Raw genomic sequence first — 230,686 nt, forward strand, 5'->3', positions numbered from 1 at the left:
CATCGGCATTGGTGCAGGCAGCGGTTGCGACGGTCAGGTGTTGGTGATCCATGATATGCTTGGGCTGAATAAAGGTTTTAAGCCGAGGTTTTTACGCCAGTATTTAAACCTGTTTGAAGAAATGAGTGGTGCCGTAAAAAATTACATCGCGGATGTGAAATCAAAAGATTTCCCGGGGGAAAAGGAGCAATATTGATTTCAGTTGCGGGTTGCCAGTTCTAGTTGTTGATTGTAAGTTTATGGAATGAGAACAATCAATCCGAAACAGATAATCGGCACCATTTTCACTAACTAAAATCATCATGCGCCAATCACAATATATTCCAACACCTGCTGATATCACCGAAAAAGATATTCTGTATGAAGATAACCACCTCATCGCCATAAACAAACGCGCCGGGGATATCGTGCAAGTTGATGAAACCGGAGACGAGCCGCTGGATGAAAAAATAAAACGTTACATCGCCCAAAAATACAACAAGCCCGGAGCGGTTTTTTTGGGTGTGATGCACCGTTTGGACCGGCCGGTGAGCGGCGTAATTATGTTTGCCAAAACCAGCAAAGCTTTGGAGCGGATGAACGAAATGTTTAAAAGCCGTGAAATGCACAAAACCTACTGGGCTGTTGTCCGGCAAAAACCAGTTCCGGAAAGCGGAAATTTAGTGCATTGGCTGGTCAAAAATCAGCAGAAAAACGTAACCACGCCGCACAAAACCGAAGTAAAAGGCAGTTTGCGTGCCGAACTGAACTATAAATTAATTGGCGAACTGAATGGTTTTTATCTGATTGAAGTTGACCCGATCACCGGCCGTCCGCATCAAATCCGAGTACAACTTTCTACTTTGGGTTGCCCCATTGTGGGCGATAACAAATATGGTTATCCGCGCGGCAGTTTGAAAAAAAGCATTTGTTTGCACGCCCGCCGCTTGCAATTTATCCATCCCGTAAAAAAAGAACCGACAGACATCCTGGCACCGTTGCCCAAAGATGGTTTCTGGGAAAAGTTTGAGGTTTTCGGACAATGATTTTATGCCGATAAAAGAAGCATCTGCCAAATTTATCAAAGTAAAACAGTTGTTGTTTCCGCAGGTTATAATGCTATACTTAAAAATTTATCATGGCAGAAAATAAATTTATCAATGCAATAACAGCGCAGGAATGGCTGGGCGAAATTGGCGGAAAACTTCGCCCGGCTGTAATCGGGGCGTTCAAATCCGGCGGAAAAGCAGGCACAGAGATCAAGAATTTTTTACACGGCACCTGGCTTGGCCATCCGTTGCACCCGTTGATTACCGATGTACCAATCGGTTCCTGGACAGCTTCTGCCGTATTGGACGTTTTGGAACTTTCAGGACAAAAAAAATATAAAAGCGGGGCAGATGCTGCCATCGCTATTGGCCTATTAGGTGCTGCTGGTTCGGCCATAACCGGCCTTACGGACTGGAGCGGCACGACTAAAAACAAGCAAAAAATCGGTTTGATGCACGGCATGTTAAACCTGGGCGCAACCGCACTTTATACTACGTCCTATTTTCTGCGGAAAAAGAAAAAAGACCGGGCAACGGCCATTGCACTGGCAATGCTGGGTTATGGCATAACCGGTTTGGCGGCTTATCTGGGCGGCCATTTGGTTTATGGCGAACAGGTAGGCGTGGACCATACACAGGTTTCTGCCGAATATCCTGAAGATTTTGTTGCTGTTTTCCCGGAAAAGAATTTAAAAGAAAACCAAATGGCTGTAGCAAAAGCCGGAAAAATTGCCGTATTGATTGTTAAACAAAAAGGCGAAATTTTTGCAATTGCCAATACTTGTTCGCATTTGGGCGGGCCGCTTTGCGATGGCGAATTAAAAGAAGATTGCAGTGTGGTTTGTCCGTGGCACCATTCTCAATTTTCTTTAAAAGATGGCAGCGTTGTTTCCGGACCGGCAACAGAGCCTCAGCCAAAATTTGATGTCCGGTTGATGAATGGTCAGATTGAAGTAAAGCTGGCAAAACAAGCCTGAATTTTACCTCATAAAAGAAGCATCGTTTGTTAATACGATGCTTCTTTTACAGCATGTTTTTTGGTTTTAAGCCACAAAAGTCTCCAAGATTTTGAAACCTGTAGCAGTTTCCAGTTGGATGTTATTGATCGCATTCGGAATCAATACACAATCTCCTTTTTTAACAGCGGTTTTTTGCTGATTGCTGACCAAATCATAACTTCCTTCCACACAAACATGAATCACAAACGAATCCAAATCAGCATAACTACGTGAGGTGTTTTCAGTAAAATCCAAAATATTAGTTGTAAAATACTGACACGATACTGCTTTTACCGCCTCATTTTTGGTATGCGGATAAAGGGATTTGTACTCCGGGTAAACCTTGTAATCCAGTGCAGCCAAGGCTTCCTGAGTATGCAGTTCGCGTTTGTTCCCTTTGTCGTCCACACGGTCAAAATCATAAATCCGGTACGTAATATCTGAAGTTTGCTGGATTTCTGCAATCAGCAAACCTTTGCCAATCGTGTGTACGCGGCCGGCGGGCAAAAAGAAAATATCACCTTGAGATACATCTTCTTTGTTTAAAATATCCATGATTTGGCCGGATTCCAGTTTTTCAACGTAAACCTTTTCATCAACGGCCTGATTAAAACCGGAAATCAAAGTTGAGCCTGCATCCGCCTGCATCACATACCACATTTCGGTTTTACCAAATGAGTTATGACGCTTTTTGCCAAGTTCATCGTCCGGGTGCACCTGGATAGAAAGATCATCGTTGGCATCGATAAATTTGATCAGCAATGGAAACTCTGACCCAAACTTTTCATAGATTTTATTTCCGGCCAGATCGCCTTTATGTTCATCTAATAAATCTGTTAAAGACTTTCCTTCCAATTCGCCTTCGGCAACAACAGAAATATTTCCTTTAACGCCCGAAACTTCCCAGGTTTCGCCACAATTTGGCAAGGGAGAAAAATCTTTTCCTAAAACAGTTTTTATTTTTTCGCCACCCCAGATTTTATCTTTGAAAATGGTTTTGAATTTTAAGGGATATAGTTGAGACATGGTAATAATTTATTCTGTTATGTTTAATAGGTTTATTATGGACAAAATTAGTTCGGGTAGTATTTTGTTTTTGGTTGTCCAGACCAAATCATAATCAATACCGATATAATCATGAACAAGCCTGTTTCTAAAACCTCTTAACTTGTTCCATTCTAAATTTGGGATCTTAGTTTTGGAGGCTTCCGGAAGCCTGTTGGCTGCTTCACCTATAATTTCAAAATTTCTGATGACTGCATCAATTGTTTTTTGATCGTTTAAGAAGTCTTCTTTGGTATGTTTAGAAGTGTACCTGATTATTTTTTCAGCACTATCTAACATATCCTTAAATAATAAATCCGGCTCGCGTTCAGACATATAATATTTCTGGTTCAATTACTTCATAATACTTGGGTTTGATCCCGTTCCTTGAAACCAAATCAACTTTTCTGTTCAGTTTTTCTTCCAACTCGTCTGCCAAATCAAAAAAGTCAATATCAATCGGTTTGCTAAAACTTACCACAATATCAATATCGCTCTGATCGGTAAAATCATCGCGCACAATTGAGCCAAAAAGACCCAAAGTATCAACGCCGTATTTAGACATCAACCTCGGTTTAAGTTGTTTTAAGATAGATTTTACCTGTTCGAGATATTCCATAAATCAAATATAACAAAGAAGCACGTTTGCAAAAGTAAACGTGCTTCTTTTATCGGTATAAAATTTGTATTTAATAACCGAGTTTTGCTTTTAAATTTTTATCAATGGCTTCCAGAAATTCTTCAGTATAAAGATAATCCCGGCCATGTTCTACTTTGTTTCCGTGGATGCAAACCGCTAAATCTTTGGTCATTTTGCCGCTTTCTACCGTATCGATACAAACCTGTTCCAGCGTTTTGCAGAAATCGATCAGTTCCTGGTTCCCGTCCAAAATTCCGCGGAACTCTAAACCTCTCGTCCATGCAAAAATCGATGCAATCGGGTTGGTAGAAGTTGGTTTTCCGTTTTGATGATCGCGGTAATGGCGCGTAACAGTTCCGTGTGCTGCTTCGGCTTCCATCGTTTTGCCATCCGGGGTAACTAATGTGGAAGTCATCAAACCTAAAGAACCAAAACCTTGCGCAACCGTGTCAGACTGTACGTCGCCATCGTAGTTTTTACAAGCCCAAACAAAGTTACCGTTCCATTTTAAGGCTGATGCAACCATGTCATCAATCAAACGGTGCTCGTAAACAATGCCTGCTTCTTTAAACTTGGTTTTGTAGTCCTGCTGATAGATTTCTTCAAAAATATCTTTGAAACGGCCGTCGTATTTCTTCAAAATTGTGTTTTTGGTCGATAAATACAGCGGCCACCCTTTCATCAAAGCCTGATTAAAACACGCGTGGGCAAAACCGCGGATCGATTCGTCGGTATTGTACATAGCCAGCGCAACGCCATCACCTTTAAAATTATACACTTCATAAGATTGCTCTTTTCCACCGTCTTCCGGTGTAAAAGTGATGGTCAGTTTACCTTTTCCTTTGGTTACAAAATCGGTTGCACGGTATTGATCGCCAAAAGCATGGCGGCCAATGCAGATCGGGGCCGTCCAGTTCGGTACCAAACGCGGCACGTTGCTCATCACAATCGGTTCGCGGAAAACCGTTCCGTCTAAAATATTCCGGATCGTTCCGTTTGGCGATTTCCACATTTGTTTCAACCCAAATTCATCCACGCGGGCTTCATCTGGCGTAATGGTGGCACATTTAATACCAACGCCGCATTCTAAAATTGCATTGGCGGCATCTATGGTAACCTGGTCGTCGGTTTCGTCGCGGTATTCGATACCTAAATCAAAATATTGAATGTCCAAATCCAGGTAGGACAGGATCAGTTTATCTTTAATAAATTTCCAGATGATGCGGGTCATCTCATCGCCATCCAGTTCTACAACCGGATTGGCTACCTTAATTTTCTGTGGCATACGTTTTTTATCAATGATTTTTTAGTGTTTCAAATATATAAAAATGATAGAACGGCAACCCGGATTTCCTGTAAAAATCATGATAATTGAACCCGGCGGCAAACTTCCGGCTCAAAAATTCCTTTATATTAGATAAAAAAAAAGATCATGAACAATCCGAATCCATTAGTGCCCGGCAACGATGAAAACCTCGACCGCGATAAAAAGCTGAAAGAAATGGGCAATACCATTGATAAAAACGATTTAGCTTATAACACCGAAAAAAATAGTTATGAGCTGGATGTAAAAAGTGATAACCCTGATTATCAGCATGATTATCCGTACAATACGGCTGCGCCAAACGGAGAAGATTTTAACTCGACCTATGACGAATCTAACCCGGAAGCTGTAGATGAATACATTCCCGGCCAAACGCTTGAAACCGATGTCAACAGCTTGGATAATTTAGGAATGCACATTGACGAAGGCCAGGACATTGAGTTAGACCCGATTGATGAAATACTGGCGAGAACACCAGAAGACAACCGCGATGACCTGGACGAAGAAGGTTATCCAAAAAACGACCGCGGGATTGATGCCGAAGGTTATCCAACCAAAGATGCCGGCGATGACGATGACAAGCTTTTTAAATAAGAGCCTCACCCAAACCCGCTCAAAAGTGAGGGCTTGAAAAGCTAATCAATCTCCAGGTTAAAACGCTTTTTCAACTCAGCCAGTTCCGGGTTTTTAGCCGCCATAAACTGAAACTTTTCTATCGGCGAATACGGTTTTCTCGACCCGGATTGTTCTTCAATCCGGGTTTGTATTTCCAGGTTAAAATTTTTCAAGTTTGAACGTAAAAAATTCATTAAACCAGGTTTATCGTCCCTAAAAACACTTTCCTGCGATTTGTTTTCAAGCACCAGCTCAAAAACGTAAGGCTGCAGCATCACGGGTTTTTGGTTGTTAAAAACAGTAAGCAGCGTCATACTTTTATCTTCTGATTTTGCTTTTAAGGCATATTCAGACCATAATTTAAAAAACTCTTCCTGTGTAAAATCCTCTGTATCAGTACCTTTCAAGTAAGGGTCATCATCCGTTTTTTCCTCTAAAACTGTTTTCCCCAAATCTTTTAAAGAAGGGATTTTTACGGAAGCGGAAGTGAGGTTGAGGTTTGGGATAAATACCGTTTGCTTCTCCGGGACAAACTCTGCCGATGCTGTTTTTACGAGTGTTTTTTCAGTGGGATTGAGTTCTGTTTTAGGTTGAGTGATTTCTGGCGATACTGTTTTTACCGGTGTTTTTTCGGCAGGTTTTTCATCCAATTCAGAAACTGTAACTTTTGGTTCATCATGGATTTTGATGGCAGGTTCGGCCAGTGTTTGATCAATTTTTACACTGATTTCAGTCGTTGGGTTCTCCAAAGTTTTCTGCGGAGGAACAATTATCGGCTCAGGCTTTTTTTTTTCTGTCTCCGTGTTTCGCCCCAAACCTGATGCTTCTTTTACCAGGTTAAAAGCAGCATTGATATGGCACATTTTGATCAAAGCAAGTTCTACCTGCAAACGCTGGTTTTTGCTGATTTTATATTGCAGATCGCATTGATTGGCCAGGTTTAAGGCCGAAACCAAGAACGATGCCGACACAATTTGTGCCTGCTGCTCGTATTTTTTGCGGATGCTTTCGCTTACTTCCAGCAGTTTTAATGTCGCTATATCTTTGCCAACCAATAAGTTACGGAAATGACTGGCCAGGCCGGTTATAAAATGATAACCATCAAAACCGTTCGCCAGGATTTCGTTCAAAATCAGCAGACTTTGCGGCGTGTTTTCCTGCAAAATACAATCGGTCAGCCTGAAATAATAATCATAATCCAGGATGTTCAGGTTATCGATTACCAATTTGTACGTGATCTCTTTTCCGCCAGAAAAACTGACAATTTGGTCAAACATCGACAAGGCATCACGCAAACCGCCGTCCGCTTTTTGGGCGATGATATGCAGGCCGTCTTCTTCATAATTGATGTTTTCTTTTTGGGCGATAAATTCGAGGTGTTTCGTCATATCGTCCACCTGAATCCGGTTGAAATCAAAAATCTGGCAACGCGATAAAATGGTTGGCAAAATTTTATGTTTTTCTGTTGTGGCGAGGATAAAAATGGCGTAGGGCGGGGGTTCTTCAAGCGTTTTCAAAAAAGCGTTGAAAGCGGCCTGAGAAAGCATGTGCACCTCATCAATAATATAAACTTTGTATTTCCCGGCTTGTGGCGGGATGCGCACTTGTTCAATCAAGTTCCGGATATCGTCCACTGAATTGTTGGAGGCCGCATCCAGTTCGTGCACATTAAAAGAATTTCCGTTTTGAAAAGCCCGGCACGAACCGCAAACGCCGCAAGCTTCAATATCGGGCTGCAGATTGGTGCAGTTAATGGTTTTGGCCAAAATGCGCGCGCAAGTGGTTTTGCCCACGCCGCGCGGTCCGCAAAATAAAAATGCCTGCGCCAGCTGATTGTTTTTGATCGCGTTTTTAAGCGTTCCGGTGATATGCCGCTGGCCCACAACACTTTCAAACGTAACCGGGCGATATTTACGGGCAGAAACAACAAAATTATCCATCAGCACGAAGTTAAACAGAACGCCGGGTTTGTGCAAACGCGTTGTGATGCTGTTTTTACCGGTATAAAATCCACCAATATTATTTTATAAGTTAGTGTCCCTCTTTCAACCTAAATTTTATGAAGCAATTACTGATTATACTTTGTGTGGTTAGATTTTCGGTTAAGCCAATTTTCGCACAAGACTCTGTGAAAACAAACCCGATTATTTTTGCTGAATTATACTTCGGTGGCGCGGTGGCGGGATTAACAGGTTTAGAAACAGGCGGAAGTTTAAATTATCAATTTAAAAACAGTTTGCTGACATTTCGGGCATCAAACCTCTCTAACCTTGATATAAATATACTTGCCCCGATCATCCCGATCCCAATTATTACAAATCGAAATTATACTAACGAACTTGATCTTTTATATGGTTTAAGGCACATCAAAAGTGGGTATTCGGTTAGCTTTTCTGTTGGTGTATCTTACAATTATCATGTCGAAAAAACATACGACAATAGCTACAATCTTACAAAAAAAAGTGATTCTTACGCGGGCTTACCTTTTGAATTGAACTTTAAACTATTTAAAAAAAACAAAAGCCGATATCGTGTATATTATGTGTTTCCGGTTGGAAAACCCACAGGTTTTGGCAGGAGTTTTGGGCTGAAAATTTCGGGCAATGCATCAAAATACAGTTATGTAGCAATTGGTTTGGTTCTTGGCCTGGGTTATCATAAGCATTATTAGCAAAAAACCAATCCGAATTATTGTATTTTTGGAATTAAAGATGTTATCACGATGCAGTTTTCTGATCTCGACCTGACCAAAACTTACACCTACGCCGATTACTTAAAATGGACTTTTGATGAGCGGCTGGAGTTGATCAAAGGGAAAATATTCCCCATGAGCCCAGCTCCGGCAGAAATTCATCAGCGGGTTTTTGGGAAAGTATTTGTCAAATTACATATATATCTAACAAACAAACCTTGTGCAGTTTACTCAGCCCCTTTTGATATTAGGTTGATCCACAGATTCAAAAAAGACCAAGAGATCACCACGGTTTTGCAACCTGATATTTGTGTAATCTGTGATACAGGTAAAATTGATGACCGCGGTTGTCTCGGCGCGCCTGATATTGTTGTGGAAATCCTTTCTCCCGGCAACAACAAAAAGGAGTTGAAAAACAAGTTTGAGGTTTATGAAGAAGCAGGTGTAAAAGAATATTGGATCATCCATCCGCAGGAAAAAACGTTTTTTAAATATGTTTTGGATGAAGCTGGAAATTTTCAGCCTACTAATTTACTGACTTTTGGCGATGAAGTTACCAGTCCGATTTTACCAAACTTTGCTTTAAATTTGGATGAAGTTTTTGCCGACCGCTCTGACGGAACAAACAATTAATTTTACCGATACTGTTTTTACATGCATAAAAACAGTATCCGTTTTTATCGATATCCAAAACAAAAATAAATGAGCGGACCAAAACAAACTATTTATACCAATCCAATTATCAATGCTGATTTTCCGGATCCTTCTGTCATCCATGTTCCTGGCGAAGGATATTATGCCTTTGCCACGCATGATGAATTTTCGCAAACGGTCAACAATATACAATTATCCAAGTCTGAAGATTTAATTACTTGGACAGAACCGGTTGGTGCATTGACCGAACCGCCAAACTGGGCCAAAACCTGCAATAAATTTTGGGCACCGCAAGTAGTAAAAGTTGGCAATCAGTACCGTTTATATTATGCTGCCGAGCCGGATACCAAAGATGGCATGTGCCTGGCTTTGGCCGTTTCCAACGAACCGCATGGTTTTATAGATATTGGCAAGCCGTTGGCGCAAGTGCCCGGTTCTACCTATAAAATGATTGATCCATGCTTTTTTTATGATACAAAATCCGGCAAAAACCTGCTGTATTACGGCTCTGCACACGAGCCAATCAGCGTAGTGGAACTGGCTGATGACGGATTTTCGTTCATCAGTAAACCAATAGCTGTTTTACAACCAAATCCCGGTGTAAAATTTGAAACATTGCGCGAAGGTGCTTTTGTAACTTATCAGCCCAGGTTTGACCGTTATTTTTTATGGGTTTCCGGTGATAATACCTGGGCTGAAAACGGTTATGCCGTAAGTATTTTTTGGAGTGATGACCCGCAGAAAACTTTTGAACCGATTCCTGCAGATCATTTGGTTTTAAAACCAGATAAAAACTGGGACTCGCCGGGCCAAAATTGTATTTTAACAGATCAGGATGGTCAGGATTGGATCATTTATCATGCGGTAGATACGCAAGACCGATATATAAAAAACACAACAGTTTTTAAGCGTAAAATGTGTATGGATAAAGTAATTTATAACGAAGAAGGCTGGCCATCAATTCAAAATAATTCGCCATCCAAAGCTGAAAACAGGATTGGATTTTGATCAAACCAACTTTGTAAATTTGATCCGCTACTTTGCAACCTTTTCAACGTATTACATGAATGCTTAAAAAATACCTGCCTCTTTTTCGCGTATCGCATTACCTCAAAAATTGTTACATATTTTTACCGCTTTTTTTCTCCGGGGAATTGTTTGATCGATCCAAGTTTGTCAAATCTTTGCCGGTGTTTCTGGCTTTTTGCCTGGTTGCAAGTTCCATTTATATTTTTAATGATTTGATGGACATTGATTTCGACAGGCAGCATCCGATTAAAAAAAACCGGCCAATCCCATCCGGAAAAATAACAAAAACAGAAGCTTATTTTTTATCTGTCATCCTTGTAATCAGTGCTTTGGCAATTGCATTTGGCAGTTCTTTACAGGTTGGTTGTGTAGTTTTGTGTTATTTTGTTTTGAACGTTTTTTATTCTGTAAAACTTAAAAACTTTGCTTTAATAGATGTAACAATTATCAGTATCGGTTTTAATTTAAGAGTAATTGCCGGTGGTTTAGCTTGTGCAATTGTAGTAAGTAAATGGCTGATGATTATGGTTTTTTTGTTGTCCATGTTTCAGGCATTATCCAAAAGGATGGACGATTTATTTCTGATGGCAAAAGATGTAAATAAACAGGTGAGGCGCTCTATCCACGGTTATAGCATAGAATTTTTGCAAATTGTGTTGTCTATGTTAACCGGTGTAATGTTGGTTTGCTATATCATGTATATCATCTCACCGGAAATAATTGCCCGGCTTGGGGAATATTCCTACTTTACAACTTTATTTGTTTTACTTGGGTTATTGCGTTACCTGCAACTCACATTTGTAAAAAAAGAAAGTGGTTCGCCGGTTAAAATTTTAACGAAAGACCGGTTTGTTCAATTAAGTATTTTTTGCTGGCTGCTTACTTTTGCCTTGTTAATTTATTTGAAATGAATACTGTACCCAAAACAATAATAGTTTTCCTGCTGGTATTTTATATTTTTTTAACTTTTTTATTTGCTTTTAATGGTTATCCGGGTTTTATCCAGGATTCAACATGTTTTTTACCAACGGCATATTTTATCAATCATTTTCATCAACTGATCAATCCGTTGTATGATGCAGGTTTGGATCCAATTCAGCACCGGTTTTTGTTTTATCCGCCTTTGTTCCCTTATGTAATTGCATTTATAAACCACTTAATGCCAGGGTTTTATCATAACATGGCCGTAAGTTTAACATTGATAGATAACCTGAGTTTGCATGTACTTTTATCAAGTATTGCAATTTTTGTCCGTAAAAACAGTATCAAACTTTCCGGCAACCTATATCTTTTTACAATACTTTGGCTGGTTGCATTGTTCTCATTTTATGGCGTTCAGGAAGGGCGGCCGGAAGTGCTTTGCAAGTTTTTTATTTCCTGTTTTTTGTTGAACAATATTTATCAAAGTAAAAAATCCTGTAATTTTAACAATGGGTTGTTAGTTGGTTTAAATCTGATCACTTCGCCAATTTCCACTTTTTATCTGATGATCATTACGGTTGGATTATTAGTTTATCACAATAATTTCAAATTCAAACCTATTGTACAAACCTTAATTGGTTTTGCAATTGTGTTAAGTGTTTTTACTATTTTGTATCCATATCATATTTCGGAATTGATCCATAGTTTGCAAAAGCATTCGCAAAATGTGATCTTGAACCGGGTGAGCACCGGCGGTTTTAAAAACTTTGTTCAGTTTTATATCACTTATGCTTATGCGCCATTTCTAATTATTAATTTTTTGTTGTCAATTTTTTATGTTGGATATCTTTTGGTCAAAAAAAATAAATTTATTGTACTTGGATTGTTGCTGATTTTAACAATTCTGGTTTCTTATTTTTCATTTAAAGATATGCCGATGAATTACAACATGCTTGTTTTATCGCCATTATTTTTCTTTATCTTGTTTGTGATTTATGCAGAAATGTCCAGACGGAATTTCTCAAACCTTTTTTTGAAAACCACAACTTCAATATTGGTTTTAACTTTGTTTGTAAATTCTACAGGTTTTATCCGGAAAACATTATTGTATTTCAGCACACAAGATCAGCAGGTTTCCGGTGCGGATTTTCGTAAAGAGTTTATCAAAATTTATCAGCTCAACCCAAAAAACAAAAAGATTGCAATTTCATTTTCGCTTTGGCCGTATTGCTTGGATGAATATAAAAACATTACGATGAACAACCTGGACACAAATGTGCAATATGAAATTGTGCAGCAATTGTATTCCGGATCCAACGAACCAAAACCGGAAACCGGGTTCAAACTAATTGAAAACAATTTCATTAAAAAGCACCCAAAATTTTGGAAAATACCTTTGGGCAATACTTATCCCTGGTTTCAAACGGCGGTTTATGAACGAAAGTAAAGCCATTGCTTTTTTTGATTTTGACGGAACGATAACCAACCGTGATATTTTTTGGGATTATCTTTTTTACCGTTTAAAAACCGGTTTATCGCCCAAAAAAATAATTTACAGTTCCCCGTATTTTGCGTTGTATCTGATTAAAGTTTTGAACAATGAAAAAGCCAAACAATTGATTTTTAGTCAGCTTTTTAAAGATGAACCGATAGAGTTTTTCAAAAGCACTATACAAAAATACTACGAAACGGAGTTGAGGTTTAGATTGAAAAAAGATGCGCTAACCCAAATTTTATGGCATAAAAACAGTATGCACCAAGTTTATATTGTAACAGCCAACTTTGATTTAATCGTACGGCAATTTGCAACAGAACAATCTATTAAATTAATTTCTACAAAATTGGATATTGAAAATGCAGTGCTTACCGGAAAGTTTTCAACACCAAATTGTTATGGAGAGGAAAAGGTAAACCGTATCGAAAAAGAAGTTTTAAACTTAACTTCTTTTACAAAGATTTATGTTTATGGCGACAGTAAAGGCGACCGTGAAATGCTGGCGTTGGCAACCGATCCGTTTTACCGTTATTTCAAAAAGTAATAAAACACGGCTTTAAATCAGTGCTTCTTTTATCGCCTAAAAATTGGCGGGTTTGGATTTGATAAATCCGTTTTTCTTCCTACATTTGCGCTCCGCTTTTTGGCGGATAAATCATTAAATATCAACAGCAAAGAATGCAACAGTACGAAACAGTAATCGTTCTTACCCCGTTGTTATCTGTAGAAGTAGCGAAAGAGGCCATTGCCAAATTCACTAAAATCCTTACTGATAACGGAGCCGAAATTGTCCAGGAGGATAATTGGGGTTTGAGAAAATTAGCGTACCCTGTACAAAAGAAAACGACAGGTTACTATCACCTAACTGAATACAAGGCCCCGGGTGAACTAATTAATAAACTGGAAACCGAGTTTCGCCGTGATGAGCGCGTGCTTCGTTTTTTAACTATTTCGCTGGATAAACATGCCATCGCTTATAATGAGAAAAAACGTAGCGGTGCCTTTAATCAGCGCAAACCTAAAACTGAGGAGGCCGCAGCAAGATAATGGCAAACGATCAGATTAAATACGTTACCGCCCCTAAAGTAGAGGACAACCGTAAAAAATATTGCCGTTTCAAAAAGAACGGGATCAAGTACATTGATTATAAAGACGCCAACTTTTTATTCAAGTTTATTAACGATCAGGGCAAATTACTGCCGCGTCGTTTAACCGGCACTTCATTAAAATTTCAGCGTAAAGTGGCCCAGGCGGTAAAACGCGCACGCCATATTGGTTTGTTGCCTTACGTTGCAGACTCGTTAAAATAGGAGGATACGAAATGGAAGTTATATTAAAACAAGACATCAAGAACCTCGGCGAGAAAGATGATGTAGTAAACGTAAAACCGGGTTACGGTCGCAACTATTTGATCCCGAAAGGGTTTGCAAGTATGGCCACCGGATCTGCACGCAAAGTTTTGGCCGAAAACCTGAAACAAGCTGCTTTTAAACAAGAAAAAATCCGCAAAGATGCTGATGCCATTGCGGCCAGGTTGGAAGGCGTAACGCTTACAATTGGTGCAAAAGCCGGCGAAAGCGGCAAAATTTTCGGTGCAATCAATACCATCCAGATTTCTGATGCGTTGAAAAAACAAGGTTTTGAGGTTGATCGCCGGAAAATTACTTTTGACAGCGAGCCAAAATTTGTTGGTGATTACACTGCAAACTTAAACCTTCACAAAGAAGTAAAAGTAAAAGTTCCGTTTACGGTTGTAGCAGAGTAAGCTTTTAAATTTGATAAATCTGGTATCTTGGTTAATTTTAAGATGCTTCTTTTATCACTTAAAATTAGCCAAAATAAAAAAGGTGTCTGAGCAATCGGGCACCTTTCTTATTTATATTTGAAACCAAATGCGTTTGTTTAAATATCTGCTGAAATTAATTTTGATTGGCTTTTTCGGCACAACAATTCTTTGGGTTTTGCTGTACCGTTTTGTCAATCCACCGATAACATTGCTGATGATCGACCGTGGTTTTGAACGAAAATCAGCCGGAAAAACCTGGAAAATCGATAAAACCTGGGTTCCGTTTGACCAGATGTCCATCAATATAAAAAAAGCTGCAGTTGCTGCCGAAGATCAATTGTTTTTTGAACACCATGGGTTTGATTTAAAAGCAATGGAACTTGCAATCGAGAAAAATCAGCACAGTAAAAAGTTGATTGGTGGAAGTACAATTTCTCAGCAAACGGCAAAAAATGTTTTTTTGTGGCCCGGCCGTTCTTATGTGCGCAAGGCTTTTGAAGCTTATTTTACGATGCTGATTGAAGCTTTATGGAGCAAAGAACGCATTATGGAAGTATATTTGAATGTAATTGAAATGGGTGATGGAATTTACGGGATTGAAGCCGCTTCGCAGGAATATTTTGATTGCAAGGCTTCAGCTCTTACCAAAAAACAAGCTTCATTGATTGCGGGCGTTTTCCCAAATCCGCTGAAATGGTCGCCGGCAAAACCAACCAGATATATTCGGCACCGCAGTTATCTTATCATGAAAAACATGGCAAGATTGGGTCCGCTTGATTTTTAGGTGATAAAAGAAGCATTTGTTACTCCATCAATAGAAACGGTTTTTCAGTAAATCAACATGAATTTACACCTGTAAAAGAAGCATCGTTTTTTAATGAAGATTTCTCCCTTTGGCTGAAATAACAAAATGAATCAGGCTTGAACCAAACTTCCAAACACACGATTGTGCCAGCTGTTTTTGAACGGAACCTGCCACTTGGTTTGTAAATCTGCTAAGTTTGAAGCCATATTGTTAAACACAATTGTTCCGGCATTTACTTTCCCTTCGCGCAATAAAACTTCCAGTTCTTCCCGATTGGCAGATTTGATTTGTCCATCTTCAAAATAAGCCGTTTGAAAACGGTCAAAAAGATTGACGTTGAACGCAGTTTCCACTTCTTTTAGAAAACGGACGGATTTATCAATAGAACAACCGCTTGCCCCGGCCTGGCTTTCATCAACCAGCAAAATAACAAAACGGTTAAAAACAACTTGTGCCGATGCCTTTAACTGCTGGTTGTGTGCCGTCCAGGTTTGTGCAAATTGCTGAAGTGAGGTTTCAAGCCTGGCCGTTTCTGAACTTGTAAATTCCCGATCAGACTGATAAATCCAAACTTTTGAATTGGGTGAAAATTCCATAATGCAAATTTAACCGAATGCTTGTTTTATAGTTGTAATTTTTTGTTTTCGGTCAAAGTTTTTTTCAACTTAAATGGATAAACAATTACAAACCATTTGCCCGGACCGTAATTTCGGCAATGTCCAGCACTTCAATTTCCTGTTCTTTTTGAAGCTGTTTTACGCCATCGTTCAGCATTGTCATACAAAACGGACAGGCAGCCGCTACAATATTGGCTTTGGTGGCAACTGCTTCTTCCACACGTTCTGTATTGATTTCTTTACTTCCTTTTTCAGCTTCTTTAAAAAGCTGCGCGCCGCCCGCCCCGCAGCACAAACCATTGCTTTTGCAGCGTTTCATTTCCACCAGTTCGGCATCCAAAATTTCCAAAGCTTTTCGTGGTGCTTCGTAAACTTGATTGCCGCGGCCTAAGTAACAAGGATCATGATAAGTGATTTTTTTGCCGGTAAAAGAAGCACCGTCTTCCGTTCTTAATTTTCCGCTATCTATCAGTTGCTGAATGAGTTGTGTATGATGAAGCACTTCGTAATTTCCGCCCAGGTTTGGGTATTCGTTTTTGATGGTGTTGAAACAATGCGGACAGCCGGTCACGATTTTTTTGATCTGATAACCATCCAAAACCTGAATGTTCATCATCGCCTGCATCTGGAACAAAAACTCGTTTCCGGCGCGTTTGGCCGGGTCGCCGGTGCAGCTTTCTTCTTCCCCCAAAACCGCAAAACTGATGCCCGCGTGCTGTAAAATTTTGCAGATGGAACGCGTGATATTTTGTGCCCGTGCATCAAAACTTCCGGCGCAGCCAACCCAAAATAATATTTCAGGCTGCTGGTTCTTGGCGGCCATTTCGGCCATGGTTTGTATCGGATTCATTTTTATCTGTAAAAAGTTCAGCTTAAAATTTTATCAACAACTGGCTGATAATCAGTTTTCTGTCACCCAATTTAAACGATCAGAAGGCGGATATTTCCAGGGCGCACCGTTATTTTCCAGGTTTGCAAACATATTGTTTAAACTTTGCGGTGCTTTGGATTCTTCCATCACCGCAAACCTTCGCAATTCGGTGATGATCTCTAAAGGATTGATGTTTACCGGACAAGCTTCTACACAAGCATTACAACTGATGCAGGCCCAAATTTCTTCGCGGCTGATGTAATCGTCCAGCAAGGTTTTTTCATCGGTAAAAGAAGCATCGTGCTGATCGATATTGTGGCCGATCTCCGTAATCCGGTCGCGCGTGTCCATCATTATTTTCCGCGGGGAAAGCAGTTTTCCGGTGATATTGGCCGGGCAGACCGCGGTACAACGGCCGCATTCGGTGCAAGTGTAAGCGTCCATTAAGTTTTTCCAAGTGAGATCGGTTGCATCTTTCGCCCCAAAACGGGCAATGTTTTCTGTTTCCGGAGGAACAAAACCCGGATCAAGCATCGCCATGACTTCGGGCGTTACCGAAGCCATATTGTTGAATTTTCCCTGCGGGCTGAGGTTGGAAAAATACGTGTTCGGGAAAGCCAGCAAAATATGAAAATGTTTGGAGTAGGGCAGATAATTAAGGAAAGCAAAAATACCGACGATGTGGAACCACCAGCAAAAACGCTCCAGCAAAATCAAATTTTTGGTGGATAAAAGAAGCACCGGACTAAAAAAACCACTTACCGGGAAAGCACCTGCGCGGATATAATGCAGATTGTTTTGCAGCTGTAATTGATGGTCTGCAGCATTCATGGTCAAAAAAGCGGTCATCAGCAAAATCTCCACCAATAAAATATAATTTGCATCAGATTTTGGCCAGGCCGCCATTTCCCGGCCCGAAAACCGTTTTAATTTGAGGATATTCCTTCGTACCAAAAAAATTATACAACTAACCAAAACCAGTAAGGCCAGGATTTCAAAACTGCCGATCAGAAAGTTGTACAAGCTTCCCAATCCGGCAAAAATGCGGTGCGTTCCGAAGATGCCATCGATTGCAATTTCCAAAACTTCAATATTGATAATAACGAAACCGGCATAAACCAATAAATGCAGCAGGGCGGCAACGGGGCGTTTGCCCATTTTAGATTGGCCGAGCGCAACTTTGAGCATCGTTTTCCAGCGTTTTGCAGGATGATCGGAGCGATTGAGTGCCTGCCCTAACCGGATGTTGCGCCTGATTTTGAGCAAGTTGCGCATAAAAAGTGCAATTGCCGCTGTGGCAAGCAGTATAAATAAAATTTGAGCCATGCTGTTTTTACCTCATCAAAATCCTAAATTAGGGATTTGGCTTTATAATGCGTTGCTTTTTAAATGAAAACCGGCTTCAAAGTATTTTTTTGAAAAAGATTTTAAAAAATCAAAAAACACACTACATTTGCAACCCTAAACAGGGGGTACCATAGCTCAGTTGGTAGAGCAAAGGACTGAAAATCCTTGTGTCGCTGGTTCGATTCCAGCTGGTACCACACTTAAAATTAAAAGGTTATATGTTCAAAAACATGTGGCCTTTTTTGTTGACGCAGCATTGGTACAATGTTTTGTGTTTTCATCAGGAAAAGTTCAGGGCTGTGGCAAAAATGAAAGTTTTTAGGCCATACCAGTCATTTTAAACCAGTACAATTTTTTATTTTAAACGCTGAGCTAATCTATTCAGAAATATTATATACTTCTTTTACTGCCTGTTTTTTGGTGGTTTTATACTGATTTTTGATCAGTAAGAATTATTTAAGCAAAATTTACACGCTTAAAAGAAGTATAATTAACCTGGCTGAGCAAAAATCAACAGTACCTTATTCTTTACTGGCAAATGAAGTATGATAACGATAAGTTAATGATATGTTTACATGCTTCTCACATCAAAAATGTTTTTTTGCAGCAAACACGCACCTGTGAAAAAATACCTGCTTCTTTTGCTGCTCTTTATTTATTCTACAATTGCTTTTGCTGCCGGTACTGCCATTGTAAAAGGTACGATTACTGATAAGCGCAGCCGCGAACCCATGATTGGCGCGGTAATCACCCTTAAAAATACTAAAACAGGCGGTAAAACTGCTACTGCTACAGGTTTGGACGGCAGTTACCTATTTAAAAATGTTTCGGCAGGAAGTTATGAGCTGGAAGGAAAATTTATTTCTTATTCGGATACCGAAATAATATTTACCGTTGCAGAAGGTGAAGTAAAAACCGCCAACCTCGAGTTGGAGGCCAAAAACACCAGCCTGAAAGAAGTAACGATTGCAGGCAAAACCGGCGGCGGCACAGATCAGGCAGCAAGGCGGATCGAGCAGCGGTCAGACCAGGTTTTAAACGCGGTTTCAGCCAGAACGATTGAGGTTTCGCCAGATATTACGGTGGCCAACGTGATGCAGCGTGTTTCCGGAGTTTCTGTAGAGCGCAGCAACAACGGCGAAGCGCAGTATCCGATTATCCGCGGGATGGAAAAACGCTACATTTCTACGCTGGTAAACGGCATCAAAATATCAAGTCCGGATAACAAAAACCGTTATGTACCGCTGGATATTTTCCCGGCAGATATTATTGACCGTCTGGAAGTTTATAAATCCCTCACCCCAAATATGGAAGGTGATGCAATTGGCGGCGTGGTAAATTTAGTGCTAAAAAATGCACCCGATGTTTTTACCGTACAGGCCAATCTGGGCACGGCCTATGCGCAAAGTATCGCGGCAAACGGTTTCACTAAATTTGACCAAAGCACCGGTTCCGGCCGTTCACCACGCATCAGTAACGGAGACAATTACATTGCCACATTAAAAGATTTCCCGAACATACCGCAGCATTTTGGTAATATAAAAGCACCGCTGGCTACGTTATTAAATTTAAGTTTAGGCGGCCGGACAAATGATAAAAAGTTTGGGGCGATTGCAGCCTTCAGTTATCAAAACCAGTATAAAAACACCAACAGCGTTTTTTTTGATACGCAGGTTGCCCCGGCAACCAACGAACCGGCCGTACAAAGTATTTCCCGCAGAAACTACAGCACACAGCAGGCGAGAAGTGCGGTAATTACCAAGTTTGATTATAGATTTAACAAAGAAAACAACCTCACTTTAAACGCATCTTACATCAACCTCACCCAAAACCAGTATCGTTTTAACTCGGATACCAGCTTAACTTTGGGCCGCACCGGCATTGGTTACGGTCGGGTTACCCAAGTTCCCAGAACGGTGCGCACGATCCAGCAGGTGTATAATTTTAATTTGCAGGGAAACCACGAGGCAGCAAAAAACTTTTGGATCAATTGGTCGGCAGTGTATTCTAAAGCTACGGCAAATGATAACCGCTCTTCTGTTGCCCTAATTACCGGCCGTGTTTTGCAAACAGATGGTTCTGCCTTACAACAGCCAGTTACTGTGGATGCTTTAAAAGGGCAAACCCGGATTTTTGGTTACAATTCCGATCAGGATAAAAGCGGTTATTTAAACTTTATTTACGCCCCCCGGATTTTTGGAACAAAAGTAGAGTTTAGTGCCGGTGGCATGTACCGCAACAAAACCCGGAACAGCACTTATGATAACTATACCTTAGCATTGCCGGTTTCTAATTCAACCCAAACTTACAACGGAAATATTGATGAGAACAAGGTTGTGGTTTCTACCGTTCAGGGAACATCCAACGATGCGTTGAACTATAATTTTACCGAAAATGTAGGTGCCGGATATGGTCAGTTTAAATTTATCATTGGCAAATTGCAAACCTTGGGTGGTTTGCGTTACGAACATACCAACCAAAACTGGTTTAGTGCAATACCAAATACACAGGTTGGCAAAACCGGTTCTATCAAATATTTTGATCTACTGCCGAGTTTAAATTTTAAATACATGCTGAACAAGCGGCAGAATTTAAGACTGACTTATTATTCGGCCATCAGCAGACCCGGCTTTTATGAGCTGATCCCGCATACCGGCGGAGATCCGGATGCCGATTATCAGGAAGTTGGCAATCCTTATTTAAAACGTGTAACTGCGGAAAACTTTGATTTGCGGTATGAATTTTTTCCGAAAGCATTAGACCAGTTTCTGGCAGGTATTTTTTACAAACGCATCAACAACCCAATTGAATACACGCTGGAAAAATCTGGTTTAAATTACGTTTTAAAAGCTGATAATTTTGGTACAGGTTACAATTATGGTTTCGAACTGGATATAACCAAATACCTGCGCAACTTTGGTATCCGGGCAAATTATACTTTTACAAATTCGCAAATTACAACCACCAAAATACAGGATTACCGCGATGCGCAAGGCTTTTTAACTAATCGTACGGTACTGCAAAGCCGGCCGTTGCAAGGGCAATCCAAAAACATCGGTAACCTTTCTTTTTTGTATAAGCAGCCTGAAAACGGTTTTGATGCCCAGGTTTCAGTGGTTTACACCGGCGCGCGTATTAATACGGTTTCTACCTATTACCAAAATGATGTTTGGCAGAAAGGTTTTGTCACGCTGGATTTATCCATCGAAAAACGCCTGTTCAACAAAATGTACGGTTATGCCAAAGCAACCAATTTGCTGAACACGCCTTACGAACTGGAAATCAGGCGGCCATATCCAACATCGGCACAAGCTGTTGAACTGCAAACTGCCGGACAAAATACTTTTGTACGAAAAGACCTTTATCAGCAACATTACCTGATCGGATTGCGCTATAAACTATAATTCCATCACTATGAATCAAAAATTAAAATATTTGCTTTTGGCCGGCGGATTAATGCTGCTGTTGAACGCCTGCCACAAAGCAGAGCTGGTGGATATTTCTGTTCCGGTGGTGCAGGCCGGAAATACCATTAAATCTGATACGCTGAAAGGCAGTGTAAAAGGTACAATGCTAAGTGGCAAAACCTATTATTTTAATTCCGACATTACCATAAACGATGGTGATACTTTGCTGATGCAAAGCGGTGTTAAGCTGATTGCCCTGGGCGATGGCAAAACGGCCGCAACCGCACCCGAAATTTTTAACCATGGTACATTTATCAGCTTGGGGACAAAGGGGCAGCCCAATTATATCACCGTAAAAAACGCTGCCGATCTGCACACGCAGGCCGCAGCTCAAAACTACACCAATGTTTTCCAGGGTTGGTGGGGCGGCATGGTTTGTACGCCCGCCGCGCCAACTGCAGCCAACCCAACGCCAGCTGGTGGTGATGTGATTATCAAGTGGACACATATAGAGTTTGCAGGTTCTCCCGCCGGTGCCAATAATGAAACTGCCGTTTACAAACAGGGCGATCCGCGCTATAATATCTATTTTGGCAACATCAAAAAGAATTTTATTGTAGAAGATTCCTGGTTTTTTGGGGCCAAAGATGACAATATCCGGGTGGTTGGCGGCAAAATCAGCATCATGCGCAACACGTTTGAACTTTGCGGCGGCGCAGGCGGCGAGTTTGTGAACATGAAAAGCGGCACCGTTGGCGATCTGGCTTTTAACATGTGTATCGGCTCGGCCACAAATGCTTTAAAAGCTTCTGATTCGGGCACATCCGGAACGCAATGCAACGTAAACATGTACAACAACACCATTGTAAACGGTGGTTACCGGCAAACCAAAACCGGCCGCGGCGGCAGTATTGATTACGAAGCCGGTGCCAGAGGTTTAGTTTACAACAACCTGATTGTTAACTGCCGCTTTGGTGTGCGTATTACCAACGATGCCGATGTGGCAAATGTGGTTTACGGCAACCAGTTTTTTTATGGTTACTCGGCAGCAATTGTTGGTCAGTTTTATGCAAGCGATGGCATTGGTAAAGGTGTCGGCGTTTCAAAATCAACTGATGTTATTTCAGCCATACCACAACAAAATAGCCCGATGTTTTACGGTTATGATGTAAACAAGTATAACTTTACAACTAATCCGGGGCCGGTAACAGCCAATCTGCAACCTTATAATTTACTTGCGGTTGGTGCAGCTAATTTTAATCTACAGACAGCTTCGCCCGGGATCAACAAAGCCAAAACAGATTTTTCTCCGCTAAAAGCAGTAACCACAACCGGCAGTTTCGGTGCAGACGTTACGCTTCCCGGAAAAGATATCGGTGCTTATCAGGAAGGCGGAAATGGCAATCTGCATTAAGCAATTGTTTTTACCGGTGCTTCTTTTATCGGTATAAATTTTATCGGTTTACATTGATGACAAAAAACCGTTATAGCTGACTAATTTTATGCGATAAAAGAAGCATGTAAACCTTTCAGATCAACCCGAGACACATTTCCTTCAACTTAAAAAATGAAATTACTTAAACTGATTTTTATACCAATATTTATTTTTAACACGGCACAAACTGTTGCCGCCCAAAATTGCAAAGTTGAATTTTTGGGTACCAAAACCTTATACCAAAAACCGGAGAATCCAAGTGCTGCCGCTCCGGCCGGTTATTTACCGGTTTTTATCAATTATGTTGGTCGGCACGGCGCGCGGCACCTCACCAAAAATATAAAAACCAATTACGCTTATCAGCTTTTGTTTCGGGCAGATAGCTTGCATGGTTTAACGGAAAAAGGGCAGGAGCTGAAACAAATGGTTTTGAAGCTGGAAAAAGTTGAGCAAGGAAATACCAAATTTATCTCTGCAGAAGGCCGGGCGGAGTTGCATGGCATTGCCGGGCGGATGGTGCACCAATATCCTACTGTTTTTGAGGAACCGTTAAACATTAAACTTTCTGTTACCAAAGAAATCCGGACGGCGCAAAGTGCCGATGCTTTTTTTACCGGTATAAATTCATCAACCTCAAACAAACCGCTGATCACTAAAATTACGGACGATACCAACTTGCGCTTTTACGATTTTTCGCCAGCTTACGATGTGTATAAAAAAAGTGATGCAGTTAAAAAAAACCTGAAACTGCTGCAAAAGCAAGAACGGATCAATCTGATTGACAATAGAATAGCCAAAAATATTTTTAAACCGCTTTTTGCAGAAAAACTTAGTGCAGATGAAACCGAAAAGTTTACTGCCGAAATTTTTGGCTTTGCAACAATTGTTTATTCACTGCAAAATGAAATTGCCCGGGCCGGGTTTTCCACCGCAGAGTTAAATTTCAGCACTATTTTTACCTGCGAAGAATTAGGGCATTTGGGCTCGGTCGGGGCAGCGGAAGATTATTTAAAAAAAGGACCTGCAAATAACCTGAACGGTATCCAGGTAAAAATTGCGGTGCCGCTGCTGATCAATTTTATTAAAACAACAGATGAATTTATAGCTACCGGAAAATACAATGCGCAGTTGCGTTTTGCACATGCAGAAACCATTTTGCCTTTCGCCGCAATCCTGGACATCAGTTCTGCCGATAAAACGGTAGCCGATTTAAGTAAGCTGAGCCAGTTTTGGCGGCCCGAAAACATTGCACCGTTAAGCAGTAACATTCAGTGGGTTTTGTACCGAAAAAAAGGTTCTAAAAATTGCCTGATAAAAGTATTGCTGAACGAGAAAGAAATACCTATTACTGGTTTGGCCACAAAAAATTTCCCGTTTTATACCTGGGATGATTTGAAAGGTTTTTACCTGAAAAAGCTTTCTGCCTGGAATATAAAGTTGGGCACAGACATGGTTTTGTATTTGAAAAACTTACATTGAGGTAGGTTTAAACTGCCGGTTAAAATCATAGGTAGCAGTTTGGTCTTGTTCAGATTTATATTTGCAATGCTTCTTTTATCACCTAAAAAACGGTAAAGTATGATCCGCTTTTTAACAAAAATATTTTCGTTTAAACCAGGTTTTGAAACCATAATCAAGGGCGATAATAGAAGCATGAACTTTACTTTTTGGGAGAAGGTTTGAGGTGAAGTGATGCTTCTTTTACTAACCTTTTTTCAGTAGGAAAATCAGGCGGTAAAAACAGTATTGCCTTGAAAAATAAAACCTGGTTTCTCCGCAGAAAACCTTAAAGCATAACAGATTTGTTTTTATTTTGCAGCATGTTTAAACAAAAATTTCCCAGCCTGTGTGTTATCTGTTTTGGGTTGATGCTTGCCGCCTGTCATCCGCCCCAAAACAAAAAAAACGCAGTAAATGAAGAGCAGAATATGCACTTTAGTTATGATGACAGCACGCTGACCAACAAAATTTTGCCGGTGATGATGCCGTATAACCGCTTGATTGACCCGGCAGGCAAAGTGGTTTCTTTTGGCAGTCCGGACTTGGAAAACCACAGTATGGACGTGAAACTGATTGCGGGCAGCAGCGAAATTGTGGTGGAGGACCGGTACGGGATAGCAGTGATTGATACCACAACGCAGAAAGTTGTTGGCCGGTGGACCTACAGCGACGACCCAAAACTGACCGGTTTGATGAGTACGTATTCAGGTTTGAAAGTTTGTAAAATTGATAACGTTGATTATATTTTCTGGAGTGCGGCGGTTTCCAACGGTTCCAGGTCGCGTTCGTGCGTGTTGCAGGCTTCCTGGGAAAATGGCCGGTTAAAAGTAGTGAACGTACTTGATTTTAAGCCCGAAAAACCATCGCCGTTAGCGTTGCCCAACGAGGTTTTTATTAACCCGGAAAATGGCGAAAACTTTTTATACGTTGTTTTGAACGGCAATAATCAGCTGGTAAAAATCAACCTTAAAAACAGTAAAACCGTGTGGACGAAGCCTACCGGCGTGGCACCATACGGCATCAGTATCGTGCAAAATAAAATTTTTGTGAGCAATTGGGGCGGCCCGGTCCCAACCGATACCACGCGCGAAACGGCGGGCGTGCCTTACGGCAAAACATATATCGACCCAAAAACCGGCGCAACCGCCAGCGGTACGGTTTCTGTTTTTGATACCGAAACCGGAAAAAGTTTGAAAGAAATAACCGTTGGCCTGCATCCGAATGCCATCGTCAACAGCAGCGATGGTAAGTTTATTTATGTGGCCAATGGCAACAGTGATATGGTTTCGGTTATTTCTGCCCAAAACCTGCAAACGGTGGAAGAAATCCCGGTAAAATTAATGCCTGGCAAAAACAGCTTTATCGGCGATACGCCAAACGCGCTGGCTTTAAGCGGTGATGATAAAATTTTGTTCGTGGCGAACGGAATGGACAATGCTGTGGCCATGATAAAATTAGGCGTAAAAACAGCATCGGCAGGTTCGGGCAAAAGTGAGGTTTTGGGTTTTGTGCCAACGGAAGCGTATCCAGGAGGACTGGCGGTTGACGGCCAAACGCTTTTTGTGACCAATCTGGAAGGGGAAGGTTCCCGCGTGGGCAGCAGTGAAACGGGCAAAAGTGCCAGGGCCGAAATACCAACCAGTGCCGTGCCCTCGGCTACAAAACCGGCCGTAAAAGTTGCCGCAGGCGCAATTCCGACCGGTAAATCTGTGGTAGGTTCGGTTGCGGCAGCCCCGGTCCCGGCAGATGCAGATGTTGAGGCTTACAATTCACATCACCAAAAAGCCACGGTTTCGATTATTTCCATCCCAAACCAATCACTATTAGATCAATATACCAAACGGGTGAAAACACTGAATTTAACTTTCAGGCAGGATATTGCACGCTTGCTTCCGCGCAAAAACATCGCCCCGAAACCTATGCCGGAGCGTATTGGCGAACCTTCGGTTTTTAAACATGTACTGTATATCATCAAAGAAAACCGCACTTACGATCAGGTTTTGGGCGATATGCCGGAAGGGAACGGCCAAGCGTCGCTTTGTATTTTTGGCAACCAGATCACCCCGAACCAGCACAGTTTGGCGCGTAATTTTTTGCTGTTGGACAATTATTATGCTTCCGGAAAATGTTCTGCCGAAGGCCACCAATGGACGGATGCGGCAATGGTGACCGATTACGTAGAGAAAAGTGTGCGTGCCTGGTTCCGCAGTTACCCGCACGTGCAGGAAGATGCGCTGGTGTACGACAGCAATGGTTTTATCTGGAACAATGCCGCCGATCATGGCAAAACGGTACGCATTTACGGCGAAGCTTGTCAGCCGCATTTTGACAATAAGCTTAACTGGACAGCAATTTATGAAAATTACAAAGCCGGAAAACCATTCAAATTTTACAACACAAGCACTATTTCGCGTGTTCGGCCCATGTTGTCGCAAAATTATCCGGGATCAGACGATCATCGGGTGAACGAGCAATTACGGGCAACAGCCTTTATCAGCGAATTGAAAGAGTATGAAAAAAAACCGGGCGACCAGCTGCCGAATTTAATGGTGATGGCTTTGTCTTCCGATCATACAGTGGGCACACGGCCCGGTTTCCCTACGCCGGCAGCGATGGTGGCCGATAACGATTTGGCGTTGGGGCGGATGATTGAAGCCGTTACCAAAAGCCGTTTCTGGAAAAATACGGTTATTTTTGTAACTGAAGATGATTCGCAGGCGGGCTGGGACCATGTTTCGGCTTATCGGACCACAGGTTTTGTAGTGAGCCCGTATTCGGTTTTCAAACATAAAATCTCTACCAATTATAACCAGGTGAGCATGGTGCGCTCTATCGAGCAGATTTTGGGAATCCCGCCGATGAACGTGATGGATGCCACCGCTTTGCCGATGTTTAAATGTTTTACCGCCAAACCTTCTGCCCAAACCTATCAAAGCCTGGCCAACCAGATGCCGATTGATCAGCTTAACCCCAAATTAGCCGCATTAAAAGGGATGGCTTTGCATTTTGCCAAACTTTCACTCCGGCCGGAATACGATCATATTGATGGCGGAAACGATGATGTGATGAACCGGATTATTTGGTTTTCGGCCAAAGGGAAAAAGCCTTATCCGGCCAATTTAGCAGGCAAGGATGTGGATGACGATTGACGCTGCTGTTTAAAGCTGGCAGTTAAGGCTTTTGCCAAAAAACAGGTGATAAAAGAAGCATCGGCGTAAACTTTAACTGCATTGCCTTTAGCGTCTGGCGGTTGTGGCGATTAAAATAGAGGTATAATTTGCTTGTAACCGTTTGATTTTCAGATGTGTTTTATCAGCTCTGACGAAGTTTTTAGATTATCAAATATGCAGTTTAAAAAAAGCATTGTACCGGTTTTGTTTCTCCTGATCGGCTTTTCTTCATTTGGCCAGACTTTGGAAAGGCCGTTACCGTTATCAACCCGGCAGCAATATGTTCAGGCTAAAAACTACTTTCTGCTTACGCTGATGCAGCAATCTCCGCAGGTAAAAAAAATGCTGGAAAATGATTTGGTGTTCTCAAAAATCGCTTCTGCCAAAACAGACAGCTTGCGGCAATCACTTTTGGCCTGTAAAAACAGTATGTGTTTTGCAGAAAAAGCTAAATTTACAGACGCGGAAATTACACTGATCGGCGATGAACTGTTAAAGTTATATCAGCCTAAAAATGCCCTGGGCATATTAGTCAATCAACAATTGATCCCTTCGGGTAAATACAGTTTTTATGATGGTTTAAAGCCGGAAAACCTGCTGCAAAAAGCCTGGCAACAAGATGCCGCCGGCATTAACCGCGTGATTGATGTTTATGCGGAAGGTAAAAAACCCAATTATCCGGCCATAGATTCTATCAGTTTTAAGGTGTATACAAATTCGGCTGCTGATTTGTTGTATGATTGTTCGGCTTCCGTTTTGCAGGATTGTAAAGATACTAAGCTGTTTTTTTTGCCCTCGCTGATTTATGCTTTGCGTTGTCTCGAAATCAATGACCGGGACCAGGCAGGGGATTTTGAGCCGATGGCCGAAACCGTTAACAAGCAAGCGGTTGGCCGTATTAAAACCATCAACTGGAAAAACTATAAATACACGTTGATTTTAGTGCCGGGAGCCGGGCCGGAAATGCCGGAAGAAGCTTTAAGTGCCGAAGGGATGCTGCGCTGCCGCATTGCCGCCCATCATTACCTGGAAGGAATGGCACCGTTTATTATGGTTTCCGGCGGCAAAGTGCATCCGTATAAAACCAGGTTTTGCGAGGCGGAGGAGATGAAAAAATACCTGATAAAAACACTGTTGATACCCGAAAACGCCATTTTGATGGAGCCGCACGCCCGCCACACCACTACCAATATGCGCAACTGTGCCCGGCTGATTTATCAATATAAAATACCTGATAATCAACCGTTTCTCACCTCAACCACAAAATCCCAAAGTTATTATATTACCAAGATGGCGGCGCGCTGTCTGAAAGAATTGCATTATGTGCCGTACAAAACCGGGCAACGGCTTAGTGACAACGACCAGGAATTTTACCCCGTAAAAGAAGCATTGCAGATAAATGCCGATGAGCCGCTGGACCCTTAAATATTAAAATTTATGAAATATTTTGTTTGTATATTGTTTTGTTTTGGGTTGACGAATGGTTTTCAAAAAGTGCCAAATCTGAAAATAAAGCAGGAAATCACCATTGATTCCCTTGGTGCCTGTCAGGGCGTTTCTTATCAAAACGGAGCTATTTATTTTTATGGCGATAGGGAAGTTGGCATGATGCGCAAGTTTAAAATAACTGGCAATAGCTTGGTTTATCAGCACAAAGAATACAAATTTACGGTTGGCGGCAAAGATGTAATCAATCATCCGACCGGGATTGCTTTTCATGGTGACGCGCCGGTTTTTATCGGTAATTCCATCCGCTTAAACCCCGAAGGAACACGATGGAAAGCGGTTATTTATTGCATAAACTGGCCCGGACTGTTAAAAACCGCAACGCTTGACGGCAACATAATCCAAACCATTGATGACGATGCCTGCATACAGGGAACTCGGCCGGAATATGTGCGATACAAAGGTAATTGGTTTGTGGCCACGGCAGATTATGGCAACAAGCAAAATGAAGTGCGTTTGTACAACCCGGAGGCTTTAAAAAATTGTACAAAAACCTCTGCACCAGGTGTTTTATACAAAAAGTTTAGCTGTGGGCCATGGGTGCAAAATCTTTTCTGGGTGAAAAACAGCAATATTTTGGTGCTGATCCAGAATCAGGTTGAAGGAAAAAAATGGCGGTTTACTTTTGTTGATCTGCAAAAGTCTATTACAGTAGGAAAAGAATCAGTGGTAAAAGTAATAGAAACCGATCGTACAGATGAATTGGAAGGTTTTGCTTTCTTGGGTAATTTAAAAACAGGGATTGCCGTTACATCTTCCAAAACACATAATGTTAATTTAATGCAATCAGAATTATAGCCGATAAAAGAAGCATTGGTTTAAACTAACATGCTTCTTTTACCGGTATAAATTTGGTGTTGAAATTTTCTAAAACAATGTTTCCATAAGGTTAAATGCTTTCGATATTTAACCGGAATATTAACAAAACGATAATCCGCCCAGTACCTTTTCTTAAAACCGGCAGCGATAATTTTGCGGTATCAACGCAAGAAATCTATGCAAAAAAAGATTTACCCCGATTTTCTCCGAAGCAACAGTTTGAAAATTTTAACTGTGGCCACAACGTTTTGCCTGCCTTCCGCAGTTACTGTGTTTGCGGCACCGCTCTATCCGCAAAGTATGGTAAAAACAGTACCGCTGCGCATTTCCGGAACGGTTACAGATGAGACGAACCAACCCGCGCCGGGTGTGAGTGTGATAGTGAAAGGCAGCACAACCGGCACCGTAACAGATGCAAACGGAAAATACACCTTAGCTGCCGAACCCGGTTCCAGCCTGGTGTTTACTTATATCGGCTACACCCGGCAGGAAGTAGTGGTTGGCAACAGGCAGCAAATCAACATTAAACTATTACCGGCAAACACTATGTTGAACGAAGTAGTGGCGATTGGTTATCAATCAATTAGAAAAAGCGACGTGACGGGAGCTATTTCCAGCGTAAAAGCCAGCGAACTGAATCTGGCCGCGCCAACTTTAGGCCAGGCTTTGGTAGGAAAAGTTGCCGGTGTACAGGTATCGCAAACCAGTGGCGCACCATATCAAAGCACCAAAATCCGGGTCCGCGGTATCGGTTCGTTCAATGCCAGTTCTGATCCTTTGTATGTAATTGATGGTTATCCGGCCGGAAATGATGTGTTTATCAACCCGGATGATATTGAATCGGTTGATATTTTAAAAGATGCGGCATCGGCAGCAATTTACGGATCACGTGCTTCCGGCGGTGTGGTTATTATCACCACCAAACATGGCAAAGATGGCAAAGGTAAGTTTGAATATGATGTGCAAACAGGTATTAGTCATTTGGCACACAAGGTAAAACTATTAGATGCCGATAGTTATGCGCAACTGGTAATAGACGGCCGTAACAACACTTACCACGATTTATGGGTGAACTCCGGAAAAAGCTGGACCGACGCTATGTATTCTGATAATAATGCCACAAGGGTGGCCAATGTTAACAATGCTTCTTCGGTACAAATCCCGGCTGATATTTACAATTTTGCCACACAGGGTTTGATACACCAGACTGTAAACACCGATTGGCAGGATGAACTTTACCACAATGCCTTTTACCTGAAACACAACTTGTCGTTTTCCGGCGGCGCAAGTGGTGTAAGATATTTTATAAGCGGTGCTTATCAAAACCAGGCTGGGATTATCCATACCACCGGTCAGCAGCGTTACAATTTCCGCACCAACATAGATGGGGATGTAAGCAAACGGTTGCATGTTGCTGCCAATATTTCGTACACACAAAACACTAATCAGGAAGTGCAGGAAGGCCGTTTTGACCACGGACCAATTTTGGGTGCACTGATTTACATGCCATATTTCCCGGCTTATAACGCAGATGGCAGTTTGGCGACCAATACGGCTGCTTCGCAATCTGCGGCATACGGTTATCAATCTATTGAAAACCCGGTTGCTTTGGCCGAGCGGACTAAAATAAACCGTAAAGGACAACGCGGCACTTACAATGCCACGGCCAGTTATTTGATTTTGCCCGGGTTTACTTTTAAAGCCAATTTAGGTGCACAAACTTATAACGAAAAGTACGATTATTATCTACCTACAACTTTGAGCAGCGGTGCCAACCCGCCGGGATCAACGGCTGCTATTGCTGCAGCAAATGCAATGGCACAAACCATTTCGCAGGTAGATCAATTAGGCGAATTCACCTTAAATTATAACAAGCAACTTGGCAAACACCGGTTAGATTTGCTGGCCGGTTATACGGCGCAGCAAACCACCAGCGATATTTTAAGTGTTACGGCACGCGGTTTCCAGAATGACAATATCCCGGAAATTACGGCCAAAGGTGCAGGGGATGCCAACTTTTTTACCCTAAACAATGCATCTGGTAAATCCGTAAATACGTTACTTTCTTACTTAGGCCGCGTAAATTATAATTACGCAGGAAAATATTTTTTCACCGGTTCTTTCCGGGCTGACGGGTCCTCACGTTTCGGCCCGCTGAACAAATATGGTTATTTCCCTTCTGTAGCTGGTGGCTGGACGCTGTCCGAAGAACCTTTTTACCATAATCTGTTAGGCGCACAATCAACCATAAAACTGCGTGCAAGCTGGGGTTTAAGCGGAAACTATAACATCCCGAATTACCGTACCAATCAAACATTGGCCAACCCAACCGGCGTTGTTTTTGGCAATAATACCATTGTAACGGCTACTTATCCAAACGGTATCCAGGATGCAAAACTAAGTTGGGAATCCACATCGCAATATAATTTTGGTGCCGATATTGGTTTGCTCAAAGGTAGGTTATCTTTAATTGCCAATTACTATTTAAGCTATTCTTACAACCTGCTTTACAACCAGCCTATTTCTGCCATATCCGGCAGCACTACTATTTTAACCAATTTGCATGATTCCCAGATCCGTAACAACGGTTTGGATTTGCAATTGGACGGCCGCGTAATAAGCAGTAAAGATTTTAAACTTAACCTGGCCGGTAATATTTCCATCAATAGAAATAAAGTTACCAAACTAAGCAACAACAACACGATTATTATCAATGGTGCCGAGCGTTCTTACCTTACAAACATTACGCAGCAAGGCCAGCCGGTTGGTATGTTTTATGGTTTTAAAGTTGGCGGAATGGTAACTTCGCAAAACATCAATTCTGTCCCGAAATCGGCATCATCTACCAACCCGGTAAAGCCAGGCGATTTGTATTTTGTGGATACCAACGGTGATGGTGTTGTAAACGATGCGGACAAAACCATTATCGGTACGCCATATGCCAAATTTACTTATGGCTTTAACCTCAACTCTACTTATAAAAAGTTTGATTTTAATGCTTCTTTGAACGGCTCTTATGGCAATAAGGTGCTTGACGGGCAGGATTATTACCTATATAACGGAGAAGGTTCTGGCAACCAATATGCAAATGTGGCAGATCGATATCGTAACGCCGCCAACCAGGGCGACGGCTCTTTTTATCGTGCTTCGCGAGGTGGTACTCAAAGCAATAGTACCCGGCTTTCCAGCTTTTATCTGCAGGATGGTTCGTTTATCAGATGTACAGATTTAACGCTCGGTTACACTGTCCCAACTTCATTATCTAAAAAACTAAGCGTAAGCAACGCCCGCATTTTTGGAAGCGTGGTCAATGCTTTTACCATCACCAAATACAAAGGTTACAACCCGGAGGTTGATTACAATTATTCCAGCAGCACTTCCAACAATACGCAGCCACCAAACCTGGCCCCCGGGATAGATTACGGTGTTTATCCGCTCGTTCGATCGTATAATCTGGGTGTTAGGGTGGTTTTTTAATAATTTATTTCAGAAGATTTACATGAAAAATATATCGATAAAAACAGCATGTTTAATGCTAATATTAGTTACGGCAACATCCTGCAAAAAAAGTTTCCTTGAACAAAATGATCCGAACGCAATTGCTTTAAGTGCTGATTTCCGTTCGCCAAACGATGTGTCACTGGCTGTTAACGGCATTTATCAATCCCTCCGCAGCAGCAATAATATTGGTGAGAACAGCGGATTATGGACAGATGAACGCTCTGACGATACCGGCCGGAATGATAATCAATCCAACGCCGGCGAACCTTTTCAGTTCAATAATTTTTCATTGCTGCCGAGTAATACTTATTTAAAAAGCCACTGGGTTTCCCTGTATGGAACAATTTCAAGGGCCAACGTGGTACTAACCAATATTGATCAGGTTGCTTTTCCAGATCCGAACCTGAAACTGCAATACACTGCCGAAGCCAAGTTTTTACGCGCGCTGATGTATTTCCATTTAGTACGGCTTTGGGGTGATGTACCCTTGGTTACCAGCCAATTAACTACGGCCGATGATGTTGCGGCCAGCACTTTCCGCGAAAAACAAGCCACCGTTTATGCCCAAATTGTAGCGGATCTAACTGATGTTGTCAACAACAGTCCGTTGCCCAATTTACAAACAGGTGCTAACATTGGCCGGGTTTCTAAAGCTGCGGCAAACGCTTTATTAGGTCAGGTTTATTTAACCATGGCCAATACGCTTGACCAAACCAACCGAACCACTAACCTCAACAATGCCAAAACCTATTTGATGAATGCTTACAGCATGAAAACATTTACCAGTTTAAGCAGCATTCCTTACACTGATGTTTTTGATGTGAACAAGAAGTCAACCTGTCCGGAACTTATTTTTCAGATTGTAAACAAACAGGGCGATGCCACTTACGGTTCAAGCATAGCTGCCAATAATCAGGCTAAAGGCGAAACCATTAATTCATTATTGGTTTCTACCGGGACCGGCGGTAATGTGAAACACGATTTAATCAACGAATACGAAACCGGCGACCCGCGAATGGCTTATTCGGTAAAATTTGCCAATGATCCGATTGTTAAGGATTGGTTTATCACCAAATTCCGGGATGCCAGCCCGGCTGCAGGCAATTTGGGGTATGGAGGGAATGACTGGAACCTGATCCGTTATGCAGACGTGATTTTAATGCTTGCCGAAGTGAATATGTATTTGGGCGATAACGCAACCGCAATACAATACCTGGACATGGTGCGCACCCGCGCCGGGATGCCAACGTATGCTGCTTCTATGGCCAATGCTTCTTTTAGCAATAAGTTTTCAACCCTAAAACTGGCCATATTGCACGAACGCCGTGTAGAACTGGCGTTTGAACATCATCGTTGGTTTGATCTGCTCCGCTTTTTTACTACCGATGAACTGGTTGCTTATTTTAAAAGCAAACCGCAGGCAGATTATGGAGCTGCAGTTATAACCAACTTTTCTGCAAAAGATCGGTATTACCCGATCCCATTTGATGAGTACAAGCTGAACCCTGCAAAAATGTATCAAAACTCAGGTTATTAAAAAACAACTTTTTGCAAGTTTTTAAGGAGGAAGAAATTCCTCCTTTTTGTTTATCGCTAAATTTGATGCCGGTTCAAATTTCCAACAGAAAGTTAAAAAATGCTTCTTTTATGGCCATAAATTTTGTTTTATAATAATTGCTGATGGAAAACCCTTCAAAAACCGCCAAATTTTAGGTGATAAAAGAAGCATGTCAGTATCATTAAATATAATCCAAACAGGACTTAAGCACAGTTTACATTTTCGGCCAAAATAAATCAATCCAGCCAGCAAACCCTTTGCCGGTTTAATCACTTAACACATCATCAATAAAAACAAAAATCACAATGGAAAACATGGACGATGCCGCAATTATGGCGCACATTAAAACGCTTACCGAGCGGCAGGAACAGTTGTACGGTAAAGAATTACTGACGGACGATGAAGTTGCAGAACTGCATAAAATCAAACCGGAACAGGATCAATACTGGGATTTGCTGCGCCAGCGCCGCGCGCTCCGTGATGCCGGGGAAGACCCAAACCGTGCCGCCATGCGATCAGAAAAAACAATCGAAAACTACGAAGAGTAAGCGGTTTTGACTTGAAACAATTGTTGCATAGATTTTTGGCAAGTTGATTTTTTGCTGAAAATCCATGCTTCTTTTACCGCCTGTTTTTTTACCTGACAATCAAAACCCAGCCGGATTTCAATATTTTGTTTTCGTTGGAGATTTTGTAGAAATAAGTCCCAACGGGCAGCGGTTGTCCGTTATATGTCCCGTCCCAGGGATTATTGTTGCTCATGTTCCTGAAAACCTGTTGTCCGTAACGGTTATAAACTTCTGTGATGCTCGCCGGAAAAGCTTCTAAAGCCGTAATGTTCCAGGTGTCGTTCACGCCATCGGCATTTGGCGAAAAAGTGTTGGGCACAACTAATTCCTGATAAACCTTTACGTTCACAGAATCCACCGTTTCGCCGCAGCCCAAAGCAGAAACTGCATGAAGCGTGTAGGTGGTGTTTTCTGTCGGCGAGGCCAAAGGCTCCAATGTATTGATATTTGTAAGATTGGTGGCGGGCAGCCAGTAATACGTGTAATGGTTCCCCAATATTTTCCCCGACAAACGGACTGATTTCCCGGCAGTTACTTTTTTGTCCGGCCCGGCAATGGCAACGGGCGGTTTGGCAACAGTTATGGTTACCGAATCGGTATTCACACAGCCGTACTGATTGGTAATTTCTACCCTAAAAACAGTAGTGATCAAAGGGTTGGCAACCGGATTGGGAATGGTATTATCAGACAAGCCCGCAGCCGGATACCAGCGATAAGACACGCCACCACTTGCATTTAAAACGGTACTGCTTCCCTGGCAAATGGTAACGTTGGCACCGGTATCAAAACCGATTTCCGGATTTAATGTGACCAGCACAGAATCCGTGGCAACACAACCTGCTGCCGAAGTAAGCATAACATAATACCAACCAGCCTGTGCAGCATTAACGTTTTTGATAACCGGGTTTTGTGCTGAAGATGTAAAACCTGCCGGGCCGCTCCATTTGTACAATGCTGCTTTTGCAACCGATAAATTTAAGGCAGAACCAACACACAAAGGCGTATTTGCAGCTACTGCCGGAACTGGTTTTGCATTGATTTGAACACTTGCCGTATCAGAAAAAACCTGACAACAGGCCAAATCTTTGTTTTTTTCCTGCACACTGTATAACCTGTACTGGTAAAGCCCCGGCTGGTCGGTTTTAAAATTTAATTGTATGGAAGTTGAGTTGGCACCGGCCAAATCTTTCCAGCCCGAACCATCGCTGGTATTTACCTGCCATTGATACGCAGGGTTTTGATACGCCGCAACTATGTTGGTGCCTAATTGATATACAGCATCATCGCCCTGGCAAAGGGTTAAAGTCTGTGCCGAATTTTGTGTGCTAAAAGAAGCATTCAAATCAGGCTGGCAAGGGCGTACGGTAATATCATCCAAAGCCAAATCATTGCCATCACCACCGGGGGCATTGTTGATGATTTTGATCACAATATCTGTTTGCTGTAACGGCGTGGTAAAATAAAGTTTGAAATTGCGCCATTCGGGTGTGTTTGTTGTAGGGATATCGCCTGAATTGAAAGTGTTCAGCACCGTTCCGGAACTGGTTTCTACCGATAAAGTAACGTTGGCATCAATGCCTTTCAGCAAATCTTTGTTCAATAAACTAAGCAGCCAGGCAGATAACTCAAATGTGGTGTTGGGGCAAAGTCCGCTTATTTTATTGGTGTAAAGGATATCCCCAACCGCGGCACAATTAAAAATCATCATGTAGCCGTTTGTATTTCCGGTATGGTCGTTCACAGAAAACCACTGGCTGTAAAAACCGGCCGTGTTGTTTACGATACTGTATTGTTTGTACAGCAGCCCGTAAGTAGAAGTGTAAATATAATCTGTTTCGGTAAGCGGCAGCGGGTTTCCCCTGTCGGTGCCTGCCCCAAAATCAACCTTAAACACAGGTTCACCCAAAACGCCGTTGCAGGTTTGTGCCTGGCAAGGCAAAATAAATACCGATAAAAACAGTATTATCAGTTTAAGACACAAGCTGTTGGCACACAAAAAACGCTTCATCACCGCACGCAACAAGTTTTTATAAAAATAAAATCGATACCGTTTGGGTTTACGGAGCAGATCGACAATTGGTTTTACAATACTACAAAATTGCTTTAAGTATGATTGAAAAATTAAATCTATAAGTAAACCACTTTCGGTTTTGTAATGATAAATTGCAAAAAAACCGATTTGACCCACACAGCACGGCCGGAATTTTACAACGTATACTGTTTTTACCAGGGTAAATTTGTAAGAACAATGCTTAAAAACGGCTGTTTAACCTGCTTAAAAACCATTCAATTTGCCCTATAGTTTACCGGTATTAAAACAGAGTGCCGCCTTGCGGTACTTCACCTTTTTTTATTTATATGCCATGCAGGGCATCCCTGCAGGATTTGCCCTGACCGCATTGGCTAATTTTTTGATCGGTAAAGGCGTAACCGCGTTGGCAGTAGGCAGTTTTGATGCATTGATCGGTGTTCCATGGATATTTCAGTTCATCTGGGGCGCGCTGATAGACCGGTATCAGTTTTCATTAATGGGCCACCGCAAACACTGGATTGTGTTTTCGCAGTTTCTGGCACTGGTCACTACGCTATGTTTATTGCTGATTAAAAACCCCGTTGCAGAACTGAAACTTGTTACTGCCATATTTTTTGTGCACAGCATTTTTGCCTCCATACAAGATGCCAGTGTTGATGCCGCGGCAATTGCCATGGTGCCGAAGCAGGAGCAGGGCCGTATCAACGCTTTTATGCGTTCGGGCTTGTTGCTTGGAGTTGCCGCCGGTGCCGCCGGATTTTCAACTTTGATGCACAAGTTTGGTTTTTTTTATGCGGCTGCCTGCCAATCGTTTTTGCTGTTTGTTTTTACGGTACTCACTTACCTTACCAAAATTGACCGGTCTGATTCGTACATGCCTTCCTTCAACCTAAAAAATGATAAAAAAAATCATGGCGCAAAAACTGAAAACCCTAACTTAAAATGGCTTTTTACACAGTTATATAATGGCATCGTGCACAAAAACAGCTTGAAAACATTCGGGATGATTGCGCTGGTTTATCTGTGTTTAAGCATCTTTATCCGTTCTTACACTTTTCAGCTTATTCATTTTTTGCATTGGGACGATAACCAGCTTTCCGTTTTGCAGGGCACCTGGGGCAGCATGATTACCATCCTGGTCACGCTGTGCGGAGGGATTATTGCAGACCGGATTGGTGCCGGTAAATTACAATTTTTGGTGATGATTGCTGTGATTACGTTCTTTTTAGTGTTCAGCAGTTTGGGGCACTTTTGGGCAAACCGAACTGTAAGCACCAGCGGCGTGATTATCTACAGCATGGCCGATCCGCTTTTTAGTGTGGCCGCCATGCCGGTGTTGATGGCATTGTGCCTGGCCAGGGTAGAAGGGTCGCAGTTTACGACTTATATGGCGATTGTAAATCTTTGTGATGTGATTGGTGCTTATGTTTCAGGTTGGGGGATGAGTATTACAACCGCACCGGTTATTGGTTTTATCTGCGGAGTGGCAATGCTTGTTGCTTTAGTCCTGCAAAAAATCCGGTTCTCAAAACAAAACTTTTCAATTTAAAACAGAAACAGGTTGTGTTTCTGAATATGTTTTGGTTTAAAGTTGACTAACATCTGTTTAAAATTTGTTAAATACGTTTTATATGCTTCTTTTATTACCTAAAAAATGATGGGTTTTATTTTAAATTGATGCAGGCACTAAATTTTATAGGGTAAAAGAAGCATTATACTTTTTTAACGATAAATTTTAAACACCTTCTAAGATAAAAAACAAACAACTGCAGAGTTCAAATTGGTTTTATATACTTATCCTTTTGATAAACCTGTGCAAAATCAGAACTTCAGGAAATCAAATTGTCCTGATTTATTATCCGGTTTATCAAAAACTTCAATGCTTCTTTTATCACCCTAAAATTAACTTTACCTGACATTTGCCTTCAACCAAATATCCCGTAAAAATGTATTTTTGCACAAACACCAAAACAATATGCCTCAAGATACCGAACACGTACAATGCCTGATTATTGGTTCTGGCCCGGCTGGTTATACGGCTGCCATTTATGCGGCTCGTGCTGATTTAAAACCTGTTTTATACACGGGGATGCTGGCTGGTGGCCAGCTGACGCAAACTACAGAAGTGGAAAATTTCCCAGGTTATCCGGATGGCATCCAGGGGCCGGAAATGATGGAACAGTTTCAAAAACAGGCCGAACGTTTTGGCACCGATATCCGTTTTGGCTATGTAAGTGCTGTCGATTTTTCGAGCCGCCCGCACAAAGTAATTATTGATGAAGTGAAAACGATCACGGCAGATACGGTGATTATTTCAACCGGGGCTTCTGCAAAATGGCTTGGCTTGGAATCTGAGCAGAAATATAATGGTTTTGGGGTTTCGGCTTGTGCGGTTTGTGATGGTTTTTTCTTCAAAAATCAGGATGTGGCGATTGTTGGGGCCGGAGATACCGCCGCAGAAGAAGCTACTTATCTGGCCAAATTATGCCGCAAAGTGTATATGATTGTGCGTAAACCAGAGTTTCGTGCCTCCAAAGCAATGATAAGCCGGGTGCAAAACACGCATAATATCGAGATCATTTATAATTCTGAAACACAGGAAATCGTAGGCAACGGACAAACCGTTGAAGGTGTGCGTATCAAAAACAACCAAACGCAGGAAGAGCGTACTTTGGACATAACCGGCTTTTTTGTGGCAATTGGCCATCACCCAAACACTGATATTTTTAAACAGTATATTGATACGGATGAAGTGGGCTATATCCTGACCAAACCCGGCACTACGCAAACCAATATAGAAGGTGTTTTTGCCTGTGGCGATGCGCAGGACAAAGTTTTTCGCCAGGCCGTTACCGCAGCCGGAACCGGTTGTATGGCCGCGCTGGAAGCCGAACGTTATCTGGCCGCCAAAGAGGTGGAAGTTGAAGCCTGATTTATAGTTGATAGAAAACACACAAAGCTTCTATGCTGCCAAAAGCACAGAAGCTTTTTTTATAAGCATAAAAATGATGACGAACCCAAATTTTGCCGGCAATGGTATTTTTAAATATTTGTTTTTGCTGATAATTGCAGCGGGGATAATTGCTGCCGGGATTTTCTTCCTAAAGGATAAATTATTCGGTTCTAAAAAAGAGTTTCACGAAGATGTGATGGTGCAGAAAATTACGGCGATGGGCAAGCTTGAACTGGTAAAATATTCCATGAAAGATGTGATTGAGCAAAAGGAAATCCGTTCAATTTTGCCGGATAAACGCATTTTGTTTGTGGCCGTGGGCGAGGTAACTGGCTGCATTGATTTGATGAAAGTGCAAAAAAGAGATATTGTAAAAGTTGGTGAAGATTCTGTTACGGTAACCTTGCCCCAGCCGGAAATCTGTTATGTAAAATTAGATCACCAGAAATCCAAAGTTTACGACGTTTCCGGCACCTGGTTTAATGCCGATGTGCAGGACATGGTGGAAGGGATTTACAAAATTGCCGAGCAGCGTTTGTTAAAAAATGCCGCAGATATGCAGTTACTGCAAAAAACCAGGCAAAATGCCGCCCTGATTTTTAAGCCGATGCTGGAAAATCTTTCGGGCAAAAAAGTAGGGTTGATTTTTAAGTAAACACTTTGTACCCAAACACATGCGGTTGCCGTAAGCGTAACGTTTTTTGGCTTTTGATCGATCCTGATAAATGAATTTTAAATATTGCCGGTTTTTCTTCCTGCTGCTGTTTTTTGCTGCAAAAACTTTCTCCCAAAACACCGGTCCGAATTTAGGTTTGATACCTGCGCCGGTTTCTGTTAAAATAAAAACAGGCCAATTTTTACTGCATAAAAGAAGCATTGTGCAATCCGGATTAAAAGATGACCGGGCAGTTGTTTTTTTGAACAGGTATCTGCAAAACTTTCAAAACAACCCTCAAAGCAATGATACGGCAACTTCTGTTATCCAGCTCACTTCTGTTGGTGCTGATACCGCAAATTCCGAAGCGTACCGCCTCAGCATCAGCCCTCAAAAAATCACGGTTATTGGTCGGGACGCAGGTTTGTTTTACGGCGTGCAGTCGCTGATCCAGTTGCTGGCCGATGCAAAAGCCAACGGCACTTATGCTATCAATTGTGCCGAGATTGAAGATTATCCGCGTTTCAAATACCGCGGTATGCACCTGGATGTTTCGCGGCATTTTTCCCCTGCTTCTTTTATCAGGCAATATTTGGATTTGCTGGCTTCCTACAAAATCAACACGTTTCACTGGCATTTAACGGATGATCAGGGTTGGCGTATCGAGATCAAAAAATATCCCAAACTAACCGAAGTTGGCAGTGTGCGCGCACAAACTTTGATCGGTAATGCCCATGCACGGCCAAAACAGTTTGACAACACGCCGTATGGCGGTTTTTACACACAGGACGAAATCCGGGAGATTGTAAAATATGCTGCCGAACGTTACATCACCATCATCCCCGAAATAGAAATGCCAGGCCATTCGCAGGCGGCTTTGGCGGCTTACCCGGAGCTGGGTTGCAACTCCAAAAAAGCTTACAAAGTAGCCGAAACCTGGGGCGTTTTTGATAATGTTTATTGCCCGTCTGAATACACATTTAGTTTTTTGGAAGATGTTTTGACCGAAGTAATGGATTTGTTCCCCTCAAAATATATCCACATCGGTGGGGATGAAGTGCCGAAAAGGATCTGGCATAATTCTGTTTTTTGCAGAAATCTGATCAAAAAGCTGAAGCTGAGAAATGAGCACGGCCTGCAAAGTTATTTTATTGGCCGGATTGAAAAATTTTTAAATGAACATGGCCGCAACATCATCGGCTGGGACGAGATTTTGCAAGGCGGACTGGCACCAAACGCTACGGTGATGAGCTGGCGCGGCGAATCCGGCGGGATTGCAGCTGCAAAACTAAACCACGATGTCATCATGACTTCGCAGTATAATGGTTTGTATTTTGATAAAGCACAAAGCAAATCCGATCAGGAACCAGCTTCCATCGGTGGCTACGCGCCTTTAAAACTCACTTATTCTTACAACCCGGTTCCGGCGGTTTTGGATTCCGACCGGCAAAAGTATATCATTGGTGTGCAGGCCAATTTGTGGACAGAATACATTGCCACTACAACAAAAGCAGAATATATGCTGCTGCCGAGGTTACTGGCTTTGGCAGAAATTGCCTGGACACCGCTCGCCAATAAAAACTATCGTGATTTTGCCGAAGTACGTTTGCCGCGGCATTTGCTGCGTTTGGATGCGGCCGGTATCAATTACCGCGTGCCAGAACCTTTTGGTTTGAAAGATTCGCTGACTTTAACGCCAAACATTACTTATGCGCTGAAACCTTCTGTTGCCGACAGCCGGATTTTTTATACGCTGGACGGCAGTTTTCCAACAGAGAAATCACTGGTTTATAAAGCTCCGATACCAATCAATTTAGAAAAAAATCAGCTTAAAACACTGCAAACTTTAGAAATTACGCCTTGCGGAAACCAAAGCATTGTTGGCAAAGCCATAATTTACTATCGACAACCATTTTTGGCAATTACAAAATTGGATACCCTGCACGAAGGTTTAAAATTTAAAGTTTTAAGTGGAAATTTTGTCAATCTTGCCCAAACAGACAGTGCTTTGGTTACCGATTCGGGCACAAACAAAACTATAAACGTATCGGCCTACAAAAAAAACAATGCAGGTTTTGGGGTGATTTATCAGGGTTATCTGCGGATAGATCAAGACGGCAATTACAATACCGGCCTCACTTCTGATGATGGTTCACAATTATTTCTGGACGATCAGTTGGTTGTTGATAACGATGGCAAACACGCAATTTCAAACAAAACCAGCTTGGTGCCGCTGCAAAAGGGCTATCATAAAATAAAAATTAAATATTTTGATGCCGGGGACACCGCTACATTAAGAGTTTACTTAAATTTAGCCGGAAAACCACAGACAGAACTTCCACCAGACATTTTATTTAATTGATTTTATGGATTTTTTAGGTGATAAAAGAAGCATTTATCTTGGGCTGATTACTGTTTTTATCGCGGTATTTTCAGGCTGTAACCAGGAAAAGGAAAAACCGTCGCAAAAGTTTTTGGCACCCGAAAAACCGGTTTTGATGCAGCCTTTCCGGTTTCATAAACTGATTGAAGTTTCGCCCGGGAACAGTTTTGATATTTTTAGCTGGGGGCGCGGTGCTGCCGAAAACGGTTCATTGCTGATTTTGGCCTCCGATTCCTCCGCTCAAAAATATACAACCACAACAGGTGATTTGGATGGTACAATTACCGATGTGTACAATACTGATATGGACATGGACGGCAACCCGGAAATCCTGATCCGGGTAAAGGCAAAAGATACCACAGCTTACACCCACATTTATGCTTTTGAATACCAAGACAACAAGGCGCAAAAACTGGATTTTCCGAAGTTAACTTCCTCACAACGAAAAGGTTATCGTGGTGAAGATAATTTTTATATTAAGGAAGGTATCTTAATGCGCGAGTTTCCGGTTTTTGACGGGAACGGAAGCAACGCCAAACCAACCGGCGAAAAACGGATACTAGAATACGGCCTCCGAAGCAATAATTTTACGGTCAAAACAATAGCGCAAAACGATCCGCAGAAAACTGCTGCCATAAAAGATTCGGTTAAAAGTACGGTTGCTGCACCTGCTGTTTCCACAAAAAATACCCCGCAAAAGAAGCATCATACTTCAGCGCGCAGGCATCATACAGAAAAAACAGCGCATAAAAAAAGTATTCATTCCGCTAAAAAACATCACCGGCACAGAAGGTAACAGCGTTTTTGAATTACTGAATTTATACCGGTAAAAGAAGCATCAACTTAATAAACAAACTCGCCAAACTCAGATCGGATGGTCAATTTTTTGGTGGAGGATGGTTCTGCCCGGCCAACAACCTGTGCGGCGATATTGTATTGATTAGCGATATTGATGATTTCCTGCGCCAAATCCTGCGGAACATACAATTCCATTCGATGGCCCATATTAAAGACTTTGTACATTTCCTGCCAGCTTGTGCCTGATTCCTGCTGAATCAATCTAAACAATGGCGGAACCGGAAACAGGTTGTCTTTTACGATATGCAGCTCATCCACAAAATGTAAAACTTTGGTTTGTGCGCCGCCGCTACAATGCACCATACCATGTATTTGCGCACGATGTTGCTGCAATATTTCTTTAATTACCGGTGCATAAGTTCTTGTAGGCGAGAGGACTAACTTGCCGGAAGTAACAGTTTTGCCGTTACCGATTTCAATCAGATCAGTCAGGTTTTTAGAGCCGGAAAAAACCAACGCTTCCGGAACGGCGGGATCAAAACTCTCTGGAAATTTTTCGGCCAGCGATTTGTTAAACACATCGTGTCGGGCAGAAGTTAAACCGTTGGAACCCATGCCGCCGTTATAGTTTTTTTCGTAGGAAGCCTGTCCGTCTGAAGCCAAACCTACAATCACATCACCAGCCCGGATATTGCTGTTATCAATTACATCAGCCCTTTTCATGCGGCAGGTAACGGTGGAATCTACAATGATCGTGCGCACCAAATCACCTACATCGGCCGTTTCCCCACCGGTAGAATAAATGCCGATTCCAGCTTCGCGCAGTTGTGCCAGCAATTCTTCCGTTCCGTTGATGATGGCGGCAATTACATCTCCCGGAATCAGATTTTTGTTGCGGCCAATGGTAGAGGAAAGCAAAATATCATCCGTGGCACCCACGCAAAGCAGGTCGTCCAGGTTCATGATCACGGCATCCTGGGCAATATCTTTCCAAACTGAAATATCGCCGGTTTCTTTCCAATACATATACGCCAAAGCGGATTTTGTACCGGCACCATCCGCGTGCATAATGTTGCAATAAGCGTCATCCCGGCCTAAAAAATCAGGAATGATCTTGCAAAAAGCTTTCGGGAAAATGCCTTTATCGATGGTTTTTATGGCCTGGTGCACATCTTCTTTGGAAGCAGAAACGCCCCGCAAATCGTATCTTTCGGAAGAAATCATGCGGCAAAAGTAGGAAAAAGCTTTTGGCAATTAGTAATCAGCTGTCAGCAATCAGCTTATGAAAAGTTTAATACTGTTTTTATGAGCATAAATTTGGAAAGGCAGTTAGCAACCAGCTATCAGCTATCAGCGTAAAAGTTTAATACTGTTTTTATCGCTATAAATTTGAGCTGATCGCTTATTGCTAACAGCTAATTAGCAATTTTACATACATAAAAAAAGCTTCGGAAATTTTCCGAAGCTTATAAACTTAGATAGGAAGCTGATTGCTGACAACTAAAAGCCGACAGCTTATTTTATAAACAACAATTCCCTGAATTTAGGAAGCGGCCATTGGGCATCGTCCACCAATTGCTCCAGTTTGTCCACATGGTAACGGATCGGGTCGAAATAGCTTTTTACCTTCTCATCATAAGCAATTGCTTTCTCGCGGATATCTTCGATGGCATTCGCTTTTTTTCGTTCTTCGAGCATTTGGTTTGCATTGTTTTTGATTTCGTTGATATGGGTGGAAATTTTACGGATCAAATCGATTTGTGCACTGTAAGCAGTTTCTTCCAAACCAATTTCCTTCAAACCTTTCACGTTGTCAATTAATTTATTTTGATAGATGATTGCAGCCGGTAAAATAGAACTATTGATAAGTTCGCCCATTACGCGCGCCTCAATCTGCAGTTTTTTATAGAAGTTTTCCAGCAGGATTTCGTGGCGCGCATGTGCCTCACGTTCGCTGAAAACGCCGGTTTTCTGAAATAGTTCGGCCGTTTTTTCGGTAACCAGAACATCCAAAGCTTTCGGGGTTGATTTAATGTTGGCCAGGCCGCGTGTTGCCGCTTCTTTTTCCCATTCTTCGCTATAACCGTTGCCTTCAAAGCGGATAGATTTGGATTCTTTGATGTAACGCTTGATAACCATCATCAAAGCCACATCTTTTTTCTCACCTTTTTTAATGAGTTTGTCCACTTCGTTTTTAAACTTGGTCAGCTGGTCGGCCACAATCAGGTTTAAAATCGTCATCGGACTGGATGAATTGGCCGAAGAACCGACCGCACGCAGCTCAAATTTATTGCCTGTAAAAGCAAAAGGCGACGTTCTGTTCCGGTCGGTATTGTCCCTTAAAATCTGCGGGATTTTCGGGATACCTGACCATAAAGAGTTTTCATCTTTCATAATCCGGCTGATACGTGCGGTATCAATTTCATCTAAAACCTCGTTTAGCTGGCTGCCTAAAAAAATGGAAATAATGGCCGGCGGAGCTTCATTCGCACCCAAGCGATGGTCATTAGTGACCGAAGCGATGGACGCACGCAACAAATCTGCATGTTCGTAAACGGCACGGATGGTGTTCACAAAGAAAGTAAGGAACATCAGGTTATTTTTCGGCGTTTTGCCCGGCGACAACAGGTTTTTGCCCGTATTGGTAATCAGCGACCAGTTATTGTGCTTGCCCGAACCATTGATACCGGCATAAGGCTTTTCGTGCAATAATACTTTGAAATGATGGCGCAAGGCAACTTTGTCCATCAAATCCATCAATAACTGGTTGTGATCGATGGCCAGGTTGATTTCTTCATAAATCGGGGCACACTCAAATTGTGAAGGCGCAACCTCATTATGGCGTGTTTTAAGCGGAATGCCCAACTTCAAGGCTTCCGTTTCAAAATCCTGCATATACGCATAAACACGGTCTGGTATCGAACCAAAATAATGATCTTCCAACTGCTGGCTTTTTGCAGACATGTGCCCGAACAGCGTCCGTCCGGTCATAAACAAATCCGGGCGTGCATTAAACAAGGCAATATCCACCAGAAAATATTCCTGCTCAATGCCCAGCGAAGCATTTACTTTTTCGATGCTTTTATCAAAATAATGGCAAACATCTACCGCAGCTTTATCCAAAGCAACCAACGCTTTAAGCAAAGGCACTTTATAATCCAGTGCTTCGCCGGTGTAAGAAACAAATACAGTTGGGATACAAAGCGTTTGGTTGATGATAAATGCCGGGGAAGACGGGTCCCAAGCAGTGTAACCTCTCGCTTCAAACGTATTGCGGATGCCACCGTTTGGGAAACTGGATGCATCCGGCTCTTGCTGCGCTAAAGCATCACCGCTAAATTTTTCGATACCGCTGCCATCTGCATTTGGCTCAAAAAACGAATCATGTTTTTCGGCCGTTGTACCGGTTAAAGGCTGAAACCAGTGTGTATAATGCGTTACACCTTTACTTACGGCCCAAGCTTTTAAACCGGACGCGATATGCTCGGCAATGTCCCGGTCAATCGTCATACCGCTTTCAATCGAATCAATAATGGATTGGTAAGCTTCTTTTGACAGATATTCTTTCATTTTCTTTTTATCGAAAACGTTGGAGCCAAAATAATCAGAAATTCTGCTGGATGGCGGTTTTACTTCAGGAATAGTTCTGGTAGAAACAGATTGAAGGGCCTGGAAACGAATGTTAGACATATTAATTATGGGATTTTATCAAGTTTGTAAATCGACGTATAAAACAAATATTTAGATCGAAATTATTGTCCATAGTTACAAGAAATGTGGCAAATTTCACAAATAAAAGCTAAATTTTATTAAAAACAATCCTAAAAAGCATCAATATAGATTAAAAATCCGAAATAATCTACGTTTGACTGGGCTTGGCTGGATCAATTAATGAAATATTTTCCAATGGAGTTTTATCGGCTTCAACGCGTGCTGTTTTTATCACCTAAAAATTTGTCATTTATGGTGAAACAACGGGTTACAAATTTGAATGGGAGTTATTACGCACCCACCATTTGGAAAATGGTTAGTATAAAAAATGAGCAATACAGTTTTAGGATAATGATTTTTACCGTGTAAAAGAAGCATTATCTGGCAGGTGCATCTTTTATGGATGCAATAATTTAACAGGTAAAATTTTAGCTTTACAAATCGATATGAAGATAGAACGCAGCTACAAGGAACCTTAAACACAGTATTTACCGAACTTATTAAAGAACAAGGTTTAGAAGGAAGATTGGAACCATATTCTCCGCAAGAAGAAAACCGCGCTGATATCACTTTAAAGAATAAAAACGGAAAGCCGATCTTTTTTATAGAGCTTAAAGACCCAACGGCCAAAGACGGGAAAAGTGTATTTGATAGTGGCGTTTTAATGAGAGAGGTTGAGCGCGCTCAAAAGTTCAATATCAAATATTTTGGCAACTGTAATTTTTTGGCTTGTGCCTTTTTTGATAAAGACAAGTTATACGAAAAGGTAAGTGTTAATGAAGGCTTTTTTACACTTGCAGACATTAGCCGTTTAAGCCAAAGCTACTCGCCAAGTAAAGAGATTTTAAACCGGCTGCGTACCATAGCACAATTTTACATTGATCGTGCTATTGAAATATTAGAGCGGAAACCAATTAAGTTCAGTCCGCTTGATGAACTTTTCATTTTCAAAATCCGCAAACTTATCGAAGTTTATGCTTATCCAATCAGCAATACAGTTTGGGAAAAGTACAGAAACGACAAAAGTTTTGAAAAAGAAATTCAACGCTATTCGCAAAGCCAGTTATGGAACAAACCTTCAACTTACGATGAAATAGAAAACCTCACTTACATTAGTGTGTTGATGCTTATTTCAAAACTTATCTTTTATAAATCTTATGTAGATAACCAAACCTGGAGTGATTTACATCCAATGCAAGTTCCTGATTCAATAAATACACCTATTGAATTGGAAGAATTGATCTGGAAATATTTTGAAACATTTAAGGAAGTTACCGGAAACTTTGAACTGCTTATTGGAGAACGTTCTGATATTATATTCAATATTCCTTTTGTTAGTGATGCCGCAATTGACCTGGTAAAAGAAGTATTAGATACAGAAGGACATTACAATTTTAGTAATATTCCTTTTGATATTATCGGGCGGATTTTTGAAGAGTTGATACGTGAAGATGAACGCCATAAATTAGGACAATATTTCACTCCGCCAAATGTAATTGATTTGATCAACGCTTTTGCCATCCATAAAAGTAATGATAAGATTTTTGATCCTTCCTGTGGTTCCGGTACTTTTTTAGTCCGTGCGTACGAACGTAAAAAGTTGCTGTGTGCCGAAGAAGATAAAGGGGCAAGGCATGAAATTTTATTAAATGAAATTTATGGAAATGACTTGTCTGGTTATCCTGCTTATCTAAGTATGCTTAACTTAGCCATACGCAATACCCGAAAGCCAAGTTACCCACGCATTGCCAATAAAGATTTTTTTGCCATTACCGAAAACACTAAAGTTGCTTTCCATAACCAACAAGGCGAAAAAGAAAGCAGGCCACTTCCCAAATTTGATGCCATCATTGGTAATCCGCCTTACACACGGCAGGAAGATATTGGAACGATGCGTGGCACCGTAAACAAAGCCAAAATTCAAAGTTTGATAAAAGCCGAATGTGATTTTCAGCCTTCACAACGGACTTCTATCTACGGCTACTTTTTTTACCATGCAAGTGTGTTTTTAAAAGACAAAGGTTACCTTGCTTTTATTTGCCAGAATAGTTGGCTTGATACTGATTATGGAATTGATATGCAACGCTACTTGCTTCGTAATTATGAAATAGTTGCTATTATAGACAGCGAAGTTGAACGTTTTTTCCCGTCGGCATCTGTAAATACTACCATTGTAATTGCACGAAAACAAAGAGATGAAGATGCACGAAATGCAAACATGGTAAAGTTTGTTTATTTCACTTCTACTTTGGCCGAAGCAATAAAAAAATACAAAGGCGTAAACAAATTACAAACTATTATACAAGCATCGAATGACAGTGCAACTAATGAATCTTTTCACCTAAATTGTATCCAACAAAATACATTATCAAAATTTACTAAATGGGGACAATTTTTGAAAGCACCACAAGTTTATTTTGATATAATAGAAAAAGGAATTGAAAAGTTTGTTACAGTTAAAGATATAGCAGATGAAATAAAATTTGGTATTAAAACTGGTTGTAATGATTTCTTCATTGTAAAAGAAGTATCTGAAGAAAAGGAAGGGTTACTCAAAGCAGTACTCAATAATTATCAAGGCTTTAAAACTATCAAACAAGTACATAATGAAAACCTTGCTTTAGTTGAAAATGGTTTTAATGAGCTTTGGTTGATAGAAAAGCAATTTTTGTTTCCAATGCTTACAAGTCCGAAAGATGTAAAAACTTACAGCGTAAATTCAAATAAGCTACCTTATTCCGTATTTATAATTGATGAGGAAAAGAATGGTTTGAAATCAAAATCTCCACACGCATTTAGTTATATTATTGATGCAGAAAAAAAGCAGATAAACAAAGCATCTTCTTTAGCAGCTCGTAACAAATGGTATTTTGTAGGTTCAAAAAAAGTTCCTGCGATGTCATTTAGTTATATAATCAATGATTTTGGTAAAACTTTCTTAGTTGATGCTTTTTCCAATAATAACTTTCACAACATCTATTCAGAAAAAAAATCCAAAACGATTTGGTTGTACATGAATTCAACGGTTAGTTGGTTAATTCAACAACTAATTATGAGAAGTAATTTAGGAGAAGGTGCCGGAAAAATCGAAACTTATGATTTAGCTGCTTTTCCTTTTCCTGAAATTGATTTAGAAAGTTTAAAAGTTGATCTGGTTGAAACAAAAAACTACAAAGATGAATTAGGAACACTTGAAAGTTTATCAAATGTAAACCCGGAAAGGCTAAAATTAGACAGTGCAATACTTGAAGCTATTGGTTATCAAAATAAAGAAGAACGCGAAGAAGTTTTACTTGAGCTTTACCGTGCGACTTACCAATTGATTAACGCCCGTTTGCAAAAAGCACAAAGTTTAAAAGGGGTAAAGGCACAGCGAAACAAAGTTGAATTTAGCGTTTATGTAGAACAGTTAAAAGAAATGCTGGTAGAAGGAAAATATGAAGCTAAAAATACCTTTAAATTTGCCAAGCAATTAGAAAAACTGGTATTTGAAATTTCTTCGGAAAGTAAACTTCAAAAGAAAATTTTAGACAGTTACTGGAAAGAAAAATTTGGTGAGTTTTTTAACGAAGCAAAAATTGCAAGTCAAGAACAAGGAAAATTATTTTGATCAATAGTACAAATTGCGAATCAAAATACGGTTTTGCATTCATAAAAAAAGCATCTGCCAACCAGATGCTTCTTTTATGCCCTAAAATTTATGTTCAGGGCGGAACAGCTAATTGCAATTACATGCGCAAACCTCCTTTAAATTTTTAATTTTGCGCTTCCATCAAACCCACACGAATTGGAGCCGCAAAACATGACCAACGTTCAAACCGCTAAAGATTTAGGCCTGCTTCCTGAAGAATATGACCGAATTAACGAAATATTAGGCCGTGTGCCCAACTTTACCGAGCTTTCCATTTTTTCGGTGATGTGGAGCGAACATTGTTCCTATAAAAACAGCATCACCTGGTTAAAAAAACTGCCGAAAGACGGTCCGCGGATGCTGGCCAAAGCCGGGGAAGAAAACGCCGGACTGGTGGATCTGGGCGACGGAATCGGTTGCGCTTTTAAGATCGAATCGCACAACCATCCTTCGGCTTTAGAACCTTATCAGGGCGCGGCAACGGGCGTTGGCGGCATCAACCGCGATATTTTTACAATGGGCGCAAGGCCGGTTGCACAGTTGAATTCGCTTCGTTTTGGGGATTTAAAAAACGAACGCACAAAATGGCTGATAAAAGGAGTAGTAAAAGGAATTGGCGATTATGGCAATGCTTTTGGTATCCCGACTGTAGGCGGCGAGTTGTTTTTTGATGAATGTTTCCAAGTCAATCCGCTGGTAAATGCCTTCTCCGCAGGAATTGTAAAAGCCGGGGAAACCGTTTCTGCAACTTCTTATGGCGTGGGCAATCCGGTTTATATTGTAGGTTCTTCCACCGGGAAAGACGGCATTCACGGTGCCGCTTTTGCCTCAAAAAATATCACTGAAGATTCTGTAAATGATCTGCCTGCCGTACAAGTTGGTGATCCTTTTCAGGAAAAATTATTGCTGGAAGCTTCTCTGGAAGTGATCAAAACCGGTGCAGTAATCGGTATGCAGGATATGGGCGCGGCTGGGATCATCTGCTCCAATTCCGAAATGTCTGCTAAAGGGGAACATGGAATGGTTATCGATCTGGATAAAGTTCCTACGCGTCAGGAAAACATGCAACCTTTTGAGATTTTGCTTTCAGAATCGCAGGAACGAATGCTGATCGTAGTGCAAAAAGGCCGCGAAGCAGAAGTACAAGCTGTTTTTGATAAATGGGATTTAAACTGTGTACAAATTGGCGAAGTAACCGATACCAAACGTCTGGTTTATTATCGCCACGGCGAAATGGTGGCCGACGTGCCTGCGGATGATTTGGTTTTGGGTGGAGGCGCGCCGGTTTACGAACGCGAATACCGCGAACCAGCTTACTTTGCAGAGAATAAAAAGTTTAATATTGACCAGGTTGCAGAACCGGAAGATTTAAAATCCGTTGCCGATCATCTGATTTCTCATCCGAATATTGCTTCCAAACGTTGGGTAACCGATCAATACGATTCGATGGTCGGCACTTCCACCGTTACCACCAACCAGCCTTGCGATGCGGCCGTTGTTGCAGTTAAGGGCACAGATAAAGCGATTGTTTTAACGTTGGATTGCAATTCCAGATACGTTTATGCTGATCCGGAAGTTGGTTGCGCCATTGCCGTTGCCGAAGCTGCCCGAAACATAACCTGCGCCGGTGGTGAACCGGTTGCAATTACCAATTGCCTCAACTTTGGCAACCCTTACGTGCCGGAAGTTTACTGGCAGTTCGTTGGCGCAATTAAAGGCATGACTGCCGCGTGCACCAAATTTGAAACTCCGGTTACCGGCGGAAACGTGAGTTTTTACAATCAATCCAGCGATGAAGGCCCGGTTTTCCCGACGCCAACGATCGGAATGCTGGGCGTAATGGACGATCTTTCCAATTTGACCCGTTCTGATTTCCGTAACGAAGGCGACCTGATTTACTTGATCGGCGAATCAAAAAACGATATTTCTTCGTCTCAATATCTGGCCTCTTTTCACCAGGTTTCTGCTTCTCCCGCGCCATTTTTTGATCTGGAAAAAGAATATGCCATGCATCAGGTTATCAAGCAGTTGATCAAAGAAAAACTATTGGTTTCCGCCCATGATGTTGCCGATGGCGGTTTATATATTGCCTTACTGGAATCTGCTTTTCCAAATAAATTGGGTTTTGAGATCGAAAGCGATGTAGAAACCCGCAAAGATGCCTTCCTTTTCGGCGAAGCACAAGGCCGAGTGGTGGTTTCCATCAAACCGGAAAACCAGGAAGCTTTGGTAGAATTAATGGCTACATCAGAAGTTGAATTTAGTTTTTTGGGAACGGTTACTTCCGAAAATTTAGAAGTTGACGATACTGATTTTGGGTCGATAAAAGAAGCATCATTTATTTATGACAATGTGCTGCACAATATTTTAGGCGATTAAGTTATCTGTGAAATCTTCCCACAATCTGTGAATCATAAATAATTATGCTGAAAATTAATAATGTCCACCACATCGCCATCATCTGTTCCGATTATCAAATTTCCAAACATTTCTACACGGCAATTTTAGGTTTTGAAGTAGAACGGGAAGTTTTCCGTGAAGCCAGAAATTCCTGGAAATTAGATATGAAAGTTGCCGGACAATATCAAATCGAATTGTTTTCTTTTCCTGATCCAACACCGCGTCCATCACGGCCGGAAGCGGCAGGTTTACGTCATTTGGCTTTTGCAGTTGATGATTTGGATGAAGCAATACTGTTTTTATCGCATAAAAATGTGCAAACAGAACCGGTCCGGGTAGATGAATTTACCGGAAAACGTTTTACTTTTTTTGCCGATCCGGACGGTTTGCCGCTGGAATTGTACGAAAAATAAATGAGTTCTGTTTTCTATTTCCAGCAATTCTCCGTTGACCAAACCAACTGCGCCATGAAAATCAATACAGATGGCATTTTGCTTGGCGCAACAGCATTCGCAGAAAAATCCGACAAAATATTAGACATTGGCACCGGTACCGGCGTAATTGCTCTGATGCTTGCGCAACGGTTCCCGGATGCGCAAATTGATGCGGTGGAAATTGATCCTGCTTCCGCAGAAACTGCCGGACAAAACTTTAAAAATTCACCTTTTTCAAACCGGCTTCAAATCCATCCAACTTCAATACAAAATTTTTGGCTGCAAAAACAGCATCAGCAATACGATTTGATCGTTTCAAATCCGCCGTTTTATCTGGATTCGTTAACTTCTCCGCAGGAAAACAAAACGCTGGCAAAACACGCCGCGCCGCAGTTTTTTGAAAACCTGCTCCAAAATGTCCCTGGTTTTCTAACTGCAAACGGAAGTTTGTGGATAATTTTACCGGTAAAAACAGCATCAGTTGTGAAAGCTTTGGCGGCAAACCAATTGTTTTTGCAACACGAAATTGCTGTTTCTTCTTTCAAAAATGAAATTCCGCATCGATATATACTTTCTTTTGGTTTAAATCGGATCAAAATTAAAAACGAACCATTTACCATTTATGCAGATCAAAAAGTTTACAGTGGTGGTTATCAAACTTTATTAAAAGATTTTTTAATGATATTTTGAGAAGTACGGGGTTTGAAGGGCGAGGCCTGAGCGCAACTTACCATGAACTGTTAACCATCAACTAACCAAAAAACCATGACAAAAATTGGCCTCCTTTCGGATACGCACGGTTATTTAGATCCGGCCGTTTTTAAACATTTTGCAGATGTTGACGAAATTTGGCACGCGGGCGATTTCGGCAATATCGCGCTGGCAGACGAAGTTGCCGCCTTTAAACCTTTGCGCGGCGTTTATGGCAACATCGATGGAAAAGATGTGCGCATTGTTTATCCGGAAAACCTCCGTTTTTTTTGTGAGGAAGTTGATGTTTGGATGACGCATATCGGCGGTTATCCTGATAAATACAATGCAGCCGTTAAACCCGAAATCTATATAAATCCGCCCAATTTGTTCATTAGTGGGCATTCTCATATTTTAAAAGTGATGTTTGATAAAAAAATCAATTGTTTGCACCTAAACCCGGGCGCGGCAGGCAAACAAGGCTGGCACAAAACGCAAACCCTGATGCGGTTTTGTATCGATAAAAAAAACATTACTGACCTTGAAGTTATTGAACTTGCAAAACCTTGACTTGCAATCAAACAGCTTAAATTTAGGTTGATAAAAGAAGCATTGCCGTATTCAAGGAAAGCAGCAGCTGCTAAAAAAGTTTATCTTTTAAGATTTCTGCTTCAAAAAAAACATCTAAAGGTAAGTTGGCTTGTTTTGCCGCGGCAACGGCCAGCTCATCGCAGCGTTCATTTTCGGGATGGCCGGCGTGGCCTTTCACCCAAACAAAACGGATTTGATGCTGACTGTAAACGCTAATTAAACGCAGCCACAAATCCTTGTTTTTCTTGTCTTTAAACCCTTTTTTGATCCAGCCGTAAACCCATTTTTTTTCGATCGCATCGATCACGTACCTGGAATCCGAATAAATTGTGACCGTTTGATTTGGTTTTTTGATTGCCTCCAAAGCCGAGATCACGGCCATCAGTTCCATGCGGTTGTTGGTGGTTTTACGGAAGCCGCCGGAAAGTTCTTTATAATGGCCGCCCGACCGCAAAATAGTGCCGTAGCCGCCCGGCCCGGGGTTTCCGCTGGAGGCACCGTCTGTAAAAATTTCGATCATTTAGCAGCAAAAGTAATTTTTACTTCCCGAAAAATACCTGCTAAAAACAGCATGAAAAATTTCGGCACAAACCACTTGACATTTACCATAAGATTTTTACTTTTGTAGCAACAAAACGGTGGGCGTAGCTCAGCTGGTTAGAGTATTGGTTTGTGGTGCCGAGGGTCGTGGGTTCGAGCCCCATCGTCCACCCGTTTAAAAGCCTTCTGCATTAAATGTGGAAGGCTTTTTTTGTTTGTTACAATTCCGAAATTATTATATACAATTGAAAAGGGGGAGCGTAAATTCCGCCGTTTTACTTTTATCAAAATGAAAAAATATCTGCTGCTAATGCTTCTTTTACCGGCAAAAATCTTCGCCCAGTCTGCTGGTCCTGCAAGTTTGGTCAATGTATTTTTAGGTTCTTCCGGAGATCATGGCCAGATGTCGCCTGCCGCTTCTTATCCGTTCAGTATGCTAAGCATCGGCCCGCAAACTTATCCGAATTTGCACATGGGTTATGAGCACAAGGCCAAAATATTTTTGGGTTTTACACACAACCGATTTGAAGGCGTGGGTTGCCAGGGCAGCGGCGGTAATATTTTGATCAAACCTTTTTTGGGAGATGGCCCGGCAAAATCAACTTTAATCAAAGTAAGCGAAAAGGCAAGCCCGGGTTTTTATGCGGTTGGTTTCAGCAACGGGATCAAAGCCGATTTTACTGTTTGCCAAAATAGCGGGATTGAAAAATATCAGTTTCCGGTAGCGGCACAAAAAGGTTTTTATATTGATTTGAGCCACAGTCTGGCCAATAGTTTTGTTGCCGAAAAACATGTGCTAAAAACAGCATCCGTTAGCGGTTGGGTTGATTCGCGCACAACCTGCAACGTGGGCACTTATCGTATTTATTACGAAATCAAATTTGATCAGCCGGTACAGATTTTGGAAGATCAAAATCACAAACTTCTAATAAAATTAAAACCGGACGCCGGGCAGGTACAATTAAATGTTGCCTTGTCTTCTGTAGATGAAAACCATGCAAATGCTTCTTTTACAAATGAAAATTTTGAACAGTTAAAAAATAAAAGCCAGCAGGGCTGGAACCAGGTTTTAAACCATATCCGGGTTAAAGGCAATGCGGAAAGGACCAAGTTGTTTTACTCGCTTTTATACCGCACTGTACAATCACCTTATTTGATTTCCGAGCCGGACGGAACATACCGGGCAACCAACGGCAGCTTGCAGCACACTAAAGATTCTGTTTACAACGGTTGGGCAATTTGGGACAATTACCGCACGCAATTACCGCTTTTATCGATACTTTTTCCTCAAAAATATCAAAACATCGCCAATTCCATCGCCAGCCTTTACCGCTTTGGTAAAAAAGATTATGCCACCCAGCACGAACCTTCCAATACGGTGCGGACAGAACATGCCATCGTTGTTTTGCTGGATGCTTACCGGAAAGGTTACAAGGTGGATTTTAAAAGCATCCAGGATTCGCTGGTCAAAGAAGTGGACCATCTGGATTACACCCATCCGGACAAGGCTTTAGAATCCAGTTACGATGCCTGGGCTTTGTCACAGATTTTAAAAATTACCGGACAGGATCAACGGAGCGAAAAGTATCTTCACCAGGCACTCGAATACAAAAAATACTGGAACAAAGATTTTAAAGATTTGTCAAAACCGGATATCGACCGGGTTTCGGCACGAGGGCTTTATCAGGGCACAATTATGCAATATCGCTGGTTTGTGCCTTTTGATGTAAAAGGTTTAATGGCTTTAATGGGTGGTGAAAAAGCTTATCTCGATCAGTTAACTGCTTTTTTTGAAGGCGATTATTACAATCATGCCAACGAACCGGATTTGCAGGCACCTTTAATGTTCAATGCTTCTGCAGCACCATGGAAATCACAGGATTGGATGCACAAACTCGCTGTAGATACCGTAATACAATATTATTTTAATGACAATAGCCGTGGGATCGATCCTTTTATTGATGTTATTTATCAAAACAAACCTGATGCTTACATCCGCACAATGGACGATGATGCTGGTGCCATGTCGGCCTGGTTTGTGTTTGCGGCATGTGGTTTTTCCCCAGCTTGTGTAGGTTGGGCGGTTTATTATTTAAACCTGCCTTTGTTCCAGGAAATAGATTTTAACTGGCCGGGAAACAAAAATTTTAAGGTTGAGGTTGAAAACTACGCCAACAATAAAAAGTACATAAAAGAAGCATTTTTGAACGGTAAAAAACTTGACCAAAACTGGATCACCCATCAGGAGATTTTAAAAGGCGGCAAATTGGTTTTGGTTGCTTCCGATCAGCCCAACACAGCATTTGGCGTAAATAATCTATGGGTTTCTGATATAAATAGTAAATGATATTGGCAATTTCCTGTCAATAAAAAACTTCTGCACAATGCTCTAAAACAAAGAAGCACCTGCTTTTCAACAGATGCTTCTTTTATCGCATAAAAATCAAAGTTTTTATTAGCTGAAAGACGGATGATCAATATCTGCATCTTCGCCTTCGGCACCTTCGCCCATTTTATTTTTAACGGCATCAACAGCTTTATCTTTCAAATTTGTGATCGCTTCTTTTCCCTGTTGTGCTTTATCGGCAACCGTGTTTCCAAACTCTTGCAAAGAAGTGCCCAAATTACTGCGGGTTTCAGTTCCTGCTTCCGGCGCAAATAAAATACCTAAAGCGGCACCAATTACAATACCGCCGATTAATGCAACGGCAACAGCTGCTGCATGTCCGCCGCCAACCTTGTCCTGTGCATATTTTTTAGCTTCAGATGAATAATCTTTGGCTTTATCTTTTGCAAAACTTTTTGCGTAACCTGCATAGTCTTTCGCATGATCTTTTGCATAACTTTTTGCCTGATCAGCATAGTCCTTTGCATGGTCTTTGGCATATTCTCTCGCTTGTTCGGCGTACTCTTTGGTCTTTTTCAACAAATCTTTTTTGATACTCATAGCTTTGTGTTTTTTTGTTTTAACAATGATTAGATTTATTAGTTTATTTTTTTTGACTTTTTTGGAAGAAATTAATTCCGTACAAAGCATGAAAATATTTTTGAAAAATGCAAAAGCCCAAAAATAAGCGATGAACAACGGTTATTTACACATCCGATCAACCGAAGCAATTTGGCTCAATCCGGATCAAAATGTTTTTACCGGTTTGAACAAAGTATGTATCTGGCGGATAAAAACTTCAGATTTTTTGTCTGAATCAGAAAGTTTTATGCTGATCTTAAATTTGGAGGAAACGGAAAGAATCCTTCGATACAAATCAGCAACCAACCGTAAAACAAGGATTATCAGTCGTGCAGTTTTACGGATTTTACTTGGAAGATATTTATCACTTGATCCGATTGAAATTATATTTGAATTGGATCTTCATAAAAAACCAGTCTTAAAAAATGCAAGTGATAAACCAATTCATTTTAATGTTTCGCATTCCGGGGATTGGATTTTGATTGCCGTGTCTGCAAATCCAATCGGAATTGATTTAGAACGCATCGATGCTTCTTTTACCTACCAAAATTTGCTGGATTTCAGTTTTGATATTGAAGAGAAAAGTTACATCCAAAAATCACGGTTTCCTGTAGAAACCTTTTATCAATTATGGACGCGTAAAGAAGCCTTATTAAAAGCAAACGGCAAAGGTTTGGTCGATGAATTGGATTTAATCCCAAGCTTGGATGGTTTGTATCAAAACCCGGACCAGTTGATAAACTCCGGTCAAAGCTGGGAAATCACAAGTTTCAGTATTGATGAAAACCACATTGGCAGTGCTGCTTTTATGCCGGTAAAAACAGCATTGCAATTTCTTAACTTTCAGCTTTGATTAAAAGTTGCGCCGTGCTGCGGCTCAGTTGTTCAAGCAAAATTGTTTTTCCTGCGGATAGTTCCTGCAACAAAGCAGGTTCATAATGCCGAATGGTGATCAGTTCTGTTTCCAGATTATACTTGTAATTAAAGTCCAATTTCAACTGTTGCAAAAGTGCTTCAAACTTACCGGTTTGATAATCGGTACAAAAAGTAAAACTTAAAGCCGAATTTTGGATCAAGTTTACTTTGATGTGCAAACCTGCCAGGATTTTATAAACTTCACTTAAATGCTTTTCGCTGACAAAAGAATGATCTTTTGCAAAAACGGAAACCAAAACCTGGTTGGGCTTAACAATAATAACCGGAACTTTTACCACGGATTCTTCCGCATTGATCACTGTTCCGCTTTCGCCAGGGTTTAAAAACGGTTTAACAAACAACAGGATATTGGCGTTTTGAAGCGGACGAATGGTTTTGGGGTGAATGATACTTGCGCCGTAATAGGCCATTTCCACCGCTTCTGCGTACGAAAGCTGATCAAACTTTACCATGTTTTGGTAGCGTTTGGGATCGGCATTGTACACACCGGCAACGTCTTTCCAAATTGTAACTGATGGTGCATTTAAGCACGATGCAAATATTGCTGCCGAATAATCCGAACCTTCTCGGCCCAAAGTTGTGGTAAAATTTTCCGAAGTCCCGCCCAGGAAACCTTGTGTAACCAACACCTCAGTTTGCAACATTATCGGAATATCCTGCCGGATAAGCGCGCAGGTTTTGTCAAAATCAACCAAAGCTTCGCGGTAATTATTATCTGTTTGGATGTATCCGCGCGCATCCAGCCATTTACTTTTGATGTTTATTTTGTTTAAATAAGAGGTTACAATCCTGGACGAAACCAACTCGCCGATGGATACAATTTGATCATAAATGAAATCCTGTCCATCCTGCGGTTCTTCTTCGATCATCCATTCAATTTCTACAAAAGTATTTTCAACTTCATCAAAAATTGGATGATCGGCATCAAACAATTCTATTAAAATTTGATGGTGATAAGCTTTTATTTCTGTAAAAACCACACGTAAATCTTTAGATTGATTTATGTAAGCAAAACTTAGTTTTTCGAGCGCATTGGTAGTTTTGCCCATTGCAGAAACTACAACAAGCAATCCGTCCTCGGCATAAAGTTTTACAATTTGGGCCAAATTTTGAACGGCAGCCGCGTCTTTTACAGAAGCACCGCCAAATTTAAAAACCTGCATACTGTTTTTATCGGGTTAAAATTGGATTTTTATTTTGAAGGGATTTGATCCAGGTCTGCTAAATCAAAACCCAAAAATTGTTCTTTGGAAAGCGAAACATTGATCCAGCTTCCGTCAAAACTTGCGTTTAGTTTTTTGTAAAAATCGATGGCCGGTTCGTTCCAGTCCAATACTTGCCAAAGCATCCCACTGAAACCTTTTTGCAATGCTTCTTTTATCAATGTTTTTATCAGCAAAGTCCCGATTTTATGGCCGCGATAAGCTTCAGTCACAATTAAATCTTCCAGGTACATGCGGCAGCCTTTCCAGGTAGAATAGCGCACGTAATACAACGCAAAGCCAACAATAAAACCGTCTGCTTCTGCTACAAAAGCTTTCCATACAGGGTTGTTTCCAAAACCGGCGTCTTCAAACTCTGCCAAAGTTACCGTAACTTCTTCGGGTGCTTTTTCAAACAAAGCCAACTCTGCAATCAGTTCCAGCAGGCGCGGGCAATCGGTTTTTATGGCTTCTCTTATCAATAATTCCATCAACTTTAATTGTTTTTCCAATGCGGGACAACGCGTTGCCCGAAAATCAAACTTCCAACCCGGATCATTGTGCTGCCTTCTTCGATTGCAATTTTATAATCACCGGACATTCCCATGGATAGTTCTTTAAAAGCATCTTCCTTGCGGAAATAACTCAATTTTATGCCATCAAAAAAAGTATGCAATTCATAAAACTCATCTTTTAATTGTTTCGGGTTTTCGGTATTGGTGGCAATTCCCATCAACCCGACAATGCGCACATGTTGCAAACTTGTAAATTCTTCTGATCGCAATAATTCTATCGCTTCATCAAAACCTAGCCCAAACTTGGTTTCTTCATCAGCAATATAAATCTGCAACAAACAATCTATGATCCGGTTATTTTTGGCGGCCTGCTTATCAATTTCCTGCAACAATTTGATACTATCAACCGAATGGATCAGGCTGATAAAAGGCGCAATGTATTTTACTTTGTTGGTTTGCAAGTGCCCGATCAAATGCCACTCAATATCTTTGGGCAGTTGATCGTATTTCTCAACCAGTTCCTGCACATTGTTCTCGCCAAAAACCCGTTGCCCGGCGTTGTAAGCTTCCAGTAAAACTGCTGCAGGTTTGGTTTTAGAAACGGCAATCAGCTTAACATTACCATCGCCAATTTCTTTTTTTAAGTTGTTGATATTATCTGCAATGCTCATTAATGCGTAAATTTGAATAAAATTGGTGCAAAACTACACAATGCGATTTTATAAAAACCTGTTTTCTTTAGCGTTGCTTTTTTTGACCGCCTGCAATCATGAACCGAAACCAGACAACCTGATTGACCAGGACCAATTTACATCGCTTTTGGTGGACATGCATCTGGCAGACGGTTATTTAAGCACAAAATCCCAAGTGCCGGACACGCTTGCTTTTCGCGGAAATGGCTTGTATGCAGCGGTTTTTAAAAGGCATCAGGTTGATTCTGCCGCATTTAGAAAAAGTTATCAGTATTATGCTGTGCATCTGGAGCAAATGGGCGAAATTTATACCACAGTTTTAAAAACGCTGACGGCCAAAAACGATTCGATCACCAAAAAACTTGCCGCAGAAGAGATGCAACGGAGCAGGCTTGCCGCAGATTCCACAAAAAAAGCTTACAAAACTGATTCTGCCAAACGTGCCGTTAAACAGGATTCTGCCCAAAAAACAGCAGCTAAAAAAAGCATTACAAAACCAGTTGCAAACCACAAATAATTTGAATGATTTATCCTAAAAATAGCGAAGATAAACTGGGTTTTACCGAGATAAAGCAACTGATCAAAGCCAAATGCCTAAGTATAATGGGCCAGGAAATGGTTGATAAAATCCAGGTAATGATCAACTTCGATCAAATACAGAAGTTTTTACGGCAAACAGCCGAGTTTAAAAGTATTTTAATGGGCGATACGGCATTGCCCATCAGTAACTTTCATGACCTAAAAACGCTGGCAAAAAAAGCACGGCTGGAAGGTGCGTTTTTATCGGAAGATGAATTTTTCCAGGTTCAGCAATCACTGATGACCGTTTTTGCTGTGCTGGCTTATTTTAATGACCGCGCCGGGTTGTACCCAAATCTGGAAGCTTTGTTTGAGCATTTGCCGATCGAGAAAAATATTTTAAAAGCAATCGACCAAATTTTAGACACGAAAGGAAAAATCAGGCCGAATGCCTCGCGCGAGTTGCAAGACATTACTTCTGCCATTGCACAGGCAGAGCAGGCGGCGCGCAAAACCATCGAACAAATTTTTAAAAACGCCGGCAATAACGGCTGGACGGCAGACGGATCGTTAACGGTTCGCGACGGAAGGTTGTGTATCCCGCTTTTGGCCGAAAATAAACGCAAACTAAAAGGTTTTATCCATGATGAATCTTCTTCCGGGCAAACGGTTTATATGGAGCCGGAAGAGGTTTTTACGCTAAACAATAAAGTACGCGACCTGGAATTTGACCGGCGGCGGGAAATCATCAAAATCCTGACTTTGCTGACGGATGAATTGCGGCCGTATGTCCCGATTTTGATTTCGTATCACGGTTTGCTCACCAAACTGGATTTTGTACGTGCAAAAGCTTTGTTTGCTTTGGATTTGGAAGCCGAAATGCCGGTTTTGGTGCCTGAAATGCGTGTTAACCTGATTAATGCGAGCCATCCATTGCTTCTTTTATCATACAAAAATGAGCAAAAAAGTGTGGTGCCGTTAAATATCAGGATTGATGAAACCGACCGGATTATTGTGGTTTCCGGTCCGAATGCCGGTGGAAAATCAGTTTGTATGAAAACGGTTGGTTTGCTGCAACTGATGGTTCAGGCCGGATTATTGATCCCGGCGGCAGAGCAAAGTGAAGTTGGCGTTTTCAGGCAGGTTTTTTCGGATATTGGCGATGATCAATCTATCGAAAGCGATTTGAGCACGTACAGTGCACATTTGTCTAAAATGAAATATTTTGTGGAATTTGCCGACAGTAAAACGCTGGTTTTGATTGACGAGTTCGGCACCGGCACCGATCCGCAATTTGGTGGTCCGATTGCAGAAGCAGTGCTGGAATCGCTCAACCAAAAGAAAGTAAAAGGCGTAATTACCACGCATTATTCAAACCTGAAACTTTTTGCGAGCGATACCGGCGGACTGGAAAATGCTTCGATGCTGTTTGATAATCTGCAGTTGCGGCCCTTGTATATTCTGGAAGTTGGAAAGCCCGGAAGTTCCTATGCATTTGAAATTGCGCAGAAAATCGGTTTGCCGCATTACGTGATCAACTCGGCCAAAAACAAAATCGGCGTAAACCAGAAAAAAGTGGACACGCTTTTGGTTGATCTGGAGCGTGACAAAAAAGAAGTGCTGGACACCAAACTTAATCTGCAAAAACAGGAACGGAAAGCCGGGATTTTGCTTCGGGAAAATGAAGAACTGAAAAAATATCTGGAGGAAAACAAAAAAGAACTGATCCGCGAAGCCAAAAAAGAGGCGAAAACGATTATTCAGGATGCTAACCGTTTGGTGGAAAACACCATTTCGGAGATCAAAAGCAGTCAGGCAGATAAAGAAATTACCCGAAACCTCCGCGAAAACCTGAACAAAGAATTACAAAAAAATACCGTTAAGCCCGAAATTATACCGGTAAAAGAAGCACCGGACCTGCAGGTTGGCGATTGGGTAAAACTAATTGATTCTGAAACGATTGGCCAGGTGATTGAGTTGGCGCGCGACAATGTGATTATCGCGATCGGGGATTTGCGGACGGTTGCCAAGCGCAAAAAAGTACAGAAAATCGCCAAAAAAGAAGTGCCGAAAGAGATCAGGAAATCTTACAATTCGGCTTTAAATGATACGGCAGGTTTTTTTCCGGAGATTGATGTGCGCGGAAAACGAGGTGAAGAATCATTATACGAAATTGAAAAATATTTGGACCGCGCAATTATGATGGGCGTGAACAGCCTGAAAATCATCCACGGAAAAGGCGACGGGATTTTGCGGAAACTGATACGCGATTACTTGAAAAAATATGCCGAGGTGAGCCACATGGAAGATGAGCACGCCGATAGAGGAGGAGACGGGATTACTTATGTTTATTTAAAATAAATTGCTGACAATCAATATTTTAGGTGATAAAAGAAGCATTTACCTTTTTTGGGTATTTTTAAAGCGTTTGCTTTTTTTGTATTTTTTGGCAGCACTATTTAAAAAGATAACTTCCGGGCGGGTTTTTAAGTAAAACATGCAATTAATTTAATATCAAAAACTTGTATTATTCAACAGCACTCAACGGATCAGATCTTCCTGCAAAAACATTGTGTTTGACATTTGATGACGGCCCCGGCCAGCATACATTGCCAATTGCCAGGTTTTTGGCTGAACATCAAATCCGTGCTACATTTTTTGTGGTTGGAAAGTATGCTTTTCATCACCCCGAAATTTTGGCCGGACTGAAAGCCATGAACCATATCATCGGAAACCATACTTACGATCATCCGGACATGCCGGTTTATTTGTCGGTTGATGGCGATGTGACCGATCAGGTTTTGCGCACAGATGTATTGATTAAACCTTACGTTGCCGATGTGGTTTATTTCAGGCCGCCATACGGAAAATGGTCTAAAGAAGTTACTAATGAACTGAACCAGAGTATGTTGACCGCTAATCATGTTGGCCCGATCCATTGGGAAATTGCCGGGATAGATTGCTATTACTGGTTTAACAACTGGCCGGTTGCAGATGCGGCAAAACGGTATCTGGATGATATTGAACAGCAACAACGCGGCATTGTGGTGATGCACGATGACATAGCTGACATGGATGTGGTGAAAGCAAAAAACCAAACTTTGCAATTGCTGCAAATCCTGATCCCGCAACTGCTGGAGCGCGGGTTTCAGTTTGTTGGTTTGGATGAAATTTCATCGGTAAAAGAAGCATCGGCACAAAAAGATTCGTTCACGCTGCAAAACCGCAATGGCAAATATCTTTCTTTAAACAATCAGGATCAAATGTTTGCAAACGGCCAGCCTGAAAACCCGCAAAACAGGCTGCAATTTCAGGATTTAGGTTATGGTAAAATTGCCATCAAAGCCAGCAATCAATTGTATTGGAGCATTGTCGGTGAAGCAGGTTTGTTATCGGCCAAAAGCACCGCAATTGCACCGGAAGAAACTTTTGACCTGATCAACGTAAGCAAAAATAAGTTGATGCTGCGTGCCGCCAACGGCAATTATTTAACGATAGAAAAAAGCGGAATTGTAAGTTCATCAGCCAAATACATGCGGCAGGCAGAAGTGTTCCGGTATGCAAGCCATAACAATTTTGTAAAAAATAAAGTTACTTTGCAGCAGCGTTTTCAGTTGTTTAAAAAGCAGGTTTTGTTCATCAAATCCAAGTTGCAGCAAAAGCTTTAATTTAAAATTTAAGTTGAGATATTTTTTCCATATTGCTTATCTTGGAACGGCTTACAGTGGCTGGCAAAAACATCCGAACACTACAACTGTACAACAGGTTTTAGAAACCAAACTGGCACAGGTTTTAAAAGTTAAAGTTGCAATTAACGGTTGTGGCCGAACGGATGCCGGTGTACATGCAAGTCAGTTTTTCTTTCATGCTGATCTGGAAATTTCTACTGTTGAAGAATTACTTTTCCGTATAAACAAAGCATTGCCTCCGGATATTTCTGTTTTCGATATCATCCCGGTAGAGGAAAAAGCACATGCCCGTTTTGATGCTTATTTACGCACTTACAATTATTTTATCCATACCTATAAAAACCCTTTTATTAACCATACAAGCTCTTTTTACCGGTTAAAAAACACGGACTTGGACAAAATGCAGCAGGCCTTACAACTGCTTTTGTTGTATGATGATTATAAAGGTTTTTGTACAAGTCCGGCAAAGTACGAACATACCATTTGCAAAATCAGGGAGGTAAAGTTGTATTTCGATGCAAGTGAAAAACATTTACAAGTACAAGTTTCGGCCAACCGTTTTTTAAGTAAAATGATCCGGATAATTGTAGGAAATTTACTCAAAATCGGGACAGGAAATTTGAGTTTCGATGAATTTGAACATTATTTAATCAGCGGTACAACACCAGCAATTTTGGATTTGGCTTATCCGCAGGGTTTACATCTTTCTAAAGTTGATTATCCGTATCTAAACCTTCCTAATCAAACAAAATAATCAATTCCAAATTTTACCCGATAAAAGAAGCATTGTTAAAACCACAAAAGCTGTTTTTATCTGCCTAAACTTTAAGTACAATATCTTTTACCATTTCATCCAGTTCTGCTGCGCTTTGTTTCAGCATTGATACTAAAGCATTGTTTGTATCTGCTTGTTCTGTATATTCCAGCATTTCTACCAAACCAATAATATTGGCCAGCGGCCTGCGCACCAGGTGAGATTGGCTGTAGGCAATTTCGTGTAACGTTTTTTCTTTGGTAGATATAATTTCGCCGGCTTCAGATAAGCTGTTGTTTAAGCTTTCCACTTTTAGTTCCTGCTTTTTTTTATGTTCATTGATGTTGGTGCAAGAGCCAAACCACATTTCGATATGTCCGGCATCGTTTTTATAAGGTACTGCGCGGACTAAAAACCATTCGTATTGATCTGATTGTTTTTTCAATAAAACTTCTGCTTCAAACTTTTCGCCGCGTTGTACAGATTGTGCCCAGCTTCTAAAAATTTTGTTGCAATGTTTTTGATGGATGATATGCAGCAAGGCAGTTTTTCGCGGAACAGCATCGGTATGGGTAAAATACTCAAAAAAACGCTCGTTCATAAAATTTACGTTCCCGTTGGCCAGTGCCGTCCAGATAATTTCCGGGATAATGTTTGATAACGATTCAAAACGTTTCCGTTCCTCTTCGGCCATTTTTTTCGATCTTAAAAGTTCGGATTCGTATTCCTTCCGATCGGTTATTTTTAAAATCGTAGCATGTACGGCAACTGTTTTGCCATCTTCGCCTTTAATCCCGCAAGCGTTAAAAAGGCAGGGAAACGCATCACCGTTTTTTACGGCAACATCAAAATTAATTTCGTTTAAAAACCCCTGGCGGTTCAGTAATGACAACACTACCATTTGGTAATACATTTTTCCGCCAACGGTAATCAAATCCTGAAACCTTTTTTGGTTTATAACTTCTTCGCGATCCAATCCGATCCAATCAAGCAGTGTTTGGTTGATGCAGAAAATGTGCTTTCCTGGATAAAAAGAAAGATGGCCGCAAGGCGAGTTATCGTACAAATAAGTTGTATTGCTGAGCAGGTTTTCGTGGCCGGGATCAAATATTTCCATGATTTTTGCTGAAAATCAATTCAAAATATAATCATTTATCACTCTTATCACTACATCCGGCGCACTTATATGCGGGCAATGGCCGGTTGTGTTTATTTCCAGGTAAGTATTTTTGGGTGTGTGCTGATTGATATACCGGCCTGCAGTTTCCGGTGCCATCACATCGTCTGCGCATTGCAGGGTGATGCTTGGGACCGTCATTTTAGATAGCATTGCCCTTGTATCGGACAAAAGGGTAACGCGGGCAAAATTTTGGGAAATGGAAGGTTCTGCAGCGCAAAAGCTTTCTACCAGTTCTTCCTGGTTTTCCGGCGATGTTTTTTCGCCCATAATTGATGGTGCCAAAGCCCTGGAAAACCCTAAATAATTGTTGTCCAGCATTTCAAACAGCGCATCAAGGTCGCTTCTGTCCATCCCGCCGATGTAACCATTTTCATGATCGTTTAAATAACGGGCAGAAGGGCCTAAAAACACCATTTTTTTGAAATATTCCGGTTTTTCCAGCGCAGCCAGAAGACCGATCATCCCGCTGACCGAATGGCCGACATAAATTATCTGGTGTAAACCCAACGCTTCGCAAATAGCTAAAACATCCTGTGCAAACCCGCTAAGTGAACTGTACAACTCTGCCCGGAATTGTGAATGATCGGAGTTTCCTGATCCTACATAATCAAACAAAACCACCCGGTATTTTTCGGTAAAAGCGTTTAAAACGTATTTCCAAGCGGTTTGATCGCCACCAAAACCATGTGCAAACAAAATCGTCTGTTCACCGCTGCCATAAATTTTTACGTTGTTTCTTTTAAGGATATCAGTCATTCAAATAGTATAATTTATTTTAAACAACCATTTATACGATGCCTTCGCTGCAAAGATTCGCAACTACGCCAGGATTAATACGTATTTTATTCCATAAAAAAGCCGATATATACCTATCGGCCCCAAATTTATCCCATAAAAAATGCATTCAACTATTCTGCAATTATTTTAGTGTCCACGTTTCCGCGTGTTGCTTTAGAGTACGGGCAACCTTTATGTGCAGCATCGGCCAGTTTTTGTGCTTTTTCCACTTCAATTCCCGGGATGTGCACATGCAGCGCTGCTGATAGCGCATAAGAAGTAGCACTTTCCTGGTTAAAACTTACGTGCACATCTACTGTTGCTTCACTCACATCCACATTATCCCGCTTGCCAACCGATCCTAATGCGCCAAGATAGCAGCTTCCCCAGGCAGCGGCAAACAACAATTCCGGGTTGGCATAACCGGCCTCGCCGCCCATTTCTGCCGGTTTTTTCAGTTCCAGATCAATTACGCCATCATTTGATTTTACGATGCCTTCGCGGCCGCCTTTTGCAGTTACCACTGCGGTATATAATGTTTCCATTTTGTTTGTTTTGCAGGATAACCCATTGTGCAAAACTTTTGTTTGCAATCAACGAAACAAATTGCTAAAAATATTAGTATATTAGCCATATGAACAATGACCGGATCCGCGAAAAGCTTTCCATTTTGGCCGATGCCGCCAAATATGATGTTTCCTGTGCTTCCAGCGGAAGCAAGCGCAAAAACGAAAATAAAGGTTTGGGCGATGCCAGCAACGGCATTTGCCATACTTATACCGAGGACGGCCGATGTGTTTCGCTGCTGAAAATCCTGCTGACCAACCATTGCATTTTTGATTGTGCATACTGCGTTTCCCGAAAAAGCAACGACATTAAGCGCGCTGCTTTTACCGTGCAGGAAGTGGTGGATTTGACCATGAACTTTTACCGGCGTAATTATATAGAAGGTTTATTTTTGAGTTCCGGGATTTTTAAAGATGCCGATTATACGATGGAACGGCTGGTCCGCATCGCCAAAAAACTGCGGACGGAGCATAAGTTTAACGGCTACATCCACCTCAAATCTATTCCCGGAGCAAGTGATGAACTGATGCAGGAAGCCGGTTTATATGCTGATCGGCTCAGCGTAAACCTCGAACTGCCAACCGAAGCCGGATTAAAACTGCTCGCACCAGACAAAAACCAGAAGGACATGATCAAGCCGATGAATTTCATCAAAAACGAGATCATCCTCCGCAAAGAAGAAAAACAGCTGTTTAAAAAAGCACCGCTGTTTGTGCCTGCCGGCCAAAGCACGCAAATGGTGATCGGTGCCACGCCGGAAAACGACCGGCAGATATTATATACGGCCAATCATTTTTACAATTCCTTCAACTTGAAACGCGTTTATTACTCTGGTTATGTGCCGGTTAGCAATGATAACCGTTTGCCGGGCTTAAGTACCGCCGTGCCAATGGTGCGCGAAAACCGCTTGTACCAGGCTGATTGGCTGATGCGTTTTTACGGTTTTAACGTGCAGGAAATTGTTGATCGGCAAAACCCGCACCTGGATTTGGACATCGACCCGAAACTAAGCTGGGCGATCCGCAATTTGCAGCATTTTCCGATTGATATCAACAAAGCGGATTTGCAACTGATTTTGCGCGTTCCGGGCATTGGTGTTCAATCGGCACAAAAAATTGTAAGCGGCCGCAAATTTGGCAAACTTAACTGGGAACATTTGAAATCAATGGGTATCGCGATAAACCGGGCGCGTTATTTTATCACCTGCAACAGTCGCGAATTTGAACGGCGGGAACTGTCGGGCACCAAAATCAAGCAGTTTATCCTGGCCGAATCTCAGAGCAAATACCTTAAACAAAAGCCTAATCAGCTAAGCCTTTTTTAAGATGACCACTTTAGTTTACGATGGCACATTTGAAGGTTTGCTGACGGTAGTTTTTGAGGTTTACGAACACAAATTATTTCAGGTAAAAATTTGTACCGAAAGCAAACTGCAGCCCAATTTTTTTGATGATAAAAGAAGCATTACCTCGGACACGGCCAAAGCCAACCGCGTGCTCAAAGGTTTGATGCAACAACTTTCGGCAGGTGGCGTGCAGCGTTTGTATGCCGCACATTTAGCAGAGTTGGATGGCGAGGAAGAAAATCTGCTCGGTTTTATCCGTTACGCTTTTAGCAGCAAAGGAGCGGTAGAGGAAGATTTCGGCAATAAATACGTGATCCGTTTAAACGACACGCTAAAAAAAGTACGGCGTGAAAAGCACCGGATGGAAGCTTTTATCCGGTTTCAAAAAATGGCCGATGGTATTTTTTATGCTTCCGTTGAGCCTGATTTTAATGTTTTGCCGTTGATCCTGACGCATTTTAAAAACCGTTATGCCGACCAGAAATGGATTATTTATGACATCCGCAGAGGTTATGGCCTGTATTATGATTTGCACGAAGTGGATTTTATACAGATGGATTTTGCTTCGGGCAGGCCGCAGGGCAAAAACATTATTTCTTCTTATTCTGAAGATGAAACGCTTTATCAGGCCTTGTGGAAAGATTATTTTAAACACGTAAACATACCGGCACGAAAAAACACAAAGTTGCATTTGCAGCACGTGCCAAAACGTTACTGGAAACATTTAACAGAGAAGTTTTAGGCCGATAAAAACCTGTTTAAAAAGTTTTTGTCCAATCTGTTTTTTATACTTTTTTATCCTGTAAAAAATGGAAATTTCCATGCTTCTTTTATTGGCCTAAAATTGGAAAAGAAAGATCTATGGCCATAAAAGAAGCACGGTGATTTTTTTCGACATCAATTTAAACAGTTCTTAATGAATGATTATGAAAAATTGATTTAAGATCCGCCAATCGAGATTTGGGTTTTTTATAAATTTATCTTCTACTTAAAGCAAAACTTTTAGATTCATTTTTCAGGTCAGGGAAATGAGAGTTTATTATGACAAGGCTACCATGCGCATTTGCAGAAATAAACAAATCATGTTTATCTTTTGCAGCAATTCCATAAGTAGAAACGCTGATGTTTTTCAAAACAGTATTGGATAGTACGCCTACTTTTTCGCCCTCGTTTTTCGCAATCACACTTATGCTATTAGATAAACTGTTCGTGATAGTTAAGTTATTGATTTCTATTCCTGAAATGCTTCTTTTATCCACACAAATTTCTACTGCAGCGCGCCAGCCCCATTCGTGGTCAAAACCACCGCTGGCCTTTATTTTGCAATCTGCAATAACCGTTGTTCCGCTAAAGTTATTATTGATGTTATTATCTTTACTTTCGGTAGGGAAGGTGGTACTGATCAAAACGGCCGAACCTTGAGAAATATCTGTAAATAAACAACCTTCGATTTTATTACTGTCGCCGCCGTAAATTGCTGACCCATTGGCCAAAAAAGGTAGCTGGGCAGTGCAATGCGTTATCAGGTTATATCCCGGTGAAAATTCCTGCTTCATAAAGGTAGTTGGCCAAATGGCAAAGCAATCATCTCCTGTATTCCGGGCTGTACAGTTTTCTATGGTGGAGTGGTTCATCCCGACACAAAAATTTATCCCGTCGGCAATGGTGTTCCGCATCCGGCAATCGGTAATTTTCAGTTTACTGGAATTTTCGATCCACATGCCGACTTTTGTGTGCTCAACCCAAAGGCGCGAGATAGTAGAGTTGGTGCCGTAAGAGCCGACTATGCCATCGTTGGCTTCGCTGTCACTTCTGTAGTTTAGTTTGCCAATGATCGCAAAATCAGAAAGATGGATATTATTTCCATTACCTATTATCCGCACCCGCTTGGTTGCATCGGTGTAAAGTGTTTCGTCTCCGGTTAAAATTGTATGCCACATTCCGGCTCCTTGAATGGTTACATTTGCAGGTACAACAATATCCCCGGTAATTTTAAATGTTCCGGTCGGGATCCAAACACTTTTTCCGGTTTTTGCAGCCTCAGCTATACAATTTCTGAATGCTGCTGTATAATCATCCTTAAAATCACTTCCCAAAAAGTTTTTACCGGTAACGGATAAAGAATTTGCAGGTGCCTTTAATGCCGGTGCAACGTTTTCAAGGTCAGCAAGATCAATAATGCAGTATTGAGCTTCACCTGATTGGCTTTCGTCTTTTTGTATCCTTATCAGATCTCCTTTTTTGATCTGAACATTAGTGATTCGGACCTCGTTATAAAAATTCCTTGCTTTTCCGGCCGAAGGATCATTAGTAAAGGGATATTTGCCATAAAGCCAGGAATAACGCGATGAAATCAGCTGCCGCCCTACAAGCTTTCCGTTTCTGTAAACACCTAAAGTAGCGTTGAGGCCGTTGCCTTCCTTCTTATCAGGAAGACTATACCTGATAACCATTGTGTTTGCAATAACAGTGGAAGTAAATTCTACAAACTGCCCTTTGGCACTAAGCTTTACACACTTTTGTCCGGATGATTCTGTTTCGACTTGATAAGGCCCGTACTTTGGCCCAAGGACTGTTCCGGTTGTTTTCATCTGCTCTGCTTCAAAGGTCGTCCAGGGAATAGTTGCGCCGTATTTTTCTTTAGCGAAGCAAACAGAGGTGACAAGAACCAGAACGATAATCAGGCATTTGTTTTTGATATTCATGATCTTGTTAAAATTTAAGACTTTTTCATGTATTTAAACGCGGTGTCCAGTTGCCGTTGATAATCTGTCGCGGAGCTGGAAGTTTCATTGTGCATGATCATTTTACGCCTTTTGATACCGCGTAAGCTCCTTGCTGTCAAAATCAGGATAAGACGTTACAAAACTGAAAAAATTTTCTTTCCGGAACCCAAACCAGTATTCCCGGCCGGTGTTCCGGCCTGCTACCAAAAAACCTTTGATACTGTTTTTATCGGCAAAATTTATGTAACGTATTACATTCGCTGTATTGGCAATGTGAATCCCGGTCGGGATCAATTTGCCATCGGCCAATAAATAATCAGAGCAGGAATAAGCCCAGGTGCCTTTGCCGGTTTGCATTTCCCACCAAACGCCAACAAATTTCATCGGCTTGATCCAGGAAGTATTTTCAAATTTGGAAGGGTCATTTAAGTTCAGTGTCAACTTAGAAGCTAAAAGGTTTAGAAATATATATCTAAAACCAACGCCATCACTAAATACACGGAAAACAATATCGATTGCCCTGCCAGGATTATTTTGTTTCGGATGAACGGTGAGCTGCCTATAATGGTTGTGGATATGGTTTGCTTCGCCCCAAACCGGACTCCGGGTTGTATCCACAGTTTTGGTTTCGGAAGATGAAATGATAAAACTATTGGTAAAAGAAGTATTGTTTGTAAGTTTAAAACCCATTTCAGAGGGTTTGATAACAGGTTTTCTGCCGTAGTAAACCAAATATTCCGGTTTTCCGATGTTTAGCTTAAATTCAAGTTTAACCATATCCAAACTTGCACTTAAACCGCTATTTTGTGCAATTATGTGGTTAGCGGAAAAAAGGCCGAGTAAAAGGGCGAATATTTTTTTCATTTTTTGTTGATTAAATTGCCCAATATTATTCGGGTTGAAGTTCAAATAATATTGGGAAGTAATCGGCAGATTGTATTCGGATAAGTTTTTTGGAAGATTTTTAAGTGTGTTGTTTCAAGCCAGTTCAAATTGATGTTGATCATTTTTGATACTTCTTTTACCGGGTAAAATTATGCATTGTTTGCAGGGTACAAACACTGGATTTTTTGCCGATAAAAGAAGCATTATTTTTTTCCGGGGTTAAGTTTAATCAAGTAAACATAAAGCCTGAACAAATTATAAGCTTGTGTTCAATGCCCCCAGGTTAATTATCAATAACCTGGGTTTTGCTTGATTTTGCTGTTGCTGTTCAACTCGTTGATCGGAATGGGCCAAGAATAAGATTTACCCTCGTTGAAGCTGAGCGGCCCATTTACATTGATAGCTGTTTTAAAGTAAGCGGCTTCGGATGGGCCAATCCGCCATCTGCATACATCATACCACCAATGGCCTTCGTTAAATAATTCTGCCCAACGTTCGTAATATAAAGGTTTAGTACCTAAAACAGGATCACTTTTGGCAACGGTATTATCCGAAAGCGATTTATAATCAACCGGAGAAATTGTATTTATTGCGTAACCATAAGCTCTGCGCTTAACTTTATTGACATATTCCAAACCGGTGACATTATCGCCGCTGCTTATCGAGGCTTCGGCATATAGCAGATAAATATCGGCCATACGCAACAGGTAGTAATTCCAGGCATCAGCTACACCATTATTATTTAAACCTACGTTTTCGTTATAAGTAATGGGCGCATATTTTTTTACACCCCAACCATACACGCCGGTATTGCCTGCGTAAAAGTTGGGCTTTGCCGCAGGGGCATAATTTACACCGTCAAACCTAATTGAATCAACCCAAGGCTGCAAGGCGTTTACAAATAAACGAGGATCAGCTGTTTTGTTCGCACGAACTTGCAGAGCCGCTTGTTTATAAACAGGGTCTATAACCAATTTTGGATTATTGTATTTTGGGCCGATGGCTGCACTATACTTCGGGTTAGCTACCAAACTGTAATTAGTGCCGAGCGGATAACCAAAGCGCAACACGTTCTGATCGTGAAAAAACTCATTGCCATAGCCCATTGGATAAGCACCGCCTTCAGTGCCATCTCCGCCTAATACAAAAGGAGCCCAAATTAAGCCATCAATTGAAGTGGCGTTGGCTGCAGGGCTGTAAATGCCATAACCACCTTGCGAGTTAGGGTCGATATTTAATTCAAATAAAGATTCTTCGTTAAATTCGTTGGTATTGTTTCCATTAAAAGCATCCTGGTATTTGGAAAAAGGCATTAAAGTTTTACCGCTGTTCTGGATTACATCAAGTAAAGTAGTTTTGGCATTAGCCCAATCCTGTGTAAAAACGTATGCCTTGCCTAATAAACCTTTAGCTGACCATTCTGTAACACGACCAACATCATTTCCTGTCCATACTTTTCCTTTAAGTAATGTTGCGGATTGTTTTAGGTCTGATTCAATAAAAATCCATACATCTTTAACCGAACTGCGTACAACTTGTGTGCTGGCCAAATCAGGCGGTACAGTTGCAATAATAGGCACACCCATACCAGCATCATTAGCACCACCTGCTACCACATATTTTTCGCCGAACAAACATTCTAATTGAAAATAGTAGTAAGCACGTAAAAAGTAGGCCTGGCCTAAAATATAATTAACGTTTTGTGTATCGCTTGCTTTGGCATATTTTGCATTATACAGATCTGCACCTGCAATAAGTACATTACAATTTTTTATACCGGAATACAATGCTCCCCAGGCATCGCTGGAGTGCGAGTTGCCAACGGTGAGATTGTTGGCAGCCATTTCATTCCAGCCTTGGTCGCCGTTAAAAACAGAGTTTACGCTGTGCATAGAGTTAGATAATGCTTTCGGTAAAAAATTAAAACCGAAAAGTCCAGGGTCGCGAAGTGCAGAATAACTGGATGCTAAAACGCTGTTTAGATCACTAATAGATGCAGGATAATTATTTGTGCTGTACACATCCGTTGCGCTTAGCAGGGAAGGGCTTTTTTTACAACTGGTGATCAAGCCAATGGCCAACAGTGCTATATATAGTTTCTTTATCATAGTTATAATTTTTGTAGTAAGCATTAAAAGTTTACATCAATACCCATAGAGTAAATTCTGGTTTGCGGGTAATTGGTTGGTATATCAAGCCCGCGTGTAGTTACATTACCAGCACCACTCGGAGTATAAGCACTTCCCAATTCAGGATCAAGACCGGTGTATTTAGTAATAACAAAAAGGTTATTGGCCATAATAAACACACGTAAGTTTTTAACAGCTACTTTTTTCAACATGTTGTTTGAAATCGTATATCCTAACTGAACGTTTTTAAGTTTAAGATAGCTGCCATTTTCCACAAAATAACTGTTTACGGAAGTGTAATTTTGATTAGGGTCTAAAGTAAAACCACCAGCAGTAGGTATCCCTAAACGAGGTTGCGAAGTTAAACCATTGTTCCCCAAGAAGGAATCATTAAATACCTGGCTGGTCGTATTACCATCAGCAAAACGATATTGTTCGTAAGCTTTAACACCATTGAACAATTGAACACCTAAAACACCATTGAACAACATAGCCAGATCAAACCCTTGGTAATTAAGGTGTACGTTGATACCATAAACTACTTTAGGGTTTGGGTTACCGATTATCTGACGGTCATTAGCGTTGATAACACCATCACCATTTGTATCCTGATAAATTAAATCACCTGCGTGTGCTATGTTTTTGATATCATTGACAGATTGTTTGGCAGCAGTAGCGTCATTATTAAATATACCTAACACTTTGTAACCATAGAATGAACCGAAAGGAAGGCCTGCTTTGGTAATCGTAATCGTTTGGTTAGGCATGGCATTAAAGCCATAATCACCGTTATTATAGAAGTTATAACCATCGGAGACCGAACTTGTTGCCGTACCGTCAAGGCTGATTACTTTATTTTTGTTAAAGCCTGCATTAGCACTTACGTCGAAACCAAGTTTTCCTATCTTATCACGATAGCCCACTAAAAATTCAAAACCACGATTATTTGCTTTACCTATATTGGTAACAAAAGGCGCAGTAAAACCAGAACTTGTAGGCAACTGTAAACCATAAAGCATGTCCTTCGTGTTTTTATTATAGTATTCTGCTGTGAAATATAATTTACTGCCTAAAGCCTCTCCATCAATACCAAAGTTGGTTTCTGTAGTGGTTTCCCAGTGTATATTAGGGTTTGGGATGCCGGGTATAGTGTTCGCTATAGTGAGCGGGGCTCCGGGTGCGAAGTTTTGCCCACCTGCCGAAACACCTGCTGTGCTGGTAAACTGCCTGTAAGCCGCTGTATAAAGATATGGAGGGATCGCGCTATTGCCCAATGAACCATAGCTGGCACGGAATTTTAGTGAACCTACGGCTGATTTAAGCGGGTCAAAAAACGGTTCTTCGCTGATACTCCAGCCAATTGACCCAGCAGGGAACACACCACGTTGTTTGGACGGGCCAAATTTAGTAAAATCAGCATCCTGCCTTATAGAGGCAGACAAGTAATACCTGCTGGCATAATTATAATTGATACGGCCAAATTGAGATTTAATTAAGCCATTTGGGTCATAATGACCACTGACAGCCAAACCTGAAGCATTGGTTTGTATAAAAGCATAACCTGGTAAACCTACTGATGTTTCGTTTGCATTGATGTTGTTATATTTATTTACGATCTGCTCATAACCGGCCAGAGCATCAATATGATGTTTACCAAAATTCTGGTTATAAGTAAGCAGGTAATTGGTCAACAATTGTGTGCTTTGGATAGAATATTTATTTAAAGCATTATTAGGTTGTTGAACCGAACCAAAATTATAGCTGTTCTGAAAATAATCCTGCGTTTCCAAATAATAATTATACCCAATATTAGTGCGAAAATTTAAGTGAAAAGGTAATTTAACATCTGCGTAAACATTGGTCTGAAGGTTGTTTTTTGAATTTTGCACCTGGGCAGATTGGATAGCACCATAAGGGTTGGCCCCGGAAAAAGCTAAACCTAAATAACCGGTTGGCTCACCACCATATCCGGTACCAGAACTGTTAAAAACCGGTATGATCGGTTGCGTTCTGAAAGGCGCATTATGAAAATCAGCCTGACTGCCAATTGGCGGTGCAGTCTGGCGCTGAGAGAACGCTACCTGTTCCCCAATCTGAAGAAATTTAGTGAGTTTGTAATCTGTATTGATACGGCCTCCTCCTATATTGGAGAAATTATTGAGTAATATGCCTTTTTGTCCGTTGTAGAAGCCCGAAAACAAATAGTTAACCACAGGTGATGACCCAGAAATTGACAAGTTATAATTTTGCTCGTAGGCTTTGCGGTAAAGGGTATGCACCCAATCCGTATTAGCTAAAGTGTCTAGGCGGTTGGCCCCGGCGAAAGTTGTTGGGCTAACAATGTTTAATAACTTTATAAAACCATCTTTATCTAACAGGTTGACCAGTTTAGGATTAGTTATTCCATAACGCGCACTAAAATTTATCGTTGGTTTAGTGCCTGTACCAGACCCTTTTTTAGTTGTAATGATCAATACACCACCTGCGGCGGATGCACCATAAATGGATGCAGAACTTGCATCTTTTAATACATCAATTGTGGCTATATCCTGTACGTTAATACTACTCACATCTGGTACGCGGATCCCGTCAACAATATATAACGGTGGTGGCTGGTTGAAAGACTCCAAGCCCCTGATTGTAATCGTCGGGGTAGCATCCGGTGCGCCTGAGTTTGTGACTACGTTAACACCAGGAACCCTGCCTTGCAAAGCAGCTATCGGATTGGTAATAGGCTGGTCTTTAAACGTATTGCCATTTACTGACCCTACCGAACCGGTAATATCCCTTCTTCTTTGTGTGCCATAACCGATCACCACCACATCATTCAAAGTGCGTACATCCGTTTTAAGCTGCACATCAATTTGGGTACGGCCATTTAAAGTTACTTCCTGTTTAACATAACCGATTGAAGAAAAAACCAATACATCATTTGCAAAAGCAGAAATTGTATAGTTACCGTTTACCCCGGTATTTGTACCCTTTACTGTGGCTTTGATAATTACACTTACGCCTGGCAATGGTTGTCCGGTGTCATCAGTAACTTTTCCGCTCACGGTAATTTGTGCAAATGCTGTAAATGAAAACAGCAGCAATACGGGGAAGAAAAGTAATTTTAGTAATTGTTTTTTATTCATAATCGGTTAATAATTAGTTTTGAAAAATGATAGCGTTGTTTTTGATCGTTTTTAAAAAATTTCAATATTGTTTTCTATGCTTCTTTTAGCACATAAAAAATCAGTGGGTTTCGTGTGTTTATTATACAACGAAAATGTGGGCACTAATTTTTACATGCTAAAAGAAGCATTGTTATCAATCCCGGGTATAGCAGAATATCTTGTACAAATTTTAAACAATCCTCAATGTTTCTGATGTTTGCAAAACCATTAACAGGCATCAAAAAAAGTGCTCAGGCAATAAGCCATAATTTTGATCTGCATCCCAAAAAAAGCACAAGAAAACAGGTTTATAATCAGGTAAAACAAACAAACTTCAAACAGCCGTTTATTGATGTATCAAAGAAAATGGTTATTTTCAGCGGATGCAAGTTTTTAAAACAAAATATAAACCAGTAAATAGAAAATTTTCTTTTAATGGTCTGTATTTCAATTCATTAAACTATAAAGGTTTCGGCAGATATATAAACTAAAATGGTAAAACACCAAATTATCAAACAATGTTAAAAGGCATTGATGGCCATTATTGCATGTTCAAATTCCTCTTTCGGGATGTTTGCCCTACTTTTTATCCGAGCTTTATAATTGTAAATGGTGTTTATAGAATATTCTAAAATATTAGCGATTTTTTCAGTATCGGTGATGCCCAATCGCACTAAAGCAAATATCCGAAGGTCGGTGTTTAACAATTGGTTCGGCAAAAGTTTGATCTGGTTTTTCTCGGCAAAAAGTAGATTAAAACCATTAACAAAGTTTGGAAAGATTTTTAGAAATGCTTTATCAAAATTAAAGAAAAGTTCTTCGCGTTCTTTGTTCAGGTTGATGTTATCGATCAATACCCTGATATCTTCATAGCGTTTGGCAGTTAGTTTATTATCTACAGACCGTTTAAATTTTTCCAGCTTACTGATATATTCCGAAATCAAATTGAAGTAATAGCCAACATATTCTTCCTTGATCTTATCGGCTTCGTTTAGCTTGTTTAAACTTTGTTGTAAATTATGGTTCGTCTCAATGATAACCTTGTCCGCAATACGCAACTTTTTAAGCTGTTTGTAAATAATAGTTGCAAAAATGATGATAATAATAGCCAGCACTGTTAGCGAGGAAGCATAAAAAAGCAAAATCCGCCGTTGGTTTTCAACAGAATTCAATTGTTTGGCTGCTATAACCGGTAAAATAGCACCAACCTGGATTTTGCGTTGCCGTGCACCGTAATAAATAGCATCGTCCATTGCCTGTTTTATAAAAACATAAGCGTTTTGAACATCGCCCTGCTGATACAGCAACTGGGCCAGGTTTAGCATCGCGGCCGCTTCTTTGGTTGAAGAACGGACATCCGCAATAGCGGCCCTGACTAATAGGTTGATAGCACTGTCCGGTCGGTCTTTTCTAATATAAATATCGCTTAACGTAGATGCTGTCACAGCAAATTCGTGAGGGCTTAAACGATATCTACTAATAAGGGTTTTTAAACTGACAACTGCTTTTTCGGTGTTTCCTAATTTCAGATATTTAAGGCCGTTGTAATATAAATATTCAAAAGAATTTTTGCTTGTTAGTGCCGTTGCCGAATCAATATATTTACCCGCTTGAGCATTATATACAGGCGTATAATAATCATCTTTGTCAAAGTCAGCCAGATCGTAATAAGTTCTGGCTGTAAGATAGTAATATTCCCGCCGTACACTATCAGGCAGTATTTTTACATTAACTGTTTTAAACGAATCAAATGCTTCTTTAAACATTCCTGAAGAAAGAAGAATAAAACCAAGGTCAACTTTACTTTGTGCTTCTTTTACCGGGTCTTTTAAAGCATAACTTATCTGCCTAAGCTTTTGCACATGGTTAAAAGCCTGATGATAATTAAAACTTTTGTACTCATTATATAGCTTATCGTAAATAGCATAACGAACATTTAAGCTGGTGTTTGTACTTAAATTTAATTGCTGATGAAGGATTTCAATACGTTTTAATTTCTCGGAATCAAAGTGTTTTTTTTCTTCGATCGTTTTATTTAATTTCACTAATAAGCTATCATCGTGCTGGTTAGAAAAAGTTTTGTGAAATGAAAACACAAGAGTAATCAAAAGAAATATTCGGTACATGTAAAAATAAAATCTAACCTGAGATTGTAATATAAAGTAAAAATAATACTTCTTTTATAACTTCTCCGTAATGCTTCATTTACATTGTTTTTTTCGCCGGATAATTGCGATCAACTTAAGTTCGATTAATACCTTCCAAAAAAATTTCAATTTCAGAAGATATAAATATTAAAGCATCTGTAATTCGGAAAATTATATTTGCGCCTGTTTTTAATTTTTGTTGACGATTTTACGATGCTTCTTTTATGCCTGTAAATTTGGATTTTGTAGATGTTGATGATAAAAAATCTGTACAGAATCACCAATTTTTATGTGATAAAAGAAGCATACAAAAACTTTTGAATGAAAATAAAACGTACCTATAAACTTCAGTATTAAATTTAAAAGGTTGTAAAACAACAATATGCTTCTCAAAAAATTGATTTACCACTATTTCATCTTAGAAAAATCCATCTTTTAAAGAAATGCCGGAAACTTTTATCTTAAAAAACATTTAACAGAGAAGTTTTAGGCCGATAAAAACAGCATCAGCTTAAAATCAAATCGGTGGTTTTGGCAATATCCTTACTGATTTTCAGGATAAACCGAAGCTGATCTTCTAAAAACACAACGTCAACCTGTTTTTCATCCGCCATAAATTGGTCAGCAACAGTTTCTGCCGAAGGCGTTTTGTCGGCAATAGCTGCGGTTGATGGTCCTAATTTTTTAATGCTTTCTTTTAAAACCAGTTGCGCATGGCTGGCAGTTTTAAGTTGTGCAAGCAGACTGATGCTGTTTTTATCGGGTAAATTTGCGGCAATGGCCGCAATGGCAGAGGAAAGCATATGGTTTAAAACAATAAACCGATGGATTTCCTGCCGGTGTTTCTGCCTGCTTTTCGGCTCCGAAATCATGCGCTCAAAAGAGGCGGACAAATTGCCTGATTCTACATAAACATCTTTTCGCGCCAGCTTATATTCAACCATGTTCATGGTTTTTCCTTCCAGCCTTTCCACAATAATTTTAAGGTAATTTTGATTGCCCGCAATTACTTTGCCCATACTTTGATTAAGCTGTTCGGATTCCCAGTTTGGGAAAATTATAAAAACAGAACTGAAGGCCAGCGCAGAACCGATAAAAGTATCCAGTAAACGCTCTTCAACAGTGTGTACAAAATCAACTCCCAGAAAGCTGAAAACAATCAATACATAAGGCGTCATGAAAATAACGCTAATGACGTAATTTAAGCGTAAAAAGCTGTAGGTGAACAACATCAGAAGAAGCATGATAAAAAACTGAACGGTTTTGTCGGGGATCAGAAACAAGATCAGAAAACCGATCAAACCGCCAATTACCGTACCGGTTAAACGCTGCGAATTTCGTTGTTTGGTGAGGCTGAAACCTGGTTTCAGGATTACGATGATGGTGAGTAAAATCCAGTAACTGTGGTGGCCGGTGGCTACTGTTTTTGCCAGGATAAAACCAATGCCGCATACAATAGCCACACGTAAAGCATGTTTGAAAGAAGCTGATTTAAAGCTGAGGTTTTCTAAAAACAGGCGCGGCGCATAATCCTGGTGTGTTACAAAACGCGAAAACTCCAGATGGGAAGTTTTGGTTGCAAAAGTTTTAGGTGCATTTTGGGTGTAACTGCCCATATCAACCAAACGCTGGCTGATGTTGCGGATATTGACTAAAATCTTTTTCAAAAACAGAGAGTTTTTTCCCTGGTCGGCTACGCTGATCTGGTCGATATGTGTTTTCAATCGTTCCAGTTCAGGCAGATAATTAATTTTTCGGAAATGTTTTTTTTGCGATTGGACATCAAAACCAACCTGCTCCAGCTCATCGGCCATTTGATGGATCAGGACCGAAATTTCCTCTAAAACACCGGATTGCCGGTAAGTTTCCCGCAGGTTTGCATAATCATGGTGCGTATAAGTAATCTGGTCGAACAAATCCACCAAATCAACAAAAGTTAAAATTAGTATTCGGCTGGTATGGGTAGATTCTTTAACGATGGAGCGGGTTTTAAACAGCAGTTCGCGTACGGCATCCTGGTGCTGGCTTACGGCAATTTGCTGCGAAATCAGGCTTTTATAGTTTTCATCAATATTGGTTTTTTCTGCATAAAAATCAGCTTTCAACCTTAAATATTTTGCCACTTCAGTAATGCATTCGCCCAAAGCCTGCTGTGCAGCGCGGTAAGGCCGGATTTGAAAAAACAGTAAACTAAATAACGAATACCACACGCCGCCGGCCAAAATCAGCAAACCGGAGGGCAAAACCTCGCTGGGTTCTAAGCGTTTTTCGATCATAAAAATCATGATTAGCAGGGAGCAGGTTCCGATGGCAGAAGCGCGTGTACCGTAAACGGCAAACATGGAAAAGAAAAAAGCAAAAACAATCACTTCAACCCCCAGCAAAAACGTGTTCTGTACAACATAACCGGTTACCATCGAAACCAAAAAAATCAATAAACAGCAGATAATCATGCTGTTGCGCTTATGCAATATTGGCCCGGGCAAATCAACCACGCTCACACAGAGCGCGCCCAGTGCAACTGAAATACCGGCTGCCAACTGGTCAAAATGGTTCAGCAACAGTGATGGAATGAGTATGCCAAGTGTAATACGCAAGCCATCAGAAAAATACTGGCTGTAAAAAAAGCCGTAAATTTTACGGATAGGCAACTGCAATTCGGACATGTAAAATTAAGTTCTGAACCAGGTTTTGGGTTAATAGTTCAAAAATACAGGTTTTTAAAAAGAGTTTGTATGATGATCGTGAAGACGATGCTTCTTTTATCGATAAAAATTTGATAAAAAATATACAACAATGTTATTAAATCTTTATTTTGCCCAAGATAATGTTAACAAAATTGCATGAAAATCAGTCAGAAAGAATTTGTATTTAACAATGAGGTAGTTACCAGGTTTGATTTGTACAACAGTTTGTTTTTAACACTTCCGTTTTATCAGGTAAAATCTACCGGTACGTTGCTTCCCTTCTTCAAATCGCATGTAGAGGAAGGTATCGGCCAACAAATTTCCCCGGTAGAAATTATAGAAAGCTTTTTCACTAAATACCAGCAGTATATCAAAGATACAGACCGCTTCCATTTATTGTTTCGGTTTATACAATACATTGAGCGTCAAGTGGTTTTGTTTGATGCGATTGAAGATTCCGCTTTTTCAAAATTAGAAACCACAGATGATAGCAGCTCTTTGCAGGTGCTGTTACAGCAGGTAAACAATCAGCCGGAAAACCATGCAAAAATCCGGGAAGCTTTGCAAAAGTTTTCCCTGCGTTTGGTTTTAACGGCACACCCAACTCAGTTTTATCCGGGTAGCGTTTTGGGGATTATTACCGAATTAACAGAAGCTTTAAAAGTAAATGACATCAATGAGATTTACCTTTTGTTGCAGCAATTAGGCAAAACACCTTTCCTGAACAAGCAAAAACCAACCCCGGTAGATGAAGCGGTTTCGCTGGCCTGGTTTCTGGAAAACGTGTTTTATCAATCTGCTTCTTCTATCAAGGAAAAACTGGATACCGAATTTGATTTTTTAGCGGAAGATGAACATCAAACCATCGAACTGGGTTTTTGGCCGGGAGGAGACCGTGACGGTAACCCGAACGTTAACCTGAAATCAACCCAGGCCGTAACCGAATTGCTGCGGAAAGTGATTTACCGATGCTACGCGCGCGATTATAAAAACTTACGTAAACGACTGACTTTTAGAGGTGTAGAGCAATATATGGCCGAGTTGGAGAAGCAGTTTAACAAACAAACCAAGCCAGAAGATTTGCAGGCCAACAATCAATCTGCTATTATTTTAGAAAATCTTGAAGCCATTAAAGTGGTTTTACAGCGCGATCATGATAGTTTGTTTATTAACCTGATTGATGACCTGATTAGGAAAGTGAAGCTTTTCGGCAGTTATTTTGCTACGCTGGACATCCGGCAGGATAGCCGCATTTTACGGAAAACACATCAGTATTGCTTGAGTGAAACGCCGATAAGGCATAGATTGCCAAACGATTACGCAGATCAAACGGAAGAAGAAAAACTGCGTAACATCCGGTTTGTTGAGGCTGATTTTTATACACCGGATTTGGCTGACGACATGGTAAAAGACACGCTAAATACTATCCGCTATATCAAAGAAATCCAGGAAACGAACGGCATGAAAGCCTGCCATCGTTTTATCATCAGCAACTGTCAGCAGGCTTCGGACATTTTACAATTGATGAACTTGTTTTTGTGGAGCGGCTGGAAAGCGGAAAACCTGACTATTGATTTTGTACCACTTTTTGAAACGGTGAATGACTTGAAAGAAGCCGGAGAAGTTATGGAGAAGCTGTACACCAGTCCGTTTTACACCGCACATCTGCAAAAGAGAAACAACCGGCAAACGATTATGCTTGGCTTTTCCGACAGTACCAAAGATGGCGGTTATCTGATGGCCAACTGGTCTATCTACAAAGCAAAAGTAGAGCTGACGGCAATATCCAGAAAGTACGGTATTGATCTGGCATTTTTTGACGGACGCGGCGGCCCGCCAGCACGCGGCGGCGGCAAAACACATCGTTTTTATGCTTCTATGGGGCACGAAATTGCCAATGATTATATCCAATTAACAATTCAAGGCCAAACCATCAGCACCCAATATGGCTCGATCGACAGTGCCCGTTTTAACATGGAACAGTTGATTAATGCCGGAATTGTATCTGCCCTAAACCAGCAAAGCGGTGATACAGTAAATGAAAAAGGCCGTAAACTGATTGATGATATGGCGGCAGTAAGTTATCAGTCTTTCATGAAGTTACGTGGAAATCCATTGTTTTTACCTTATCTGGAACATTTAAGCCCTTTAAAATTATTGTCCGAAATCAATATCAGCAGTCGGCCGGTCAAACGTAATTCTGGCGCAGAACTCAAGCTGGAAGATTTGCGTGCCATAAGTTTTGTGACTGCCTGGAGCCAGCTGAAACAAAATATCCCCGGGTTTTACGGTGTAGGGACAGCGTTGAAAAAAACGGAAGAAGATGGCAAATGGGAAGATTTAAAAAATTTATACCGCCAGTCCAGCTTTTTCAAAACGATTATTGATAATTGTATGATGTCGATGTCGAAATCTAACTTCAATATAACGGCAAATCTGGCCAATGACCCGAAATATGGCGAATTCTGGACAATTTTGAAAAACGAATATGAACTGACCAATGCTTTGCTTCTGAAATTATCAGACACCAAAGTTTTAATGGAAGAAGCGCCGGTAGAGCGGCAATCCATCGCACTGCGCGAAAAAATTATTTTGCCGCTGGTCGTGATTCAGCATTATGCTTTGCAGCAGTTGTATAGTCAGGATTTGAATGAGGAAGCAACCAATTTGTACCATAAATTAGTGGTCCGTACGGTTTACGGAATTGTAAATGCCGGAAGAAATCTGGCTTAGACAAAATGTAGGAAAGGGGCATTTGCTGAATTTTACCTCTGCAGATGCTTCTTTTACCGGTATAATTTCAGGCTTCAAGCAGTTCAAATTTGTCACCGTCAAACAAACCTAAATCGCTTAGTTTTAGGTGAGGGATAACCAGTAAAGCCATAAAACTCAGCGTCATGAAAGGGGCAGATAGTTTTGAACCGATCTGTTTGGCCCGTGCATCAATACCGGTATAAGCTTCGGCTACCTGATAACCATCGTTCACGCTCATTAAACCGGCAACCGGCAGCGGCAAAATTTCTTCAAAATCAGAACCGGCACAGCTAATCCCGCCTTGTGTTGAAATAATCATGTTTACCGCTTTACAGATGCTTTCATCATCTGCACCAACTACCACAATATTATGGCTGTCGTGCGCTACGGAAGAAGCCAGTGCACCGCTTTTCAACCCAAAATTTTTGATAAACCCTTTTGCTACAGGTGCCTGCCGGTAACGGTTTACCACACAAATTTTCAAAATGTCTTTCTTTAAGTCCGGTTGGATAAAACCTTGTTTTACAATTAGTTCTGTTTTAAATTTGTTGGTGATCAATTGTCCGTCCAAAGCTTCGATCACTAAAACTTTTTGTTTTTCTGCGGATGAAATGGCCGCCGGAAAAGCAAAATCTTCTGATACTGTTTTTAGGCAGGAAAAATTGTTGATAGGATCAACCGGCTGACTTTTAATCCTGGTTTCACCGTTCGCGGCAACCAGTTCTCCATTGATATAAGTTTGAAGCACCTTGAAATCCTGCAAATCTTCCAGCAAAATAAAATCTGCCGGATCACCGATTTTAAGCATACCAATTTCCAAACCATAATGCAAAACCGGGTTGATACATGCTGTTTTTAGCACCTTAAAAACAGCAACCCCAGCGGCAACGGCACGCGCACAAAGCTGATTGATATGGCCGGAAACCAAACTGTTCGGGTGCTTGTCATCGCTGCAGAACATCATCTGGCCAGAGTAATCATTCATCAACCCAACCAAAGCCTCAAAATTTTTGGCGGCACTGCCTTCGCGGATCAAAATTTTCATACCTAAAAGAAGCTTTTCCAACGCTTCTTCCGCCGTAAAGCATTCATGATCAGTGCTGATGCCTGCCGAAATATATTGTGCAGCCAAATCCCCGCGCAAACCGGGCGCATGTCCGTCAACCGGTTTTTGGTGTTTTTGGGCTGAAGTGATTTTTGCCATTACTTCCGGGTCCTGGTTCAAAACGCCCGGAAAATTCATCATTTCACTTAAATATTTGATTTCTTTGCGGGCCAAAAGCAAATCCACATCAGCCGCATTTAAAACTGCACCGGCCGTTTCAAAAACAGTGGCCGGTACGCAGCTTGGCGCACCAAAATTAAATTTAAAAGGAACGGAATGGCCATTTTCTATCATAAACCATACACCGGCCAAACCGCAAACGTTGGCAATTTCATGCGGATCGCTCACCGTGCCAACCGTGCCATGGACTACGGCCAGCCGTGCAAATTCTGAAGGCACCAGCATCGAACTTTCAATATGCACATGCGCATCTACAAAACCCGGCGTTAAAAAGGGCAGGGCCGATGCTTCTTTTACCGATACTTTTTTGATGGATTGGATCAGCCCGTGGTCAACTGTTAGTTCAACCGGATATATTTGTTCAGTAGCAATATCAACAAGCCGGGCAGTTATGGTAAAGTGCATTTATCGCAATTATTAAACAAAAATTTAGGATAGAATTACGATGTGGCCGAAGTCCTCAAACCGGAAAGCTGTTCAAAAAGTGCTTTTTCCTGTCCGGACAAGTTTTTTGGCGTTTGGATAACCACCCGCACATAAGCATCGCCAAAAGTTTCGGGGGTTTTGTAATGCGGCATCCCTAAACCTTTCAGCCGTAATATTTTGTTGCTGTCTGTTCCGGCGGCAATGGTCATGTTCACCGTTTTGCTAATGCTTTGCACGGCAATTTTCCCCCCTAAAACAGCCGTGTAAACATCAACCGGCTGATCGAAATACAAATCATTTTCTTTACGCTCAAACTTGGCATTAGGCAAAATGTGCATCGTAATCAGCAAATCGCCGTTGGCACCGCCGCCACGGCCAGCCTCGCCTTTACCTTTTAAACGCAAAACCTGGCCTTCGCTAACGCCTGCTTTCAGCTTCATGTTCACTTTTGTCTCGCCAATGGTTACCTGCCGCGATGCACCATGAAAAGCTTCTTCCAGCGTGATGTGCATTTCTGCCTGCAAATCTTCACCTGTTGATGCACGCCTGCCGCTTCTGCCGCCACCCGGAGAGCCTCCGCCAAAAATATTCTCAAAAAAATCTGAAAACTGACCACCGCCGCCGTAAAAATCCTCGGTAGAAAAACCGCCGCCGCCACGTTGCTGCCTGCTGCCGCCCGGCCTGCCGCCGCCCTGGTTGGCATAACCGCCCGCCTGCTGGTAGCTTTGCCAGTTTTCGCCCAACTCATCGTACTGTTTGCGTTTATCCGGCTTGCTCAAAACTTCATTTGCTTCGTTTGCCTCCTTAAATTTGTTTTCGGCCACCTTATCACCAGCGTTTTTATCGGGGTGATATTTTACGGCCAGTTTGCGGTAAGCTTTTTTAATTTCATCCTGCGAGGCCGTTTTGCTTACGCCTAAAATTTTATAATAATCTTTATATTCCATTTTTATCGATGTTCCAGTTTTGGTTGAATTCAAAATTAAACAAAACCTTAAAACCATTATTGTTTTGAGCGTGATTTATCTTGATTTGCAAATGTAGCTTCGGGCTGCTAAACATTTCCGGCAATCCGTAGTTTTACCCCTGTAAAAGAAGCATTGTGCTTCCGGAAAAAAAAACGATAACCATGTCAAACCAGGATTCAACACCGCTAAACCAGCAGCAGCAAACCAACACAAACGATACGCACGAAAGCACTTCAAAAACCGACCGGCCGATTGGTGTTGGTGAAAACGAAGAAAACCATACCAGCGGCGATCAGTACGAATATCAAAGAACAGGCAAAAGTTCGCAGGATGAAACCGGCGGGGAAGATGGAAAGAAAGTCCACACAAATAATCAGGGTGGCAATTCCACTGAGGATTAGTGCAACTTCCTGATGAAATTAGCTGTAAAAAACATGGTTTGCGATCGTTGCCTGTTGGTAGTGAGGCAACAGTTGCAAGCCTTAAATTTCAACGTAAAAGCAATCGGTTTGGGTTGGGTTGAAGCGGAGCCCGACCCTGATCCTGACCAATTGATTGCCATTGCTTCTGCTTTTAAAGTGGTTGGTTTTGAATTGATTGATGATTATAAAGCAAGACTTATCGAACAGATCAAAAACATCATCATTGAAACCGTTCAGCACTCGGACATGAGCGAACTGAACGTTAACTTTTCTACGTTACTTTCAGAAAAACTGCAAAAAACATATAGCTATTTGAGCAATCTTTTTTCTGAACAGGAGGATAACACGATTGAGCACTACATCTTCCGGCAAAAAGTAGAAAAAATCAAAGAGCTGATGGAGTACGGCGATCTGAACCTGAATGAAATCGCTTTCAAAATGGGTTACAGCAGCAGTGCGCATTTATCAACCCAATTTAAGAAAATGACCGGTTTTTCGCCTTCACAATATCGAATTGAAAAAACAGGAAGAAAAGCTTTGGACCAGATTTGATTTTTAAGCTGCTAAAAGAAGCATGCTTCTTTTAGCAGCTATTTTTCAGAATAATGTTGGGCCGCCGTTACTTTTGATCCGCCCCAAATGTTTATAAGCCGTTTCGGTACACTCGCGTCCGCGGGAAGTACGCATCAGGTAACCTTCCTGGATTAAAAAAGGTTCATAAACTTCTTCAATCGTACCTTCTTCTTCGCTTACGGCTGTGGCAATAGTTTTCAGGCCAACCGGTCCGCCTTTAAATTTATCAATAATGGTAGATAAGATTTTATTGTCCATTTCGTCCAAACCGTGTTCATCTACATTTAATGCATTCAGCGCGTATTTCGCAATCGGCACATCAATGCTGCCGTTGCCTTTAATCTGCGCAAAATCGCGGGTCCTGCGGAGCAAAGCATTGGCAATACGTGGCGTACCACGGCTGCGTCGGGCAATTTCATAGGCACCTTCTTCGGCAATCGGCGTTTTTAAAATCGCTGCAGATCGAAGCACTATCGTAGTTAACAATTTGGCATCATAATACTGCAAACGGGAATTAATCCCAAAACGGGCACGCAAAGGAGCAGTAAGCAAACCGGAACGTGTAGTGGCGCCAATAAGGGTAAAAGGGTTCAGGGAGATTTGTACCGAACGCGCGTTTGGCCCGGTTTCCAGCATGATGTCGATTTTATAATCTTCCATTGCTGAGTACAAATATTCTTCAACAAGCGGACTTAACCGATGGATTTCATCAATAAATAAAATATCGCCTGATTCCAGGTTGGTGAGCAAACCAGCCAGATCGCCGGGCTTATCTAAAACCGGCCCGGAAGTGATTTTGATCCCGGCACCCATTTCGTTGGCAATAATGTGCGAAAGTGTGGTTTTGCCCAATCCCGGAGGCCCGTGCAACAACACATGGTCTAACGCTTCGCCACGCAGCCGGGCTGCTTTTACAAATACGCGGAGGTTTTCCAGGATTTTTTCCTGGCCGGTAAAATCTTCAAAAACCTGCGGACGTAATACTTTTTCAATCTCTTGTTCAACAGAAGATAAATGCTCCGGGTTTGGGTCGAGGTTTTTATTCATTCCCAACAAAATTAGTATTTTTCAACGGGGAAATGTTATAAAACAATTTTAATCGCACAGATAATCACCTTAACTGTTTTCCAAAACATCATGGTATTTTGAAGCGATCTGTTTCGGATATTTGCGGAACCAGCTATTGGTTTTCATTTTGATCACGCCTAAAAACGCTTCATGAAAAATTTTGGTTGACATTTTTGAAGCCCCGTGCCGGCGATCGGTAAAAATGATTGGTACTTCAACCACTTTAAAACCGAATTTAATGGCCGTAAACTTCATCTCAATCTGGAAAGCATAACCTACAAACTGGATTTTATTGAGCGGAATGGTTTCTAAAACTTTCCGGCGGTAGCATTTAAAGCCGGCGGTGGCGTCCTGCACATCAATACCGGTTACAAAGCGTACATAAACTGAAGCAAAATAACTCATCATTACGCGGCTCATGGGCCAGTTGATTACGTTGACACCATTAATATAGCGCGAACCGACAGCAACATCCGCACCGTCAACACAAGCCTGGCGCAAGCGCAAAAGATCATCCGGGTTGTGTGAAAAATCGGCGTCCATCTCATAAATAAAATCATAATGCCGATCGGTTGCCCATTTAAAACCGAAAATGTAAGCAGTGCCCAAACCTTGTTTCCCGGCGCGCTCATGCAAAAAAAGTGTTTCCGGATAGAAGCTTTGCAGCGTTCGGATGATTGCTGCCGTGCCATCCGGAGAACCATCATCGATCACCAGCACATGGAAATCGTGCATAATAGAAAACACTTTGTGCAAAATGCGTTCGATGTTTTCTTTTTCGTTGTATGTTGGTATGATAACCAGGCTATCGGGCACTTAAATTATTTTAAAAATTATAAACAACTGATATATAATAAAAATGATACTTCTTTTAAGGCATATTTGTTTCTGCCATAACTTCTTCAGGTTCAGTTATATAACTTCTTTCTTTTAACCTTGGTGAAACAAATAGATAAACTATTAAAAAAGCAGCCATGATCCCTACAAATAACCAAAAATAATTTGCCCCTTCAAACCTTGAGAAAAAACCTTTGTTTGAAATACTGCTGTTTACGAATGCCGTAAAAACATTGCCGATGGCAACTGTAAGAAGCCATATTGCGCTCATTGTACTTTTCATTGATTTTGGCGACTGTGTATAAGCATATTCCAAACCGGTGATCGAAACCAAAACTTCGCCTGCTGATAAGATTACATACGCCAAAATTTGCCACCAGACTGACGGATGCGCTCCGTGATCTATTTCGGTTTGTAGTAACGCGATAATCACAAAAGACAGGCCGGTAAGTGCCAGGCCAGCACCAATCCGGCGCAAAGGGGTGGTTTTTATACCCAAAGTATTTTCAAAAAAAGGATATATCCCATAAGTAAAAATTGGTATAAACAGCAACAGGAAGATCGGGTTTACCGTTTGTACTTGCTCTGGTAATAAGTTAAGACCTAATATATGACGATCTAACTTTTGTGCCTGTAAAACCCATTCTGATAAGTTCTGATCCCACATGGCCCAGAAAATCGGCACAAAAGCAAACACGGCCATTACTCGATAAACAGCTTTGATACCTTCTACTTTTTCCGGACGAAATTTTTGTTTAGCCACGTCCAGCAGAGATTCCCCTTTTTTCTTTTTTCCTGCATTAAACAAAGCATACAAAGAGATGAAAACAAAATTGTCTTTTTTAATGCCCGAAGGAGGGACGCGCACATATTTTTTTCGGCCCGAGAAAAAAATAACTGTGGCCAAAGCCATCAAAATACCCGGAATCCCAAACGCCCATTTAGGACCGAAGTTTGCATAAGTATATGGGATCAAAATAGTAGAAACAACAGAGCCGGCGTTGATGCTAAAGTAGAACCATCCATAAACTTTTGACATTAAGTGCTGATTGTTTTGGCCAAACTGATCGCCAACATTTGCCGAAACACAAGATTTAATACCGCCAGCACCAATGGCAATCAGGATCAAACCATATCGAAAACCTTCTAAATTAGTATCAAACAGAGCCAAAAACAAGTGCCCAAAACAGTAAATGACCGATACCCACAAAATGATTTTATATTTTCCGGTAAACCAATCTGCCACGATTGCCCCAACAAATGGAAGTGCGTAGGCAAGGGAAACAAAAAAATGCGTGCTTTCATTTGCTTTTGCTTCTGCTATAGTTTGTAAAGCCGGATTGTTTGTGGGGTTAAAAAATTGTGCAACCAAAAAAGTAGCCAGTATAGAACGCATCCCGTAAAAACTGAAACGTTCTGCGGCTTCGTTTCCGATAATGTAAGGTATACTTTTAGGATATGAATTATCTGATCCAAAAGAAGCAACATTTGGTTTCAACGTACTGTTCGCCATGCTTTAGCTTATATTTTTTGTTTAAATTAAAGAAATTTTACTGATAAAAACAGCTTTCTGATCCCAAAAACAATATAACTAACTTTTTTTATAATTTTTTTTGGTTGGGAATGAAGGAGTTGACTGTTTCCTAATATTTTCTATAGAATCTGTACGCTGCTTTTTCGGGTCAATATAAGTTGCATCGCGCTCTTCGGGAATGTTGCGCATATCCAGGTTTTGCACAAATTTCCAGCGGTTGTTTTTGAGTTGGTAACCGTCATAAGTTAAATCCGGACCGTAAACACTATAATCAGTTTTTATTTTCGGATCAGGCGGGGCAAGGTGATCGAACACAATCAAATCCCGATCCGGCACAAAACGCAGCAACATCGATGCCTGTCGGCTATATTCAAACACGATCCGGTCACGGCTTCTGGCATTTTCATCAAAAACAGGCAAACCAAAAACAGGCGCGTTGTTTTTAAAGGATAAAACCTCAATTACTTTTTTGGTGGTTTTTACCGTGTTTCCTTTCCAACCGAGCAAAACATAATACGGTTTTTCTGTTCCGGTTTTGATAATTTTATAATATTGCGCGCCCAGCCATTTTTGTGCTGTAAAAACAGAATCTTCCGGGTTTTTGATGAACGGCGTGAAATCCGTTAGCGGGAACATTTTTAAAGCACCGTTGGTATTTAACTGAATAGTTCCGTAATACCGGTAACTGCCATCTTCGTTCATCACGTGCCAGGTAAAAATGCGGAACTGGTTATCAGGCGCGTACAGTTTTGATACTGTTTTTACCGAGTCAAATTTGTAATGGTAAGAACCCGGGATTTTTAAAGCGTTGACAAAAGTCCTGATAAATTGATAATTGGAATTTTTCCTTTCAAGGTCATTCTCATTATTTATCACATTGTTACCCAAGGTTTTGAGGCTATCTTCGTAAAGCTTGAGTTTCGTCTGATCAGCTGATGGTAATTGTGCAAAACCAGACAAGCTCGGCAAAGAAAAAAGCAGCAATAAAACATATTGAAATTTTCTACAGGTAGCGCGATTCATCAGCTGCAAAATAAACATTTGATTATCTTAAACGCAGTTTTATTTATTAAGGTGTTGCAGATGCTGTTTTTACAGGGTATTTTTTGGGCTGAAGGTTGAATTGCAAACATGAAAAACAGATGAAAGAGAAAAAAGCCTAAATTTGGCCGGTTAACTATTTTTGATGGCAATTTTAAACTCATCCCGGCAAAAAGCTTTAATGCGTAAGTTTGCCATGAACATCAAGTTTTTGATGATGTTCATGGCAGTTGTTGTGATTATTTTTACCCTGCCCAAACAGGCCAAGTTTCGTTACGAATATGGGAAAGGTCGCATCTGGAACCAAAAAGATTTAATTTCGCCTTACAATTTCGCCATCTTAAAAACCAATGCCGAGCTGGATGTGGACAAAGAATCAGCTTTGCGCAGTATTAGCCCGATATATCAACTCGGACCGCAAACAGAGCAACAAGAAACCGATAATTTTAAGAACGATTTTGAAATCAAATGGCACAACGACAGCCTGAACGAACGGCAAAAAGAAACTTACCTGAAACTTGGCCTCAACCTTTTAGCAACTGTTTATAAAAAAGGTGTGGTTGCGCTGAACAAAAAATTTCAGGATTCGGCAGAAAATTATGATATCACCGTCCTGCAAAATAAAATTGCTACAAACACCAATACTGCTGCACTATTCACCAAAGAGCGGGCTTTAAATTATTGCGATCAGTTTTTAAGCAAGCAGCCCGGTATTGATAAATCCTTTTTAATCAGCTTGTTGCAGGATCATATTCAATATAATGTAAGTTATGATCAACCCTTAACCCGGCAGCTGGAAAGTGAAACTGTTGAAGGGATATCGCAAACGCGGGGCATGGTGCAAAAAGGGGAACTGATTGTGGCCAAAGGTTCGGTGATCAACCAGGATGTTTTTCAAAAATTAGAATCCTTTAAAAAAGCTTTTGAAGATAATGCCCACGTAACCGGTGATAGAAGAATGGTTTTGCTGGGGCAGTTTTTACTGGTTTTTTTGGTGGTTTCGCTGTTGGTGATTTTTCTTTTTTTGTTCAGAAGGGATATTTATAACGATAATCGTTTGGTTGGGTTGATTTTACTGGTGATCACTTCTATGCTGGTCACCTTATCCTGGGCCATACTTTTTCAGATGCCAAACCTGTATTATATACCGTATTGTATTGTCCCGATTATCATCCGGATATTATTTGATACCAGGCTTGCCCTCAACATTCATTTGCTCGTGGTTTTAATTGCCGGTTTTTTTGTGCCGAACAGTTTTGAGTTTGCTTTTTATGAACTTACGGCCGGCATGGTTTCCATTTATAGTATCAAAAACCTGATCCGCAGGGAACAGTTTTTAATTTCGGCCCTGCTGATTTTAAGCTGTTATTTAGTTTCTTTTCTGGGGATTTCTTTCATCAGGGAAGGCAGTTTTCGTGCCATCGACTGGAATGATTTTCTACCGTTTATCGTAAGTGTTTCTTTAACCTTGCTGGCTTATCCGCTGATTTATGCTTTTGAAAAGGTTTTTGGCATCACTTCGGATATCACTTTAATCGAGTTGACCAATACCAATTCTTCGATCCTGCGCGATCTGGCATTTAACGCGCCGGGCACTTTTCAGCATTCTTTGCAGGTTGCCAATCTGGCCGAAACCGCTATTTATACCATTGGCGGCAATGCTTTGCTGGTGCGGGCAGGCGCCTTGTACCACGATATTGGCAAAATGGAAAACCCACAGTATTTTATCGAAAACCAAACACAGGGTTTTAACCCGCATGATAAGCTGTCGTACGAAGAAAGTGCCCGTGTAATTATCCGTCATGTACAAAAAGGGGTAGAGCTGGCACGGAAAAAAAATCTGCCCGAAATTATCGTCGATTTCATCCGGACACATCACGGTAATACGCGGGTGGACTATTTTTACCAGTCTTTTTTAAAAAATTTCCCCGAAAAAATTGTGGATGAAAACACTTTCCGATATCCGGGGCCGATCCCTTTTTCCAAAGAAACCGGTGTTTTAATGCTGGCAGATTCGGTTGAAGCAGCTTCCAGGGCATTGAAGGAACCAAACTTTACCTCGATCAATAACCTGGTTGATAAGCTGGTAAACTATAAACTGGAGCAAGGTCAGCTTAAAAACAGCAATATCACTTTAAAGGAAATTGAAACTGTAAAATCGATCTTTAAAAAGATGCTGATGGGCATTTATCATGTGCGCATTGATTATTGATAATTTTTTTTGCTGCGGAAGCTGAATTGCTATATTTGCACTCCTTAAAAAAAGCAAAGTTAAACGAGGAGACACTGGTGAGGTGCCTGAGAGGCCGAAAGGATCAGTTTGCTAAACTGACGTACGGGAAACTGTACCGAGGGTTCGAATCCCTCCCTCACCGCTGATTACTCAGTCAAAAACATCAAAAGCCTGTAAATCATATATTTACAGGCTTTTTTGTTACCATGAGATCGTCAAAATATACAGGAAATCGCAAAAAAATGAGCGACATTCGTTACGTCTTTTTCCAACCAAAAAAAGGCGTAACGAAAACGGCTTAATTAGCTGATTTACAAGCTTTTCAGATGTTCAAACGATGAACATATTGACTTTTACCTCTGAATTTCGACATTTATTCACTAAAGAATTTCGACATGTTGGAAAAAAGTTTAGGCTTGATGTTTTATTTAAGACGGCCAAGGAATTATCAGGGCGGACCAGTGTATATCTACTTTAAGATAACCGTTGATGGTGTAAGTAAAGACCTTTCTGTTAAACGCTCCTGGGAACCGTCGAGATGGAATTCAAAAGGAAATCGTGCAAACAGCAACAAAGAAGATGTTAAAATACTTAACGAGTATCTCGACGTTTTACAGAACAAAGCCTACGATGCCCGGAAACATCTGATCGACCGGGGCAAAGTGGTTACCGCTTTAGCTATAGTAAAATTGCTTTCCGGGGCCGAAGAACTGTAACCCCTTCTAAAATTCGGACTGTTTGAAAGGCGAAAAGTCTTTAAATTTAACAGTCAGAAGATGAAGAAATCAATTATTAGCGAAGCGCAGATCGTTAAAGCACTCAAGGAGTACGAAGGCGGTAGAGACCACGGGCAGATCTGCCGGGAGTTAGGCATCCATAAATCCACCTTTTATAACTGGCGAAAGAAATATGCCGGTATGGACAGCCAGGAACTGAAACGGTTAAAGGAATTGGAGGAAGAGAACCGCCGGCTGAAACACATGTACGCCGAATTGGCGCTGGATAACAAAATGCTAAAGGACGTTCTGGGAAAAAAGTTCTAAAGCCCTGCCAGCGAAAAGACATGGTTACTTATTTGATGGAATGCCATCAGGTAAGTATCAGCAGGGCTTGTAAGGCAATTAATTTGTCTAAATCCATGTATTATTACAAAAACACGCGGGATGATTCAGAGACGATCGGCAAACTCTTGGAGCTTTCAGAAAAGCATCCAACCGAAGGCCAGGACCTGTATTACAGCCGGATCCGTCAGCAGGGCTTTTTGTGGAATTACAAACGGGTGCGCCGGGTTTACCTGCTGCTGGGCATGAACAGGCGCAAAAGAACAAAAAGACGTGTACCGGCCAGGGTAAAAGTACCACTTGCAGTACCTGAACGTGCTGGTGAAATGTGGTCTGTAGATTTTATGAGCGATGTACTGGTGAACAAAAGGAAGTTCCGGACGCTGAACGTGATAGATGATTATAACCGGCAGGCTATTACCGTAGAAGCAGCGCATTCACTGCCTGCTATCCGGGTAACACAAATATTGGAATATGCTATCAAAGAAAAAGGTAAACCGAAATGCATCAGGGTAGATAACGGGCCGGAGTTTATCAGTAAAGAATTCAAGGATTGGTGTACGCAAAAGGGAATTACAATCAGACATACCCAGCCTGGAAAACCGATGCAGAATGGTTATATTGAAAGGTTCAACCGGACTTTTAGGGAAAATATACTGGATGCTTATCTCTTTGAAGACATTAACCAAGTACAGCAATTAGCCGATGAATGGATGGAAGATTAAAATTACAAAAGGCCTCATGAAGCATTAGGCGGATTAACACCCGATTATTCTAAACAGATTAAACAACTTAAACATAAATTGAAATAAATTAGTCCTTTAAATACCTGTCCGAAATAAGGGAGGGTTACACGTGGTTTAAAAAGCTGGAAAAGCTTTTCGTTTTCTTCGGAATTTCAATTCCTACATGGTGCGATTGGTGGGCGTAGTGTTCGGGGGCGGGTTGGTTGGTTTCATTATTTCAATTCCTACATGGTGCGATTGGTGGTTTTTGCGGAGCCTGCTGTGTTAGTGCTTACTTTTAAATTTCAATTCCTACATGGTGCGATTGGTGGGTTGCGCTGCCTTTGGCAAAAACCAGGAATATAACTTATTTCAATTCCTACATGGTGCGATTGGTGGTTGTAAGCAAAAACGCCAATACTTTTTGTTAAAGTTATTTCAATTCCTACATGGTGCGATTGGTGGCCGGCAACAACACTGCGTTGCACGGTAACAAAATTGCATTTCAATTCCTACATGGTGCGATTGGTGGCCGGCAACAACACTGCGTTGCACGGTAACAAAATTGCATTTCAATTCCTACATGGTCCGATTGGTGGCTTGCTAATGCCGCCATTTACGCAACCAGCAACAAATTTCAATTCCTACATGGTGCGATTGGTGGACGCTAAGGTGACAGCACCAGTGGCCGATACTGCAGATTTCAATTCCTACATGGTGCGATTGGTGGAAATGGCGGTGCAATAGCCAGTTTAAGAAAATTGTATTTCAATTCCTACATGGTGCGATTGGTGGCCATACCTCTACCTATGCTATGTTAAACAAATCGCATTTCAATTCCTACATGGTGCGATTGGTGGTTTGTAGTGCAACCGCCAAACCCGGATGTAGTTGTATTTCAATTCCTACATGGTGCGATTGGTGGCCATACCTCTACCTATGCTATGTTAAACAAATCGCATTTCAATTCCTACATGGTGCGATTGGTGGACAGATCCTGCCTATGCGGCAAAACTGATCGAATATTTCAATTCCTACATGGTGCGATTGGTGGTTGCTGGCTATACATGGTTTGCCAAAGCAGTTGTAATTTCAATTCCTACATGGTGCGATTGGTGGAAACACGTGGTAAAAACAGCATCTTGGCCGACAAAAATTTCAATTCCTACATGGTGCGATTGGTGGTACTGGTAGATACTTCTTTTATCAGGTGTTTTTAAGATTTCAATTCCTACATGGTGCGATTGGTGGCTGTAATGATTACGCCTGTTTTTGTAATAGTATAATCATTTCAATTCCTACATGGTGCGATTGGTGGTCGGAATAAAGTTTTTCCCCGGTGGTTTTATCCGATTTCAATTCCTACATGGTGCGATTGGTGGTTTAAAGCACCGGTCAGCCTGGCTTACAATGCCAAATTTCAATTCCTACATGGTGCGATTGGTGGTGGCTATTTAAAATAAGATCTGATTTGATCTCATCGAATTTCAATTCCTACATGGTGCGATTGGTGGTGGGCAACCTGTTTCCAGATGTGCGGATGGCGGGAAAATTTCAATTCCTACATGGTGCGATTGGTGGGGTTTGTGCCGGGTAGTGTAATTTATAATTAAACAATTTCAATTCCTACATGGTGCGATTGGTGGTTTTTAAAGTGAGGCGTTTCGGCAAGGGTATAGACCTATTTCAATTCCTACATGGTGCGATTGGTGGGGTGGACAGTTCGCTGATCACCAGCTTTAAACTGGATTTCAATTCCTACATGGTGCGATTGGTGGTCACAATAGACCATTGTAATGTCTCCATTTGTTCGCAATTTCAATTCCTACATGGTGCGATTGGTGGAATAGTAACTCCATTAGTGTAACCAAAGGGGTTAAGATTTCAATTCCTACATGGTGCGATTGGTGGCGATAGCCGTATTTATCTACATTCTGCTCAATGTAATTTCAATTCCTACATGGTGCGATTGGTGGACCTGATCTCTGAAATTACCTAAACTTCTATTAAATTTCAATTCCTACATGGTGCGATTGGTGGGCTCTGAATACCCACAAGCCGCGAACCCTTTATTGTATTTCAATTCCTACATGGTGCGATTGGTGGGGTTCCATTTATTAGTCTTTAGTAAAAATGATTAAATTTCAATTCCTACATGGTGCGATTGGTGGGGTTATAAAGTAGTTGAAGGCAGAAGCAATCGTACTATTTCAATTCCTACATGGTGCGATTGGTGGAAACGCTCCGAAAGCGCCGAAGCAGATTCGCTATTATTTCAATTCCTACATGGTGCGATTGGTGGATTGAATATTCGTTAAATCATACCTCAATCCTTCAAAATTTCAATTCCTACATGGTGCGATTGGTGGATTGCGCTGTTGCTATTTTTGTTGCGATGTCCTCATTTCAATTCCTACATGGTGCGATTGGTGGAGCCCTAAAAACGATACTTCTATACACGGTATTCCTTCATTTCAATTCCTACATGGTGCGATTGGTGGAAGGAGAATTAGGAAACGTACCGGCTTATTTTACTCCGATTTCAATTCCTACATGGTGCGATTGGTGGATTTGACAGAAAAAGGGATGCAGTTAGTAATTGAATATTTCAATTCCTACATGGTGCGATTGGTGGTTCTTATTCTGAAAAAGAAGATTTTAGTGATTGGCAAATTTCAATTCCTACATGGTGCGATTGGTGGACCTATCCGTTTTAATCAGCGCGTTAACGCTGTATTTATTTCAATTCCTACATGGTGCGATTGGTGGGCAAATCCAGAAGATAGACAGATGTTTTATCCTGAATTTCAATTCCTACATGGTGCGATTGGTGGAGGTCAAGCAGCAATTAACGGATTTTTTAATTACATTTCAATTCCTACATGGTGCGATTGGTGGACTAATGCCTAATGATGAAGAAAAAGTAGAAATAGGTATTTCAATTCCTACATGGTGCGATTGGTGGAATTATTTTCTCTCAACAAATGGAAAAGCAATGCACATTTCAATTCCTACATGGTGCGATTGGTGGCAGGTTGTGTAACGTAAAATAAGGTAAGATGATAATATTTCAATTCCTACATGGTGCGATTGGTGGCCGTTAATAAAACGCCTCTAATATATATTTAAACGCTGTTTTTAGCAGGCTTTTCTTAATAAAATTTAGTCGATGTATAATACGCGGTTCCTATGCTTAGACCGACAACCCTGGTTTTATGGCCGTAACATGGTTTTAGCTTTTTATCTGTGTTTTCTTAAATCAAAGAACGAGCGTAATCATCCTCACCGACGACTTACAATATATTATCCAACTTATTTTTCTCTGCGCCAATCACTTCTTTTTCAAGCCACTTTTCTTCCCTACTTTTAAAAACCAGAATGCTGTCTGTATCGGCATCAATAATCAGTTTGGCTTTCGCTTGCAGTTCCTTCAGTTTTACAGGCGTAATCTCTCCTTCAAAAACAGAATTCTGTATCCAGTTTAAATATTGCCGGCAAAGTTTAAGCATTTTGCCAACGCGCTTTTCTCCAATATCATAAACTAAAATTACATACATTTTTAAAAAAGCTAATAGCTGTCAGCTTTTAGCTTTCAGCACAAGTTGAACATTTAAATTACAATAGCTATTTACAGATCGCTGAAAGCTGATTGCTTATAGCTAACTGCTCACTACCACCTAACTTTATAAGGTTTATACTCATCCAAGCCTAAAACATGTTTGCCCAGCTTGTAACATTCCAATTTGATCAGGTGCTTGTAACTTACACTTCTGTTTAAAACAGGATGCTTAAACGTTTCGTTCAGTCGTTCTTCCCAGGCTTTTACAAATATTTTTCTGCCGGAATCTTTCAGCATACAACCATTCATTTTCAAGTCGAAATCTTTCGATTGGATTTCCTTTTTATTTAAAAGCCGGAAAATCGTACGGTCAACCATCACCGGTTTAAAAATTTCAGCCAAATCAAGTGCTAAAGAAAACCTACGGTAACCTGGTTCATGCAAAAAGCTGATGGTTGGATTAAGCTGTGTATGATACAATTGGTTTAAACAAGCGGAATAACACATCATGTTACCGAAAGAAATCATCGCATTCAGTTCATTGGCTGGCGGTTGTTTGCTGCGGCCTTCCATCTGGAAATCATTCAAAATCGTATCAAAAGCCTGGTAATATTGCTGCCGAATATTGCCTTCAATGCCCATTAGTTCATCTACGGCTTTCGTTTGTTCGATTTGTAAAGCCAGTTGTTCAATACTTTCCAGCGGAAAGCTCACATCTTTTTCTCGGTTTAAATAATAACGCAAGGTTTTTGTCATGTTAAAAGCAGCACCGCTCACAAACTTTCGGGCTAAGATCATCCGCTTTTTGCTGTCGATATAATGTTTGGTTTGCGAAATCTGCATTTTGCCTGCCAGCAAATATTCTTTTGGACAAAAGCTGCCGGTATAGTTTTCGTAATAATCAAAAAAGTGGACTGCAATTCCTGCTTTACCCAAGAAGTTGTACAATGCACTATTGGCATCCAAACTGCCGAAACAGAACAAATCGGAAACTCCTTCTACCGGAATATATTTCGGCGTTCCTTCCATGCCGTCTTCATCAACCGGTAAAAACTTCAAAGTATTGTCTTTACGGCTCAACCGGCCGGGATTAAATAGGTAGTAAGTTTGTTTCATGCAGATGCTTCTTTTACCAGTTAAAAATTAGTGGTAATTTTTTGAACGAATAGTATGTTTATACAGGTTCTTCTACATAACAGAAATCAAAATAACTGCATTGCTTGCAGATGGGTTTTCGTAAAAGTGGAGGACAAATTTCGCTGTCAACCATTTCTCTGATATTCGTTTCCCAGGTTTGGATCATTTCCTCATCGCCGGGCTCTAACTGTACCGTTTCCCGCTGCCGCATTTTCGGGTATTCGATCAGTCCGGTTACGCCTTCAATGCCCTGCTGCCCTAATTTGTAGATATAATATTTTACTTGTGCAATATGCGCTTTTTCAACCTTGTCGCTTTTTTTTACCTCGTGCACTACCCTGTTTTTAGCATCATAGAAATCTATTTTGATGCCATCTACTTCCACTTCGGTATATTGCTGCGAACGGTCGGTGTAAGTGGTTTCGCCGATTAGTTTGCCTTCTGCTACCGTTTCGGAAGTATGCTCCATTTGTATTCCGTTGGCGAACAACCACAATTTCCGATGGCAAACGAAGTAATAGTTGATGTGGGTAGCAGTGAGGTTGAGCATAACCTTTCAGACTAATTCGTAATTATCTTCCTGATCGAAATCTACATTGCGTACTGCTTCCTGTGCTTGTTTTAGGCTGAAAAAATTGAAATCCCAATCTTCGTTCTTTTTCAAACCGAGCCATTTTCGAAATTCTTTGTGTTCCGAGTGTTTTGGATTAGCCAGAGCATCTTTCAATTCTTCATAACCCCAAGGACCGCCGCAATCTTCCGGCGGACAATTACCTTTTCCTGCCAGACAATCTGCAAATAGCAGTTTTTCTTCAGTAATTTTTTCCAGCGTAATTAAGTGTTCCCAGTTATCGCCTAAATCATAGGTGTACACAAACTTTTGTCCTTCAGCTTTAAAAATATCGGCTAACTTAACTTCTTTACTGTCTATCAGTTCATCTTCCTCAAAAAAGTCCAAACCATCATCATACATTTCTTTATCGCTGATGATTGGATTCAGGCGATGGTCAATCGGTCGAAACTGATACATGTGCGCATTCTCCCAACCAAAAGCTGCCTGAATAATTATGTGGAACTGGTAAAAGGTAAAATCTTCCGGTACCAGCAAACGCCGCCAAACTGGTGGTTTGATGATTTCTTTGATTTGGATTTTAAATTGAAAGGGCATGGAAAACTAATTACAATTTAATCATTTAAAAGACTTTGTAATGGCTGAAAGATTTTGAAGATGATACACTTTTTATTGGTAAAACCATAATTTCCTTAGCTCTCTTATTTGTTGTCGACGAAAAGTTATTTACGCTATCGAACGTTGCTTTTTCATCAAAGTCATCGAACTCTTGTAATATTCCGGCAAATCCATTCTGTACATTAAATGTTTTCACATTTGCTTCATTTGGTGTATCCGAATATTCTATAAACTGAAAAAAGCATCCTCTTTTTCCGAAATAATTAATTCTGTATAAATATTTTTGAAGATAGATTTTAGCCTGTTGAGAAAGTACTTCAAAAATAATTTCGATTTTATCAGAAATATAAACATATTCTCTAAATGAGATTGTTGGTTTAAATCCACTTCCTTCTCTAACTGGTTCTTGAATTTTAATAAAAGAATTACTTACACAAAAGTTGGTTCCTATAGAAATATAAAAACTAATTTTTGTATCTCTAATAAATTCAAATTCTTTACTTTTTTTTATTTCTAACTTTGTCAACTCACCACCTGAGGTTATAGCTTGATTCAATATAGCCATTTTAATAGAATAAGGAGAAGGTAAGAGTAATGACTTTGCCCCTTTATTTGTTGAGTTGCTCTCTTTTAACGAAAATAAAGCAGTTGGCTTAAATATCGCTGAGAATATCATTTAAGAAATTTTATAAGGTTCATAATCCATTAAATCTGCAAAAACTTCTGCAAGTTCCCCCATCCCGTTAAATTCTTTAAGTTCTATCATTTCAGGCTCAATTTTATTTAGGCTAACAGCAATTTTGCTTATTTCATTCTGATAGTTTTCATTAATTGCACTAATCGTTGGAGCTGGTGTAAGTTTTTTTGATATAGCTACTACACCTTTAAAATCTGTAATGTGCGGCTTTTGTGTACTTGTCATTGCTCCTTTAGGATTAATAAAAGAACTTAACAAGCTTTGAACTAATGCTTTATAACGAATCCTTCTTACATCATCATTTATAGGATAACTCCTTGATATATCATTAAATCCAATTCGATAAACATCAATACTACATATAAAAGCATACACACCATGATTAGCCGGTCGATGAAAAATATTTTGTCCTTCATTGCTGCCTGTAGTTCCAGTGCTGCCCGCGTTTGTTACAAGTTTAGTATGTAAATAGCTCTCAGTATTAGTTTTATTAGGTATTCCAATTGTCCAACCAAACTCTACTGTAGATTTTCTGGGAGTATTAGAACTGTTTTTATTCTCTCCAATTTTGTCTGTTATTAATATACCATGAGTATCGCAAACGGTACAAATATCAATCATGGCAGAAATTACATCTGAAGATGTACCATTATCTTTAGCAACATTGTTTTTAGTGTAATTTTTCAGTTCCTCTCCTGAAATACGATTTGGGTTTAATGCTGCTGCATATTTACTTAGTGCCAAACCTTGTTCTTTAGCAAGTTGCGCTAAATGTACTGCATGAATATGTTTAAACATATCACCAGAAATAGCATTTACAGTATGGGTTTCACCATCTTTGTCCACTATTGTTACTTGACGAGTGATAATTTGATTTCCCTCTCCGCCTTCATTATTTAAAGAATGCAGGTTTAGGGTGATTTCTCCACTAATAGAAATTGATGCAATACTTTTTTTTGTCTCGGACATTTTGTTTATTTTTTATTGGTTAGTTAACTTATTTCTTGATTTTCTTCTACAGGTTCATTTTTATCAACTTCTTCTACTTTTTCTTTGGAAGATAATGCGAAACCGTATGATGCTAACAATGCTCCAACTAAGCGAGGCGAAGTTCTATCTAAAACCTCATAAAATTTTATTAGTTCTCCATCTTTTACATTTGCTCGTAATGCTTTTCCACCATTTTTTTCAGCATTTCTTCCTGTTTCAGAATTGTATGTTCCGATAAATTCTCCAATAAAAGTTGCTAAATCGTTTTTTGACTTTGATTTATTTTGAAGTTGTTGCGCCAGACCATATCGAATTTCAAATTTTCGTTGATCTTTAGGTGTATATTGAAGATTCACCGTACTTTTCCTTATCGCTGCTGCCACGGCTTTAAATCCATCATTTTGTGTTATTTCTGTAAGAGTTGGTTCCATATTTTTATAAAATTTATCTAAGTGTTCTATTTTAAATGTTCTAATGAATCTGTTTTTTTTTGTTAATTGCTGCATCAAATATCCAGCATACCAATAACTAAACTTTATAAAATGATCTAAGGCAGTGCTGCCAATACTTCCAAGAAAGTTTCTATACGATTGAAGCCCTTGTAACGAATCGCCTAATTCTTCTATATTTGATATTATTGTTTTTTGCTGATTAAGTATTTCTATCCATTCGATTCCTTGTTCTTTAGTATTGTATTCTACAAAATCAGGAGTTTGGATAAAGGCAATGTTCGCCACTGCTTTATTTTGTCCTAAATCTTTCTGATATACTGAATGAAACCCTTTAATAGTATTCTTGACTTTACCTTTATTATATTCCGGAGTTTCTTTGATAAATTTCTCAGTAAAATCAAGAATATTAATAATATCTAACCTAACAGGTGATGTGCTTTTTAAATGCTTTTTAAAGTTAAAAATAACCTTGTTTGCTTCGTTTAAAGAAATATCATTAAATTCTGGAACATATATTTTTAAGTCGTACGATGAACCTACCTTTACATATTGACAAACCATAAAAGTTAAAGCTCCTGATGTTTTCATGGTTTCAGAAATCCAATTTGAACTGAGATTACCCATCATAGCATTATTTGCCTTTCCTTTATTTAATCCCTTTCCTTGATTTGGATTATATAACTGTTGTGAAGTCGGTTTTTCATCAATCAATTTGAAATGCTTTTTAGGTGATTTTTGCTCGGTATAATAATTCAAAATTTCTTTGATCAAGGCTTGAAAATGCTCCTGATTTTCATAAAAGTTATTAAATAGTTTTTCAAAAGAAACATAAGGATTTTTGATTATTTCTCTGAAAACATCATACTCAGCATCTATTTTTCTTCCATACTCTGATAGCTTTTCTTCATTTAATTCTTTCTTCGCTTTACTTTTTACCTCATCAGGTTTTAGTTTTTCTATTTGCTTGTATCTCTCTTTAAATTCATCTTGTATTGCTTTATTTTTAGGATAATCAAAATAGCCATTTAAAGGAATACCGTTAGGAATTATTTGATCTACTTTATTTTTAATAAATTTAATAACTAAAAAAAAACTTATATTATTAAAAACTTCATCAGTAATTGGCTTATTAGATGTGACTAAATAATGGGTTCCTTTATCCAAAATTTTTATTTGGATACCTTGAATATTTCTATTTGAAAATATGTTTGAAATTAAATTAGCTACGCCAAATGCTTCCAATGTTTCCGAGTAAGTGCCTGTCTGTTTTTTTATTGTAAAATCTTGATACATTTAGTTTTCTTTATAAAATTTATTCAAATTTTCTGTTGCCTTTTGGTCGCAAAGCCTTAAAATCCTTACAAAGAATAGATAGACAATATATTCTTTATAATCACCATATTGAAATCCTTCTAACCTTACTTGTAATTCATCTTTTTGCAAGGTTACATCTAATTCAAATTCAACTAATAATTTTTCTATTATCTTATAATTGATTTCAGATATTTTAAAAGTCAGGTCCTCCCTATGTAATAATTTGGGGCTGTGGTGTTTGGCAATTGCCATAGAGATGCCACTTTTCAAATATTCATTATCATAATATGTTTCAATAATTTCTTGAAATGCAAAAGCACCTACTCCTGCGTGTGATGGTCGCTTATTAAGTCCAGATTTTTTACTTAGTTCAATATCCTTTTCGTCTTTGCTATTAAAATCAGTATGTCCTAAAATGTCTTTGAAATTCTTAAAGTCTATACCTTCTTTTAGTGCTTGATATCGTTGCATCGGTTTTTGCCAATTCTCATTCAACTTTCCATAATCATGTAATATAATCATCCACTGTATCAATTTTAGAAAATCTTTTTTGGTAAGCTCTGGTTCTTCTATGTAATTGGCTAATTTGTTAAAAATAAAGTCTAATTTATTATTTTGGATTTCGTTGGTTTTTAAAAAAACTTGATTAAATGCACCAATTAAACCCATGTTATGCTGATAAAAAGTATCCTTAGTGAGAGGTTTAAAATCATTTTCCTTTTCTTTAAATTCACTTTGTGGGGATAAATTCCTAAACGTGTTTTCATATTGCCAATTAAATCCTAAACCTTTGTCATATCCAAAAAAATCAGCATTTACATAAACTTTGGTTAGAATTTTTTTGAAGCTTTCTTGTTCTAACTCTTTAAGGACTAGTTTTCTATCTTCATCATTTTCTAAAAATATGTCATCATCTTCTTTCAATTCCCATGCTAATGCTTCAGCATCATAAAGTGGACTTTTTACAATTTTATTGAGCCAACCGACCAAACTCCACTTGTACATTCCAACTGATTGATATCGAAATGGGAACTGAGCAATTTCTTCTTTTTGATTTTCGTTTATTAAAACTATTTCAACACTTTGAATATCTCGAATGGTAATACGATAATTGTTTTTTTGGCATTCATTCCAGCTTCTTTTTATTAAATCCTGATTGAACCCTCCGTCTTGGCCAATTTGCATCTTTCTAATAATATCTCTATCGGATTCTCCTAAAATTGATGCAATTAGTTGTTTAGGAATATCACCATCAAGTGTTAAATATTTCTTTAATTCGGCAAAAGTTTGTTCACATATCCTTTCCTCGTAAGGCAAATATTTACTTTTTAGCTTTCTTATTTCATCCCTATCCTCGTTTGTTTCAGGTTCTAATTCAATTAATTCTTTCTCTTCTATACTATGCAAAGAATAAATAAAAATCAGCCCTGTTTCATTTGCAAACCTTGCACATCGCCCAACCCTTTGTAAAAACGAACTAATTGGTGAAATTTCAGTGTGCATAACAGAACATGAAATATCCATCCCGGCTTCAATTACTTGAGTTGAAATTAGTATTGCATTAATATTGATCGATTCTTTTCCAAATAGTTTTTTCAGTTTACTTTCTTTTTCTTTTCTGTCTTTATCAAAAAATCTTGAGTGCAAACAAATTATTTCTGTATTTTTAAAAATCAAACTGTCTGTTAATTTTTTCTCTTCTATCAAATCAAAATAAATTTTCTGTGCATTCTCTACTCGATTACAAATTACTATTGTTTTGTTTATGTGATTTTCAATAATATTATTATGATCAAGAGTATTGTTTTGAATCTTTATTATCTTTTTGTCTTTTGCTGGTAAAAGAGAATTTATCTTACTTTTATCTTCTTCAAAATCATCTATAGTTATTATTTCATAATTAGTTAAGCTTTCCTTTAAATCTTTCATAAAACCTTCACTTAAAGTTGCTGTCATAATGCAACATCTACAAAGATTTCCTAACATTCTAAGTGTTCCAATTGTGGTAGCCATTGAAAGACCTTCATCTAACAAATGGAACTCATCAAAAACTAAATAACTTCCAATTAAAGCTCCTGCATTAATATTCGCTTGCCTTGGAGAAAGGGCCAAGGGGAAACAAAGAAAGTTACTTAACGTCTGGTCAATAGTTGAAAAAATAATGTCATTTTCAAAATATGGATCTTCCCCATACTCACCAGTTTGTATGGAAGCAGGACAAACTTCTTTTACATCTTCATAAATTGAGTTTGCCAAAGTTCTTAATGGCAAACTATATATCATCTTGGAAGGGAAATTAGTTAGTTGATTATGTTGCGCAAATAAAAAAGGAATTATAGAAGCCCATGTTTTACCAGCTCCTGTAGGGACAGACAAAATAACATTCTTTCCACTTAATAGGGTTTCCGCTACTTTTAACTGATATTGATATGGTTCGTTTTTTATAAGGTTTTTAAAGTAATCTTTCATACTTCCAATACTAAAATTGATATGGCACTAACATTAGATAATATTTCCAGTCTCACATCTAAACCTAATTTAATTATTAACGTAATATATACAAGCTAAAAAATCCTCTCTGGATAACTCAGGAAAATCATCAATAATTTCTTCCATTGTCATCCCTGAAGCAAAATAGCTAAGTACATCTGTTACCGAAATGCGTAAACCTCTAATACAAGGTTGCCCACTTCTTTTTCCTGGTTCTAAAGTAATCCTGCTGTTATAATCAATTCTTTCGCTCATATACATCGTGTCCATTTATATGAAAATTTCATTTCCTATTCGGTGCGATTTTTTTTATGTTTGTAGTGTACAAATTGCTTTAGTCTCTAAAACTCGCTACATGTGGGGGTTGCTTTAAGCACGGAACTAATGGAATTTGTATTTTTTAAATTTTTTTATTAAGAAATTCTTCTACAGTCGTTTTTTCAAACAAGCCACCTTTACTGTTTGATACATATGTTATTTTATCAGCCATTGCTTTGATAAACCTTGCTTCTCCTTTCATTATCCACCTTTGCAAAGCCCACAACATATAATCAATAACACAAAGCTCAGGATACTCAGAACTTTTAACTATATCTGCTGAATATAATATATTTTCTTGCTGCATCTCTTTATTCAGTGCCGCTTTAATCACCCGATCAAAATCGTCGTTGGTTGTTTTGTTTCGCCTGCTTAAATAGAAAGAATGTTCATCCTGATAATTATAAATTGGAAGGTCTAATAGCTGTTCTACTACATGAAAATAAAATCTTGTTGGCTTTTTATCAAATACCTCAATAAATTCTGCAGGTTCTTTTTCCACTATTGAAAAGTAACATTTAAAGTCATTTCGGCTTCGTAAAAATTGAAAAAATGCTGCACGAACATCAGTATGATCTGACCTTGCATGAAAAAAATGATTTTCTACTTTCATCGAATCAATACTGTTGTAATAAACATCGTTCAAGATATTCTCTTGAAACTCCAGTACATCTTTTCTTAGTCGCTTCCGGTCGTTTGTTTCTAATAATCCCATTATTAATATAGGATGCCATCCTTCATATTCCCAAAGTTTCTTGCCGCGCTTTCCAAAAAATTCCGCATCGCCAGATTCATCCAAAAAATAAAATTTCTTCATACCCTAGTTATAAAAACAAGAAAGCCTGCGTTGGTGCGATTACATTTAAAAACTATCCTATTTCAATTCCTTGGCAGGCTTTCTTATTTCAAAGATAGATTTTTTTTATTTAAAAACTATCCTTGGACAAATTTTTATTTTTTGGCTTTTAAGTTGGATTTCCCCTTCCACACAACCAAATCCCATCCCGTTCATTCCGCCCAAACCAGCATTCAATGCCATTTCCACAACCTTGCCCGAAGCTTGCATCTCCAACTCAAAACCCAAAAACCCGCGTACTTTAGTTTCGGCGGCTTTGCCTGCTTTTATGGTAATTAACCGCGATTTTAGTTTTGCTATTGCGCAGGTTTTTATTTCAAAAGGCTTTTGTTGGGTTTCCTGTTCTGCTGTTTCCGGCCCATAAGCTACAGCCAATTTTTCGCACAGGTTTTGTTTCAGCAGCGCGATAAAATCTTCATCTTCCGGCGAAAGGTAATCATCGTTTCCACGGTTATTTTTTCGGCCTATTATAATGGGCGAAAGCAGCTTTAAGTTTACGGTGTGTATGGTTTCCAAACTGCTGTTGGCAACAATCGCAGGCAAAGCTTCAATTTGTGTTACTGTAAAATCAGCCTGCGCCGTATAATCTCCGATAGAAAGCTGCTGGTTGGCAAACACGCCTTTAACCAGGTTCTCAGCAAACTCCGGCATGTGGCAGGCCAGTACAAACGAAACGGAATTGTCTTGCAGCTTCAATGCTTCTTTTACCACTATAAATTTGGCTTGCAGGTTTGAAAAAGTAAAAAATTTAAAATGCCGGGAATAGTCATTTTGCGCGTAGCCTTTCTGGTGCAGAAATGCTGCGTAGCTTTCATCGGCTTGTGCTATCTTTTTATAAATAACCGCAGATAGTGCATAAGGATAATTAAAAGGAACAAAGGTTTCGCCCTGTAAAGGAGTTAGCGTAATTTTAAATTGCATGTAAGGTTTTGGTGCTTACAAGGTAATTATTTTTTAAAAGAAAATTTATAAGTTTTAATTAATATGGCTAATAATTATTTATTTGATGAAATCAATTGTAGAACTTTCAAATCATGTGCCGATAGGAGGGTGCTTTCGTTTAAATCATCAAATACTTAATAGGCAGTGTCAGCTTGAAAAACGCATTTTACGACTAATTATGAAATCTACCACATAATGATGAGCCAATACGATGCTCTAACATTAAACCGAAATTTGCTGTATTTGAACTTAAAACCGTAAGTAATGAATACGATTGAAGAACTGAATGCGATTGGCAGTACGGCAGTTGAGGAAGAAGAAATTGGAAAACGGCAAACCCTTCTTGTTCTGGTCAAACGAATTACCCAAAAACCAAAGTTACCTCGAATATCCCGACCGTTCAATCAAGATTGTAACTGTAAGTTCTGATTTAAAATCATTTCATCTCGTTTCTGAGCTTACTCAAAATTAGATTAACACTATTAGAGGCAAGCTCAACTTACAGTAAATGCCGAACCTGTATATCATTACTGGTTCTAACGGTGCAGGAAAATCTACAGTAGGGCCGGAGTATCTCCCAAAAGTAATTCACAGTAGTTATTCAGTTTTTGATAAATCTGCTTTACACAAAAAAACTTAACGAACTATTTCTAAACGTAACTCGTTCTGCTAAGTATGCACGCCGGGACGCGCTTAACTTTGTAATTGAGTTGTTTGAACAGCAAATTGAAGCTGCGCTGGCTAAAGGAGAAGATTAGGCCAATGAAGTTCACTTTACCAATAATGAAACTTGGGAAAAGCCAAAGCAATTTAAGCGGTCGGGTTATCATATTCACTTAATTTTCTTAGGGCTGAATAACCCGGAACTATCTCAATTCAGGGTTACGAAACGGGTAACAGAAGGCGGCCATTACGTCGATCCGCAAACGCTCCAGGATAAATTTATGGGAATTTGCAAAAATTGAATATACATCACGGCTTGATTGATGATCTAACCATTGTAAACACATCAGCAATTAACCATAAAGTTTTATTTAAGACTGTGAATCATCAGGTAGCATATCATACATCAATTTAGGAACTTCCAGAATGGTTCATTGATTATCTCCCTTTTGTTGTGCAGTTTTTTAGTTAGCTCAAATAATTATAACATCACCTGCGGTACTTATACTTGGGCTATCGCTTTCATATTTGTCGCACGATAAAAAATCAATAATAGGCTCCTGACTTGTAAGCAATTAATTATCTTTGTGATAAGATTTACAGAGATAAAAAGACTGTGCAACATCTGTGGCGGCTGATTATCTGGTGATAGTTAACTGGCTAAAATTCAATGAGTTAGGAATTAGGTTCGAATCCCTCCCTCAACGCCAGTTTTGATAACAAAATATATTAAAAGCCTGCAAATCAATTGATTGCAGGCTTTTGTTTTTTTTAGTCAAAACGTACATTCTATTCACCAATTCCCTGCAAAAAGGTGAGTAATCCGGTGAGTAGTTTTGAAGGATAACCCTACTCACCGAATTGCTAGTAACTGTTTGATAAACAAGATCTTTAAAAAGCTATAAATGTAGGCCTTCGTGTAGAACATACTTTATCTGATGCCAATTCTATAAGTTCCGGTATTGAGAATAAGCGGTTTATACTGATTTTTTCGCTTCCGTTTCTGTTGATCAGCAACTGAACAGCAGCAATAAATTTAATTTTACATTAATACGGAGGATCAACAGGCCAAATTACAGCTCACTTAATATATAACTTTCCTTAAGCGTATAACTGATGTTAAGTTTCTTATTATCTGCAATTTAAAGCGGGCTTTAGTCCTTCTTTATCTTTTGTTAAAACTGCTTTTCCGTTTTTAAAAGTTACGATCCAAATACTATCATAATCATCATCCGGCCAAATCAAATTATCAGAAATACCCAAAGCATGGATGATGGATTTAATGGCTTTATGCTCCCAAACTATCAAAACAGTGCCGTTTTTACTTTTTAGGTCTTGGGCGATTCCGGTTGAATCTTTTTCGGTGTGGCTGCTGTTGATCGGCAGGTTATATTTGATAGCAACCGGAGTTATGGTTTGAAACATCCTGGCGTGTTTGGTAGATTCGCCTAAAGCCAAACCCGGAACAAAAAGAAAGGATGGCACGCCAAATTTTTTGTTGATCAGATCTGGTAAAAGTAAAGCCCGGTTTAAGCCCTGACAGGTCAGGTTATCGCCTTTTAATGGTTTTTCGCCGTGGCGTATAAAAATCAGTTTTAAATTTGGGGCTTGGGCTGATGCTTCTTTTACCGCATAAAAATTAGCGAAAGCAAATGCAAGTAATAAAACAACGTGTTTAAATTTCATTATTTGAATATTCACATCTCCTTTGATATTGATTGTTTTGATATTTATATAAAACAAAAAATCCTTTAAATCAACAATGATTTAAAGGATTTTTATGCTGGTAATCTAAAAGTCGGGATGGCAGGATTCGAACCTGCGGCCTCCACATCCCAAATGTGGCGCGATACCGGGCTACGCTACATCCCGTTTGGAGATGCAAAAGTATAAATTTTACCGGTAATGCAAAATAAATCCCTCAAATTTATAATAGATAAATATTTTTTGAACTGCAATTCTTTCATAATGAATCAATTAATTTCCAAAAAAAACATGGCTAAAAGAAGTATCGGCTAAACCAGTTCTGCCACAACAAACGTACTGCCGCCCGCAAAGATCAAATCATCAGGACTGGCATTGTTTTTTGCAGCGGCCAATGCTTCTTTTACACTGCTAAAATCATCGCCCTGCAAGCTGAAACCTGCTGCCTGATGCTTTAAGGTTTCTGCGGACAAACCTCTCGGAATGTTAGGTTTGCAGAAATAATAAGTTGCATGTTGAGGCAATAACGATAAAATTTTGCTGCTGTCTTTATCCGCAACCATGCCTAAAACAAAATGTAAATGCCGGTATCTGGTAGCAGAAATATTGATCAAAACTTCGGCAATACCTTCCGGGTTATGGCCGGTATCACAAATAATCAAAGGGTTTCGACCTAAAACCTGCCACCTGCCGTTCAAACCCGTCAACTGTTTCACTGATTTTAGGGAGATAAAAACAGCATCAGTTTTTATCTCAAAGCCTTGTTTTCGTAATTCATCCAAAGCAGATAAAACTGTTTTTAAGTTTTTAAGCTGATACAAACCTGTAAGATCAAGTTCAAATTTTACCCGCTGACCGGAATTTTTTTGGGTAACATCAACACTCAAAAAAGCTGCTGAACGATGGTTTTCGGCATTTGGGTCAATTACTGCGTCCCATTCTTCAGAAGCAAAACGAATTGGTGCATTTTCCTGTTTTGCTTTTGAGATAAAAACTGCTGCAACTTCCTGCTGATATTCTCCAATCACAACCGGCGTATTTGGTTTGATGATCCCGGCTTTCTCCGCGGCAATTTCCGGAAGCGTGTTGCCAAGCAAATTCATGTGATCCCAGCCGATGTTCGTGGTCACAGAAATCAAGGGCGAAATGATGTTTGTAGAATCCAGTCTTCCGCCCAAACCAACTTCAATCACAGCAATATCTACTTTTTCGCGGGCAAAATAATCAAAAGCCATTGCCACCGTCATCTCAAAAAACGAAGGCCGGATGGTATTGATATTTTCCTGCTGACTGGCTACAAAATCCACAACTTGTTGTTCGGCAATCATTTCGCCATTGATCCGGATCCGTTCCCTGAAATCTTTAAGGTGAGGCGAGGTGTACAAACCTGTTTTATATCCGGCCGACTGCAAAACTGCGGCCAGCATGTGTGAAGTGGAGCCTTTGCCGTTGGTGCCGCCAATATGAATACTTTTGAACTTTTGCTGCGGATTGCCCAGGTTCTGGCATAGTAGCAGCGTATTGGTCAGGTCTTTTTTAAAAGCAGATGCACCATCTCGCGTAAACATGGGCAACTGTCCATATAAATAGTCAAGCGTTTGCAGATAGTTCATGGGAAACATTGGACGGGATTATGGTTCATGGTTGATAGGAGAACCAGCACAACAAATTTTAGGTGATAAAAGAAGCATCACTTCAATCAAAAATAAACGCCAAGCCTGTATTGCTCAACCTAAAACCTTACTGCACTTTAAACACAAAAACAACCGTTCCGATTTGGGTTTCAGGTGCGTTTTCGGCAGCATTTAGTTTGATGCCCAATACGGCATTTTCACATTTTTGCAGCAAATCACTATCGCTGATGGTGGTTCCGCGTGCACCGGCGCGTGCATAAACCACGTTGCCGCTTTTATCTACCCGGATATCAACCACAATTTTACCGGCGCGGTGGTTGTCATCGGTTACGTGCGGTTTGGTAAGGAAGCTGCGCTGCGTCATGTTCAAATTCCCGCCATTGCCAGAACCTGTACCGTTATAATTATTGGTGAGCGTAGTGCCGTTAGCTTTTCCCTGGTTACCGGGTTTGTTTCCCGTTCCGTCGCCTTCGCCGGTGCCGTTGTTTTTTTTGCCTTTATACAAAGCATTCTGATTGATTTGCGGCTTTGCTTCTTTTACATCGGTTTTTGTGGCAACGGTATTGCTTGGTTTTTTACTGTTTGGTGCAACTTCCGGCGCATCTTCCGTAGTTTGGGTCACTACTTTTTTATCGCTGTTATCGGCACTGATTTTTTCGGTTGGCGTAACATCCGGTTTAACTTTGTCTGGTTTGCTTTTGTTGGCTTTTTCGGCTACAGATGGTTCTTCCGCACTCATATAATCATTGCCCGTACCTTCGTCCGTAGTTCCGTAATTTACAATAATTCCGCCGGTGCCTTCTTCCTGTTTTGGCGGCATCGAAAACACAATAAAATACGTCAGCAGTAAAAATGCGCCCAGCACAATCCCTGTCAGCAAAAATGCTTTCGGATAATTATTTTCTTCCTGCTGCGGTATCATTATTTGGGTTCTGTGGCCAGTACAAGTTTAATGTTCAGTTTTTGCGCCGTGTCCATCACCTGCACCACATCCTGTATGGCAACGGTTTTGTCAACATACAAAACAATCGTCAGTTCCGTGGCCATTTTGGTGTATGATTGAAGTGTGGCGGCCAAATCTGTAACCGGCACTTCTTTTTTATCTACATAATAGCGAAGGTCTTTGGTGATGGAAACCGTAATTGTTTTCTTGGAAACCGCCTGCCCGGAAGATGATTTCGGCAGCATCAGTTTAATTACGTTCGGGTTGGTAACGGTAGAAGCAATCAGGAAAAACAACAGCAAAAAGAACATAATATCGTTCATTGCCGAAGTATTTACTTCTGCCGCAGCGCGCAGGTTTCTCTTTCTTAAATTCATTTGCTCGGTTCTTCTAACAAATCAATAAAATCGATTGATTCTGTTTCCAGCTTTAACGTTAATTTTTCAATCATCATTTGCAAAATATTGTACAGCACGTAAGCCACAATCCCAACCAGCAAACCGGCAGCAGAGGTAACCATTTTAACGTATAAACCGCCTGAAATCACGCCCATGCTGATGTTGTCTGTTTGAGAAATATCATAAAAAATCTTGATAACACCGGCAATCGTTCCCAAAAAACCAAACATCGGCGCAATACCGGCCACAATGCCCAAAATGCCAATGTTTTTTTCCAGTTTGGAAATTTCGATACGGCCTACGTTTTCAATGGCACTTTCAATGTCTTTGATCGGACGGCCAATGCGCGACAACCCTTTTTGCAGCATCCGGCCCAATGGCGAATTACTGTTGCGGCAAATGGCCAAAGCCGAATCCAGCTTGCCCGAACTTACGTTGGATTTTACCTGTGATAATAAAGTTGCTTCGTTTGCAGCAGCTTTTCTGATGGTGAAAAAGCGTTCAAAAAATACCACTAAACCTAAAACGGCCAAAATCCCGATCGGGACCATTACCCATCCGCCTTTGATCAGCAAATCGCCGAAACGTAATTCGTGGGGTTGTGCGGTAGTGGCCTGCACGGCGCGGTTTAAAGTATCTACGGCTCTGGTGGCTGTATCGGCAGTTGCCTGAAAAAATAATAACATCATTTATTTAAGGTAGTGTTGTATGTAAGCTTCTGAATGTGGATCTTTTGTGCGGAGTTTTTCTAATCCCGCCAGTGCGCTTGCTTTATCCCGATAAGAACCAAAAGTAATCAGCACTTGTTTGCCGGCCGTATTGTTCAGGATTTTGGCATGGCGCATTCCTTTGGATTGCAATTGCGATAAAAATGTTTTTGCTCCTTTTAACGTTTTAAAAGAAGCACCGATTATTTCGTAAGGCGATTTTGCCACCAGGTCCGCATCCGTTGATCCTGCTGGTAATGCTGTTTTTACCGTATCTTTTTCTGTTTTCTGCGGAGCAGGGGCAATGGATTTTACAAGTGTATCGGGCAATGCTTTTGCGGTTGTGTCTTTCCTGGTTTCCAATTGCGCGGTTATAGGTGCGCGCGCCAAAGTATCTGCAACCGGTGTTTTTATCAAATTGGTTTCAGGTGTGTTTTTCGGTAAAATATCTTTAAAAATATTTGGATAATATACGTACAATGCATAAATTCCTGCGCATGAAATGGCCAAAAGCAAAACAATTGCTGCCCAGAAACCGGTATTTTTTTTAGATCGGGTTTCTTCCTGCGGCAAATTTTCGGAAAACTCACGATAAAAATTTTCTACATAATCTTTTTGAGGCAAAGCTTCCTCTTCTGCTGCAAGCGGTTGTGTTGTTTTCAGGGCTGATAAACTAACCGGCGGCAATCCGAAGTTTTCCTGGTTAAAAAAAGTATCCAGGTTTTCATCTGTGGCAAACAATGCTTCTTTTACCGGTATATTTTTAGTGTCGGCTTCTGTTTTAAGCTGATCAACAAACTTCTCAATAAAATAACCCGATGCTTCCCGCGAAATATTTTTTTGTGCGCTGATGTATTTAACAAGTTCGTCGTCATCACGTTCGCCGGCAACAAAATCAATGCTGTTTTTAGGTGGTAAAATTTGGTGCTGCTGCTGTTCGGCATTTTTTCTCCGGACCAAAAAAGTACCTAATCCCGGCACAAAAACGTGCTTGTCTTCATTTAAAAGTTCTTTTAAATATGCCGCTACGTCCATCCGGTCACAATAAAGGTAAGTTCAACAACATCAGGATCAATTAAAAGCCAACGCTTAAGCCGCCAAAGATATTAAATCCGTTTGCAGGATAGTACAAGTATATTTGATTTTTGGTGTTCAAAAGGTTATTGGCCTGCGCAAAAATCGAAACCCGTTTATTAAGCTGATAATCAATCCCGCCGCTTAAATCTGCAAAAGAAGGCAAGGATACTTCGCGATAATTAGTTGTGCCAGTAGTAATAATGAGTTGGAAGCGGTCCATTGTTTCACCACGGATCAGCAATGCTCCGTTTATCGTTATTTTTTTGTTGATGCGGAAGTTTGTTCCGGCAGTGAGCTTGGCTGTTGGCAAGTTCCAGGCTTCGGCTTCTGTGGCCAGCTTATATTTCCGGTATTCCAATCTGCCGAAAATATCCACGGTTTCTGAAATCTTGTAATCCAAGTCTCCGTTGAAACCGGTTATAGTAGATTTTCCACCATCATAAATTACGGCAAATTTATTTTGTCCTCTGCTGAAATTAAAATTATTGACAAACAACGGCAAACCGGTAATACTTTGGCGCAAGAAAGCGGCTTTAAAACCTAATCCCGGTGCAATGGTCCCTTTCAATCCGGCACTCAGCGTTAAGCGGTCAATCGAGTTGCGAATGTCAATATTCTGACCTAAAAACGGGTTGGTTTCCGTCAGGTTTTTAAGCAACGTTTTGTTGATATCGCCGCGCGCTTCTGCAAAAATCCGGACATATTTCGGGATGACCTGAAACTCGATTTTGGCTGCCGGGAACAATCGCAAACTGCTTTTCGACCCAAATTCTGAAACTAAGTTTACACCTGCATCAATTTTGTAATTTTCGCCCTGAAGTTTGATATAAGGGTTTGCGCGCAACAGGTTATTGCTGATGCTGTACAAACTATCTTTGGTATTTCCTGCGTCCAGCGAAGCATTCAGCCCGAAATAAAACTGTTTGATGGTTTGGTTGAGGGAAAAATCCACTAAAATGTTGCTTTCTTTGGCTTTGTAAGCATCGTTAAAATAATAACCGCTAATTTTTGCCGCATAAACAAAGTCGTTTGTGGTGTCTTTAAAGTTTTTGGCCAGTTCAGCTTCACCGGAAATAGTGTTGAAGTGCTGCTTGCCCGGGATCAGGCTGACCGGTGGATGGTCCTGATCAAAACCATAAAAATAATTGCTGCGGCGCGTGTAATTGATGCTACCGCGTGCGCTATTGTTTTCGCCGATGCTTTTACCGAAAACGCCAATTTCTTGCCGGCTTGATTTCTGGTCGGGCAAACTGCCTTTTTGGGCGAAATGCTTGGCATAACCACCAAACTGCAAAGCCGGATCGCGGCCATTGTTGATATATACTTCGCCAAAAGTGGTGCTTAAACTGCCAATTCCGGCTTTTGCGTAATTGTTATAAAGTGTATCATTTGCCGTTTTCGGGATTTGCATCGCCTCCAGCGGCTGTATGCCTGCGCTGCTGTTCAGCCGTTTGTCCAGCAGGTTATTGTACGTAAACGTTGGCTTTACATCCGTTTTATCGCCCAAATCCGGGTTTCTGCGGATTTTCACGGCATCGGCCAAAACCGGTTTATATACGCTGGTCACCACAATTTCTTCGTTCAAACTTTGCGTTTGCGGTTCTGCTTTTTTGGCCGGTACATTTCCTTTTCCGGTTGTATCTAACGATGCTGTTTTTACCGTACTTTTTTTGGTGTTATGGCTGGTTTTGGCTGTCGTTTTTACCGTTGCAGGTTTTTCGGCAACCGTTTTTTTGGCCAAGTTTTTTGTTTTTTTCTGAACCGGTTTTTGCTGGGAAAAAGCAGGAACCGCATGAAGCATCAGTCCGGACAACAAAATAGGGAGGATCGTATTTAACTTCATTGCTTAGTTCTCTTTCGATGTGTTAGTATTGTTCAGTTGTTCTAATCTGGCTTTGGCAGTTGGCAAAATTTCATCATTGCCTTTATAATTGCCGATAATGCTTTGCAGCGTACTTTTGGCCTGAAAAATATCTTTCAAAGCCACATAATCATCAGCCAGCAATATAAAAGTTTTGGCCACCCAGTAATCATAATCGCCCAGCTTATTGATCAGCTCAAAACAAGTTTTTTGCGAGGCTTTATAATTTCTGCGGAGATATTCCAGGTTGGCCACGTTGTATTTTGCTTCGGCAGCGGCAACGGTTTTGGTGTTGGTCACCACGTAATTCAGTTCTTTAATGGCATTGGTTGTATCGCCTTTCAGCAGATAAGCTTTTCCGGCATACAAACCGGTGCGGTATTTATCTTCTTCGGATGATTTTTCGTTCAGCCTAACCAAAGCCGCATATTTTAGCACGTCATCCGGCAACTGCATTTCAGAATAAGCATACAGCAAATTATTAATTGCAAAAGAATAATCCGCTTTGTATTCAGAGTTGGTTTCCAGATGTTTTAAAAAAACAACCGCTTCATTATACTTCTTTTGCCGCAGATAAATATTGGCCATGCTGATCAGCGATTTTTCGGTGTAAACACTCGTCCAATCGTTTAAAATATAATTGTAATCTGCAACGGCCTGTTCCGGCTGGTTTAGTTTTACATAACTTTCGGCGCGGATAAACCGGGCTTGCTTATCATTGATCGGTTTCGGAAACTTATCAAAATAAGCATTTATACCACCAACCGCGCCGTTAAAATCACCGCGCAGGTACAAATTGTTTGCCGCCGTGAACATGATATTGTCCTGCTGTGCCGAACTGTAATTGCCAATCGGTGTGGTGGCCGCATAGTCAATAAAAGTTTTAGCATCGCCGCTATCGGTATAAATTTTTTCAATTTGTTTTAATGATTGCTGCGCTTCTGTGGTAGAAGGATAATCTTTTACCACGCGTTTAAAGGCGTCCAGCGCAGCCTGGTCCTGATTGGCATTATAATCGATCAAACCGATGGTCACCAGCGCGCGGGGCACATAACTGCTTTGCGGATATTTCTCGATCATGGCCGTTAAATCCGTTCGGGCCTGATCGCCGTTGTTTTTAAGGAAGTAAGTGTAAGCCATCTCAAAACTGGCATCATCTGCATAATCCGACGTTGGGAATTTCTGCATCAAATCCTGCAGGGTACTGATTTTGGTATCTAACTGCCCTTGCAAACCCTGGATCATCCCGCGCTGAAACAAAGCATAATCTTCGCCTTTGGCATGTTGGGCCAAAATCCGGTTATAATATTCATTGGCACGGCCGTAGTTTTTTAGCGAAAAATAACTGTCGCCCAAACGCAGTACGGCATCGTTTACCGTATTTTTATCGCGTTCGCCGCCATTAATAAAACGCTCGAAGTTATTGGCTGCTTTCTGGTATTTTTCATCGCCAAAAGCAGCATACCCCAAAGCATAATTGGCATAATTGTAAACGGTGGTTTGCCTGGCGGCCGGCATATCTTCAAAACGCTCAAAATTTTCTACCGATTCGCCGTATTTGCGCACTTCATACATGGATTCTGCCATCCAATAGGTGGCCAGTGCTTCAATTTTATCATCGACCGGATCTTTCAACGATCTTAAAAAGATACCAATGGCGTTCTCAAAAGCGCGTTCGTTATAATATTGCAAACCTCGGTAATACGTTACTTTTTGATACGCTTCTTTTGCCGCACCATTTCTGTTGGGGATGGATTCCAGGATATCAACCGCTTCTTTGTAATTGCTGGTGGACAGCAAAATCTCGCCCAGTAAAACTTTGGCATCGGTAATTTTGGTTGATCGCGGATAATTTTTGATGTACAAACGAATGGCATCCAACGCCTGGTTGTTAAACTGCAGTTCGTAAGATAATTTGGCGTATTCATACAGCGCATCTTCCTTGATCTGCAGATCGAAGTCCAGGTTGGAAGCTACCTGAAAAGCATTGCGCGCGCTTTGCTTGTTGTTCTCTTTCAGGAAAACGTTGCCCAGCGTATAATTGCCGCTCTGGCTGTAAGCATCGGTTTTATCGATCAGTTTGGTCAGTTCGCGGATGGCGCGCGGGTTGTTGCCGGTTTTAAAATAAGCATAACCCATTTGGTAACTATCCTGGTTGTTTTGCGTTTTATTTTGGTCCCGGTTTTGAAAACGCTCGTAATATTTCAAGGCATCAGGATAATTAACCTTGGCAAAATAGGAAGCGGCAATGATCCGCAGCATTTCCGTTTCGTTGGTTTGTTGTGTTGTGTTCACGATCGGCACGGCATAGGCCAGCACATCATCATAACGCTTATCCAAATAATAAACCGCCGTGATGTAATAAGGATAGCTCGCCTCGTATTTTTTGGAATTTTTAAGCTTCTCAAAGTTGACTAAAGCCAGGTGATAATCTTTGTTGAGGTAAGCAATGTAGGCGAAATAATAAGTTGCATCTTCCGAATAAGCTGATTTTTTATCCTTGATTTCGCTAAATATCAATTGTGCGTTTTTATAATCTTTCAGCTCAAAATAAGAATAACCTTTCTCAAATTTATACTCGGTGTTTTCTTTTCCGCTGAGGTCTGCAGGTTGTACTTTGTCAAACCAGGTCAGCGCGTCCTGATATTTTTCCTGTTTGAAGTAAGATTTCCCGATCTGAAAATAAGCTACTTTGGCCAGCGGGTTTTCCGGTTGTTCTTTGATAAAACGGCGGAACATGCTTTCGGCATCATCATTTCCTAAGTTTAAAGCACAAACGGCTTCAAAATAAAAAGCATTTTCGCGCAGCAAAGAAGTTTCCGATTCAAAAACCGGCTGGTTGGAAGTTTTATTTCTTGGCTTATCAAACAGCCGGAACTGCTCGGCAGCGGCCACAAATTTGCCTTTGTCTAGCAGTTCTACGGCTGACTGGTAATTTCTGTTGAGCGTAAAATAAGCAGTTTGTTGGGCGTTGGCTTGATAAACCGATAAAAAGAGCAGTGAAGAAGCAAGGTACAGAACTTTTGTCATAGTTGTTTTGATAACAGCGCCGCTAAAATAAAGAGCCTGCCGATAATAACCGCGTAAAAAATGTGCTTGATAACCGATTTGGGATTTTATGCCCTAAAAACAGCATCGAACCAGAACCGGAAACTGAGGTTGACGAGCTTGTGCTGCAAAAGTTTAAAAAGGTTTGTCTCGATCTGATTAATATGTTTTGTATCATTATTTTAGATAAACCGAAAATGCCCCGTCTTCCTGCTTAACGCCACAATACAAGTTTTTTTCTATGCTTCTTTTACCACCTAAAATCTGATGGTTTTTTGTATGAGTGTTTTAATCAGAAACAATTACAAAAGCAAAATTTTCTGCCCTAAAAGAAGCATTGCTGATCTGTCAACAGGAACCTTAACAAACTCATTTTAACTAAGTTATAACAAAAACAGAAACCGAAAGTTATAGTTGCCCGGCTAGCAAATACAAAACCGCCATCCTGATTGCAACACCATTTTCAACCTGATCCAAAATGATTGATTGCTTGCTGTCAGCCACATCGCTGGTGATTTCCACGCCACGATTGATCGGGCCTGGATGCATCACGGTAATTTCTTTGTCCAGCGAATCCAGGATTTTTTTGTCTAAGCCGTAAAGCATCGTGTATTCGCGCAGTGAAGGGAAGTATTTAATGTCCTGACGTTCTAATTGAATACGCAACATGTTGGCTACATCGCACCAGTTTAAGGCTTTAATTAAATTGTGTTCTACTTTTACACCAAGCGAACTGATAAATTTCGGAATTAAAGTTGTCGGGCCGCAAACCATAACTTCTGCACCTAACTGCTTCAGGCACAAAATATTGGACAAAGCCACGCGCGAGTGCAAAATATCGCCCACAATAACCACTTTTTTACCAGCGACATCGCCGTACTTTTCCCGGATAGAAAAAGCATCTAAAAGTGCTTGCGTTGGATGTTCGTGTGCGCCATCGCCTGCATTTACAATTTGTGCTTTGATGTGCTTCGATAAAAAAATCCCGGCACCTGCATACGGATGGCGCATCACCACCATATCCACTTTCATGGCCAAAATATTGTTTACGGTATCAATCAGCGTTTCGCCTTTGCTTACGGAGGAGGAAGCGGCCGCAAAATTTATCGTATCCGCAGAAAGCCTTTTTTGGGCAAGTTCAAAAGATAAACGTGTGCGGGTAGAGTTTTCAAAAAAAATATTGGCAATGGTTATATCGCGCAGGGAAGGCACTTTTTTGATCGGCCGGTTTAAAACCGCTTTAAAATTTGCAGCAGTTTCAAATATAAGTTCTATATCGTTTCGGTTGAGGTCTTTGATGCCTAAAAGGTGGCGGGAACTGAGTTTTTGCTGATCGGCCATTGTTTATTTTTCTGATAACAAAACCACTTTATCTGCTTCGTCTGCCTCTTTCCAGCTCACAATCACTTTTTGCGAAGCCACAGAATCTACCCGGATGCCAATATAATCCGGCTCGATGGGCAGATGGCGCGAATACCTTCGATCTACCAAAACCAGCAATTCTACTTTTTGCGGGCGGCCGAAAGCCAGCATCGCATCCATGGCGGCGCGAATGGTGCGGCCGGTCCAAAGTACGTCATCTACCAAAATCACTTTTTTGTTTTCGATGATAAAATCGATTTTTGTTTGATTGGGAACCAGTGGACTTTCCCTTCTGCGGAAATCATCCCTGAAAAAAGTAATGTCCAGATCACCGGAAAAAATTTCGGCTCCGGGCAAAATTGTTTTTAATTCTACCGCAATACGTTTGGATAAAAATGGTCCACGTGGCTGGATTCCAAGAATTACAGAACCCGAAAAATCGTTGTGGTTTTCTATTAATTGCCTACAGAGACGTTGTATCGTGATCTGAAATTTCGGACCGTCAAGCAGGGTGAGGTTTTGCATTACCGGGTGGATTTGGGCAAAAGTAGGAATTTATTCGAGAAAGCTGAACCCGTTTGAGGTTTACTTAAATAGATTTTATGCCGATAAAAGAAGTATTGGCCGCTGTCATGCCGAACTTGTTTTGGCATCTCACTAAAAAGGTTGTGACTTTGCACGAAGGATTCTGAAACAAGTTCAGGATGACTAATCTCAATTTTAGGCCGATAAAAGAAGCATTCAATTCAAATCCACAAAAAAAAGCCTCTCCCAAAAATAGGAGAGGCTTTAAAATTTAAAAGGAGAATAAATTATTCTGGTTTGTCAGTGTTGCGTGCATCATTTTCTGCACCTTCCATCTGTTGTTTCAGCTGAGCCAAAACACTTAAATCACCTAAAGTTGATTTCTCTACAGAATCTTTAACTTTTTTAACAGCAACGGTTGAAGCTTTTGCTTCTTTTTTGCGTGTGTTAAACTCTTCCATACGGGCTTCTGCGCGGGCATCTTCCCAAATACGGGCGTGAGAGATCACAATCCGTTTGTTTTCTTTGTTAAATTCAATCACTTTAAAATCAGCAACATCTTCTGTTTTTAATGGCTTGCCATCTTCCTGAATTGCATGTTTTGTTGGCACAAAACCTTCAACTCCATAAGGTAAAGCTACAACAGAACCTTTATCTGTTACTTTGATTACCGTTCCCTGATGAATAGAATCTACGTTGAAAATGGTTTCAAAAGTATCCCATGGGTTTTCTTCCAGTTGTTTGTGGCCTAAGCTCAGTTTGCGGTTGTCAACGTCAAGTTCTAAAACTACAACGTCTAATACTTCGCCAACTTTGGTAAACTCGTTCGGGTGGTTTACTTTTTTAGACCATGACAAGTCAGAAATGTGGATCAAACCATCAATTCCGTCTTCCAACTCTACAAACACACCAAAATTAGTCATGTTTTTAACAGTTGCCTTGTGCTGGCTGCCAACCGGATATTTGGTTGAGGCCTGCTGCCAAGGATCTGGCGTTAACTGCTTGATACCCAATGACATTTTACGTTCATCGCGGTCCAAAGTCAATACCTGGGCTTCAACTTCATCACCAACTTTCAAAAATTCCTGCGGGCTACGTAGGTTTTGGGACCATGACATTTCTGAAACGTGGATCAAACCTTCAACTCCCGGGATAATTTCCAGGAAAGCCCCATAATCTGCAACCGTAACGATACGGCCTTTAACTTTGGACCCGATCTGGATTTCTTCAGACAAACTTTGCCAAGGATGCGGCGTTAACTGTTTCAATCCTAAAGCAATACGTTTTTTCTCATCATCAAAATCCAGAACAACAACGTTCAGTTTTTGATCTAAAGACAACACTTCACGCGGATGCTCGATGCGGCCCCAGGAAATATCGGTAATGTGCAACAAACCGTCCACACCGCCTAAATCGATAAATACACCGAAATCGGTAATATTTTTAACTGTCCCTTCTAAAATTTGTCCTTTTTCCAACTTGGCAACAATCTCGGTTTTTTGGTTTTCCAAATCATCCTCGATCAATACTTTATGGGAAACAACAACATTTTTAAATTCGTGGTTGATTTTAACAACCTTAAACTCCATCGTTTTGCCTACGTAAATATCGTAGTCGCGGATAGGTTTAATATCGATCTGAGAACCTGGTAAAAAGGCTTCTACACCAATAATATCTACAATTAAACCACCTTTGGTCCTGCTTTTTACATAACCTTCAATGATTTCATCTTTTTCTAAAGCTTCATTAATGCGTTCCCAAGAGCGCTGTGTTTTTGCACGTTTGCGGGAAAGGACCAACTGACCATTGGCATCTTCCTGTGATTCAACAAAAACATCCACGCTATCGCCTTTTTTCAAATCAGGCATATCGCGGAATTCAGACACAGAAACCAAACCATCAGATTTAAAACCGATGTTCAATACCACGTCTTTACTGTTGATGGTAACTACCGTACCGCTGATGATTTCGCCTTTGGTAATGGAGTGAAATGTACCATCGTACAGGTGTTCCATTTTTTCGCGGTCCTCATCAGAGTAATTACCGAATTTTTTTTCGTCAGCGTCCCAATCAAAATCACCGGCCGGTTGTGCCATGTTTGATTTGATGGATTCGATCAATGTCGAATCTGCTTCTGATTCAATGTTTTCTTTCTCCATAAAACGGGTTGATCCGTCCTGAAGTTCAGCTTGTTTTGCTTGAAGTTCTTTTTCTGCTTCTTGTTTTTTTGCCATTAAATAATTTATCTCCTTTTCCCGAAATTGATCGGGCTGCAAAAATAAAAAACTTTAAAGCTAAGTCAAAAACTTTTTTCGCTATTTAATTGATTTTGAAGCGATTTTATTCAGTAGAAAACCAATGTGACCTGATAAATTAGCCTTGGATCAATAAATGTTCCGTTTCGTCAAAAATCAGCATATATTCTGGAGCTAAAATATTTCTATAAAACTTAACTACTTCTGTTACAGCCGCTTCCTGGCTTTTTGTAAATGCGTTTTTCCAGATGCGGCTGCAAATGCCCTTCAATGCATGTGCAACACTGTCCGGCTGCCTATACGAATACAGGTATTTTTCATGGATAAAAGAAGCATAGAAGTTTAAAAATTTCTGCGGATGAATCTGGTTCAGCACCAAAAAATCAGCAATTTTTTCTGGTTCTGCGTTTTTTAAATGGTCGTAAAAATCATCTGCAAAAACAGTATGGCTTGATAAAAGCAAATTATCCAGGATCAGTTCCAGCGCAATATGGCCCAGAAAAAACGGTTTCACTTCTGATTCGGTCAAAACCGGCACAAACAATAATTTAAGCTGATGTGCATGGGTTTTGAAAAATAGTGAAGAGTGGAAATGCCGGTCAATTTCAATATGTTTTTTCCAACCACTTATAATTGAGGTGATTGCAGGATTATTTTGTGACGGCAAACGTTCAATTTTGATCTGCGCTTCTTTATCTGCATTCCGCAACAGATCGGGCATTACCGAGCCCAATACGTGGTAAGCATCGTTGCAGTTCCGATCGAAATAAAAGTGCGATAAAAAGTTCATCACCTGTAAATATACAAAACGGGATTACAAAAAATCCAATTTTTACCCCATAAAAGAAGCATCGTTATAAAACATGCTTTTGGCCGATTCTATTATCTTTGCCGCTTTTAATTGCTACGGAAATGAATTTTTTGGAAGAATTGCGCTGGAGAAAAATGCTGCATGATTGCACGCCCGGCGTTGAGGAAAAACTGCAAAACGGCATGGTTTCTGGCTATATTGGTTTTGACCCAACGGCAGATTCTCTGCATGTGGGCAGTCTGGCGCAGATCATGACGCTGATCCATTTCCAGCAGGCCGGCCACAAACCTTTCGTTTTAGTTGGCGGCGCAACGGGTATGGTGGGCGATCCTTCGGGGAAATCTGCCGAGCGTAATTTGCTTTCTGCGGAGGTTTTGCAGCATAATTTAAACGGAATACAAAGTCAATTAGAAAAATTTTTAGATTTTAAGAGCGGAGAAAACCGGGCGGAGATTGTAAATAATTACGACTGGTTCAAAAACTTTTCATTCCTGGATTTTATTCGTGATGCCGGAAAGCACATCACTGTTAATTATATGATGGCCAAAGATTCGGTGAAAAAACGTTTGGAAGGCGAAACCGGCATGTCGTTCACCGAATTTTCGTACCAATTGATCCAGGGTTACGACTTTTATTATTTGTGGAAAAACCGCAATTGCGTGCTGCAAATGGGTGGTTCCGACCAGTGGGGAAATATGGTTACCGGCACAGAACTGATCCGCAGAAAAGGGCAGGGGGAAGCTTTTGCGATAACTACGCAACTGATTAAAAAAGCCGACGGCAGTAAATTTGGTAAATCCGAAGGCGGAAATATATGGCTGGATCCTGAAAAAACTTCACCTTATCAGTTTTACCAGTTTTGGTTAAATGCTAGCGATGAAGATGCCAAAAGTTATATGCGGATTTTTACCCTGCAAAAACAGCATGAGATTGAAACTTTGGAAACCGAACACGATGCTGCGCCACATTTACGGATTCTGCAAAAAGCTTTGGCACAGGATATTACGACACGTGTTCATGGCGAAGCGGAATATGAAAAGGCAATCAAATCTTCCGGATTTCTGTTTGGAAACATTGGGATTGAGTTTTTAAACGAACTGCGCAATGAAGAAGTTGAAGCTTTATTTGCAGGCGTACCAAACTTCAGCTTAAACAAAAACGAACTGGAAAAAGGTATTTCGGTGGTTGATCTTTTAGCCGAAAAAGCAAAAGTTTTTCCGTCAAAAGGAGAAGCTAAAAAAATGCTGACCGGCGGCGGTGTTTCTATCAATAAGGAAAAGGTTTTGGCGGATGCTGTTTTTACCGTACAAAATTTGATCAACCAAAAATATTTGGTGGTGCAAAAAGGAAAGAAGAATTACTTTTTACTGGTTGTGGAGTAGTTGAAATTGTTTAAGTTTGGATATGCAAGTTTCAGAAATTCAGTTATTTCAAATTTTAAAAGAGAAGGTTGGCGAAGAACAGGCCAAAACTCTAACGGAATATGTTGAAGCCAAAATTGAAAAACAGTTTGAAATCAAAAAAGACGGCCTGGCTTCTAAACAAGATATTGCTGAATTAAAGATTGAAATTTCAAATGTGAGAAATGAATTGAAACTTGAAATTGGAGACTTAAAGATAGAATTGAAAACAGACATTGCGAACTCCCGTTCGGATACTATAAAATGGATGTTTCTATTTCTGTTTGGCCAATTGGCGGCAATTTATGCAATAGTTGAAATTATACTCAAAAAATAAATCCCTACAACTCACTCAGCAACTCCAATTTTTTCTGATTGTATTCTTCCTGCGTAATCAAACCGTTGTCAAACAGCATTTTCAGTTTTTTTAACTTGGCAGTTAGTTCATCAGGTTTGGCTTCCTCAACTGGTTTTGGTGCAACTGGTTCTAGTTGGATTTGAGTTGGCGCAAAGCGTGGCAAATCCGTATGGATCGTTCCTGAAGCGGCCCGTTTTTCTTCCATATCGCGCTGGCGGCGTTCTTCGCGTTCGGTCTGCTCCCGTTCCTGGCCGTATTGATATAATTTCCGGGCTTGGATTTTCGGCAAAAAATCAACGCTGGTTTCCGCGCCGTTTAAAGTTTTAATGCTGAAAACTGCGCCTAAAATTTCTTCTTTCAGCTTTACTTCGATCACATCTTTCCACACAAAATCAATAAATTTTATCGACAAACCCAGGTTTGCGGCCGTAAAAAAGAAAATACGTTTGTTGGTGATCGCCACACAATCCGGCGTAATGTTCACCAGCGGTTTTTTCTGCACGGCGATGTAGATAATTTCCTCGCCGCCGTTCAGCAAATCGTTCAAACGCGAATAAACTTTTTCTACGGCTTTGGGTTCCTGCTGATCTTTTAAAAACTGCTCAATCATTTTAAAGGAAATTTGTTGCGCAAAAGTAGTGTTTCGATCCGATTTTTAGTCGATAAAAGAAGTACGGGTTTTTCTGTCATGCCGAACTTGTTTCGGCATCTCACAGGACAGGATTATTACTTTTTACGATAGATCCTGAACCAAGTTCAGGATGACAAACTCAATTTTATACCGATAAAAGAAGCATCAGCCAACCAGCAAATTGCAGCCGCGGACGTCCGAAAAATCAAACCGCCCCAAAACTTCAAACATTTGGTTTGGGTGGATTTTACCCAGGTCCTGCGTCGCAATAAACGAGCAGGAATTGATATTGGCCAGATCGATCACGTTGATGCCGCCGGTTTTTCCGTTGGGCAAAATCGTGAACGGATCATTCGTATCTCGGATCAAAACTTTCATCCAGGGCACACAATTAAACAAACCTTCGCCCAAAGAATACGCCTGCGAGAGCAGTTCCGTCATGCCATATTCTGAGTGGATGGCCGGCACGCCAAAACCTTTGCAAAGCGTTTCGTGCAGTTCTTCGCGGATCATTTCTTTGCGGCGGCCTTTCATTCCGCCCGTTTCCATAATTATTAATTCCGGGAAATCAAGCGGGTGTTTTTCGATAAAATCCAGCAGCGCAAACGTAACGCCAATTAAAATAGTTGGTTTGTTATTTCGCTGAAGATCAAGTAGTTTTGATAATAATTCTTCATCATTATATAGATAAAAACCGCTGTCGTGGGTTTCGGTCGCGGCCATCAAATCCTCCACCATATAAATCAGCGACGAGCCCGAACGCTCCAGATAGGAGGGCAGCAACGCCAGGAAAGCGTAGTTTTGTATATCACCATAAAATTGCTTAAAGCCTTTGCGGAAGCTGTTTTGGTACCAGGAAACATCGGTGATCAAATGTCGGCTGGTTATTGTTCCGGTTGTGCCCGAACTGGTAAAAGTGATTTCCGGGTTTTGGTTTTGACTGAGAACGGCCTGCGTTTTAAAAAATTCTATCGGTAAAAAAGGTATCGTTTCGAGTGTTTTTATTTCTTGCGGATCAATTTTTAAGTTGAAAAGATACGATTTGTAAACCGCGCAATGCTCTGCCTGAAACCAGAAAACCTGCAAAGCCTGTTCTAAAAACTGTGCTTCGTTTACGATAGAAAAAATGGCGTCTTGCTGCAGAAGGATCATCCGCAAAGATAAGCCGGAAATTTAGCTTGTAAAAACAGTATCAGTTTAACAAAAAAAAGAACTGATCTTTGCCGGAACAATGTTCTCCGCAAAATTTTTTTATTTTAATAATTGTTTAAACCGAAGCCGCTTTCAAAACCAAATCCCTTACATCATCGGTCATTTCTATTTTCAAAGCTTCCTCAATTCCGCGTGAAGAAATCTTTTTCAAAGTCTTTTTTAAAATATCGATCATTTTTTCTTCGCTGTGTTTTTTGATGAAGTCATCTAAATAAAATTCCACAAAAACTAAGCAAATTACATCTTCAATTAGTTGTGTGTCCGGGTTTTGCCCAAGTTGTTTTTTCAGCAAAAGTGCTTTTACTTTCGAGATTGTTTCTTCATCATAACCCAAATCGCGCAAAATCGGTCCTGCCACTTTGGTATGATGGATTTTGAGCTGACTGCGCCAAACCAGATAACCGGCACGGTCCATCGGATAAGCATCCCGGGCAATTTCCCAACGGCCAATATGCTGGCAACGAACGGCCAACTGCATATATTCCGGTGCATCGGGCGCATAATCGTTCAGCTTTTTGGTCATCCGTTCGGCATACAATACTTCTTTTGGATAGGTTTTTTCTGCGGAAATTTCCCGGTTCGGATCATTGGCATTATAAGCATCAAATCTGGCAAAAGGCTGCTGTAACTGGGTGAAAGACATGTTTTAAAGATACAGTTTCGGCTTGAATAATAATCAATGATGCTGTTTTTACCGCCTATTTTTCATCAACCAAAACCTTTACCGTAACCAAAAGCTGGCCAACATGCCGCTGTGTATGTTCGGCGGCATGGATCAGCAAACCGAAAACGGTGGTAGGCAATTGTTTCCGGCCTACGCCCCGCGGTTCGGTCAGGGTTTTTATATCGATAATTTTTAGTTTTTGAAGGGAAATTTCAATCTGCCGATCAAAAATTCCGACCAGTTGCTGTACCGTAAAATCGCCGGTTTTTTCTTCGGCATTCAACCAGTTTAATTGTTCGTCATTTAATGGTTTTCCCTCCGCATAAGTAAACATCCGATCCAAAACGCCCGTTAAATGCTGCAGGTGAAAAGCCAAAGAAGCAGCACCGCCCGGCCGTTCAAAAAGCAGGTGTTTGGGGAAATTTGCGGTATATTTATGTACATCTTCCCGGGCCTGCTGCAAGGCAAAAGCAATTGGCTGCAATAAAACCGGAAACTCGTTTTGCGCACCGCGTAGCCAGACTTCCGGCTCTTTTTCTGCCATAAAATTATATGCTAAAAAATGTACCGGATGCCGCACCACGGGATTTCTTCCGTCAGCATGTTTACAAAAGTATCAATCATCCGGCTTTTTAATTTATGCTGATAACGGATGTTGATGCCGCCAAACATGCTGCGTTTGGTTTCCTGAAATTCGGGCAGCCACAGCAATTCTTCTGCCTTTGGGTTGATGCCGAGGTTGGTGATGTGCTGCGCTTCGTTGTGCGTTAAAAAAATCACTTCGCATTGCATTTGCGCTTTCACATCCGGCCGAACGGCGGCGTTTAACTGTCGGAACAATTCGCGGTAATCTTCGCGCCAGTCGCGGTCAGAATTTCGGATCCGGTCATAAACAATCACCGGCGAAAAATTAACATGCACTTCATAACCGGCATCAAAAAAAGCATTGATGGATTGGATGCGTTTTTCGATGTTGTCCGTTCGCACATCAACTAACTTGCTGATCTCCGCAGGCATTAAACTCAGCCGAACCCGTACTTTTTGCTGCGGATCGAAATCCAATAAATCCGTGTTCACAAACTTGGTGGCAAAAGTAGCTTTGGCCCGCGGATGGTTTTTGAAATACTCCAATACTGTTTTTATGCCACTAAAAATGGAATAATCTACAGACAGATCGGAGTTGCAGCCAATATCATACGTGTAAAAAAACGGGTCGGTCTGGTTTGGGGTTTTTGGCCAGGGCTGCGCCGTTACGTGCTTGTCCACGGCTGCCAAAATCTCATCCGTGTTGGTAAAAATCGTGATCGGGTTGATAGACTTGTGCCGATCAACATAACAATACGCGCAACCGGCATAACAACCGTTGGCCAGACTGGGCGCAATAAAATCAGAACTTCGGCCGCTTTCCCGGATAACTTTCGATTTCAACCGCCCTAAAACCAGCAGATCAGATTTCGCTTTATAATGGTTCAAATCTGTTTCCGGCAACTGGTTATGCTGCTTTACTTCCTGCAAAACGGCTTCCGGAAACTGGCTTGCCAAATCCTTTCCGCGCTCGTTCAAAGCATCCGGCGTATAAAAAATTTGTTTTGGGTTAAAATCAGGCATGTTTATTTTTTATCCAATTCGGGTTTTTGCGGCGTTTGCGAAACCAGCCAGCCGGTAGCATACATCCATTTGCTCATTTTTGCGAGTTTTTTGATGTCGATGCGGTCCGGTTCATCTTTTGGCGTATGGTAATCTTTATGCAGCAATGTGGTGAAAAAAATAGACGGGATTCCGGCCTGCGCATACGGCAAATGATCACTTCGGAAATACCAGTTTTCGGGATGTTTGGCATCGTCCCAGGAAAAATCGACTATAAAATGCGTTAAATTTTGGTTGGCTTTCATGGCCATATCCACTAATTGTGTAGAGTTTTTGTGCGAAGTTGTGCCGAGCAAAGCTGCCGAGTCCGGTGCGTTCCGGCCAATCATATCTCCGTTTAAAACTGCCACAATTGCTTCTTTTTTCACTGTTGGATGCGCCGAGTACCAGCGTGAGCCCAGCAAACCGCGTTCTTCAGCACCATGCCATACAAACAAAGCCGAACGCTTGCCGGGCTTGGCACTCCATGCACGGGCAATGGCCAGCATCCCAACTGTAACCGAAGCATTATCGTCCGCACCGTTCCAGATTGAATCCCGGTCAACCGGTACGCCAACGCCATCATGGTCGTGGTGACCGCTGAAAAGTACGTATTCATTTTTTAATTTCGGATCAGTCCCAACTGATTTTGCCACCACATTTACCGATGGATACAAATTGGTTTCTGCCCGGAAATCTATTTTTACCGTTGCGTTGGCCTGCTGCAAATCTGCTGCAAAAGAACTTAAAACTACGACAACCGGAACTTGTTTTTGATTTGAAACCGGCGTGCCTTCCAACTGGTACAAACCTTCCTGATAGTTATGGCCAACAAAACCCAGCGATTTTTCCGTTTGCTGATCGGCCACCAAAATTACCGCAGCAGCACCGTTTCGGCGCAAGGCCAAACTTTGCTGCCGCACGGCCAGCGAAGTATAGCGCAATCCCCACAAACTCATCCACGAAACCGGCAGCGGATTAGGCGGTACTATTTTTACCGCCACAATTTTGCCCTGTAAATTTTGAGTCGTGTCTGCCATCGAATTAAGCCAAAAAACCGGTCCGTTCAAATGCGTTTCAAGCGGTTGCGTCGGCCACACTTCTCTCCACAATTCCAGTTTTTTTTGGTTGATGGAAAACGTGCCATTATCTGCCGTGATGGTTCTTTTCAGGTTATAAAACTGAAAATACGTGCCATCATCCCCGGCAGGTTTCAAACCGGCTTCCATTGCTTTTTGGGCAACCCAAACGGCGGCGCGCAATTCATCAAGCGTTCCGGCCCTTCTTCCACGGAAAGCATCTCCAGCCAGTTCAAAAATATCTTTTTTCAGGTCTGCTTCTTTTATCAGGGATAATCCGGGCGGGTTTTGGGTTGAAGGTTTAGCCGTTGATTGCCCGAAACCCAGATCAAAAATACCTGCTAAAAACAGTGTTAGTAGTAATTTTTTCATAGCTGGAAAATTTGAAAATTTGATGAATAAATCGGATGAGGCTTGTACTGTTTTTATCGGATAAAAATTGTTCATTTCGGAAATAACGAAACACGCGAGATTGTTTTTTATATCTTTGAATATCCATGGCATTCCTGTATCCCGCATTTCTGTTTGCTTTGTTTACGCTGGCCATTCCGGTCATCATCCACCTGTTCAATTTCCGGAAGTATAAAAAAGTTTATTTTTCCAACGTACAGTTTTTAAAGGAAGTAGAAAAACGGCAATCTTCGCGCAGCAAACTTAAAAACCGGTTGATTTTGGCTGCCCGGATGCTGGCTTTGTTTTTCCTGGTGATGGCTTTTGCGAAACCTTTTTTGCCTTCCGGGGATATGCAAAATACTGGTAAACAGGCTTTTGTAAGTATTTTTGTAGATAATTCCTACTCGATGCAAACTTTAAACCGCGAAGGTTCGCTGCTGGATGAAGCCAAACGCCGCGCCAAAGAAATTGCTTCTGCCTATGGTTTAAATGATCGATTTCAGTTGATAACGCAGGATTTTGAAGGCAAACAGCAGCGTTTTATCAACCGCGAAGAATTTGATCAAGCCGTGGATGAAGTAAAAATCAGTCCGCAAAGCCGCACGTTCCCGCAAATTCTCGCTCGGCAACAGAGTCTTTTGGAAACGCAAAAAAATTCAGTCCCAAACCTTTACCTCATTTCAGATTTCCAAAAAAACATGGGTAAAAACAGCATCGGCTCAAGTCAATCCAAAATTAATCTTGTACGGATTTCGGCCAGCGCGCAGCCCAATATCGCGGTGGATTCTGTGTGGCTGGTTTCACCTTTGCACCAGCCCAACGCCACGGAAAAATTAGTTGTCCGGCTGCACAATTACGGCGATGAAAAAGCGCAGAAAGTACCAGTCAGGCTTTCCATCAATGGCGAAACCAAAGCTTTGGGCAGTTATTATCTGGCTTCGCGGAGTTTCCGGCAAGACACGCTTCGTTTCTCGGGCTTAAAAGCGGGCTGGCAAAACGGAAAAATCGAGCTGAACGATAACCCGGTCACATTTGACAATCAGTTTTATTTTACCTTTTTGGTGCAGCGGCAATTGCCCGTTTTGCAAATCGCAGATCAGGTGCCCAACCGTTTTATCAACGCGGTTTTTGCTTCAGATGCTTTTTTTAAGGCTGATTTTTCACCGGCCGGGAACGTAAATTATGCCGCTTTGGACAAATATCCGGTCATCTGTTTTAGTGATGTAAAAACAGTACCGGCCGGTTTGGCGCAGCAGTTGCAGGCGTATGTAAAGCAGGGAGGCACGCTGGTGGTTTTTCCGGCTGCAGCGGCGGACCTGACATCTTACCAAAACTTTTTACAGTCCTTAAATGCGGATTTTCCTGAAAAATTAATTGTTGGGAATACCAAAGTTGCTTCTTTAAACCTTAAAAACCCTTTTTTTAAAGATGTTTTTGAGCGGATGCCCGAAAACCCGGATCTGCCTCAGCTTAAAAAATATTTCGGCTTGAGTTCCGGCTCCCGCAACCTCCGCCAAAACCTGATGGAACTGCCCGGAAAAGTCTCTTTTTTAAGCGTTTACAATTTTGGAAAAGGAAAAGTTTACCTTTCTGCCGTGCCTGCTCAGGAAGATTTCAGCAACTTACCGCGCCACGCTTTATTTGTGCCGATGCTGTTCCGGATGGCATTGCTGAGCGGCCATGACCAGCCTTTGTTTTACACCTTGGGCGAAAACGAATTGCTGGATGTTGCGCCGATTGTGCAGGCCGATCAGCCGCTGCATCTGCAAAAAGGAAATATTTCGGTGATCCCGGATGTGCGCCGCCAGGAAGGGAAAACGCAGCTTTATGTGGCCGATCAAATCCGCGAAACGGGCAATTACAAACTGGTTTTGAAAGACAGCGTGCTGGCACAAATCGCATTTAACGACAACCGTCAGGAATCGGACCTTAATTATTTAACAGACAATGACTTAAAGCACGAATTTAGGTCGGTAAAAACAGTATCGGTTTTGCCGGCCGGAAAGCTGTTGCTGGCCAAACAAATTGCAGCCATAAATTTGGGCGTGCAGTTATGGAAACTTTGCCTAATTTTGGCGCTGCTTTGTGTGGCTGCCGAAGTGTTGCTGATCCGTTTTTACAAGGTCAGTCCGCAGCAAAAACTGGTTGCCGTTTAATTCGCAAAAATCATAAAAAGCATAAATATTGATGAACCTGTTGCTCAAATCTGTTAAAATTATTGATCCGAATGCTGTTTTTAACGGGCAAATTTTGGATGTTTTGATCGAAGATGGCAAGATCACAAAGATTGCAGCAGCTATTCAGAATGATGCAGAAATGTTTGACGGACAAGGCTGTAGCTTATCTCCCGGCTTCTTTGACCTGAACTGTAATTTTGGCGAACCGGGTTTTGAAACCAAGGAAGATATGCAAACCGGTACGCTTGCCGCATCAGCCGGTGGTTTTACCGGCGTAGCTTTGATGCCAAACACGCTGCCGCCTGTACATTCCAAGTCCGAAGTGCAATATTTGATCAATCAATCCCGCGGCAACCTTGTAAATGTGTATCCGCTGGGCGCAATATCCTACAAAACCGAAGGTAAAGACCTGGCCGAAATGTACGATATGTACCGCTCTGGCGCGCTGGCTTTTACAGACGGCAAACGCCCGGTGCAGGATGCAGGTTTGATGGAGCGCGCATTATTATACGCGCAGGGTTTTAAAGGTTTGGTTTTTTCGTACCCGGAAGACAGTTCCATCGCCGGAAAAGCAAAAGTGCATGAAGGCGTGGTGAGCACGTTGCTGGGCATGAAAGGCATCCCGGCACTGGCCGAAGAACTGATGGTGTCGCGCGATTTGTATTTGGCCGGATACACCAATTCCAGGGTTCATTTTACCACAATTTCTACGGCGCAGGCAGTTGAGCAGATACGAAAAGCCAAAGCAAAAGGGTTGAAAATTACCTGCGATGTGGCCGCGCATAATTTGGTTTTGACGGATGAAGTTTTGATGGGTTTTGATAGTTTGTACAAGGTGAAACCGCCGTTGCGCACGCAGCAGGATGCAGATGCGCTGCTTGCAGGTTTGCACGACGGGACAATTGATGCCATTGTTTCGCAGCACACGCCGCACGAAATTGAGTTTAAAGACGTGGAGTTTGAAGTGGCCGAATTTGGCATGACCGGTTTGCAAACGGCATTTTCGCTGGCGGTAAAAGCCGGTTTGGATGCGGGTTTGATCGTGCAGAAAATGTCCGTCAATCCGCGTAAAATTTTAGGTATAAAAGAAGCATCGGTTGCCGAAGGGGAACTGGCAAACCTGGTTTTGTTCAACCCAAAAAGCAACTGGAATTATAACGGTGAAAACAATCAGTCCAAATCATTCAACTCGCCGTTTTTAGGGCAGGAAATGACCGGAAAAGTATTGCTCACCATTAACAATAATCAAGTTTATAAATCTGCATAATATGATCGACCCGAAAATAGAAAAGGCCATTGACGCCGCATTCAACAATATAAAAACATTAAACCCTATTTATGTAGAACCGGTAAAAGGTGAAATCTTGTCGGTTTTTGGGGCCGACCTTCCATTTTTGCAAAAGGTAAACGGCATGGACGAGGTGTTCAATTCCAACCCTAAAATTGAAAACCTGCGGGAAGTTTTTTTTGATTTGCTGCTGGTGAATTTTTTCAGTGCCGATGTAAAAAAACTGGACGAAGATTACCTCGATTCGCCGGAATGGGAAAAAATTGAAGAAGAAACGCTGGACCGCGGCACCGAAATGCTGAACGTTTTGCTGTACCTAAACGAGTGCGAAGATGAAGATATTGAGCCGGAACTGAACGATTACCTGACCGAGTTTTTGCTGGTTGACGAAGACGAGTTTCAGGACGAGCACCGCATTTACGAACCGGTGATTGCCAACCAGATTTTGATGGAAAGCGGCATTGCAGAAATCGGGAAAGTTGCAAAAAACTTATCAGACGATGAAGAGATCAAAGAACTGTTTTATCCGCTGATGTGCTTCTTTTACGATACAAAATCCTCCGCAGAAAACATGCAAACGGCTGCCGAAAACGCCGCGGAACCGGATTTCGATCTGCCGGTTTTGGCCATTATGCTGAATTTTAACTAAGCTGAAAATGCAGGATCTGAACCGGAAAATCAGGATAAAAGGCATTCAATACGGAGTTGTTTTGGGCGTTTCCATCTTTTTGCTGAACCTTTTTTCTTATTTTCTGATGACCAAAGTAAACACACCGCTTTGGATGACAGCATTTAGTCCGCTAATATTTACCAACCTTTTGCCAATAGTTATCGCCATTTTGCTTTGCCTGCACCTGCGCGAAAAAATTGGCGGTTACTGGACGCTGCGGCAGGCGGCCTCAGGCGTTTTTATGATGTTTTTCACTTCCTATATCATCTTTTTTTTCAGCATGATCGTGTATTCTAAAGTGATCGATCCGGCAATGGGCATCAACATTGAAAACAAAATTGAGGCGGTAAAAGCAGCAATCCGCAGAAACCAAAACACCAGCGGGCAGCATATCCGTGAAGAAACTGCCGCGTTGCGCAAAGATTTTAACGAGCGGCAACAATCCGGCGCGTGGGGTTATGTGCAAAGTTTCGGTATCGTGGTTTTGCTGTTGTTTTTGGCTTCACTGATTTTTGGCGCGCTGTTTAAAAACGAAGAGTTAGTGCGGGTTCCGTCAAATAAAAACCAAATTTAGTACGATAAAAGAAGCATCGCCTGTTAAGCTTTGCGTTGATAAAATGGATATTTCAGTAGTTGTGCCTTTATTTAATGAAGCGGAATCATTGCCGGAACTGACGGATTGGATCAGGCAGGTGATGAAAACGCATGGTTACACGTACGAAATTATCCTGGTTGATGATGGCAGCAACGATGGTTCGTGGGAAGTGATTGAAAGTTTATATGAACAAAACCCCTTTATCCGCGGCATAAAATTCCGCCGGAATTATGGGAAATCTGCTGCGCTGAACGTTGGTTTTGAAGCCACGAACGGCAACGTCATCATTACGATGGATGCCGATCTGCAGGATTCGCCGGAGGAAATCCCGGAATTGTACCGAAAAATCACGCAGGAAAAATTTGACTTGGTTTCCGGCTGGAAGGCAAAACGTTATGATCCGATCAGCAAAACCATCCCCACAAAACTCTTTAATTCGGCCACACGCAGCATGTCGGGCATCCACAACTTACATGATTTTAACTGCGGCCTGAAAGCTTACCGCAAAGAAGTGGTCAAAAATATTGAGGTTTACGGCGAAATGCACCGCTACATCCCGGTGCTGGCCAAATGGGCGGGGTTTACCAAAATCACGGAGCAGGTTGTGGAGCATCGGGCCCGCAAATACGGCACAACCAAGTTTGGTTTCAGTCGGTTTATCAACGGTTTCCTGGATTTGCTGTCGATTTTTTTTGTCGGCAAGTTTTCTAAACGGCCAATGCACTTTTTCGGCACGCTGGGCACGTTGTGTTTTTTAACGGGGATTGGGATTGTTTTCTGGCTGATCGGTTCAAAACTTTATGACATTTCCAATCACGTAAAATACCGAAACGTTACCGATAATACGCTGTTTTACATTGCTTTAACGGCTGTCATTTTAGGTTCGCAACTGTTTTTAACGGGTTTTGTGGCCGAGATGATTTCGCGCAACTCTCCGGAACGTAATAATTATCAGATCGATAAAAGGATTTGATGCTTCTTTTATCAGTATAAATTTAGAAAATAAAGGTCATCCCCCTAACCCCCTTCAAAGGGGGAAGCAAAGTTCGCTGCCTTTCTAACCGTTATTTATAGTTTGGACAGGTAGCCAATATACATTCCCCCTTCAAAGGGGGTTAGGGGGATGACTAACCAGTTAAAAAAGTAATACTTCTTTGTTCTAAATTTATGTTTTTTTCGATCATCATCCCGCTTTACAACCGCCCTCAGGAAATCCGCGAACTGCTGGAAACTTTGGTGCTGCAAACCTATAAGCAATTTGAGGTTTTGGTGATTGAAGACGGTTCACAACTCGATGCTGCTGCGGTAATTGCAGATTTTAAAGACCGCCTCGACCTGAAATATTTTGTAAAGGAAAACAGCGGACAGGGTTTTAGCCGAAACTTTGGTTTTGAACGTGCAAAAGGTGCTTATTTTATCATTTTTGATTCGGATTGTTTAATCCCGGCAGATTATCTGGCAATCGTCAACCGCGAAATCATCGCCCGAAAATTGGATGCTTACGGAGGCCCGGACGCGTCGCACGATTCTTTTTCGCCCATACAAAAAGCCATCAGCTATTCCATGACTTCGCCTTTTACCACCGGCGGCATCCGGGGCGGCGAAAAACGCATCGGGGATTTTCATCCGCGCAGCTTTAACATGGGTTTATCGCGGGAAGTTTACCAAAAAACGGGCGGTTTTATCATCACGCGTTTGGGCGAAGATATTGAACTGAGTATCCGCATCCATGAATCAGGTTTCAAAACCGGGTTAATTCCCGAAGCAAAAGTTTACCATAAACGGCGCACCAGCTTTTTGCAGTTTTACAAACAGATTCATTTTTTCGGCCGTGCACGCATCAATATTTACAAGTTTTTTCCTTCGGGATTAAAAGCGGTGCATTTTTTTCCGGCTGTTTTTACGCTTGGTTTAATCTTTTCGCTGATTGCCAACGTGTTCAACTGGCCGGTTTCAGAACTCTGCAATGTGTTGCTGGCAATATTTATTTTGTTGATATTTTTTCATTCCTGGATAAGAAATAAATCAGCAAAAGTTGCATTTTTGAGCATATTTGCCGCTTTTATTCAGCTAACCGCTTATGGGCTTGGTTTTATGCAGGATTTTTGCAAACGCATTATATTTAACAGACATTAAGCTATGTACCACCCGTTTTCCATTGCAGAAACTTTTAAAACTGCATGGGATGTTACTAAAAAAAATTTCCTCAGCATTATCATTTATGCCGCAATCGTAACGGTTGTGCTGGGCACAGTGCAGTTTTTTAGTGCCGTAGTAGATATCAGGAACGATGCTTTTGCCGAGTTTCTGGTGTTTTTGATCCTGATGATCATCCAGACTTACGCCACGCTGGGTTTATACAAATTGGTTTTTACGCTGATGGACAACGAATATTACGAAGTAGATTTTGCCCAGATGCTGCCCACCATGAAAATGGTCTGGAGTTTTATTGCCATTTGCCTGCTCCTTGCGTTTGCAATTGTAACGCTCAATATCGGTATAGAAAAAGGGCTGGAAAACTACTCCGACAGCGTGATCCAAAACGTAAAAGTGCTGGAAGTGATGCTGATTTTGTATGCCGCACTGCGCTACATGTTTTGCGCCTGTTTTATTGTGGATGACAACTCCGGCCCGATAGAATCTTTGCGCCAAAGCCGGATTTTGACCAAGCATCACCTGCTGCATTTGCTGGCGCTGCTGGGCATTATGGTGCTGGTGATTGCTGCCGGTTTTTTTGTGGTCGGGAAGATCGTGCTGGTTTTATTTCCCTTCGTTAACGTGATCCTGATCGTAACTTACCGCAAATTGGTTTTCAGCAGAATAGATGTGGACGATGACGTAGCCGAAACGCACTGATTTTATGGGCATAAAAACAGCATTGAGCAAACCGTTCGCTCTTTTTGTTTCCTGGCAGATTAATAAACTGCGGAAAAATGCCGTCAAATTTCAAGATAAAATCTTTCAAAACCTGATAAAAACAGGTGTAAAAACAGCATTCGGCCGCGATCATCATTTTGCAGAAATCAAAAGTTATGAAGACTTTAAAAAGCGTGTCCCCATACGCGATTACGAAGAATTAAAACCTTATATAGATCGCGTAGTTTGCGGCGAAGAAAACGTGCTTTGGCCGGGCAAACCGCTTTATCTGGCCAAAACTTCAGGCACAACTTCCGGGGTAAAATATATTCCGATTTCCAAAGATTCCATGCCTGAGCATATCCGCGCGGCACGAAATGCTTTGCTCAATTACATTCGCGAAACGGGCAATGCTTCTTTTACCGATGGAAAAATGATTTTTTTGCAGGGAAGCCCGGATTTGCAAACCAAAGCCGGGATTTTTGTGGGCAGATTATCAGGAATTGTAGCGCATCACGTGCCAAAATATTTGCTGAAAAACCGGATGCCAAGTGATCCAATTAATAGAATTGAAGATTGGGAAGCCAAAGTAAATGCAATTGCGGACGAAACCATCAACCAGAACATGACGCTGATTTCCGGCATCCCGCCCTGGTGCCAGATGTATTTTGATTGTTTGTCGGAAAAATCCGGTGGTAAAAAAATTAAAGATGTTTTTCCGAATTTCAAACTGTTCGTTTACGGCGGCGTAAATTATCAGCCTTATCGTGCCAGAATTGAGGAAAGTATCGGTTTTAAAATTGATTCTATCGAAACTTATCCGGCTTCCGAAGGCTTCATCGCTTACCAGGATTCGCAAAAAAGCAACGAATTATTGTTGCTGGCCGATGCCGGAATGTTTTTCGAGTTTATCCCAACAGAAACTTATTTTGATGAAAACCCAATCCGCCTCAACCTGAAACAAATCGAGCTGAACAAAAATTACGCACTGATTTTGAACACCAACGCTGGTTTGTGGGGCTACAGTTTGGGCGATACGGTTAAATTTACGTCGATCAATCCATATAAAATTGTGGTGACCGGCCGCATCAAGCATTTTATTTCTGCTTTTGGCGAGCACGTGATCGGCGAAGAAGTGGAGCAGGCGTTGATGCAGGTTGCTGCGGAAGAAAATGCAGAAATCACAGAATTTACGGTTGCGCCGCAGGTAAACCCGCCGGATGGTGAACTGCCTTTTCACGAATGGTTTATCGAGTTTGGAAAGCTTCCGAAAAATTTTGAAGTGTTTAGTTTGAAAGTTGACAACATCCTTCAGCAAAAAAATATTTATTACGCCGATTTGATTACCGGAAAAATCCTACAGCCTTTAAAAATCCGTCAGCTCAAAAAAAATGCTTTTATTGATTTTATGCGGACGAAAGGCAAATTGGGCGGTCAAAATAAAGTCCCGCGATTGTCAAATGATCGTACAATTGCCACAGAGTTGGAAAGTTATATTTTAATGTAGATTTTTGCACGATAAAAACAGCATCAGTCTCACAAAAACCTTTACACTCGTTCCCTTTTGAAAAGTATTGCCCTCTTAGGTTCCACCGGCAGCATCGGCACGCAAACATTGCAGGTGATCCGGGAAAACCCGACCCTTTTTCGCGCTTGTGTGCTCACTGCGCAATCCAACGCTGATTTATTGATTGAACAGGCCCTGGAATTTTTGCCGGATTATGTGGTGATCAGTCGTGATGCACTTTTTTATGCCGTAAAAGAAGCATTGCAGCATACGCAAATCAAGGTTTTGGCCGGGGTTGAAGCAATTGCTGAAGTGGTGGCTGCACCTGAAATTGAGCTGGTTTTGACCGCTTTAGTTGGTTTTGCCGGCTTGCAACCCACAATTGCTGCCATAAAAGCCGGAAAACACATTGCGCTGGCCAACAAAGAAACGCTGGTTGTGGCCGGAGAACTGGTGATGGAACTGGCCAAAAAACATAACGTCAACATTTTGCCGGTAGATTCGGAGCATTCGGCGATTTTTCAGTGTTTGGCAGGAGAGGAGCCGCAATCGGTAGAAAAAATAATCCTGACGGCATCCGGCGGCCCGTTTCGTGGAAAAGATATTTCTTTCTTATCGAAAGTAAAAAAAGATCAGGCATTAAAACATCCAAATTGGGTGATGGGCGCAAAAATTACGATCGATTCTGCTTCGCTGATGAACAAAGGTTTGGAAGTGATCGAGGCAAAATGGCTGTTTGATCTGGCTGCCGGTCAGATTGAGGTGATTGTGCATCCGCAGTCGGTCATCCATTCGCTGGTGCAATTTAAAGACAGCTCGGTGAAAGCGCAGATGGGCTTGCCAGACATGAAGCTGCCGATACAATACGCGCTGACTTATCCGCAGAGAATAAAAAATAATTTTGCGCGTTTTAGCTTCGCGGATTTTCCGAACCTGACGTTTGAACAACCTGATCTGAAAACTTTTCGTAACCTTGCTTTGGCTTTTGCCGCTTTGGATAGTGGCGGAAACATGCCATGCATCATCAATGCAGCCAATGAAATTGCAGTGGAAGGTTTTTTAAATGAGCAGATCAGTTTTTTAAGGATGAGCGATTTGATTGAAGAATGTACGCAGCGGATTGCCCTGCACAAAACACCGGGATTGGACGATTATTTGCATACTGACCTGGAAACAAGAGTTTTAGCTAAAAATTTATTAAAAAAAGGTGCCTAAAAACAGCATCCAGAAATTTATAATATTGATATGAACGTTTTAATTATGATTGGCCAGCTGATTGCCGGATTGTCTATCCTGGTAATTTTGCACGAAGCAGGCCACTTTTTTGCCGCCCGCGCTTTCGGGATCAAGGTTGAAAAATTTTACCTGTTTTTTGATGCCTGGAACATCAGTTTGTTCAAATACACTTATAAAGGCGTAGAATATGGCATTGGATGGCTGCCGCTGGGTGGCTACGTTAAAATTGCCGGTATGATCGATGAATCTATGGACACCGAACAAATGGCCGGGCCGCCGCAACCCTGGGAATTTCGCTCGAAACCTGCATGGCAACGCTTGATTGTGATGCTGGCCGGAATTTTTGTAAACATCGTTTTGGGTATTTTTATTTTTTGGATGCTGACGATCAAATACGGCGAAAGCTATATCCCGAACCAAAGTGTAAAGTATGGCATCGTGCCGGGCATTATCGGCAGGGATATCGGCCTGAAAGCAGGAGACAAAATCACGGCGGTAAACGGCAAAAAAATTGTCCGTTTTGAAGAATTGATCAGCTCGAAAGTATTGCTGGGCAATTCACAGTTAACGGTTGATCGCGATAACAAAATGATGAACATTACCGTTCCGGGCAATATTTATAACGAAGTGGCTGACTACGGGATCGGCGAATTCATCCAGTTGCGCAGTAAATTTATGGTGGATTCTATCGTGCCAAACAGCAATGCGCAGAAAGCAGGTTTGCAAAAAGGTGATAGCATCAAAGCTGTAAACGGCCAGCAGGTTGCTTTTTTTGATCAGTTTCAAACCCTGATCAAGGCCAACAAAAACAAGCAGATCAACCTGGAAGTAAAACGCAACAACCAGTTGGTGCAGTTGCCGGCAACCGTTAATGCGCAGGGAACGCTGGGTTTTGCCGCCAAAGGTGATGAGCCGGTTATTGCAAAAGAGAAGTTTGGTTTTGTTTCTTCCCTGCCGGTTGGTGCCTCTAAAGCCTGGAGTTCTTTTACAGATAATGCAAAAGGAATTGGCCGAGTTGCAACCGGACAAATCAAGGCCAACCGCGCTTTTGCAGGTCCGGTTACGATGGCTACGATGTTTGGAAGCCATTTTGATGCGGCGAAATTTTGGAGTCTGGTTGGCCTGTTATCAATGGCTTTGGCGTTGATGAACTTGCTGCCGATCCCGGCATTGGATGGCGGCCACGCTATGTTTCTGATCATTGAAATGATAAAAGGCAAACCGTTGAGCGATCGTTTTATGGAAAAAGCACAAATTGTGGGTTTCTGTATTTTGATTGCGCTGATGGTTTTTGTTTATGGAAACGATATTTTACGCCACGTCATCAATAAATAATTCCAAACTTAAAAAGATGGATTACTTTGAATTTTACGGCTTGCCGGAATCATTTAAAATTGATGCGGCACAACTCAAAAAGAAGTTTTATGAACTGAGCAAAAAATACCATCCGGATTTTTATGCTTCAGAAAGTGCAGAAAAGCAGCAGGAAGTTTTAGAGTTATCAACTTTGAACAACAAAGCTTACCAGGTATTGGCCAATACGGACAGGCGTGTTGAATATATTTTACGGCAACATAACCTGTTGTCCGAAGGTGATAAATATCCTTTAGGGCCGGATTTTTTGATGGAGATGATGGAGTTGAACGAGCAATTGATGGACGCAGATGACGAAGCAACGATCAACCGGATAAAAACATCGGTAAAAGAAGCATCCGATAATTTGGAACTGGAACTTGCAGGGCAAACCCGGGATTTCGAGATTAAAGATAAAGCCGGGCAAAACGAAGCTTTTAAAAAAGTGCTTGATATTTATTACCGCAAGAAATATTTGTTGCGGATTACCGAAAGTTTTAATACGTTTGCAGCCCGTTAACAACAAGCCCAGCTGGCGGAATTGGTAGACGCGCTGGTCTCAAACACCTGTGGGAAACCGTGCCGGTTCGACTCCGGCGCTGGGTACAAAGCCTTGATATTTTTATCAAGGCTTTTGTGTTTTGTATTAAGAACACAAACTTATATTCTGTAGCAATTACACCAACATATATTAAAAACCCCGACAAAAACATTGTCAGGGCCTATTTCAAAAAAAGGCAGATAAAAACAGCACTTACATAGCTGGCTTGGTTTTCTTTACAACCCTGTGGTGTTTGGTTGTTTTGTGCGTAACTACTTTCCTGGTTTTCGTACTGTGTTTCATTGTGTCTTGTGCAAATACAGAACTGCTGAAAAGGATTGCCACAAGCGCAATCATGGATAAAGTTGATTTCATGGTTATTTGATTTTGAGCAAAATACGCATTTGCCCGGATACAGTTGCGTTAAAAACAATAAAGCCATCTTCCGGGAAGATGGCTTTATCGGATCAGCAATTGATGTTTTGCCGAAGCAGGTTTAACAGCATTGGTCCGGGCTGTTTGCCAAAATTCAGGCCGATTTGGTTACACTGGCCTTTAAAAAATACGCAACAATCAATGTGATGCCTGCTCCTTTCAAAAACCCTTTTAAAGATTCTGAAATCGGGGTGAAATGCCCCAGCAAAACAGAGCAAAGGATAGACAGGAAACCAACCAGCAACAACAGTTTTAAAAATTTTAGCTTTCTCATTTTGTAGTAGTTTATATTTTAGTTTCTTTCCCGACTGAGTACCGGAAAGGCTAAAAATAAAAAAGATTAGGAGCAATTAAAATGCTTTTGACTGTAATTGTTATAGTTTTCTTCAATTTTATTAACCTGTTAAAAATAATTGCACTTCAACATAAAACTCAAAAAGTAAACGTGTTTTTGTTGCAGAGATCAAACCGTTTTGGTGTTGATTTTTGCCTGCACATCTGCTTCCCCGGCCGAAGCTTTCTTTTCTTCCTGCATTTCTTTCGATAAAAAGAAGTTTAAACCGGTCCTGATAACGGCAATGGCACCTAATTTTCCGATTTCCTGCCAGTTGGGTGCTACGGCGGTTGATAAAATATCTGCCCCTAACTGAAACTCTAAAGCCAGTGCCAGATAGCGCGACAAAGTAAGCCGGATAGCGTTAAAATCCATTTCCTGTCCGCTAAAAAGCGCGCGGACAAACCGGTACAAAGAAATGGCCGAACCGATGGCAATTGTACCGGCACCGGTAATTTCTACGCCCAGGCGCAGCCATTGCACTAAACTCATTGTAAAATTTTCTGCAGAAGCATTCATGTTTTTTATAGTTTTTCAATCGGTTTTTTCGTTACGTTCCTGCTGATGATCCAGACGGAAGTTTTTTGGATGATAACAAGCAACAGCAGCAAGCCAAGTGCGATAAAAAATAAAGGCAGCGTTTTGCCGGTTTCAAAAGCAAATGTCAAGGCCGTTGCTACTGCAGGCGGGTGCATCACGTTCAACAAAATCATAAACAGGATCGAGATAACCATTGCCAGCACAGCCGAGGCATAACCAGGGCCGATCGCTTTAAGCACTCCGATACCGATCAGCGCAGCAGAAACCTGAGCCATCGCCAGTGTGTAAATATTGTTGGTAGGATGCTGCGGATCAAGGTAAATCAAAAACGCACTGGACGCCAGCGAAGCAAAAAGCAAATGCTGTTTACTGTATGCCTCCAGCAAAAACAGCACTATTGCCATAATGGTGGTGGGCAGCAAGGCCAGCGAGATTTCGGTTTTCAGATCATAACGGTTGCGCATAGTTGGATGCAATTATCAGGTTTGTAAAGCAACCTGTCCAAAAATAGTTTAACAATTGTAGTTTTTAGGCCGATGCTGTTTTTATCAACCAAAATCCGGGATAGATTTTTAAACTTTGTACCGATAAAAAGCAAGTGGCCATACTGTTTTTATCAACCCAAAATCAGGATAATAATTACAAATATGTTCACCGGGATTATAGAAACTTTAGGCACCGTTACCGATTTGTTCAGCGAACAGGGAAACCTGCATTTGACCATCGACTCCGGCCTGGCGCACGAACTTAAAATCGATCAATCCATCGCCCACAATGGCATTTGCCTTACGGTGGTGGCCATTGCAGATGGTTTGCATACTGTTACGGCGATTGAAGAAACACTGAACAAAACCAATTTGAGCCGTTTGCAAGTTGGCGACAAGGTAAATCTCGAACGTTGTATGCGGATGAACGACCGGCTGGACGGCCATATTGTGCAGGGACATGTAGATCAAACGGCAGTTTGCATTGCTTATCGCGAGCTGGACGGCAGCTGGGAATACACTTTTGAATATGATCCTTTGGCCGGAAATGTAACGGTAGAAAAAGGTTCGGTTTGTGTAAACGGCGTAAGCCTGACAGTAGTTAATTCTGTTCAAAACACGTTTTCGGTCGCCATTATTCCTTACACTTACGAGCACACCAATTTGCAGCAGGTGCGCGAAGGTTCTGTAGTGAATTTGGAGTTCGATGTGATTGGCAAATACGTGGCCCGGCTGATGCAGCGTTGATACTGTTTTTAGCTACTTAATTTTGTAAACCACGCCAAATTGCCTGCCATTAAAATCGGGCTGCAGGTTGCTGAAAAGCGATTTTCCGGAGTTTTGATGCTTGTGTTGAATACCAAACATTGCGCTGTCGAACAAAAATAAAAACGCACCCTGCAAAATAACCGCGTTGCCGTAACCATGCAAACGGTCAGAGTTTTTGCTGATGCCGCGCCGGTTCAGGTAAACGCCGCCAGCGATATATGCCAAATCCAATCCGGCATTAATCAGTAAAATTCGTTCTGTTTTGCGCTGTTCTGCAAAGCTTTGTTTCAGGTCGAATTGCTTTTCTGATGCTGTTTTTGCACCATAAAAACCGGCGGTTGCGATACCCAGGTTTACGATGTTTCAGAAAATATTCATCTGGTTAAAATACCGCGCCGCGCCTTTAGTTTTATAAAAACCAATGCTGCCTATCGCGATATTTGCAATCGCCCAACCGCCCAGAACCTTCATGCCGGTTTGGTTAATCTCGTTTCGTTTCTGGTTGAGATGGGAGAGGGTATCTTGGGACTTGGCTTGGGTGGAGAGAACTAGTAGGAATACGAGGATTGTTTTTTTCATTGGTAAAGAAGTAAACAATGACGGATATTTTTATAAAATCTTTTTAATCCAAAAAAACGCATAATAAAGCCCAAGCGAAATTGTCGATGCGAGAAATAAATTTATTACCATTAAAAATATAGCTAAAGAAACAGTGTTAGAATATTTATATATTGGATATGCTACTATTAAGAATATTACAAGACCTCCGTGTTCGGTCCATTTTTTTTTCAAATCTTTTCTTTCTGTATCATTTTGATAAGGAACTAATCTTAAGCCCTGTTTTAAAATACTTATATTTAAATGGGGTTTGTTTTGATAATCTTCCACTAAAAAGTGAAATGTGGCATTCGTTTTACTTTGTATTAAGGGAATATCAAACCTTCTATGTCTAGTTACAAAAGAAATCTCTTTTTGTAAATTATTATCAATTATTTGTTCATTTTCTAATTGAAGTAAATGGCTGGTTCTAATTCTTTCAAATTGATCATTGAAATCTTTTTGTAAAGATAAATCTTTGGTTAAATCATCATATATAAGTTGACCCTGATGTCGGTATATAACAGAACTGGTGGGAACTGAAAATTCAAAAACTAAATCTGAAAAATCTTTACTACTAGTATTTGTAATTTCTGCCGAAATGATATGAAGATTATTTGATTGCACACCATTATATAGTATTTGAATATCGCCCCAATCTTGACTTTGAACCGAAAAGGCTAATTGTTGACCCCAAACTCGTTTAGTAAATATTGCTTTTCTATTTTGGTATTTTTCTTTAATCAAAAAAACAATACCTCCAATAGCAAATGAGCCAATATATTTCGCAAATTCTAGAGCAGTCGCAGTGATGTCTGAGATGTTATGGGTTATCATCTTAAATGTTTATTCAAATAGTTTTAATCAAAATACTAATATAAATTACCAGCCCTTCAACTCCGAAAACCGGCGCACCTTCCGCACAAAAAAAGCCCAAACTACGCTGCCTTTGTAAAAACCAGCGGTTGATTGCAGGTTATAATCCGCATGGCGTTCGCTTCGTACTTTTTGCCGCTGACCGGAATTGGTGAAAAGTTGCCGGATAAAGTTGCGGTGTGCTTTGCTGATGGCGGCGGCATCTTTGCGTTTGCCTTCGCTGAGAAAACGGGCCAGCGTTACGAAATCCAGCAAAAAGCGCATCGGGATGATGAACACGCTTTTGCGTAGCCACAAATTCTTCTGTAAAAGCAGTAAATTATTACGAAAATTAAGATAGGTTTTATACGGGTTTTCCACGTCCAGCGTACCGCCGCCAAAATGATAAACGGTAGATTCGGCACAATACATCACTTTTAAACCCATATTTTTCAACCGCCAGCACAAGTCGATTTCTTCCATGTGGGCGAAAAAACGTTCGTCAAAACCACCAGAAAGTCCCCAGTATTTTTGCTTGATAAATAAAGCAGCGCCTGATGCCCACAGCACTTCAATAGTTTGATCGTACTGGCCGTGGTCTTCCTCAATCTCGAAAAAAATCCTTCCGCGGCAAAACGGATAGCCAAACGTATCAATAAAACCACCCGCCGCACCGGCATGTTCAAACTTGTTTTTTTGCTGCCAGGAAAGGATTTTTGGTGCCGCAGCAGCAATCAGTTCATCACTTTCCATCAGCTTGATCACCGGTTCAATCCAGTTCGGCACAACTTCTACATCAGAATTTAGCAGGATAAAATAATCAGCCTGAACCTGCGCCAAAACCTTGTTATAACCGCCGGTAAAGCCGTAGTTCTGATCGTTCAATACTGTTTTTACCATAGGAAAATTGGCGCGAACAAATTCCACAGAACCATCCGTAGAACCATTATCGCCCAGCACAATTTCCAGGTTTGGATAAGTGGAAGCCGTAACCGATGGCAAGTAAGTCTGCAGATATTTCAAACCGTTCCAATTCAGGATCACCACGGCAACTTTAGGTGCTTTTGCCGTTTCATGCAGCATGTTCATCTGTGAATATCTTCCGGTTTAAATTTCCATCTTCTGTGCGACCATAACCAGTAGGCCGGTTCCTCACGGATCACTTTTTCCAGATATTGCACATGCAGATCGGTAATCTCGTGTTCGGCAGTGCGTTTGGGTTCGTTGATCAAAGGCACGAAGGTACACGAATAATAACCTCTTTTTACTACGCGGATATCACAAAAAATCACGGCACTGTTTGTTAATTTGGCCAGCTTTTCAACACCCAAAAAAATGGCGGTTGGCTGGTTTAAAAAACTGGCGAAATATTGGGTTTCTTCGCGGACCGGAGTTTGATCGCTTACAAAAACGGTAATAATTTGTTCGTTTTTTAAGCTGACTAACGTACGCATAGTTGCTTTCATGGCCACCAATTGCGCACCAAATTTGCCACGCGTTTGGTTGGTTACCGCTTCAATTTGTTTGTTTTTGATGGGTTTGTAAACAATTAGTTTTTTATGATCGGTGCATAAACTCAAGGCCAAAGCCGCCATTTCCCAGTTGCCATAATGGCCAACCGCACCGATAATGCTTTGTTTATTGGCAAAATAACTGTTGAGCATTTCCGGGTTGGCTACGTGAAAATGCTGATTGAGCTGTTCACGGGAAATGCTAAACATTTTTACAGATTCTACCAGTAAATCCCCCAGATAACGGTAAAATTGGCGTTCAATTTGTGAGCGTTCTGCTGCTGTTTTCTCCGGAAAAGCATTGCGCAAATTTTCCTGCACTACTTTGCGCCGGTATTTGGCCACATAAAAAAGTATGATAAAAACAGCATCCGATAAAAGGTACAAAACCCAAAATGGCAGCAGCGACAACAGGTACAAAAAGAAAATGGCTACTTTCGTAAGCACCTTATTTATCATTATTTTCGCTGAATTTAGGACACAAACTTATCATTAATGGCCGATAACGCTGCAATCTTCCCGATGTTTTACCTGCCGCCGGTTGCCTGGTTCACAAAATTATTTCAGCATAAAAACAGTTTTTTGATCGAACAAAAAGAGCATTTCCCAAAGCAAACTTATCGTAACCGTGCACAGATTTATTCGCCCGACGGCGCGCTGACGTTAGTGGTACCGGTGGTTAAAGGCGCAAAGAACCACACCAAAATACGCGACGTTAAAATTTGTTATGATTTTAACTGGCAGCGGCAGCAATGGATGAGTTTGCAAACTTATTACCGCAGTTCGGCGTATTTTGAGTATTACGAAGCTGATTTTGCACCTTTTTTTGAAGGAAAACAATTTGATTTTTTGTTTGATCTGAACGAAGCACTGCTGCAACTGCTGTTTAAATTGTTAAAAATGAAGGTAGAAATGGATTATACCGAAGAATACGAAAAGGTGGTTTCAGGGCAGGATTTCCGGCAAAGCATCAACCCGAAACAGGAATACGATTTTGAGCAGAAACGATATTTTCAGGTATTTGATGACCGGCATGGCTTCCTGAAAAACCTGAGCATTGTTGATTTGCTGTTTAACCAGGGGCCAAACGCCTGTAATTATTTGTAATGGCAAAAAATAGCACACGTTTAAAAGTAAAAGCAACTAAACACAGCTATGTAATTGGCGAATCGCCGGGATCGGTAACCATTTCCAGGGATGCTTTAAAACCGAAAATCGAGATCTATTCGTACAATGAAACGGAAATAATAGACAATCAGGGAACCGATATTTCGGTGATCCTGGATCAGATGAAGGCTTGCACCGATCATACACACTGGATTTTGATCAAAGGTTTGGGCGACCAAAACCTGATTGAGCAGATCGGCAGCAAACTGGAAATTAACCGCCTTGTACTGGAAGATATTGTGCATACACAACAGCGGCCCAAGTTTGATCAATATGAAGGTTACGTTTTTTTAACGAGCCGTTTGCTGCATTATCACCGGCAGGAAGCGATCGAAGATTATCAGCTTTCTGTTTTGGTGAAGGAAAATATCATCATCAGCTTTCAGGAAACGCATGAAGAATATTTTGAAGGCGTAAAAAAGCGACTGGCCGGCGGAAAAGGTTTTATCCGCACCGGCGGAACAGGATACTTGGCTTATGCACTCACGGACACAGTGATTGACCGCTATTTTGACCTGCTGAACAAAGTAAGTGATTCGCTGGAATTGCTGGAAGACCGCTTGTATGATAACCCCGACCGAAGTGTTATGTACGAATCGCAACAGATAAAACGCAGCATGATTGTACTGCGCCGCGCAGTTTGGCCGGAGCGCGACAAAATCAACGATATGATCCGCACGGACAATCCGTTTATCAATCAAAACGATAAACTGTACTTGCGTGATGCTTACGATCATTGCATCCAGGTGATTGATTTGATCGAAAGCAATAAAGAGATCACCTCAAGCATTGTGGATATGTACCTTTCGCTCATCAGCAACCGTATGAACGAGATCATGAAAGTGCTCACCATCATTTCGTCCATTTTTATTCCGCTTACGTTTATTGCAGGTATTTACGGGATGAACTTTGCACGCGTGGACCCGGTGACCAACCGCGTACTGCCCGATAACCTGCCCGAACTGTACAAGCCGCACGGTTACATTTATGCACTTGCGGTAATGCTGCTGATTGCCCTGTTGCAATTTGTGTTTTTTTGGCGGAAAGGCTGGTTTAGGAAATTTTAAACAACATGAAAATCAAACATCGGTATTTATATTTATTGGCCGCCGGGGTTGTGGTTTTGATTACAGTGAGACTGGTTTCGGCACAAAATCAAAACACGTTGCAAGGTTCGGAGATGAAAGAAATTTCTGGTATCGCAGCTTCCCGCATCAACAAAAATATTTTTTATGTGCACAATGACAGCGGCGATACGAGTCGTTTTTTTGCCATCAGCCCGAACGGACAGTTAATAGAAACTTTTTATTTTAAAGGCGATGCCATTGACTGCGAGGATATTGCCGTTGGGCCGGGGCCGGAAAAAGGCAAAAGCTATGTTTATCTGGCTGATATCGGCGATAACCATCATCAGCGCAGAACGATTGAAATTTACCGGTTTCGGGAGCCGGTAGTTTCAAACAAAACAACCGAAAACCTTAAATGCAACACCAATTATTTTAAATATCCAGACGGGCAACATGATGCCGAAACGCTGATGATCGACCCGGTTGACCGGCTGTTTTACATCGTTACCAAACGCGAAGATTCTGTGGGCGTTTACACTGCGCCGCTCAATGCTTCTTTTACCGATACAATTTCGTTGAAACTGCTGGGCAAACTTCATTTTAAAGGTTTCCCTTTGCTGAAGTGGATTACTGCTGGGGATATTTCGGCCGATGGAAAGCAAATCCTGCTGAAAAGCTACCAAAAAGTTTATTACTGGAAGCGCAAACCCGGAAAGTCCGTGTGGAAGGTGATGCAAACCAAACCGGCAGAATTACCTTATACTGCCGAAAAACAAGGCGAAGCAATCGGTTTTACCGCGGATGGAAAAGGTTATTACACGACCAGCGAAGGCAAACACGCACCGATTTATTATTATCAAACCCCCAAATAGTTGCTGAAATTTAGGTGATAAAAACAGTATTGAACAACAATGCTGTTTTTATCCTATAAAAAATCACATAAAATAAAATGTTAACTTGGTACGCTTACTCAACCCAGCTACCAAACCCCGATGCGTTTTGTTTATCGATTTTTACCGGTCCTGCTTTTGGCAATTTTATCAGGTTATGCTGCAATGGCACAAACTTGTACGGGCAGCCTTGGCGAACCTGCTTTTAAAGAAACTTTTGGCGCCGGTAAAACTTATGGTTTGGGCACTGCGTTTCAAAATGGCGAAACCAACCTGCAATATGCAGCTGCGGATTGTGGTGGGGACGATGAAACTTATACCATCACAACATCCCTCGGTTCGGCGTGTAAAGGGGCAACCTGGCAAAACATCGCCCATGACCACACCGGAGATGAATTCGGGTATTTTATGCTGGTTAACGCATCTTATCTGCCAAGCGTTTTTTACACCAAAAAGGTTGACGGCAGCAAACTCTGCCCAAATACAACCTATTTTTTCGGGGCTTATATCATGAATATCCTTCGGGATTTGCCCAAAACCCAAAACTATGCTAAACCAAATATTACCTTTCGGATAGAATCGGTAAGCGGTAATTTACTGGGTAGTTATAACACAGGCGATATTCCTGCCATCAAAGAAAACGATCCGGTTGTCTTTACACAATACGGCGGTTTTTTTAAATCCACTACAAGCGGTGAAGACTTGATTATCAAAATGATAAACAACGCGCCCGGTGGTGCGGGCAATGATTTTGCCATGGACGATATTACTTTCAGCCCCTGCGGAGAGTTGATCCAGACGGGTTTTGGTGTGGTAACAGATAATACTTCCAGGAGTGCTTGTGTGCATGATAATTTGAATTATAATTTAGTTTCTAAGCAAACAGGATACAATGATCCTGATTATCAATGGCAGCAAAATTTTAATGATGGCCATGGCTGGGTAAACATTCCCGGGGCAAAATCCCCGACTTTACCGGTTAGCCTCAACAATGTTGCCGCCGGTGCTCATGAGTATCGGGTCGGGATTATCAATCAGGCACAAATCGGATCAGAATCCTGCCGTATTTATTCTTATCCGCTTATTGTCAATGTTTATGCCCCTCCGGCTGTAACTGTTTCACCTAAAACGAACACCTGCATTGGCCAGCCTTTATATTTAAGTTCTACCGGTGGCGACAGTTATTTGTGGACCGGGCCTAATAATTTTACTTCTACCGAAAGTAGTCCGGTGGTCACCAGCCATGCCGATATAATTGATAATGGCACTTATCAAGTAACCGTTTTTAACCACGGCTGCGCTACAACGCAGCAAACGCAGGTTTCGGTTTTTCCTGCACCATCAGTAGCACCTTTAAATGATCTAACCATTTGCGAAGGAAATGCGGTGCAGCTAAATGGGATTGGTACCAACGTAACACATTATAAGTGGTTGCCTGCAACCGGTTTGAGCAACGCCAATATTGCAAACCCGATTGCATCACCGGCGGCAACAACTACTTATCAGCTTTCGGTAAACAATGATGGCTGCCCGGAAGTAGCACCAACGGCTTCGTTAACAGTTACTGTATTAAAAAAACCTGTGGCGGATGCCGGGAAACCTGTAAAAATATTTGAGGGGGAAAGCGTCCGTTTGCAGGGAAAAATTACCGGGACGAGCAGCAATACTTTCTGGGGGCCTGCATCTTATCTGGATAACCCCAACTCTTTAATGCCGCTTGCCACGCCGCCCGGCGATATAACTTATACATTGCACGCCGCTGCTGCAATGGGCTGCGGCGAAAGCACCAGTACTGTTTTTATCAGGGTTTTTAAAAAACTGATCATCCCGAACAGCTTCAGCCCAAATAATGACGGTGTGAACGATTTGTGGAACATTGCCAATATAGACAGCTACCCGCTGGCCGAGGTGAACATTTACAACCGCTACGGTAATCTGGTTTTCCATAGCATTGGCTACCCAAAAGGCTGGAACGGCACTTATAACTACAAGCCGTTATCAGTTGGTACGTATTATTATGTAATTGATTTAAAGGAAGATAACTTACCTAAAAAGGCCGGATGGCTGCTGCTTGTACGATAAGCACCAATTAAAATTGAATACTGGTTTTGATGATTTTTATGCCGATAAAAGAAGTCTCCTGATTGTAACCCTGATCAAAACTCTCCAGCAGGTTTTTTATACGATAAAAGAAGCATTTGCCCCCGGAACCAACTATATTGCCTGTTCAAATTTTCCACCCGAACATGAACAAGTATTTTACCGGTTTTGCCCTGGCCGTTTCTTGCGTAATGCTGCTTACGGCTTCCCTTTATGCACAGCGAAGGCGCGCAGTTGATCCGAATGATTCGATTGCCTCCAACTACAATCCGCATGAACTGTTTTCGCCCAGTTTTTATACAGAGAAGGGAAGCGGGTTTCATTCTCCTGATGGTTCTCCGGGACCGAAATACTGGCAAAACAAGGCTGATTATCAGTTAAACGCTAAAATTGACACTTCAACCAAAACCTTAACGGCCACAGAAAATATTACTTACACCAACAACAGCCCGGCCGCGTTGCCTTATTTGTGGCTGCAGCTTGACCAAAATACCTATGTAAAAACAGCACGCTCCAATTTTGTGACCGGTCGGCCAGCTACCGAACACACCAAAGGTTACGAATTTGAATCGGTAGAAATTATAATCAATGGTAAAGCGCAAACCGTAAACTACATCGTTAATGATACACGGATGCAAATCCGTTTGCCAAATGCGGTAAACGGGAACGGCGGAAAAGTTAGTTTGCAGATTAAATATCATTACACAATTCCGGGAACTTTTGGCAACCGAACGGATTATAACCAAACTAAAAACGGCAAGATTTATGAGATTGCACAGTGGTTTCCGCGGTTGTGTGTTTATGATGATGCTACTGGCTGGGACACATTGCCATTTTTAGGTGCAGGCGAATTTTATTTAGAATATGGTGATATTGATTATAAAGTGAATGTGCCCTGGGATATGATCGTGGCCGGTTCCGGTGAGTTTCAAAACCCGAAAGAAGTATTGACTACGAAACAAATCTCTTTACTGGAAAAAGCGCGTAACAGTGATAAAACGATCATGATCCGATCTGCTGCGGAGATAAAAGATCCGGCTTCCCGTCCGGTGCAAAAAGGAACTTTAACCTGGCATTTTTTAATGAAGAACACGCGCGATGTGGCTTTCGGTGCTTCAAATGCTTATATGTGGGATGCGGCGCGCGTTAATCTCCCCAACGGGAAAAAATCTATGGCCATGTCTGTTTATCCAATAGAAAGTTCTGGCAACGATGCCTGGGGGCGCGCCACAGAATATTTAAAAGGTTCTATCGAATATTTCTCACAGAAATGGTTTGTATATCCCTGGCCGGTTGCCGTTAACGAAGCCGGAACTGCGGGCGGAATGGAATATCCGGGAATTGTTTTTGACGGTATTTATGATAAAGGCAAAGAGCTTTTTTGGGTAACGGCGCACGAGATTGGGCATAACTGGTTCCCGATGATTGTGGGTAGCAACGAACGCCGTTTTGCCTGGATGGACGAAGGTTTCAACACGTTTATTGACGTTTATGCTTCGGATGCGTTCAACAAAGGTGAGTTTGCACCCAAACGGGATGGCGAATATGCGCCCGGCGGCGGCTTTCCGGCAGATGAAATTGTGCCGACGATCATCGACCCGGACGCGCCAATAATCATGACGGCTGCCGATGCGATCAAAGAAAAATATCGCCATCCGATTGCGTATTTCAAACCTGCTTTTGGTTTGGTTTTGCTGCGCGAACAAGTGTTGGGCAAAGAGCGTTTTGATTATGCTTTCCGAAAATACATCCACGATTGGGCGTACAAACACCCGCGTCCGGATGATTTTTTCCGCGAGATGGAAAACGGGGCAGGAGAAGATCTATCCTGGTTTTGGAAAGGCTGGTTTTATAACAACTGGAAACTCGATTTGGCCATCCACGATGTACAATATCAAAAAACAGGTGATAAAAGAAGCATCCGTATTACGATTGCAAACCTCGAAAAAATGGCCATGCCCTTTACTTTAGAACTGACTTATAAAGATGGCAGCAAGCAATGTCAACACTTCCCGGTAGAAACCTGGCTGCAAAACAAAGCCATCACTTTTGAGCTGCCGGTTACGCAGGATGTTATGAAAGTTGAAATTGATCCTGACCATGCGTTGCCGGATGTGGATCGGGGAAATAATGTTTGGAAGGTGCGGTAGATAAAAGGGAAAGCCGAAAACCTAATAGAGTAGGCACTACACAATAAATAAAAATAAAAAAATGTCAAATTATTACTGTCAATGCTGCGGAAGCAAGTATTCAAGTGTTTCGAGCTTAACATCAAGTTCCTGTTCAAAAAATCCTGATGGACAGCATCATGTTTTTTATGAAGGAAGTGAAAAATCACAATACACTTGTAAATACTGTGGAAGTAAATACTATAGTATTTCAAGTTTAACGGCCAGTTCTTGTTCAAAAAATCCAAACCGCAAACATCATAGTCCAGCGGTGTAAAGTAAGTAAATGTTGCTTTATTTATATAAACTTTGTTTAATAAAAACAAAAAATTGTTTTAATCATGCAAGAAAACCAGATAACTAATACAGAGAAAAATACTTCTAAAAACATAAAACAACTTTTTGAAAGTTCTGAAAGCATCAGAATTCCAGCTTATCAAAGAGCTTTTAGTTGGGAGACAAAACATTGTTCTCAATTTCTTGAAGATCTTTTAGAACAAAAGGGAAAAACTTATTATTTAGGGCAATTTCTATTTGAAGAAGTAGGTCATACACTTTTCATAATAGATGGACAACAAAGACTTACAACAACTATTATATTTATTTCTGCTATTACAAAAATATTATATTCGAAAGGGACAAATACTGATAGCATCTATCAAATTTATTTTCGAGAAGATTTGTTTGAAACGGTGGATGAAGATCAAATCTTGTTTAAAAAAGTTACTCAAAAACATCTTGTTCCAGAAGTAGATAATACTGACACAATCTCACAAAAAAGAATCGTTGAAGCCTATGAATTTTTTGTAGAAAAATTAAATAAACTTGATATAGAAAGTTTAGAGTTAATTCAAGGGACATTGGAAAATGCAGTAATTAGTACATTTTTCATTTCAAATAAAATTGAAGCAACACAAGTTTTCGAATATCAAAATAATCGCGGGAAAGAGTTATCACGCTTTGAAATAATTAAAGCTTACTTAATGCATCAAATTTATATCCAAAGTTTAGATGTTAATCAAGCAAATAATGATATTAATAAAATTCAATTTTTAATTTCTAAAGCATACAGAAATATTGAAGCAGTTGAAGGATACTTTTCTGAGAATGAATTATTAAGTAACTACTGTAGCTTGTTCTATAATACTGGAGGAAATCTTGAAGCTATTAAAGAACGTTTGGGTAAAGAAGAAAACAAAACAAGATGGATAAAATTATTTTTTGAAAACTTTGTAGAATTGACACTTTGTGCCAAACGTATTGTAAATAATAAAAATCAATTAGGAATAATAAATCTTTTCTTTGTTGGTAATGAAGCCAACTGGAAAATAGTCTTGTTAACACTTTTTATAAATGAAGAAAATTCAGGAGATACTTATAAAAGAATATTAAAACTTTTAGAAATTCTTTGTTTTAAACTAAAATTAGGCGATTATCGGACAGACCATTTACCTGATTTTTCTAAAAAATATTTTGACAAAAGTGACAATTATAATATAAGTAACTTATATCAAAGCATTAAAAATGCAACTGGAAATGGTTTTAAAGGATACTGGAATAACAATGAAAATTTTAAAAACTTAATAGTAAACCATTTTGACAATCAGAATAATCATTATCATAGAAGTGTTATAAAGTTTGTATTATGGCAATATGAAAACAGTATAAGGATTAAAAAAAACTCTGGGGTTTTATTAGATAAAGACCAATACGATAATTACACAATTGAACATATTCAACCTCAAAAACCAGCTAATGAAAAAAATTCTGAGAACTTCACAAATAATTATCTACATAAAGCAGGAAACCTATCCTTATTAACTAATATCCAGAATAGTAAGTTTAATAATAAACCCTTTGAAAATAAAAAGGAACTTTATCAAGATACTGCACTGTCTAGTTATACTGAAATTAGAGCAAAATCACAATGGAAAGAAACTGAAATTCAAGAAAGACATACTAATATTTCTAATTTTGTAAAAGAGTATTTTGACACTACCAACTTATAAATACGCTTTCTATTTAATTGTCAAATGTTGTAAACATCTAAATAGGCAGGTAAGCGAAATTCTTTTAATTTTTCTTGAATTTCAATAAGTGATTTCTCGATATCTCTTAGCTTGGCAGCATCTTCATATCTGTTAAGTTTAACGATAATATCTTTTTGTTGAATAATTGTTTGCAACGATTCTTCAATATTGTTGATTATTCTTTTGTTATTATCATTAAAAGTCTTTGTACTCATCTAAGTATTGTTAAAGTTTATTTTATGCATTAAAAGGATCAACAACTTTTAAACCTCTAATATTTTTGAAATCACCAACATTATGTGTAATCAAAGTAAGATCATATATAAGTGCAGTTGCAGAAATAATAGCATCCGGTAATTTTACTTTATGTTGTTTGCGTATTTCAGCGGTTTTAAGTTTAATTGGTTGTTCCAGTTCTATTACTTTAGTTATGTCGATAAAATTATGAACGGCTGCTAAATCTTTTTCGTTAGTAGTTTTCCAACACAGCAATTCTATTTCTGTAATGGCAGAAATAATGGGTTGTTGGTTTAGAAATAAATCGTCCATAAATTTTTCAGACGAAGGTGGAAACTGTTGCTGCAAAAAGTAAATAACAGTATTAGTATCGCAAATATATTCTATTCCCATCCGTTACGCAATTCGTTCAATTGGCTGTCAACTTCCGCCAAAGTTTGTTTTGTCATGCTGCCCTTATATTTGTCAACATTAATTATTGCTTTAGATTTAGCTTCATCTTTGTGTAAACGGATCAGTTGCAAAAGCTCTAAATCCTCCAAAAGCTTTAAGGCTTTGTCGTTGATAATGTCTATCGTTACGGTTTGTATCATGTTTTAAATTTATGGTTTATTTGTAAATAATCCTATTCTCCTGGTTTTGAGGCTTAAAAACTTTAAAATGATAACCAAAAAAGATATAGCAGATCAATTACTTGATTACCTGCAACAGCTGGTCGTATTAACAATAGTTGATGTAAGTGCTTTATCTGTTCACCGCATGTTTTAATAAGAGTTATAACCTATAGGTTAGTAAGCCATCCCGTCAGCATAAGGCAAACCTTTAATAAACAAAGCAAAAACCCTCGATAAAAACAGCAAATTCCTAACGGGAAAGGCCATTAACCTGCGGAGAAAGCCCTGTTTCCTGCGGAGAATAACCAGATTCTCCGCAGGAAAGAGGCTTTTCTAAAGGGGAAACAGCGTTTTCTCCACAGGAAAGCCTGGATTCTCGTCAGGAAATAGGCTTTTCTAAACAGGAAACAGCAAAATACACGCAGGAAAGTGGACATTCCCGTTTAGAAAAGCCTCTTTCTCCACTGGAAAACGTTCATTCTCCACACGAAAACGTCATGTCTTTTCAAAACTCATTCCGCTCTAAACCAGAGAAAGGCTGCACAAAATTGTAGTTCTAACTCATTACTCATATTAAAACAAATCACACAAAAAAGGCTGATAAAAACAGTTCTGTTAAAACCGTTTTCTTCAGCCTGAAATATAAAGATGCTTCTTTTAGCACCTAAAATTAAATCGTATTACAACATCATTCCGCCGGAAACTTCAATGCGTTGGCCGTTAATCCATTTGGCGTCTTCAGTACACAAAAACGCAACTACGCCACCAATATCATCTGGCAGACCAACACGGCCTAAGGCAGTTACGCTGGCTATTTGTTTGTTGGTTGCTTCATCATCGCGCACGTGGCCGCCGCCAAAATCAGTTTCGATGGCACCGGGCGCAACTATATTTGCCGCAATTCCCCGCGGACCTAATTCTTTTGCCAAATAACGGGTAAGTGTTTCAATTGCACCTTTCATGGAACCGTAAGCCGAAGAACCGGGGAAAGAAAAACGCGCCAAACCGGAAGAAATATTGATGATCCGGCCGCCGTTGTTTAAAAACGGCAGGGCTTTTTGTGTTAAAAAGAAAACGCCTTTATAGTGGATGTTCATTACGTAATCAAACTGCTGTTCGGTGGTTTCTGCAAAAGGCGCGTATAAGGCTGTCCCGGCGTTGTTGATCAGGAAATCAAAATTCGGGCTGCCTGTTTTCTCTTGCAAATGGCCGGTCATTTTCCCGACAAAATCATCAAATGCTTTTACATTGCTGGTATCCAGTTGCAGGGCAAAAGCTTTTTGTCCTAAGGCTTCAATCTGCGCTACAACTTTGTCTGCTTCATCTTTGTTGCTGTTGTAAGTCAGCACCACATCAATGCCTTTTTTGGCAATGCTGATGGCCATGTTTTTTCCAAGTCCGCGGCTGCCGCCGGTAACCAATGCTATTTTACTGTTTGCTGCCATGTTTTTATGTTTTAAATTAACAGCACAAAGATCAGCATTACTGATAAACCTGTTTTGCAAACTTCAATCCATTGCTTGCAAGATTCAAATATTGGCTTAAGAACGGAACGAAAGCGGCGTAACCGAAGTCTGCTTTTTAAAGAAGTTGGAAAAATGCGCCACCTCTTCAAAACCTAACGTATAGGCAATTTCAGAAATGTTCCATCCGGTTTGTTTCAGCAGGATTTTAGCTTCCCGGATAATCCTGTTCCCGATAATATCGGTAGTGGTTTTGCCGGTGTTTTCTTTTAAAACTTTGTTCAGGTGGTTAACATGTATGGCCAGCCTTTCGGCGTAATCTTTGGCGGTACGCAACTGCAGTTTTTGATGTGGGGATTCAATCGGGAACTGCCGCTCCAGCAACTCTATAAACAAAGAAGTTACGCGGGCAGAAGCGTTGGTGTTGGGATAAAGGGAAGTAATGGGCTGCAATTTCTGGCCGTAATGGATCAGTTCGGTTACGTAATTACGGATCAGATCATACTTGTAGGCATAATTGGAGATGATTTCTTTTTTGATTTTGCCGAAAATATGCGTAATTTCTTCTGCTTCAACATCATTGATTTGAAAAACCGGATAACCGCCTGCTTTAAAAATCGGCAAGTCATCCAGCACCAGGCCGCTTTTGTTTTTTACCAGAAATTCGTCTGTAAAAACACAAAAGCAGCCCGAAAGGTCCTGGTCTTTTGGCACCCAATGGTAAGGCACTTTTGGCGTGGCAAACAGCAAGGCGTTTTTTTCAGTATCGATCACTTTGTCCGCATATTCGGCCACGCTTCTTCCGCTGATCAAACTGATTTTATAATACGCACGCCGGTTGTACGGCATCACCGCTTTTCGCTTTACCTCTTCAATGGTTTCGGCAATATCAAAAACGTTAAAATGGCCAATTTCTTTGTTGATGTCCGGCGGCAAAAGCGCGCTGATCTCTTTGCCGGTAAACTCTGCGGCCTGTTCGTAAAATTCATCAAGCGAAGTGCTTTTTAAAGTTTCCATATTTTCAGATGTTTACAAAAATCAAATATATCAATTTTAAGAATACGGTTTACCGTACAACAAAAACAGGCTTGTGTGCCAATATTTTAAATGGCCGTAAACAAAATATCGATGCTTCTTTTAGCACCTAAAATTTAATAAAATTTGTAAAAAATCAGGTTAAAAACAAAACGCTGACGGATAATTTCCGTATTATTGATAAAATTAAAAATTATGAAAAAGATACTTGTTTTTGTATTTGCCACAGTAGTAAGCTGCAGCGCAATGGCGCAACAAAAAATGGCCAAAATGGACCACAAATCCATGAAAATGGAAAACTGTGTGATGATGAAAGATGGCAAAATGATGTGTATGAAAGATGGAAAAACCATGCCGCTTACCTCAACCATGACCATGAAAAACGGCACAAAAGTAATGGCCGACGGAACCGTAAAAATGAAAGACGGCAAAACCATGATGCTGAAAGACGGCCAAAGTGTGATGATGAGCGGCAAAGTTGATAAGATGCCGATGGAAGATCACATGAAAATGTAAAGCTGATCTGTAATAAACTTTTTGAAAACCCGGGGCAAAAGCTTCGGGTTTTTTGTTTTGATGCTTCTTTTAGCAGGTAAATTTCAGCCTCGTTTTATGATAAAGATTTTATTGTCCGAAAGATGACTATCCCGGAAACTGATTTGATTTTAAACCCCGATGGCAGCGTTTATCATTTAAACCTGCTGCCCGGAGATGTGGCCGAAACCATTATTACCGTTGGCGATCAGGACCGGGTTGCACAGGTGAGCAAGTATTTTGACCGCATCGACTTGAAAAAAGGCAAGCGTGAATTTTTGACACACACGGGCTGGCTCGGGCAAAAAAGGGTTACCGTGATTTCTACCGGCATCGGCACAGACAATATTGATATTGTGCTGAATGAACTGGATGCGCTGGCAAATATTGATTTTGCCACACGAAAGGTGAAAGATAAACTGCTTAGTTTGGATATCGTCCGCCTTGGCACTTCCGGAGCATTGCAGGCAGATATTCCGTTGGATTCGGTTTTAATTGCGGATTATGGTTTGGGTTTTGATGCTTTGATGAACTTTTATCCCAAACAAAACACCGATCAGGAAGCCGAACTGCTCCAGCACTTGGATGCTGTTTTTACCGGTATAAATTTGCCGAAATCGTATTTAACAGCGGCAAGTTTAAGTTTGGTCCAAAAAATCGGCTTTGGTTTGCCTTCGGGGATTACCGCTACTGCGCCCGGTTTTTATGCGCCGCAGGGCAGGCAGGTACGGGCTGCAAACGCAGTTCCCAATTTTATAGAAAAGCTGCAATCATTTCAGCATCAGCAACAAAAAATCACCAACCTCGAAATGGAAACCGCCGGTATTTACGCGCTGGCAAAGGTTTTGGGCCATCAGGCTTTGTCCGTTAACGTGATTTTGGCCAACCGCGTCAGCCTTCAATTCAGCAAAAACCCGCAACTGGCGATCAATCATGCTATTAAATTAATTTTGGACCGGCTTTAATTTTGGCTCGAAAATAAAAAAACCTGCCGTTGAGCAGGTTTTATAAAGCTTATTTAATATCGGCGGCCATAATCGCGGTGATAATAGTTTCTTGGCCCGCGGTCATACCTCCTGTCAAAATGTTCACGATGATGGCGGCGTTCCCAACGTTCATGGCGACGGATTTCGCGGTCGCGGCGATTAAAATAGTTTGCTGCAGAAGCACTGCTTACATCAAAAGTTAAAAAAGCCAGCAGGGCGATCAGGGTTACTTTAAGCATTTTCATAATCATTTGTTTTTAGGGTGATCAATGATTTTTAGAGCAACGGTTTAAAGCTTGGTTTAGCCATAAAATTTATAGTTTTTCTGGCTAAACCTTTTTGCTGATGCTGTTTTTACCGGTATTATTTCCTTCCGCGAAGAAAATATTGTAACCAGTTGTTTACAATTGGCATAGTTATTTCTGTCTGCCCGGCATGAATCAACCCCAACCTTTATTGTCTCGTGCGGTGCAAACCCTGTTTTTGTTGTTTTTGGTTTTTGCCGGATTATATTTTACCAAAAGCTTTTTGGTGCCCATTGCTTTGGCAGGCGTGCTGGCCATGCTGTTTTTACCTTTTGGCCAATGGCTGGAAAAGAAAGGCATGAACCGCACCGTGGCCGCTGTGCTTTGCGTGTTGGTTTTGCTGATTGTGGTTGTCGGTTTTATTAGTTTGGTAAGCTGGCGTGTCTCCAACATCGAAACAAATTTTAACCAGATTGAACAGCAGGCCACCAAATATTACAACGAAGTAAAAGATTACGTGCAGCAAAGTTTTGGTGTGTCCGTGCAGCAGCAAAAACAGATCATCCAAAAACAAGGCTCATCCACAGCGGGCACTATTGCCACTTATTTTGCCGGATTGGCCGGTTCGTTTTTGGGCACGTTAACCACCGCCATCATCGTTTTGATCTATATATTTCTGTTTATCAATTCGCGCAGCCATTTTAAAAAGTTCATTCTCAAACTGGTTAAACCGGAAGATAAAGGCAACGCGCTGATCATCATTGACCAAAGCACGGAAGTTGTACAAAAATACATCTCCGGTTTGGCCAAAATGATTGCTTGTTTATGGGTAATGTACGCCATCGGATTTTCTATAGTTGGCGTACAAAATGCCATATTTTTTGCCATTTTGTGCGGCACGTTAGAGATCGTTCCGTTTGTGGGCAACATTACCGGCACCAGTTTAACTGTGCTGATGGCTTTGGCGCAGGGCGGCGGCAGTAGCATGGTTATCGGTGTGCTGGCGGTTTATGGTTCGGTGCAGTTTATCCAGAGTTATATTTTGCAGCCGTTGGTAGTGGGCAAAGATGTTGATGTAAACCCGCTGTTTACCATTATGGTCATTATTTTGGGCGAGGCCATTTGGGGCGTTGGCGGCATGGTGCTTTCCATACCTTTATTGGGCATGGTCAAAATTGTTTTTGATCATATCGAACCCTTAAAACCTTATGGCTTTTTAATCGGCAGTGAAGATAATGGAAAAGAGGACGATGCTTCTTTTATGGATAAAATTAAAGGCTGGTTCACAAAGCAAAAGCACTAATTTTAGGTAGATAAAAAAAGCATGACCGAAGGCTTCACAATTTACCGGCAACAACTTCGAAACTTGAATCCTCGACTTATTTTATATGCTAAAAGAAGCATTCGGTTTAATGCAATTTAAGCGAACTTGCAATTTTGAAAAAAACAGGATTATATTTTTCAAAGTTTTCTTTGGATGCCGTGCAGGTAAGTAAAATCGCTTTTTGCTGCTGATAAAACACAAACACAATTGTAGCCATTACAATTCCGCTTTGCAAATCTTTGTGCGTGTCCACATACCATTTGTAGCGGCCGTTTGTAGCCGTACCTTTTTTTGTAACGGCAATAAAGCCTTCCAAAGCACTGTTGGATTCTTCAGACATGGCAAAAGCAGCGTCCAAACTTGCATTCGGCGCATCAATAAAATTCAGGTTAATGTTTTCCGGAACAGATTTAAAATCAGCACTTTGCGGACGGATGGCAATAAACTTTAGTTTTGGGTTTGATTTAGTCACCAGCCAAGTTTCCGGGATGGTGATTTCAAAACGGTTGGCCGCATCTTTATATGTTTTAAGCTTTTGGGCGATGCTGTTTTTACCGGCAAAAAATAAAAACATGGATAAAAACAGCAACCGGCGGAAGATCATAGCTTAAATATAAAAAGGCATTTTGTTCAAACTTGTAACTAGGTCAAATTAAAGCTTCTGCAACCATTAAAGTATAAGCCCAAGTTGCACTTTAACAAAATTTAACAAGCAAAGACATAACGCGGCAACAAAGGTTTAATGCGTGCCTGCACCATAAAAAAAATCTTTCAGTTCAGTGGCGTCGTGTATTTTCATTTTGCCGCTCAAAATCAGGCGCAACTGCCGGCGTTGCATGGCACCGGCAAAAAGTGCCATTTCTTCTTCCGTTTCCGGGATCAGTTCCGGCACTTGCACCGGTTTATTTTGGGCATCAATTGCTACAAAAGTATAATAAGCTTCGTTGCTTTTGATCGTTGTGCCCGAAGGAATGTTTTGCGCCGAAACTACCAGCCTGACTTCAACCGAAGTGTTAAAAGCCCGCGTAACTTGCGCTTCAATGCTGATCACATCTCCCAGTTTTACCGCATGTTTAAAAGAAACGCTATCCACAGAAGCTGTGACAGCCAGACAGTTGCAATGCTTTTGTGCCGAAATGGCAGCCGCAATATCCATCCAGTGCAGCATCCGGCCGCCCATCAGGTTGTTCAGCATATTGGTATCATTCGGCAAAATCAACTCGTTCATTATCGTGTGCGAAACACTGGCTTTTTTAGCAATCATGTCGGCAAAGATAAGGTTTGCGTTTTGTTCATGGATTATAGTTAATGGTTCATAGCTTATTTACAAATGAGGAACAACATTTCCAAAACAATCAACAAATTTCATCTAACATGAACAATTATATATCAGCTATAGTTTAGTAACTATCACCTACAACCATTTTCCCTTTCTCCAATCTCAAAATCTGATTAACCACATTCGGGATTTCCTGCTGATAATGCGTAACATAAATTAAAGTTGTGTTACTGTTTTTACAGATCATTTCCAGCAGATATTTAAAATGCTGCTGTTGTTGTTCGTCCAAACCCTGACATGGTTCATCAAAAATCAACAACGGCGGATTTTTGACTAATGCGCGCGCCAGCAAAACCAAACGCTGTGTACTTGCGGTAACATTTTTTAAAAGTTTACGGGCGTTGTTTTCAATCCGGAGGAGTTTCATCCAGCGCAAAGCTATGTTGGATTGTTGCGGATTAGACGGCCGGAACAAACCCAGCGTATCATAAAACCCAGATTCGATAACTTGCAGGCACGAACTTTCTCCCGGAAAATACTGATGCAATTCCGGCGATACAAAACCAATTTTCTTTTTTATGTCCCAGATGCTTTCGCCGCTACCGCGTTTACGATCAAACAATACAATGTTGTTGGCATAAGCCTGCGGATTGTCGCCGTTTATCAAACTTAACAAGGTAGATTTTCCGGCTCCGTTTGATCCAAGTAAAGCCCATTTTTCGCCTGGCAAAACCTTCCAGGTAATGTTGTTCAAAATTTGTTTTTTATCATAACGGATGTTTACGTTTTCCATCGAAATTATTGTGCTAAAAGAAGCATCCGGTTTTTGCGAAAGTAAATCTTTCAGTTCGTTGGTATCAACACAAGCTTCATCAGGCCTAAAACTTTTAGGTTCAAATGCTTCTTTTAGCACTGTTTTTTTGATCTGCTGCTGATCTAAGATTGCAATGTTGGTAATTGCATCCGGAATTTCCTGCGGCGAAGTGGCCATTATAATTGTAATCCCGCTTTGACTGATTTCGGTCAGCAAATTATTAAAAACTGCGCGGGATTGGACATCCAAACCTGTAAGCGGATTATCCAGCAAAAGCAAACTTGGATGTTTTAACAATGCCGCCGCAAGCAGTAATCTTTTGGTTTCGCCGTTGGATAACTTGATGAGTTGTTTGTCCAGTAAAAATTCCAAGTTTAACTTTTTAACCGTATAATCAAAGTTCCAGGTTGGGTTTAAAATTTTACTTTTTGGCAACTGGTTTAAATAAAGTTGTACCGTTGGCGCATCATCAGCATCTGATGAATTATATCGTTGCTGATAATAAAAATCTTTAGTGTTGGACAGCGTTTTAAACTGATGTTTGGATGCAACCATCGCCATCATTTTTTGTGCGGTAAAAGAAGCATCGGCCAAAAAATTTTGCTTCGCACCTTCATAAAAATGATATATGATCTGGCCGCCCGAAACAGGCATATTACCGGCAATAGTTTGCAGCAAGGCTGTTTTTCCGGATCCGCTTTTACCGATCAAAGCCCAGTTTTCGCCTGCTTTAATTTCTAAACTTAGCTCGTTAAATATCGTAGAAGTGGTTTGGCGCACACGTACATGGCTTAATGTTAAAATATTTTTTGCTGGCATTTTGGTATTTTGTACCGAAGGTCTTTAAAAAATACAATATGCAAGCTAAATCCGAAATTTAAAATGAACAAAAAAAGCATCACACCTAAATATACACTTGCAATGGTTTTAAGGCGCAAGCTTAACAGGTTTATGTTCAGCATTAATTTAGGTTAATGAAAATAAGTATTGTAAAGTTTGTTATCGGGTATTTGTTGTTTTGCTTGTGCTGGTTGATTTTAACAAGAGGTTTTATAATACTTTTTAACCGGCAAATAAGTCCGGAAATTATAGAATTGATTGTGTTTTGCAGACCGTTCTGCTTTGTGCTGGCTGGCGGTTTGCTTATTATAAAACTGATTAAAACAAACAACAAAATTATTGAACTGCGGGAAGCCGATTATCAAAAGATGTATCTGGGCAATCCCAACCCAATGTGGATTTACGATCCGGTTTCTTTCAGGTTTTTATTGGTAAACAAAGCAGCGGTTGAAACTTATGGCTATTCGGAAAAAGAATTTCTGGCCATGTCTGTAAAAGATATTCATCCGGTGGAGGATAATATAAAACCGGATTTATATAACCCGATGACCGATCACTATTTTGCGAGCGGTATCTGGCGGCAGATAAAGAAAGACAAAACAGAAATTTATGTCAATATCATTTCACACAAAATAATTTTTAATCAAAAAAATGCGGTTGTGGTGCTAGCTGCCGATACAACCGGGCAAGTAAAGCATGAACAGCAGTTAAAGCAGATGAACAATGCTTTGTTGGAAGAAAGGCAAAAGCTAAAGGAAACCGAAAAGCTGGCCAGGGTTTCCGGCTGGGAATTTTTTATGGAAAGCGGAGAACTGATCTGGACGGATGAATTATATCAGATTTTTGATCTTGATCCGGCAGAAAAAATTACGAAAGAGCGCGTTTTGCAGGGTGTTTACCCGGATGACCTGGAATTGTACAATCAAGCTGTTGAAAACCTGTTTCTTTTAGGCAGGGATTTAGATATCGAACACCGCTACATCACCGGGAAAGGGGAAATTAAATATGTGAAAGTGTTGGGCAAAATGCACTATCAAAACAACAAAATGTTTAAGGTTTTGGGCACGATGCAGGATTTGACCGAACTAAAGCTGGTACAGATTGAAAAAAACAAATATTCTAATCTGTTTAAAAACACACTGGCCAATATCAACGACGGCTATTGCTCGATCAACTGCAACTGGATTTTCACGGAAGCTAATGTCAACTGCGAAAACTTACTTCATTGCAGTCGGGAACAAATGATCGGCAGGCATTACAATGATTTATTTCCAGGCAAAGAAAACAGCAAATTTTATACATATTTAAAGAAAGTATTAGAGGAAGGGGTTTTCTTACAGTTTGAAGAGTTTTTCCCCAAAAATCAAAAATGGCTTTGTGTAAATGCGTACCCAACAGATGATGGCCTGGCCGTATATTTTTCAGATATTACCGGTATCAAGCAGAAAGATTTACTGCTAAAAGAAGCATTGGAACGCTATGATTTGGTGGCAAAAGCCACGCATGATGTGATTTATGATTATGATGTACGGCGCAGAAGTATTGAATACAGTGATAATATTACCGAACTGCTGCACCTGGGGGAAAACCCAAACCGGCAAAATGTGGATTGGTGGAAAAGCAGGATACATGATGATGATTTAACTTCTGTTGTGCGCGGTTACCAATTTGCCATCCATCAAAAAAAAGAAAATTACGGGTTAGAATATCGGGTGAAAACCAATGACCATCAGTATAAATATGTGTATGATCAGGGTTATTTACAATTTAACGCCAGCGGGAAATTTATGCGGATGATCGGGGCGATTAAAGACATTGACCAGTTAAAACGCTTTGATGGTGAAAACAAACGCTTGGCAGAAATCATCACCAAAGTAAACAACATGATTGTTATCCAGGATGTTAACAACAAGATTAGCTGGGTAAACAAAGCATTTGAAAACTGCACGGGTTACACCTTATGCGAAGTTGCCGGAAAGTATCCGCAGGAAATCTTATTCGGGCCAGAAACCGATTTGAGCATTGGAAAATCAATCATTGATGCCAAAAAAAAACAGGAAAATTTCTCTTACGAAATTATCAACTACAACAAAAATGGAAAAAAATATTGGGTAAATATAGAATTTACACCAGTTTTTACACCAGACGGAAAGCCTGATGGTTATATTTCCATCCACACTGATATTACGGTCCGGAAAGAAAAGGCAGAAAAAATAAGCCGGCAAAATAAGATTTTAAAAAATATTGCCTGGATGAGTTCGCACGAATTGCGGCGGCCGGTTGCTTCTATTTTAGGTTTGATAAATTTGATAAATGAAACGGAAGATGAAACGGAACGCAGCGAAGCCATCAGCATGATGAACACCTGCACGCAGCATCTGGATGAGATTATCCACAATATCAATCATAAAATTGAACAGGAAATATCCGAAAAATAAACGCTACTTTACCATTAAGCTAAAATTTAGGTGCTAAAAACAGCATCAACTTTAAAACAGTTGTTCAATTGCTGGTCCTTCTTTATAAAAAATATGTATTCTATTAAAAGTAACTATTTGTTTACCTGCGTTTTATCTGTTGTTTTTTCTGTAATCGGTTGTAAAGCGCAGAAGGTGGATAGTGCTAAATATAATCATCTGGATTTGTTCGGGCCGATAAACTGGCCATATACGCCAAACGAAATCCGATCAGCAAACGGAAGTCCGGGCGAAAAATACTGGCAAAACAAAGCCGATTATACCATCCATGCATCGCTTAATGAAAAAGACACTTCCCTGAGCGGCAACGTTAGCATTATTTACACCAACAACAGTCCGGACAAGTTAAATTATTTATGGCTGCAGTTGGATCAAAATCTGTTTAAGCCTGATTCGCGCGGCGCGGCAACTACACCTGTAAACGGAGACCGGTTTGATGTAAGCGGTTTTGCCAGAGGCGGTTATCAAATCAATTCTGTAAAAATCACTTATCAAAATAAAACTTATACGATAAAACCGGTGATAACAGATTCGCGGATGCAGCTGCGGTTAAGCGAACCTTTAGAGGCACATGGCGGCCAGGTTAAGGTAGAAATTGATTATGATTTTGCCATCCCGCTATATGGTGCCGATCGGATGGGAAGGTTAAAAACCCGTAACGGTTATATCTACGAAATGGCACAATGGTATCCGCGGATGTGTGTTTACGATGATGCCGAAGGTTGGAACACACTGCCATACATGGGTTTAGGCGAATTTTACTGCGAGTATGGCGATTTTGATTATTACATTACCACGCCTGCGGATATGCTGGTTTTCGGTTCGGGGGATTTGCAGAACCCGGCAGAAGTGCTGACAAAGAACGAAATTTACCGCCTAAAAGAAGCATCCGAAAGCGACCAAACGGTAACGGTTATCAGCAAAGATGAAGTAGGCAAACCTGAAACACATTTGAAGCAAAATGGCACGCTTACCTGGCATTTCAATATGAAAAACAGCCGTGATATTGCCTGGGCAGCTTCCAAAGCATTTATGTGGGACGCGGCAAAAGTAAGCTTGCCTTCCGGCCGGAAAATTATTGTACAATCGGCTTATCCGGTAGAAAGTTCGGGTGATCATGCTTTCGGGCGATCAACTGAGTACCTTAAAAACAGCATCGAAATCTATTCAAAAGCTTATTTAGAATATCCCTGGAATTCGGCTGTAAACATTTCCGGAGTAGCTTTGGGAATGGAATATCCCGGGATTATTTTTTGTTTGCACAACCTGAAAAACGAAGCTTTGTGGGGAGATGTTACACACGAGATCGGCCATAACTGGTTCCCGATGATCGTTGGTTCCAACGAGCGGAAATACATGTGGCAGGATGAAGGTTTTAACACGTTTATAAACCAATATGCCAGCCAGCAGTTTAACAAAGGCGAATATTTTCACCCCGAAATCCGGCCTGCAAAAGTTATAGCTCAGCAAATGAAAACCGCAGCCGATCCGCTGATGACGCCGCCCGAAGCCATGAATTTGAATGATTACGGCCTTTATTACAACAAAACATCTTTGTGTTTGGATATGTTGCGCAACGTGGTTTTGGGGCCCGAGCGTTTTGATTATGCCTTTAACGTTTACATAAACAATTGGGCCATGAAACATCCGCTGCCTTACGATTTTTTCAGATCGATGAACAATGCTGCAGGCGAAGATTTGAACTGGTTTTGGAAGCAATGGTTTTTTACCGATTGGAAGCTTGACCAAGCCGTTACAGGTGTAAAATATGTTTTGGGCACACCTTCGCATGGTGCCATCATCACGATAGAAAACCTGGAAAAAGCCGCTATGCCGGTTGATCTGAAAATTACTCAGGCTAATGGAAAAACAGAAATACTTCGTTTACCGGTAGAAATTTGGCAGCGCGGCGGAAGCTGGACGTTTAAATATCCGTCAACCAGTCGTGTTCAATATATTGAGATTGACCCTGACCATCAATTGCCGGACGTTAATCGCGGCAACAATATTTTTAAAGAAGGCGTTAAATTGAACACAAAGGTCATCAATAAAACAAGAGCGATTGGCCGTTAAACCAATTGCTCTTTTCATACTGTTTTTATCGGGTAAAAATCAGTGTTATTCAAAATATTCTTTCATCCTTTCAATAAAACTTTTTTCGTTTTTGCCCGGGTTCGGTTTGAAGTTGGGCGAATTTTGTAATTTCTCCAAAACATCACGTTCCTCACGACTCACGATTTTGGGTGTCCAGATGTTGATGTGCACTAATTGATCACCACGCTGATAGGAGTTTACTTCCGGTACTCCTTTTGATTTTAAGCGAAGGATTTTTCCGCCCTGTGTTCCCGGATCTATCTTGATTTTTGCTTTTCCATCAATTGTCGGCACTTCCACACTCGTTCCTAAAACGGCATCCACAAAATTAACGTGCAGATCGAAAATAATGTTGTTGCCATCGCGTTTCAGAGTTTCGTGCGGGATTTCTTCAATTAAAATAATTAAATCCCCTGAAACACCGCCACGAGGGGCAGCGTTTCCTTTTCCGCTCATGCTCAGTTGCATACCTTCACTTACACCGGCCGGGATGTTTATGCTGATAGTTTCTTCACCCCGAACAATTCCGTCGCCATGACAAACTGTGCATTTTGAAGTAATGGTGGAACCTTCGCCGTTGCAGGTAGGGCAGGTGCTGGTGGTTTGCATCTGGCCTAAAATGGTGTTGGTTACCCGACGGACCGCACCGGAACCACCACAGGTTTTGCAGGTTTGAAACGATGCTTTATCCTTTGCACCCGTGCCGTCACAGGTATCACAAAGCACTTGTTTGTTTACTTTAACTTTCTTTTCTACACCGTTGGCAATTTCCTCTAGGGTTAGTTTTACTTTGATCCGAAGGTTTGTCCCACGTGTAACACGTTGTCCGCCACCACTTTGCCTGCCTCCGCCAAAAAAGCTTTCAAATGGACTACCGCCGCCACCGCCGAAAATATCCCCAAACTGGCTAAAAATATCTTCCATGTTCATCCCGCCCGGGCCTCCGCCAAAACCACCACCATTTGGCGATTGTGCGTTGGCTGCGTGGCCAAACTGATCATACCGCTGGCGTTTGTCGGGCTTGCTTAAAACCTCGTAAGCTTCTGCAGCTTCTTTAAAGTTTTCCTCAGCTTGTTTATCGTTTGGGTTTTTGTCAGGATGATATTTAATGGCCATCTTTCTGTAAGCCTTCTTTATCTCATCCTGATCGGCACCTTTTGCAACGCCCAGTATATCGTAATAATCTCTTTTTGCCATCTTTTTATCAGCTCTTAGTCGTCAGCAATCGGTTGTTAACAGATAATTATCACACAAACTACTTGAACTAAAAGCCATTGCCTTTCTTAAATTTTATGCGCCTACTACCACTTTTGCAAAGCGGATCACTTTATCGTTCAGCAAATAGCCTTCTTCCAAAACATCCACTACTTTGCCTTTTAAATCATCAGAGGGTGCCGGGATGTTGGTAACCGCTTCATGTATATCTGCATCAAAAGGCTGCCCTTTAGACAACATTTCTTTTAAACCCTTCTGGCTTAACAGATTTTTAAGTTTGTTATGAACCAAACTCACGCCTTCTTTTACGGCAGAAACATCTTTTGCGTTTTCAATGGCACGGCTTGCACGTTCAAAATCATCCAAAACCGGCAGCAAAGACACAATTACATCTTTACCGGCTGTTTGCAAAAGCTCTACACGTTCTTTGGATGTACGGCGTTTATAATTATCAAATTCGGCATATAAACGCAAAAATTTATCATTGGCCAAAGCCAGTTCCTCTTTATGTTTATCTTCAGCAGAAAATTCTGTATCAACATTTTCATTGTCAGAACCTTCTGTTTCGTTTTTCTGATTCTGGCGTGCTTCGTTTACCTGCTGAAATTCATCAAAAATCTCGTCCATGTTCGTGTTTTTTTCTGTTGAAGTTGGTTCTTCTTTTTTCATCTTCTTCAGGATATCATTAAAATTCATAATGTAGTTTTTGGGACAACAAGTTTCCTGCCATGCAAAAAAAACCGTCAGGCTGTCAGGCACCAGAAATGATGTGGTTTTATTTTGTCGCTTCAAAAATTACGCCTGACAGCAATTTGGCAGAGCGATACTGTTTTTACCGGCATAAAAACAGTATTGTACAAAATGAAAACAACTTATTAGTAATCCCTGACAAGATGCTTGTTAACGCCTGAATTCAAACAAACTCCGTGTGGTCCATCACTTTGCCGTTCTCGCATTTTATAATCCGGGAAGGGAAGGTGCGGATAATATGATAATCGTGCGTGGCCACCAGTACAGAAGTTCCGCTCAGGCTGATCTGTTTCAGCAGCATTACAATTTCTTCGGAAGTGTTTGGGTCAAGGTTTCCGGTAGGTTCATCGGCCAGGATCAGTTCCGGCTCGTTTAGCAAAGCACGTGCAATAACCACGCGCTGCTGTTCGCCGCCGGAAATTTCGTGTGGCATTTTCCGAAGTTTTGATCGCAAACCAACTTTTTCAAGCACATCCCGGATGCGCTCACTGATCTTGGTTTTGTCTTTCCAGCCGGTCGCTTTCAACACAAATTCAAGGTTTTTTTCCACTGAACGATCCGAAAGCAACTGAAAATCCTGAAAAACAATGCCCAATTTGCGTCTTAAAAAAGGAACGTCTTTACTGGCCAGCGTTTTAAGGTTATAGCCGCCTGCGTGTCCGTCGCCATTCGTTAAGTGCAAATCGCCGTACAAAACTTTCAGCAAACTGCTTTTCCCGGAACCGGTCTGGCCGATCAGCCAAACAAATTCGCCTTTGTTGATTTCCAGGTTCACATCAGAAAGTACCAAATGTTTTTGCTGAAAAACGTCGATGTTTTGCAATTGAATAACGGTGTCGCCAATCATTTTAAAGTTCCAGTTTTAAGATTTGACCAAAAGGCAGGTCTTTTACAATTTCCATAATTTGCCCGGCTTTATCCGCCAAACCCAGTTTATCTAATGATTTATCCGGCCGGTCAACCCGAAAGTAGGCCAGCAAAGTAAACTGCTCATCACGCAGCTGCACATAATCCGGTATTTTGGCCACTCCTTTTACTTTGATGATGTACATGTGCCGCCAAAGTTAAAATTTATACAATGTTTTTTCGGGTTGATTTTTGATTTTGTGCGATGCTTCTTTTAGCACCTATAATTTTATATCGACTTTAAGAAATCCATTGTGTTTACGCCATCTGCATAATCCCAAAGTTTTGGTTGCTGGCTTTCACCAAAATCCACAACCTTCACATTTGCAGTAAGTTGCATTTTGCTAACCACACATTGTACCGCTTCCTGCTGCTGGTTTAGCTGGAAGTTTACATCATCCAAATCAGCATAAAAACCATAAAAAACCACGGCCAGCGGAGAAGCAATTTTCTCGTCCTGCTTCAGCAATAAAAAACCGTTGTCCAGGTGCGGGTCCTGGTTTACCAGATAAATGGATTTATTGTAGTCGTAATTATTGTTGTATTTATGGTGATTGATGATGGGCTGAAAAGATTCGATTGCCCGAAAAAATTGCCCGAAATTATAACCTTGCGGAACCAGGATTTTGGAAACGCTGCGGCAGCCCAACCCAAAATAATCAAAAATATCATGACCTGCTTTTTGCAGATCAGCTTCGGTTTCATCACCCGAAAGCACTGCCAAGCTATTGCGGTTTTTACGGATAATGTTGGGCACTTTGCCAAAATAATGTTCAAAATAGCGAGAAGTATTGTTGCTCCCGGTGGCCATTACGGCGTCAAAATTTGCCAAACGTTCTGTAAATTCATAACGGCTGGCAAACCCTGGTTCAAGCAAAATTAATTGTTTTAAAATGTAACTAATTAAGCCTGAATCATTTGCGGAAGCCTTTATCATGGCAAAATGACCGGAAACCAACACGCAAAGCACATCATGGAACCCCACCAGCGGAATATTACCGGCCAGCACCAAGCCAACTTTTTTGCCGGTAAAAACAGCATTGGCATTTTCGGGAAGCCATTGTTCCAAATCATTAGTGTTCAGCATTTTACCAATGGCTTTTACGGCCTGCAGCACGTTTTCGGGCGTAAACCAGGCGTTGTATTGCCGTTCGCGGTCAATCAGTTGCAGCAATTCTTCGGAAGGAAACAACAATTTTTCGCCTAAGGCAGACAAAGTTTCTGCAAGGGTTGACTTAATCAATTCTGACATATAAATAGCAAAGCTTAAAACCTGAAAATGCAATTTTTGTTATCTTTGCAAAACATTGCGTAGAGGCAATTTCATTGTTTATCGCAAATGTATCATTTAGCTTTTTAAGGATTGAGTTATGGCAATTAAAATTACTGACGAATGTATCAACTGTGGCGCCTGCGAGCCGGAATGCCCCAATAATGCCATTTATGATGCCGGCGCGGCTTGGAAGTTTTCTGAGGGGACATCTTTAAAAGGCGTGATCGATTTTGGTGATGGTTCTACCTTAAATGCCGAAGAACCGAACGCAGCAATTTCTGATGAGGTGTATTATATCGTTTCTGATAAATGTACAGAGTGCGTAGGTTTTCACGACGAACCGCAATGTGCCGCTGTTTGCCCTGTTGATTGCTGTGTTGATGACGAAGATGTGCGCGAATCAAAGGAAGAACTGCTGGCCAAAAAATCATGGCTGCACGTAGAAGGTTAATTTTAATTTAAATAGATTTGAAAGGGAATGCAGTTTGTATTCCCTTTTTTTATAGGTAAAAAATGCAACACGGAATTATAAACCTGGCCATTGTGCCTTTGCGGGAGGAGCCTGCACATCGATCGCAGCAAGTATCGCAACTGCTTTTTGGAGAGTGTTTTAAAGTGCTGGAAAAGCAGGGGCAATGGCTGCAGATCGAAACTGAAAACGATCAATACCAAGGCTGGGTTCAAGCCATTCAATGTGTTTTGGTAGAGGAAGATGCGTACATAAACTTCCGACAAAAACCTGTGAAATTAACGCATGAACCTGTAACGATCATCCGCAGAAATGATGAGAATTCCATACTGTTTTTACCTGCCGGAAGTTGTTTGCCTAAATTATCCAATCAAAAATTTATTATTGCCGATACTGTTTTTGAACTGCAAAACCCGCTTCAACCTGAGCAAAACAACTTGGTTGATTACGCTAAAACCTATTTAAACACGCCGTATTTATGGGGCGGCCGTACACATTTCGGTATTGATTGCTCCGGATTTTCGCAGTCGGTATTCCGGCAGTTTAAGGTAGAAATTAAACGTGATGCCTGGCAGCAGGCAGAGCAAGGTGCTCCGGTAGATTTTCTGCAAGCCGCAAAAGCAGGTGATCTGGCATTTTTTGATAACGAGGCCGGGCGCATTGTTCATGTTGGCATTATGCTTGATAATGAGCGAATTATCCATGCTTCGGGAAGCGTAAAAATAGACCGTATTGACGATCAGGGAATTTATTCGGCAGCACAAAAAAAATATACGCACCGGCTGCGCATTATCAAACGCTTCTTTTAGCACATAAAAAAGGGGATTGGATTTTTAAAATCCAATCCCCTTTTTTTGGTTTAAAAAGCAAACCTTATTTCATCTTGCTTTGAATAGATTTGATCATTGATTGATGCTCTTTTAAGGTTGGCAAAGCATTTTCGGCAAATGACTTTACTGCCGGGTCTTTTGCATTTTTTATTTCTTTTTCAAATGCATTTACATCGTGATCATGATCTTTTACCATAGCATCTACATAGGCTTTATCAAAGTCCTTACCAGATTTTTTACTTAAATCCATCATGCTCTGCTTCGCATCATTCCCGACACTATCAGGCAAAGTAATGTTTTTTTCTTTGGCCAAAGCTTTCATTTTATCGTTGATCATGCTATGATCTTTAACCATTTTCGCACCAAAATCTTTAACAGACTGTGACATGGCTTTTTGTTCTGCCAGTTTTCCCATCGCAACTTCTGCCATACCGCCATTTGCGGCTTCAACTGCAAAGTCTGCGTCGTCTTTGTCAACTTTCATTACGCCACCGGCAACATTTGCAGTTGTGTCCATAGATGAAGTCATTGCAGAAGTGTCTTTGTTGGCGTTAGAATCTTTCGCCATTTCCGTACTGCTTTTGTTAGAACTGTTGCAAGCTTGCAGTGCAAAAGCTGCTGCAGCCGCACAAATAAATAAATTTAACTTTTTCATTTTTTTCATTTTAAAACTGTTTTTACATTTAACTAACAGGACTAATAATCAGATTGTTTAAGTTAAAAAAAATATAATTCGGAAAAATTTAGGCGATAAAAGAAGTATGTGTTTTTCGGTTTTTTAAAACCGGAAAGCCCAACTCATCACCATCTTGTCATCGCTCACCGAAATCAATTTATTTCCATCCAAACTCCAGGCAATTTTGTTGACAGACAGACGATGAACCGGCATCCCTTTTTCCCGGCTGATGATTTTGTACAGTTTAAAATCATCACTGCCCCAGATTTTAATGCTTTTGTCCATACTTGCCGTGGCAAAATAGGGTTGGGTAGGATGGAAGGCAATGCTGTTGACCGCAAACAAATGCGCCGAGATGTTTTGGATAAGGTCAAAACTTTTACAATCCCAGATTTTTAATTGTGCATCCCGCGAACCGGAAACCAAATATTTGCCGGAAGGTTCGTAGGCCAGCGAAAAAACAGGTAAAGTATGTCCGTTCAACGTTTTAACCGGCGTATAATCTTCCAGATCGTACACCCGAACAGTATTATCGCGGCAGCCAAAAGCCACCTGTTTATTTTGTGGGGAAATGCCAATACAACGAACCGTATCTGCCGAAACCTGGATCGAATGTACTAAGTTCAAATCTTCCAGGTTCCAAACAGAAACTGAACCATCTTCACATGCAACCAACAATTCATTTTTGCCCGGAACAGATTTGATGTCAAAAATCGGTTTTTGGTGATTTTTTAAGGTTGAAATGATTTTTTGCTGAATAAAATCGAACACAAAAATATCACCGTTGCGCAATCCGGCAAACAAAAGCGGAAAACCTTCCGGACAATGAATGCTGTAAACCGAAGTGGGAACCGGAAACATTACTTTGATAAAAGCATTGTTTTGCAAGCTCCATTCTACCACGCCTTTATCGTTTCCGCCTGTAAAAATAATGCCTGGTTTTTGGGAAACGGCCAAAGCGTAAATTGGATTTTGGTGGCCGGAAAGTTCTGCGGATTTTTCAACTTGCATTTGATCAGTTGTGAGTTGCGTGTTGTCGGTTTGAGCGGAAATAAAAGTTTAAGATTTCAGGTTTAGTATAAACTAAAAACAGGTAACCCGCAACTACTTTATCTGTGCCTCGCTTCCAAATTCCTGGCAATCGTTTCCAAACTGACATTTTTCTCACGCAACAAAAAAAGCAAATGAAAAACCAGATCCGATGCTTCGTTTATCAGGCCAAATTCTGTTTCCGCTAAGGCTGCAATTACGGTTTCCACGCCTTCTTCCCCAACTTTCTGGGCAATTTTGTTCAAGCCTTTTTTGCGCATTTTATTGATGTACGAACCTTCCTGCGGATTTTCATATCGATCAGCAATGATATTTTCCAGTTCAAAAATAAAATTCTGATTATGCTCGGTTTTAAAACAACTGCGCGAACCGGTGTGGCAAGTCGGTCCGTCGGCTTTTGCTTTGATCAGAATCGTATCCTCGTCGCAATCCAGAAATACTTCTTTTACATGCAAAAAATTACCGCTGGTTTCGCCTTTCGTCCAAAGCCGGTTTTTGGAGCGTGAAAAAAAGGTTACGATTTTTTCTGCGGAAGTTTTATCAAACGCTTCCTGGTTCATATATCCGAGCATCAGCACTTCCAAGGTTTGCTCGTCTTGTATGATAACTGGCAAAAGGCCTGTATTTTTATCGAAATTCATATTGATTTTTATGCTGTAAAAGAAGCATTTTGTTTTTGGTCAGATCCTTACTTCAATGTTATGCTGTTTTAAAGTCTGCTTCAAATCCGGGATCAAAATTTCCCCATAATGAAAAACCGAAGCCGCCAAAGCCGCATCAACACCGGCATCTTTAAAAACATCTACAAAATGCTGCTGGTTGCCTGCACCGCCGGAAGCAATCAGCGGAATACCGATCTGATCGTTAATTTGCTTCAGAAAACCACAATCAAAACCGATTTTTGTACCGTCATGATCCATGGATGTCAACAGGATTTCTCCTGCACCACGGCTCTGTGCTTCTTTTATCCAGGTAAAAGTTTCGTGTTCTGTAGCTATGCGACCGCCGTTCAAATGCACCAAGTTTTGGTTGCCGACGTGTCTTGTATCAACTGCAATTACCACGAATTGTACACCGAAAGCTTTGGCCAGTTCATCAATCAGTTTTGGATTACGCACTGCTGCGGAATTGATCGAAATTTTATCTGCACCGGAGTTTAAAAGTACGTCCGCATCTGCAATTTCATTGATTCCGCCACCAATGGTAAACGGAATATTGACATTTCGTGCAACGGCTTTAACGAGTTCGACCATGGTTTTCCGCCGTTCGTGCGTAGCTGTTATGTCGAGAAAAACCAGTTCGTCCGCACCTTGCTGTGAGTATTGCCAGGCCAGTTCTACCGGATCACCGGCATCGCGCAAATCCACAAAATTGACGCCTTTTACCGTACGGCCGTTTTTTACGTCAAGGCAAGGAACGATGCGTTTGGCAAGTCCTCCGTTCATAAAGTCTCCATCGCTCTCAAATTCCACTCCTGTATTTCTTCTACCGAGATCCGGTTTTCGTAAATCGCTTTGCCAACCACCACAGATTCTACGTTGATTGCACTCAGGTTTTTAATGTCTTCCATCGAACTTATACCACCGGAAGCAATCAGTTTGATAAAAGGGGAATGGTCCAGCAGTTTTCCATACAATTCAATCCCGGCACCGCTCAGTTTTCCGTCTTTGTTGATATCGGTACATAAAAACCTGAAAAAACCCAAACGCAGGCAACGGTCCACATAATCCGTCAGCTTTACCGGCGAGCTTTCCATCCAGCCAGAATACTTGATCACTTCGTCCAGCACATCGATGGCAATCACAACATGATCAACGCAGTTTTTTTGCCCGATAAAAGAAGTACTTAGCTCATCCAGAAAAGTTGGATTAGTAATGGCCTGTGTGCCTACAATTACACGGTGAACACCAGCATCGATCAGCTCTTTCACCTTCTCAATACTACGCACGCCACCACCGTATTGTATTTTCATCTCCGTTTTTCGGATGATGTTGAACAAATATTCCTGGTTGCTAAAATCGCCTTTTGCACCGTTTAAATCAATAATATGGATGAAATCTGTTCCGTTGGCCTGATATTTTTCGATCATTTCTTCCAGCGTAACATCATAATTGGTTACCTGTGCATAATCGCCTTCTCGCAGGCGCACCACTTTCTGATCTAAAATATCTATAGCGGGGATGATGTACATTTTGTGTTTAAGCATTAAGATGAGCAAAGTTTTTCAAGAGTTGTTCGCCTGCCAAACCAGATTTTTCGGGGTGAAATTGTACGCCGTAAAAATTATCTTTTTTAATGGAAGCCGAAAACCGAACGCCGTATTGCGTTGATGCTAAGGTATATAAATTATCATGTTCGATAAAATAAGAATGGACAAAGTAAAAATAAGCCTGGTTTTTGATGTTTTTAAAAAGATCATCACCTTCTTTGAGACTAACCTGGTTCCAGCCGGTGTGTGGGATTTTTAAGCCATTTTCTTCCTTAAATTTTAAGGTTTTGATCGGGATGATGTTCAATAAATCAGCATTTCCTTCTTCTGAAAACGCCGTGATCAGCTGCATCCCAACACAGATCCCCAAAACGGGTTTCGTTATTTTTCGGATAACCGGAACCAAGCCTGTTTTTTCCAGCTTTTGCATGGCCGCACCTGCATGGCCAACGCCCGGAATAATGTAACGGTCGTATTGCCCAAAATCGCTTTCCTGAGAAATCATGCCGTATTCAATCCCCAACCGATCTAAAGCAGCAGTCAGGGAGAAAATATTTCCGGCACCATATTGTATTATTCCGATCATTGTTTTTGGGTGTAAGGTTTGAGGTGAGGGGTTTGGAGTAAATGATATGCGATTGCTATGTCCTCGCACCTCAAACCCCGAACCTCCTGCCTACAAAACCCCTTTCGTACTTGGCAAAACCATATTATTTACATCTCTATTTACTGCCATTTTAATGGCTTTTGCAAAGGCTTTAAAAATAGATTCTATTTTATGATGTTCGTTTTCGCCTTCTGCTTTGATGTTTAAGTTGCATTTTGCCGTATCAGAAAAGGATTTGAAAAAGTGAAAAAACATCTCTGTCGGCATTTCGCCAATTTTTTCCCTGGTAAAAACAGCATCCCAAACAATCCAGTTGCGGCCGCCAAAATCTATCGCTACTTGCGCCAGGCAATCGTCCATCGGCAGTAAAAAACCATAACGGCCAATGCCTTTTTTATCGCCTAAAACCTGTAAAAAAGCTTCGCCTAAAGCAATTCCGGTATCTTCAATTGTGTGGTGTTCATCAATATGCAGATCACCTTTTGTATTGATTTCCAGATCAATAGAACCGTGTTTTGCAATCTGATCCAGCATGTGGTCAAAAAAATGCAGACCGGTATTTACTTTCGCTTCGCCTTTTCCGTCCAAATTTAGTTTGATGAAAATATCGGTTTCTTTGGTTTGGCGGCGATGTTCAATTTTACGCTGGCCAACTTTTAAAAACTCGTAAATTTTTTCCCAATCCGAAGTTTCCAAAGCGATTACCGGTTTTAAATCTTCTAATTCCTGATTAGCAAACTCATTTCCGCCCAAATTAGTCTGGTTATTTATCCATATCGCTTTTGAACCGAGATTTTTCGCCAAAACTACATCATTCAACCGATCACCAATGACAAACGAATTCTTCAGATCATATTCTTCAGCATTAAAATATTTCGTCAATAGGGCCGTTCCCGGTTTTCGGGTTGGCGAATTTTCTTTTGGAAAAGTTCGGTCTATCACAACATCCGAAAATTCAACCTTTTCATTTTTCAGGGTTTGGATAATGAAATTCTGAACCGGCCAAAACGTATCTTCCGGATAAACGGCTGTTCCTAAACCATCCTGATTAGTTACCATCACAAACTCAAAATCCAGTTCGGTTGCGATTTTTGGCAGATATTGCAGCATTTTTGGATAAAATTCCAGCTTGCCGAAAGAATCGATCTGCTCATCTTCAGGTTCTGTGATCAGCGTACCATCCCGATCGATAAATAATATTTTTTTCATGCTTAAAATCCTTCCAAAACGGTTAATAACTGCTTGTTTTCTGCTGGCGTGCCAACGGTAATGCGCAAACAGCCTTCGCAAAGTTCCACTTTTGAACGGTCGCGAACGATGATGCCGCGTTCTACCAAAAACTGATAAACCTCACGTGGCGATACTGTTTTTACCAGTATAAAATTGGCGTCCGATGGATAAATTTCCAGCACAAAGCTAAAATTCTTCAAACCTAATACTAATTTATCGCGTTCCAGAAGCGTTTCTTTAATCCAGCCATTCACCTGTTCCACGTTTCCCAAAGCCTGCAAAGCTAATTTTTGCGAAGCTTCGTTGATGTTGTACGGCGGTTTTACACGGTTAAAAACTTCAATAATTTCTTCGGAAGCAAAAGCCATTCCGATACGTAAACCCGCTAATCCCCAGGCTTTTGACAGCGTTTGCAAAACCACCAGATTACCATATTCAGTTAATTCCTGGATGAAACTTTTTTGCCGACTGTAATTAATATACGCTTCATCAACCACCACAATTCCGTTAAAATTGGCAAGCAGTGTTTCCACATCTTCGCGGTTGATCGAATTTCCGGTTGGATTATTGGGAGAACATACAAAAATGAGTTTTGTATTTAGGTTAATCGCTTCTGCAATTCCTTCCATATTTAACTGATATTCAGCTATTAACGGAATATTTTGGACTTCAATGTCATTAATATTGGCCGAAACCTGGTACATGCCGTAAGTTGGCGGCACCAAAATTACATTGTCAATTCCGGGTCGGCAAAAACTTCGGAACAAAATATCAATTGCTTCGTCGCTACCGTTTCCCAAAAAAATATTACGCGGCGGTACTCCTTTTATAGAGGTAATTTTCTGTTTTACAGCCAGTTGCAGCGGATCAGGATAGCGGTTAAAATTTTTCGAAAGCGGCGAGCCGTAAGCGTTTTCGTTCGCATCTAAAAAAACACTTGCCTCGCCCTGAAATTCATCCCGCGCGGAAGAATAAGGTTTAAGGTTTTTTATATTTTCCCGAAGGAGGTTTTGAAGATTAAAATTCATTTCTAAATATTTCTTTCTGAACTATGGTAGGGCAATTCGTGAATTGCACGCTTTTGTTTTTTTTAGGGCGATTCTTGAATCGCCCCTACATGCGTACTGTTACTGCATTTTTATGTGCCTGCAAACCTTCCAGTTCGGCCAAAATTTCCACCGTTTTGCCAATATTTTGTAATCCTTCGGGAGACAAATGCTGAAACGTGATTTTCTTCACAAAAGAATCTACCGAAACACCCGAATATGCTCTGGCATAAGCACTTGTGGGCAAGGTATGATTGGTTCCGGAAGCATAATCGCCAGCACTTTCCGGTGTTAAATTGCCCAAGAAAACAGAACCTGCGTTAATAATTTGATTTGTGATTTGCCGCCAGTTATCGGTTGCCAAAATTAAATGTTCCGGTGCATATTGATTACTAAAATCCATCGCTTCCGAAAAAGTATCGGTAAAAACAGCATACGAATTGGCAATTGCTTTTTTAGTGATTTCTGCACGCGGCAAAACCGGTAATTGTTTTTCCAGTTCGGTTATTGTTTCATCAATCAATTTTTGCGAAGTTGAAACCAAAACCGACTGACTATCAACGCCATGCTCGGCCTGTGCCAGTAAATCCGCCGCTACAAAAACCGGATTTGCAGTTTCATCAGCAATAATCAAAACCTCCGATGGCCCGGCAGGAATATCGATCGCCGTAACCGTTGTAGATTGTATAATTGTTTTAGCTTTGGTAACATATTGGTTTCCAGGTCCGAATATCTTATCCACTTTCGGGATGCTTTTAGTTCCGTAAGCCATCGCCGCAATCGCTTGCGCACCTCCAACTAAAAATACTTTTTTTACGCCCAAAAGTTGCGCCACAAAAGCAATGTACGGATTGATTTTTCCGTCTTTTTGCGGCGGCGAACAAACTACAATCTCATGGCAACCTGCAATTTTTGCCGGAATGCCGAGCATCAAAAATGTGCTTGGCAAAACCGCCGTTCCGCCGGGAATGTACAAGCCAACTTTCTCAATCGGCCGCAATTCGCGCCAGCAAGTTACGCCGGGCATGGTTTCAACTTTTTCTTCTGTGCGAAATTGGTTTTGATGGAATTTATAAATGTTTTGATATGCTGTTTTTATCGCTTGTTTTTGTTCTTCGGAAACCTGTTTATCCAATTCGGCAATTTCGTTTTCATCTGCAAATAACTGGTTTAAAGTTACTTGGTCGAATTTCAAAGCATAATCCCGCAAAGCCTGGTCGCCGTTTTGCTTTACGTTTTGAAGAATATTTTCTACCGTTTCCCGAATCTCATTTCCAGCATCTGTGTTGCGCAAAGTGAGCTGCTCCAGATCAGTTTTAGAAAGTTCGTTGTAATTATAAACCTTTAACATCGTACCAATTTTTATGTGGTAAAAACAGTATTATAAAATGATTTTTTCAATCGGCATTACCACAATTCCCTGCGCACCGGCGGCTTTTAGTTCGCTGATCTTGTTCCAGAAATCGCGTTCCGGGATAACCGTATGCACCGCAACCCAGCCACTTTCTGCCAACGGAATTACACTTGGACTTTTTACGCCGGGCAGTAAACTTAATACTTTTGATAAAGAACTTTCCGGTACATTTAACACTACATATTTGGTTTCTTTCGCCCGCAAAACAGACTGGATCCGCTGAATCAGTTCCTGTACATGTTCGTGGTTTTCATCGCCTTTGCGGCCAATCAAAACGGCTTCCGAAGAAATTACATCTGCAAAAGGCTTCAATCCGTTGCTTTTCAGCGTTCCACCGGTAGAAACAATATCGAAAATGGCATCGCTTAAACCCAAGCCCGGACTAATTTCTACAGAACCGGAAATAGTTCGGATATCAGCATGTATATTGTTCTCTTTCAGAAACTTATTTAAAATAACCGGATAAGAAGTAGCAATGGATTTTCCTTCCAGCTGACTTAAACTTTCTACTTCGCTGTTGTTGGGCAATGCTATTTTTAGCGTACACTTTCCGAAACCGAGACGTTGCAGGTAACTTACTTCCACTTCGGTTTCCAGGATCACGTTTTCGCCCACAATCCCAAGATCAGCAATGCCATCCTGCACGTATTCCGGAATATCATCATCCCGCAAAAACAAAATTTCCAACGGGAAATTTGAAACTGGCGAAATAAGCGAACTTTTATAATTTTCGAAAGATAAACCGCAGTTTTTTAACAGTTCAACCGATTTTTCGTTGAGGCGACCGGATTTTTGGATCGCTATTTTAAGTGGTTTCAATAGAGTGGAGGTTGAATAACAAAAAAAGATTCAATATTTCGGGCAAAATCAGTTCAAACTCAGGCTGAATGATGGTGATGATGCAGATAGATGAAATATTTTTTCATGATGTTTGACTGGTTGTTGCCAGCGTGCGGCAAATATAGAAAATTTGTTAAAAACTGTCCCGGTTTAAAAAAAGATTCTGGATGCTGATGAGATTGAAGTACCATTAATCTTTACCGAAAAATTCAGTTTAAAGGTTTAATCCACAGCTTTTTAAATGCTTCTTTTACCGCATAAAATTTAGTGGTTTTTGTTGTACTTCTGCAAAAAAGTAAATTATATTCGGCAACTTTTAGGTGCTAAAAGAAGTATAGAGGATCAACTGAACAAGGTTTTGATAAGCTTCCCCGGATTTTTTAACATATCGCTGTTTGGCAACAGACAAATTTTTTTGATTGTTTTTAAATTTGGATGCTGTTTTTATCGTACATTTTGCTTTTCCTGAACCTGATAGATGAACAAAACCATTCCCAGCCTTAACGGATTACGCGCAATCAGCATTTTTGGTATTTTGATCGCGCACGTCCAAATCATGAATTTTCATCGCGCAGATGGCCCCGGCGGACAAATTGGCGTAAGTATTTTTTTTGTGATTTCCGGCTTTCTGATCACTTTGCTGCTGCTGAAAGAAGAAGCAGAACATGGCACTATTTCGTTAAAAAACTTTTTTATCAGGCGGTCACTGCGGATTTTTCCGGCTTTTTATTTCTTGCTTTTTGTTTATTTCCTGCTGCAAATGTGCGGGGTTTTAAATATTGGTTTAAGTTCCTGGCTTTCCTCACTTACTTATACAAAATTTTATTTTGCACGCGGCCAAAACGATTGGGAAACAGGCCATATCTGGACTTTAAGCGCCGAGGAGCAGTTTTATCTGATCTGGCCTTTTGTGTTTGTTTATTTAAAAAAATTGCGGGCAACGTTTGCAGTAGTTATAATCTTGGTAGTGCCCGCTTTAAGGTTGTTTACAGACATTTCTGTAATGCACTTGTTTACGCGGGCAGATGCTTTGATGCTGGGTTGCCTGCTGGCAATGCATTATCAAAAAGCGGTATCGTTTTTTAACACAAAACCTGTTGTGGTTTTACTGCTGCCATTTGTAATGTTGCTATTTTGTCTGTTCAGCAAGAAATTTTTATTTATGTTGGATGCACAACAAGCCGGTTTAATTTCAAAAGTATTTTTCGGATCATTTGGCAGCATCACCAATTTATCAATTGCAGCTATCATTATTGTCTCGATCACACACCGTAATAATTTGTATTTTAAGGTTTTGAACAACGAACTGATCAATTATATCGGGAAATTATCATACAGTATTTATTTGTGGCAGCAACTTTTTTTCTCAAAAAACACGCTCCCTTTATCCAATTTCCCCATAAATTTGGCGTGCATTTTATTGGCGGCATTGTTTTCCTACTATTTAATCGAACAGCCATTTTTAAAACTTAAAAAGAGGTTTGTGGAAGTGCAGCCGCCGATTTTAAACCCTGTACAAGTTACAACGGGCTGAAACAGAACGTAAAAGAAGTTTGGAATCAAATAATATTTGCCCGGCATTTGCCACTTCTGCTTATAATTTTTCCAGCCAAAACAAACCATCATTTAACGATTTCGGGAGAAGCGATGGCAATTTTCATAAGATAAAAAGAGTATTTATTTGGATACGTTAGATGTTTTAAAATATCTAAAACTATCTCAAACCCGTTTTGCTTCCTCCCAAAAAACATCCATTTCTGCCAGCGTCATATCTTGCAATTGTTTGCCTTGTTCTTTGGCTTTTTGCTCAAGATACTGGAAGCGTTTGATAAACTTTTTGTTCGTTTTTTCCAGGGCATTTTCAGGGTTGATATTGATAAAACGTGCGTAATTAATCAGCGAAAACAGCAAATCGCCAAACTCGCCTTCTGCTTTTTCCATATCGATAGACGCTTCTTTTACCGTATTAAATTCAGCCTTAAATTCTTGTAATTCTTCTTCCACTTTTTCCCAAACCTGGTTTTTATTTTCCCAGTCGAAGCCAACGCCACGCGCTTTTTCCTGTATCCGCGCAGCTTTGACCAAAGCCGGAAGCGATGCCGGAACGCCGCCCAAAACCGATTTGTTGCCTTCTTTCAGCTTCAGTTTTTCCCAGTTGCGTTTCACGTCCTGCTCATCGTTCACGTCCGCATCCGCATAAATGTGCGGGTGGCGGTAGATAAGTTTTTCACAAACACCGTTCAAAACATCGGTAATATCAAAATCACCTTTTTCAGCAGCAATCCGCGCATAAAAAACCAGGTGCATCATTACATCGCCCAGTTCCTTTTTGATTTCGGGTTGATCGCCTTCCAAAATGGCATCTGCCAGTTCGTAAGTTTCTTCGATGGTTAGATGGCGCAGCGTTTCCATCGTTTGCTTTTGGTCCCACGGGCAGTTCTCGCGCAGATCATTCAAAACGGCAAGCAATCTTTCAAAAGCAGCACCCGGGTTTTGTTGCGTAGAAGGAATTGGTAATGGCATATTTTTAGTTTGAAACCAAAATTAAAGTTTTTTTGATCAGACAAGTTTTAGGTAGATAAAAACAGCATCATTTTAAATAAAAAACCCTGTCGGTTGCAAAAACGACAGGGTTTTTTGTATCAAAACAAACAGCAATTAAGCCATCTCGATAAATAAGTCTTTTTTCGCACGGCGGACTTTTTTGGCGTTTGCCAGCTGGTCGTTCGCTTCATCGCGGTAACCTAAAGGCATAATGGCCACGCTGCGTAATCCTCTATCTTGTAAATCAAGCAAAACATCCATACCTAAAGCATCAAAACCTTCCATTGGCGTGGCGTCAACTTTTTGTTCTGCGGCGGCAGCTAAACCTGTCCCTAAAGCAATGTAAGCCTGTTTGGCAGACCAGTTGAAGCGTTGTTCCTGGGTTAATCTTTCAATTGTACCGGCAATAGTGTTGTGGAAACCCTGCAAAGCATCAACCGGAATACCGCGCGTTTCGGCTATATTGTTTATGTAAGCAGTAATATGTGCTTCTGTTACATCATTCCATGCAGCAAAAACCAGCAAGTGCGAAGCTTCAAAAATTTGCGGTTGATTGTAAGCGACCGGCTGGATTTTTTTGCGAAGTTCTTCACTTTCAATCACCAAAACAGAAAATGGTTGTAAACCATAAGAGGTTGCAGATAAGCGGATTGCCTCTAAAATATAATCTAATTTTTCCTGCGGAACTTTTTGTCCGTTCATTCTTTTGGTGGCGTAGCGCCAGTTTAAATCTTGTAACAAGCTCATTTTTTTTATTTTTTACTTTCTGTTTACTTTGAAAATCAAAAGTAAGATAAATACATGTTTAAACACTTAATGTAAATCAAGAAATTAGAACGTTGACTTTTGTATGATAAAAACAGTATTATAAACGCGTTGCCCGGAGCATTTCGCGTTTTCCCGGCGCGCCCGGCACTTTTTCAACCTTGAAATTTAGAGATTTTAACTGCCGTTTCAGGTTTCCGGTGATGGCATAAGTAACAAAAACGCCGCCGGTTTTCAAAAAAGAAATCGTGTGTGCAATAGCTGTTTCGCCCCACATTTCAGGTTGGTGAACTGCGGCAAAAGCATCAAAATAAAGCACATCAAATAACTGTGGCGATTCAAAGTTGAGGAGTTCTGTATGCGCCAGTTCCAGCTCGCAAAAACCGTTTATTTTTACTTTGTGATTGATGCAGGAAGGGTACATGCCCTGAAAACTTTCCCACAAACTGGAATCAATATATTGCTGATAACCGGTTTGTTTGATCAAATCTGTGTTGAGCGGAAAAGCCTCGATTCCAACATAATCCAGTTTGATTTGATTTTGCGTACAATAATCTGCAGTTAATAAAAAGTTTAGTGCGGTTCCTAAACCAACTTCTAAAATTTTTACTTCTTTAATTGGATTGCCCGATGCTTCTTTTATCGATATAAAATGTTGCAAGCCCGATTTCAAAAACACATGCCGACTTTCCTGTAAAGCACCATGTTTGGAATGATAGTTTTCGCCAATTTCTGAATTGAAAATGGTGTTGGAGCCATCGGCAGTTTGAGTGAATTGGAGCATGGATAATTAAAAAATTGAAATTTAGTCTATGTAATATACAAGTTTTTATAACTTTAAATCCCTTTTAATCTCCAAGCAGATGCTGGCCCTTCCAAACCAGGCACTCTCTCTATTATGTTTTCATCACGAAGTTTATAAAACTCAATTTTTACTAGGTTTTCTGATTTAATTCCTGTTAGTTCTCGTGCTTGTCTATTGTTAATTGTAGAATTATTTTTTAAAAATTCTAATATAAGTTCAGTTGGTCTTGCCAAAGGTGTATGGGGTATAGTAACTTTTAAACTTCGATCAGTCTCTTCAATTACTGGTGATTTTAATTTCCATTCCTTCATTTTCTCGAAAGCAGTATTAAGACCTTCACCTATATCTTTATTAGGAGCATTTTTATACTTGCTTAGAGTTCTTACTATTTTATGATTTCTAGCATATCTTGAATCTAATATATTGTTTACTGTTACATAACCTGGTAGTCTGCCAGGGCTAATTATTTCAATTCTATTATCATAAATTATTATTTGTACATCATCAGAAATAGAGTAATCTCTATGTATTATAGCATTTGTAATAATTTCCCATACTGCTTCTGGCGGATATCGCATTGCTCGTAATCCTTCAGGTGTCCAAACTTTAATGCTTGACATAATTTCAGTAACAGTTGCGACTGTTTGATATATTAATTTATAACTAGAACCTTCAATAGAAATTGTATCTTTTAAATAATCTCGTTCGGGTTCATCTTCTTTAGTTTCGTACCTAACCACTTTTACTGCACATTTTCTAGGAAGAAGTGCAGAAGGATTATTTGAAAATAAGAGTAAACCTGAAACTCTCGGATCATAAGTTTTTAAATCAATTAAATTTTCACTTATAACATATTCTAAAGGCTCGGTTCGTGGAGAAAAATCACTCAAAAAAGATTTAATCTCTTCTGATTCAAATGTTGATTCTGGAGGAATGGTTGAAACTACAAAATCTTCAAACGACGTTGCACCTTTTGCAAATTGGAGTTCTATTACCTTTTGCTTATCTGTAATTTTTAAAGATTGAGCACCGTTTCTAACATAAATTTCCCTAGCAGCAGTTTCATGTACACTTGCACTTTTTTCAATTCTAATTTGCATTATAAGTCCAGGAAAATCATTACAAGATAAAAAAGTGCAACTAAAATCTAAAGTTGGAACAACTTCAGATAAAGCTTGAAGGTGTGAGTTAAAATCTTCAATTTTTGTAGCACCCTTCCATCTTTTATTAGATTCAGGTTGGTCTTTTATATCTATAATTCCAATTAAAAACTCACCGCCATCAGCGTTAGCAAATGCTGTAGATATTTTCTGTGTTTTTGCTCCAGAGATTTCTAAAGCTTTATGGTCAAAAAAATGTGATTCTTCATTCTCAACTAGTTTAATTGCGTCTTCACGAGTTATTTTCTTTTCTTTCATACTTACGAATTATCGCTGCGTTATAAATATCTACAAATTAAGTTCTAATACAGAAAAAATTAACAAAAAAGCCCGTAACCTTTACGATCACGGGCTTCTTTTACCCTTATAGATTCCTCAAAAACCTACCAAATCCGAATCCGATCTTCCGGTGCCTTGTACAATTTGTCACCAGGTTTTACATCAAAAGCAGCATACCAGGCATCCATGTTTACAGGCGCACCAATGGCACGGAACTGCTCTGGCGAATGCGGGTCAACCACCACTTGTTGTGCAGCCGATTCCGGTAAAATTTTGCCTCTCCATACTTGTGCCCAGGAAAGGAAGAAACGTTGATCCGGCGTAAAGCCGTCAATTTTTTCATTGCTTTGGCCTTGTTTGGTCAGTTTAAAAGCGGTATAAGCTACGTTCAGGCCACCCAAATCGCCAATGTTTTCACCTAAAGTCAGTTTTCCGTTTAAGTGGATGCTATCCAAAATGGTGTAATCGCTGAACTGCTTGGCCAAAGCTGCGGTTTTAGCATCAAATTTTTTGCGGTCTTCGGCAGTCCACCAGTTTCGCAGTGTTCCGTCTTTATCGTACTGGCTTCCCTGATCGTCAAAACCGTGCGACATTTCATGCCCAATCACTGCACCAATCCCGCCATAATTTACGGCATCGTCTGCTTTTGGGTCGAAAAAAGGGAACTGTAAAATCCCTGCCGGAAAAACGATTTCGTTCATTACCGGATTGTAGTAAGCGTTGACCGTTGGCGGCGTCATTCCCCAAAGTGTGCGGTCAACTGGTTTTCCTAACTTCGCAATCATCTCGTTATAATCCCAGATGTTGGAATTTTTCACATTCTGAAAAAAAGTATTCCTATTGACTACCAGGCCACTATAGTTTTTCCATTTGTCGGGATAACCAATTTTAGGCGTAAAAGCATGTAGTTTGGCAATGGCTTTTTTCTTGGTCACATCGCTCATCCAGTCCAGTTTATTAATGCGAATCTCAAAAGCTTTACGCAAATTGGCAACCAACTCTGTCATCCGTGCTTTAGCTTCGGGTGTAAAATACTCCTTTACATATAATTGGCCAAGCAATTCCCCAATCGCACCATCAGTTAAAGATGACATCCGCTGCCATCTTGGTGTTTGTACTTTTTGCCCGGACAAAACCTGGCCAAAAGCAAATTGCGCCTTTACAAAAGGAGAACTTAAATAAGAGGCAGAACCTTTAAGCACATTCCATTGCAGGTAAGTTTTCCAATCGTTTACCGGTGTGGTTTTTAATAAAGCATCGGCATCTGTGAAAAATTTTGGGTTAGAAACCAAAAGGGAATCCTGGCCTTTAACTTTCATTTTTGCCATTAAATCCATCCAGTCAAAATCAGGTGTGGTTTTGCTGAAAGCGGAAACTGCAAATTTGTTATAGGTTTTGATCGGGTCGCGCATTTCAACGCGGCTCATTTGTGCCGTTGCCAGTGCTTTTTCAATACCAAAAATAGTTTCGGCATTTTTTTGCGCCGTTGCCTGGTCTGTTCCGGTTAGCGTAAACAGGGAAACGATATAATTTTTATACGCCGACTGGATTTTTTGTGTACGCGCATCGCTTTTCAGGTAGTAATCGCGATCAGGCAAAGATGTGCCGCCCTGGCTCAAATTCACAATCATTTTGTTTACATGTTTACTATCCTGGCCGATGTAAAAACCAAACAGCGGCGAAGCAATGCCTTTCGTACGCATCACGGCCACTTCATTCAATACCCCGTTTAAATCGGTAATTTGGCTGATTTTTTCCAGTTCCGGTTTAATCGGCGTATAGCCTAATTTTTCAATTGTAACGCTGTCCATTGCGGCTGCATAAAAATCGCCAACGCGTTTTTCAATTGATCCCGGTGCGGCATTTTTATCAGCTTCTGCTTTGGCCAGCAAACCTTTAACCGCATTGATATTAAAATCGCGGAGCACGTTAAAACTTCCCCAACGGGTTTCTTTTGCCGGGATTTCATTGTTTTTCAGCCAGGTTCCGTTGGCATATTCAAAAAAGTTATTGCCTGGTTTTACAGATAAATCCATATTGGCACGGTCAATAAATTTTTTCGGCGGGACCGGTTTTCCGCCTTTTCCGGGTTCGCTGTTCCCGGCCATTACACCAGCCGAAAGCAAAACCGCGCCCGTAATCACTAATCCAGAATACTTCAACTTCATCTTTAAAAAATTAATTGCTGTTTTAATTAAACGTTAAATATAAGCAATAAAAAAAGGGTGGTAAAAACAGCATCGGGTTTGGGGCGATGCTGTTTTTATCGGTATAAATTCAGGATTATAATTTTAAACTATTGATTTTTAGTATTTTAAGTTGAAGTAAAAGTCCGGCTGATCCAAATCTGATGTCCTATTTTAAAATTGTAAAAATTTTGTGATTCAGGATTTGAGTTGATGCAGTGAAATTTTGAAACCGCAGCGATGCTTCTTTTATCCACCTTTTTTTGTGAAGTGGTTATCATCAAAAATCAGCTTTAAAACCTATTTTTGCGCTTTATTTATGCTGATTTAAACAACGTGGAAATCCCTACAAAATATAATCCTCAGGAAACGGAGAACAAATGGTACCAATATTGGCTCGATCATGGCTTTTTTAAATCCGTGCCCGATGACCGCGAGCCATATACTATCGTAATGCCGCCACCAAACGTAACCGGCGTGCTACACATGGGCCACATGCTCAACAATACCATCCAGGATGTTTTGGTGCGCCGCGCGCGAATGCAAGGCAAAAATGCGTGCTGGGTTCCGGGAACAGATCACGCTTCCATCGCTACCGAAGCAAAGGTTGTAGCGATGTTAAAGGAACGCGGCATCGCTAAAAAAGACCTTTCGCGCGAAGAATTTTTGAGCTACGCCTGGGAATGGAAGGAAAAATACGGCGGCATTATCCTAGAACAATTAAAAAAGTTGGGCGCAAGCTGCGATTGGGACAGAACCAAATTTACCATGGATCCGGAAATGAGCGAAGGCGTGATCGATACTTTCATCCATTTGTATAAAAAAGGCTGGATTTATCGCGGCGTGCGCATGGTGAACTGGGACCCGCAAGGCAAAACCGCCGTTTCTGATGAAGAAGTGATCCGGAAGGAAGTTAACCAGAAGCTGTATTATATTAGGTATGAGGTTGTTGAGAAGAGCGAAGAGATAGGAGCGGGGAGCGGTATAAACGATCAAATATCTAAAAGTGATGTGTCTTCAAACCACGCTCTTCGCTCATCATTCCTCACCATCGCAACCACCCGCCCCGAAACCATCATGGCCGATGCGGCAATTTGCATCAACCCGAACGATGATCGCTATGCTTCTTTTATCGGCAAAAAAGTGCTGATTCCTTTAATCAACCGCGAAATCCCGATTATCTTGGATGATTATGTAGAAATGGATTTCGGTACAGGTTGTTTGAAAGTTACGCCTGCGCATGATTTGAACGATTACAACCTCGGCATAAAACACAATTTGCCGGTGATTGATATTTTGAACGACGATGGCACGCTCAACAAAAAAGCGGAAATTTTAATAGGAAAAGATCGATTTACCGCACGTAAAGAAATTGCCAAACTACTGGAGGAAGCCGGAAGTTTGGAAAAAGTTGAAGAATATAAATCACAAGTTGGTTTTTCCGAACGGACAGATGCGGTCATTGAACCCAAACTTTCGATGCAATGGTTTTGCAAGATGGAAGAAATGGCCGGTCCTGCTTTGGATTATGTTTTAGATAGCGAAGTGAAACTGATCCCCGAAAAATTTACCAATACCTACAAACATTGGATGGAAAATGTGAAAGATTGGTGTATCAGCCGGCAATTGTGGTGGGGACAACAAATTCCGGCCTGGTACTTACCAAACGGACAATTTGTGGTAGCTAAAACCCGCGAAGAAGCTTTTGAAGAAGCAAAACATTTAAGTACCAAATATTTAGGTTTGAAGATTGAAGATTTGCATCAGGAAGAAGATGTTGTTGATACTTGGTTTTCCTCTTGGCTTTGGCCGATTTCTGTTTTTGACCCACAATTTTTTGGTGGTAAAAACAGTATGGGCAACTCCGACCTGCAATATTATTATCCAACAAATGATCTGGTTACCGCACCCGAAATTTTGTTTTTCTGGGTGGCGAGGATGATTATGGCCGGGCACGAATTTAAAGGTGAAGCACCGTTTAAAAATGTTTACCTAACGGGAATTGTGCGTGATAAATTAGGCCGGAAAATGTCTAAATCGCTCGGTAATTCACCTGATCCGCTGGATTTGATCGAAAAATATGGCGCGGATGGCGTGCGTGTTGGGATGCTTTTTTCTTCTCCCGCAGGAAACGATTTAATGTTTGATGAAAGCCATTGCGAGCAGGGAAGGAATTTTGCCAATAAGATTTGGAACGCATTCCGTTTGGTAAAAGGCTGGGAAGTGGACCCGCAATTATCCAATCAAAACCAAAATTTGATTGATTGGTTTGAAAGCCGTTTTAACCAAGCTTTAACGGAGATTGAAGAAAACTTTAAACAATACCGTTTATCAGAAGCTTTAATGGCGACTTATAAATTGGTTTGGGACGATTTCTGCGCCTGGTATTTAGAAATGGTAAAACCGGCTTATCAGCAACCCATCGATGCGGAAACTTACAAGTCAACAATTGGTTTTTTTGAAAATATTCTAAAGATCGTCCATCCTTTCATGCCTTTTTTAACTGAAGAATTATGGCATGATGAATTATTTGGCGAACGTGCCGAATTGGATTGTTGCATAGTGGCACAACAACCGAAAGGTGGAAAAATCAATTTAAAATTGCTTAATGAAATTAGTATGGTAAAAGAAGTAGTTTCTGGAATAAGAAACATACGTAATATAAACCAAATTTCGCCTAAAGAAGCTCTTCCGCTTAGTTATAAATCTGATCCAAAAACTTCTGAAGTAAATTATGAATCTTATAAACCAGTTTTATTTAAATTAGGTAATTTGAGTAATGTAAGCCCTACCAATGAAAAAATTCCTGGGGCAACAAGTTTCTTTACTGGAAGTACTGAAAATTTTGTTAAACTTTCAAATCAAATCAATATAGAAGCAGAGCGCGAACGTATCCAAAAAGAATTAATTTACTTACAAGGTTTTCTGAAATCGGTAACAGCAAAATTATCTAACGAGCGTTTTGTACAAAATGCAAAACCTGAAATTGTGGCCAACGAGCAACAGAAAAAAGCAGATGCAGAAGCAAAGATTGCAATTTTGGAAGAAGGTTTGGCAGGATTGTAAAATATAATTCAAATTTTATTTTAAATCAGCTTCTTACAAATCTATCTGCGGAAAATGAATATCAGTATAACGCAGTTATATGCTTTGTTGAGCGAAAAGTTTGATAAGGAGACAGGTGAAAACTCAACGAGCTATATCGAAGCCAAGATTGATAAAATATACGTAGATAAGACCGCTCATTTGGCTTCCAAGGAAGACGTAGTCAAGGCTAAAACCGATATGATCAAATGGTTTGTAGGTTTATCTATGGCTTTGGCGTTGATGGTAATTGGATTATATTTTAAAAAATAGTATTCTTAAATTTAATTTTACCACAAAAAAAGTGTACCAATCAACCCGGTACACTTTTTTTATGCTGATAAAAACAGCATCAATTATCGGGTATAATTCGGTGCTTCCTTGGTAATCGTAATATCATGCGGATGTGATTCGCGGATACCGGCAGAAGTAATGCGCACAAATTTGGCTTTTTGCAAAGCTTCAATATTGGCCGCTCCGCAATAACCCATGCTGGCGCGCAAACCGCCGATGTATTGGTACATTACTTCGGCCAGGCTGCCTTTTACCGGCACGCGGCCCACAATCCCTTCGGGCACTAATTTTTTAATATCATCTTCCACATCCTGGAAATAGCGGTCTTTCGAGCCTTGTTCCATTGCTTCGATAGAACCCATGCCGCGGTAAGATTTAAAGCGGCGGCCTTCATAAATAATAATTTCGCCCGGCGATTCTTCTACACCGGCAAACAACGAACCCGCCATGATCGAGCTTGCACCGGCCGCAATTGCTTTCGGGATATCGCCCGTATGCTTAATGCCACCATCCGCAATTACTGGAACGCCAGTCCCTTCCAAAGCCTTGGCGCATTCATAAACAGCATATAATTGCGGCACGCCAACACCGGCAATAATGCGTGTAGTGCAGATAGAACCCGGACCGATACCAACTTTTACCGCATCTGCACCGGCATCGGCCAGTGCTTTTGCACCTTCGCCGGTGGCCACATTTCCTACAATTACCTGCAAATCAGGGTATCTGGCCTTTACTTCTTTTAGCTTGTTAATTACATAAATGGAGTGGCCGTGCGCCGTATCAATCGTAATTACATCAACACCGGCTTTCACCAGCGCATCCACACGTTCCAGCGTATCGGCAGTAACGCCAACGGCTGCGCCCACGCGCAAACGGCCATGCTCATCTTTGCAAGCCGCCGGATAATTTTTAAATTTCTGTATATCTTTAAACGTGATCAAACCGGTCAGTTTTCCGTCTGCATCAACCACTGGCAACTTTTCAATTTTATAATTTTGCAAAATTTCTTCCGCCTGAGTAAGCGTGGTGCCAAGCGGCGCGGTAATCAGGTTTTCCTTCGTCATTACCTCGCGGACTGGTTTATTCATGTCTTTTTGAAAACGAAGGTCGCGGTTGGTGATGATACCGGTCAGTTTATGATCAGCATCTACAATCGGGATACCGCCAATCCGAAATTCCCTCATCATCTTCACTGCATCGGCAATGATGGCATCTACTTTCAGCGTAACCGGATCCTGGATCATTCCGCTTTCCGAACGTTTTACCTTGCGCACTTCATCCGCCTGCAAGGCAATACTCAGGTTTTTATGCAGCATCCCGATGCCGCCGGCTTGTGCAATAGCAATGGCCAGCGCGGCTTCGGTAACGGTATCCATCGCGGCAGAAACAATCGGTACGTTCAGTTTTATTTTTCGGGTAAGGAAAGATCTGGTATCCACATCGCGAGGCAAAACTTCGGAATAAGCCGGAACGAGCAGCACATCGTCATAAGTTAAACCTTCGGCAACATATTTGGCAGGGTCAAGTTGCATAGCAAACAATTTTGGGGTTATTATTTGCGGGGCAAAGATACTGTTTTTATCGGTGTTTTTTGGGGATGGGCCAACAATTAACCGGTTTATTCAGATCAGGTTTTTATTTCAAACCAAAGCCACATTCTTTTAAAAAAAACAATTGGCCGGGAAATTGTAAATCCTTAATTATTAAAAGCAATGCTCAAAAAATGTGCGGTAAAAGAAGCATGGCCAAAGCTATTTTTCGCAGCGCACAATTTTTACAAGCGACAGTTTTTTTCGAGAAAATTACTTTTGTTAAACTATTGATTATTTCTGCAAACTTACCTTTATAAGCCTTTAGCCGATGTTGAACTTTGATGATTTAAACCTGCTTGATTATTTTATGCTGAGCAACCAGCCGATGCTGCTCACAAATGAGGATGCAACGCTTATTTTAACAATAAATGCTGCGGCCGTAAAATTAACAGGATACGATTTTGCAGCATATTTTCCGCAGCCTGTGGAAAGCATTCTACAAACGAAAAAAAAACGCCTGGCCAGCATCAACATAAAACCTTCTACCCAAAAAAAATTAAAAAAAGAGTTTACACTGATAAGCAAAGCTGGCAAAACCGGTTTTGTGGAGGCAGATATAACGCCGGTTTTGTTTGAAGGAAAAGAAGCACAACTTTTTACGCTCACCGATATTACCGAAAAAAAGCTTTATCGCGCCATGCTGGAAGATGCGATGGAAGAGGAAGTTGAACTGAAAACGCAAAACCGGCACTTGAAAAAAATTGCTTATTTAAACCTCCAACTGGCGCGCAGACCGCTGGCCAACATTTTGGGTTTGGTTAATGTAATTGATCAGGAAGCCATTGCAGGCCAAACGCTGGCCGAGGCAATTGCATTTTTGCGGGAAAGTGGCCGCGAGCTGAACGAGGTGATCAAAACCATCGATCCGGAGATGTTTTGATGAAATTATGCCGATAATTGCTTTTCTTCGCCCAAAAGTTTTTGCCCCGAAATGAAAGATTACAAAAAGTATTATCTGCTGCCGGCCACGCCTGCGGAGGTTTATCTGGCGCTGACAAACCCCGTGAGCATTGAAATCTGGACGGGCGAACCGGCCGAAATGGTGGCCGAGCCTGATACCGAATTTTCCTTGTGGGAAGGCAGCATCCAGGGCAAAAACCTCGAATTTGAAGAAGGCAAAAAAATAGTACAACAATGGTATTTTGGCGATCAGGAACCGACTTCCATCGTAACCATCAAACTGCACGCAGATAAGCACGGCACTTCCGCAGAATTGAAACACACCAACATCCCGGACGAAGATTACGACGATATTGCAGAAGGCTGGGACACCGCTTATTTTGGCTCCCTGGAAGAATTTTTTTCCGGCTTTTAAAATACTTAAACTTTTACGGCTTTGCTCCGTCATAACCTGATGCTGTTTTTACACTATAAATTTTAGGATGACTGCAAAAGTTACTACCCTGCTGATTGCTTTCGTCTTGTTTTTCTCCGCAGAAAAAAACTTTGCACAAACAAACCCTTTGCCGTCAAAAAGCCCGCTGCCGGATTCTTTACAACAAAAAGAAGACAGCCTGGCCACGCAAAAAGATATTCTGGATTTGCTGCACCAGCTTTTCAGTAAAAAAAGTACGGTAAAAACAGCATCTGTACCAAAACGGTTCATTTTTTCGGTCGTTCCGGCTGCTGGTTACACCCTTTCTACGGGTTTGTCGGCCGGTTTAACGGCCAACGTAGCGTTTTTTGCAGAGCCGAAAGAACGCGAAAACCTGTCGTCCATCAATTCAAATTTATCATATAATCAGCGCAGCCAGATCACTTTTCGCATTGGGTCAAACATCTGGACGAAGGACAATAAATATAATTTTGTAGGCGATTGGCGGTTGTACAAATTTCCCGAAAATACTTATGGTTTAGGCAGTTCCAGTTCTGCAGATGCATTAAACCCGATCAAATACGATTTTTTGCGTTTTTACGAAACGGTGCTAAAACAGCTGACAAAAAATTTTTACGGCGGTTTGGGGTACGCCCTTGATGCTCATTACAATATCACCCAAAACGGTGCGCCAAACCAAGTCGTTACAGGTTATCAGGTTTACGGCCAAACCACCAAATCCCTGTCTTCCGGCGTTACTTTTAACCTTTTGTATGATAACCGCCGCAGTTCCATCAACCCGCGAAACGGTACTTATGCCAACCTGATTTATCGTGTAAACCAGCAGTTTTTGGGCAGTGATGAAAGCTGGCAGTCCTTAACTTTTGATATTAGGAAATATTTGCCGCTTACACCATCCGGCAAAAGTATTTTGGCTTTCTGGACGCTGGACGTTTTTACGCTGAACGGCCATCCGCCATATTTTGATTTGCCAAGTACCGGCTGGGACACCAACGGAAGTACCGGACGCGGTTATGTGCAAGGCCGTTTCCGCGGAACAGACATGCTTTATGCAGAAGGTGCTTATCGCGTAGATTTTACTAAAAACGGCCTGCTGGGCGGGGTGTTTTTTGTGAACGGCGAAAGTTTTACAGATTATCCGGCCAACCGTTTCCAAAAAGTGGCTTTGGGTTACGGGCCGGGTTTGCGCATTAAATTCAACAAGCGTTCTGACACCAATATTGCCATAGATTACGGTATTGGCCAAGGCGGTTCGCGCGGTTTTTTTGTAAACCTGGGCGAGGTTTTCTAAACCCGGAACATGCTTCTTTTACCGGGTAAAATTTTACTTTTGCGTTCCGGTCAACCCTTCAAAAAAAAATCAGGTTCCGGTTAAAATTATATGTTTGATCCTGCGCTTATCAACCGTTTCCACAATCTGGAAACACCTTTTTATTTTTACGATTTACATCAGCTTAAAACCACTTTAAAGGCTTGTTCTGATGCTGCTTTTAAGCACCATTTTCAGGTGCATTATGCCATGAAAGCCAATTTTAACCCACGCGTGCTGGATACCATCCGTGATTTTGGTTTTGGTGCCGATTGCGTGAGCGGAAATGAAGTAAAAGCAGCCCTTGAACATGGTTTTAAAGCCGAAAAAATTGTTTTTGCCGGCGTTGGCAAATCAGACAAAGAGATTAATATGGCATTGGACCGGGATATTTTTTGCTTCAATGCAGAGTCTGTCCAGGAACTGCAGGTTATCAACGATCTGGCTTCGGCCAAAAACAAAATTGCCAATATTGCCATCCGCATCAACCCAAACGTGGATGCACATACGCACCATTTTATCACTACCGGCCTGGAAGAAAACAAGTTCGGCATCAATACCTGGGAATTGGGTTCGGTAATACAAAAACTTCGCGAATGCCCGAACCTGCTGTTCCTGGGCATCCATTTTCATGTGGGTTCGCAGATCAATGATTTGGAGGTTTTCCGAAATTTATGTTTGAAAGTGAACGAAATGCAGTTGTGGTTTCAGGAGGAGGGTTTTACGGTAAAAATACTGAATGTTGGCGGTGGCCTGGGCGTGGATTATCATCAGCCCGACGAAAACAATATCGCCGATTTTGCTGATTATTTTAAAGTTTTTGCTGATTATCTGCAGGTAAACAAAGCACAGGAAGTCCATTTTGAATTAGGCAGGGCTTTAGTTGCACAATGCGCATCATTGATTTCCAGGGTTTTATATGTGAAAAACGGCATTAAAAAAAACTTCCTGATTTTGGATGCAGGCATGACGGAACTGATCCGCCCGATGCTTTACCAGGCTTATCATCAGATTGAAAATTTAAGCGGAGACCAAAGAGCGGGGAGCGAAGAAGAATTTATGGTCGGCCAGCAGCCAGCAGCCGACAGCAATGAACCAGCAACAAACTACGACGTTGTTGGCCCGATTTGCGAAAGTACCGATTGTTTCCGGACTGATGTTGCACTGCCCGAATCCAAGCGCGGCGATTTGATTGCTATCCGTACGGCCGGAGCTTATGGCGAAGTAATGGCTTCGGGGTATAATTTGCGGGACCGGGTGCAATCATTTTACACGGAATGATACTGTTTTTATCGGCATAAAATTGAAATGACTTATTAGTTTTTATGATGGAAAAAGCAGGTATAAATTTAAAAATCATTTCAAATAAATTGTTTTCAGATTATAAGAATTTGTTGAAAAGCAATCTTTTTGAAAATTTTGAAGCCGTTCGAAACCAGGGATTAGAACCGCATAGTTTTACCTTTTATACCTCAGTTTCGGTCATGTTTTCTTCTAAAATTGAAGGTGAAGTAATGGATGTAGATAGTTATGTAAAACACAAAATACTGAATATAGAATATCTTCCGAACCTTACAGAAAAACCTAATGATTTGTATGAAGCATATTTATTTGCAAAAGAAAATAAGTTAACAAAAGAAAATTTTTTACTGGCACATAAATTAATTGCCGCCCATTTGTTGCCTGCTAAACAACAAGGGGTTTTGCGTACTGCTGAAATGTTGATTATGGAGCACAACACCGGAAGAATACAATTTGAAGCCGCAATGGCAAATACGGTTAAAGTAGAATTCAATAAATTGTGGAAAGATATAGCAGATTTGATTAAACAAAATTTGGATATGGAAGAAGTTTTCTATTATGCGTCCATGATCCATTTGGTGTTTGTAAACATTCATCCTTTTAATGATGGAAATGGACGAATTGCAAGATTGTTGGAAAAATGGTTTCTGGTAGAAAAACTTGGTGAAAAGGCATGGTACATTCAATCTGAAAAATATTATTATAACCATGTAGATAAATATTATAGAAATCTATCGAAAGTTGGAATGTTTTATAATGAACTGGACTATTCCAAAGCATTGCCTTTTTTGCTAATGTTGCCGGATTGTTTGAATGTGGATTTTCCGGGCTTAGGAGATGTATGAAATAATTGCACAACGGATAAAAACACAACATAAATAACTGCCAATGATCAAAGTTGCCCTGCACGAAGTTAAGTTTTACGCTTACCACGGTTTTTATCCTGAAGAACAAATTTTAGGCGGCCATTATTTGGTAGATGTAGAAGTTGGATTTGTTCCGAAAAAAATTGATGATGAGATCAAAAGCACTGTAAATTATGAAGAGTTGTATTCTATCTTATCCGCAGAAATGCAACAGCCCCGAAAACTGCTGGAAACTCTGGTACAGGAAATGATAGATCAGCTTAAAAACAAATTTCCGTTTCTGGAAACCGTTAAAGTTGGCCTTAAAAAATTAAACCCGCCTTTACCTGGAGAAGTTGGATATTCGCTTGTGGAAATTACCTGGATAAAAGAAGCATGAATTTTAATACGATAAACGAAGCATTGCTGGAACAAATTAAACTGATCGTTGGTGCTGCGGCAGTTTTTACAGAACGTGATGAACTGCATGATTACAGCCACGATGAAACGGAAGACCTGCATTTTTATCCGCAGGTTTTGGTGAAGCCGCAAACGCCGGAGCAAATTGCAGAACTGATAAAGCTGGCCAACCAGCATCAAATCCCGGTTACGCCGCGCGGTGCCGGCACAGGTTTGAGCGGCGGCGCGCTGCCGGTGCACGGCGGTTTGCTGATCGCGATGGAAAAGTTTAATAAAATCCTGGAAATTGATGAGCGGAATTTGCAGGCAACGCTTGAGCCGGGCGTAATTACCGAAGTTTTTATGGACGCTGCCGCCGAAAAAGGTTTGTTGTACCCGGTTGACCCGGCCAGTAAAGGTTCGTGTTTTATTGGCGGCAATGTATCGCACGGTTCCGGCGGGCCGCGAGTGGTGAAATACGGAACCATCCGCGAATATATTTTGAACTTGCAGGTGGTTTTACCTTCCGGGGAAATTATCTGGACGGGCGCAAATACCCTGAAGTTTGCTTCGGGCTATAATTTGACGCAGCTGATGATCGGTTCTGAAGGTACGCTGGGCATCATTACCAAAATCGTGGTAAAACTCGTTCCAAAACCAACGCAGGACTTGCTTCTTTTAGCGTCCTTTTTTACGGATGAAGATGCCTGTGCGGCCGTTTCGGCGATTTTTCGTGCCGGTGTGGTTCCTTCCGCAGTAGAATTTATGGAACGAAAAGGCGTGGAGTGGGTGATGGAACACGATGCTATCAGTTTTGATCTGAAGCCGGAAGTTTCCTCGTTTTTACTGATTGAGGTGGATGGCAACAACCTGGATGTTTTGTTTGCCGATTGCGAGAAAATTAACGAAGTACTGGAACAATATCATTGCACCGATGTGCTTTTTGCAGATTCATCGGCACAAAAAGAAGAGCTTTGGCGGCTGCGACGAACGATGGCCGTTTCGGTAAAATCCAACTCAGTTTATAAGGAAGAAGATACCGTGGTGCCGCGTGCCGAACTGCCCAAACTGATAAAAGGCATCAAAGATATTGGCACAAAATATGGTTTTCAATCGATTTGCTACGGCCATGCCGGAGATGGGAACCTGCATGTGAACATCATCAAAGCCGACATGAGTGATGAAGACTGGAACACCAAACTGAAGCCCGGCATCCGCGAAATTTTTGAATTGACTGTTTCGCTTGGCGGCACAATTTCGGGCGAGCACGGCATAGGTTTGGTACAAAAAGATTATATGCAGATCCGGTTTTCTGAAATCCATTTAAACCTGATGCGCGGTATCAAACAGGTTTTTGACCCCAACGGGATTCTCAATCCGGGCAAGATTTTTTAGCCGATAAAAACAGTATCGGCACCTTTATCTTATTGCAGCAAATGAAGTATTTGTCTAAAATTACCCGGTAAAAACAGTATCCGTTCAAATCACTTAGAGAAGCTTTTTGATTTGATTTTGAGGAGGTTACATGATTCTTTTACAGCCACAAATCAGGTGTTGTTGGTTATCACGGATGAATGCTTCACCATATTTTAGGTGATAAAAGAAGCATGGCATATCAGTTGATCATTCTTAAACAGCTTTTAAGTAAAATTCGATAAGAACGGTTTTTATGTAAAAAGAAGATTACAATTCATTATAAACTGCTGATTATCAGATTTAACTTTAATATGTTAATCAAATGATTAATTTTTAAAAAACATATCGGTTATTTTGCGCCAGAAATAGCACAAAGAAAAAATTATGCGTTCAAGCCGTTTTCAATATATACTAATTCTGATTTTTTTAACATGCAGTCCGGTTTTTTTGCAGGCGCAAACCCGTGCAGATACTTTGCCACCGGTTGCCACTTTGCAGGAATGTTTGCATTATGCGTTAAAAAATCAACCCATATTAAAGCAAGCAGCTATCGATCAGGACATTAATGAACGTAATATTGATATTGCATTATCGGCATGGCTTCCGCAGGTCAACGGTACGGGCACTTATCAGCATTATTTTCAACTGGCTTCTTCGCCTATTTTTAATAGTACCACAAATACCACGGTAGTTACGCAATTGGGCATCAAAAATACTTCGGTTTTGGGTTTGGGCGCTACGCAAACGATTTATAACAACGATGTATTGCTGGCATCACGGGCGGCCAGGTTTTCGAGGGAATATTTCCGCAGAAATACGGAAAATACGCAAATTACAGTAGTTTCTGACGTGAGCAAGGCATTTTACAGCCTGCTGCTTTCGCAAAAGCAATTGCAGATTATTGATGAAAATATTGTGCGGCTGCGCCGTGCTTTGAAAGATGCTTACCAGCAATATCAGGCTGGCGTGGTAGATAAAATTGATTATAAACAGGCCACTATTGCTTTAAATAATGAATTTGCGGCCCGAAAACAAACGCAGGAAACCATTAAAGTCAACATAGCTACATTAAAAGAATTGATGGGCAATATGGAAAACCGCACTATTAATCCGGTTTATGACAGCCTTGCTTTGGCGCGTGAAATTGCAGTTGATACAAACACCGTTGTAAACCCAAGCAATCGTATTGAATATCAGTTGCTTGAAAGTACACGTTCCCTGCAAAACCTGAATATTGGTTATTACAGATACGGATTTTTGCCTTCGTTATCGGCTTTTGGTAATTATAACCTTTCTTATCTGAACAACAATTTAGGTAATCTTTATAATCAGTCTTACCCAAACTCTTATGCCGGTTTAAGTTTATCCATACCGATTTTTCAGGGGACAAGGCGTTTGCAGAATTTAAGAAAAGCGAAATTACAGGTCGAGCGTGCCGATTTGGATTTGGTCAACAGCCGCAATGCCATCAACACTGAATATGTAGCTGCTCTGGCCAATTATAAAAGCAATTATACCGAATTGCTGGCGCAGAAAGAAAATGTGGGCCTGGCCAACGAAGTTTACAACGTTGTGTTTCTGCAATATCGGGAAGGGATCAAAACATATTTGGATGTAATTGTGGCGCAGTCGGATTTGCGTACCTCTCAAATTAATTATAACAATGCTTTGTTTACGGTACTTTCCAGTAAAGTTGATTTGCAGCGGGCTTTAGGTACGTTGCCGGTAAACTATTAATTCTCAATAGACAACATGAAAAATAAATATCTTTCAATTATCCTGCTGTTAGGTTCTGCGGCCTGGGTATCGTGTTCAAAATCGAATAAAAAAAGCAATGCAGTTCCGCCAACACCGGTTAATGTACAGGAAGTTACCAAAACGGATGCTAAATATTACGATCAGTTTGCCGGAACAGTTGTGGCGGTAAACACAGTTGAGTTGCGGGCACAGGTTTCGGGTTTAATCACCGGGATTTATTTTAAGGAAGGTGATGTAGTGCCGAAAGGAAAGGTTCTGTATGAAATAGACCGCCGCCTTTATGAAGCAACTTTGCGCCAGGCAGAAGCTAATTTGCAAAGTGCAAAAGCCAGTGCCAACCGCGCACAAAAAGATGTGGACAGATACAGTCAGTTGTTAAAACAAGATGCAGTTGCCCGCCAGATTTACGACAACGCTTTGGCCACATCAGAAACCAGCCAGAGCCAGGTTGCAGCAGCCGCTGCGCAAGTGGCCAGTGCACGTACCAATCTGGGGTTTGCAATTATCCGTGCGCCTTTTACAGGGCGGATCGGGATTTCGCAAGTGCGGCTGGGCACACAAATTGTTCCCGGTTCTACTTTACTCAATACAATTTCTTCGGAAAATCCGATCGCGGTAGATTTTGTAGTGGATGAAGGCAACATCAGCCGTTTTGTACAACTTCAGGATAAAGTGATAAAAGCTGATTCGACTTTTAAAGTAAAGCTTCCGGACGGCACAAATTATAAATACCCGGGAAAAATTTCTGTAATTGATCGTGGCGTAAACGATCAAACCGGAACGATAAAGGTCAGGATCCGTTTCCCGAACCCAAAAAACCAGTTGATAGACGGGATGAGTTGTGTTTTAAGCGTGCTCAACACTGCCTCGGGCAACCAGATTGTCATCCCGAACAAAGCGGTGATTGAGCAAATGGGCGAATACTTCGTTTATGTGGCAAAAGATACGATTGCACATCAGTTGAAAGTAAAAACCGGCCCGAAGCTAAATGAGAACATTGTTATTTTCAGCGGATTGAAGGTGGGTGATAAAGTGATTACAGAAGGATTACAAAGACTTCGTGACAGCAGCCGTATTACGTTGGGCCAACCAAAAGCCCCTCAACCACAACAAGCAGGCAAATAAATTTTTAGAAAAAACAGCAAAGCATCAGCATGATCGCAGAAACTTTTATACGCAGGCCCGTTACCGCCATTGTGATCTCTTTAGTGATCGTAATTGTAGGTTTGTTGGCCATGAGTTCTTTATCCATTGGCCAATATCCCGAAATTACTCCGCCAACAGCACAAATTACAGCTAATTATATCGGGGCGGATGCACAAACAGTTGAACAAACGGTAACTACGCCGATTGAAGTGCAGGTTAACGGTACACCCGGCATGACTTATTTAACCAGTAACAGCACAAGTAATGGTCAAATGAGCATGACGGCTAATTTTGAAGTAGGTACTGATATTAACATTGCTACTTTAGATGTGCAAAACCGCGTTAGTATAGCTGCACCTACCGTGCCTCAGGAAGTACAGCGGATCGGGATTACAGTACGGAAAAGAAACCCGAGCATTTTAATGCTTGTTGCATTGTATTCCCCAAAAGGATCGCACAATGTTACTTTTTTGGATAATTATACCAACGTTTTTCTTAAAGATGCCCTTGGCAGGACGAAAGGTGTGGGTGATGTATTTACCCGTGCCGATGATTTTAGTATGCGTATCTGGCTGAAACCGGACAAGTTGGCCCAGCTCGGTATTTCTGCATCCCAGGTAACAGCTGCCTTGCAGGAACAAAACGTACAGGTTGCCGCGGGAACAGTTGGTGCGCCGCCGCAAAAAAACTCGCAGGTTTACGAATACACGGTTTTTGTAAAAGGCCGCTTGGTAAAACCGGAAGAATTTGGTCAGGTAATCATCAAAAGCAATCCGGCAACAGGGGCAATTACATATTTAAAAGATGTTGCCCGTATAGAGCTCGGTAAATTTAATTATACCGGTAACTCTTTTGTAGATAATAAAAGGGCATCTTACCTGCTAATTTATCAGGCACCGGGCAGCAATGCGCTGGCTACAGCAGAAGGGGTTTACGCCATGATGGATCAACTTAAAAAACGGTTTCCGGCCGATGTGGACTACATTGTTCCTTTTGAATCCGTTTCTGTTGTAAAAGTATCTGTAAAGGAAGTAGTGGAAACATTATTGATTGCATTGCTCCTGGTAATAATTGTGGTTTATCTGTTTTTGCAAACCTGGCGTGCCACTTTGATTCCTATCCTGGCCATTCCGGTTTCTATTATTGGTACATTTATTTTCTTTATCCCTTTGGGGTTCACTATCAACACCTTAACGTTATTTGGTTTTGTACTGGCCATTGGTATTGTGGTAGATGACGCTATTGTGGTAGTGGAGGCGGTGCAGCATTACATGGATGAGCAGGGCATGTCGCCAGCAGATGCAACCACACATGCCATGCGTGATATTTCTGCGCCGGTAATAGCCATTGCTTTGATTTTAGCGGCAGTTTTTGTGCCCGTAGGTTTTATACCTGGCATTGTGGGGCGGTTATATCAGCAGTTTGCCATAACTATTGCCATTTCCGTGCTGATCTCTGCATTTGTAGCCTTGTCTTTAACACCTGCATTATGTACGCTTATTTTAAAACCCTCAGAAAAAGGTAAAGAAAAAAAGGCTTCCTTGTTGGATCGGTTTTTCAATGTATTTAACAATTGGTTTGGCCGGATAACAGACAAATACCGCAATGGTGTGCACAAAGGCATCCATCACACCAAACTGGTCATCATCATCCTGGTTTGTATCGTCATCGGTACTGTTTTGCTGTTCAAAAATAAACCTACCGGTTTTATTCCGCTCGAAGATGAAGGCCGTTTATACATTACCTTTGATCTGCCCGAAGCTACTTCAACCACCCGAACAGTAAGTGTATTAAAGCACATGATGACTATCCTGGACAGCATCCCGGCAGTAGGGCATTATGCTGCTTTAGGCGGATTAAATGCAGTAACTTTTGCCAGTAAATCCAACAGCGGAACAATTTTTTGCTCATTAAAACCGTGGGACCAGCGTAAAGATAAATCGCAGCAGCTTCAGGCCCTGGTTGCAACCATACAGCAAAAATTATCAGTGATAAAAGAAGCATCAGTGGTGGTGATCCCGCCGCCTGCCATACCCGGCCTGGGCAATACAGCAGGTTTTTCATTCATTATCGAGCAAACAGAACCAAACACGGATATCAATGCTTTTGAAAAGGTTATCCAGAATTTTGTTGCTGCGGCAAATAAACGTCCGGAAATCTCACGGGCTTTTACTTTCTTTACCGCCAAAACACCAAGTTACCAGTTAGAGGTTGACCGCGAAAAAGCCAAAAAAATCGGCGTTCAGGTTTCTGATGTTTTTAATGCGCTTCAAACTTATCTTGGCAGTTCCTATGTAAATGATTTTACCATTTACGGGCGAAATTTCCGTGTTGTGGAACAAGCGGATTCTTCTTACCGGACGGACATAAAGAATCTCGGCCAATATTTTGTGCGAAATTCTGCCGGTGGGATGGTTCCTTTAAGTACACTTACATCTTACAAAGTCATACAAAGTGCGCCTTTAATATCGCATTACAACCTGTTCCGTTCTTCGGAAGTGGACGGCAGCGCGGCACCGGGTTATAGCAGCGGTGATGCCATAAACGCTTTGAAAGAAGTTGCGGCAGCCAATCTGCCACAAGGTTACGGTTATGAATTTTCCGGTCTGAGCCGGGAAGAACTCGCTTCCGGTTCCAAAACGATCTACATTTTCGGCTTGTCCATAATGTTTGTGTTCCTGTTCCTGGCAGCATTGTACGAAAGTTGGTCTGTGCCGTTCTCAGTCTTGTTGGCCGTTCCGATCGGGGCATTTGGGGCAATCTTGTTTTTAACGTTTGTTCCTCATATCGATAATAATGTTTATGCACAGATCGGATTAATCACGCTGATTGGTTTGGCCGCAAAAAACGCCATCCTGATTGTAGAATTTGCCAAAGAGCGGGTTGATAAAGGGATGGACGTGGAAAAATCAACCCTGGAAGCCGTTAAGCTCCGTTTACGGCCGATCATCATGACTTCCATGGCTTTTATTTTGGGTGTTTTACCTTTGGTTTTTGCATCCGGGGCAGGTGCGCAATCGCGGCAAACCATTGGTTTTACAGTTTTAGGCGGGATGCTGGCCGCAACCTTGATAGGTATTTTTATCGTGCCTGTTTTATATGTCATCATCACCAAATTTGCGTATGGCAAGAAAAAGCTGGAAGAAATGAAAGCCAACTACAAACCCGAAGAAGGCAACCAACACTAAAAACCCCCAATTTTTAGTCGATAAAAGAAGCATCATTTAACGGTGCTTCTTTTTTTATTTTTAAAAGCCTGTTTAAACTTCCATCATGAAAAGTTCTGATGCTTCTTTTATGCCTGTAAATTTTGTTTTCATACACTGTACCAATACGAAATTGCAATTGGTCAATGATTTTAGGTGATAAAAGAAGCATAAGTCAATGGTGCTTCTTTTTATCTTAAGTTGAGTGATATTTTATATTTGAGATAATAAGTTTAGATTTATCAATGCTATTAGCCAGGTGATCAATTTAACATCAGCACTTAATACTGTTTTTACCGGATGAAATTTTACGGCATTTTACTGGTCTGTTTTTACCTGATGCTGATCAAAGTAAATGCGCAAACCTGTCCGGAAAATATCGGTTTTGAAGACGGGACCTTAAAAAACTGGCAATGTTATATCGGCAGTATTGACCGTGCCGGGATTATAACCGTTGCGCCTTCAGCACCGGTTGCCGGCAGGCACTCTGTCATCAGATATGCCGCCAATCAACTTGATCCTTATGGCAAATTCCCCATGACTTGCCCCAACGGAAGCCTGTATTCCTTAAAATTAGGAAACGACAATACAGGGATGCAAGCCGAACGGGTAAGTTACACCTTTACAGTGCCCAATAATCAAATCTACAGTATCATTTATAATTATGCGGTGGTTTTTCAAAACCCGGACCATGCAGATTATGAGCAGCCAAAATTTACCGCACGTGTTTTTGATGTTTCCACCAACCAGTATATAAGCTGCGGATCGTTCGAGTTTGTAGCTTCTTCCGGTTTGCCAGGTTTTCAACCATCTGCGTCAGGTGGAAGTGTTTTTTTCAAACCCTGGTCGCCAATCACCATTAATTTATTTGGTTATGCAGGTAAAACCCTGCGCCTTGAATTTACCACCAATGATTGTACCCGCGGTGGCCATTTCGGTTATGCTTATATTGATGTGAACGAAAACTGCGCCTCACCAATTACCGGAAATACGTACTGTGCCGGAAACCCAGTTTTAAAAATGAGTGCGCCGGCCGGTTTTAAAGAATATTACTGGTACAATGCTGATTTTTCTCAGGTGCTTGGCAACAGTAATACTCTAACGGTTTCGCCGGCACCGCCTGATGGTACACATTATGCGCTGCGGATAGTGCCGTTCCCGAATTTGGGTTGCGAGGACACACTTTATACCACCATCAACGCTTTGCCGGATATTTTGCAATTAAAAGTGCAGGACACCATAAAAGGTTGTGCATCCGGCATCAGCCTGAAAACAGACCAGCTGACGGCGGGAAGCAGTCCGAATTTAAAATTTACTTATTTCACGGATCCTGATGCCCAAAATTTTGTTCCAAACCCAACCAGTATAACCACCAGCGGAATGTATTACATCAAGGCAGAAAATGCGGGCGGCTGTACCGATATCAAACCGGTTTATGTTGATCTGAAGCAATCGCCTTCTATTATTATCACCAACCCGGATCCGGTTTGTTATCCAGATAAAGTTGATTTAACACAACCCAAAATTACTGCCGGAACCACCTATGCCCTTAATTATAGTTATTGGAAAGATGAGAAGGCCACCATTCCGTTGTCCTCTCCAAATGCGGTTGATTCATCCGGCGATTATTATATTAAAGCAGTCAATTCGTTAGGATGTTTTGATATTGCCAAAGTGGTTGCTGTGATCGGGCAAATGCCGAAATTACTTGTTCAAAATATTTCAGGCTGTTCGGTTGTTAATTTGACAGTGCCAAACATTACCACCGGAAGCGATCCAAATCTTTTCTTTTCCTATTACAGCAATGCTGCCGCAACTCAAACTTTAACAGCACCGCAGGCCATAACCCAAACTGGTACGTATTATATTAAAGCTGCCAACGTTTCGGGCTGCTATGCTGTGGCACCTGTAAACGTACAAGTGTTTTTACCGCCTGTTTTTAGGGCGAATAACCCTGCGCCGGTTGTGTTTCCGGCAACGGTGAATCTAAGAAACACTTATGCCAGCACGGATAGCTTGACATATTCTTATTGGAAAGATGCTGCCGCAACAATTGCATTAGATAATTATATGGCCATCCAAACCACCGGAACGTATTATATCAAAGCCCAAACCAAAGCCGGTTGTAGTGTAATTGTGCCGGTTTTGATAGCGGTTAACCCGCCGCCGGTAATTAAAATTCTGGCACCGAACACCTTCACCCCAAATGCCGATGGCACCAATGATTTGTTTACCATCAGTTATGAAGGTGCACTGCAAATCAACTATTTCCAGATTTTTAACCGTTACGGCCAGCAGGTTTTTGAAACCAAGCAACTAAGCAACTTTTGGGACGGCACTTTTAATGGCAGCAAAATCCCGCTTGGTACGTATTATTGGGTTTTAGACGGAACGGATACTTTTCGAAAAGAGCGCGTGGTTAGGTCGGGGAGCGTTACGGTAATCAGGTAAAAGTAATGCAACAATTCTGTTTTTACTAGTTTATTATTGATGAATTAACTGGTAAACATTCCGTTCATCAATAATAACACCTAACTTTTACTTTCTCAACCTTTCAACACTTCCATCCAGCTGTGCGCCATCAACTGTGCACCGGCCAAAGTTGGGTGCACACCATCAACAGTCCAATAACTGCCGGGAGCCATTTTAACGGCTTTGTCAAACACCGATTGTAAGGGGATAAAAACAGCATCAAAGTTTTGGGCTATTTCGCGCGCGGCCTTTTGATATTCGGGAAATTCGGGATACCAGGTTTTGTCCACCGCTTTCACATCCGGCACGGCAAAAGGTTCGGCAATAATCAGTTTTACATTAGGCAGAGCTTTTTTTGTGCGTTCCAGCAGGGCTTTATAGTCATTTTTGTAAATGGAAATTGTTCCGTTATACTTGCCGTCGTGCTTGTGCCAATAATCGTTCACCCCAATTAAAATACTTAAAACAGCGGGTTTCAGGTTCAGGCAATCCGCGTCCCAGCGTTCGGCCAGCTGGTAAACTTTGTTGCCGCTGATACCTTTGTTGTAAATTTTCAGGTTTTTTTCGGGGTGTTTAAACAATATCTCCGAACCGGCAATCATCGAATAGCCGAAACCTAAAGCATTGGTATTGTTTGGGTTCATATCGTCTTTTTTCCGACCGGCGTCCGTAATCGAATCGCCCTGGAACAAAAAAGTATTGTCCTGGCCTAAAACTATTTTGCTCACCTTTGCTTCTGCAAAAGCTGAAGTAACAATTTCTGTCACAGTTAAAGCAGAAACACTTGCAACTGTACTTGTTTTAATAAAATTCCGGCGTGAAAAAATAGGGTTCATGATTTATAAATTGAGTTTATGTTGAAGCGATTGCCGATAACTATTGACTATCTGCTGTTTTTACCACTTGATTTTTTGGTCAATATAAGCAATTAAATCATTGGCCATTACCTGCTGTTCAGCAACTTTGGGATGGCCGGGCGTGTTTTTATAAGGGAAAAAATGCGTGTAAATCTTTTCATCGTTCATCTCAGCCACTGCTTTTTCCACATATCCCGGCCAGGGCGAACCTTTTTGCGTGGCGTCCATACTGCCTAACGTGCAGATGATCTGTGCTTTAGGATATTTACTGCGAATATTTTGCACGAAGTTTTTATAAGCCAGAACGATTGTTTCCGCGGAAGGTGCGGTGTTGCCGAAACGATGTTTAAATTCCGGGTGGTCCGGTTTTTGGGTGATCCAGTCATCGTTTTGAAACAGGTTGATCGCCACCAAATCCGGTGTGTATTTGGAAAAATCCCATTTACTGGTCGGATCGGTGGCGTCCAAACGATCATACATTTCGGGCATAATCAGCGGAAACCAGCTCACCAAAACACCAATCCCGCTTTTGGCGATACAGGAATATTGCGCATTAAAATGGCGTGCCGTCAGGGCGGCGTAGCTCAAATAGTTGTTTTCAAAATAACCGGTTGGCGAATCACCAAACTTGTCTTCTGTTGCATATCCGCAGGTGATCGAGTTGCCGTAAAACTCAATTTTGCGTTTTTGCGGCTTGGAAGCGGGCAGGGGCGATGCTGTTTTTATCGGCATAAAACCGTAAAACCAGGTTTTGCCTTTGTCCCACTCGGTGCGTTTAAACAGTTCTAAAGTGTGTTTGCCCGCAGGTAAATTTTCTGCCAGTACATAGTTTTTTCGGGAAGTGTCCGGGTGGATTTTAGCAATTACTTTTCCGTCCAAAATTACGTTGTAGTAATTAGATGTGTCCTGATCTTTCAAAACCGCCCCAATCCCGGTTCCTTTGAAATTGATTTTTATTGATGCGCCCGGCCAGGAAAGTTCGGCGGCATTAGGTTTAAAAACAGTCCGGCCAGCGTAAGTAATGCGCTGATCATCAAACCTGACCAGCTTGTTTTGCGCTTGGGCACACCAAAAAAAGGTGGATAAAAACAGTATCGTTATAAATAATTTTAACATGATGAAGTTTTTAGTTTTGAACAGACAGATCACAATTTTACAGAAATGTTTTCAACTACAAACGGAATCTTTTAACCGCGAAACTTTGTTGTTCTGATCTCCGTAAGTGAGCATGACAATACGTTAAAATAGTACGTAAAATTATTTTGGTTTCAGCCGCATTCCTAAAACCTCTGCCGCACGCTTCCGATTTTTATTTACAAGCCTCATACTTTTTTTATATATAGCCTTTCAACTTATGGGAATCCTGATTTTTTTTGTCCTGCACTGGTATTTTTCGCTGTTTTTTCAGTCTTTTTTTCATCATCGTTATGCCGCACACGGTATGTTTACCATGAGCAAAACCTGGGAAAAAGTGTTTTACGTTTGCTGTTTTGTAACACAGGGGTCGTCATACATCAGCGCAACCGCTTACGGCATGATGCACCGCCTGCACCACGCCCACACAGATACGGAGCACGATCCGCATTCGCCACATTATTCTGACAATATTGCATTGTTGCTGCTTAAAACGCGAAACAGTTACAACGATATTTTTAAAGGAGAACACGATGTAAAGCAGAAATTTAAAAAAGACCTGCCCGTTTGGGACGCCTTTGATAAAGTTGCCCATAACTGGATTGCAAGAGTTGTTTGGGGTGCCATTTACCTGGCTATTTATTGCTGGCTGGCTACGGCTTGGTGGCAGTTTTTGTTCCTTCCGCTAACCTTTGCAATGGGCGCGTTGCAAGGTTTGGCCGTTAACTGGTGGGCGCATCGTTTTGGTTACGAAAGTTATAAAGGCGCGGACACTTCTAAAAACATTCTTCCGGTTGATTTTTTGTTTTGGGGCGAAGCTTATCACAACAATCATCACAAATTTCCGGGCCGGGCCAATAATGCCATTAAATGGTTTGAGTTTGATGCAGGTTATCAGGTAATGCGTTTATTCGATTTTATGCACATCATCAAACTAAAACCTAATGTATCTTTTGCCAAAATTTAGGTGCTAAAAGAAGCATCGAAAAGCCTAATGGTGTATCTGTGATAATGGTATAACCTTTCATTAGTCCTAACTTTAAAAAGAATCAAAAACTACTTCTTCCGTATATAATTGATACCGTTTTGCGGCAATGCTTCTTTTACCGCCTCTTTTTTGGGTTTGAGGAAATTAAAGCCCGGCTGTACAATTTTAATGCTTTGTTTAGAGAGGTCAATGCTGGCGTTCAGTTCAAACCCCAACAAGATAATCAGCGAGTTGAGATAAAGCCAGATCATTGTTACAATCAAAGTCCCGATGGAGCCATAAATTTTATTATAAGACGAGAAATGGTTGATGTAATAACTAAAACCCAGCGAAGTAAGCACCGCCAAAGCTGTTGCTAAAATAGAACCCGTGCTTGTAAATTTCCATTTTTGCTGATGCGCCGGTGCATATCGATAAAGGATGGAAACGGTGACAAAAAATAGCAAAATTACCATGATCCAGCGGGTAACCGTAATCAGCAGGACCCACAAAAAATCGCTGCTGCTGCCGTGCAGCTGATTGCGCGTAAAATTGATGACAGACTGCCCGAAAATCATACAAGAAATGCCTGCGATAAAGGCCGAAACGATCAGCAAAGTAAGCACAAATGCAATCCAGCGGCGATGGAACCAGGTGCGTGTTTCTTTGGTCAGGGCTGATTTATTAAAAGCCGCCATCAAATTACTTACGCCGTTTGTGGCAAAAAACATCGCTGAAATAAAGCCGAACGACAGCAGTTTGCCGTTTTGGTTTTTGATGATGTCCACAATCGTTCCCTGAAATGCGATGAAGGCATTGGTTGGCATAACCGTTTCTAAAACAGACAGTAATTTATCCTGAAAATGTTTGATCGGGATGTACGGAATCAGCGTAAACAAAAATATTATGCCCGGGAAAATGGCCAGCATCAGGTTGTAGGCCAGGGCAGAGGCTTTGTTTAGTAGTGATTCTTTTTTGATTTCCCCGAAGAAAAAAGCACCAATGGTATAAAGCGGCAATGAATGGAAACCGGGCAGTACGAGCACCTTGGTCCAGTTTAAAAAGTATTCGTAAAATTTAAAGCGAAGCAGAAAACGGTGCAGCCAGATCATGCCGCAAATCTATATGAAAAATGGTTTTAAACGTTCCAGGAAATCCGCGGAAGGCAGGCAGGGACGGTTGGTTTTCCGTCTGACGAACACGAGCAATGTTTCGCCAATGTGGATCAGTTCCTGCCGCTCATTAAAAAGTTCGTACAAAAAATGTATGCGGATACCGGGCATTTTTGCCATGCTTACTTTAATGCTGATTTCTTCATCATACAACGCCGGTTTAAGATATTTGCATTTCATTTCCAGCACGGGCATAATAATGCCATCAGCTTCCATTCCGCTGTAGGTCATGCCCAGGCTGCGCAGCATTTCTACCCGGCCGACTTCGTAAAATCCGGCGTAATTACCATAATACATGTAGCCCATCTGGTCGGTTTCGCCATAACGCACACGGGTTTTTGTGGTGTGTGTAAACATGTCAGCGTTTTATGTTACGATCATTTAAAGCCTGCTGGAACTTGCGTGCGTTAACCAGATGATCGGCCATATTGGTGGCAAAATTATGGTATCCCGAAAAATCATCTTTGGCGCACATGTAAATATAATTATGTTTTTTATAGTTCAAAACCGCCTTTATGGCGTTTACAGAAGGCATCATGATTGGTCCCGGCGGCAAACCTGCATTCAGATAAGTGTTGTAAGGCGAATTAAAAACCAGGTATTTGTTCAATACTCTTTTTATTGTGAAATCTTTCAGGGCGAAAATCACAGTTGGATCAGACTCCAGTTTCATACCGCGATTGAGGCGGTTGAGATACAAACCGGCGATGGTAGGCATTTCGTTATCGTACAAAGCTTCAGCATCTACGATGGAAGCTAAAATGCTCACTTGTACCGGCGTTAAACCGACTGCTTTGGCCTGCTCTTTTCGCTCCGGCGTCCAAAATTTCTGGTATTCATCGTTCATTCGATTAAAAAATTTCTCCGCAGAACCGTTCCAGTACATTTTGTAAGAGTTGGGCAAAAACATCACATAAACATCGTCCGGCGTAAAGCCAAATGGTTTGAGGTAAGCTGCAGAATCCAGCAGATGAATGATAGAAGTAGAATCCGCTTCTAATTTTTTGCCCACCATACCGGCAAAAGTTTCTTTCAGCCGCACATTCTGGAAGGCTAATTTTACCGGTTCCTGTTCGCCCAAAGCCAGCATCCTGATCAGTTTTTTGTTGCCCATGCCTTTGTGCAAACGGTATTTGCCGGGTTTCACTCGGTTTTCATACTTTTCGCTGTAAGCAACCTGCATAAAAGAAGTAGTGTCTTTTACAATGCCTTGCTGCTCAATGGTTTTCATCACATCCGCAAAGCCAGAACCAGTTTTAATATACAGATACTCCTGATTATCAGTAACATTTGGCCCGTAATATTTAAAATAATAATTAAAACCGGTAAAAGCCAGCAGCAATAAAAACAGGATGCCCAGCGCAATCAAAAACTTTTTGAGCAGACCGGATTTTTGGGTGTTTTGTTCAGACATTTTTTAGCAAATATTTTTAACGGATTTTGTGCAGGGCCAGCAAACCGCCTTCCAGGTTTCGAACTTTGGTAAAACCGTTTTGCCGGAGCATTCGCGTGCCGGTTTCGCTGCGTAAACCCATTTTGCAAATAACAATAATTTCTTCGTTTTTAGTATAATCCAGGCCGATGATGGCCGGTTGTAGTTTTCCTAACGGGATGTTTTTTCCGCCGATATTGTAAGTGGCAAATTCAATCGGTTCGCGCACATCCAGCAGGTTCACTTTCTCCTGATTTTTTAGGCGTAAAAGAAGCTCTTTCGCTTGAATGTCTTCCGAATCCATCACTTCAATTTCCCTGCGAAACGGTTAAATTAATCCGGGTTCCGATACTGGTTTTAGTGGTCGAATCCGTTTTCATCGGCGATTGGGACTTTACAACAACTTTGGTCGAATCCGTGATCGAACCTTCATATGTAATTGTTCCGACGGTCAATCCGGCACCGCTGATGGCAAATTTAGCGGCATCCAGTTCCTGATTAGTCAAATCCGGAATATCCACTTCGCTGGCACCTTTTCCATCGCCCAAAACCAAATCAATGCGCGAACCTTTTGGCAGTTTGGCACCAGCCTGGATTTTTTGTCCGGCAAAACGCACTTCCAGCACATGGTTTAAAGCAATATCCGAACGATAAGTGGTATCGCCCAGTTTCAAACCTGCGTTAGAAATAGTGGCGGTTGCTTCCCGAAAAGTGGTATTTTCCAAATCGGGCAAACCAATGTTTGGGGCCAGCTTGGTGATAACGGTAAGATAGATTGTCCGGTTTTCTTTAACGTTGGTACCTGGGTCCGGGTCTTGCTGCACAACCGTTCCGGGTTCTCTGTCCGGCAGATAAACAGAATCAATTTTGTACGCAAAACCCTGGTTGTCAAGCAGGGCAGAAGCGCGTCCGATTTGCATATCGATCAGTTTCGGCACGGGGATGCCGCTGCCGTGGCGCGTATAATAATTCAGGCTGAAAATGATGATCAGCACCACTACCAAAACCGTAACGGCCGCCAGAAACACATTGGTAATAAAAGATTTACTTTTAAGGTATGCGAAAAAAGAACTCATTTACAGATCGTTGCAAGCATCAGCTTTGGTTTTTTAAATGATTTCAAACATAATCAAAAGCTGTTTAAGTTTTTGTGCTTGTGCATAATTTAGAAGTTTTAGGTTGATTTCGGGTAATGCTTCTTTTATCGGTATTTTTTTGACGTCGGGATTTTAAACCTTTTTATACGGATCCATACTTCTTTTACACACCTTTTTTCAGTTATCTTTGGCTGATATGACTGCCAAGAACATTGCCTTGCTTGCCGGAGGTTATTCCGGGGAATATGAAGTTTCGATCAATAGTGCGCGCAACATTGCATCAACTTTAAACACCGAAAAATATAAGGTTTATACGATTTTGATTAATCGCGAAAGCTGGTTTTATAACTCTGCCGACGGCAAAAAAACCGAGGTTGACAAAAACGATTTCAGCCTGACCATCAACAATGAAAAAATCAAATTTGATGCTGCTTTTATCACCATCCACGGCACGCCTGGCGAAGACGGAAAAATGCAGGGTTACCTGGATATGCTGGGCATCCCGTACAACAACTGCAACGCGGCCACTTCGGCCATCACCATGAACAAAGCTTATACCAAAGCTCTGGTGCAAGATATTGAAAATCTGTATGTTGCAGGTTCGGTACAAGTTTTTAAAAATCAGCGGCAATCAATTGAAAACGAAATTTACAGATTAAAATTTCCGCTTTTTATTAAACCGAACAATGGCGGCAGCAGTGTTGGCATGAGTAAAGTATTGGTAAAAAAAGCATTGCCCGAAGCGTTGGAAAGGGCTTTTGCCGAAGATGAGCAGGTTTTGGTGGAAGAATTTATCAAAGGCCGAGAATTCAGCATCGGCATTGTGCAGTTTGAAGGAGAAATTACGGTTTTGCCGGCCACAGAAATCATCAGCTCCAAAGAATTTTTTGATTACGAAGCCAAATATACGCCCGGCATTTCGCAGGAAATTACGCCGGCCAACCTCAGCCCAAACCAAAACGAACGTATAAAAAGGGTGGTAAAAGAAGCATATCGACTGCTCAATTGTAAAGGGATGACACGGATTGATTTTATTTTGGAGGAAACCACGGATAAATTTTATTTTATCGAGATCAACACCACGCCGGGGCAATCTGCCAACAGCCTGATCCCGCAGCAGGTTCGTGCCGCCGGCATGGATTTAGGCGAGTTTTATGGGAAGTTGATTGAAGAAGGAATAGGCAGATAGCTCTCAGCTGTTGGCAATCAGCATCTTTATAGCAATATAATCGTTTTAGATCAGGCCGAAAGCTTTCTTCAAATCGTATATTTCTCAATCATCTCCCCGCTAACTTTTATGCTGCGGCCGGTGGTAATTTCAATCAAAACATAATCAAACCAGCCATCGCAGCATGTTTTTTTGGTTTTTTTGTTGATGATCTCAAACTGCACGCGGCAACCTTTATCGGCAAAACTTTCAATGCCGGTGCGCACTGTAAATTCATCGCCCATGGTTAGCGCGCGTTTGTAGTCCACATAAGCTGTACGTACTACCCAGCCAAAACCCTGGCTCATAAAGGTTTCCATAGGCATTTCGTAAAAGCGTTCCATCTGGTCGTAGCGCGCGGCCAGCACATAATCAAAGTATTTGCTATTGTGCACGTGCCGAAACATATCAATATCGTCCGGCCTAACTTTAAAGTCGCTTTCAAAAATACTGTACGGAATATCCATCAGGATGATTTTTTCAGGAGGAAGCAAAGATAAACCGGAAATGTTTAACCAAAAATCACGGATGCTTCTTTTACAGGCAAAATTTTGGTAGTTAGAACAGTTTTAAATAGAAGACAATTTCTTGGAGGCGTTCAGCAATACTTACTTTCGCAAAAAAAATATAAAAAACATGGCAGCAACAAAATTAACCATCAACAACAATGGTTCTGTAAAAATAGAAGGCGATTTTGAAATGGTAGATATGCAGGGCAACCCGTATGGTTTGCAGGGCCGCACGGTAGTTTCTGTGTGCCGCTGCGGGTTATCGGCCAATAAACCGTTTTGTGATGGTTCGCATAAAGGTCATTTTGAGCATAATGCTGTTGCTTTTGATTTGCCTCCGCGTAAAGTCTAAATTGATGATCAGCAATTTTTTTGATTGATTGTTACAAAAATTACTATATTTTGTTTGATTATCTACTATATTTGTAATAAAATTAATCATAATGATACAAACAACTTATTTTAAAACTAAAAAAGTTTGTAAGGTAAAATTTAGCTTTAACGGTGCCTTGGCCGAAAAAGTAGAGCTGTTTGGTTTG

General features: G+C 41.0%; 203 protein-coding genes, 5 tRNA genes, 1 pseudogene and 1 CRISPR repeat array (2 of these 210 running past the window's edge). Of the genes and pseudogenes, 101 read left to right on the top strand and 108 right to left on the bottom strand.

Annotation, left to right across the window (positions count from 1 at the left end; translation table 11 throughout):
• The 3 genes from panB to ACOFKR_RS08285 all read left to right on the top strand — a co-directional run.
• Positions 1-196: the end of a 3-methyl-2-oxobutanoate hydroxymethyltransferase gene (panB, locus tag ACOFKR_RS08275; protein WP_419803550.1), read on the top strand. It extends 620 nt beyond the left edge of the window; only the last 196 of its 816 coding nucleotides appear in the window; the start codon falls outside the window, past its left edge; it ends in the stop codon at positions 194-196.
• A gap of 106 nt (positions 197-302) precedes the next feature.
• Positions 303-1,025, top strand: a complete 723-nt coding sequence (locus ACOFKR_RS08280) for an RluA family pseudouridine synthase (protein ID WP_419803551.1) — start codon at positions 303-305, stop codon at positions 1,023-1,025.
• Positions 1,026-1,117: 92 nt separating this feature from the next.
• A complete protein-coding gene (locus tag ACOFKR_RS08285; RefSeq protein WP_419803552.1) occupies positions 1,118-2,005 on the top strand; it encodes a Rieske 2Fe-2S domain-containing protein in 888 nt (295 codons plus the stop codon).
• A 66-nt stretch (positions 2,006-2,071) separates the two neighbouring features.
• Here ACOFKR_RS08285 and ACOFKR_RS08290 read toward each other — a convergent pair whose 3' ends face one another.
• The 4 genes from ACOFKR_RS08290 to ACOFKR_RS08305 form a co-directional block, all read right to left on the bottom strand.
• Positions 2,072-3,052: a type I phosphomannose isomerase catalytic subunit gene (locus ACOFKR_RS08290; RefSeq protein WP_419803553.1), complete on the bottom strand. Its 981-nt coding sequence runs from the start codon at positions 3,050-3,052 to the stop codon at positions 2,072-2,074.
• A gap of 9 nt (positions 3,053-3,061) precedes the next feature.
• Entirely contained in the window at positions 3,062-3,406 is a 345-nt protein-coding gene (locus tag ACOFKR_RS08295) for a DUF86 domain-containing protein (protein WP_419803554.1), read from the bottom strand.
• Positions 3,399-3,689 (bottom strand): nucleotidyltransferase family protein, encoded by a 291-nt coding sequence (locus ACOFKR_RS08300; RefSeq protein WP_419803555.1) that lies wholly within the window; start codon positions 3,687-3,689, stop codon positions 3,399-3,401. The genes ACOFKR_RS08295 and ACOFKR_RS08300 overlap by 8 nt, the downstream gene beginning before the upstream one ends.
• Positions 3,690-3,759: 70 nt before the next feature.
• Positions 3,760-4,995 carry an isocitrate dehydrogenase (NADP(+)) gene (locus ACOFKR_RS08305; protein ID WP_419803556.1) on the bottom strand — a complete coding sequence of 412 codons (1,236 nt, stop codon included), beginning with the start codon at positions 4,993-4,995 and terminating at the stop codon, positions 3,760-3,762.
• 147 nt (positions 4,996-5,142) lie between these two features.
• On the opposite strand from ACOFKR_RS08305, the gene ACOFKR_RS08310 reads away from it, so the two are divergent.
• The gene (locus ACOFKR_RS08310) at positions 5,143-5,628 is read left to right on the top strand and encodes a hypothetical protein (RefSeq protein ID WP_419803557.1); all 486 of its coding nucleotides are present in this window, start codon (positions 5,143-5,145) and stop codon (positions 5,626-5,628) included.
• Between the two features lie 41 nt (positions 5,629-5,669).
• On the opposite strand, the gene ACOFKR_RS08315 is transcribed toward ACOFKR_RS08310, so the two are convergent.
• Positions 5,670-7,589, bottom strand: a complete 1,920-nt coding sequence (locus ACOFKR_RS08315) for a DNA polymerase III subunit gamma/tau (protein WP_419803558.1) — start codon at positions 7,587-7,589, stop codon at positions 5,670-5,672.
• A gap of 119 nt (positions 7,590-7,708) precedes the next feature.
• Here ACOFKR_RS08315 and ACOFKR_RS08320 point away from each other — a divergent pair, with 119 nt between their 5' ends.
• From ACOFKR_RS08320 to mtgA, 10 genes are all read left to right on the top strand, one after another.
• Positions 7,709-8,320, top strand: a complete 612-nt coding sequence (locus tag ACOFKR_RS08320; protein ID WP_419803559.1) for a hypothetical protein — start codon at positions 7,709-7,711, stop codon at positions 8,318-8,320.
• 51 nt (positions 8,321-8,371) lie between these two features.
• Positions 8,372-8,974, top strand: coding sequence for a Uma2 family endonuclease (locus ACOFKR_RS08325; protein WP_419803560.1), 603 nt, complete (start codon positions 8,372-8,374; stop codon positions 8,972-8,974).
• Between the two features lie 69 nt (positions 8,975-9,043).
• Entirely contained in the window at positions 9,044-10,003 is a 960-nt protein-coding gene (locus ACOFKR_RS08330; protein ID WP_419803561.1) for a glycoside hydrolase family 43 protein, read from the top strand.
• A gap of 59 nt (positions 10,004-10,062) precedes the next feature.
• The gene (locus ACOFKR_RS08335) at positions 10,063-10,935 is read left to right on the top strand and encodes a UbiA prenyltransferase family protein (RefSeq protein ID WP_419803562.1); all 873 of its coding nucleotides are present in this window, start codon (positions 10,063-10,065) and stop codon (positions 10,933-10,935) included.
• On the top strand, positions 10,932-12,392 hold the full coding sequence (locus ACOFKR_RS08340; protein ID WP_419803563.1) for a hypothetical protein: 1,461 nt from the start codon (positions 10,932-10,934) through the stop codon (positions 12,390-12,392). The genes ACOFKR_RS08335 and ACOFKR_RS08340 overlap by 4 nt, the downstream gene beginning before the upstream one ends.
• A complete protein-coding gene (locus tag ACOFKR_RS08345; protein WP_419803564.1) occupies positions 12,379-12,984 on the top strand; it encodes an HAD family hydrolase in 606 nt (201 codons plus the stop codon). The genes ACOFKR_RS08340 and ACOFKR_RS08345 overlap by 14 nt, the downstream gene beginning before the upstream one ends.
• 134 nt (positions 12,985-13,118) lie before the next feature.
• The gene (gene rpsF, locus ACOFKR_RS08350; RefSeq protein WP_419803565.1) at positions 13,119-13,487 is read left to right on the top strand and encodes a 30S ribosomal protein S6; all 369 of its coding nucleotides are present in this window, start codon (positions 13,119-13,121) and stop codon (positions 13,485-13,487) included.
• Positions 13,487-13,750: a 30S ribosomal protein S18 gene (gene rpsR, locus ACOFKR_RS08355; RefSeq protein WP_174289911.1), complete on the top strand. Its 264-nt coding sequence runs from the start codon at positions 13,487-13,489 to the stop codon at positions 13,748-13,750. Before rpsF ends, rpsR begins: the two co-directional genes overlap by 1 nt.
• An 11-nt stretch (positions 13,751-13,761) precedes the next feature.
• The gene (rplI, locus tag ACOFKR_RS08360) at positions 13,762-14,205 is read left to right on the top strand and encodes a 50S ribosomal protein L9 (RefSeq protein WP_419803566.1); all 444 of its coding nucleotides are present in this window, start codon (positions 13,762-13,764) and stop codon (positions 14,203-14,205) included.
• A gap of 127 nt (positions 14,206-14,332) precedes the next feature.
• Entirely contained in the window at positions 14,333-15,010 is a 678-nt protein-coding gene (mtgA, locus tag ACOFKR_RS08365) for a monofunctional biosynthetic peptidoglycan transglycosylase (protein ID WP_419803567.1), read from the top strand.
• 131 nt (positions 15,011-15,141) lie between these two features.
• Here the strand turns inward: mtgA and ACOFKR_RS08370 are convergent, their stop codons facing one another.
• From ACOFKR_RS08370 to ACOFKR_RS08380, 3 genes are all read right to left on the bottom strand, one after another.
• Positions 15,142-15,627, bottom strand: coding sequence for an ABC transporter ATPase (locus ACOFKR_RS08370; protein WP_419803568.1), 486 nt, complete (start codon positions 15,625-15,627; stop codon positions 15,142-15,144).
• Between the two features lie 85 nt (positions 15,628-15,712).
• On the bottom strand, positions 15,713-16,498 hold the full coding sequence (locus ACOFKR_RS08375; protein ID WP_419803569.1) for a (Fe-S)-binding protein: 786 nt from the start codon (positions 16,496-16,498) through the stop codon (positions 15,713-15,715).
• Between the two features lie 51 nt (positions 16,499-16,549).
• Complete coding sequence (locus ACOFKR_RS08380) at positions 16,550-17,845, bottom strand: 4Fe-4S dicluster domain-containing protein (RefSeq protein WP_419803570.1); 1,296 nt, start codon at positions 17,843-17,845, stop codon at positions 16,550-16,552.
• Between the two features lie 145 nt (positions 17,846-17,990).
• On the opposite strand from ACOFKR_RS08380, the gene ACOFKR_RS08385 reads away from it, so the two are divergent.
• The 10 genes from ACOFKR_RS08385 (at position 17,991) to ACOFKR_RS08430 (ending at position 35,310) form a co-directional block, all read left to right on the top strand.
• Positions 17,991-18,063: transfer RNA gene (locus ACOFKR_RS08385), tRNA-Phe, on the top strand.
• A 423-nt stretch (positions 18,064-18,486) separates the two neighbouring features.
• Positions 18,487-21,270 (top strand): TonB-dependent receptor domain-containing protein, encoded by a 2,784-nt coding sequence (locus ACOFKR_RS08390; protein WP_419803571.1) that lies wholly within the window; start codon positions 18,487-18,489, stop codon positions 21,268-21,270.
• A 10-nt stretch (positions 21,271-21,280) separates the two neighbouring features.
• On the top strand, positions 21,281-22,687 hold the full coding sequence (locus tag ACOFKR_RS08395; RefSeq protein WP_419803572.1) for a hypothetical protein: 1,407 nt from the start codon (positions 21,281-21,283) through the stop codon (positions 22,685-22,687).
• Between the two features lie 153 nt (positions 22,688-22,840).
• Positions 22,841-24,187 carry a histidine-type phosphatase gene (locus tag ACOFKR_RS08400; RefSeq protein WP_419803573.1) on the top strand — a complete coding sequence of 449 codons (1,347 nt, stop codon included), beginning with the start codon at positions 22,841-22,843 and terminating at the stop codon, positions 24,185-24,187.
• Positions 24,188-24,576: 389 nt separating this feature from the next.
• A complete protein-coding gene (locus tag ACOFKR_RS08405; protein ID WP_419803574.1) occupies positions 24,577-27,357 on the top strand; it encodes a bifunctional YncE family protein/alkaline phosphatase family protein in 2,781 nt (926 codons plus the stop codon).
• Between the two features lie 195 nt (positions 27,358-27,552).
• Positions 27,553-28,803, top strand: a complete 1,251-nt coding sequence (locus ACOFKR_RS08410) for a YdcF family protein (protein WP_419803575.1) — start codon at positions 27,553-27,555, stop codon at positions 28,801-28,803.
• 12 nt (positions 28,804-28,815) lie between these two features.
• Positions 28,816-29,682: a hypothetical protein gene (locus ACOFKR_RS08415; RefSeq protein ID WP_419803576.1), complete on the top strand. Its 867-nt coding sequence runs from the start codon at positions 28,816-28,818 to the stop codon at positions 29,680-29,682.
• Positions 29,683-29,922: 240 nt separating this feature from the next.
• Positions 29,923-33,180: a SusC/RagA family TonB-linked outer membrane protein gene (locus ACOFKR_RS08420; protein ID WP_419803577.1), complete on the top strand. Its 3,258-nt coding sequence runs from the start codon at positions 29,923-29,925 to the stop codon at positions 33,178-33,180.
• A gap of 55 nt (positions 33,181-33,235) precedes the next feature.
• A complete protein-coding gene (locus tag ACOFKR_RS08425; RefSeq protein ID WP_419803578.1) occupies positions 33,236-34,741 on the top strand; it encodes a RagB/SusD family nutrient uptake outer membrane protein in 1,506 nt (501 codons plus the stop codon).
• A 326-nt stretch (positions 34,742-35,067) separates the two neighbouring features.
• Positions 35,068-35,310 (top strand): DUF2630 family protein, encoded by a 243-nt coding sequence (locus tag ACOFKR_RS08430; protein ID WP_419803579.1) that lies wholly within the window; start codon positions 35,068-35,070, stop codon positions 35,308-35,310.
• Between the two features lie 88 nt (positions 35,311-35,398).
• Here ACOFKR_RS08430 and ACOFKR_RS08435 read toward each other — a convergent pair whose 3' ends face one another.
• Entirely contained in the window at positions 35,399-37,339 is a 1,941-nt protein-coding gene (locus tag ACOFKR_RS08435; RefSeq protein ID WP_419803580.1) for a gliding motility-associated C-terminal domain-containing protein, read from the bottom strand.
• Positions 37,340-37,661: 322 nt separating this feature from the next.
• On the opposite strand from ACOFKR_RS08435, the gene ACOFKR_RS08440 reads away from it, so the two are divergent.
• From ACOFKR_RS08440 to ACOFKR_RS08460, 5 genes are all read left to right on the top strand, one after another.
• On the top strand, positions 37,662-38,912 hold the full coding sequence (locus tag ACOFKR_RS08440) for an MFS transporter (RefSeq protein ID WP_419803581.1): 1,251 nt from the start codon (positions 37,662-37,664) through the stop codon (positions 38,910-38,912).
• Positions 38,913-39,338: 426 nt separating this feature from the next.
• Entirely contained in the window at positions 39,339-40,295 is a 957-nt protein-coding gene (gene trxB, locus ACOFKR_RS08445) for a thioredoxin-disulfide reductase (RefSeq protein ID WP_419803582.1), read from the top strand.
• Positions 40,296-40,368: 73 nt separating this feature from the next.
• The gene (locus ACOFKR_RS08450) at positions 40,369-40,971 is read left to right on the top strand and encodes a DUF4230 domain-containing protein (protein WP_419803583.1); all 603 of its coding nucleotides are present in this window, start codon (positions 40,369-40,371) and stop codon (positions 40,969-40,971) included.
• 70 nt (positions 40,972-41,041) lie between these two features.
• Entirely contained in the window at positions 41,042-43,333 is a 2,292-nt protein-coding gene (locus tag ACOFKR_RS08455) for a family 20 glycosylhydrolase (RefSeq protein WP_419803584.1), read from the top strand.
• 4 nt (positions 43,334-43,337) lie between these two features.
• Complete coding sequence (locus ACOFKR_RS08460) at positions 43,338-44,150, top strand: hypothetical protein (RefSeq protein ID WP_419803585.1); 813 nt, start codon at positions 43,338-43,340, stop codon at positions 44,148-44,150.
• Between the two features lie 47 nt (positions 44,151-44,197).
• On the opposite strand, the gene ACOFKR_RS08465 is transcribed toward ACOFKR_RS08460, so the two are convergent.
• Both ACOFKR_RS08465 and ACOFKR_RS08470 read right to left on the bottom strand, forming a co-directional pair.
• Positions 44,198-45,376, bottom strand: coding sequence for an AIR synthase related protein (locus ACOFKR_RS08465; protein WP_419803586.1), 1,179 nt, complete (start codon positions 45,374-45,376; stop codon positions 44,198-44,200).
• Between the two features lie 291 nt (positions 45,377-45,667).
• Positions 45,668-47,842 (bottom strand): glutamine synthetase III, encoded by a 2,175-nt coding sequence (locus tag ACOFKR_RS08470; protein WP_419803587.1) that lies wholly within the window; start codon positions 47,840-47,842, stop codon positions 45,668-45,670.
• A gap of 547 nt (positions 47,843-48,389) precedes the next feature.
• Between ACOFKR_RS08470 and ACOFKR_RS08475 the strand changes: the two genes are divergently transcribed.
• The 5 genes from ACOFKR_RS08475 to ACOFKR_RS08495 all read left to right on the top strand — a co-directional run bounded on the left by ACOFKR_RS08475 (position 48,390) and on the right by ACOFKR_RS08495 (position 55,588).
• On the top strand, positions 48,390-51,473 hold the full coding sequence (locus ACOFKR_RS08475) for an HsdM family class I SAM-dependent methyltransferase (protein ID WP_419803588.1): 3,084 nt from the start codon (positions 48,390-48,392) through the stop codon (positions 51,471-51,473).
• 192 nt (positions 51,474-51,665) lie between these two features.
• The gene (purL, locus tag ACOFKR_RS08480) at positions 51,666-53,873 is read left to right on the top strand and encodes a phosphoribosylformylglycinamidine synthase subunit PurL (RefSeq protein ID WP_419803589.1); all 2,208 of its coding nucleotides are present in this window, start codon (positions 51,666-51,668) and stop codon (positions 53,871-53,873) included.
• 44 nt (positions 53,874-53,917) lie between these two features.
• Entirely contained in the window at positions 53,918-54,307 is a 390-nt protein-coding gene (locus ACOFKR_RS08485) for a VOC family protein (RefSeq protein WP_419803590.1), read from the top strand.
• The gene (locus ACOFKR_RS08490) at positions 54,308-55,018 is read left to right on the top strand and encodes a tRNA1(Val) (adenine(37)-N6)-methyltransferase (RefSeq protein ID WP_419803591.1); all 711 of its coding nucleotides are present in this window, start codon (positions 54,308-54,310) and stop codon (positions 55,016-55,018) included.
• Between the two features lie 75 nt (positions 55,019-55,093).
• Positions 55,094-55,588 carry a metallophosphoesterase family protein gene (locus tag ACOFKR_RS08495; RefSeq protein ID WP_419803592.1) on the top strand — a complete coding sequence of 165 codons (495 nt, stop codon included), beginning with the start codon at positions 55,094-55,096 and terminating at the stop codon, positions 55,586-55,588.
• A 70-nt stretch (positions 55,589-55,658) separates the two neighbouring features.
• On the opposite strand, the gene rnhA is transcribed toward ACOFKR_RS08495, so the two are convergent.
• Positions 55,659-56,129 carry a ribonuclease HI gene (gene rnhA / locus ACOFKR_RS08500; RefSeq protein WP_419803593.1) on the bottom strand — a complete coding sequence of 157 codons (471 nt, stop codon included), beginning with the start codon at positions 56,127-56,129 and terminating at the stop codon, positions 55,659-55,661.
• 118 nt (positions 56,130-56,247) lie between these two features.
• Between rnhA and ACOFKR_RS08505 the strand changes: the two genes are divergently transcribed.
• Both ACOFKR_RS08505 and ACOFKR_RS08510 read left to right on the top strand, forming a co-directional pair.
• Positions 56,248-56,321, top strand: a tRNA-His gene (locus ACOFKR_RS08505).
• A 117-nt stretch (positions 56,322-56,438) separates the two neighbouring features.
• Entirely contained in the window at positions 56,439-58,496 is a 2,058-nt protein-coding gene (locus tag ACOFKR_RS08510; RefSeq protein WP_419803594.1) for a glycoside hydrolase domain-containing protein, read from the top strand.
• 108 nt (positions 58,497-58,604) lie between these two features.
• Here the strand turns inward: ACOFKR_RS08510 and ACOFKR_RS08515 are convergent, their stop codons facing one another.
• Positions 58,605-59,096, bottom strand: a complete 492-nt coding sequence (locus ACOFKR_RS08515) for a YtxH domain-containing protein (RefSeq protein WP_419803595.1) — start codon at positions 59,094-59,096, stop codon at positions 58,605-58,607.
• Positions 59,097-59,226: 130 nt separating this feature from the next.
• Between ACOFKR_RS08515 and ACOFKR_RS08520 the strand changes: the two genes are divergently transcribed.
• Positions 59,227-59,970, top strand: a complete 744-nt coding sequence (locus ACOFKR_RS08520; protein ID WP_419803596.1) for a 4'-phosphopantetheinyl transferase family protein — start codon at positions 59,227-59,229, stop codon at positions 59,968-59,970.
• Here ACOFKR_RS08520 and ACOFKR_RS08525 read toward each other — a convergent pair.
• The 3 genes from ACOFKR_RS08525 to ACOFKR_RS08535 are packed head-to-tail and all read right to left on the bottom strand — an operon-like array spanning position 59,954 to position 62,441.
• On the bottom strand, positions 59,954-61,216 hold the full coding sequence (locus ACOFKR_RS08525) for an aspartate kinase (protein ID WP_419803597.1): 1,263 nt from the start codon (positions 61,214-61,216) through the stop codon (positions 59,954-59,956). The two genes, ACOFKR_RS08520 and ACOFKR_RS08525, sit on opposite strands and share 17 nt — an antisense overlap.
• 29 nt (positions 61,217-61,245) lie before the next feature.
• On the bottom strand, positions 61,246-61,746 hold the full coding sequence (locus tag ACOFKR_RS08530; protein ID WP_419803598.1) for an N-acetyltransferase family protein: 501 nt from the start codon (positions 61,744-61,746) through the stop codon (positions 61,246-61,248).
• A 5-nt stretch (positions 61,747-61,751) separates the two neighbouring features.
• Entirely contained in the window at positions 61,752-62,441 is a 690-nt protein-coding gene (locus tag ACOFKR_RS08535; protein WP_419800379.1) for a YggS family pyridoxal phosphate-dependent enzyme, read from the bottom strand.
• A gap of 40 nt (positions 62,442-62,481) precedes the next feature.
• On the opposite strand from ACOFKR_RS08535, the gene ACOFKR_RS08540 reads away from it, so the two are divergent.
• From ACOFKR_RS08540 to truA, 4 genes are all read left to right on the top strand, one after another.
• Positions 62,482-62,979 carry a DUF4296 domain-containing protein gene (locus ACOFKR_RS08540; RefSeq protein WP_419800380.1) on the top strand — a complete coding sequence of 166 codons (498 nt, stop codon included), beginning with the start codon at positions 62,482-62,484 and terminating at the stop codon, positions 62,977-62,979.
• A gap of 5 nt (positions 62,980-62,984) precedes the next feature.
• On the top strand, positions 62,985-65,342 hold the full coding sequence (locus ACOFKR_RS08545) for an endonuclease MutS2 (protein ID WP_419800381.1): 2,358 nt from the start codon (positions 62,985-62,987) through the stop codon (positions 65,340-65,342).
• Between the two features lie 161 nt (positions 65,343-65,503).
• Entirely contained in the window at positions 65,504-66,649 is a 1,146-nt protein-coding gene (locus tag ACOFKR_RS08550; RefSeq protein ID WP_419800382.1) for a polysaccharide deacetylase family protein, read from the top strand.
• 13 nt (positions 66,650-66,662) lie between these two features.
• Positions 66,663-67,424, top strand: coding sequence for a tRNA pseudouridine(38-40) synthase TruA (gene truA / locus ACOFKR_RS08555; RefSeq protein WP_419800383.1), 762 nt, complete (start codon positions 66,663-66,665; stop codon positions 67,422-67,424).
• Positions 67,425-67,488: 64 nt separating this feature from the next.
• On the opposite strand, the gene ACOFKR_RS08560 is transcribed toward truA, so the two are convergent.
• The 3 genes from ACOFKR_RS08560 to ACOFKR_RS08570 all read right to left on the bottom strand — a co-directional run bounded on the left by ACOFKR_RS08560 (position 67,489) and on the right by ACOFKR_RS08570 (position 69,926).
• On the bottom strand, positions 67,489-68,541 hold the full coding sequence (locus ACOFKR_RS08560; protein ID WP_419800384.1) for a PAS domain S-box protein: 1,053 nt from the start codon (positions 68,539-68,541) through the stop codon (positions 67,489-67,491).
• A 15-nt stretch (positions 68,542-68,556) separates the two neighbouring features.
• Positions 68,557-69,360 (bottom strand): alpha/beta fold hydrolase, encoded by an 804-nt coding sequence (locus tag ACOFKR_RS08565; protein ID WP_419800385.1) that lies wholly within the window; start codon positions 69,358-69,360, stop codon positions 68,557-68,559.
• Between the two features lie 152 nt (positions 69,361-69,512).
• Entirely contained in the window at positions 69,513-69,926 is a 414-nt protein-coding gene (locus tag ACOFKR_RS08570) for an Ohr family peroxiredoxin (RefSeq protein ID WP_419800386.1), read from the bottom strand.
• A gap of 89 nt (positions 69,927-70,015) precedes the next feature.
• On the opposite strand from ACOFKR_RS08570, the gene ACOFKR_RS08575 reads away from it, so the two are divergent.
• Positions 70,016-71,272, top strand: a complete 1,257-nt coding sequence (locus tag ACOFKR_RS08575) for a putative DNA modification/repair radical SAM protein (protein WP_419800387.1) — start codon at positions 70,016-70,018, stop codon at positions 71,270-71,272.
• 1 nt (position 71,273) lies between these two features.
• Positions 71,274-72,035: a TIGR03915 family putative DNA repair protein gene (locus tag ACOFKR_RS08580; protein ID WP_419800388.1), complete on the top strand. Its 762-nt coding sequence runs from the start codon at positions 71,274-71,276 to the stop codon at positions 72,033-72,035.
• Between the two features lie 235 nt (positions 72,036-72,270).
• On the opposite strand, the gene ACOFKR_RS08585 is transcribed toward ACOFKR_RS08580, so the two are convergent.
• From ACOFKR_RS08585 to ACOFKR_RS08610, 6 genes are all read right to left on the bottom strand, one after another.
• Positions 72,271-73,998 (bottom strand): glycosyl hydrolase family 28-related protein, encoded by a 1,728-nt coding sequence (locus ACOFKR_RS08585; RefSeq protein WP_419800389.1) that lies wholly within the window; start codon positions 73,996-73,998, stop codon positions 72,271-72,273.
• A gap of 102 nt (positions 73,999-74,100) precedes the next feature.
• Positions 74,101-74,883 carry a glycoside hydrolase family 97 N-terminal domain-containing protein gene (locus tag ACOFKR_RS08590; protein ID WP_419800390.1) on the bottom strand — a complete coding sequence of 261 codons (783 nt, stop codon included), beginning with the start codon at positions 74,881-74,883 and terminating at the stop codon, positions 74,101-74,103.
• A 311-nt stretch (positions 74,884-75,194) separates the two neighbouring features.
• Positions 75,195-77,012: a RagB/SusD family nutrient uptake outer membrane protein gene (locus ACOFKR_RS08595; RefSeq protein WP_419800391.1), complete on the bottom strand. Its 1,818-nt coding sequence runs from the start codon at positions 77,010-77,012 to the stop codon at positions 75,195-75,197.
• Between the two features lie 23 nt (positions 77,013-77,035).
• A complete protein-coding gene (locus ACOFKR_RS08600) occupies positions 77,036-80,170 on the bottom strand; it encodes a SusC/RagA family TonB-linked outer membrane protein (RefSeq protein WP_419800392.1) in 3,135 nt (1,044 codons plus the stop codon).
• 542 nt (positions 80,171-80,712) lie between these two features.
• Complete coding sequence (locus ACOFKR_RS08605) at positions 80,713-82,236, bottom strand: DUF6377 domain-containing protein (RefSeq protein WP_419800393.1); 1,524 nt, start codon at positions 82,234-82,236, stop codon at positions 80,713-80,715.
• A gap of 608 nt (positions 82,237-82,844) precedes the next feature.
• The gene (locus ACOFKR_RS08610; protein ID WP_419800394.1) at positions 82,845-85,004 is read right to left on the bottom strand and encodes an FUSC family membrane protein; all 2,160 of its coding nucleotides are present in this window, start codon (positions 85,002-85,004) and stop codon (positions 82,845-82,847) included.
• Between the two features lie 177 nt (positions 85,005-85,181).
• Here ACOFKR_RS08610 and ACOFKR_RS08615 point away from each other — a divergent pair, with 177 nt between their 5' ends.
• On the top strand, positions 85,182-87,758 hold the full coding sequence (locus ACOFKR_RS08615; protein WP_419800395.1) for a phosphoenolpyruvate carboxylase: 2,577 nt from the start codon (positions 85,182-85,184) through the stop codon (positions 87,756-87,758).
• A gap of 67 nt (positions 87,759-87,825) precedes the next feature.
• Here the strand turns inward: ACOFKR_RS08615 and ade are convergent, their stop codons facing one another.
• Both ade and ACOFKR_RS08625 read right to left on the bottom strand, forming a co-directional pair.
• Positions 87,826-89,469, bottom strand: a complete 1,644-nt coding sequence (ade, locus tag ACOFKR_RS08620; protein WP_419800396.1) for an adenine deaminase — start codon at positions 89,467-89,469, stop codon at positions 87,826-87,828.
• A gap of 35 nt (positions 89,470-89,504) precedes the next feature.
• On the bottom strand, positions 89,505-90,437 hold the full coding sequence (locus tag ACOFKR_RS08625; RefSeq protein ID WP_419800397.1) for a DnaJ C-terminal domain-containing protein: 933 nt from the start codon (positions 90,435-90,437) through the stop codon (positions 89,505-89,507).
• Between the two features lie 182 nt (positions 90,438-90,619).
• Here ACOFKR_RS08625 and ACOFKR_RS08630 point away from each other — a divergent pair, with 182 nt between their 5' ends.
• Both ACOFKR_RS08630 and ACOFKR_RS08635 read left to right on the top strand, forming a co-directional pair.
• On the top strand, positions 90,620-90,859 hold the full coding sequence (locus tag ACOFKR_RS08630; RefSeq protein ID WP_419800398.1) for a hypothetical protein: 240 nt from the start codon (positions 90,620-90,622) through the stop codon (positions 90,857-90,859).
• Between the two features lie 12 nt (positions 90,860-90,871).
• On the top strand, positions 90,872-91,432 hold the full coding sequence (locus ACOFKR_RS08635) for a helix-turn-helix domain-containing protein (protein ID WP_419800399.1): 561 nt from the start codon (positions 90,872-90,874) through the stop codon (positions 91,430-91,432).
• Positions 91,433-91,477: 45 nt separating this feature from the next.
• Here the strand turns inward: ACOFKR_RS08635 and ruvB are convergent, their stop codons facing one another.
• From ruvB to ACOFKR_RS08655, 4 genes are all read right to left on the bottom strand, one after another.
• Positions 91,478-92,500, bottom strand: coding sequence for a Holliday junction branch migration DNA helicase RuvB (ruvB, locus tag ACOFKR_RS08640; RefSeq protein ID WP_419800400.1), 1,023 nt, complete (start codon positions 92,498-92,500; stop codon positions 91,478-91,480).
• A 69-nt stretch (positions 92,501-92,569) separates the two neighbouring features.
• Positions 92,570-93,337 (bottom strand): polyprenol monophosphomannose synthase, encoded by a 768-nt coding sequence (locus ACOFKR_RS08645; RefSeq protein ID WP_419800401.1) that lies wholly within the window; start codon positions 93,335-93,337, stop codon positions 92,570-92,572.
• Between the two features lie 55 nt (positions 93,338-93,392).
• The gene (locus ACOFKR_RS08650) at positions 93,393-94,871 is read right to left on the bottom strand and encodes a POT family MFS transporter (RefSeq protein ID WP_419800402.1); all 1,479 of its coding nucleotides are present in this window, start codon (positions 94,869-94,871) and stop codon (positions 93,393-93,395) included.
• Positions 94,872-94,949: 78 nt separating this feature from the next.
• Complete coding sequence (locus ACOFKR_RS08655) at positions 94,950-95,933, bottom strand: hypothetical protein (RefSeq protein ID WP_419800403.1); 984 nt, start codon at positions 95,931-95,933, stop codon at positions 94,950-94,952.
• A 145-nt stretch (positions 95,934-96,078) separates the two neighbouring features.
• Between ACOFKR_RS08655 and ACOFKR_RS08660 the strand changes: the two genes are divergently transcribed.
• The 5 genes from ACOFKR_RS08660 to ACOFKR_RS08680 all read left to right on the top strand — a co-directional run bounded on the left by ACOFKR_RS08660 (position 96,079) and on the right by ACOFKR_RS08680 (position 99,952).
• The gene (locus tag ACOFKR_RS08660) at positions 96,079-98,145 is read left to right on the top strand and encodes an HD family phosphohydrolase (protein WP_419800404.1); all 2,067 of its coding nucleotides are present in this window, start codon (positions 96,079-96,081) and stop codon (positions 98,143-98,145) included.
• 76 nt (positions 98,146-98,221) lie between these two features.
• Positions 98,222-98,308 (top strand) — tRNA-Ser (locus tag ACOFKR_RS08665).
• A 253-nt stretch (positions 98,309-98,561) separates the two neighbouring features.
• Positions 98,562-98,882, top strand: a complete 321-nt coding sequence (locus tag ACOFKR_RS08670; RefSeq protein ID WP_419800405.1) for an Arm DNA-binding domain-containing protein — start codon at positions 98,562-98,564, stop codon at positions 98,880-98,882.
• Between the two features lie 60 nt (positions 98,883-98,942).
• Positions 98,943-99,209: a transposase gene (locus ACOFKR_RS08675; protein ID WP_419800406.1), complete on the top strand. Its 267-nt coding sequence runs from the start codon at positions 98,943-98,945 to the stop codon at positions 99,207-99,209.
• A 20-nt stretch (positions 99,210-99,229) separates the two neighbouring features.
• Positions 99,230-99,952, top strand: coding sequence for an IS3 family transposase (locus ACOFKR_RS08680; RefSeq protein ID WP_419800407.1), 723 nt, complete (start codon positions 99,230-99,232; stop codon positions 99,950-99,952).
• 170 nt (positions 99,953-100,122) lie between these two features.
• Positions 100,123-103,049: a CRISPR direct-repeat array (repeat unit 30 nt; unit sequence ATTTCAATTCCTACATGGTGCGATTGGTGG).
• Positions 103,050-103,245: 196 nt separating this feature from the next.
• On the opposite strand, the gene cas2 is transcribed toward ACOFKR_RS08680, so the two are convergent.
• The 11 genes from cas2 to cas6 form a co-directional block, all read right to left on the bottom strand.
• The gene (gene cas2 / locus ACOFKR_RS08685; protein WP_419800408.1) at positions 103,246-103,509 is read right to left on the bottom strand and encodes a CRISPR-associated endonuclease Cas2; all 264 of its coding nucleotides are present in this window, start codon (positions 103,507-103,509) and stop codon (positions 103,246-103,248) included.
• Between the two features lie 113 nt (positions 103,510-103,622).
• Positions 103,623-104,627 (bottom strand): type I-B CRISPR-associated endonuclease Cas1b, encoded by a 1,005-nt coding sequence (gene cas1b / locus ACOFKR_RS08690; RefSeq protein WP_419800409.1) that lies wholly within the window; start codon positions 104,625-104,627, stop codon positions 103,623-103,625.
• 58 nt (positions 104,628-104,685) lie between these two features.
• A complete protein-coding gene (gene cas4 / locus ACOFKR_RS08695; RefSeq protein ID WP_419800410.1) occupies positions 104,686-105,198 on the bottom strand; it encodes a CRISPR-associated protein Cas4 in 513 nt (170 codons plus the stop codon).
• 6 nt (positions 105,199-105,204) lie between these two features.
• Positions 105,205-105,816 (bottom strand): plasmid pRiA4b ORF-3 family protein, encoded by a 612-nt coding sequence (locus tag ACOFKR_RS08700; RefSeq protein ID WP_419800411.1) that lies wholly within the window; start codon positions 105,814-105,816, stop codon positions 105,205-105,207.
• A gap of 25 nt (positions 105,817-105,841) precedes the next feature.
• Positions 105,842-106,513, bottom strand: a complete 672-nt coding sequence (locus tag ACOFKR_RS08705) for a hypothetical protein (RefSeq protein WP_419800412.1) — start codon at positions 106,511-106,513, stop codon at positions 105,842-105,844.
• Positions 106,514-107,503 (bottom strand): DevR family CRISPR-associated autoregulator, encoded by a 990-nt coding sequence (locus ACOFKR_RS08710; RefSeq protein ID WP_419800413.1) that lies wholly within the window; start codon positions 107,501-107,503, stop codon positions 106,514-106,516.
• Between the two features lie 23 nt (positions 107,504-107,526).
• Entirely contained in the window at positions 107,527-109,269 is a 1,743-nt protein-coding gene (locus tag ACOFKR_RS08715; RefSeq protein ID WP_419800414.1) for a hypothetical protein, read from the bottom strand.
• A complete protein-coding gene (gene cas3 / locus ACOFKR_RS08720; protein ID WP_419800415.1) occupies positions 109,270-111,759 on the bottom strand; it encodes a CRISPR-associated helicase Cas3' in 2,490 nt (829 codons plus the stop codon).
• A 69-nt stretch (positions 111,760-111,828) separates the two neighbouring features.
• The gene (locus ACOFKR_RS08725; RefSeq protein WP_419800416.1) at positions 111,829-112,035 is read right to left on the bottom strand and encodes a DUF433 domain-containing protein; all 207 of its coding nucleotides are present in this window, start codon (positions 112,033-112,035) and stop codon (positions 111,829-111,831) included.
• 145 nt (positions 112,036-112,180) lie between these two features.
• Positions 112,181-112,915, bottom strand: coding sequence for a hypothetical protein (locus tag ACOFKR_RS08730; protein WP_419800417.1), 735 nt, complete (start codon positions 112,913-112,915; stop codon positions 112,181-112,183).
• Positions 112,916-113,020: 105 nt separating this feature from the next.
• Positions 113,021-113,875: a CRISPR-associated endoribonuclease Cas6 gene (gene cas6, locus ACOFKR_RS08735; RefSeq protein ID WP_419800418.1), complete on the bottom strand. Its 855-nt coding sequence runs from the start codon at positions 113,873-113,875 to the stop codon at positions 113,021-113,023.
• A 307-nt stretch (positions 113,876-114,182) separates the two neighbouring features.
• Here cas6 and ACOFKR_RS08740 point away from each other — a divergent pair, with 307 nt between their 5' ends.
• The 4 genes and pseudogenes from ACOFKR_RS08740 (at position 114,183) to ACOFKR_RS08755 (ending at position 116,061) form a co-directional block, all read left to right on the top strand.
• Positions 114,183-114,368: a hypothetical protein gene (locus ACOFKR_RS08740; protein ID WP_419800419.1), complete on the top strand. Its 186-nt coding sequence runs from the start codon at positions 114,183-114,185 to the stop codon at positions 114,366-114,368.
• A 136-nt stretch (positions 114,369-114,504) separates the two neighbouring features.
• Positions 114,505-114,654, top strand: a complete 150-nt coding sequence (locus tag ACOFKR_RS08745; protein WP_419800420.1) for a hypothetical protein — start codon at positions 114,505-114,507, stop codon at positions 114,652-114,654.
• Between the two features lie 895 nt (positions 114,655-115,549).
• Positions 115,550-115,654: pseudogene (locus ACOFKR_RS08750) on the top strand (hypothetical protein); the annotation flags it as partial.
• Positions 115,655-116,001: 347 nt separating this feature from the next.
• On the top strand, positions 116,002-116,061 hold the full coding sequence (locus ACOFKR_RS08755) for a helix-turn-helix domain-containing protein (RefSeq protein WP_419803631.1): 60 nt from the start codon (positions 116,002-116,004) through the stop codon (positions 116,059-116,061).
• Positions 116,062-116,357: 296 nt separating this feature from the next.
• Here ACOFKR_RS08755 and ACOFKR_RS08760 read toward each other — a convergent pair.
• From ACOFKR_RS08760 to ACOFKR_RS08815, 12 genes are all read right to left on the bottom strand, one after another.
• A tRNA-Pro gene (locus tag ACOFKR_RS08760) sits at positions 116,358-116,431 on the bottom strand.
• A gap of 143 nt (positions 116,432-116,574) precedes the next feature.
• The gene (locus tag ACOFKR_RS08765; RefSeq protein ID WP_419800421.1) at positions 116,575-117,876 is read right to left on the bottom strand and encodes a bifunctional folylpolyglutamate synthase/dihydrofolate synthase; all 1,302 of its coding nucleotides are present in this window, start codon (positions 117,874-117,876) and stop codon (positions 116,575-116,577) included.
• A gap of 127 nt (positions 117,877-118,003) precedes the next feature.
• Positions 118,004-118,819 (bottom strand): energy transducer TonB, encoded by an 816-nt coding sequence (locus ACOFKR_RS08770; RefSeq protein ID WP_419800422.1) that lies wholly within the window; start codon positions 118,817-118,819, stop codon positions 118,004-118,006.
• On the bottom strand, positions 118,819-119,217 hold the full coding sequence (locus tag ACOFKR_RS08775) for an ExbD/TolR family protein (protein WP_419800423.1): 399 nt from the start codon (positions 119,215-119,217) through the stop codon (positions 118,819-118,821). The genes ACOFKR_RS08770 and ACOFKR_RS08775 overlap by 1 nt, the downstream gene beginning before the upstream one ends.
• The gene (locus ACOFKR_RS08780) at positions 119,214-119,924 is read right to left on the bottom strand and encodes a MotA/TolQ/ExbB proton channel family protein (protein WP_419803632.1); all 711 of its coding nucleotides are present in this window, start codon (positions 119,922-119,924) and stop codon (positions 119,214-119,216) included. The genes ACOFKR_RS08775 and ACOFKR_RS08780 overlap by 4 nt, the downstream gene beginning before the upstream one ends.
• 3 nt (positions 119,925-119,927) lie before the next feature.
• Positions 119,928-120,980 carry an SPOR domain-containing protein gene (locus ACOFKR_RS08785; RefSeq protein ID WP_419800424.1) on the bottom strand — a complete coding sequence of 351 codons (1,053 nt, stop codon included), beginning with the start codon at positions 120,978-120,980 and terminating at the stop codon, positions 119,928-119,930.
• A gap of 40 nt (positions 120,981-121,020) precedes the next feature.
• On the bottom strand, positions 121,021-122,865 hold the full coding sequence (locus ACOFKR_RS08790) for a hypothetical protein (RefSeq protein WP_419800425.1): 1,845 nt from the start codon (positions 122,863-122,865) through the stop codon (positions 121,021-121,023).
• A 3-nt stretch (positions 122,866-122,868) separates the two neighbouring features.
• Entirely contained in the window at positions 122,869-125,913 is a 3,045-nt protein-coding gene (locus ACOFKR_RS08795; protein ID WP_419800426.1) for a tetratricopeptide repeat protein, read from the bottom strand.
• 426 nt (positions 125,914-126,339) lie between these two features.
• Complete coding sequence (locus tag ACOFKR_RS08800) at positions 126,340-127,272, bottom strand: aspartate carbamoyltransferase catalytic subunit (protein WP_419800427.1); 933 nt, start codon at positions 127,270-127,272, stop codon at positions 126,340-126,342.
• A 3-nt stretch (positions 127,273-127,275) separates the two neighbouring features.
• Entirely contained in the window at positions 127,276-127,818 is a 543-nt protein-coding gene (pyrR, locus tag ACOFKR_RS08805) for a bifunctional pyr operon transcriptional regulator/uracil phosphoribosyltransferase PyrR (RefSeq protein WP_419800428.1), read from the bottom strand.
• Between the two features lie 287 nt (positions 127,819-128,105).
• The gene (gene rpsA, locus ACOFKR_RS08810) at positions 128,106-130,052 is read right to left on the bottom strand and encodes a 30S ribosomal protein S1 (RefSeq protein ID WP_419800429.1); all 1,947 of its coding nucleotides are present in this window, start codon (positions 130,050-130,052) and stop codon (positions 128,106-128,108) included.
• A 139-nt stretch (positions 130,053-130,191) separates the two neighbouring features.
• Positions 130,192-130,863, bottom strand: coding sequence for an ACP phosphodiesterase (locus ACOFKR_RS08815; protein ID WP_419800430.1), 672 nt, complete (start codon positions 130,861-130,863; stop codon positions 130,192-130,194).
• A 122-nt stretch (positions 130,864-130,985) separates the two neighbouring features.
• Between ACOFKR_RS08815 and tyrS the strand changes: the two genes are divergently transcribed.
• Together tyrS and ACOFKR_RS08825 are read left to right on the top strand one after the other, a co-directional pair.
• Positions 130,986-132,266 carry a tyrosine--tRNA ligase gene (gene tyrS, locus ACOFKR_RS08820; RefSeq protein ID WP_419800431.1) on the top strand — a complete coding sequence of 427 codons (1,281 nt, stop codon included), beginning with the start codon at positions 130,986-130,988 and terminating at the stop codon, positions 132,264-132,266.
• A 22-nt stretch (positions 132,267-132,288) separates the two neighbouring features.
• The gene (locus ACOFKR_RS08825; protein WP_419800432.1) at positions 132,289-132,621 is read left to right on the top strand and encodes a hypothetical protein; all 333 of its coding nucleotides are present in this window, start codon (positions 132,289-132,291) and stop codon (positions 132,619-132,621) included.
• A 4-nt stretch (positions 132,622-132,625) separates the two neighbouring features.
• On the opposite strand, the gene ACOFKR_RS08830 is transcribed toward ACOFKR_RS08825, so the two are convergent.
• The 6 genes from ACOFKR_RS08830 to ACOFKR_RS08855 all read right to left on the bottom strand — a co-directional run bounded on the left by ACOFKR_RS08830 (position 132,626) and on the right by ACOFKR_RS08855 (position 138,226).
• Positions 132,626-133,252, bottom strand: coding sequence for a PH domain-containing protein (locus ACOFKR_RS08830; protein WP_419800433.1), 627 nt, complete (start codon positions 133,250-133,252; stop codon positions 132,626-132,628).
• A gap of 186 nt (positions 133,253-133,438) precedes the next feature.
• Positions 133,439-134,425, bottom strand: a complete 987-nt coding sequence (locus tag ACOFKR_RS08835; protein WP_419800434.1) for an acyl transferase — start codon at positions 134,423-134,425, stop codon at positions 133,439-133,441.
• A 115-nt stretch (positions 134,426-134,540) separates the two neighbouring features.
• A complete protein-coding gene (locus tag ACOFKR_RS08840) occupies positions 134,541-135,128 on the bottom strand; it encodes a DUF4202 domain-containing protein (protein ID WP_419800435.1) in 588 nt (195 codons plus the stop codon).
• Positions 135,129-135,183: 55 nt separating this feature from the next.
• Positions 135,184-135,693 (bottom strand): DinB family protein, encoded by a 510-nt coding sequence (locus ACOFKR_RS08845; RefSeq protein WP_419800436.1) that lies wholly within the window; start codon positions 135,691-135,693, stop codon positions 135,184-135,186.
• A gap of 11 nt (positions 135,694-135,704) precedes the next feature.
• Positions 135,705-136,757 carry a spore photoproduct lyase family protein gene (locus tag ACOFKR_RS08850; protein WP_419800437.1) on the bottom strand — a complete coding sequence of 351 codons (1,053 nt, stop codon included), beginning with the start codon at positions 136,755-136,757 and terminating at the stop codon, positions 135,705-135,707.
• Positions 136,758-136,759: 2 nt separating this feature from the next.
• Positions 136,760-138,226: a M28 family metallopeptidase gene (locus ACOFKR_RS08855; protein ID WP_419800438.1), complete on the bottom strand. Its 1,467-nt coding sequence runs from the start codon at positions 138,224-138,226 to the stop codon at positions 136,760-136,762.
• A 125-nt stretch (positions 138,227-138,351) separates the two neighbouring features.
• Here ACOFKR_RS08855 and ACOFKR_RS08860 point away from each other — a divergent pair, with 125 nt between their 5' ends.
• From ACOFKR_RS08860 to ACOFKR_RS08915, 12 genes are all read left to right on the top strand, one after another.
• Positions 138,352-140,403, top strand: coding sequence for a BatA domain-containing protein (locus ACOFKR_RS08860; RefSeq protein WP_419800439.1), 2,052 nt, complete (start codon positions 138,352-138,354; stop codon positions 140,401-140,403).
• A gap of 31 nt (positions 140,404-140,434) precedes the next feature.
• The gene (locus ACOFKR_RS08865; RefSeq protein ID WP_419800440.1) at positions 140,435-141,691 is read left to right on the top strand and encodes a dihydroorotase; all 1,257 of its coding nucleotides are present in this window, start codon (positions 140,435-140,437) and stop codon (positions 141,689-141,691) included.
• A 1-nt stretch (position 141,692) separates the two neighbouring features.
• On the top strand, positions 141,693-142,361 hold the full coding sequence (locus ACOFKR_RS08870) for a hypothetical protein (protein WP_419800441.1): 669 nt from the start codon (positions 141,693-141,695) through the stop codon (positions 142,359-142,361).
• Positions 142,362-142,368: 7 nt separating this feature from the next.
• Positions 142,369-142,956: a DUF4199 domain-containing protein gene (locus ACOFKR_RS08875; protein WP_419800442.1), complete on the top strand. Its 588-nt coding sequence runs from the start codon at positions 142,369-142,371 to the stop codon at positions 142,954-142,956.
• 43 nt (positions 142,957-142,999) lie between these two features.
• Complete coding sequence (locus tag ACOFKR_RS08880) at positions 143,000-143,950, top strand: glycosyltransferase family 2 protein (RefSeq protein ID WP_419800443.1); 951 nt, start codon at positions 143,000-143,002, stop codon at positions 143,948-143,950.
• A gap of 194 nt (positions 143,951-144,144) precedes the next feature.
• Positions 144,145-145,113 carry a glycosyltransferase gene (locus tag ACOFKR_RS08885; protein WP_419800444.1) on the top strand — a complete coding sequence of 323 codons (969 nt, stop codon included), beginning with the start codon at positions 144,145-144,147 and terminating at the stop codon, positions 145,111-145,113.
• Between the two features lie 3 nt (positions 145,114-145,116).
• Positions 145,117-145,833 carry a hypothetical protein gene (locus ACOFKR_RS08890; protein ID WP_419800445.1) on the top strand — a complete coding sequence of 239 codons (717 nt, stop codon included), beginning with the start codon at positions 145,117-145,119 and terminating at the stop codon, positions 145,831-145,833.
• 4 nt (positions 145,834-145,837) lie between these two features.
• On the top strand, positions 145,838-147,340 hold the full coding sequence (locus ACOFKR_RS08895) for a GH3 auxin-responsive promoter family protein (protein WP_419800446.1): 1,503 nt from the start codon (positions 145,838-145,840) through the stop codon (positions 147,338-147,340).
• Positions 147,341-147,397: 57 nt separating this feature from the next.
• The gene (locus ACOFKR_RS08900) at positions 147,398-148,555 is read left to right on the top strand and encodes a 1-deoxy-D-xylulose-5-phosphate reductoisomerase (RefSeq protein ID WP_419800447.1); all 1,158 of its coding nucleotides are present in this window, start codon (positions 147,398-147,400) and stop codon (positions 148,553-148,555) included.
• 30 nt (positions 148,556-148,585) lie between these two features.
• Positions 148,586-149,911 (top strand): RIP metalloprotease RseP, encoded by a 1,326-nt coding sequence (rseP, locus tag ACOFKR_RS08905; RefSeq protein ID WP_419800448.1) that lies wholly within the window; start codon positions 148,586-148,588, stop codon positions 149,909-149,911.
• Between the two features lie 16 nt (positions 149,912-149,927).
• Positions 149,928-150,449: a Fe-S protein assembly co-chaperone HscB gene (hscB, locus tag ACOFKR_RS08910; protein WP_419800449.1), complete on the top strand. Its 522-nt coding sequence runs from the start codon at positions 149,928-149,930 to the stop codon at positions 150,447-150,449.
• Between the two features lie 6 nt (positions 150,450-150,455).
• Positions 150,456-150,535 (top strand) — tRNA-Leu (locus ACOFKR_RS08915).
• A gap of 148 nt (positions 150,536-150,683) precedes the next feature.
• On the opposite strand, the gene ACOFKR_RS08920 is transcribed toward ACOFKR_RS08915, so the two are convergent.
• The 4 genes from ACOFKR_RS08920 to ACOFKR_RS08935 all read right to left on the bottom strand — a co-directional run bounded on the left by ACOFKR_RS08920 (position 150,684) and on the right by ACOFKR_RS08935 (position 152,243).
• Positions 150,684-150,845, bottom strand: a complete 162-nt coding sequence (locus ACOFKR_RS08920) for a hypothetical protein (protein ID WP_419800450.1) — start codon at positions 150,843-150,845, stop codon at positions 150,684-150,686.
• Positions 150,846-150,999: 154 nt separating this feature from the next.
• Positions 151,000-151,179, bottom strand: a complete 180-nt coding sequence (locus ACOFKR_RS08925) for a hypothetical protein (protein ID WP_419800451.1) — start codon at positions 151,177-151,179, stop codon at positions 151,000-151,002.
• Between the two features lie 189 nt (positions 151,180-151,368).
• Positions 151,369-151,758, bottom strand: coding sequence for a DUF1622 domain-containing protein (locus ACOFKR_RS08930; RefSeq protein ID WP_419800452.1), 390 nt, complete (start codon positions 151,756-151,758; stop codon positions 151,369-151,371).
• Between the two features lie 5 nt (positions 151,759-151,763).
• Positions 151,764-152,243, bottom strand: coding sequence for an HPP family protein (locus ACOFKR_RS08935; protein WP_419800453.1), 480 nt, complete (start codon positions 152,241-152,243; stop codon positions 151,764-151,766).
• A 183-nt stretch (positions 152,244-152,426) separates the two neighbouring features.
• Between ACOFKR_RS08935 and ACOFKR_RS08940 the strand changes: the two genes are divergently transcribed.
• Complete coding sequence (locus tag ACOFKR_RS08940; protein WP_419800454.1) at positions 152,427-153,011, top strand: riboflavin synthase; 585 nt, start codon at positions 152,427-152,429, stop codon at positions 153,009-153,011.
• A 12-nt stretch (positions 153,012-153,023) separates the two neighbouring features.
• Here the strand turns inward: ACOFKR_RS08940 and ACOFKR_RS08945 are convergent, their stop codons facing one another.
• Genes ACOFKR_RS08945 through ACOFKR_RS08965 form a run of 5 tightly spaced genes read right to left on the bottom strand, consistent with a single transcriptional unit; the run spans position 153,024 to position 156,442 of the window.
• Complete coding sequence (locus tag ACOFKR_RS08945) at positions 153,024-153,392, bottom strand: DUF6992 family protein (RefSeq protein ID WP_419803633.1); 369 nt, start codon at positions 153,390-153,392, stop codon at positions 153,024-153,026.
• 3 nt (positions 153,393-153,395) lie between these two features.
• Positions 153,396-153,611, bottom strand: a complete 216-nt coding sequence (locus ACOFKR_RS08950; RefSeq protein WP_419800455.1) for a DUF6992 family protein — start codon at positions 153,609-153,611, stop codon at positions 153,396-153,398.
• A 30-nt stretch (positions 153,612-153,641) separates the two neighbouring features.
• A complete protein-coding gene (locus tag ACOFKR_RS08955; RefSeq protein WP_419800456.1) occupies positions 153,642-154,466 on the bottom strand; it encodes a hypothetical protein in 825 nt (274 codons plus the stop codon).
• 45 nt (positions 154,467-154,511) lie between these two features.
• Complete coding sequence (locus ACOFKR_RS08960; protein ID WP_419800457.1) at positions 154,512-155,573, bottom strand: glycosyltransferase family 2 protein; 1,062 nt, start codon at positions 155,571-155,573, stop codon at positions 154,512-154,514.
• Positions 155,570-156,442: a lysophospholipid acyltransferase family protein gene (locus ACOFKR_RS08965; protein ID WP_419800458.1), complete on the bottom strand. Its 873-nt coding sequence runs from the start codon at positions 156,440-156,442 to the stop codon at positions 155,570-155,572. Before ACOFKR_RS08965 ends, ACOFKR_RS08960 begins: the two co-directional genes overlap by 4 nt.
• Positions 156,443-156,490: 48 nt before the next feature.
• Between ACOFKR_RS08965 and ACOFKR_RS08970 the strand changes: the two genes are divergently transcribed.
• The 6 genes from ACOFKR_RS08970 to ACOFKR_RS08995 all read left to right on the top strand — a co-directional run bounded on the left by ACOFKR_RS08970 (position 156,491) and on the right by ACOFKR_RS08995 (position 165,396).
• Positions 156,491-157,102, top strand: a complete 612-nt coding sequence (locus tag ACOFKR_RS08970; protein WP_419800459.1) for a WbqC family protein — start codon at positions 156,491-156,493, stop codon at positions 157,100-157,102.
• Positions 157,102-158,229, top strand: a complete 1,128-nt coding sequence (gene corA / locus ACOFKR_RS08975) for a magnesium/cobalt transporter CorA (protein ID WP_419800460.1) — start codon at positions 157,102-157,104, stop codon at positions 158,227-158,229. Before ACOFKR_RS08970 ends, corA begins: the two co-directional genes overlap by 1 nt.
• Before the next feature lie 5 nt (positions 158,230-158,234).
• Positions 158,235-159,101, top strand: coding sequence for a hypothetical protein (locus ACOFKR_RS08980; protein WP_419800461.1), 867 nt, complete (start codon positions 158,235-158,237; stop codon positions 159,099-159,101).
• Between the two features lie 156 nt (positions 159,102-159,257).
• Positions 159,258-161,201, top strand: a complete 1,944-nt coding sequence (locus tag ACOFKR_RS08985; protein WP_419800462.1) for a gliding motility-associated C-terminal domain-containing protein — start codon at positions 159,258-159,260, stop codon at positions 161,199-161,201.
• A gap of 164 nt (positions 161,202-161,365) precedes the next feature.
• Entirely contained in the window at positions 161,366-163,369 is a 2,004-nt protein-coding gene (locus tag ACOFKR_RS08990; protein WP_419800463.1) for a M1 family metallopeptidase, read from the top strand.
• Positions 163,370-163,728: 359 nt separating this feature from the next.
• The gene (locus ACOFKR_RS08995; RefSeq protein ID WP_419800464.1) at positions 163,729-165,396 is read left to right on the top strand and encodes a DUF262 domain-containing protein; all 1,668 of its coding nucleotides are present in this window, start codon (positions 163,729-163,731) and stop codon (positions 165,394-165,396) included.
• Positions 165,397-165,416: 20 nt separating this feature from the next.
• Here the strand turns inward: ACOFKR_RS08995 and ACOFKR_RS09000 are convergent, their stop codons facing one another.
• The 5 genes from ACOFKR_RS09000 to ACOFKR_RS09020 all read right to left on the bottom strand — a co-directional run bounded on the left by ACOFKR_RS09000 (position 165,417) and on the right by ACOFKR_RS09020 (position 168,748).
• Entirely contained in the window at positions 165,417-165,632 is a 216-nt protein-coding gene (locus tag ACOFKR_RS09000; protein WP_419800465.1) for a hypothetical protein, read from the bottom strand.
• 22 nt (positions 165,633-165,654) lie between these two features.
• Positions 165,655-166,047, bottom strand: a complete 393-nt coding sequence (locus ACOFKR_RS09005; protein ID WP_419800466.1) for a type II toxin-antitoxin system VapC family toxin — start codon at positions 166,045-166,047, stop codon at positions 165,655-165,657.
• Positions 166,038-166,247: a hypothetical protein gene (locus tag ACOFKR_RS09010; RefSeq protein WP_419800467.1), complete on the bottom strand. Its 210-nt coding sequence runs from the start codon at positions 166,245-166,247 to the stop codon at positions 166,038-166,040. Before ACOFKR_RS09010 ends, ACOFKR_RS09005 begins: the two co-directional genes overlap by 10 nt.
• 701 nt (positions 166,248-166,948) lie before the next feature.
• Positions 166,949-167,713, bottom strand: coding sequence for an SDR family NAD(P)-dependent oxidoreductase (locus tag ACOFKR_RS09015; RefSeq protein ID WP_419800468.1), 765 nt, complete (start codon positions 167,711-167,713; stop codon positions 166,949-166,951).
• Between the two features lie 96 nt (positions 167,714-167,809).
• Positions 167,810-168,748 carry a helix-turn-helix domain-containing protein gene (locus ACOFKR_RS09020; RefSeq protein WP_419800469.1) on the bottom strand — a complete coding sequence of 313 codons (939 nt, stop codon included), beginning with the start codon at positions 168,746-168,748 and terminating at the stop codon, positions 167,810-167,812.
• 213 nt (positions 168,749-168,961) lie between these two features.
• Between ACOFKR_RS09020 and ACOFKR_RS09025 the strand changes: the two genes are divergently transcribed.
• Positions 168,962-169,282: a DUF6799 domain-containing protein gene (locus ACOFKR_RS09025; RefSeq protein ID WP_419800470.1), complete on the top strand. Its 321-nt coding sequence runs from the start codon at positions 168,962-168,964 to the stop codon at positions 169,280-169,282.
• A 122-nt stretch (positions 169,283-169,404) separates the two neighbouring features.
• Complete coding sequence (locus ACOFKR_RS09030; RefSeq protein ID WP_419800471.1) at positions 169,405-170,265, top strand: nucleoside phosphorylase; 861 nt, start codon at positions 169,405-169,407, stop codon at positions 170,263-170,265.
• 53 nt (positions 170,266-170,318) lie between these two features.
• Here ACOFKR_RS09030 and ACOFKR_RS09035 read toward each other — a convergent pair whose 3' ends face one another.
• The gene (locus ACOFKR_RS09035; protein ID WP_419800472.1) at positions 170,319-170,531 is read right to left on the bottom strand and encodes a hypothetical protein; all 213 of its coding nucleotides are present in this window, start codon (positions 170,529-170,531) and stop codon (positions 170,319-170,321) included.
• Positions 170,532-170,721: 190 nt separating this feature from the next.
• Here ACOFKR_RS09035 and ACOFKR_RS09040 point away from each other — a divergent pair, with 190 nt between their 5' ends.
• A complete protein-coding gene (locus ACOFKR_RS09040) occupies positions 170,722-171,834 on the top strand; it encodes an AI-2E family transporter (RefSeq protein ID WP_419800473.1) in 1,113 nt (370 codons plus the stop codon).
• 106 nt (positions 171,835-171,940) lie between these two features.
• Here the strand turns inward: ACOFKR_RS09040 and ACOFKR_RS09045 are convergent, their stop codons facing one another.
• The 3 genes from ACOFKR_RS09045 to ACOFKR_RS09055 all read right to left on the bottom strand — a co-directional run bounded on the left by ACOFKR_RS09045 (position 171,941) and on the right by ACOFKR_RS09055 (position 174,767).
• Positions 171,941-172,459 carry a hypothetical protein gene (locus ACOFKR_RS09045; RefSeq protein ID WP_419800474.1) on the bottom strand — a complete coding sequence of 173 codons (519 nt, stop codon included), beginning with the start codon at positions 172,457-172,459 and terminating at the stop codon, positions 171,941-171,943.
• 135 nt (positions 172,460-172,594) lie between these two features.
• Positions 172,595-173,119, bottom strand: a complete 525-nt coding sequence (locus tag ACOFKR_RS09050) for an acyl-CoA thioesterase (RefSeq protein ID WP_419800475.1) — start codon at positions 173,117-173,119, stop codon at positions 172,595-172,597.
• Between the two features lie 136 nt (positions 173,120-173,255).
• Positions 173,256-174,767 carry an ATP-binding cassette domain-containing protein gene (locus tag ACOFKR_RS09055; RefSeq protein WP_419800476.1) on the bottom strand — a complete coding sequence of 504 codons (1,512 nt, stop codon included), beginning with the start codon at positions 174,765-174,767 and terminating at the stop codon, positions 173,256-173,258.
• Positions 174,768-174,922: 155 nt separating this feature from the next.
• Between ACOFKR_RS09055 and ACOFKR_RS09060 the strand changes: the two genes are divergently transcribed.
• Both ACOFKR_RS09060 and ACOFKR_RS09065 read left to right on the top strand, forming a co-directional pair.
• Complete coding sequence (locus ACOFKR_RS09060; protein WP_419800477.1) at positions 174,923-177,226, top strand: PAS domain S-box protein; 2,304 nt, start codon at positions 174,923-174,925, stop codon at positions 177,224-177,226.
• A gap of 93 nt (positions 177,227-177,319) precedes the next feature.
• The gene (locus ACOFKR_RS09065) at positions 177,320-179,338 is read left to right on the top strand and encodes a M1 family metallopeptidase (protein WP_419800478.1); all 2,019 of its coding nucleotides are present in this window, start codon (positions 177,320-177,322) and stop codon (positions 179,336-179,338) included.
• Positions 179,339-179,383: 45 nt separating this feature from the next.
• On the opposite strand, the gene dnaJ is transcribed toward ACOFKR_RS09065, so the two are convergent.
• The 5 genes from dnaJ to ACOFKR_RS09090 form a co-directional block, all read right to left on the bottom strand.
• The gene (dnaJ, locus tag ACOFKR_RS09070; RefSeq protein WP_419800479.1) at positions 179,384-180,556 is read right to left on the bottom strand and encodes a molecular chaperone DnaJ; all 1,173 of its coding nucleotides are present in this window, start codon (positions 180,554-180,556) and stop codon (positions 179,384-179,386) included.
• A 93-nt stretch (positions 180,557-180,649) separates the two neighbouring features.
• Complete coding sequence (locus tag ACOFKR_RS09075) at positions 180,650-181,270, bottom strand: nucleotide exchange factor GrpE (protein ID WP_419800480.1); 621 nt, start codon at positions 181,268-181,270, stop codon at positions 180,650-180,652.
• Between the two features lie 217 nt (positions 181,271-181,487).
• Positions 181,488-182,171 (bottom strand): cell division ATP-binding protein FtsE, encoded by a 684-nt coding sequence (locus tag ACOFKR_RS09080; protein ID WP_419800481.1) that lies wholly within the window; start codon positions 182,169-182,171, stop codon positions 181,488-181,490.
• Position 182,172: 1 nt separating this feature from the next.
• Positions 182,173-182,376 (bottom strand): fructose-6-phosphate aldolase, encoded by a 204-nt coding sequence (locus ACOFKR_RS09085; RefSeq protein ID WP_419800482.1) that lies wholly within the window; start codon positions 182,374-182,376, stop codon positions 182,173-182,175.
• Positions 182,377-182,459: 83 nt separating this feature from the next.
• Entirely contained in the window at positions 182,460-183,482 is a 1,023-nt protein-coding gene (locus tag ACOFKR_RS09090; protein WP_419800483.1) for an acyl-CoA reductase, read from the bottom strand.
• Positions 183,483-183,600: 118 nt separating this feature from the next.
• Here ACOFKR_RS09090 and ACOFKR_RS09095 point away from each other — a divergent pair, with 118 nt between their 5' ends.
• Together ACOFKR_RS09095 and ACOFKR_RS09100 are read left to right on the top strand one after the other, a co-directional pair.
• On the top strand, positions 183,601-183,954 hold the full coding sequence (locus tag ACOFKR_RS09095) for a 4Fe-4S dicluster domain-containing protein (protein ID WP_419800484.1): 354 nt from the start codon (positions 183,601-183,603) through the stop codon (positions 183,952-183,954).
• Positions 183,955-184,016: 62 nt separating this feature from the next.
• The gene (locus ACOFKR_RS09100) at positions 184,017-184,781 is read left to right on the top strand and encodes an NlpC/P60 family protein (RefSeq protein ID WP_419800485.1); all 765 of its coding nucleotides are present in this window, start codon (positions 184,017-184,019) and stop codon (positions 184,779-184,781) included.
• A 64-nt stretch (positions 184,782-184,845) separates the two neighbouring features.
• Here the strand turns inward: ACOFKR_RS09100 and ACOFKR_RS09105 are convergent, their stop codons facing one another.
• From ACOFKR_RS09105 to hisG, 10 genes are all read right to left on the bottom strand, one after another.
• The gene (locus ACOFKR_RS09105) at positions 184,846-185,466 is read right to left on the bottom strand and encodes a DUF4142 domain-containing protein (RefSeq protein WP_419800486.1); all 621 of its coding nucleotides are present in this window, start codon (positions 185,464-185,466) and stop codon (positions 184,846-184,848) included.
• Positions 185,467-185,580: 114 nt separating this feature from the next.
• Complete coding sequence (locus ACOFKR_RS09110; RefSeq protein ID WP_419800487.1) at positions 185,581-186,489, bottom strand: WD40 repeat domain-containing protein; 909 nt, start codon at positions 186,487-186,489, stop codon at positions 185,581-185,583.
• Positions 186,490-186,587: 98 nt separating this feature from the next.
• A complete protein-coding gene (hisIE, locus tag ACOFKR_RS09115) occupies positions 186,588-187,169 on the bottom strand; it encodes a bifunctional phosphoribosyl-AMP cyclohydrolase/phosphoribosyl-ATP diphosphatase HisIE (RefSeq protein ID WP_419800488.1) in 582 nt (193 codons plus the stop codon).
• Between the two features lie 39 nt (positions 187,170-187,208).
• A complete protein-coding gene (gene hisF / locus ACOFKR_RS09120) occupies positions 187,209-187,973 on the bottom strand; it encodes an imidazole glycerol phosphate synthase subunit HisF (protein WP_419800489.1) in 765 nt (254 codons plus the stop codon).
• Positions 187,970-188,719, bottom strand: a complete 750-nt coding sequence (locus ACOFKR_RS09125) for a HisA/HisF-related TIM barrel protein (RefSeq protein ID WP_419803634.1) — start codon at positions 188,717-188,719, stop codon at positions 187,970-187,972. Before ACOFKR_RS09125 ends, hisF begins: the two co-directional genes overlap by 4 nt.
• A 7-nt stretch (positions 188,720-188,726) precedes the next feature.
• Positions 188,727-189,323, bottom strand: a complete 597-nt coding sequence (hisH, locus tag ACOFKR_RS09130; RefSeq protein ID WP_419800490.1) for an imidazole glycerol phosphate synthase subunit HisH — start codon at positions 189,321-189,323, stop codon at positions 188,727-188,729.
• A 90-nt stretch (positions 189,324-189,413) separates the two neighbouring features.
• Complete coding sequence (hisB, locus tag ACOFKR_RS09135) at positions 189,414-190,553, bottom strand: bifunctional histidinol-phosphatase/imidazoleglycerol-phosphate dehydratase HisB (protein WP_419800491.1); 1,140 nt, start codon at positions 190,551-190,553, stop codon at positions 189,414-189,416.
• 2 nt (positions 190,554-190,555) lie between these two features.
• Positions 190,556-191,602: a histidinol-phosphate transaminase gene (hisC, locus tag ACOFKR_RS09140; RefSeq protein ID WP_419800492.1), complete on the bottom strand. Its 1,047-nt coding sequence runs from the start codon at positions 191,600-191,602 to the stop codon at positions 190,556-190,558.
• 85 nt (positions 191,603-191,687) lie between these two features.
• Positions 191,688-192,971, bottom strand: coding sequence for a histidinol dehydrogenase (hisD, locus tag ACOFKR_RS09145; RefSeq protein WP_419800493.1), 1,284 nt, complete (start codon positions 192,969-192,971; stop codon positions 191,688-191,690).
• Positions 192,972-193,001: 30 nt separating this feature from the next.
• Positions 193,002-193,853 carry an ATP phosphoribosyltransferase gene (gene hisG, locus ACOFKR_RS09150; RefSeq protein ID WP_419800494.1) on the bottom strand — a complete coding sequence of 284 codons (852 nt, stop codon included), beginning with the start codon at positions 193,851-193,853 and terminating at the stop codon, positions 193,002-193,004.
• Between the two features lie 499 nt (positions 193,854-194,352).
• Here hisG and ACOFKR_RS09155 point away from each other — a divergent pair, with 499 nt between their 5' ends.
• Positions 194,353-195,408, top strand: a complete 1,056-nt coding sequence (locus ACOFKR_RS09155) for an acyltransferase family protein (protein ID WP_419800495.1) — start codon at positions 194,353-194,355, stop codon at positions 195,406-195,408.
• A gap of 185 nt (positions 195,409-195,593) precedes the next feature.
• Here the strand turns inward: ACOFKR_RS09155 and mazG are convergent, their stop codons facing one another.
• The 5 genes from mazG to ACOFKR_RS09180 all read right to left on the bottom strand — a co-directional run bounded on the left by mazG (position 195,594) and on the right by ACOFKR_RS09180 (position 201,535).
• Complete coding sequence (gene mazG / locus ACOFKR_RS09160) at positions 195,594-196,397, bottom strand: nucleoside triphosphate pyrophosphohydrolase (RefSeq protein ID WP_419800496.1); 804 nt, start codon at positions 196,395-196,397, stop codon at positions 195,594-195,596.
• 135 nt (positions 196,398-196,532) lie between these two features.
• Positions 196,533-197,165, bottom strand: coding sequence for a nitroreductase family protein (locus tag ACOFKR_RS09165; protein ID WP_419800497.1), 633 nt, complete (start codon positions 197,163-197,165; stop codon positions 196,533-196,535).
• Between the two features lie 118 nt (positions 197,166-197,283).
• Positions 197,284-197,967: a tRNA (5-methylaminomethyl-2-thiouridine)(34)-methyltransferase MnmD gene (mnmD, locus tag ACOFKR_RS09170; RefSeq protein ID WP_419800498.1), complete on the bottom strand. Its 684-nt coding sequence runs from the start codon at positions 197,965-197,967 to the stop codon at positions 197,284-197,286.
• Positions 197,968-198,020: 53 nt separating this feature from the next.
• Positions 198,021-199,406, bottom strand: a complete 1,386-nt coding sequence (locus ACOFKR_RS09175; protein ID WP_419800499.1) for an ATP-binding protein — start codon at positions 199,404-199,406, stop codon at positions 198,021-198,023.
• A 125-nt stretch (positions 199,407-199,531) separates the two neighbouring features.
• On the bottom strand, positions 199,532-201,535 hold the full coding sequence (locus tag ACOFKR_RS09180; RefSeq protein ID WP_419803635.1) for a M13 family metallopeptidase: 2,004 nt from the start codon (positions 201,533-201,535) through the stop codon (positions 199,532-199,534).
• A 414-nt stretch (positions 201,536-201,949) separates the two neighbouring features.
• Between ACOFKR_RS09180 and ACOFKR_RS09185 the strand changes: the two genes are divergently transcribed.
• Positions 201,950-204,679, top strand: a complete 2,730-nt coding sequence (locus ACOFKR_RS09185; protein WP_419800500.1) for a valine--tRNA ligase — start codon at positions 201,950-201,952, stop codon at positions 204,677-204,679.
• A 54-nt stretch (positions 204,680-204,733) separates the two neighbouring features.
• Positions 204,734-204,970, top strand: a complete 237-nt coding sequence (locus tag ACOFKR_RS09190) for a hypothetical protein (RefSeq protein ID WP_419800501.1) — start codon at positions 204,734-204,736, stop codon at positions 204,968-204,970.
• An 83-nt stretch (positions 204,971-205,053) separates the two neighbouring features.
• Here ACOFKR_RS09190 and guaB read toward each other — a convergent pair whose 3' ends face one another.
• A complete protein-coding gene (guaB, locus tag ACOFKR_RS09195; protein WP_419800502.1) occupies positions 205,054-206,523 on the bottom strand; it encodes an IMP dehydrogenase in 1,470 nt (489 codons plus the stop codon).
• 328 nt (positions 206,524-206,851) lie between these two features.
• Here guaB and ACOFKR_RS09200 point away from each other — a divergent pair, with 328 nt between their 5' ends.
• From ACOFKR_RS09200 to ACOFKR_RS09245, 10 genes are all read left to right on the top strand, one after another.
• Complete coding sequence (locus ACOFKR_RS09200) at positions 206,852-207,463, top strand: PAS domain-containing protein (RefSeq protein WP_419800503.1); 612 nt, start codon at positions 206,852-206,854, stop codon at positions 207,461-207,463.
• A 51-nt stretch (positions 207,464-207,514) separates the two neighbouring features.
• A complete protein-coding gene (locus ACOFKR_RS09205; protein WP_419800504.1) occupies positions 207,515-207,898 on the top strand; it encodes an SRPBCC domain-containing protein in 384 nt (127 codons plus the stop codon).
• Between the two features lie 67 nt (positions 207,899-207,965).
• Positions 207,966-209,210, top strand: coding sequence for a BamA/TamA family outer membrane protein (locus ACOFKR_RS09210; protein ID WP_419800505.1), 1,245 nt, complete (start codon positions 207,966-207,968; stop codon positions 209,208-209,210).
• Positions 209,211-209,300: 90 nt separating this feature from the next.
• Complete coding sequence (gene lysA / locus ACOFKR_RS09215; protein ID WP_419800506.1) at positions 209,301-210,509, top strand: diaminopimelate decarboxylase; 1,209 nt, start codon at positions 209,301-209,303, stop codon at positions 210,507-210,509.
• A gap of 113 nt (positions 210,510-210,622) precedes the next feature.
• A complete protein-coding gene (locus ACOFKR_RS09220; RefSeq protein ID WP_419800507.1) occupies positions 210,623-211,375 on the top strand; it encodes a Fic family protein in 753 nt (250 codons plus the stop codon).
• 43 nt (positions 211,376-211,418) lie between these two features.
• The gene (folB, locus tag ACOFKR_RS09225; protein WP_419800508.1) at positions 211,419-211,775 is read left to right on the top strand and encodes a dihydroneopterin aldolase; all 357 of its coding nucleotides are present in this window, start codon (positions 211,419-211,421) and stop codon (positions 211,773-211,775) included.
• Positions 211,772-213,169 carry an FAD-binding oxidoreductase gene (locus tag ACOFKR_RS09230; RefSeq protein ID WP_419800509.1) on the top strand — a complete coding sequence of 466 codons (1,398 nt, stop codon included), beginning with the start codon at positions 211,772-211,774 and terminating at the stop codon, positions 213,167-213,169. Before folB ends, ACOFKR_RS09230 begins: the two co-directional genes overlap by 4 nt.
• Positions 213,170-213,574: 405 nt before the next feature.
• The gene (locus ACOFKR_RS09235) at positions 213,575-214,927 is read left to right on the top strand and encodes a TolC family protein (protein ID WP_419800510.1); all 1,353 of its coding nucleotides are present in this window, start codon (positions 213,575-213,577) and stop codon (positions 214,925-214,927) included.
• A 15-nt stretch (positions 214,928-214,942) separates the two neighbouring features.
• Complete coding sequence (locus ACOFKR_RS09240) at positions 214,943-216,073, top strand: efflux RND transporter periplasmic adaptor subunit (RefSeq protein WP_419800511.1); 1,131 nt, start codon at positions 214,943-214,945, stop codon at positions 216,071-216,073.
• Positions 216,074-216,102: 29 nt separating this feature from the next.
• The gene (locus tag ACOFKR_RS09245) at positions 216,103-219,282 is read left to right on the top strand and encodes an efflux RND transporter permease subunit (protein WP_419800512.1); all 3,180 of its coding nucleotides are present in this window, start codon (positions 216,103-216,105) and stop codon (positions 219,280-219,282) included.
• A 13-nt stretch (positions 219,283-219,295) separates the two neighbouring features.
• Here ACOFKR_RS09245 and ACOFKR_RS09250 read toward each other — a convergent pair whose 3' ends face one another.
• Positions 219,296-219,472: a hypothetical protein gene (locus tag ACOFKR_RS09250; RefSeq protein ID WP_419800513.1), complete on the bottom strand. Its 177-nt coding sequence runs from the start codon at positions 219,470-219,472 to the stop codon at positions 219,296-219,298.
• A gap of 128 nt (positions 219,473-219,600) precedes the next feature.
• Between ACOFKR_RS09250 and ACOFKR_RS09255 the strand changes: the two genes are divergently transcribed.
• Positions 219,601-221,751 carry a gliding motility-associated C-terminal domain-containing protein gene (locus tag ACOFKR_RS09255; protein ID WP_419800514.1) on the top strand — a complete coding sequence of 717 codons (2,151 nt, stop codon included), beginning with the start codon at positions 219,601-219,603 and terminating at the stop codon, positions 221,749-221,751.
• A 95-nt stretch (positions 221,752-221,846) separates the two neighbouring features.
• Here the strand turns inward: ACOFKR_RS09255 and ACOFKR_RS09260 are convergent, their stop codons facing one another.
• Positions 221,847-222,608: an SGNH/GDSL hydrolase family protein gene (locus ACOFKR_RS09260; RefSeq protein ID WP_419800515.1), complete on the bottom strand. Its 762-nt coding sequence runs from the start codon at positions 222,606-222,608 to the stop codon at positions 221,847-221,849.
• Positions 222,609-222,668: 60 nt separating this feature from the next.
• A complete protein-coding gene (locus ACOFKR_RS09265) occupies positions 222,669-223,745 on the bottom strand; it encodes an SGNH/GDSL hydrolase family protein (RefSeq protein WP_419800516.1) in 1,077 nt (358 codons plus the stop codon).
• Positions 223,746-223,983: 238 nt separating this feature from the next.
• On the opposite strand from ACOFKR_RS09265, the gene ACOFKR_RS09270 reads away from it, so the two are divergent.
• On the top strand, positions 223,984-224,730 hold the full coding sequence (locus tag ACOFKR_RS09270) for an acyl-CoA desaturase (RefSeq protein WP_419800517.1): 747 nt from the start codon (positions 223,984-223,986) through the stop codon (positions 224,728-224,730).
• An 89-nt stretch (positions 224,731-224,819) separates the two neighbouring features.
• On the opposite strand, the gene ACOFKR_RS09275 is transcribed toward ACOFKR_RS09270, so the two are convergent.
• From ACOFKR_RS09275 to ACOFKR_RS09295, 5 genes are read right to left on the bottom strand one after another with little or no spacing between them, the layout of a single operon-like run.
• On the bottom strand, positions 224,820-225,842 hold the full coding sequence (locus tag ACOFKR_RS09275; protein WP_419800518.1) for a YihY/virulence factor BrkB family protein: 1,023 nt from the start codon (positions 225,840-225,842) through the stop codon (positions 224,820-224,822).
• Between the two features lie 9 nt (positions 225,843-225,851).
• Positions 225,852-226,259: an acyl-CoA thioesterase gene (locus ACOFKR_RS09280; RefSeq protein ID WP_419800519.1), complete on the bottom strand. Its 408-nt coding sequence runs from the start codon at positions 226,257-226,259 to the stop codon at positions 225,852-225,854.
• Position 226,260: 1 nt separating this feature from the next.
• Positions 226,261-227,316, bottom strand: coding sequence for an endolytic transglycosylase MltG (mltG, locus tag ACOFKR_RS09285; RefSeq protein WP_419800520.1), 1,056 nt, complete (start codon positions 227,314-227,316; stop codon positions 226,261-226,263).
• A 16-nt stretch (positions 227,317-227,332) separates the two neighbouring features.
• On the bottom strand, positions 227,333-227,638 hold the full coding sequence (locus ACOFKR_RS09290) for a rhodanese-like domain-containing protein (RefSeq protein ID WP_419800521.1): 306 nt from the start codon (positions 227,636-227,638) through the stop codon (positions 227,333-227,335).
• A 4-nt stretch (positions 227,639-227,642) separates the two neighbouring features.
• Positions 227,643-228,410 (bottom strand): PASTA domain-containing protein, encoded by a 768-nt coding sequence (locus ACOFKR_RS09295; RefSeq protein ID WP_419800522.1) that lies wholly within the window; start codon positions 228,408-228,410, stop codon positions 227,643-227,645.
• Between the two features lie 217 nt (positions 228,411-228,627).
• On the opposite strand from ACOFKR_RS09295, the gene ACOFKR_RS09300 reads away from it, so the two are divergent.
• Positions 228,628-229,620, top strand: a complete 993-nt coding sequence (locus ACOFKR_RS09300) for a D-alanine--D-alanine ligase (RefSeq protein WP_419800523.1) — start codon at positions 228,628-228,630, stop codon at positions 229,618-229,620.
• A 68-nt stretch (positions 229,621-229,688) separates the two neighbouring features.
• On the opposite strand, the gene ACOFKR_RS09305 is transcribed toward ACOFKR_RS09300, so the two are convergent.
• Positions 229,689-230,105, bottom strand: a complete 417-nt coding sequence (locus tag ACOFKR_RS09305) for an acyl-CoA thioesterase (protein WP_419800524.1) — start codon at positions 230,103-230,105, stop codon at positions 229,689-229,691.
• A gap of 169 nt (positions 230,106-230,274) precedes the next feature.
• Here ACOFKR_RS09305 and ACOFKR_RS09310 point away from each other — a divergent pair, with 169 nt between their 5' ends.
• Positions 230,275-230,499: a CDGSH iron-sulfur domain-containing protein gene (locus tag ACOFKR_RS09310; protein WP_419800525.1), complete on the top strand. Its 225-nt coding sequence runs from the start codon at positions 230,275-230,277 to the stop codon at positions 230,497-230,499.
• Positions 230,500-230,590: 91 nt separating this feature from the next.
• Positions 230,591-230,686, top strand: partial view of an isoamylase early set domain-containing protein gene (locus ACOFKR_RS09315; protein ID WP_419800526.1) — the start only. 192 nt of this gene lie beyond the right edge of the window; only the first 96 of its 288 coding nucleotides appear in the window; the start codon lies at positions 230,591-230,593; the stop codon falls past the right edge of the window.

Source organism: Mucilaginibacter sp. (genome assembly GCF_965201005.1).
Classification (GTDB): Bacteria; Bacteroidota; Bacteroidia; order Sphingobacteriales; family Sphingobacteriaceae; genus Mucilaginibacter_A.

Bases quoted from the DNA above. Each gene is read 5' to 3' on its own strand.
- ACOFKR_RS08280 (WP_419803551.1), top strand. From the start codon at position 303: ATGCGCCAATCACAATATATTCCAACACCTGCTGATATCACCGAAAAA.
- ACOFKR_RS08285 (WP_419803552.1), top strand. From the start codon at position 1,118: ATGGCAGAAAATAAATTTATCAATGCAATAACAGCGCAGGAATGGCTG.
- ACOFKR_RS08290 (WP_419803553.1), bottom strand. From the start codon at position 3,052: ATGTCTCAACTATATCCCTTAAAATTCAAAACCATTTTCAAAGATAAA.
- ACOFKR_RS08295 (WP_419803554.1), bottom strand. From the start codon at position 3,406: ATGTCTGAACGCGAGCCGGATTTATTATTTAAGGATATGTTAGATAGT.
- ACOFKR_RS08300 (WP_419803555.1), bottom strand. From the start codon at position 3,689: ATGGAATATCTCGAACAGGTAAAATCTATCTTAAAACAACTTAAACCG.
- ACOFKR_RS08305 (WP_419803556.1), bottom strand. From the start codon at position 4,995: ATGCCACAGAAAATTAAGGTAGCCAATCCGGTTGTAGAACTGGATGGC.
- ACOFKR_RS08310 (WP_419803557.1), top strand. From the start codon at position 5,143: ATGAACAATCCGAATCCATTAGTGCCCGGCAACGATGAAAACCTCGAC.
- ACOFKR_RS08315 (WP_419803558.1), bottom strand. From the start codon at position 7,589: ATGGATAATTTTGTTGTTTCTGCCCGTAAATATCGCCCGGTTACGTTT.
- ACOFKR_RS08320 (WP_419803559.1), top strand. From the start codon at position 7,709: ATGAAGCAATTACTGATTATACTTTGTGTGGTTAGATTTTCGGTTAAG.
- ACOFKR_RS08325 (WP_419803560.1), top strand. From the start codon at position 8,372: ATGCAGTTTTCTGATCTCGACCTGACCAAAACTTACACCTACGCCGAT.
- ACOFKR_RS08330 (WP_419803561.1), top strand. From the start codon at position 9,044: ATGAGCGGACCAAAACAAACTATTTATACCAATCCAATTATCAATGCT.
- ACOFKR_RS08335 (WP_419803562.1), top strand. From the start codon at position 10,063: ATGCTTAAAAAATACCTGCCTCTTTTTCGCGTATCGCATTACCTCAAA.
- ACOFKR_RS08340 (WP_419803563.1), top strand. From the start codon at position 10,932: ATGAATACTGTACCCAAAACAATAATAGTTTTCCTGCTGGTATTTTAT.
- ACOFKR_RS08345 (WP_419803564.1), top strand. From the start codon at position 12,379: ATGAACGAAAGTAAAGCCATTGCTTTTTTTGATTTTGACGGAACGATA.
- rpsF (WP_419803565.1), top strand. From the start codon at position 13,119: ATGCAACAGTACGAAACAGTAATCGTTCTTACCCCGTTGTTATCTGTA.
- rpsR (WP_174289911.1), top strand. From the start codon at position 13,487: ATGGCAAACGATCAGATTAAATACGTTACCGCCCCTAAAGTAGAGGAC.
- rplI (WP_419803566.1), top strand. From the start codon at position 13,762: ATGGAAGTTATATTAAAACAAGACATCAAGAACCTCGGCGAGAAAGAT.
- mtgA (WP_419803567.1), top strand. From the start codon at position 14,333: ATGCGTTTGTTTAAATATCTGCTGAAATTAATTTTGATTGGCTTTTTC.
- ACOFKR_RS08370 (WP_419803568.1), bottom strand. From the start codon at position 15,627: ATGGAATTTTCACCCAATTCAAAAGTTTGGATTTATCAGTCTGATCGG.
- ACOFKR_RS08375 (WP_419803569.1), bottom strand. From the start codon at position 16,498: ATGAATCCGATACAAACCATGGCCGAAATGGCCGCCAAGAACCAGCAG.
- ACOFKR_RS08380 (WP_419803570.1), bottom strand. From the start codon at position 17,845: ATGGCTCAAATTTTATTTATACTGCTTGCCACAGCGGCAATTGCACTT.
- ACOFKR_RS08395 (WP_419803572.1), top strand. From the start codon at position 21,281: ATGAATCAAAAATTAAAATATTTGCTTTTGGCCGGCGGATTAATGCTG.
- ACOFKR_RS08400 (WP_419803573.1), top strand. From the start codon at position 22,841: ATGAAATTACTTAAACTGATTTTTATACCAATATTTATTTTTAACACG.
- ACOFKR_RS08405 (WP_419803574.1), top strand. From the start codon at position 24,577: ATGCTTGCCGCCTGTCATCCGCCCCAAAACAAAAAAAACGCAGTAAAT.
- ACOFKR_RS08410 (WP_419803575.1), top strand. From the start codon at position 27,553: ATGCAGTTTAAAAAAAGCATTGTACCGGTTTTGTTTCTCCTGATCGGC.
- ACOFKR_RS08415 (WP_419803576.1), top strand. From the start codon at position 28,816: ATGAAATATTTTGTTTGTATATTGTTTTGTTTTGGGTTGACGAATGGT.
- ACOFKR_RS08425 (WP_419803578.1), top strand. From the start codon at position 33,236: ATGCTAATATTAGTTACGGCAACATCCTGCAAAAAAAGTTTCCTTGAA.
- ACOFKR_RS08430 (WP_419803579.1), top strand. From the start codon at position 35,068: ATGGAAAACATGGACGATGCCGCAATTATGGCGCACATTAAAACGCTT.
- ACOFKR_RS08435 (WP_419803580.1), bottom strand. From the start codon at position 37,339: ATGAAGCGTTTTTTGTGTGCCAACAGCTTGTGTCTTAAACTGATAATA.
- trxB (WP_419803582.1), top strand. From the start codon at position 39,339: ATGCCTCAAGATACCGAACACGTACAATGCCTGATTATTGGTTCTGGC.
- ACOFKR_RS08450 (WP_419803583.1), top strand. From the start codon at position 40,369: ATGATGACGAACCCAAATTTTGCCGGCAATGGTATTTTTAAATATTTG.
- ACOFKR_RS08455 (WP_419803584.1), top strand. From the start codon at position 41,042: ATGAATTTTAAATATTGCCGGTTTTTCTTCCTGCTGCTGTTTTTTGCT.
- ACOFKR_RS08460 (WP_419803585.1), top strand. From the start codon at position 43,338: ATGGATTTTTTAGGTGATAAAAGAAGCATTTATCTTGGGCTGATTACT.
- ACOFKR_RS08465 (WP_419803586.1), bottom strand. From the start codon at position 45,376: ATGATTTCTTCCGAAAGATACGATTTGCGGGGCGTTTCTGCTTCCAAA.
- ACOFKR_RS08470 (WP_419803587.1), bottom strand. From the start codon at position 47,842: ATGTCTAACATTCGTTTCCAGGCCCTTCAATCTGTTTCTACCAGAACT.
- purL (WP_419803589.1), top strand. From the start codon at position 51,666: ATGACCAACGTTCAAACCGCTAAAGATTTAGGCCTGCTTCCTGAAGAA.
- ACOFKR_RS08485 (WP_419803590.1), top strand. From the start codon at position 53,918: ATGCTGAAAATTAATAATGTCCACCACATCGCCATCATCTGTTCCGAT.
- ACOFKR_RS08490 (WP_419803591.1), top strand. From the start codon at position 54,308: ATGAGTTCTGTTTTCTATTTCCAGCAATTCTCCGTTGACCAAACCAAC.
- ACOFKR_RS08495 (WP_419803592.1), top strand. From the start codon at position 55,094: ATGACAAAAATTGGCCTCCTTTCGGATACGCACGGTTATTTAGATCCG.
- rnhA (WP_419803593.1), bottom strand. From the start codon at position 56,129: ATGATCGAAATTTTTACAGACGGTGCCTCCAGCGGAAACCCCGGGCCG.
- ACOFKR_RS08510 (WP_419803594.1), top strand. From the start codon at position 56,439: ATGAAAAAATATCTGCTGCTAATGCTTCTTTTACCGGCAAAAATCTTC.
- ACOFKR_RS08515 (WP_419803595.1), bottom strand. From the start codon at position 59,096: ATGAGTATCAAAAAAGATTTGTTGAAAAAGACCAAAGAGTACGCCGAA.
- ACOFKR_RS08520 (WP_419803596.1), top strand. From the start codon at position 59,227: ATGAACAACGGTTATTTACACATCCGATCAACCGAAGCAATTTGGCTC.
- ACOFKR_RS08525 (WP_419803597.1), bottom strand. From the start codon at position 61,216: ATGCAGGTTTTTAAATTTGGCGGTGCTTCTGTAAAAGACGCGGCTGCC.
- ACOFKR_RS08530 (WP_419803598.1), bottom strand. From the start codon at position 61,746: ATGGAATTATTGATAAGAGAAGCCATAAAAACCGATTGCCCGCGCCTG.
- ACOFKR_RS08535 (WP_419800379.1), bottom strand. From the start codon at position 62,441: ATGAGCATTGCAGATAATATCAACAACTTAAAAAAAGAAATTGGCGAT.
- ACOFKR_RS08540 (WP_419800380.1), top strand. From the start codon at position 62,482: ATGCGATTTTATAAAAACCTGTTTTCTTTAGCGTTGCTTTTTTTGACC.
- ACOFKR_RS08545 (WP_419800381.1), top strand. From the start codon at position 62,985: ATGATTTATCCTAAAAATAGCGAAGATAAACTGGGTTTTACCGAGATA.
- ACOFKR_RS08560 (WP_419800384.1), bottom strand. From the start codon at position 68,541: ATGGAAATATTTGATCCCGGCCACGAAAACCTGCTCAGCAATACAACT.
- ACOFKR_RS08565 (WP_419800385.1), bottom strand. From the start codon at position 69,360: ATGACTGATATCCTTAAAAGAAACAACGTAAAAATTTATGGCAGCGGT.
- ACOFKR_RS08570 (WP_419800386.1), bottom strand. From the start codon at position 69,926: ATGGAAACATTATATACCGCAGTGGTAACTGCAAAAGGCGGCCGCGAA.
- ACOFKR_RS08575 (WP_419800387.1), top strand. From the start codon at position 70,016: ATGAACAATGACCGGATCCGCGAAAAGCTTTCCATTTTGGCCGATGCC.
- ACOFKR_RS08580 (WP_419800388.1), top strand. From the start codon at position 71,274: ATGACCACTTTAGTTTACGATGGCACATTTGAAGGTTTGCTGACGGTA.
- ACOFKR_RS08585 (WP_419800389.1), bottom strand. From the start codon at position 73,998: ATGAATATCAAAAACAAATGCCTGATTATCGTTCTGGTTCTTGTCACC.
- ACOFKR_RS08590 (WP_419800390.1), bottom strand. From the start codon at position 74,883: ATGAAAAAAATATTCGCCCTTTTACTCGGCCTTTTTTCCGCTAACCAC.
- ACOFKR_RS08595 (WP_419800391.1), bottom strand. From the start codon at position 77,012: ATGATAAAGAAACTATATATAGCACTGTTGGCCATTGGCTTGATCACC.
- ACOFKR_RS08600 (WP_419800392.1), bottom strand. From the start codon at position 80,170: ATGAATAAAAAACAATTACTAAAATTACTTTTCTTCCCCGTATTGCTG.
- ACOFKR_RS08610 (WP_419800394.1), bottom strand. From the start codon at position 85,004: ATGTCCGAATTGCAGTTGCCTATCCGTAAAATTTACGGCTTTTTTTAC.
- ACOFKR_RS08615 (WP_419800395.1), top strand. From the start codon at position 85,182: ATGAAAATCAGTCAGAAAGAATTTGTATTTAACAATGAGGTAGTTACC.
- ade (WP_419800396.1), bottom strand. From the start codon at position 89,469: ATGCACTTTACCATAACTGCCCGGCTTGTTGATATTGCTACTGAACAA.
- ACOFKR_RS08625 (WP_419800397.1), bottom strand. From the start codon at position 90,437: ATGGAATATAAAGATTATTATAAAATTTTAGGCGTAAGCAAAACGGCC.
- ACOFKR_RS08630 (WP_419800398.1), top strand. From the start codon at position 90,620: ATGTCAAACCAGGATTCAACACCGCTAAACCAGCAGCAGCAAACCAAC.
- ACOFKR_RS08635 (WP_419800399.1), top strand. From the start codon at position 90,872: ATGAAATTAGCTGTAAAAAACATGGTTTGCGATCGTTGCCTGTTGGTA.
- ruvB (WP_419800400.1), bottom strand. From the start codon at position 92,500: ATGAATAAAAACCTCGACCCAAACCCGGAGCATTTATCTTCTGTTGAA.
- ACOFKR_RS08650 (WP_419800402.1), bottom strand. From the start codon at position 94,871: ATGGCGAACAGTACGTTGAAACCAAATGTTGCTTCTTTTGGATCAGAT.
- ACOFKR_RS08655 (WP_419800403.1), bottom strand. From the start codon at position 95,933: ATGTTTATTTTGCAGCTGATGAATCGCGCTACCTGTAGAAAATTTCAA.
- ACOFKR_RS08660 (WP_419800404.1), top strand. From the start codon at position 96,079: ATGGCAATTTTAAACTCATCCCGGCAAAAAGCTTTAATGCGTAAGTTT.
- ACOFKR_RS08670 (WP_419800405.1), top strand. From the start codon at position 98,562: ATGTTGGAAAAAAGTTTAGGCTTGATGTTTTATTTAAGACGGCCAAGG.
- ACOFKR_RS08675 (WP_419800406.1), top strand. From the start codon at position 98,943: ATGAAGAAATCAATTATTAGCGAAGCGCAGATCGTTAAAGCACTCAAG.
- ACOFKR_RS08680 (WP_419800407.1), top strand. From the start codon at position 99,230: ATGGTTACTTATTTGATGGAATGCCATCAGGTAAGTATCAGCAGGGCT.
- cas2 (WP_419800408.1), bottom strand. From the start codon at position 103,509: ATGTATGTAATTTTAGTTTATGATATTGGAGAAAAGCGCGTTGGCAAA.
- cas1b (WP_419800409.1), bottom strand. From the start codon at position 104,627: ATGAAACAAACTTACTACCTATTTAATCCCGGCCGGTTGAGCCGTAAA.
- cas4 (WP_419800410.1), bottom strand. From the start codon at position 105,198: ATGCTCAACCTCACTGCTACCCACATCAACTATTACTTCGTTTGCCAT.
- ACOFKR_RS08700 (WP_419800411.1), bottom strand. From the start codon at position 105,816: ATGCCCTTTCAATTTAAAATCCAAATCAAAGAAATCATCAAACCACCA.
- ACOFKR_RS08705 (WP_419800412.1), bottom strand. From the start codon at position 106,513: ATGATATTCTCAGCGATATTTAAGCCAACTGCTTTATTTTCGTTAAAA.
- ACOFKR_RS08710 (WP_419800413.1), bottom strand. From the start codon at position 107,503: ATGTCCGAGACAAAAAAAAGTATTGCATCAATTTCTATTAGTGGAGAA.
- ACOFKR_RS08715 (WP_419800414.1), bottom strand. From the start codon at position 109,269: ATGTATCAAGATTTTACAATAAAAAAACAGACAGGCACTTACTCGGAA.
- cas3 (WP_419800415.1), bottom strand. From the start codon at position 111,759: ATGAAAGATTACTTTAAAAACCTTATAAAAAACGAACCATATCAATAT.
- ACOFKR_RS08725 (WP_419800416.1), bottom strand. From the start codon at position 112,035: ATGAGCGAAAGAATTGATTATAACAGCAGGATTACTTTAGAACCAGGA.
- ACOFKR_RS08730 (WP_419800417.1), bottom strand. From the start codon at position 112,915: ATGAAGAAATTTTATTTTTTGGATGAATCTGGCGATGCGGAATTTTTT.
- cas6 (WP_419800418.1), bottom strand. From the start codon at position 113,875: ATGCAATTTAAAATTACGCTAACTCCTTTACAGGGCGAAACCTTTGTT.
- ACOFKR_RS08740 (WP_419800419.1), top strand. From the start codon at position 114,183: ATGCGATTGGCAGTACGGCAGTTGAGGAAGAAGAAATTGGAAAACGGC.
- ACOFKR_RS08765 (WP_419800421.1), bottom strand. From the start codon at position 117,876: ATGAACTATCTGCAAACGCTTGACTATTTATATGGACAGTTGCCCATG.
- ACOFKR_RS08770 (WP_419800422.1), bottom strand. From the start codon at position 118,819: ATGATACCGCAGCAGGAAGAAAATAATTATCCGAAAGCATTTTTGCTG.
- ACOFKR_RS08775 (WP_419800423.1), bottom strand. From the start codon at position 119,217: ATGAATTTAAGAAAGAGAAACCTGCGCGCTGCGGCAGAAGTAAATACT.
- ACOFKR_RS08780 (WP_419803632.1), bottom strand. From the start codon at position 119,924: ATGTTATTATTTTTTCAGGCAACTGCCGATACAGCCACCAGAGCCGTA.
- ACOFKR_RS08785 (WP_419800424.1), bottom strand. From the start codon at position 120,980: ATGGACGTAGCGGCATATTTAAAAGAACTTTTAAATGAAGACAAGCAC.
- ACOFKR_RS08790 (WP_419800425.1), bottom strand. From the start codon at position 122,865: ATGAAGTTAAATACGATCCTCCCTATTTTGTTGTCCGGACTGATGCTT.
- ACOFKR_RS08795 (WP_419800426.1), bottom strand. From the start codon at position 125,913: ATGACAAAAGTTCTGTACCTTGCTTCTTCACTGCTCTTTTTATCGGTT.
- ACOFKR_RS08800 (WP_419800427.1), bottom strand. From the start codon at position 127,272: ATGGCCGATCAGCAAAAACTCAGTTCCCGCCACCTTTTAGGCATCAAA.
- pyrR (WP_419800428.1), bottom strand. From the start codon at position 127,818: ATGCAAAACCTCACCCTGCTTGACGGTCCGAAATTTCAGATCACGATA.
- rpsA (WP_419800429.1), bottom strand. From the start codon at position 130,052: ATGGCAAAAAAACAAGAAGCAGAAAAAGAACTTCAAGCAAAACAAGCT.
- ACOFKR_RS08815 (WP_419800430.1), bottom strand. From the start codon at position 130,863: ATGAACTTTTTATCGCACTTTTATTTCGATCGGAACTGCAACGATGCT.
- tyrS (WP_419800431.1), top strand. From the start codon at position 130,986: ATGAATTTTTTGGAAGAATTGCGCTGGAGAAAAATGCTGCATGATTGC.
- ACOFKR_RS08825 (WP_419800432.1), top strand. From the start codon at position 132,289: ATGCAAGTTTCAGAAATTCAGTTATTTCAAATTTTAAAAGAGAAGGTT.
- ACOFKR_RS08830 (WP_419800433.1), bottom strand. From the start codon at position 133,252: ATGATTGAGCAGTTTTTAAAAGATCAGCAGGAACCCAAAGCCGTAGAA.
- ACOFKR_RS08835 (WP_419800434.1), bottom strand. From the start codon at position 134,425: ATGATCCTTCTGCAGCAAGACGCCATTTTTTCTATCGTAAACGAAGCA.
- ACOFKR_RS08840 (WP_419800435.1), bottom strand. From the start codon at position 135,128: ATGTCTTTCACCCAGTTACAGCAGCCTTTTGCCAGATTTGATGCTTAT.
- ACOFKR_RS08845 (WP_419800436.1), bottom strand. From the start codon at position 135,693: ATGGCAGAAAAAGAGCCGGAAGTCTGGCTACGCGGTGCGCAAAACGAG.
- ACOFKR_RS08850 (WP_419800437.1), bottom strand. From the start codon at position 136,757: ATGCCTGATTTTAACCCAAAACAAATTTTTTATACGCCGGATGCTTTG.
- ACOFKR_RS08855 (WP_419800438.1), bottom strand. From the start codon at position 138,226: ATGAAAAAATTACTACTAACACTGTTTTTAGCAGGTATTTTTGATCTG.
- ACOFKR_RS08860 (WP_419800439.1), top strand. From the start codon at position 138,352: ATGGCATTCCTGTATCCCGCATTTCTGTTTGCTTTGTTTACGCTGGCC.
- ACOFKR_RS08865 (WP_419800440.1), top strand. From the start codon at position 140,435: ATGAACCTGTTGCTCAAATCTGTTAAAATTATTGATCCGAATGCTGTT.
- ACOFKR_RS08870 (WP_419800441.1), top strand. From the start codon at position 141,693: ATGATCGACCCGAAAATAGAAAAGGCCATTGACGCCGCATTCAACAAT.
- ACOFKR_RS08875 (WP_419800442.1), top strand. From the start codon at position 142,369: ATGCAGGATCTGAACCGGAAAATCAGGATAAAAGGCATTCAATACGGA.
- ACOFKR_RS08880 (WP_419800443.1), top strand. From the start codon at position 143,000: ATGGATATTTCAGTAGTTGTGCCTTTATTTAATGAAGCGGAATCATTG.
- ACOFKR_RS08885 (WP_419800444.1), top strand. From the start codon at position 144,145: ATGTTTTTTTCGATCATCATCCCGCTTTACAACCGCCCTCAGGAAATC.
- ACOFKR_RS08890 (WP_419800445.1), top strand. From the start codon at position 145,117: ATGTACCACCCGTTTTCCATTGCAGAAACTTTTAAAACTGCATGGGAT.
- ACOFKR_RS08895 (WP_419800446.1), top strand. From the start codon at position 145,838: ATGGGCATAAAAACAGCATTGAGCAAACCGTTCGCTCTTTTTGTTTCC.
- rseP (WP_419800448.1), top strand. From the start codon at position 148,586: ATGAACGTTTTAATTATGATTGGCCAGCTGATTGCCGGATTGTCTATC.
- hscB (WP_419800449.1), top strand. From the start codon at position 149,928: ATGGATTACTTTGAATTTTACGGCTTGCCGGAATCATTTAAAATTGAT.
- ACOFKR_RS08920 (WP_419800450.1), bottom strand. From the start codon at position 150,845: ATGAAATCAACTTTATCCATGATTGCGCTTGTGGCAATCCTTTTCAGC.
- ACOFKR_RS08925 (WP_419800451.1), bottom strand. From the start codon at position 151,179: ATGAGAAAGCTAAAATTTTTAAAACTGTTGTTGCTGGTTGGTTTCCTG.
- ACOFKR_RS08930 (WP_419800452.1), bottom strand. From the start codon at position 151,758: ATGAATGCTTCTGCAGAAAATTTTACAATGAGTTTAGTGCAATGGCTG.
- ACOFKR_RS08935 (WP_419800453.1), bottom strand. From the start codon at position 152,243: ATGCGCAACCGTTATGATCTGAAAACCGAAATCTCGCTGGCCTTGCTG.
- ACOFKR_RS08940 (WP_419800454.1), top strand. From the start codon at position 152,427: ATGTTCACCGGGATTATAGAAACTTTAGGCACCGTTACCGATTTGTTC.
- ACOFKR_RS08950 (WP_419800455.1), bottom strand. From the start codon at position 153,611: ATGAAAAAAACAATCCTCGTATTCCTACTAGTTCTCTCCACCCAAGCC.
- ACOFKR_RS08955 (WP_419800456.1), bottom strand. From the start codon at position 154,466: ATGATAACCCATAACATCTCAGACATCACTGCGACTGCTCTAGAATTT.
- ACOFKR_RS08960 (WP_419800457.1), bottom strand. From the start codon at position 155,573: ATGAACATGCTGCATGAAACGGCAAAAGCACCTAAAGTTGCCGTGGTG.
- ACOFKR_RS08970 (WP_419800459.1), top strand. From the start codon at position 156,491: ATGGCCGATAACGCTGCAATCTTCCCGATGTTTTACCTGCCGCCGGTT.
- corA (WP_419800460.1), top strand. From the start codon at position 157,102: ATGGCAAAAAATAGCACACGTTTAAAAGTAAAAGCAACTAAACACAGC.
- ACOFKR_RS08980 (WP_419800461.1), top strand. From the start codon at position 158,235: ATGAAAATCAAACATCGGTATTTATATTTATTGGCCGCCGGGGTTGTG.
- ACOFKR_RS08990 (WP_419800463.1), top strand. From the start codon at position 161,366: ATGAACAAGTATTTTACCGGTTTTGCCCTGGCCGTTTCTTGCGTAATG.
- ACOFKR_RS08995 (WP_419800464.1), top strand. From the start codon at position 163,729: ATGCAAGAAAACCAGATAACTAATACAGAGAAAAATACTTCTAAAAAC.
- ACOFKR_RS09000 (WP_419800465.1), bottom strand. From the start codon at position 165,632: ATGAGTACAAAGACTTTTAATGATAATAACAAAAGAATAATCAACAAT.
- ACOFKR_RS09005 (WP_419800466.1), bottom strand. From the start codon at position 166,047: ATGGGAATAGAATATATTTGCGATACTAATACTGTTATTTACTTTTTG.
- ACOFKR_RS09010 (WP_419800467.1), bottom strand. From the start codon at position 166,247: ATGATACAAACCGTAACGATAGACATTATCAACGACAAAGCCTTAAAG.
- ACOFKR_RS09015 (WP_419800468.1), bottom strand. From the start codon at position 167,713: ATGGCAGCAAACAGTAAAATAGCATTGGTTACCGGCGGCAGCCGCGGA.
- ACOFKR_RS09020 (WP_419800469.1), bottom strand. From the start codon at position 168,748: ATGGAAACTTTAAAAAGCACTTCGCTTGATGAATTTTACGAACAGGCC.
- ACOFKR_RS09025 (WP_419800470.1), top strand. From the start codon at position 168,962: ATGAAAAAGATACTTGTTTTTGTATTTGCCACAGTAGTAAGCTGCAGC.
- ACOFKR_RS09030 (WP_419800471.1), top strand. From the start codon at position 169,405: ATGACTATCCCGGAAACTGATTTGATTTTAAACCCCGATGGCAGCGTT.
- ACOFKR_RS09035 (WP_419800472.1), bottom strand. From the start codon at position 170,531: ATGAAAATGCTTAAAGTAACCCTGATCGCCCTGCTGGCTTTTTTAACT.
- ACOFKR_RS09040 (WP_419800473.1), top strand. From the start codon at position 170,722: ATGAATCAACCCCAACCTTTATTGTCTCGTGCGGTGCAAACCCTGTTT.
- ACOFKR_RS09045 (WP_419800474.1), bottom strand. From the start codon at position 172,459: ATGATCTTCCGCCGGTTGCTGTTTTTATCCATGTTTTTATTTTTTGCC.
- ACOFKR_RS09050 (WP_419800475.1), bottom strand. From the start codon at position 173,119: ATGATTGCTAAAAAAGCCAGTGTTTCGCACACGATAATGAACGAGTTG.
- ACOFKR_RS09055 (WP_419800476.1), bottom strand. From the start codon at position 174,767: ATGCCAGCAAAAAATATTTTAACATTAAGCCATGTACGTGTGCGCCAA.
- ACOFKR_RS09060 (WP_419800477.1), top strand. From the start codon at position 174,923: ATGAAAATAAGTATTGTAAAGTTTGTTATCGGGTATTTGTTGTTTTGC.
- ACOFKR_RS09065 (WP_419800478.1), top strand. From the start codon at position 177,320: ATGTATTCTATTAAAAGTAACTATTTGTTTACCTGCGTTTTATCTGTT.
- dnaJ (WP_419800479.1), bottom strand. From the start codon at position 180,556: ATGGCAAAAAGAGATTATTACGATATACTGGGCGTTGCAAAAGGTGCC.
- ACOFKR_RS09075 (WP_419800480.1), bottom strand. From the start codon at position 181,270: ATGAATTTTAATGATATCCTGAAGAAGATGAAAAAAGAAGAACCAACT.
- ACOFKR_RS09080 (WP_419800481.1), bottom strand. From the start codon at position 182,171: ATGATTGGCGACACCGTTATTCAATTGCAAAACATCGACGTTTTTCAG.
- ACOFKR_RS09085 (WP_419800482.1), bottom strand. From the start codon at position 182,376: ATGTACATCATCAAAGTAAAAGGAGTGGCCAAAATACCGGATTATGTG.
- ACOFKR_RS09090 (WP_419800483.1), bottom strand. From the start codon at position 183,482: ATGTCAGAATTGATTAAGTCAACCCTTGCAGAAACTTTGTCTGCCTTA.
- ACOFKR_RS09095 (WP_419800484.1), top strand. From the start codon at position 183,601: ATGGCAATTAAAATTACTGACGAATGTATCAACTGTGGCGCCTGCGAG.
- ACOFKR_RS09100 (WP_419800485.1), top strand. From the start codon at position 184,017: ATGCAACACGGAATTATAAACCTGGCCATTGTGCCTTTGCGGGAGGAG.
- ACOFKR_RS09105 (WP_419800486.1), bottom strand. From the start codon at position 185,466: ATGAAAAAAATGAAAAAGTTAAATTTATTTATTTGTGCGGCTGCAGCA.
- ACOFKR_RS09110 (WP_419800487.1), bottom strand. From the start codon at position 186,489: ATGCAAGTTGAAAAATCCGCAGAACTTTCCGGCCACCAAAATCCAATT.
- hisIE (WP_419800488.1), bottom strand. From the start codon at position 187,169: ATGAATTTCGATAAAAATACAGGCCTTTTGCCAGTTATCATACAAGAC.
- hisF (WP_419800489.1), bottom strand. From the start codon at position 187,973: ATGAACGGAGGACTTGCCAAACGCATCGTTCCTTGCCTTGACGTAAAA.
- ACOFKR_RS09125 (WP_419803634.1), bottom strand. From the start codon at position 188,719: ATGTACATCATCCCCGCTATAGATATTTTAGATCAGAAAGTGGTGCGC.
- hisH (WP_419800490.1), bottom strand. From the start codon at position 189,323: ATGATCGGAATAATACAATATGGTGCCGGAAATATTTTCTCCCTGACT.
- hisB (WP_419800491.1), bottom strand. From the start codon at position 190,553: ATGAAAAAAATATTATTTATCGATCGGGATGGTACGCTGATCACAGAA.
- hisC (WP_419800492.1), bottom strand. From the start codon at position 191,602: ATGAATTTTAATCTTCAAAACCTCCTTCGGGAAAATATAAAAAACCTT.
- hisD (WP_419800493.1), bottom strand. From the start codon at position 192,971: ATGTTAAAGGTTTATAATTACAACGAACTTTCTAAAACTGATCTGGAG.
- ACOFKR_RS09155 (WP_419800495.1), top strand. From the start codon at position 194,353: ATGAACAAAACCATTCCCAGCCTTAACGGATTACGCGCAATCAGCATT.
- mazG (WP_419800496.1), bottom strand. From the start codon at position 196,397: ATGCCATTACCAATTCCTTCTACGCAACAAAACCCGGGTGCTGCTTTT.
- ACOFKR_RS09165 (WP_419800497.1), bottom strand. From the start codon at position 197,165: ATGAGCTTGTTACAAGATTTAAACTGGCGCTACGCCACCAAAAGAATG.
- mnmD (WP_419800498.1), bottom strand. From the start codon at position 197,967: ATGCTCCAATTCACTCAAACTGCCGATGGCTCCAACACCATTTTCAAT.
- ACOFKR_RS09175 (WP_419800499.1), bottom strand. From the start codon at position 199,406: ATGAAAGAAAAGAAAATAACTCGTGAAGACGCAATTAAACTAGTTGAG.
- ACOFKR_RS09180 (WP_419803635.1), bottom strand. From the start codon at position 201,535: ATGGCCGGGAACAGCGAACCCGGAAAAGGCGGAAAACCGGTCCCGCCG.
- ACOFKR_RS09190 (WP_419800501.1), top strand. From the start codon at position 204,734: ATGAATATCAGTATAACGCAGTTATATGCTTTGTTGAGCGAAAAGTTT.
- guaB (WP_419800502.1), bottom strand. From the start codon at position 206,523: ATGCAACTTGACCCTGCCAAATATGTTGCCGAAGGTTTAACTTATGAC.
- ACOFKR_RS09200 (WP_419800503.1), top strand. From the start codon at position 206,852: ATGTTGAACTTTGATGATTTAAACCTGCTTGATTATTTTATGCTGAGC.
- ACOFKR_RS09205 (WP_419800504.1), top strand. From the start codon at position 207,515: ATGAAAGATTACAAAAAGTATTATCTGCTGCCGGCCACGCCTGCGGAG.
- ACOFKR_RS09210 (WP_419800505.1), top strand. From the start codon at position 207,966: ATGACTGCAAAAGTTACTACCCTGCTGATTGCTTTCGTCTTGTTTTTC.
- lysA (WP_419800506.1), top strand. From the start codon at position 209,301: ATGTTTGATCCTGCGCTTATCAACCGTTTCCACAATCTGGAAACACCT.
- folB (WP_419800508.1), top strand. From the start codon at position 211,419: ATGATCAAAGTTGCCCTGCACGAAGTTAAGTTTTACGCTTACCACGGT.
- ACOFKR_RS09230 (WP_419800509.1), top strand. From the start codon at position 211,772: ATGAATTTTAATACGATAAACGAAGCATTGCTGGAACAAATTAAACTG.
- ACOFKR_RS09235 (WP_419800510.1), top strand. From the start codon at position 213,575: ATGCGTTCAAGCCGTTTTCAATATATACTAATTCTGATTTTTTTAACA.
- ACOFKR_RS09240 (WP_419800511.1), top strand. From the start codon at position 214,943: ATGAAAAATAAATATCTTTCAATTATCCTGCTGTTAGGTTCTGCGGCC.
- ACOFKR_RS09245 (WP_419800512.1), top strand. From the start codon at position 216,103: ATGATCGCAGAAACTTTTATACGCAGGCCCGTTACCGCCATTGTGATC.
- ACOFKR_RS09250 (WP_419800513.1), bottom strand. From the start codon at position 219,472: ATGCTTCTTTTATCACCTAAAATCATTGACCAATTGCAATTTCGTATT.
- ACOFKR_RS09255 (WP_419800514.1), top strand. From the start codon at position 219,601: ATGAAATTTTACGGCATTTTACTGGTCTGTTTTTACCTGATGCTGATC.
- ACOFKR_RS09260 (WP_419800515.1), bottom strand. From the start codon at position 222,608: ATGAACCCTATTTTTTCACGCCGGAATTTTATTAAAACAAGTACAGTT.
- ACOFKR_RS09265 (WP_419800516.1), bottom strand. From the start codon at position 223,745: ATGTTAAAATTATTTATAACGATACTGTTTTTATCCACCTTTTTTTGG.
- ACOFKR_RS09270 (WP_419800517.1), top strand. From the start codon at position 223,984: ATGGGAATCCTGATTTTTTTTGTCCTGCACTGGTATTTTTCGCTGTTT.
- ACOFKR_RS09275 (WP_419800518.1), bottom strand. From the start codon at position 225,842: ATGATCTGGCTGCACCGTTTTCTGCTTCGCTTTAAATTTTACGAATAC.
- ACOFKR_RS09280 (WP_419800519.1), bottom strand. From the start codon at position 226,259: ATGTTTACACACACCACAAAAACCCGTGTGCGTTATGGCGAAACCGAC.
- mltG (WP_419800520.1), bottom strand. From the start codon at position 227,316: ATGTCTGAACAAAACACCCAAAAATCCGGTCTGCTCAAAAAGTTTTTG.
- ACOFKR_RS09290 (WP_419800521.1), bottom strand. From the start codon at position 227,638: ATGGATTCGGAAGACATTCAAGCGAAAGAGCTTCTTTTACGCCTAAAA.
- ACOFKR_RS09295 (WP_419800522.1), bottom strand. From the start codon at position 228,410: ATGAGTTCTTTTTTCGCATACCTTAAAAGTAAATCTTTTATTACCAAT.
- ACOFKR_RS09300 (WP_419800523.1), top strand. From the start codon at position 228,628: ATGACTGCCAAGAACATTGCCTTGCTTGCCGGAGGTTATTCCGGGGAA.
- ACOFKR_RS09305 (WP_419800524.1), bottom strand. From the start codon at position 230,105: ATGGATATTCCGTACAGTATTTTTGAAAGCGACTTTAAAGTTAGGCCG.
- ACOFKR_RS09310 (WP_419800525.1), top strand. From the start codon at position 230,275: ATGGCAGCAACAAAATTAACCATCAACAACAATGGTTCTGTAAAAATA.